Source organism: Hymenobacter metallicola (genome assembly GCF_004745645.1).
In the GTDB taxonomy this organism is placed as follows: Bacteria; Bacteroidota; Bacteroidia; order Cytophagales; family Hymenobacteraceae; genus Hymenobacter; species Hymenobacter metallicola.
Genome location: NZ_SRMB01000001.1, coordinates 1607176 through 1837861, shown reverse-complemented (window position 1 = coordinate 1837861; position 230686 = coordinate 1607176). Strand labels below are relative to the sequence as shown.

191 protein-coding genes and 1 tRNA gene (2 of these 192 running past the window's edge) are annotated in these 230686 nt (G+C 61.4%); 103 read left to right on the top strand and 89 right to left on the bottom strand.

Going from position 1 to position 230686, the window contains the following annotated elements:
- Together E5K02_RS07740 and E5K02_RS07735 are read right to left on the bottom strand one after the other, a co-directional pair.
- Positions 1 to 3374: the 5' portion of an SNF2-related protein gene (locus E5K02_RS07740; protein WP_135393684.1), read on the bottom strand. Its footprint begins 13 nt before the window's first position; only the first 3374 of its 3387 coding nucleotides appear in the window; its start codon is at positions 3372 to 3374; the stop codon falls past the left edge of the window.
- 262 nt (positions 3375 to 3636) lie between these two features.
- Positions 3637 to 5865 (bottom strand): M3 family metallopeptidase, encoded by a 2229-nt coding sequence (locus E5K02_RS07735; protein WP_135393682.1) that lies wholly within the window; start codon positions 5863 to 5865, stop codon positions 3637 to 3639.
- 236 nt (positions 5866 to 6101) lie between these two features.
- On the opposite strand from E5K02_RS07735, the gene E5K02_RS07730 reads away from it, so the two are divergent.
- The 5 genes from E5K02_RS07730 (at position 6102) to E5K02_RS07715 (ending at position 12521) form a co-directional block, all read left to right on the top strand.
- Positions 6102 to 7427, top strand: coding sequence for a leucine-rich repeat-containing protein kinase family protein (locus tag E5K02_RS07730; RefSeq protein ID WP_135393680.1), 1326 nt, complete (start codon positions 6102 to 6104; stop codon positions 7425 to 7427).
- A gap of 78 nt (positions 7428 to 7505) precedes the next feature.
- Positions 7506 to 7799, top strand: a complete 294-nt coding sequence (locus E5K02_RS07725; protein ID WP_135393678.1) for a hypothetical protein — start codon at positions 7506 to 7508, stop codon at positions 7797 to 7799.
- Positions 7800 to 7881: 82 nt separating this feature from the next.
- Entirely contained in the window at positions 7882 to 8016 is a 135-nt protein-coding gene (locus E5K02_RS26030; RefSeq protein ID WP_262709837.1) for a hypothetical protein, read from the top strand.
- 482 nt (positions 8017 to 8498) lie between these two features.
- Positions 8499 to 11054 carry a DUF5916 domain-containing protein gene (locus tag E5K02_RS07720; RefSeq protein WP_135393676.1) on the top strand — a complete coding sequence of 852 codons (2556 nt, stop codon included), beginning with the start codon at positions 8499 to 8501 and terminating at the stop codon, positions 11052 to 11054.
- 252 nt (positions 11055 to 11306) lie between these two features.
- Positions 11307 to 12521, top strand: a complete 1215-nt coding sequence (locus E5K02_RS07715) for an MFS transporter (protein ID WP_135393674.1) — start codon at positions 11307 to 11309, stop codon at positions 12519 to 12521.
- Positions 12522 to 12613: 92 nt separating this feature from the next.
- Here the strand turns inward: E5K02_RS07715 and E5K02_RS07710 are convergent, their stop codons facing one another.
- The gene (locus tag E5K02_RS07710; RefSeq protein WP_135393672.1) at positions 12614 to 14317 is read right to left on the bottom strand and encodes an acyl-CoA synthetase; all 1704 of its coding nucleotides are present in this window, start codon (positions 14315 to 14317) and stop codon (positions 12614 to 12616) included.
- 157 nt (positions 14318 to 14474) lie between these two features.
- On the opposite strand from E5K02_RS07710, the gene E5K02_RS07705 reads away from it, so the two are divergent.
- Together E5K02_RS07705 and msrB are read left to right on the top strand one after the other, a co-directional pair.
- Positions 14475 to 14807 carry a hypothetical protein gene (locus tag E5K02_RS07705; RefSeq protein ID WP_135393670.1) on the top strand — a complete coding sequence of 111 codons (333 nt, stop codon included), beginning with the start codon at positions 14475 to 14477 and terminating at the stop codon, positions 14805 to 14807.
- 26 nt (positions 14808 to 14833) lie between these two features.
- Entirely contained in the window at positions 14834 to 15304 is a 471-nt protein-coding gene (msrB, locus tag E5K02_RS07700) for a peptide-methionine (R)-S-oxide reductase MsrB (RefSeq protein ID WP_135393668.1), read from the top strand.
- On the opposite strand, the gene E5K02_RS07695 is transcribed toward msrB, so the two are convergent.
- Positions 15293 to 16324, bottom strand: a complete 1032-nt coding sequence (locus tag E5K02_RS07695; RefSeq protein WP_135393666.1) for a hypothetical protein — start codon at positions 16322 to 16324, stop codon at positions 15293 to 15295. The two genes, msrB and E5K02_RS07695, sit on opposite strands and share 12 nt — an antisense overlap.
- 289 nt (positions 16325 to 16613) lie before the next feature.
- On the opposite strand from E5K02_RS07695, the gene E5K02_RS07690 reads away from it, so the two are divergent.
- Genes E5K02_RS07690 through E5K02_RS07680 form a run of 3 tightly spaced genes read left to right on the top strand, consistent with a single transcriptional unit; the run spans position 16614 to position 18437 of the window.
- Positions 16614 to 17240 carry a class I SAM-dependent methyltransferase gene (locus E5K02_RS07690; RefSeq protein WP_135393664.1) on the top strand — a complete coding sequence of 209 codons (627 nt, stop codon included), beginning with the start codon at positions 16614 to 16616 and terminating at the stop codon, positions 17238 to 17240.
- A complete protein-coding gene (locus E5K02_RS07685) occupies positions 17227 to 17721 on the top strand; it encodes a hypothetical protein (protein WP_135393662.1) in 495 nt (164 codons plus the stop codon). Before E5K02_RS07690 ends, E5K02_RS07685 begins: the two co-directional genes overlap by 14 nt.
- Positions 17722 to 17723: 2 nt before the next feature.
- A complete protein-coding gene (locus E5K02_RS07680) occupies positions 17724 to 18437 on the top strand; it encodes a TIGR04283 family arsenosugar biosynthesis glycosyltransferase (protein ID WP_135393660.1) in 714 nt (237 codons plus the stop codon).
- Between the two features lie 150 nt (positions 18438 to 18587).
- Here E5K02_RS07680 and E5K02_RS07675 read toward each other — a convergent pair whose 3' ends face one another.
- Complete coding sequence (locus tag E5K02_RS07675) at positions 18588 to 19385, bottom strand: hypothetical protein (protein ID WP_135393658.1); 798 nt, start codon at positions 19383 to 19385, stop codon at positions 18588 to 18590.
- 161 nt (positions 19386 to 19546) lie between these two features.
- On the opposite strand from E5K02_RS07675, the gene uvrA reads away from it, so the two are divergent.
- Complete coding sequence (uvrA, locus tag E5K02_RS07670; RefSeq protein WP_135393656.1) at positions 19547 to 22096, top strand: excinuclease ABC subunit UvrA; 2550 nt, start codon at positions 19547 to 19549, stop codon at positions 22094 to 22096.
- A 76-nt stretch (positions 22097 to 22172) separates the two neighbouring features.
- Positions 22173 to 22769, top strand: a complete 597-nt coding sequence (locus tag E5K02_RS07665; protein ID WP_135393654.1) for a class I SAM-dependent methyltransferase — start codon at positions 22173 to 22175, stop codon at positions 22767 to 22769.
- Positions 22770 to 22838: 69 nt separating this feature from the next.
- On the opposite strand, the gene E5K02_RS07660 is transcribed toward E5K02_RS07665, so the two are convergent.
- The 3 genes from E5K02_RS07660 to purU all read right to left on the bottom strand — a co-directional run bounded on the left by E5K02_RS07660 (position 22839) and on the right by purU (position 25590).
- Positions 22839 to 23120 carry a hypothetical protein gene (locus E5K02_RS07660; RefSeq protein WP_135393652.1) on the bottom strand — a complete coding sequence of 94 codons (282 nt, stop codon included), beginning with the start codon at positions 23118 to 23120 and terminating at the stop codon, positions 22839 to 22841.
- Between the two features lie 270 nt (positions 23121 to 23390).
- Positions 23391 to 24626 carry a T9SS type A sorting domain-containing protein gene (locus tag E5K02_RS07655; protein WP_135393650.1) on the bottom strand — a complete coding sequence of 412 codons (1236 nt, stop codon included), beginning with the start codon at positions 24624 to 24626 and terminating at the stop codon, positions 23391 to 23393.
- 109 nt (positions 24627 to 24735) lie between these two features.
- Complete coding sequence (gene purU / locus E5K02_RS07650) at positions 24736 to 25590, bottom strand: formyltetrahydrofolate deformylase (RefSeq protein WP_135393648.1); 855 nt, start codon at positions 25588 to 25590, stop codon at positions 24736 to 24738.
- 263 nt (positions 25591 to 25853) lie between these two features.
- Between purU and E5K02_RS07645 the strand changes: the two genes are divergently transcribed.
- The 5 genes from E5K02_RS07645 (at position 25854) to E5K02_RS07625 (ending at position 29243) form a co-directional block, all read left to right on the top strand.
- A complete protein-coding gene (locus tag E5K02_RS07645; protein WP_135393646.1) occupies positions 25854 to 26123 on the top strand; it encodes a hypothetical protein in 270 nt (89 codons plus the stop codon).
- Between the two features lie 16 nt (positions 26124 to 26139).
- Positions 26140 to 26481, top strand: coding sequence for a hypothetical protein (locus tag E5K02_RS07640; RefSeq protein WP_135393644.1), 342 nt, complete (start codon positions 26140 to 26142; stop codon positions 26479 to 26481).
- Between the two features lie 213 nt (positions 26482 to 26694).
- Complete coding sequence (locus E5K02_RS07635) at positions 26695 to 27507, top strand: alpha/beta fold hydrolase (protein WP_135393642.1); 813 nt, start codon at positions 26695 to 26697, stop codon at positions 27505 to 27507.
- The gene (locus tag E5K02_RS07630) at positions 27504 to 28673 is read left to right on the top strand and encodes a PAS domain-containing sensor histidine kinase (RefSeq protein ID WP_135393640.1); all 1170 of its coding nucleotides are present in this window, start codon (positions 27504 to 27506) and stop codon (positions 28671 to 28673) included. The genes E5K02_RS07635 and E5K02_RS07630 overlap by 4 nt, the downstream gene beginning before the upstream one ends.
- Before the next feature lie 33 nt (positions 28674 to 28706).
- Entirely contained in the window at positions 28707 to 29243 is a 537-nt protein-coding gene (locus tag E5K02_RS07625; protein ID WP_135393638.1) for a YfiT family bacillithiol transferase, read from the top strand.
- Between the two features lie 4 nt (positions 29244 to 29247).
- On the opposite strand, the gene E5K02_RS07620 is transcribed toward E5K02_RS07625, so the two are convergent.
- Genes E5K02_RS07620 through E5K02_RS07605 form a run of 4 tightly spaced genes read right to left on the bottom strand, consistent with a single transcriptional unit; the run spans position 29248 to position 32998 of the window.
- Positions 29248 to 30138 (bottom strand): SMP-30/gluconolactonase/LRE family protein, encoded by an 891-nt coding sequence (locus E5K02_RS07620; protein ID WP_135393636.1) that lies wholly within the window; start codon positions 30136 to 30138, stop codon positions 29248 to 29250.
- A 1-nt stretch (position 30139) separates the two neighbouring features.
- On the bottom strand, positions 30140 to 31150 hold the full coding sequence (locus E5K02_RS07615; protein ID WP_135393634.1) for a 2-dehydro-3-deoxygalactonokinase: 1011 nt from the start codon (positions 31148 to 31150) through the stop codon (positions 30140 to 30142).
- A gap of 48 nt (positions 31151 to 31198) precedes the next feature.
- Positions 31199 to 32347 carry a galactonate dehydratase gene (gene dgoD, locus E5K02_RS07610; RefSeq protein ID WP_135393632.1) on the bottom strand — a complete coding sequence of 383 codons (1149 nt, stop codon included), beginning with the start codon at positions 32345 to 32347 and terminating at the stop codon, positions 31199 to 31201.
- Positions 32348 to 32359: 12 nt separating this feature from the next.
- On the bottom strand, positions 32360 to 32998 hold the full coding sequence (locus tag E5K02_RS07605; RefSeq protein ID WP_135393630.1) for a bifunctional 4-hydroxy-2-oxoglutarate aldolase/2-dehydro-3-deoxy-phosphogluconate aldolase: 639 nt from the start codon (positions 32996 to 32998) through the stop codon (positions 32360 to 32362).
- 288 nt (positions 32999 to 33286) lie between these two features.
- On the opposite strand from E5K02_RS07605, the gene E5K02_RS07600 reads away from it, so the two are divergent.
- From E5K02_RS07600 to E5K02_RS07540, 13 genes are all read left to right on the top strand, one after another.
- Positions 33287 to 33526 carry a heavy metal-binding domain-containing protein gene (locus tag E5K02_RS07600; protein ID WP_135393628.1) on the top strand — a complete coding sequence of 80 codons (240 nt, stop codon included), beginning with the start codon at positions 33287 to 33289 and terminating at the stop codon, positions 33524 to 33526.
- 299 nt (positions 33527 to 33825) lie between these two features.
- Positions 33826 to 35298 (top strand): CoA-acylating methylmalonate-semialdehyde dehydrogenase, encoded by a 1473-nt coding sequence (locus E5K02_RS07595; protein ID WP_240737190.1) that lies wholly within the window; start codon positions 33826 to 33828, stop codon positions 35296 to 35298.
- Positions 35299 to 35378: 80 nt separating this feature from the next.
- On the top strand, positions 35379 to 36734 hold the full coding sequence (locus E5K02_RS07590) for an aminotransferase class III-fold pyridoxal phosphate-dependent enzyme (RefSeq protein WP_135393626.1): 1356 nt from the start codon (positions 35379 to 35381) through the stop codon (positions 36732 to 36734).
- 348 nt (positions 36735 to 37082) lie between these two features.
- Entirely contained in the window at positions 37083 to 38459 is a 1377-nt protein-coding gene (gene hydA / locus E5K02_RS07585) for a dihydropyrimidinase (protein ID WP_135393618.1), read from the top strand.
- Between the two features lie 111 nt (positions 38460 to 38570).
- On the top strand, positions 38571 to 39437 hold the full coding sequence (locus tag E5K02_RS07580) for a nitrilase-related carbon-nitrogen hydrolase (protein ID WP_240737189.1): 867 nt from the start codon (positions 38571 to 38573) through the stop codon (positions 39435 to 39437).
- Between the two features lie 153 nt (positions 39438 to 39590).
- Positions 39591 to 40916 (top strand): NAD(P)-dependent oxidoreductase, encoded by a 1326-nt coding sequence (locus E5K02_RS07575; protein ID WP_135393616.1) that lies wholly within the window; start codon positions 39591 to 39593, stop codon positions 40914 to 40916.
- Between the two features lie 60 nt (positions 40917 to 40976).
- A complete protein-coding gene (preA, locus tag E5K02_RS07570) occupies positions 40977 to 42386 on the top strand; it encodes an NAD-dependent dihydropyrimidine dehydrogenase subunit PreA (protein ID WP_135393614.1) in 1410 nt (469 codons plus the stop codon).
- A gap of 306 nt (positions 42387 to 42692) precedes the next feature.
- Positions 42693 to 44090, top strand: coding sequence for an exopolysaccharide biosynthesis polyprenyl glycosylphosphotransferase (locus tag E5K02_RS07565; protein ID WP_135393612.1), 1398 nt, complete (start codon positions 42693 to 42695; stop codon positions 44088 to 44090).
- 72 nt (positions 44091 to 44162) lie between these two features.
- Positions 44163 to 44954 carry a WecB/TagA/CpsF family glycosyltransferase gene (locus tag E5K02_RS07560; RefSeq protein WP_240737188.1) on the top strand — a complete coding sequence of 264 codons (792 nt, stop codon included), beginning with the start codon at positions 44163 to 44165 and terminating at the stop codon, positions 44952 to 44954.
- Positions 44955 to 45172: 218 nt separating this feature from the next.
- On the top strand, positions 45173 to 46063 hold the full coding sequence (gene rfbF / locus E5K02_RS07555) for a glucose-1-phosphate cytidylyltransferase (RefSeq protein WP_135393610.1): 891 nt from the start codon (positions 45173 to 45175) through the stop codon (positions 46061 to 46063).
- 97 nt (positions 46064 to 46160) lie between these two features.
- Positions 46161 to 47270: an NAD-dependent epimerase/dehydratase family protein gene (locus E5K02_RS07550; RefSeq protein ID WP_135393608.1), complete on the top strand. Its 1110-nt coding sequence runs from the start codon at positions 46161 to 46163 to the stop codon at positions 47268 to 47270.
- Positions 47271 to 47323: 53 nt separating this feature from the next.
- Positions 47324 to 47887, top strand: coding sequence for a dTDP-4-dehydrorhamnose 3,5-epimerase (rfbC, locus tag E5K02_RS07545; protein ID WP_135393606.1), 564 nt, complete (start codon positions 47324 to 47326; stop codon positions 47885 to 47887).
- A gap of 88 nt (positions 47888 to 47975) precedes the next feature.
- Positions 47976 to 49331, top strand: a complete 1356-nt coding sequence (locus tag E5K02_RS07540) for an NAD(P)H-dependent oxidoreductase (RefSeq protein WP_135393604.1) — start codon at positions 47976 to 47978, stop codon at positions 49329 to 49331.
- A gap of 105 nt (positions 49332 to 49436) precedes the next feature.
- Here the strand turns inward: E5K02_RS07540 and E5K02_RS07535 are convergent, their stop codons facing one another.
- From E5K02_RS07535 to E5K02_RS07455, 17 genes are all read right to left on the bottom strand, one after another.
- Entirely contained in the window at positions 49437 to 50459 is a 1023-nt protein-coding gene (locus E5K02_RS07535) for a glycosyltransferase family 2 protein (protein ID WP_135393602.1), read from the bottom strand.
- Positions 50460 to 50502: 43 nt separating this feature from the next.
- Positions 50503 to 51729 (bottom strand): glycosyltransferase family 61 protein, encoded by a 1227-nt coding sequence (locus E5K02_RS07530; RefSeq protein ID WP_167856316.1) that lies wholly within the window; start codon positions 51727 to 51729, stop codon positions 50503 to 50505.
- Between the two features lie 37 nt (positions 51730 to 51766).
- Positions 51767 to 53002: a glycosyltransferase family 61 protein gene (locus E5K02_RS07525; RefSeq protein ID WP_135393598.1), complete on the bottom strand. Its 1236-nt coding sequence runs from the start codon at positions 53000 to 53002 to the stop codon at positions 51767 to 51769.
- A 16-nt stretch (positions 53003 to 53018) separates the two neighbouring features.
- Entirely contained in the window at positions 53019 to 54263 is a 1245-nt protein-coding gene (locus E5K02_RS07520) for a glycosyltransferase family 61 protein (protein ID WP_135393595.1), read from the bottom strand.
- A 36-nt stretch (positions 54264 to 54299) separates the two neighbouring features.
- The gene (locus tag E5K02_RS07515; protein WP_135393593.1) at positions 54300 to 55259 is read right to left on the bottom strand and encodes a GDP-L-fucose synthase family protein; all 960 of its coding nucleotides are present in this window, start codon (positions 55257 to 55259) and stop codon (positions 54300 to 54302) included.
- A gap of 60 nt (positions 55260 to 55319) precedes the next feature.
- Positions 55320 to 56432: a GDP-mannose 4,6-dehydratase gene (gene gmd, locus E5K02_RS07510; RefSeq protein WP_135393591.1), complete on the bottom strand. Its 1113-nt coding sequence runs from the start codon at positions 56430 to 56432 to the stop codon at positions 55320 to 55322.
- 475 nt (positions 56433 to 56907) lie between these two features.
- Entirely contained in the window at positions 56908 to 59817 is a 2910-nt protein-coding gene (locus E5K02_RS07505; protein WP_135393589.1) for an Ig-like domain-containing protein, read from the bottom strand.
- A gap of 805 nt (positions 59818 to 60622) precedes the next feature.
- On the bottom strand, positions 60623 to 61816 hold the full coding sequence (locus tag E5K02_RS07500) for a hypothetical protein (protein ID WP_135393587.1): 1194 nt from the start codon (positions 61814 to 61816) through the stop codon (positions 60623 to 60625).
- A 12-nt stretch (positions 61817 to 61828) separates the two neighbouring features.
- Complete coding sequence (locus tag E5K02_RS07495; protein WP_167856315.1) at positions 61829 to 62704, bottom strand: alpha-1,2-fucosyltransferase; 876 nt, start codon at positions 62702 to 62704, stop codon at positions 61829 to 61831.
- 66 nt (positions 62705 to 62770) lie between these two features.
- Positions 62771 to 63610 carry a glycosyltransferase family 2 protein gene (locus E5K02_RS07490; RefSeq protein WP_135393583.1) on the bottom strand — a complete coding sequence of 280 codons (840 nt, stop codon included), beginning with the start codon at positions 63608 to 63610 and terminating at the stop codon, positions 62771 to 62773.
- Between the two features lie 31 nt (positions 63611 to 63641).
- A complete protein-coding gene (locus E5K02_RS07485) occupies positions 63642 to 64694 on the bottom strand; it encodes a nucleotide-diphospho-sugar transferase (RefSeq protein ID WP_135393581.1) in 1053 nt (350 codons plus the stop codon).
- Positions 64681 to 65991, bottom strand: a complete 1311-nt coding sequence (locus tag E5K02_RS07480; protein ID WP_135393579.1) for an O-antigen ligase family protein — start codon at positions 65989 to 65991, stop codon at positions 64681 to 64683. The genes E5K02_RS07485 and E5K02_RS07480 overlap by 14 nt, the downstream gene beginning before the upstream one ends.
- Before the next feature lie 23 nt (positions 65992 to 66014).
- Positions 66015 to 67127, bottom strand: coding sequence for a glycosyltransferase family 4 protein (locus E5K02_RS07475; RefSeq protein WP_135393577.1), 1113 nt, complete (start codon positions 67125 to 67127; stop codon positions 66015 to 66017).
- Positions 67124 to 68341 carry a glycosyltransferase family 4 protein gene (locus tag E5K02_RS07470; protein WP_135393575.1) on the bottom strand — a complete coding sequence of 406 codons (1218 nt, stop codon included), beginning with the start codon at positions 68339 to 68341 and terminating at the stop codon, positions 67124 to 67126. The genes E5K02_RS07475 and E5K02_RS07470 overlap by 4 nt, the downstream gene beginning before the upstream one ends.
- Positions 68338 to 69930: a lipopolysaccharide biosynthesis protein gene (locus tag E5K02_RS07465; protein ID WP_135393573.1), complete on the bottom strand. Its 1593-nt coding sequence runs from the start codon at positions 69928 to 69930 to the stop codon at positions 68338 to 68340. Before E5K02_RS07465 ends, E5K02_RS07470 begins: the two co-directional genes overlap by 4 nt.
- Before the next feature lie 39 nt (positions 69931 to 69969).
- Positions 69970 to 72360, bottom strand: a complete 2391-nt coding sequence (locus tag E5K02_RS07460; protein ID WP_135393571.1) for a polysaccharide biosynthesis tyrosine autokinase — start codon at positions 72358 to 72360, stop codon at positions 69970 to 69972.
- A gap of 48 nt (positions 72361 to 72408) precedes the next feature.
- Complete coding sequence (locus E5K02_RS07455; RefSeq protein ID WP_240737187.1) at positions 72409 to 73197, bottom strand: polysaccharide biosynthesis/export family protein; 789 nt, start codon at positions 73195 to 73197, stop codon at positions 72409 to 72411.
- 286 nt (positions 73198 to 73483) lie between these two features.
- On the opposite strand from E5K02_RS07455, the gene E5K02_RS07450 reads away from it, so the two are divergent.
- Both E5K02_RS07450 and dinB read left to right on the top strand, forming a co-directional pair.
- On the top strand, positions 73484 to 74161 hold the full coding sequence (locus tag E5K02_RS07450; protein WP_135393569.1) for a response regulator: 678 nt from the start codon (positions 73484 to 73486) through the stop codon (positions 74159 to 74161).
- A 96-nt stretch (positions 74162 to 74257) separates the two neighbouring features.
- Positions 74258 to 75370 carry a DNA polymerase IV gene (dinB, locus tag E5K02_RS07445; RefSeq protein WP_135393566.1) on the top strand — a complete coding sequence of 371 codons (1113 nt, stop codon included), beginning with the start codon at positions 74258 to 74260 and terminating at the stop codon, positions 75368 to 75370.
- Here the strand turns inward: dinB and E5K02_RS07440 are convergent.
- Positions 75360 to 76025, bottom strand: a complete 666-nt coding sequence (locus E5K02_RS07440) for a sce7726 family protein (RefSeq protein ID WP_135393564.1) — start codon at positions 76023 to 76025, stop codon at positions 75360 to 75362. The two genes, dinB and E5K02_RS07440, sit on opposite strands and share 11 nt — an antisense overlap.
- A 273-nt stretch (positions 76026 to 76298) precedes the next feature.
- Between E5K02_RS07440 and E5K02_RS07435 the strand changes: the two genes are divergently transcribed.
- The 3 genes from E5K02_RS07435 to E5K02_RS07425 all read left to right on the top strand — a co-directional run bounded on the left by E5K02_RS07435 (position 76299) and on the right by E5K02_RS07425 (position 80225).
- Positions 76299 to 77696 (top strand): sensor histidine kinase, encoded by a 1398-nt coding sequence (locus tag E5K02_RS07435; RefSeq protein WP_167856314.1) that lies wholly within the window; start codon positions 76299 to 76301, stop codon positions 77694 to 77696.
- A gap of 124 nt (positions 77697 to 77820) precedes the next feature.
- Entirely contained in the window at positions 77821 to 79440 is a 1620-nt protein-coding gene (locus tag E5K02_RS07430; RefSeq protein ID WP_135393560.1) for a SulP family inorganic anion transporter, read from the top strand.
- Positions 79441 to 79499: 59 nt separating this feature from the next.
- Positions 79500 to 80225: a carbonic anhydrase gene (locus E5K02_RS07425; protein WP_135393558.1), complete on the top strand. Its 726-nt coding sequence runs from the start codon at positions 79500 to 79502 to the stop codon at positions 80223 to 80225.
- Between the two features lie 187 nt (positions 80226 to 80412).
- Here E5K02_RS07425 and E5K02_RS07420 read toward each other — a convergent pair whose 3' ends face one another.
- Together E5K02_RS07420 and E5K02_RS07415 are read right to left on the bottom strand one after the other, a co-directional pair.
- Positions 80413 to 81570 carry a hypothetical protein gene (locus E5K02_RS07420; protein WP_135393556.1) on the bottom strand — a complete coding sequence of 386 codons (1158 nt, stop codon included), beginning with the start codon at positions 81568 to 81570 and terminating at the stop codon, positions 80413 to 80415.
- Positions 81571 to 81696: 126 nt separating this feature from the next.
- A complete protein-coding gene (locus tag E5K02_RS07415; RefSeq protein ID WP_135393554.1) occupies positions 81697 to 82527 on the bottom strand; it encodes a DUF1206 domain-containing protein in 831 nt (276 codons plus the stop codon).
- Positions 82528 to 82730: 203 nt separating this feature from the next.
- On the opposite strand from E5K02_RS07415, the gene E5K02_RS07410 reads away from it, so the two are divergent.
- Positions 82731 to 83639, top strand: a complete 909-nt coding sequence (locus E5K02_RS07410) for an NAD(P)/FAD-dependent oxidoreductase (protein WP_135393552.1) — start codon at positions 82731 to 82733, stop codon at positions 83637 to 83639.
- 11 nt (positions 83640 to 83650) lie between these two features.
- On the opposite strand, the gene E5K02_RS07405 is transcribed toward E5K02_RS07410, so the two are convergent.
- Both E5K02_RS07405 and E5K02_RS07400 read right to left on the bottom strand, forming a co-directional pair.
- Positions 83651 to 84082: an EamA family transporter gene (locus E5K02_RS07405; RefSeq protein WP_135393550.1), complete on the bottom strand. Its 432-nt coding sequence runs from the start codon at positions 84080 to 84082 to the stop codon at positions 83651 to 83653.
- Positions 84083 to 84339: 257 nt separating this feature from the next.
- The gene (locus E5K02_RS07400; RefSeq protein ID WP_240737186.1) at positions 84340 to 86811 is read right to left on the bottom strand and encodes a M1 family metallopeptidase; all 2472 of its coding nucleotides are present in this window, start codon (positions 86809 to 86811) and stop codon (positions 84340 to 84342) included.
- 550 nt (positions 86812 to 87361) lie between these two features.
- On the opposite strand from E5K02_RS07400, the gene E5K02_RS07395 reads away from it, so the two are divergent.
- From E5K02_RS07395 to E5K02_RS07375, 5 genes are all read left to right on the top strand, one after another.
- On the top strand, positions 87362 to 89887 hold the full coding sequence (locus E5K02_RS07395) for a type IA DNA topoisomerase (protein ID WP_135393546.1): 2526 nt from the start codon (positions 87362 to 87364) through the stop codon (positions 89885 to 89887).
- 16 nt (positions 89888 to 89903) lie between these two features.
- Complete coding sequence (locus E5K02_RS07390) at positions 89904 to 90812, top strand: DUF6438 domain-containing protein (protein ID WP_135393545.1); 909 nt, start codon at positions 89904 to 89906, stop codon at positions 90810 to 90812.
- Between the two features lie 6 nt (positions 90813 to 90818).
- Positions 90819 to 91142 (top strand): hypothetical protein, encoded by a 324-nt coding sequence (locus E5K02_RS07385; RefSeq protein WP_135393543.1) that lies wholly within the window; start codon positions 90819 to 90821, stop codon positions 91140 to 91142.
- A gap of 10 nt (positions 91143 to 91152) precedes the next feature.
- Positions 91153 to 92604, top strand: coding sequence for a glycoside hydrolase 5 family protein (locus E5K02_RS07380; RefSeq protein ID WP_240737185.1), 1452 nt, complete (start codon positions 91153 to 91155; stop codon positions 92602 to 92604).
- Positions 92605 to 92706: 102 nt separating this feature from the next.
- Positions 92707 to 92934: a DUF2905 domain-containing protein gene (locus E5K02_RS07375; protein WP_135393541.1), complete on the top strand. Its 228-nt coding sequence runs from the start codon at positions 92707 to 92709 to the stop codon at positions 92932 to 92934.
- On the opposite strand, the gene E5K02_RS07370 is transcribed toward E5K02_RS07375, so the two are convergent.
- Positions 92906 to 94390 carry an SDR family oxidoreductase gene (locus tag E5K02_RS07370; protein ID WP_135393539.1) on the bottom strand — a complete coding sequence of 495 codons (1485 nt, stop codon included), beginning with the start codon at positions 94388 to 94390 and terminating at the stop codon, positions 92906 to 92908. The genes E5K02_RS07375 and E5K02_RS07370 overlap by 29 nt on opposite strands.
- 128 nt (positions 94391 to 94518) lie before the next feature.
- Here E5K02_RS07370 and E5K02_RS07365 point away from each other — a divergent pair, with 128 nt between their 5' ends.
- Positions 94519 to 96183, top strand: a complete 1665-nt coding sequence (locus tag E5K02_RS07365) for an ArnT family glycosyltransferase (protein WP_135393537.1) — start codon at positions 94519 to 94521, stop codon at positions 96181 to 96183.
- Between the two features lie 133 nt (positions 96184 to 96316).
- Here the strand turns inward: E5K02_RS07365 and lysA are convergent, their stop codons facing one another.
- Both lysA and E5K02_RS07355 read right to left on the bottom strand, forming a co-directional pair.
- A complete protein-coding gene (gene lysA / locus E5K02_RS07360; RefSeq protein ID WP_135393535.1) occupies positions 96317 to 97462 on the bottom strand; it encodes a diaminopimelate decarboxylase in 1146 nt (381 codons plus the stop codon).
- Between the two features lie 46 nt (positions 97463 to 97508).
- On the bottom strand, positions 97509 to 98843 hold the full coding sequence (locus tag E5K02_RS07355; protein WP_135393533.1) for an aspartate kinase: 1335 nt from the start codon (positions 98841 to 98843) through the stop codon (positions 97509 to 97511).
- Positions 98844 to 98845: 2 nt separating this feature from the next.
- Between E5K02_RS07355 and E5K02_RS07350 the strand changes: the two genes are divergently transcribed.
- Positions 98846 to 99229 (top strand): hypothetical protein, encoded by a 384-nt coding sequence (locus E5K02_RS07350; protein WP_135393531.1) that lies wholly within the window; start codon positions 98846 to 98848, stop codon positions 99227 to 99229.
- 41 nt (positions 99230 to 99270) lie between these two features.
- Here E5K02_RS07350 and E5K02_RS07345 read toward each other — a convergent pair whose 3' ends face one another.
- From E5K02_RS07345 to bioB, 8 genes are all read right to left on the bottom strand, one after another.
- On the bottom strand, positions 99271 to 99888 hold the full coding sequence (locus E5K02_RS07345; protein WP_135393529.1) for a hypothetical protein: 618 nt from the start codon (positions 99886 to 99888) through the stop codon (positions 99271 to 99273).
- 19 nt (positions 99889 to 99907) lie between these two features.
- Positions 99908 to 101275: a M28 family metallopeptidase gene (locus E5K02_RS07340; RefSeq protein WP_135393527.1), complete on the bottom strand. Its 1368-nt coding sequence runs from the start codon at positions 101273 to 101275 to the stop codon at positions 99908 to 99910.
- A gap of 106 nt (positions 101276 to 101381) precedes the next feature.
- A complete protein-coding gene (locus E5K02_RS07335; protein WP_135393525.1) occupies positions 101382 to 102578 on the bottom strand; it encodes a beta-ketoacyl synthase N-terminal-like domain-containing protein in 1197 nt (398 codons plus the stop codon).
- The gene (gene bioA, locus E5K02_RS07330) at positions 102571 to 103896 is read right to left on the bottom strand and encodes an adenosylmethionine--8-amino-7-oxononanoate transaminase (RefSeq protein WP_135393523.1); all 1326 of its coding nucleotides are present in this window, start codon (positions 103894 to 103896) and stop codon (positions 102571 to 102573) included. The genes E5K02_RS07335 and bioA overlap by 8 nt, the downstream gene beginning before the upstream one ends.
- A 219-nt stretch (positions 103897 to 104115) precedes the next feature.
- The gene (gene bioD, locus E5K02_RS07325) at positions 104116 to 104757 is read right to left on the bottom strand and encodes a dethiobiotin synthase (protein WP_135393521.1); all 642 of its coding nucleotides are present in this window, start codon (positions 104755 to 104757) and stop codon (positions 104116 to 104118) included.
- 49 nt (positions 104758 to 104806) lie between these two features.
- Positions 104807 to 105994: an aminotransferase class I/II-fold pyridoxal phosphate-dependent enzyme gene (locus E5K02_RS07320; protein ID WP_240737183.1), complete on the bottom strand. Its 1188-nt coding sequence runs from the start codon at positions 105992 to 105994 to the stop codon at positions 104807 to 104809.
- Positions 105984 to 106247, bottom strand: coding sequence for a hypothetical protein (locus E5K02_RS07315; RefSeq protein WP_135393517.1), 264 nt, complete (start codon positions 106245 to 106247; stop codon positions 105984 to 105986). Before E5K02_RS07315 ends, E5K02_RS07320 begins: the two co-directional genes overlap by 11 nt.
- Before the next feature lie 72 nt (positions 106248 to 106319).
- Positions 106320 to 107315, bottom strand: a complete 996-nt coding sequence (gene bioB, locus E5K02_RS07310) for a biotin synthase BioB (RefSeq protein ID WP_135393515.1) — start codon at positions 107313 to 107315, stop codon at positions 106320 to 106322.
- A 335-nt stretch (positions 107316 to 107650) separates the two neighbouring features.
- Between bioB and E5K02_RS07305 the strand changes: the two genes are divergently transcribed.
- The gene (locus E5K02_RS07305; protein WP_135393514.1) at positions 107651 to 110464 is read left to right on the top strand and encodes a TonB-dependent receptor; all 2814 of its coding nucleotides are present in this window, start codon (positions 107651 to 107653) and stop codon (positions 110462 to 110464) included.
- 104 nt (positions 110465 to 110568) lie between these two features.
- Here the strand turns inward: E5K02_RS07305 and E5K02_RS07300 are convergent, their stop codons facing one another.
- The 11 genes from E5K02_RS07300 to E5K02_RS07250 all read right to left on the bottom strand — a co-directional run bounded on the left by E5K02_RS07300 (position 110569) and on the right by E5K02_RS07250 (position 119123).
- Positions 110569 to 110817: a Kazal-type serine protease inhibitor family protein gene (locus E5K02_RS07300; RefSeq protein WP_135393512.1), complete on the bottom strand. Its 249-nt coding sequence runs from the start codon at positions 110815 to 110817 to the stop codon at positions 110569 to 110571.
- Between the two features lie 100 nt (positions 110818 to 110917).
- Entirely contained in the window at positions 110918 to 111352 is a 435-nt protein-coding gene (gene yiaA, locus E5K02_RS07295) for an inner membrane protein YiaA (protein WP_135393510.1), read from the bottom strand.
- A 328-nt stretch (positions 111353 to 111680) separates the two neighbouring features.
- The gene (rluF, locus tag E5K02_RS07290; protein WP_135393508.1) at positions 111681 to 112748 is read right to left on the bottom strand and encodes a 23S rRNA pseudouridine(2604) synthase RluF; all 1068 of its coding nucleotides are present in this window, start codon (positions 112746 to 112748) and stop codon (positions 111681 to 111683) included.
- Positions 112749 to 112917: 169 nt separating this feature from the next.
- Positions 112918 to 113265 carry a hypothetical protein gene (locus E5K02_RS07285; RefSeq protein ID WP_135393506.1) on the bottom strand — a complete coding sequence of 116 codons (348 nt, stop codon included), beginning with the start codon at positions 113263 to 113265 and terminating at the stop codon, positions 112918 to 112920.
- Between the two features lie 108 nt (positions 113266 to 113373).
- Entirely contained in the window at positions 113374 to 113913 is a 540-nt protein-coding gene (locus tag E5K02_RS07280; RefSeq protein ID WP_135393504.1) for a hypothetical protein, read from the bottom strand.
- 9 nt (positions 113914 to 113922) lie between these two features.
- Positions 113923 to 114993 carry a proline iminopeptidase-family hydrolase gene (locus E5K02_RS07275; protein WP_135393502.1) on the bottom strand — a complete coding sequence of 357 codons (1071 nt, stop codon included), beginning with the start codon at positions 114991 to 114993 and terminating at the stop codon, positions 113923 to 113925.
- 220 nt (positions 114994 to 115213) lie between these two features.
- Entirely contained in the window at positions 115214 to 115855 is a 642-nt protein-coding gene (locus E5K02_RS07270) for a pseudouridine synthase (RefSeq protein WP_135393500.1), read from the bottom strand.
- A gap of 135 nt (positions 115856 to 115990) precedes the next feature.
- Entirely contained in the window at positions 115991 to 117058 is a 1068-nt protein-coding gene (locus E5K02_RS07265; protein WP_167856313.1) for a serine hydrolase domain-containing protein, read from the bottom strand.
- Positions 117059 to 117107: 49 nt separating this feature from the next.
- On the bottom strand, positions 117108 to 117647 hold the full coding sequence (locus E5K02_RS07260; RefSeq protein ID WP_135393496.1) for a DUF998 domain-containing protein: 540 nt from the start codon (positions 117645 to 117647) through the stop codon (positions 117108 to 117110).
- A 121-nt stretch (positions 117648 to 117768) separates the two neighbouring features.
- Positions 117769 to 118503 carry a YebC/PmpR family DNA-binding transcriptional regulator gene (locus tag E5K02_RS07255; protein ID WP_135393494.1) on the bottom strand — a complete coding sequence of 245 codons (735 nt, stop codon included), beginning with the start codon at positions 118501 to 118503 and terminating at the stop codon, positions 117769 to 117771.
- Between the two features lie 161 nt (positions 118504 to 118664).
- A complete protein-coding gene (locus E5K02_RS07250) occupies positions 118665 to 119123 on the bottom strand; it encodes a copper resistance protein NlpE N-terminal domain-containing protein (RefSeq protein ID WP_135393492.1) in 459 nt (152 codons plus the stop codon).
- A 114-nt stretch (positions 119124 to 119237) separates the two neighbouring features.
- On the opposite strand from E5K02_RS07250, the gene E5K02_RS07245 reads away from it, so the two are divergent.
- From E5K02_RS07245 to E5K02_RS07230, 4 genes are all read left to right on the top strand, one after another.
- Positions 119238 to 120146 carry an arginase family protein gene (locus E5K02_RS07245; protein ID WP_135393490.1) on the top strand — a complete coding sequence of 303 codons (909 nt, stop codon included), beginning with the start codon at positions 119238 to 119240 and terminating at the stop codon, positions 120144 to 120146.
- A gap of 161 nt (positions 120147 to 120307) precedes the next feature.
- Positions 120308 to 121108, top strand: a complete 801-nt coding sequence (locus tag E5K02_RS07240; RefSeq protein WP_135393488.1) for a DUF4097 family beta strand repeat-containing protein — start codon at positions 120308 to 120310, stop codon at positions 121106 to 121108.
- 127 nt (positions 121109 to 121235) lie between these two features.
- Positions 121236 to 122048 (top strand): DUF4097 family beta strand repeat-containing protein, encoded by an 813-nt coding sequence (locus E5K02_RS07235; protein WP_135393486.1) that lies wholly within the window; start codon positions 121236 to 121238, stop codon positions 122046 to 122048.
- Between the two features lie 161 nt (positions 122049 to 122209).
- Complete coding sequence (locus E5K02_RS07230) at positions 122210 to 123013, top strand: DUF4097 family beta strand repeat-containing protein (RefSeq protein ID WP_167856312.1); 804 nt, start codon at positions 122210 to 122212, stop codon at positions 123011 to 123013.
- A 112-nt stretch (positions 123014 to 123125) separates the two neighbouring features.
- Here the strand turns inward: E5K02_RS07230 and E5K02_RS07225 are convergent, their stop codons facing one another.
- Together E5K02_RS07225 and E5K02_RS07220 are read right to left on the bottom strand one after the other, a co-directional pair.
- The gene (locus tag E5K02_RS07225; RefSeq protein ID WP_135393482.1) at positions 123126 to 124211 is read right to left on the bottom strand and encodes an MBL fold metallo-hydrolase; all 1086 of its coding nucleotides are present in this window, start codon (positions 124209 to 124211) and stop codon (positions 123126 to 123128) included.
- A gap of 412 nt (positions 124212 to 124623) precedes the next feature.
- Complete coding sequence (locus tag E5K02_RS07220; protein WP_135393480.1) at positions 124624 to 125019, bottom strand: hypothetical protein; 396 nt, start codon at positions 125017 to 125019, stop codon at positions 124624 to 124626.
- Between the two features lie 356 nt (positions 125020 to 125375).
- Between E5K02_RS07220 and hutU the strand changes: the two genes are divergently transcribed.
- Genes hutU through E5K02_RS07205 form a run of 3 tightly spaced genes read left to right on the top strand, consistent with a single transcriptional unit; the run spans position 125376 to position 129167 of the window.
- A complete protein-coding gene (hutU, locus tag E5K02_RS07215) occupies positions 125376 to 127172 on the top strand; it encodes a urocanate hydratase (RefSeq protein WP_135393478.1) in 1797 nt (598 codons plus the stop codon).
- 46 nt (positions 127173 to 127218) lie between these two features.
- On the top strand, positions 127219 to 128253 hold the full coding sequence (locus tag E5K02_RS07210) for a hypothetical protein (RefSeq protein WP_135393476.1): 1035 nt from the start codon (positions 127219 to 127221) through the stop codon (positions 128251 to 128253).
- 5 nt (positions 128254 to 128258) lie between these two features.
- A complete protein-coding gene (locus E5K02_RS07205; RefSeq protein WP_135393474.1) occupies positions 128259 to 129167 on the top strand; it encodes a hypothetical protein in 909 nt (302 codons plus the stop codon).
- Between the two features lie 124 nt (positions 129168 to 129291).
- Here the strand turns inward: E5K02_RS07205 and E5K02_RS07200 are convergent, their stop codons facing one another.
- A complete protein-coding gene (locus E5K02_RS07200) occupies positions 129292 to 129903 on the bottom strand; it encodes a Crp/Fnr family transcriptional regulator (RefSeq protein ID WP_135393472.1) in 612 nt (203 codons plus the stop codon).
- A gap of 456 nt (positions 129904 to 130359) precedes the next feature.
- Here E5K02_RS07200 and E5K02_RS07195 point away from each other — a divergent pair, with 456 nt between their 5' ends.
- Positions 130360 to 130932: a hypothetical protein gene (locus E5K02_RS07195; RefSeq protein ID WP_135393470.1), complete on the top strand. Its 573-nt coding sequence runs from the start codon at positions 130360 to 130362 to the stop codon at positions 130930 to 130932.
- Between the two features lie 331 nt (positions 130933 to 131263).
- On the opposite strand, the gene E5K02_RS07190 is transcribed toward E5K02_RS07195, so the two are convergent.
- Together E5K02_RS07190 and E5K02_RS07185 are read right to left on the bottom strand one after the other, a co-directional pair.
- Positions 131264 to 132433 (bottom strand): zinc-dependent alcohol dehydrogenase, encoded by a 1170-nt coding sequence (locus E5K02_RS07190; protein WP_135393468.1) that lies wholly within the window; start codon positions 132431 to 132433, stop codon positions 131264 to 131266.
- A gap of 44 nt (positions 132434 to 132477) precedes the next feature.
- A complete protein-coding gene (locus tag E5K02_RS07185; protein WP_135393466.1) occupies positions 132478 to 133245 on the bottom strand; it encodes an SRPBCC family protein in 768 nt (255 codons plus the stop codon).
- 122 nt (positions 133246 to 133367) lie between these two features.
- On the opposite strand from E5K02_RS07185, the gene E5K02_RS07180 reads away from it, so the two are divergent.
- Both E5K02_RS07180 and E5K02_RS07175 read left to right on the top strand, forming a co-directional pair.
- Entirely contained in the window at positions 133368 to 134312 is a 945-nt protein-coding gene (locus tag E5K02_RS07180) for an NADPH-dependent F420 reductase (RefSeq protein ID WP_317128892.1), read from the top strand.
- 320 nt (positions 134313 to 134632) lie between these two features.
- Complete coding sequence (locus E5K02_RS07175; RefSeq protein WP_135393462.1) at positions 134633 to 134857, top strand: phosphate ABC transporter substrate-binding protein; 225 nt, start codon at positions 134633 to 134635, stop codon at positions 134855 to 134857.
- Positions 134858 to 134919: 62 nt separating this feature from the next.
- Here E5K02_RS07175 and E5K02_RS07170 read toward each other — a convergent pair whose 3' ends face one another.
- Positions 134920 to 135750 (bottom strand): ion transporter, encoded by an 831-nt coding sequence (locus E5K02_RS07170; RefSeq protein WP_135393460.1) that lies wholly within the window; start codon positions 135748 to 135750, stop codon positions 134920 to 134922.
- A gap of 145 nt (positions 135751 to 135895) precedes the next feature.
- On the opposite strand from E5K02_RS07170, the gene E5K02_RS07165 reads away from it, so the two are divergent.
- Complete coding sequence (locus tag E5K02_RS07165) at positions 135896 to 136345, top strand: SMI1/KNR4 family protein (protein ID WP_135393458.1); 450 nt, start codon at positions 135896 to 135898, stop codon at positions 136343 to 136345.
- 28 nt (positions 136346 to 136373) lie between these two features.
- Here the strand turns inward: E5K02_RS07165 and E5K02_RS07160 are convergent, their stop codons facing one another.
- The gene (locus E5K02_RS07160) at positions 136374 to 137393 is read right to left on the bottom strand and encodes a glycoside hydrolase family 43 protein (protein ID WP_135393456.1); all 1020 of its coding nucleotides are present in this window, start codon (positions 137391 to 137393) and stop codon (positions 136374 to 136376) included.
- A 173-nt stretch (positions 137394 to 137566) separates the two neighbouring features.
- On the opposite strand from E5K02_RS07160, the gene E5K02_RS07155 reads away from it, so the two are divergent.
- From E5K02_RS07155 to E5K02_RS07135, 5 genes are all read left to right on the top strand, one after another.
- The gene (locus E5K02_RS07155) at positions 137567 to 137896 is read left to right on the top strand and encodes a GNAT family N-acetyltransferase (RefSeq protein ID WP_135393455.1); all 330 of its coding nucleotides are present in this window, start codon (positions 137567 to 137569) and stop codon (positions 137894 to 137896) included.
- Positions 137897 to 137956: 60 nt separating this feature from the next.
- Positions 137957 to 138436 (top strand): hypothetical protein, encoded by a 480-nt coding sequence (locus E5K02_RS07150; protein ID WP_135393453.1) that lies wholly within the window; start codon positions 137957 to 137959, stop codon positions 138434 to 138436.
- A gap of 81 nt (positions 138437 to 138517) precedes the next feature.
- Complete coding sequence (locus tag E5K02_RS07145; protein WP_135393451.1) at positions 138518 to 138946, top strand: hypothetical protein; 429 nt, start codon at positions 138518 to 138520, stop codon at positions 138944 to 138946.
- Between the two features lie 36 nt (positions 138947 to 138982).
- A complete protein-coding gene (locus E5K02_RS07140; protein ID WP_135393449.1) occupies positions 138983 to 139588 on the top strand; it encodes a GrpB family protein in 606 nt (201 codons plus the stop codon).
- A 51-nt stretch (positions 139589 to 139639) separates the two neighbouring features.
- Positions 139640 to 140320: a hypothetical protein gene (locus tag E5K02_RS07135; protein WP_135393447.1), complete on the top strand. Its 681-nt coding sequence runs from the start codon at positions 139640 to 139642 to the stop codon at positions 140318 to 140320.
- Between the two features lie 75 nt (positions 140321 to 140395).
- Here the strand turns inward: E5K02_RS07135 and E5K02_RS07130 are convergent, their stop codons facing one another.
- Entirely contained in the window at positions 140396 to 141346 is a 951-nt protein-coding gene (locus E5K02_RS07130) for an NmrA family NAD(P)-binding protein (protein WP_135393445.1), read from the bottom strand.
- A gap of 263 nt (positions 141347 to 141609) precedes the next feature.
- Between E5K02_RS07130 and E5K02_RS07125 the strand changes: the two genes are divergently transcribed.
- A complete protein-coding gene (locus E5K02_RS07125) occupies positions 141610 to 142617 on the top strand; it encodes a zinc-dependent alcohol dehydrogenase family protein (RefSeq protein WP_167856311.1) in 1008 nt (335 codons plus the stop codon).
- A 230-nt stretch (positions 142618 to 142847) separates the two neighbouring features.
- Positions 142848 to 143663, top strand: a complete 816-nt coding sequence (locus E5K02_RS07120; protein WP_135393441.1) for a hypothetical protein — start codon at positions 142848 to 142850, stop codon at positions 143661 to 143663.
- On the opposite strand, the gene E5K02_RS07115 is transcribed toward E5K02_RS07120, so the two are convergent.
- On the bottom strand, positions 143660 to 144748 hold the full coding sequence (locus E5K02_RS07115; protein ID WP_135393439.1) for a mechanosensitive ion channel family protein: 1089 nt from the start codon (positions 144746 to 144748) through the stop codon (positions 143660 to 143662). The two genes, E5K02_RS07120 and E5K02_RS07115, sit on opposite strands and share 4 nt — an antisense overlap.
- Before the next feature lie 149 nt (positions 144749 to 144897).
- Between E5K02_RS07115 and E5K02_RS07110 the strand changes: the two genes are divergently transcribed.
- The 8 genes from E5K02_RS07110 (at position 144898) to E5K02_RS07075 (ending at position 152049) form a co-directional block, all read left to right on the top strand.
- Positions 144898 to 145149 (top strand): hypothetical protein, encoded by a 252-nt coding sequence (locus E5K02_RS07110; protein ID WP_135393437.1) that lies wholly within the window; start codon positions 144898 to 144900, stop codon positions 145147 to 145149.
- A gap of 55 nt (positions 145150 to 145204) precedes the next feature.
- Positions 145205 to 145636, top strand: coding sequence for a hypothetical protein (locus E5K02_RS07105; protein ID WP_135393435.1), 432 nt, complete (start codon positions 145205 to 145207; stop codon positions 145634 to 145636).
- Between the two features lie 234 nt (positions 145637 to 145870).
- Positions 145871 to 146641 (top strand): serine aminopeptidase domain-containing protein, encoded by a 771-nt coding sequence (locus tag E5K02_RS07100; protein ID WP_135393433.1) that lies wholly within the window; start codon positions 145871 to 145873, stop codon positions 146639 to 146641.
- A 118-nt stretch (positions 146642 to 146759) separates the two neighbouring features.
- Entirely contained in the window at positions 146760 to 147596 is an 837-nt protein-coding gene (locus tag E5K02_RS07095) for a phosphatase PAP2 family protein (protein WP_135393431.1), read from the top strand.
- A gap of 104 nt (positions 147597 to 147700) precedes the next feature.
- Positions 147701 to 148888 carry a DUF1624 domain-containing protein gene (locus E5K02_RS07090; RefSeq protein ID WP_135393429.1) on the top strand — a complete coding sequence of 396 codons (1188 nt, stop codon included), beginning with the start codon at positions 147701 to 147703 and terminating at the stop codon, positions 148886 to 148888.
- Positions 148889 to 149137: 249 nt separating this feature from the next.
- Entirely contained in the window at positions 149138 to 150121 is a 984-nt protein-coding gene (locus tag E5K02_RS07085; RefSeq protein ID WP_135393427.1) for a hypothetical protein, read from the top strand.
- Positions 150122 to 150299: 178 nt separating this feature from the next.
- Positions 150300 to 151226: a citrulline utilization hydrolase CtlX gene (gene ctlX, locus E5K02_RS07080; protein ID WP_135393425.1), complete on the top strand. Its 927-nt coding sequence runs from the start codon at positions 150300 to 150302 to the stop codon at positions 151224 to 151226.
- Between the two features lie 19 nt (positions 151227 to 151245).
- Positions 151246 to 152049 carry a class I SAM-dependent methyltransferase gene (locus E5K02_RS07075; RefSeq protein WP_135393423.1) on the top strand — a complete coding sequence of 268 codons (804 nt, stop codon included), beginning with the start codon at positions 151246 to 151248 and terminating at the stop codon, positions 152047 to 152049.
- A 70-nt stretch (positions 152050 to 152119) separates the two neighbouring features.
- Here E5K02_RS07075 and E5K02_RS07070 read toward each other — a convergent pair whose 3' ends face one another.
- Entirely contained in the window at positions 152120 to 153643 is a 1524-nt protein-coding gene (locus E5K02_RS07070; RefSeq protein WP_135393421.1) for a malate:quinone oxidoreductase, read from the bottom strand.
- 462 nt (positions 153644 to 154105) lie between these two features.
- On the opposite strand from E5K02_RS07070, the gene E5K02_RS07065 reads away from it, so the two are divergent.
- Positions 154106 to 154843, top strand: a complete 738-nt coding sequence (locus E5K02_RS07065; RefSeq protein WP_135393419.1) for an SDR family oxidoreductase — start codon at positions 154106 to 154108, stop codon at positions 154841 to 154843.
- Positions 154844 to 154919: 76 nt separating this feature from the next.
- Here E5K02_RS07065 and E5K02_RS07060 read toward each other — a convergent pair whose 3' ends face one another.
- The 4 genes from E5K02_RS07060 to E5K02_RS07045 all read right to left on the bottom strand — a co-directional run bounded on the left by E5K02_RS07060 (position 154920) and on the right by E5K02_RS07045 (position 159944).
- Positions 154920 to 157703, bottom strand: a complete 2784-nt coding sequence (locus tag E5K02_RS07060; RefSeq protein WP_135393417.1) for a TonB-dependent receptor — start codon at positions 157701 to 157703, stop codon at positions 154920 to 154922.
- A gap of 221 nt (positions 157704 to 157924) precedes the next feature.
- Positions 157925 to 158434 carry a 2'-5' RNA ligase family protein gene (locus tag E5K02_RS07055; protein WP_135393415.1) on the bottom strand — a complete coding sequence of 170 codons (510 nt, stop codon included), beginning with the start codon at positions 158432 to 158434 and terminating at the stop codon, positions 157925 to 157927.
- A gap of 1 nt (position 158435) precedes the next feature.
- Positions 158436 to 159053 (bottom strand): bifunctional nicotinamidase/pyrazinamidase, encoded by a 618-nt coding sequence (gene pncA / locus E5K02_RS07050; protein WP_135393413.1) that lies wholly within the window; start codon positions 159051 to 159053, stop codon positions 158436 to 158438.
- A 33-nt stretch (positions 159054 to 159086) separates the two neighbouring features.
- Positions 159087 to 159944, bottom strand: coding sequence for a hypothetical protein (locus tag E5K02_RS07045; RefSeq protein ID WP_135393411.1), 858 nt, complete (start codon positions 159942 to 159944; stop codon positions 159087 to 159089).
- Positions 159945 to 160182: 238 nt separating this feature from the next.
- On the opposite strand from E5K02_RS07045, the gene E5K02_RS07040 reads away from it, so the two are divergent.
- On the top strand, positions 160183 to 161304 hold the full coding sequence (locus E5K02_RS07040) for a spore photoproduct lyase family protein (protein ID WP_240737180.1): 1122 nt from the start codon (positions 160183 to 160185) through the stop codon (positions 161302 to 161304).
- A 75-nt stretch (positions 161305 to 161379) separates the two neighbouring features.
- Complete coding sequence (gene hutI, locus E5K02_RS07035) at positions 161380 to 162678, top strand: imidazolonepropionase (RefSeq protein WP_135393409.1); 1299 nt, start codon at positions 161380 to 161382, stop codon at positions 162676 to 162678.
- A gap of 97 nt (positions 162679 to 162775) precedes the next feature.
- Here hutI and E5K02_RS07030 read toward each other — a convergent pair whose 3' ends face one another.
- From E5K02_RS07030 to E5K02_RS07020, 3 genes are read right to left on the bottom strand one after another with little or no spacing between them, the layout of a single operon-like run.
- Positions 162776 to 163750, bottom strand: coding sequence for a hypothetical protein (locus E5K02_RS07030; protein WP_135393407.1), 975 nt, complete (start codon positions 163748 to 163750; stop codon positions 162776 to 162778).
- A 38-nt stretch (positions 163751 to 163788) separates the two neighbouring features.
- Positions 163789 to 165423 (bottom strand): outer membrane beta-barrel protein, encoded by a 1635-nt coding sequence (locus E5K02_RS07025; protein ID WP_135393405.1) that lies wholly within the window; start codon positions 165421 to 165423, stop codon positions 163789 to 163791.
- Entirely contained in the window at positions 165420 to 165968 is a 549-nt protein-coding gene (locus E5K02_RS07020; RefSeq protein WP_135393403.1) for an RNA polymerase sigma factor, read from the bottom strand. Before E5K02_RS07020 ends, E5K02_RS07025 begins: the two co-directional genes overlap by 4 nt.
- A 204-nt stretch (positions 165969 to 166172) precedes the next feature.
- Here E5K02_RS07020 and E5K02_RS07015 point away from each other — a divergent pair, with 204 nt between their 5' ends.
- Positions 166173 to 166970, top strand: a complete 798-nt coding sequence (locus E5K02_RS07015; RefSeq protein ID WP_135393401.1) for a PhzF family phenazine biosynthesis protein — start codon at positions 166173 to 166175, stop codon at positions 166968 to 166970.
- 136 nt (positions 166971 to 167106) lie between these two features.
- Entirely contained in the window at positions 167107 to 167271 is a 165-nt protein-coding gene (locus E5K02_RS25470) for a hypothetical protein (RefSeq protein ID WP_167856211.1), read from the top strand.
- A gap of 253 nt (positions 167272 to 167524) precedes the next feature.
- On the opposite strand, the gene E5K02_RS07010 is transcribed toward E5K02_RS25470, so the two are convergent.
- Both E5K02_RS07010 and ruvC read right to left on the bottom strand, forming a co-directional pair.
- On the bottom strand, positions 167525 to 168238 hold the full coding sequence (locus tag E5K02_RS07010; RefSeq protein ID WP_135393399.1) for a hypothetical protein: 714 nt from the start codon (positions 168236 to 168238) through the stop codon (positions 167525 to 167527).
- A gap of 68 nt (positions 168239 to 168306) precedes the next feature.
- Positions 168307 to 168939 (bottom strand): crossover junction endodeoxyribonuclease RuvC, encoded by a 633-nt coding sequence (ruvC, locus tag E5K02_RS07005; RefSeq protein WP_135393397.1) that lies wholly within the window; start codon positions 168937 to 168939, stop codon positions 168307 to 168309.
- Between the two features lie 92 nt (positions 168940 to 169031).
- Here ruvC and E5K02_RS07000 point away from each other — a divergent pair, with 92 nt between their 5' ends.
- From E5K02_RS07000 to E5K02_RS06970, 7 genes are all read left to right on the top strand, one after another.
- Complete coding sequence (locus tag E5K02_RS07000) at positions 169032 to 170078, top strand: lysylphosphatidylglycerol synthase transmembrane domain-containing protein (RefSeq protein WP_135393395.1); 1047 nt, start codon at positions 169032 to 169034, stop codon at positions 170076 to 170078.
- A complete protein-coding gene (locus tag E5K02_RS06995; protein WP_135393393.1) occupies positions 170075 to 171241 on the top strand; it encodes a glycosyltransferase in 1167 nt (388 codons plus the stop codon). The genes E5K02_RS07000 and E5K02_RS06995 overlap by 4 nt, the downstream gene beginning before the upstream one ends.
- A gap of 95 nt (positions 171242 to 171336) precedes the next feature.
- Positions 171337 to 171888: a hypothetical protein gene (locus tag E5K02_RS06990; RefSeq protein ID WP_135393391.1), complete on the top strand. Its 552-nt coding sequence runs from the start codon at positions 171337 to 171339 to the stop codon at positions 171886 to 171888.
- 322 nt (positions 171889 to 172210) lie between these two features.
- Entirely contained in the window at positions 172211 to 172732 is a 522-nt protein-coding gene (locus E5K02_RS25860; RefSeq protein WP_240737178.1) for a c-type cytochrome, read from the top strand.
- 154 nt (positions 172733 to 172886) lie between these two features.
- Positions 172887 to 173144 (top strand): hypothetical protein, encoded by a 258-nt coding sequence (locus E5K02_RS06980; RefSeq protein WP_135393389.1) that lies wholly within the window; start codon positions 172887 to 172889, stop codon positions 173142 to 173144.
- Position 173145: 1 nt separating this feature from the next.
- Positions 173146 to 174327 carry an ABC transporter permease gene (locus tag E5K02_RS06975; protein ID WP_167856310.1) on the top strand — a complete coding sequence of 394 codons (1182 nt, stop codon included), beginning with the start codon at positions 173146 to 173148 and terminating at the stop codon, positions 174325 to 174327.
- A gap of 96 nt (positions 174328 to 174423) precedes the next feature.
- On the top strand, positions 174424 to 175677 hold the full coding sequence (locus E5K02_RS06970) for a PP2C family protein-serine/threonine phosphatase (protein ID WP_135393387.1): 1254 nt from the start codon (positions 174424 to 174426) through the stop codon (positions 175675 to 175677).
- A gap of 236 nt (positions 175678 to 175913) precedes the next feature.
- Here the strand turns inward: E5K02_RS06970 and E5K02_RS06965 are convergent, their stop codons facing one another.
- Together E5K02_RS06965 and E5K02_RS06960 are read right to left on the bottom strand one after the other, a co-directional pair.
- Complete coding sequence (locus E5K02_RS06965) at positions 175914 to 177377, bottom strand: O-antigen ligase family protein (protein ID WP_135393385.1); 1464 nt, start codon at positions 177375 to 177377, stop codon at positions 175914 to 175916.
- Positions 177378 to 177384: 7 nt separating this feature from the next.
- The gene (locus E5K02_RS06960) at positions 177385 to 178470 is read right to left on the bottom strand and encodes a GumC domain-containing protein (protein ID WP_135393383.1); all 1086 of its coding nucleotides are present in this window, start codon (positions 178468 to 178470) and stop codon (positions 177385 to 177387) included.
- A gap of 230 nt (positions 178471 to 178700) precedes the next feature.
- Between E5K02_RS06960 and E5K02_RS06955 the strand changes: the two genes are divergently transcribed.
- The 7 genes from E5K02_RS06955 (at position 178701) to E5K02_RS06925 (ending at position 185314) form a co-directional block, all read left to right on the top strand.
- Positions 178701 to 180152, top strand: coding sequence for an oligosaccharide flippase family protein (locus tag E5K02_RS06955; protein WP_135393381.1), 1452 nt, complete (start codon positions 178701 to 178703; stop codon positions 180150 to 180152).
- Between the two features lie 66 nt (positions 180153 to 180218).
- Positions 180219 to 181361, top strand: coding sequence for a glycosyltransferase family 4 protein (locus tag E5K02_RS06950; protein WP_135393379.1), 1143 nt, complete (start codon positions 180219 to 180221; stop codon positions 181359 to 181361).
- 35 nt (positions 181362 to 181396) lie between these two features.
- Positions 181397 to 182038 (top strand): polysaccharide deacetylase family protein, encoded by a 642-nt coding sequence (locus E5K02_RS06945; protein ID WP_135393377.1) that lies wholly within the window; start codon positions 181397 to 181399, stop codon positions 182036 to 182038.
- Between the two features lie 9 nt (positions 182039 to 182047).
- Positions 182048 to 183148 (top strand): glycosyltransferase, encoded by a 1101-nt coding sequence (locus tag E5K02_RS06940; RefSeq protein WP_135393375.1) that lies wholly within the window; start codon positions 182048 to 182050, stop codon positions 183146 to 183148.
- A gap of 47 nt (positions 183149 to 183195) precedes the next feature.
- Positions 183196 to 183963: a TatD family hydrolase gene (locus tag E5K02_RS06935; protein WP_135393373.1), complete on the top strand. Its 768-nt coding sequence runs from the start codon at positions 183196 to 183198 to the stop codon at positions 183961 to 183963.
- Between the two features lie 106 nt (positions 183964 to 184069).
- Positions 184070 to 185161 carry an asparaginase gene (locus tag E5K02_RS06930; protein ID WP_240737176.1) on the top strand — a complete coding sequence of 364 codons (1092 nt, stop codon included), beginning with the start codon at positions 184070 to 184072 and terminating at the stop codon, positions 185159 to 185161.
- A gap of 65 nt (positions 185162 to 185226) precedes the next feature.
- Positions 185227 to 185314: transfer RNA gene (locus tag E5K02_RS06925), tRNA-Ser, on the top strand.
- A gap of 119 nt (positions 185315 to 185433) precedes the next feature.
- Here the strand turns inward: E5K02_RS06925 and E5K02_RS06920 are convergent.
- The 9 genes from E5K02_RS06920 to E5K02_RS06880 all read right to left on the bottom strand — a co-directional run bounded on the left by E5K02_RS06920 (position 185434) and on the right by E5K02_RS06880 (position 198220).
- The gene (locus E5K02_RS06920; RefSeq protein ID WP_135393371.1) at positions 185434 to 187281 is read right to left on the bottom strand and encodes a HAMP domain-containing sensor histidine kinase; all 1848 of its coding nucleotides are present in this window, start codon (positions 187279 to 187281) and stop codon (positions 185434 to 185436) included.
- Positions 187282 to 187333: 52 nt separating this feature from the next.
- Positions 187334 to 188503 carry a sensor protein KdpD gene (locus E5K02_RS06915; protein WP_135393369.1) on the bottom strand — a complete coding sequence of 390 codons (1170 nt, stop codon included), beginning with the start codon at positions 188501 to 188503 and terminating at the stop codon, positions 187334 to 187336.
- A 38-nt stretch (positions 188504 to 188541) separates the two neighbouring features.
- Positions 188542 to 189657, bottom strand: a complete 1116-nt coding sequence (locus E5K02_RS06910; RefSeq protein ID WP_135393367.1) for a porin — start codon at positions 189655 to 189657, stop codon at positions 188542 to 188544.
- Positions 189658 to 189754: 97 nt separating this feature from the next.
- A complete protein-coding gene (kdpC, locus tag E5K02_RS06905; protein WP_135393365.1) occupies positions 189755 to 190333 on the bottom strand; it encodes a potassium-transporting ATPase subunit KdpC in 579 nt (192 codons plus the stop codon).
- Positions 190334 to 190390: 57 nt separating this feature from the next.
- Positions 190391 to 192430 carry a potassium-transporting ATPase subunit KdpB gene (gene kdpB, locus E5K02_RS06900; protein ID WP_135393363.1) on the bottom strand — a complete coding sequence of 680 codons (2040 nt, stop codon included), beginning with the start codon at positions 192428 to 192430 and terminating at the stop codon, positions 190391 to 190393.
- Between the two features lie 77 nt (positions 192431 to 192507).
- Positions 192508 to 194208 (bottom strand): potassium-transporting ATPase subunit KdpA, encoded by a 1701-nt coding sequence (gene kdpA / locus E5K02_RS06895; protein ID WP_135393362.1) that lies wholly within the window; start codon positions 194206 to 194208, stop codon positions 192508 to 192510.
- A 30-nt stretch (positions 194209 to 194238) separates the two neighbouring features.
- Positions 194239 to 194316 carry a potassium-transporting ATPase subunit F gene (locus E5K02_RS26230; RefSeq protein WP_135394791.1) on the bottom strand — a complete coding sequence of 26 codons (78 nt, stop codon included), beginning with the start codon at positions 194314 to 194316 and terminating at the stop codon, positions 194239 to 194241.
- A gap of 386 nt (positions 194317 to 194702) precedes the next feature.
- Positions 194703 to 196067, bottom strand: coding sequence for a sigma-54-dependent transcriptional regulator (locus tag E5K02_RS06885; RefSeq protein WP_135393360.1), 1365 nt, complete (start codon positions 196065 to 196067; stop codon positions 194703 to 194705).
- Positions 196068 to 196429: 362 nt separating this feature from the next.
- Complete coding sequence (locus E5K02_RS06880) at positions 196430 to 198220, bottom strand: glycosyl hydrolase 53 family protein (RefSeq protein ID WP_135393359.1); 1791 nt, start codon at positions 198218 to 198220, stop codon at positions 196430 to 196432.
- Positions 198221 to 198590: 370 nt separating this feature from the next.
- On the opposite strand from E5K02_RS06880, the gene galB reads away from it, so the two are divergent.
- Positions 198591 to 201080, top strand: coding sequence for a beta-galactosidase GalB (galB, locus tag E5K02_RS06875; protein ID WP_135393358.1), 2490 nt, complete (start codon positions 198591 to 198593; stop codon positions 201078 to 201080).
- A gap of 201 nt (positions 201081 to 201281) precedes the next feature.
- Here galB and E5K02_RS06870 read toward each other — a convergent pair whose 3' ends face one another.
- On the bottom strand, positions 201282 to 202739 hold the full coding sequence (locus E5K02_RS06870; RefSeq protein ID WP_135393356.1) for an aldehyde dehydrogenase family protein: 1458 nt from the start codon (positions 202737 to 202739) through the stop codon (positions 201282 to 201284).
- A gap of 391 nt (positions 202740 to 203130) precedes the next feature.
- On the opposite strand from E5K02_RS06870, the gene E5K02_RS06865 reads away from it, so the two are divergent.
- Positions 203131 to 206643 carry a PAS domain S-box protein gene (locus tag E5K02_RS06865; protein WP_135393354.1) on the top strand — a complete coding sequence of 1171 codons (3513 nt, stop codon included), beginning with the start codon at positions 203131 to 203133 and terminating at the stop codon, positions 206641 to 206643.
- Between the two features lie 38 nt (positions 206644 to 206681).
- Here the strand turns inward: E5K02_RS06865 and E5K02_RS06860 are convergent, their stop codons facing one another.
- The gene (locus E5K02_RS06860; protein WP_135393352.1) at positions 206682 to 207395 is read right to left on the bottom strand and encodes a GAF domain-containing protein; all 714 of its coding nucleotides are present in this window, start codon (positions 207393 to 207395) and stop codon (positions 206682 to 206684) included.
- A 551-nt stretch (positions 207396 to 207946) separates the two neighbouring features.
- Between E5K02_RS06860 and E5K02_RS06855 the strand changes: the two genes are divergently transcribed.
- The 12 genes from E5K02_RS06855 (at position 207947) to E5K02_RS06800 (ending at position 229227) form a co-directional block, all read left to right on the top strand.
- Positions 207947 to 211093 carry a SusC/RagA family TonB-linked outer membrane protein gene (locus E5K02_RS06855; RefSeq protein ID WP_135393350.1) on the top strand — a complete coding sequence of 1049 codons (3147 nt, stop codon included), beginning with the start codon at positions 207947 to 207949 and terminating at the stop codon, positions 211091 to 211093.
- Between the two features lie 43 nt (positions 211094 to 211136).
- Positions 211137 to 212657 (top strand): RagB/SusD family nutrient uptake outer membrane protein, encoded by a 1521-nt coding sequence (locus E5K02_RS06850; protein WP_135393349.1) that lies wholly within the window; start codon positions 211137 to 211139, stop codon positions 212655 to 212657.
- 114 nt (positions 212658 to 212771) lie between these two features.
- On the top strand, positions 212772 to 213836 hold the full coding sequence (locus E5K02_RS06845; RefSeq protein WP_135393347.1) for a glycoside hydrolase family 43 protein: 1065 nt from the start codon (positions 212772 to 212774) through the stop codon (positions 213834 to 213836).
- 44 nt (positions 213837 to 213880) lie between these two features.
- Positions 213881 to 215590, top strand: coding sequence for a family 43 glycosylhydrolase (locus E5K02_RS06840; protein WP_135393345.1), 1710 nt, complete (start codon positions 213881 to 213883; stop codon positions 215588 to 215590).
- A 285-nt stretch (positions 215591 to 215875) separates the two neighbouring features.
- On the top strand, positions 215876 to 217069 hold the full coding sequence (locus tag E5K02_RS06835) for an aldose epimerase family protein (protein WP_135393343.1): 1194 nt from the start codon (positions 215876 to 215878) through the stop codon (positions 217067 to 217069).
- A 120-nt stretch (positions 217070 to 217189) separates the two neighbouring features.
- On the top strand, positions 217190 to 218923 hold the full coding sequence (locus E5K02_RS06830; RefSeq protein ID WP_135393341.1) for a ribulokinase: 1734 nt from the start codon (positions 217190 to 217192) through the stop codon (positions 218921 to 218923).
- Entirely contained in the window at positions 218920 to 219621 is a 702-nt protein-coding gene (locus tag E5K02_RS06825; protein ID WP_135393339.1) for an L-ribulose-5-phosphate 4-epimerase, read from the top strand. The genes E5K02_RS06830 and E5K02_RS06825 overlap by 4 nt, the downstream gene beginning before the upstream one ends.
- Before the next feature lie 108 nt (positions 219622 to 219729).
- A complete protein-coding gene (araA, locus tag E5K02_RS06820; RefSeq protein WP_135393337.1) occupies positions 219730 to 221220 on the top strand; it encodes an L-arabinose isomerase in 1491 nt (496 codons plus the stop codon).
- 173 nt (positions 221221 to 221393) lie between these two features.
- Positions 221394 to 223094, top strand: a complete 1701-nt coding sequence (locus E5K02_RS06815; protein WP_135393335.1) for a sodium:solute symporter family transporter — start codon at positions 221394 to 221396, stop codon at positions 223092 to 223094.
- A gap of 175 nt (positions 223095 to 223269) precedes the next feature.
- Positions 223270 to 225039 carry a family 43 glycosylhydrolase gene (locus tag E5K02_RS06810; RefSeq protein WP_135393333.1) on the top strand — a complete coding sequence of 590 codons (1770 nt, stop codon included), beginning with the start codon at positions 223270 to 223272 and terminating at the stop codon, positions 225037 to 225039.
- A 99-nt stretch (positions 225040 to 225138) separates the two neighbouring features.
- On the top strand, positions 225139 to 226998 hold the full coding sequence (locus E5K02_RS06805) for an NPCBM/NEW2 domain-containing protein (RefSeq protein WP_135393331.1): 1860 nt from the start codon (positions 225139 to 225141) through the stop codon (positions 226996 to 226998).
- A gap of 180 nt (positions 226999 to 227178) precedes the next feature.
- A complete protein-coding gene (locus E5K02_RS06800) occupies positions 227179 to 229227 on the top strand; it encodes a glycoside hydrolase family 127 protein (protein ID WP_135393329.1) in 2049 nt (682 codons plus the stop codon).
- A 79-nt stretch (positions 229228 to 229306) separates the two neighbouring features.
- On the opposite strand, the gene tkt is transcribed toward E5K02_RS06800, so the two are convergent.
- Positions 229307 to 230686, bottom strand: the 3' portion of a protein-coding gene (gene tkt / locus E5K02_RS06795; protein ID WP_262709835.1) for a transketolase. Its footprint extends 672 nt past the window's final position; only the last 1380 of its 2052 coding nucleotides appear in the window; the start codon falls outside the window, past its right edge; it ends in the stop codon at positions 229307 to 229309.

Below are 230686 nucleotides of genomic sequence, written 5' to 3'. Positions count from 1 at the left end.
TCCAGCAGCTCGTCGCGGGTCAGGCTTTTGAGCAGGTCGGCGTCGGTGTGAATCAGCTCCTGGGCCAGCTCGCGCTTGGCCTGCTGGCGCAGCATGATTTTTTCCTCGATTGTATCGGGGCAGATCAGGCGCACGGCTACCACTTTCTTGTCCTGCCCCAGGCGGTGGCTGCGGTCAATGGCCTGGTTTTCCACGGCCGGGTTCCACCACGGGTCCACGAGGTAGACGTAGTCGGCTTCGGTGAGGTTGAGGCCCGTGCCGCCGGCTTTCAGGCTGATGAGGAACACCCGCACCGAGTCGTCGGTCTGGAAGCGGGCCACCGTGGCAGCGCGGTCCTTGGTTTGGCCGGTGAGGTAAGTGAAGGGAATCTGCTGGGCCTGCAGCTCCTGCCGAATCAGGTTGAGCATGCCCACAAACTGCGAGAAAACCAGGATTTTGTGCTGGGGCGCCCGGGTGCGGATTTCTTCCAGCAGGGCCTCCAGCTTGGCCGAGGCGCGGCCGTAGTCGGCCTCGTCGGGCAGCAGGGCGGGGGAGTTGCAGATCTGCCGCAGCTTGGTGAGGCCCTGCAACAAGTAGAAGCCTTCCTTGCGGGGCGAGTCTTCGTGCACGCCCAGCAGCAGGTCGTGGTACTCTTTTTTGCAGGCCTCGTAGATGCGGCGCTGCTCGGGGCCCATTTCGCAATACAGCACCATTTCGGTTTTGGCGGGCAGCTCCCGGGCCACCTGGCCTTTGGTGCGGCGCAGCACAAACGGGCTGATTTTCTGCTGCAATTCCTTGGCCCGCTTCCCATCCTTGAACTTGTCGATGGGGCCGGCATACAGGTCCTTGAAATGCTTGAAGGAGCCCAGTAGGCCCGGGCAGGCAAACGACAACAGCCCGTAGATGTCCAGGGTGTTGTTTTCCAGGGGCGTGCCCGTGAGGACCAGGCGGTTGCGGGCCTGCAGCAGCCGGGCTGCCTTGTAGCGCTGCGACTCCGGATTCTTGATGGCCTGGGCCTCGTCCAGCACCACGTAGTTGAAGCGGTACTCGCGCAACTGCCGGATATCGGCCACCAGGGTCGAGTAGGTCGTCAGCACGATGTCGCAGGCGTCGAAGCGGGCGGCATCCGCTTGGCGCAGTGCCCCCTGCAGCACTTGCACCCGCAGCGTGGGCACGAACTTCTGGGCTTCGGCCTGCCAGTTGAAGACCAGGGAAGTTGGCACTACCACCAGGCTGGCGCCCCGGCCCGCGTGGCGCTGGGCGAGCAGAAAAGTCAGTACCTGCAGGGTTTTGCCCAGGCCCATATCGTCGGCCAGGCAGCCCCCGAAGTTGAACGTGTCGAGGAAGTTAAGCCAGTTCAGGCCCTGGCGCTGGTACTGGCGCAGGGTGGCCCGCAGGTCCGGGGGCGGGAGTACGGGCGCAATGCCGGTGAAGTCGGCCACGGCGGCCTGGTAGGTCGCCAGCCGGCTGCGGGCCGCCTCGTCCAGCGCCGCGGGGTCGTAGAGCTCCTGAATCAGGCGGAAATTGACGCTGGGCGTGCGGATCTGGTCGTCTACCACGGCGCCGGCGGCAAAGTAGGCGGCAAATTTATCAATCCATTCCCGGGGCAGAATGCCGCGGGTGCCGTCGTCGAGGCGCACGTAGTGGCTCTGGTTGCGCAGGGCCTGCTGCACCTGCCGCAGCGAGGCTTTCTGAGTGCCAAAGCGCACGTTGAGCCGGGTGTCGAACCAGTTGGTTTCCCCCGTGACGCGCACCGAAATGCGCGCCCGGTGCGGGTTCAGCAGATTGCCCTTCAGCTGGTTGAAGCCCAGAATGCTGATATTTTCCTTGTGCCAGTCTTCAAAAGCGGCCAGCAGCCATTCTTCCTGCAAAAACAGCTTTTTGGGCAGGTACAAACCCAGGCCCTGCAGCTGCTCTTGAAAACCGGGGTAGTGGCGCACCAGGGCCGTCAGAAACTGGCCCTCGGCCTGGGTGTCGCGGGCCAGCTGGAAGGAGTTGCCCAACTCGTCGAGGCCCAGCACCTGGCGCCGCGACAACACCGACACTTCCCGGGTACCGTAGCGCATCACGGGCAACAGCTCCACATCCAGGCCGTTGTCGGTGAGGTAGAGCAGCTTTTCGGGCGGCTGGTCGAAGCCGCTGCCGCGCAGCTGCTGGCGGGTGGCGGGGCGCACGTAGGAGTAGCTGATGTGGAGCTTGTCTTCCAGGTTGCTGAGCACGTCGTGCTGAAACTCGGCAAACTTGCTCTGGTGAATCAGCAGGGTGTTGTTGCGCTTCTTGAAAAACTCGATAACCCGCCATACGGCCAGGTCCTCAATCAAATACAGCGCCTCGCGTACCACCACAAAATACTCGTAGCGAATGACCACCGTTTGCAGTTCCACGGGCTGGTCGTCGAGCAGCAGGCGGCCGTTCAGCTCGTAGAATTCTCCCTTCTGACCGACGTCCAGGCGCAGGTCGACCGGGGCACAGCGCAGCTTCAGGGGCTTCAGGGCCGGGCCCGTAAGTTTTTCCGATACCGCCTGCTGATGCGCAAAAACCGGCAGGCCTATGGGATTCTCCACAATGGCTCGCAGGGCCCGGGCCGCCGCCGCCGACCGGGCTTCGTCGTAGTTGCGCTGGAAGCGGGCCAGGCCGGAGTAAAACTGCAGCTCGGCCAGATTGTCGCTCGTGCCCAGATTGTCGAGCGGATTGAGCACCGTAATAGGGTTTTTTACCTTGCCTGCCGCCGTCACCTCGGCCTCGACCAGCTGCACCGTCAGCTGCCCGTAGTACTTGTGCTTGCCAAAAACGACCAGACGTTGGGTGTTGGCCGGCGGCGCCGCCCGTTCGGCTTTCCCGGCCAGCAACTCGCTCACCAGTGCCTGCTTGGCCGCGTCCGTCACGGGGTAGAGTCCGGCTTGGCGCGGGGTTACCAGCACCGTAGGCGGGCGGTAGGTCAGCTCAAAGTGGGCATCCAGATCGGCTACGTGCTCCAGGCCATAGTCGCGGGCGGTGGTGCGCAGCAGCTCATAGCGCAAGCGGGCATCGAAGAACAGGCGCAGTTCCCGGCGCTGCAAAATGCTGAGCAGCACCAGGGTTTGGTGCTCGCACAGGCTCGTAGGCGTGGGGGCCGCACACCCGCAGGCCAGCCACACGCCCCGGGGCTGCTGCTCGACGACTACCGCGGGGAACGGCAGGCCGCTGAGCGTAGGCGCGGTGCTGGTGAAAGTGCCCGAGTTCAGCGTCAGCGTTTGGGGCTCAATGGCGGCCAGGGTGCGGTAGTCGGTCGGGGGCAGGCTGGGCCCGGCCCGCTCGACCTCGGGGCTGGTAAGAGTCGTGATGCTGGCCCCCGCAAACAGATACTGATGCGGCGTATCCTCAGCGGGCAGCGGCAGTTCCGGATGGCTAGGCATACAGGCAAAACAGGCAATAGAAGTGAAAAAGCGGCGCCTGGCTCTGGGCGGTCGGCCGGCCGTGAAGATACGGCCGCTGGGCTGTTTGCGCAGGCTGTCGGCCAAAAAGGTCGGCTCCGAATCGAGTTGTCAGCTGGCCGGCGCCGGGTTTTACGGCCAAGGGCTAGCACGCAAAAACACCCGCGGTGGGGCGGGGCCGCTTCTGCGAGCAACTCCATTCCAACGCGGGTGTTTCTTCTGGTAGCTCCAGCGGAGCCGGTTCCTAGCTTTTCTTCACTGGCGCCTTTTTCGCCGGGGCCGAAGTGGCCTTGGCCGTTTTCAGCGGAAAGCCGCGCTCCTGCATCAAGGCGTCGATTTTTGGGTCGCGGCCCCGGAACTTACGGTAGCCCTCCGCCGGGTCGATGGTATTGCCTACCGAGAAGACGTTATCGGTCAGGCGCTTGCCTACGGCTTTGTCGTAGGGGCCGCCGGCTTCGGTAAAGGCCGAGTAGGCATCCGAGGCCAGCACCACCGACCACAGGTAGCTGTAGTAGCCGGCCGAGTAGCCATCCGAGGAGAAGACGTGCGAGAACTGCGGGGTGCGGTGGCGCATCACGATTTCGCGGGGCATACCCAGCTGGGTCAGGGTTTCGCGCTCAAACTTGTCGGCGTCAATCTTCTGGCTGCCGGCCAGGTGGAGCTTCATGTCAATCAGGGCGCTGGCCAGGAATTCGGTGGTTTCGAAGCCCTGGTTGAAGGTCGAGGCCTTCTCAATCCGGTCGACGAGGGCCTGGGGAATCGGCTTGCCGGTCTGGTAGTGCAGGGCAAAGCGGTTGAGCACCTGGGGCGTGGGCAGCCAGTTTTCGAGCAGCTGGGAGGGGAACTCCACGTAGTCGCGCACCACGCTGGTACCCGAGAGGGTGGGGTAGGTCACGTTCGACGAGAGGCCGTGCAGGGCGTGGCCGAACTCGTGGAACAGGGTGGTGGCGTCGGTCCAGGAAATAAGCGTGGGCTCCCCGTCCTTGCCTTTCACAAAGTTGGAGTTGTTCGACACGATGGTCGTCACGTTGCCGTCGAGGCGCTGCTGGTTGCGGTAGGCATTCATCCAGGCCCCCGAGCGTTTGCCGGGCCGCGCATACGGGTCGAAGTACCACAAGCCGATGTGCTTGCCGCTGGTTTTGTCCTTCACTTCCCACACTTTCACGTCGGGGTGATACACGGGCACGTTGGTCACGGGCGAGAACGAGAAGTTGAACAGCTCGCCGGCCACCCAGAACATGCCTTCCCGCATCTTATCCAATTGCAGGTATTGCTTCACCTCGTTCTGGTCGAGGTCGTAGCGCTGCTTGCGCACCTTCTCGGCGTAGTAGCGGTAGTCCCAGGGCTCGATTTTGAAGTCGGCGCCGGCTCCTTCCTTCTTAGCCAGGGCCTGCATGTCGGCTACTTCCTCTTTGGCGCGGGCCACGGCCGGGGTCCAGACCTGCTCCATGAGTTGCATGGCCGCTTCGGGCGTTTTGGCCATGGTGTTGTCGAGGCGCCAGTGGGCGTGGGTGGCGTAGCCCAGCAGCTTGGCCCGCTCGGCCCGCAGCTGCAGAATCTCGCTGATAATGGCGTTGTTGTCGTGGGCCCCGCCGTTGTCGCCGCGGTTGTAGAACATGCGCCAGGCCTTCTCGCGCAGCTTGCGCTGGTCGGAATAGGTCAGGAAGGGCTCGATGCTGGAGCGGGTGTTGGTGATGACCCCGGCCGCGCCCGAAATCTTGCGGCTGGTGGCAGCCGCGGCGGCATCAGCCTGCAGGGAAGCGGAGAGGCCGCCCAGGTCGGCGGGCGTTTTGAGCACCAGCACCGAGTCGGTTTCGTCGGCCAGCACGTTCTGGCTAAAGCGGGTAAAGAGGCCGGCCAGCTGCTGGTTGATGGCCGACAGGCGGGCCTTGGCCTTGGCGTCGAGCTTGGCACCCGAGCGCACGAAGTTGTTGTAGTAAATCCAGGTCAGGCGCTGCTGCTCGGGGGTGAGCTTCTTCTTGTCGGGCGAGTTGTAGACGGCCTCGATGCGCTTGAACAGGGCTTCGTTCTGGTTGATCTGGTCGCCGAAAGCAGCCATGCGCGGGGCCATTTCGCGCTGAATGGCCTGGATGTCGGGCGTGCTCAACGAGCCCGACCAGATGCCGTAGATGGTCTGCACCTCGTCGAGGCGCTGGCCGGCCCGCTCCAGAGCGGCAATGGTGTTGTCGAAAGTGGGGGCCTCTTTGCTGGTGGCAATAGCCTGAATTTCGGCCAGGTTCTGGGCCATGCCGGCTTCGATGGCCGGCTTGAACTGGGCGGCCTGCACCTTGTCGAAGGGCGGCACGCCGCCGTAGGGGCCTTCCCAGGCCATAAGTAGGGGGTTGGCCAGGGCCGCCGAAGCCGAAGCCGGGGTTTGGGCCAAGCTGGAAGTAGGAAACACGAAAGCAGCCAGACTTAGAGTGAGAAAGGTATTGGCCAGCAATAATTTACTGGAAGCGGATATTTTGGACATAGGCTGGGGCCGGTGGCGGGGTGAAAGGAAGTCGGAAGATAACATGGAAACGCGGCTTGGGTTGCGTAGCCTGCCGCCAGGCTGGCAAGGGCCGGGCCCGGGGCGGTCCGGCCGAAGGCCCGGAGCATTTATCAAGTATCGTTCCGGCCCGCAAACCGCGCGGTTTGGGCCGCTGCTGTCAGGTTCTTGGCCCGGCAATCATGTCAGTCCGGCCGCCCTTCCCGACCTTTGCCCCCATGCACACCCTCGAACAGCTGCGCAGCGGCGCTTTGGTTGGTACTACCCGCCTCGACCTTTCCTGCGGCCTCACCGAATTTCCCCGGGAAATCTTCGACTTGGCCGACACGCTGGAGATTCTGAATCTGACGGGCAATCAGCTGCGGGAGCTGCCCGCCGACCTGCCCCGCCTTGGCAAGCTGCGCATCCTGTTTTGCTCCGACAACCAGTTTACCGAAGTGCCCGCCGTGCTGGGCCAGTGCGAGCAGCTGCGCATGGTCGGCTTCAAGGCCAACCAGATTCACTCCCTGCCCGGCGCGGCCCTGCCCAAAAACCTGCGCTGGCTGATTCTGACCGACAACCACCTGCGCGAACTGCCGGCCGAAATCGGGCGGTGCGCCCAGCTGCAGAAGCTGATGCTGGCCGGCAACCAGCTTCAGGCCCTGCCCGAAACCATGCGGGCCTGCACCAACCTGGAGCTGCTGCGCCTGGCGGCCAACCGCTTTCAGGAGCTGCCGGCCTGGCTGCTCGAACTTCCCCGCCTGACCTGGCTGGCGTACGCGGGCAACCCTTTCTGTGCCGCGGCCGAAGCGGCCGCCGAAGCCCAGCACCCCATTCGCCGCATTGCCTGGGCCGAGCTGACGGTTAGCCGGCCGTTGGGAGAAGGCGCATCGGGCGTGATTTCGCAGGCCCGCTGGCAGCCGGCGGGGCCGGAACCCGCGCGCGACGTAGCCGTGAAGGTGTTTAAAGGAGCCATAACCAGCGACGGACTGCCCCACAGCGAAATGGTGGCCTGCATCAGCGCCGGCGCCCACCCCAACCTGACGACGGTGGAAGGCAAAATCAGCGGGCATCCTGCTGGGGCCGAAGGCTTGGTGCTGGAACTGATTCCGCCCGGACTGCAGATTCTGGCGGGGCCGCCCAGCTTTGCTACCTGCACCCGCGACGTGTATGCGGCCGGCACCCGGTTCGGCGCGGAAGTGGCTGTACGCATTGCCCGGGGCATAGCCTCGGCCGCGGCGCACTTGCACCAGCGGGGCATTCTGCACGGTGATTTGTACGCCCACAACATCCTGACCGACTCCACCGGGGCCTGCCGGCTCAGCGACTTTGGCGCCGCCAGCTTCTTCGACCCCACCGACCCGGCCCGGGCCCGGGCCCTGCAGGCCTTAGAAGTGCGGGCCTTTGGCTGCCTACTCGAAGAGCTGCTGGCCCACTGCGAGGCTCCGGAGCCGGGTGCCCCGGGCTGGCAGAAGCTGCTGCTGCTGCTGCGGCGCTGCGTAAGCCCGCAGGCAGCGGCCCGGCCGCTGTTTGCGGAAATCGGGCGGGAGCTGGCTGATGAGTAGGCGGGGCGAAGTGGGGCTGAAAAGAAGACGGCCCCGGGCCTTGATTTTCAGCGGCCAACTTGCCTTATCTTTGTGCCTATGAATGCTCCCTTGTTTCACGTAGGCCAAGCGGTGGTCTGCACCAACGACGACTTTACCCTGCTGCTGGCCCAGAATCCGGCAATTCAGACGCCCAAGCGCGGGCCTATCTATACCGTGCGCCGCTTGTTTGACACTCACCGTGGGTTTGGCATCACGCTGGAAGAAATCAACAACGCGGGCGTGGCGCCGGGCTTTCCGGAAGCCAATTTCCACGAGAGCCGCTTTGCCGCCGTGCCCGACGTGGAAGAGCTGGACCTGGCCGAGCTGATGGCCGAGGAAGTAACCGCCTAGCGCCGGGCCCGACCGTGGGAACAATCGGCGGACTGGTTTGCGTATAGAATATGCCCGCACAGCAAACCCAGCGGCTGATTGTATGAAGATTCCCGGCTTGAAAATGCGTCCCCAGCGGGACGGTTCCCCCGACGATAACTACAGCAAATGGGGCTGGTACGCCATGGCCATCCTCTCCGTTGCCTGGATTATTTACAATATGCTGGACGGCAAGTAAGCCGTCCGGTTAAGGCTGGTTTCGGCCTGCCTCCCGGCCCGTGCCGTGGAATAGGAAGTCGTGCGGCCTTGGCGGGCCGCACGACTTTTTTTTGGAGCTAAGAGTGCCGCCAGCTGCTCATTTTACCAGGCGGGTTGGCTCCCTAGAAGTTGGGAAGAAAGGCTGGTTTCACACATTCTGGGTCAGAGGTCGGAAGTTGTGAACGTCCACTTACCAGCCAGAAGCGAACTGCCCACGTGGCCGGGAGCGGGAATGAAGGGAAAAGGCCGCCGCAAAATATTTTTCCGGCGGCTGTAACCTTCCGCCAGTAGGGCGGTGTCTACGCTTACCCATTCAGCCCCGGCTTTTTCGCGGCTCGCCCGGCCTTCGGTCCGGGATTAAATTTTAGGACTTCTCTCTATTGCCAACGCGCCGTTTTTCGGCTGCCGGGCTCCGCTTTGCCCTTGCTGTTCGCGCCTGTTCTCTACCAAAACGCTCTTGCCATGACTTTTACCGCTACGCTCCACGGCCTGCTGCTCGGCTGCTTTGTGCTTCTCACCGGCCCGGCCCTGGCCCAAACCGCGGCCCCAGCTCCGGCGAGTGCCGCCACCGTCGCGCCCAAAAAGCAGCTCCAGGCCGTGCGCATCACCGAGGCCATCAAGCTCGACGGCCTGCTTGATGAGGCCGCCTGGCAGCAGGCCCCGGTAGCTTCCGACTTTATCCAGCAGCGGCCCAACCCCGGGGTGCCGGAGCGCCACAAGACCGAGGTGCGCGTGCTCTACGACGATAATAACCTCTACATCGGGGCCGTGATGCACGACTCGTCGCCCGACTCTATTCTGCGCGAAATGACGGCCCGGGACCAGTTTGGCAACTCCGACTTGTTCTGCATTTTTCTGGATACCTACCACGACCAGCTCAACGGCTACAACTTCGGGGTGACGCCCGCCGGGGTGCAGTACGATGCGCGCTATTCGCCGGCGGGCGGGGAAGATTTCAACTGGAACGCCGTCTGGGATGCCCGTACCAGCATCCGGGGTACCGACTGGGTGGCCGAACTGCGGATTCCGTACTCGGCCATTCGCTTCAGCCGGGCGCCCGAGCAGCTCTGGGGCCTCAACTTTGCCCGGCAGCGCAAGTGGGACAACGCCCAGTTTTTCTGGAACGAGGTGAAGCCCGCCGTCAACGGTTTTGTGAACCAGTGGGGCGACCTGCGCGGCATCCGCGACGTGCAGCCGCCCCTGCGCCTGTCCCTGACGCCTTACGTGTCGGGCTACGTGAACCACAACCCGCTCAACGCCGAAGGCACGCGCCGCACCACGACCAGCTTCAACGGCGGGGCCGACGTGAAGTGGGGCATCAACGAAAGCTTCACCCTGGACGCCACCCTGGTGCCCGACTTTGGGCAGGTGCAGAGCGACAACCAAGTGCTGAACCTGTCGCCCTTCGAGGTGCAGTTTGCCGAAAACCGCCAGTTTTTCACCGAAGGCACCGAGCTGTTCAGCAAAGGCAACCTGTTTTATTCCCGCCGCGTGGGCGCTACGCCCATCGGCTTTTATGGCCTGAAAGCAGGAGCGGACGAGAAGATTGTGCGCAACCCCTCGGAAAGCCAGCTGCTAAACGCTACTAAGGTTTCGGGGCGCACCAAAAACGGGCTGGGTATCGGGTTGTTCAATGCCGTGTCGAAGGAAATGCGGGCCACCATCCTTAACACCGAAACGGGGGAGGAGCGGGAAGTAACGACCCAGCCCCTGAGCAACTACAACATTGCGGTGCTCGATCAGTCGCTGAAAAACAACTCCTACGTCTCGCTCATCAACACCAACGTGACCCGGGCCGGGAGCACCTACGATGCCAACGTGACGGGCGGGCTGTTCCGCTTCAACGACAAAAAGAACGAGTACGCCCTCGACGGCAGCTTGGTGTATTCGCGCCGCCGCGGGCAGGTGTTTGGCAAAGAGCAGGAAGTCAGTGACCAGGATGGCTACAAGTATACCGTGGGCGTGGGCAAAATCAGCGGCAACTTCACCTGGGACGTCAACCACGGCATCGAGTCGGATAGCTACAACCCCAACGACCTGGGGATTCTCTTCGGCAACAACAACGTGACCCAGCGCCTGGGCGTGGCCTACCGCAAATACCAGCCGTTCTGGAAGGTGAACAACATGGCCTTTTTCGGGCAGGTGGGGCATGCCTTGCTGTACAAGCCCACGCGCTACCAGAGCCTGTATTTCTACAATGGCTTCAACACGACCTTCACCAAGAGCTTTCTGCAAATCGGCTACGACTTAACCTACAACGCCAAAACCCACGACTTTTTCGAGCCCCGGACCAGCCCCCTGGGAGAGTACTTCGTGCAAGTGCCGGCCTACACCGACTTTGTGGCCTTTCTTAACTCCGATACCCGCAAGCAGTTTTCCTACGGCCTCAACGCCGGCATTCAGCACTACGCCCAGGACGAGCGACTCAACCGCCCGCGCCGCACCCGCTACAGCTTCGGGGCCTATCCGCGCTACCGTGTCAACAACCACCTCACCTTCCGCTACAGCCTCGACTGGAGCCAGAGCAACCACCAGATCGGCTACGTGAACGGCGGCCTCCGTGATAACGAGCCCCTCGACCAGCCTTTCCTGGGGCAGGTGCTGCTGGGCCGCCGCGACGTGAGCACCGTGTCCAACGTGCTGTCGGTGGCCTACACCTTTACCAACCGCATGTCGTTCACGCTGCGCACCCGCCACTACACCAGTACCGTGCGCTACGCCGACTTCACGACCCTGCAGCCCGGCGGCCACGAAACCCCGGCCGACTACCAGCGTCCCCGCGACAATACCTACAACGCCTTCAACGTGGACGCGGTGTACTCCTGGTGGTTTGCGCCCGGCTCCCAGATCAGCCTTGTCTGGAAAAACGCCAACAGCCCCGATTTGCAGGCCAATGAGTTTACGCCCCTGTACTTCCGCAACCTGACCAATACCATTAATACGCCCCACAATAACTCGGTGTCGGTGAAGGTGCTGTACTACTTGGATTACCTGGCCTTCCGGAAGCGCCGGGCGTAGGGCTGCCCGAAAGGAGGAGTAGAGCGTTTTCGAGCTGATGGTCAAGGGCTTTTGTTCGTGGGTACCAGCCCTGGCAGGAGGGGTGGCAAGGTTCTTCGCGCTGCCGGCGCTGGAGAAAAGACGACAGCCAACCCAAAGTGGGGCCGCCGCGGGGAGCCTGCCTGGCTTCCCTGCGTAGCCGAGTTCCGTACCTTTGGGCTTCCCACCCGCCCTGGTACAAGCCCTGCTTGTACCGCCCTTCCTACCCGCTTCTTGGAACCCGCTACCTGCCCGCCCCGCCCCTGGATTCTGCCCGTTATTGTATTTGCCCAATTTGCCGGCACCTCGCTCTGGTTTGCCGGCAACAGCGTGCTGCCCGAACTGCTGCTGAGTCCGGGCCTGCGGGGAGCTAGCCTGGGCGGAGTGGTGTCGGCCGTGCAGCTGGGCTTCATCGTGGGCACCCTGCTCTTCGCCCTGCTTACGCTGGCCGACCGGGTGCCGCCGGCCCGCCTGTTTCTGCTCAGCGCCCTGGCCGGCAGCCTGACCAATTTAGGCCTGCTGTTGCCCGGCTTATCGGCCGCTACAGTGCTGGGGCTGCGGTTTGGTACAGGTCTGTGTTTGGCCGGCATCTACCCCGTGGGCATGAAAATAGCGGCCGATTACTACGCTGGGGGCCTGGGCAAAGCGCTGGGGTTTCTGGTTGGGGCCCTGGTGCTGGGCACGGCCTTGCCCCACGGGCTGCGCTGGCTCGGTACCGGGCTGGCCTGGCAAGCGGTGGTGGTGGCTACTTCGGGGTTGGCGGCCGGGGGCGGCCTGCTGCTCTGGCTGCTGGTGCCCGACGGCCCGTTTCGGCGGCCCGGCAGCCGGCTGCAGCTCGGAGTAGTACGCAGTATCTGGCGGCACCCGCCGTTTCGGGCCGCGGCGTTGGGCTACTTCGGCCACATGTGGGAGCTGTACACCTTCTGGGCTTTCGTGCCACTGCTGCTGACTACGTACCGGCAACTGCACCCCGCGCTGCCCGTGCTGCCGGCCGGGCTGGCCTTTGGTACTATTGCCAGCGGGGCCTTGGCCTGCGTGGGCAGCGGCTATCTGGCCCGGCGCTGGGGCTCCTGGCGGCCGGCGCGCTGGGCGTTGGCGGTATCGGGCACGTGTTGTCTGCTGAGCCCCTGGCTGCTGCAGTTGCCGCTGCCGCTGTTTGCGGGCAGCCTGCTCGTCTGGGGCCTGGCCGTGGTAGCCGACTCGCCGCAGTTTTCGGCCCTGGTAGCCCAGCAGGCGCCGGCGGCCAGCAAGGGTACGGCCCTCACCTTGGTTACCTGCCTGGGCTTTGCGCTGACGGTGGTGAGCTTACAGGTATTTGGGGCGCTGCAACAGGTTGTGGAGGCGCGCTACCTGTTTCTGCTGCTGACCCCGGGCCCGGCGCTGGGGCTCTGGGCTACGCGCCGCCGTGCGACCTTAGAAGCTTTGGCAGCAAGGGAGCCGTGGAGCTAAACAAAATACTGTCGGCAGCGTGCGGTAGTTCTTTATCGGGATAAAGGCGACACTTGTCGGTAACGCAAATTGTGTCATTCGCGCTACCGGAGCTACTGGGGCTTCGTGTAAAAATATTCCTGCGCCCCGACTACGCCACTTTGCCGGCGCTGGGCTTCCTGGGTGCGCAGCTCCACCCGCCGGATTTTGCCGCTGATAGTTTTGGGCAGCTCCGTGACAAACTCCAGGATGCGGGGCATTTTATACGGTGCCAAGTGGGTGCGGCAGAAGGCAAATAGCTCGGTGGCCAGGCCTTCACTAGCCGCCGAGTCGGGGTGCAGCATGAGGTAGGCTTTGATTTCGTGCCCCTTGATGGGGTGGGGCGAGCCGACCACGGCCGCCTCCACCACGGCCGGGTGTTCCACCAGGGCGCTTTCCACTTCGAAGGGGCCCACGCGGTAGTCCGAGGATTTAATGACATCATCGTCGCGGCCCACGAACCACAGGTAGCCGTCGGGCGAGCGGTAGGCTTTGTCGCCGGTGTAGTAGAGGCCGTGGCGAAACACGCTGGCCCCGCGCTCCGGCTCCCCGAAGTACTCCTTGAAAATGCCGTTGGGCCGGCCCGTATCCATGCGCACCGCAATATGGCCCTCGGTATTGTCGGGCAGTAGCTGGCCTTTATCGTCGGCAATAACCACGTCGTACAGGAACGATGGCTGGCCCATAGAGCCCGGCTGCACCGCGCTGCCGGGCAGGTTTACCACCATGGCCGTGCTTTCGGTCTGCCCGTAGCCGTCCCGAATCAGCTGGCCGGTGCCGCGCCGCCAGGCCTCGATTACCTCCGGATTCAGCGGCTCCCCGGCACTGACGCACTCCCGGAAACAGAACTGATACTGCGTCAAATCCTCCAGAACAAGCAGGCGCAGCACCGTGGGCGGGGCGCAGAACGTGGTAACGCCCTGCTGGGCTAAGGTGCGCAGCAGCGGAGCCGCCCTAAACTTGCCGGTTTGCTGGTACACCAGCAGGGTAGCGCCCACACTCAAGGGGGCGAAAAAGCTGCTCCAGGCAAACTTGGCCCAGCCGGCCTGGGAGATGTTGCAGTGCATATCCGAGGCCCGCAGCCCAATCCAGGCGGCGGTGCTGAGGTGGCCCACGGGGTAGGAAAAGTGGGTGTGGGTCACGATTTTGGGCAGGCCCGTAGTGCCCGAGGTAAAGAACAGAAATAGCGGGTCGTCGCTGCGGGTCGGGGCTGGCTCCGCCGTTGCTACGGCTGCATCTGAGGCCGGAAAATTCACCCAGCCCGCCCGAGTATCGGCCCCAACCAGCATTTTGAGCCGGATTTTCTGGCCGTGGAGCTGCTCGGCCTGGTCAATCTTCCCGGCGTTTTCCGCATCGGCAATAACCACGGTGGGCAGCAGGCGGCCGAAGCGGTAGGCCAAGTCGGGCACGGCCATGATGGTGGCCGTCGGAATCAGCACTTGCCCGCCCTTGATGCCGGCCAGGTAAGTATACCACAGCTCGGGCACCACGGGCACCATCAGCAAGACCGCCTGCCCGGCCTGCACCTGCGCTTCGCGCCAAAAATTCAGCAGCCCATTGGCGTGCCGGCTGAGCTGGCCGTAGGTGAAGCGCTGCTCCGGCCCTTCGTCGCCGACTAGGACCAAAGCTTCCTTGTCTGGGTGCTGGGCCATGTGCAGTCCTTCGAAGATAGCGGCGGTCCAGTTAAAAAACTCGGGTTTGGGAACCGGCAGGCGGGTTAGCTCGTGGTAGCGGCCGGTTTCGGCCAGGCGCTGGAACTGCTGGAAGTAGTCTTTCATCGGGTGGGCGGCGGGGCCAAGAAACAGTAACGGTAGCGGTAAAATAACAAGCCGCGGGCCGCTACCAAATGCAACGCGCCTGCCGCAACGGCCGGCGGCGGCCTGGGGAAACGGCCGGCGGAAAAATCCGAGCCGGAGAAGGCGCGTATATTCGCCCATGAGCCTCGACCCCACCACGTTCTTTCACCATGCCGCCGACGCGGAGAAAACCACCGTCTACACCCAGACGCCCGACGGCGACACCGAACCCCACGATGCCCTGCTCATTGCCCAGACCCCGCGTCGCCGCCTGTTCGTAACTCTGGAAAAGCGCCGCCGCTACGTCACCTACACCTTCGTCGATGATGAAACCGACGACGTGGAGCTGGACTTCGTGCAGGATTACCAGGAAGTAGAAGAGCTGCTGGAAGATGCCGGCCTCTACGGCAGCCACGACGGCGAGGTGGGCATCGTGTACCACAACCTGCTGTTTCTGCTGATGAACCCTTAGGCGGGCTGCCGCGGTTATTTACACCTATGCTACGCTGGACTGATGTGCTGACTTTCGCCAAGTACAGCAACCCCGAGCCCCCGCGGCGCGTGCAGAAAACCGAAGCCGAATGGGCCGCGCTGCTCACTGCTGCGCAGTTTCGGGTGCTGCGCCACAAAGCTACCGAGTCGCCCTACCGCAATGCCTACTGCCGCTCCTACGAGCCGGGCCGCTACCAGTGTGCCGGCTGCGGCAGCGTCCTGTTCGACGCGGCCACGAAGTACCACGCCATTTCGGGCTGGCCCAGCTTCACCCAGCCCGCTGCCCGCAGTGCCATCCGCTACTGCTTCGACGACAGCCACCACATGCAGCGCGTCGAAGCGCTCTGCAACGTGTGCGGCGGCCACCTGGGCCACGTCTTCCCCGACGGCCCCGCCCCCAGCGGCCTGCGCTACTGTATCAACTCGGAGAGCCTGGTGCGGGTGGCTTTCGAGGAAAGTGGCAACTCAAGCATCTGAGTCAGAACCCGCGTCCTTGGGCTCAAATGGGCTGGGCACTACGGTCTGGCGGGCGGCCAGCACCTGTTTGTCGGCCACGTACTTCTCGTAGATTCGGGGGTCAATCTTTTTGCGGTTGATAAAGAACAGGCCCGCGTTGAAGCCGCGGCGGCGCACCCACTCGTTTTCCACGAAGGCTACCAGGCGCTCCACGAAAAACGGCTCGGCGGCGGCCCGTCCGTAGGTCCCGGCAAAGTAGGTGTCGAGGCGGGCCGGTTCCTTGATAAAGCTGGGCCGGCCCTTGCGCAGGGCATCCACGTCGCGCACCCAGTTGCCGGTGATGATGTTCATGGCCGGGTAGGGGGCCGGATTGCCCCACATTACCTTTTTGCCGGGCCCGTTTACATTGGCAAACCACGGGAAGCTGGCCATGATAAAGCCCGAAAAGTAGGCGTACTCCACCGGGTCGTATTTCCGCTCCCGAAAAACCAGGGTCACTTCGCGCCGCTGCTCCCGCACCAGCCGCCGGAACTCGCGCCGAAAGGCCGGGTCGGAGAAGTATGCTTTGGCTTCGGCAAAGTCGTTGAACAGCAGCCACAGCCCGTTGTAGTGCACCGAGCCGTGCAGGTAGTTTACCACGTGGGGCATGCGCCGCTCCGGGCCGTGGGGCAGCTCGGGCACCGGCGTCGACTTCCGGACCATATCGGCCAGGAAGCTGCCTACTTTTTGCAGCATCACCTCGTCGGGCTCGTAGCCGCTGCCGGCCCGGGGCGGGCTGCGGAATGCCACGTTTTCAGTCCAAACGGGCGCCTCGGTAGCCGGGTTGAGGCCCGTCGCCCAGGGGTGGGTTTTGGGAAACAGGCCGCTGGGAATTTTCTGCACGTGCCAGAGCCGCAGCACGTGGTAGGCCCCGAGGGTGTTGTGAATAATGTCGCCGCGGACGATGCTGACCAGCCCGCGCACGTTGTAGGCCAAGGCTGAAAGACCCCGGTTGGGCCGGGCCGGTACACGACTGAGCGGGGGCGAGGAGCAGGGTTTCATGGCAGATGTTGGGCGGCTGAATAGGCCTTGCTTAGACTTGCTGCCGAGCTAGTTGGGCTCAGAGCGTAGCAGCAAGCTACTGATTCCGTTCGGATCCTGCCATGGTAGCTCGCCCAGTAGCTTTGCTTTTAAACAAAATAAGTTTTGGGTCGGTCGGGTCCGGGCCGCGGCAGCCTTGCAATCCAACGGCGTTATCATATCTTGCTGTGTCAGGCCTGGGCTGCGGCAGTTTTTGCGCGGCCTGGCCGGCTGGTTTTCGCCCCTTCTCCTTGTCCTTCCCGCCGCTGGTATGAGTACCCGCCTGAACAACCTGCGCTACTACTTTTTCTCCTTTATCTACGACCTGGCCCTGCAGTGGTTTTACCGCCCCCTGGTGCGCCGCCTGATTGAGACGGTAAACGCTCAGCCGGGCGAGCAGGTGCTCGAAATTGGCGTCGGGACGGGCATCACCATTCCCTTTTACGCGGGCCGCAAGCAGGTCACGGGCATCGACTGTTCCTTGCCTATGCTGCAGCTGGCCCGCAAAAAGGCCGCCCAGCACCCCGCGGTGCGCATCGCCCTGGAACATGCCGCCGCCGAAGATTTCAGTTCCGCAGCGGCCCGCTTCGGGCAGGTCGTATTCTGCAATTCCTTGTCGGTTATCGACCAGCCCCGGCAAGTGCTCAGCACCTATTACGCGGGGTTGCCCCCGGGCGGCAGCCTCTACATTCTCAACCACTTCACTGCCGAACGCGGGCCCCTGCGGCAGCTCGACAAGCTGCTGACGCCGGTGGGCCGCATCCTGGGCTTCCAAAGCTTTTTCCCGCTGCAGCAGCTGCTCACCCCCGATATGCAGCCGGGCCTGAGCGTGGTGGCTGGCGGCTACTGGCGCATTGTCCGGATTACGAAACCTGCTCTTGCCGATGAAAGAAACTAAACGCGTCCTGCTGCTGCACAGCCTGCTGCCCTTGGTGGTGAGCCTGATCATCTACGTGCTGTTTCGCTCCCGCAGCACGATTGTCAACAAACTCCTTTTTCACTTCCTGGCCAACAAGCCGCCGGTGCTGCGCCTGACGTATTGCCGGTGGATTGTGTATAACCTGCCCGGGGCGCTCTGGCTCTACTCGTTTCTGAGTTTCAGCGCCCTGCACACCCGGCGGTGGCTGAGCGTGCTGCCCCTGCTGCTGGCGCTGGGCATCGAAGTGCTGCAATACCTGCACATCACCGACGGCCGCTTCGACTGGCTGGACGTGGCCTTTTACACCGGGGCCTGGCTGGCGTTTATGGCCGTGCGCTACCTCTGGCAGCCAGCCGTTACGGCTCTGGCGGGGCCCCGCCCCAAGGCGTCGTTGGGCTACAAATTTGCCTATGGGCTGTTTGCCGCCATTGTCCTACTCTCCGACGTATGGTTTAAGTAAGCATGAGCCAGCCAACTCTTTCCATCATCATCCCGACCCTGAACGAAGCCGAAGGAATCACGCAGCTGCTTAGGTATATAGCCGAGCAGGTAGGGGAGGGCGTCAGCTACGAAGTCCTGCTCTGCGACGGGGGCAGCCAGGATGACACCGTGCGCCTGGGCCGGCAGCTGCGGGCCCGGGTGGTGCAGGCCGAGCGGCCCGGCCGACCCCACCAGCTCAACCTGGGAGCAGCCCACGCCACCGGCGAAATCCTTTATTTCCTGCACGCCGATACGCTGCCGCCGCCCGCGTTTGGCCGGCTTATCTGCCGCTATTACGCCCGGGGCTACCGCAGCGGCTGCTTCCGCCTGCAGTTCGATACCCGTCACTGGATTCTGGACCTGAGCAGCTGGGCCTCGCGCTTCAATGCCCGCAACTTCCAGTTTGGCGACCAGAGCCTCTATATCCAAAAAACCTTGTTTCAGCAGTTGGGCTGCTTCAACGAGCAGCTGCTGCTGATGGAAGACGTGGAAATGGTAACCCGCATTAAGCGGCGCCACCACCGCTTCGTGCTCATGCCCCAGCGCGTGGTTACCTCGGCCCGCAAATACCTCCACCACGGCGTAGTGCGCACCGAGCTGACCCACCTGGCCGTGCTGATGCTCTACCTGGGTGGCCTGCGCCAGACGCGGCTGGTGCGGGTGTATAAGCGGCTGCTCCACAGTAAGCGTCGGTAGGTTAGCTTCGGCCGGGTGGCAAACGGGGCAAGGTATTTCTCATCTGTTTTCTCAGTGCCTGTCGAGGGAGGTATAGTAAAAGACAAGCCTGCTGGAATGCTAGATTCGGACAACGTCACCTGGGGCGCTGGTGTAAATAAAATGCCAAGTTTAGTCGAAGGGCGCTACCGACGTGATTTTATAGCCTCCCCGCTTTTGCTCAATAAGCAGGGTCATGTCGGCGGCACGATACACGTCTGATTCCGCCACGCTGCCGCGCACCTTACCATCCAATGTTTGTAGGGTAAGCCAGCCTTTTCGTACGGAAGCATCGGACCGATCCTGATTGAAAAGCAGTATTGGGTAGGCTAACGTTGCCAGCACCCGACTGCGCTTGTCTGGCTTTGCATACAGCCGTACCTGCGGAGTTAGCCCAATCCAGGTTTCGTACGGGTCAACTTCTACTCCCGGGAGTGCTTTTTTCCAGAGTAGGCCGGATTGACAATAGGGGAAGCAATATCTGGGATAGGTCAGGCCCGGCTCCGGGGTGGGTTCATCAAGGGTTCCACCCATTTCTAAGGCCTTGCTGATGCGGATATAGCCATTCGTTGAGGCATCGTTGAGGTAGTCAGCGAAGGCCGGCTTGCCATAACTACCGCCTCCGTAGGAAATAGCAATACTGTCGTCGGCTAGGGCCAGCAGCTCTTGCAACTGATGCCTGCGGGCGTAGTTTATAGCCCGTTCAACAAAGGCCTGCAGCTCCGGATTGTCGCGAATTATGTTCGTTGGCGGTAGCGACGGTTGGGGTGCAGCGGTTGCCGTACTTGCTGCCGCGGGCGCCACAACAGCTGCTGAAGCAGCGGGCTCCTGGGGGCTGGTCGTCGTGGAAGCCTGCCCATCGGCAGTGCAAGCTGTAGGAGTGACAAGTAAAGCAGTAGTTAACAGCGAGCCAAGGTAGAGGAGGCGCATAGCAGGTAGCAATTGAGCTGCAGTAAGATACGCCTTGCTGTAGAATAGGTGCTCAGCTTATTGGAAAGCAAAACAGGAATAGCCCGGCCGCCACGGTGGTTAACCCGCATGTAGTTTGCGTAGTATAGCTACCAACACTTCCTGGACCAGCCCCACGGCTCATGGCAACACCTACTTCTGCATCGAATTCTACCCCTGACTTCACCGGTTTCGTGCGCGTGCGCGGCGCTAAGGAGCACAACCTCAAGAACGTCAACGTCGATATTCCCCGCGACGCGCTGGTGGTCTTTACCGGCGTATCGGGCTCGGGCAAGTCGAGCCTGGCTTTCGGTACGCTCTACGCCGAGGCCCAGCGCCGCTACCTCGAGTCGGTGTCGCCCTACGCGCGGCGGCTGTTTCACCAGATGGCCGTGCCCGAAGTGGACAGTATCGACGGGCTGCCCCCGGCCGTGGCCCTGCAGCAGCAGCGCGGCACGCCCACCACCCGCTCGTCGGTGGGCTCGGTTACCACGCTGTCGAACCTGCTGCGCATGCTCTATTCCCGGGCCGGCGACTACCCCGCGGGGCAGGGCATCGTGTATGCCGAAGGATTTTCGCCCAACACGCCCGAGGGCGCCTGCCCGCAGTGCCACGGCCTGGGCCGCATCTACGAAGTCACGGAGCAAACTATGGTGCCCGACCCCACGCTCACCATCCGGGAGCGGGCCATTGCCGCCTGGCCCCAGGCCTGGGGCGGGCAGAACCAGCGCGACATCCTCGTAACCCTGGGCTATGACGTGGACACGCCCTGGCAAGAGTTGCCCCAGAAGGACCGGGACTGGATTCTCTTTACCGACGAGCAGCCCGTGGTGCCGGTGTACCCCGGCTACTCCCCGGCTGAAACCCAGCGGGCCCTCAGGCGCAAGGAGCCGCCGAATTACATGGGCACCTTCACAGGGGTAAAGCGCCACGTGCTGCACACCTTTGCCACGACCCAAAGCCCCTTGATGAAAAAGCGGGCTTTGCAGTACATGCTCAGCACCGAATGCCCCACCTGCCAAGGCAAGCGCCTGCGGCCCGAGTCGTTGGCCGTAAAATTTGCCGGCCTCGACATTGCCGATATGGCCCGCCTGCCGCTCAAGCGGGTAGCGGCCTTGCTCCGGCCCTACGCCGATGGCACCGCTGCGGGGCGTAAAAAACACGACGCGGCCCATCCCGAACAAACCATTGTAGCCCAGCGCATTGCCGAAGACCTCTGCGCCCGCCTGGCCGTGCTGCTCGACTTGGGCCTGGGCTACCTGGCCCTGGAGCGAAGCACGCCTACCTTGTCGCCGGGCGAGTTGCAGCGTCTGCGTTTGGCTACCCAGCTGTATTCCAATCTGTTTGGGGTGGTCTACGTGCTCGACGAGCCCTCGGCGGGCCTGCATCCTTCCGACACCGAAGCCCTGCTCAATGCCCTGCACACCCTGAAAAAAGCCGGTAACTCCCTGTTTGTGGTGGAGCACAACCTGGACGTGGTGCGGCAGGCCGACTGGCTCGTAGACGTGGGGCCGGCCGCCGGGGAGCAGGGCGGGGAGATATTATATAGCGGTGCCCCGGCTGGTTTGGCAAACGTGGAAATGTCTCAGACCAAGCGGTTTTTATTCAACGAAGCCGCTGCCCAAGCCCGCACCCCGCGTAAGCCCAGCGGCTGGCTCAAGCTGCAGGGCGTCACGCGCAACAACCTGCGTAACCTCGCCGTGGAGTTTCCGCTGGGCGTGTTTACCACCGTCACGGGCGTGTCGGGCTCGGGTAAGTCTAGCCTGGTGAGTCAGGTGCTGGTAGAGCTGGTCGCCCAGGCCCTGGGCCAGCAGGTGGAAGCCGAGGAAGAAGAAACTGATCCGCTGGAGCAGACTGCTCCGGTTCAGACCGGCGGCCGGATTGGAAGTGGCATGGAGCAGATCAAGCGTCTGGTGCGCGTCGATCAGAAGCCCATTGGCCGTACGCCCCGCTCGAATATGGCTACCTACACCGGCCTGTTCGACCACGTCCGCAAGCTGTTTGCGGCTACGCCCGCGGCCAAGAAGCGGCGCTACGACGCGGGCCGGTTCTCCTTTAATGTGGCCAAAGGCCGCTGCGAGAATTGCCAGGGCGAAGGATTCGTGATGGTGGAGCTGCTGTTTTTGCCCAGCGTGTACGCGCCCTGCCCCGTGTGCCACGGAGCCCGCTACAACGCCAAAACCCTCGAAATAACCTACCGGGAGAAGAACATTGCCCAGGTGCTGGGGCTGACGGTAGACGAAGCCTGGACCTTTTTCGAGGAAGAGCCTACCGTGTACCGGGCCCTCACGGTGCTGCGCGAAGTGGGCCTGGGCTACCTGCGCCTGGGGCAGCCCGCTACCGAACTCAGCGGGGGCGAGGCTCAGCGCATCAAGCTGGCTACCGAGCTGCAGCGGGCCCAGCGCGGCAACTCGCTCTACATCCTCGACGAGCCCACCACCGGCCTGCACCCCTCCGACGTGGAAAAGCTGCTCACCCAGCTCGACAGCCTGGTGGAAGCCGGCAATACGGTTATTGTGGTCGAGCACGACATGCGCGTGGTAGCCACTTCCGACTGGGTGATGGACATTGGGCCCGGGGCCGGCGACGAAGGCGGGCAGGTAGTGGCTGCTGGTCCGCCCTTGGCCGTAGCCAAGGTTGGGGAAAGCCGGACGGCCCCGTATTTGCGGCGTTTTCTGGCCGGGGCACGGTAAAAGCTCCGCAGCATCGTTCATCCGTATCTGCCTTACAAAAAGCCGCCGTTGCTTTCGTTTTAGTCCTGTTTCCGGTATGACGTTTCTCGAAGAATTTCTCCGTAACCCTGCTACCGTGGGGTCCTTGGTGCCTAGCTCCCGCGAGCTAACCGACCAAGTCGTGGCTCCCATCGATTTTGCCACGGCCCGCTGCATTGTGGAATACGGCCCCGGCACGGGCGTTTTCACTGATGTGCTCATGGCCCGCCGCCGCCCCGAAACCACCATTGTGCTGGTCGAGGTGAGCCGACGCTTCTGCCAGCTACTGCAGCAGCGCTACGCCAGCCACACCAATGTGCACATTGTACACGGTTCAGCCGATAGAACGGCCGAGTACCTGCGCCAGCGCGGCCTCGAGCGGGCCGACTACGTGGTATGCGGCCTGCCTTTTTCGTCGCTGCCCCGCCGCCTGGGCTGGCGCATACTCGAGCATACCCGCCAAGTGCTGAAGCCTGAGGGCAGGCTGGTGCTCTTTCAATATTCGCTGCGCAACACGCGACTGTTTGATCGGTTTTTTCGTCTGCTGCGGCAAGAGCACGTCCTGCTAAATCTGCCCCCGGCCTACGTGCTGACCTACGTGCCCAGCCCAACCGACCCCGTGGCAACGCCAGTTGAACAGGCCGATAGTTGCTAAGCTTACTCAGAAAAAAGGCCCCGCTATACGCATAGCGGGGCCTTTGTATTTCCGTGAGCTTGTGTATGCTTAGCGCTGCAGGCCCACGCTAAAGCCATTCCAATACGCGGTGCCCGGCGAGACGTTGTTATCAGCATTTTCTTGCACCTGCTCTTCTTTGGCCGCCAGCGTATCGTAGTACGTAGGCGAGTTGGGGTCCAGGGAGGCCCGGTAGCCGCGGCCATCGGCTCGGCCTTGCTCAAACAGGGTCAGGACGCGCTGAGCTAGCGTGGCTGGGGCAGCCGTGGCGACGAGATAACCGCTGCCAAGCGTCAGCAGGGCTGCCAGGGACAGAAAGCGGAATGTTTTCATAGCACAGAAAGTGAAGGATGGAGTGGAACCCCTCAAAGGGGATAGCACAAACCACCGCTTTCCAAGTCGCTAATCCTAAGACAGTACCGGCTTAGAAATGACGTGAATTTTACAAGTAACATCTGGTATTTTATCGGGCTACACTATGGCTGGGCTAAGCATACGCGCAGTCGGTTGCCCGCTTTTCGCGCAGAAGCGACGAGGCCCGGTGGACCGTGCTCGAGTGAAAGCACGGCCCGCCGGGCCTCGTCTTGCTCAAAGCCAAGGGTTTTACTCAACCGCAACCCGGGTGCTGTGGCGCGTGCCGGCCTGGGTGGTAGCTTCCACCACGTAGAGGCCCGCCCGCAAGCCCCGCAGTACTGGGGTAGGCTGGCCAGGCAGGGCGACAGCCGTAGCCACTGAGCGGCCCTGCAGGTCGCGCACGACGAGCTGCAGGGCCTGCCGCTCCCCGGGCAGCTCCAGCGTCAGTTGGCCGCTGGCGGCGGGGTTGGGGTATGCTTTTAGCGAGCCGACCACCACTTGGGCCGGGCGCACTCCGGTAACCGTGCTCAGGTTTTCTTCCCCGCTAAACCAGATGCTGAACCAGTTGCGCAGGGTGCTGAAGCTCGCATCCGTATGATACAGGAGCAGGGCCGGCTGGGAGGAGTTTTGGCGGTAAAACGCCGTTTGGTAGATATGCTGGCGCTGGCCTTGCTCCATGTGCAGGGCCTGCAGCACCAAGGGCGGGGCTAGGCGCCCATTCACGTAGGCACTGTCGATTTCCTGAATGTGGGTGCGCACCATCAGGGCCGGAACGGCAGCCTGCCCGCCCGCGGGCTTGGGTAGGTGCAAGGTCCCGTAGCCCACGACTTCCTCGGTAAGCGTCACGTGGTGTACCAGCCGAACCCGGGCCGCCTGCAGGCCCAGCTCCTGCACCGTAGCTTCCAGAAAGATTGCATCGTAGGGATAATGTCGCCGGGCCGAACTGACCGTCAGCGGCAGGGTAGGAGCGAATACGTCCCCTTGCGCGATGGTTTGGGCCGGGAGCCGCAAAAAGTCGCCCGGCACGTTATTGGTTTGCCGGATGGGCCACTGTTGCTCTTGCACGGAATACCCACTCCGAACCAGACCACTGGCCGTCAGCGCTTCGTAGCGCCGGCCGGTAAAGCTGTGCCACAGGCCATGAGTGGGGAAGGCAACGTCTTGCGGGGCGGTAGTGGGAAGCGGGTAGCTACGGGTCGGAGCAACGTAGAGCGGGCTAGTGGCCGGCGGAGCCTGGTAGAGCTGTTCCAGAGTCAACGAGTCGGCGGTCAGCTTGCTGTAGTCCCAGTCGCGGCCCGCGCCGGGCTGGGGCAGCACAAAGTCGGGATGGGCCGCGGCGTGCATCGGTCGGTACTGGTCGACGGAGGCGGGGGAGGCCGTAAAAGTGGCTTGCGTAATGGTAATAGGGCCAGTTTGGGCCTGGGCTGTGCCCAGTACGCCCGCCAGCAGCACGCCGGCCAGGCTAGTAAGTAAGGGATATTTCATTGGGCAGATACAAACGCTAATAGCCGGACTAGTTTCCGGCTCATCCATGACTCAGCTCCAGGCCCAAGCGTTGCGTTGGGGCCGAAACTTATTTTTTAGCTACTGGGCCTTAATCGAAGATGATGGTTTTGTTGTGGTGCACAAACACCTGCTCGGCAAAAACCAGCTGTAGGGAGCGGGCCAGCACAATCTTCTCCACGTCGCGCCCGGCCTGGGCCATTTCGCTGGCACTCTGGGTGTGGTCGATGGGAATAACGCTCTGGGCAATGATGGGCCCCTGGTCGAGCTGGTCGTTGACGAAGTGGGCGGTAGCCCCAATAATTTTCACGCCCCGGGCGTAGGCCTGGGCATAGGGGCTGGCCCCCACGAAGGCGGGCAGAAACGAGTGGTGAATATTGACCAGCCGGTTGGCATAGTGAGCCACAAACCCGGACGACAGAATGCGCATGTACTTGGCCAGCACCACAAATTCGGGCTGGTAGCCGGCCAGCACGTCCAGTACCTCGGCCTCGTGGGCTTCGCGGCTTTTGCCTTCGTGGGTGATGTAGTGGAACGGCAGGCCAAACTGCCGCGTCAGCTCGCCCAGCACCGGGTAGTTGCTGATAACGCCCAGAATGCGGGCATTCAGCTCGCCGAAGGCATGGCGCACCAGCAGCTCGCTCAGGCAGTGGTGCTCCTTGGTGGCCATGAGCACAATGTTCTTGGGCCGGTTGTCGGAAAGCCGGATGTCGGCCGCCGCTGGCAGGGCCGCCCGCAGGTCGTGCAGCAGGGCCTCGGCCTGCAGGGGGCCGGCAAACTCGGTCCGCATGAAAAAGCAGTTGTCGGCCCGCTCCACAAACTCGCCGTTGCGAAGGATATTCAGGCCGTGGTGAAACAGCACCCCCGTTATTTTAAACACCAGGCCCGGCTCGTCGGGGCAGCGAATCAGGAGGATATGGGACGGCGGAGTAGCGGCTAAAGGCACGATGCGCGGGGTTAGAGGAAAGCAGGCGAAGCCGTAAATGTAAGCGCCGGCTGGTTGTTACGATATAGCCGCGCTTACGTGCCGCGCCCCGGGGCTTGGCGGCGGCCAAAAATATAGTACCTCCGGAAAGCCCCCGTGGACCCGGTAGAGCAGGCTTTCCCCAGACGGGCTCCGGCGCTGGTAGTCGCGGGTCGGGCTTTCTGCGTAACTAGTAGAACTTCGCTCGCTATTTCGGCGCCGCGCCCCTTTTCGGGCCTCTCCCCATGCCTTCTTTCTACCAACCCACAGCCGAGCTTCTGCAGGCCTTTGGGTTTACCCGCTACGCTGCTCCGCCCCGGCAGCAGCGCTACAGTCGCCCCAGTGAACGGGGACAGGAAACCCTCGTGCTGTATTCCGACGGCGAGCTGACCTTGCTCGAAACCGTGGACGGACAACTGCTCTACAACTTCCAGGGCCGGCTGGCCTCGGAGGCCGAGTTTCGCGTGTTGCTGCGCCAAGTCAACTGGCCTGCCGAAGTGAGTTCTTCACTTTAACCTTCTTTTCCTACCCATGACCGATTCCTATCTGCAAAGCCTGGGCTTTGTAACGACCACCCCAGGACAACGCCCTAGTTACTCCGCCTTCGGCCGGGCCTGGCGCTACCAGCACGACCACAACGCCCAGGACGGCACCTCGCTCTTTCTTGAGCATCCTCTGGGCATCGACTGCTGCCGCCTCAGCGCCCTGGCAGCTCCGCTGGCGGCTGAAGATGTATTTGCCAGCGTTGCCCTACACGACCAGCCGGCCCTGGCGGCGGCGGTGCAAGCCTTTTATGCTGCCCACGGCGGCATAGGACCCGAGCGCGCCCGGCAACGGGCTAACCGCTTTTTGCCCTACCGGCGGCTGGAATAGCCGTGCAGGCTGCCAGGGTTGCCACCGGCCAGCTAGGTTCCATTAGGGTGAAATAAGGCCAAAAGCCCCGGTAGCCCCGGGGCTTTTGGCCGGCCTGGGGTTGAATACGAGTGATACTACGGCCCTCTACAACAGGAAATAACCGTAACCGCTACCTGTAAAGCGGAGTATAGTTGAGGAGAATACACTTGTTTTCTCGCCGTCTGAGCATGTATGAGCAGTCTGAAGCGTAACAACGTCACCGTGTCGGGAGCCGGCGAGCAGGCCATGGTATTTGTCCATGGCTTCGGCTGCGACCAGCACATGTGGCGGCTGGTGGCGCCCGCCTTCGAGGACCGCTACCAAGTGGTGCTGCTCGACCTGGTAGGCTCGGGCCAGTCGGATCTGACGGCTTATAACCCCGCCCGCTACAGCACCCTGCAAGCTCATGCCCACGACGTGCTGGAAGTACTGCACGAGCTACATCTAAATCAAGTCGTGCTGGTAGGCCACTCGGTAAGCGCCATGATCTGCGTACTGGCTGCCATTGCCGAACCAGCCCGCATAGCCCGTGTGGTGCTGGTGGCGCCCTCGCCCCGCTACCTGAACGACGAGGGCTACGTCGGCGGCTTCGAGCGGGCCGATATCGACGAGCTGCTCGAAGCCATGGACAGCAACTACCTGGGCTGGTCGGCCGGTGTTACGCCCCTTATTATGGGCAACCCCGAGCGGCCCGAGCTGGCTCAGGAGCTCAATCACAGCTTCTGCCGCACCGAGCCCACCATTGCCCGGCATTTCGCCCGGGTCACGTTTCTGTCGGATAACCGGGCCGACTTGCCCCGCCTGCGCACCCCCGCCCTTATTCTGCAGTGCGCCCAGGATGCCTTGGCTCCCCTGGCGGTGGGCAACTATCTCCACCAGCAGCTGCCCGGCAGCCAGCTGGTGCTTATCGAAACCTCCGGCCACTGTCCGCACTTAAGCGCCCCGGCCCTTACTATTGCCGCCATCAAGCAATTCCTGGCCGCCGAAACTCCTGCTGCCTCATGAGCGCCGCGGAGAACGAGCCCCTACCCGAGTTTGACCTGCGGCTAACCCAGGAAAATCTGGAAGAACTCTACGAGCAAGCTCCCTGCGGCTACTGCTCCTGCCTGCCCGATGGCACGCTGGTCAAACTCAACCAAACCCTGCTGAACTGGGTGGGCTATAGCCGGGAAGAGCTCGTGGCCCGGCGCTGTGTGCAGGAGCTTCTCACCATCGGTGGGCGGCTGCACTACGAAACGCATTGCGCGCCGCTGTTGCTGCTCCAGGACCAGGTCCGGGAAATCAGCTACCAGCTGCGCCACCGCGACGGCACCACGGTGCCCGTGCTGGTGAATGCTACCCTGGTGCGCGACGCCAACCAGCAGCCCCTGGTTATACGCTTCACCTTGTTCGACATCACCGACCGGCGCAAGTACGAGCAGGAGTTGCTGCGGGCCAAGGCCGAGGCGGAAGAGCGCCGCGAGCAGCTGAGTATCAAGAATGACCAGCTCACCCGTATCAATGCCGAGCTCGATAATTTCGTCTACACCGCCTCCCACGACTTAAAGCAGCCGGCCAGCAATATGGTGGGCCTGTTTGAGGAGCTGAAGCGCACCGTTACCTTCCACGACCCGGAAGCGGCCTGCATGGTCACTATGTTCGAGGATGCCCTACGGCAGATTCTGAGCACAATTGAGAGCATGACGGAGGTAATTCAGCAGCAGCGCCAGCCCGAGCAGCTGGTGCCGGAAGCCGTGGAGCTGCAGCCCTTCACCGAGGATATACTTCGCACCCTGCAGGCCCAGGTAAACCCCAGCGCGGTATTTACCCTCGATTTTGCCGTGGTACCCACCTTACGCATTTCCCGCACCAGCCTGCACAGTCTGCTCTACAACCTGCTCAGCAACGCGCTGAAATATGCCCAGCCCGGCCGCCGGCCCCACGTGTGGGTAAGTACCACCCGCGAGAGAAGCGGGCCTGTACTCCTCGTGCGCGACAATGGCCGGGGCATCGACTTGCAGCGTCATGGGCAGGAAGTGTTTCAGCTCTTCCGGCGCTTCCACCCCGAAGTAGCCGGCTCCGGCATGGGCCTCTACCTGGTAAAGCGCCTCGTGAATCAGGCGGGCGGGCGCGTGGAAATCGACAGCACGGTGGGGGAGGGGACTACCTTCCGGATGTATTTTTTGGAGTAGAGCCCAGCTGTTTCTGCAGTAAGTTTGCCGGCTATGGAAAACAACCTGCCGGACCTCCAATACCCCATTGGCCGCCCCGTGCTGCCCACGGGCCCCCTTTCCGCCGAAGAGCGCGCTACGTATATCAACCAACTGGCGGCCCTACCGGCCCAGCTTACCGCCGCCGCCCGCAAAGCCGGTGGGGTGCGGCTCGAAAACGCCTACCGCCCCGGCGGCTGGACCGGCCGGCAGGTGCTGCACCATGTGGCCGACGTGCACCAGAATTTCGACATGCGTTTCCGCCTGGCCCTCACCGAAGACAACCCCACCATCCGGCCCTTCGACATGAATGCCTGGGCCGAGCTGCCCGATGTGGCGGCTTCTCCCGTCACGGTGTCGCTGGTGCTGCTCGAGGCGGTGCATTCACGCTGGGTTACCCTGCTCTGGCACCTGACCGAGGAGCAGTGGCGCCGCACCTTCTACCACCCAAGCTACCAGCAAGTCTATACCCTGGACCAGGCCTTGGTGCAGTACAGCTGGCATGGCCGCCACCACTTAGCGCATGTGGAGCTCCTGAGCCGGGAGGACTAGGCGGCTAAAGCGGGTTTTGAAAAATGTGCGCCGGTACGCCGGCTACGCCGGGCTCCAGGGCAAACACGCTGCCACTCAGCGGGTAGGCTTGCAGCTGCTCGGGCGTTAGGTCCTGGCGGGCGGTGGTAATGAACAGGGTTTTCAGCTCCGGTCCGCCGAAGGCACAGGAAGTTGTGTGGGGCGCCGGCACCGGAATGGTTTGGAGCTTCTGGCCCGTAAGTGGGTCGTAGCACCCGACCTGGCCGCCGCCCCAGTGGGCAATCCAGAGGTGGTCTTCCGCATCGATGGTCATACCGTCGGGGTCCCCGTCGGCTTCCGGAATGTGAATCACGGGCCGCGGGTTGCTGATGGCGCCGGTGGCGTGGTCGTAGTCGAAGGCCTGTACTACGTGGGTCGGCGTGTCGATGTAGTACATCGTGCGTTGGTCCCGGGTCCAGACCAAGCCGTTGGAAATGGTGACGCCGGTGAGCATGGTGTGCAGGCGGCCATCGGCGTCGAGGCGGTAAAGCGCGGCCTTGCCGACTTTGCCGTTCATGTCGAGCGTGCCGGCCCAGAAACGGCCGGCCGGGTCGCACTTGCCGTCGTTGAAGCGCAGGCTGGGCTTGGTCAATGGATTGGCCAGCAGGGTGCTTTCTCCACTCAGGGTATTGAGCAGGTGCAGTCCGTTCTGCTGGGCCACCACCACGTGCCCACCCCGGGCCGGGGCCACCGTGCCGATGCGGGAGCCGGTGGCCAACTGGCGGGCCTGGCCGGTAGCGGGGTCAAAAATATGCAGGCTTCGGCCCTCAATATCAACCCAGTAGAGCTTCTCGTCCTGCGGGTTCCAGACGGCGCCTTCGCCCAGCTGGGCCCGGGCCGGCAGGGCCACGCGCAGGGGTGGGTTTTCGGTTGCCATATCAGGAGGTGGTTACGGAGGGAAGCTGACCAGCGCCAAGTGCCCGCCGTAGCACGACGGCCTGTCCGCGTAAGGTTACTTCTTCCGCTCCATGCGTGGTTACGGATGCTACTCGCCCGGTAAGGCCCAGCAAGGCTAGGGCGGCTTCGTAGGGCTGCACCAGGGCCTCTTCGCCGGCCAAGACCACCGCCCCCGTGAAATCGGCCGGAAAGCTGCTCAGCTCGTAGCCAATAAGCAGACCACTGAGGTAATAGAAATTCTCGGACTTGCTGAGCTTGTCGAACAGCTGGTTGGTGCGCACCAGAAAGGCCGCGTGCAGGAGGTTTATATCCTGGCTAGTCCGCACCCCTTGCTCGAAGGCCTGCCGATGGGCCGGGGCCTGGAAGTCGTCGGCCTTCTCGACGGCCGCTGCCAGGATGCTTTGTTGGGAAAGCAAGGCAAAGAACTCGCCCGTCATATACGTTTGCAGCGCTACCGCCTGGCCCCGGCGGACGGTGACGTGCTTGGCGTGCGTGCCGGGGTGCAGGAAGAGCTGGTCCTCGGCAGTAGCGGGCAAGTGGCAGCCCACCAGTTGCACTTCTTCGCCCCGCATGACGTCGTCCGGGGTTTTCACTCCCGAAATCAGCAGCACGGGGTGGCTGAACTCGGCCGTGGCGGGCAGCAGCTTGGTCGTCAGGTCGGTGCCGTCGGTGGCAAACGGGAAGTCTTTGTAGGGCAATTCCAGCATGCCCACGGTGGAGGAAGCCATACCCGAAACTACCACCGGAGTACCGGCCAGCGGGTGCCCAAATTCCGCCTCCAGCTTCTGCACGTGGCGGTGCAGAATACTCAGGTAAAAGCCCAGCCGCCGCTCCGGCGGCTGCCCGGCCTGCTGCCACTGTTTGAACGTGGCCGCGTTGCCTTCATCGGAGGTGGAAGTGGCGACTACCCGTAGGCCCGGCCACTCGACCAGCTTCAGGCGAAACGACGAGGTGCCCCAGTCACAGCTCAGAAAGTGCGTTAGCTCGGCCATACCGGTGGTTTATCTGCTTCAGTGTTGTTCCCATGCTACGGAAATCACCTACCACTCGGCTACGCTGCCGTCGGGGTTGCGCCAGATGGGGTTCTTCCAGTCGTGCCCGGTTTGGGCCCGCTGTATCACGTATTCCTCGTTTACCTGAATGCCCAGGCCCGGCCCGTCGGGGATGTTGGCAAAGCCGTTGTGGTACTCAAACACGGTCGAATCCACCAGGTAGTCGAGCAGGTCGTTGCCGATGTTGTAGTGAATGCCCAGGCTCTGCTCCTGAATGAAGGCATTGTGGCAAGTGGCATCTACTTGCAGGCAGGCGGCCAGGGCTATGGGCCCCAGCGGGCAGTGCGGAGCCGCCGCCACGTCGAAGGCTTCGGCCATGGAAATGATTTTCTTGCACTCCGTGATGCCCCCGGCGTGGCTCAGGTCGGGCTGGATGATATCGACGTAGCCATCGGTCAGCAGCTGCTTGAAGTCCCAGCGCGAAAACATCCGCTCCCCCGTGGCAATAGGAATCGAGGTGTGGCGGGCAATGTCGCGCAGGGCCTCGTTGTTTTCGGCCAGCACCGGCTCCTCAATGAACATGGGCCGGAAGGGCTCCAGCTCCTTGGCCAGAATCTTGGCCATGGGCTTGTGCACCCGCCCGTGAAAGTCGACTCCAATACCCAGGTCCGGCCCACCGGCTTCCCGCACGGCCGCAATCCGGGCCACGGCCGCATCAATTTTGGCGTAGGTATCCACGTAGTGCATTTCCTCGGTGGCGTTCATTTTTACGGCCGTAAAGCCCTTGGCTACCATATTGCTGGCCGCCAGCCCCACCTCGGCCGGCCGGTCGCCCCCAATCCAGGAGTAAACGCGCATCGTGTCGCGGGCTTTGCCCCCGAGCAGCTGGTGGATGGGCGCGTTGTAAAACTTGCCCTTGATATCCCACAGGGCCTGGTCGATGCCGGCAAGGGCACTCATCAGAATGGGCCCGCCCCGGTAGAAGCCGCCCCGGTACATCACGTTCCAGTGGTCTTCGATGTTGCGCGGGTCCTTACCGAGTAGGCTGCCCATGAGCTCCTGCACGGCCGTGGCCACGGTGGCGGCCCGGCCTTCTATCACCGGCTCGCCCCAGCCCACGAGGCCCTCGTCGGTTTCAATCTTGAGGAAGAGCCAGCGGGGCGGCACTTGGTACAGCGTAAAGCCCGTAATTTTCATGGCGGGAGGAAGTTACTGCGGTTCGGAAATAGCCTGTACAAACTGCTGGGCCTTGTGGGTAAGGGCGCGCAAGTACTCGTCGGAAACCGGCTGGCTGGTATCGACCAGGGAGCTGCCCAGGCCAAAGGCGGCGGCTCCGGCCCGCTGAAACGCGCGAATGTTGTCCAGCTTCACCCCGCCCGTGGGCATGAGCGGAATAAAGGGCAGCGGACCCTTAATGTCCTTGAAGTAAGCCGCTCCCAGCGAAGCCGGAAAAACCTTGATGATATCGGCGCCGTGCTCGTAGGCCGTCAGGATTTCGGTTGGGGTGAAGCCGCCCGGAATGCTCACCGCCCCGTAGCGCTTGGTCATCCGGATGGTTTCCACGTTTAGGGTGGGGGAGATGATAAACCGGGCTCCCGCGTCCAGAGCCATGCGGGCGGTTTCGGGGTCGAGTACAGTGCCGGCGCCTACCAGCATCTGCTCGCCCAGCTCGGCGGCTACCCGGGCAATTCCCTGCAGGGCCTTGGGCGAGTTGATGGTGATTTCCACCGACCGAATACCGCCCGCGTGCAGGGCCCGCACGATGCTGACCAGGTCGTCGGGGTTGGCGCCGCGAATAATGGAAACCAGCTGGTGCTGGAGCAAGTGTGATAAGACAGAAGTTGCCATAGTCATAGCCGCTGGATACGAGTAAGAAGACAAAGCCGTAGCTGAACCTAACGCAGCAAAGGCCTCCCGCGTTGATATCTATCGGCGGTTCGTTGGTCCTACCCTTGCTTGCCAGGTAAGCCCGGCAGAGCTGCCTGATTTATTTGGGCTTGCTTTTACTTTTTGGGCGTCTTTCCGCGTCATTGGGTAGGTTTGAGGGCGGGCGCCCTGTTTCCTTCTGCCCGGTCTAGTAGCAGAGCCCTGGTCTTTGCGTAATTTCGTGTTGCCTGAATCCTCCATTTCATTTCCATGAAGTTTACCTCCTTACTACTTGGCTCTCTGCTAGCCCTGAGCACGCTGCTGAGCAGCTGCACCGAGAAGCCCGCTACGGGTACGACTACTGCCGCGCCAGCCGCCACCGAGGCGAAAGCCAGCACCACACCCGTCAAAGAAGCCGTGTACGAATGCCCGATGGGCTGTGAAGGCAGCCGGTCCGCCAAGCCCGGCAAGTGCCCCGTCTGCGGCATGGACCTGGAAAAGAAAAGCTAAGCGGTTTTTCCGTTTCCAACCCGACTTTATCCAAGCCGGAAGGAAGGCACCACCCCCAGCAGGGTGGCACCTTCCTTCCGGCTTGATGTTTTTACCCGGCCCGGGGGGCGATATTTCGGCATCCAGAAAACCGCCGGGTTGGCCTAAAGCCGGGAGTAGCATTATTTGCAGGTAGGCTATAGTGCTTATCTGCGTAAAAAATGCTTGTTTAACGGGGCTGACTGTCGAACCTTGCGGAGCTAAGTATTTGCATAAGTGGAACAAACTCATTACTTGCAGACGCTTAACAATTTCTTAACATGGAAGTCGAAACGTTGAAGTATCCCACGGTCCGCAACTATGTGGCCGGGCAGTTTGTCGACGGTGATGAGCCGCGTAGCCTGGACGTATTCAGTCCCCTGAGCGGGGCGGTTATCTCGACGGTTCCCCTGAGCGGTGCCGCCGCCCTCGACAAGGCCGTGGCCGCGGCCAAAGCCGCTTTTCCAGCGTGGTCGGCGATTCCCATTAAGGAACGGGTACAGGTGTTTTACCGCTACAAAACCCTGCTCGAAAAGCATATCCAGGAGCTGACGCAGCTGGTGCACGACGAGAATGGCAAGACCATGGACGAGGCCCGGGCCGAAGTGGAAAAAGCCATTGAGCTGACCGAGTTTGCCTGCTCCCTGCCCCAGCTCGTATCGGGCGAGCTGCTGGAAGTAAGCAAGGGCGTCGAGTGCCGGGCCGAGCGTAAGCCCCTGGGCGTGGTGGCCAGCATTGCTCCCTTCAACTTTCCCAACATGGTGCCGCACTGGACCATTCCCAACGCCATTGCCCTAGGCAACTGCATGATTCTCAAGCCGTCGGAGCAAGTACCCGTTAGCGCCACCCGCATTGCCGAGCTGCTCCAGGAAGCCGGCCTGCCCGACGGGGTGTTCAACGTGGTGAACGGCGACAAGGAAATTGTGGAGGCCATCTGCGACCATCCTGATATTCAGGCCGTGTCGTTTGTGGGTTCTACCAAAATTGCCAAGGTCGTGTACCGCCGCGCTACGTCTAACCTGAAACGGTGCGTGGCCCTGGGTGGGGCCAAAAACCACCTGCTCGTCTTGCCCGACGCCCACACCGAAATGACGGCCTCCAACGTGGCCGCCTCGATGTCGGGCTGTGCGGGGCAGCGCTGCATGGCCGGCTCGGCCATGGTGGCCGTGGGCTCCGTCGACCATATCATCGACAAGCTGGTGGAGGAAGCCCGCAAAATTGTGCCCGGCCAGAACCTGGGCTCGGTTATCAGCCGGGAGGCCAAGGACCGGATTGAGCGCTACATCACCGAGGCCGAAGCCGCCGGGGCCAAGGTGCTGCTCGACGGCCGCCATGCGGTGGTAGCCGGGCAGGAGGCCGGCTACTACGTGGGCCCCACCGTGGTGGACTACGTGACGCCCGACATGGCCATAGCCCGGGAGGAAGTCTTCGGGCCCGTATTGGCCATTATCCGCACCAAAACCCTGGATGAGGCGCTGGCCATCGAAAATGCCTCGAATTATGGCAACGCGGCCGCCGTCTTTACCCAGAGCGGTGCCCATGCCCGCTACGTGATGGAACACGCCTCGGCCGGCATGATTGGCGTCAACATCGGGGTGCCCGTACCCCGGGAACCCTTCTCCTTTGGCGGCTGGAATGAGTCGAAGTTCGGCACGGCCGACATCACCGGCAAAAGCTCTATCGAGTTCTGGACCCAGATCAAGAAGGTAACCACCAAATGGAACCCCGAGTCGCGGGTGAACTGGATGAGCTAGGCTAGATCAAGAACTTGGTTCTCCTCCTCCGCTAAGTAAGGGCACTAGCCCTTTAACTACTTTCTCCTCCCGATTCTCCCATGGAAACCTACACCGATACCGACCAAGACCAGATTCTGCAGGACAACCTGGAGCACACGCTTTTTTCCTGGTCGAAGCAGGCCGGTCTGAACCCCATCAATGCCGAGCGGGCGGAGGGCGTCTACCTCTGGGACCGGGACGGCAAGCGCTACCTCGACTTTTCGTCCCAGCTGATGAACGTCAACATCGGCCACGGCGACCAGCGCGTGACCGAGGCCGTAGCGGCCCAGATGCGGGAGCTGAGCTACGTGTACCCGGGCATGATTACCAAAGCCCGCGGCGACTTGGGAAAAAAGCTGGCCGACATAACGGCTCCCAACCTGACCAAGGCTTTTTTCACCTTGGGAGGGGCAGAGGCTATTGAAAACGCCATCAAGCTGGCCCGCGTCTACACCGGCCGCCACAAAATAGTGACCCTGTACCAGTCGTTTCACGGGGCCAGCTACGGGGCCATCAGCGCCGGCGGCGACCCGCGCAAGTTCGCCGTCGATAGCCAAGCCATGCCGGGCGTGGTGCACGTCGAGAATCCGTACTTCTACCGCTGCCCCTGGTACAGCAGCACGCCCGAAGAATGCGCCGAGCGGGCCGCCGCCGCCATGGAGCGCATCATTCAGTACGAAAACCCGGGCAGCGTGGCCGCTATTATTCTGGAAGGCGAGTCGGGCACCTCGGGCTGCATCAAGTACCCGCCTACCTACTGGCAGCGGGTGCGTACCATCTGCGACACATACGGTATCCTGCTCGTGGCCGACGAGGTAATGAGCGGCTTTGGGCGCACCGGCAAGTGGTTCGGCTCCGACCACCACGGCGTAAAAGTGGACCTGATGTGCATGGCCAAGGGTATTACGGCCGGCTACCTACCGCTGGGCGCGGTGATGGTGGACGAGGCCATTGCCAAATCCTTCGACGACAAGCCCCTGCCGCTGGGGCTCACCTACTCGGCCCACCCGGTGTCGTGCGCCGCCGCCGTGGCCGTGCTCAGCATTTACGAGGAAGAAAATCTGCTGGAAAACACCGTGACTCTGGGCCACCACCTCGATGCCCGTATGTGCGACCTGATGGCTGAGCACCCGAGCATCGGCGACTGGCGCAACACGGGGCTGTTCGGCTGCATTGAGCTGGTGAAAAACCGGGCGACTAAAGAGCCGATGGCACCTTGGAACGCGGCTCCTCATCAGATGGAAATCATGAACAAGGTGGCTGCCAAAATCAAGGAACTGGGCATGTACACCTTCGTGCGCTGGAACTACATTTTCGTGGCCCCGCCGCTGAGTATCACCAAGGACGAACTGGACGAAGGGCTGGACATGATTTCCCAGGCCCTCCGCATCGCCGACGAGTACGTGACGCAGTAAGTTTGCCCGTCAAACCACAAATAAAAAAGAGGGTCATACCGAGCCCCGCGAGGACTCTTGCGCGCTGATGTTGACAGCGTAATCTGAGTAGCATGGCCCACGAAATGCTTTTCGCTGGTCGGCATACGTACGCCAAGGCAAAAACAGGACGAAACTGAGCTGCAGGCTGTGCTGAAAGCGGCGGCTGGTTACGAGGCGTGCTTTCATTTTCTGAGTTGTCTGCCCGCCGGCTTAACCGGCTTTGGGACACTGCTTTCCTTCTGAAAAATAAGCCGGCGTATACGCTTGCTTTTAGCCGGTAAAAAGCCTACTTTTTCCAACTAAACTTCTTTCACTTTTCCCTTCTGAATGGCGTCTTTGCTACTTAAAAATGGCCGCGTCGTGACGGCCGGTTCCGATTCCGTGTGTGACGTGCTGGTGGAAGGGGAGACGATTGTGGCTATCGGCCGCAACCTGCCGGTGCAAGCCGACCAAACCATCGATTGTAGCGGTAAAATCATGGTGCCGGGGGGCGTCGATCCGCATGTGCACCTGGACATGCCGTTTATGGGCACCTTCAGCTCCGATACCCACGAAACCGGCACCCGCGCCGCCCTGCACGGCGGAACCACCACCGTTATTGATTTTGTGCTGCAGAAGCAGGGCCACAGCCTGCGCGAGGCCCTAACGGAGTGGCAGGGCCGGGCCACCGGCACCGCCGTCGGCGACTATTCCTTTCATATGGCCGTGACGGACTTTAACCCCGGCACTAAGGAGGAAATCAAGGAGATGATTGCGGAAGGTATTACCTCCTTCAAAACCTTCATGGCCTACAAAGGTGCCCTCATGATTGATGACGCCCAGATGGTGGGGCTGATGCAGGAAGTGAAAAAGCATGGTGGCCTGGTGACGGCCCACGCCACCAACGGCGACATGATTGACACGCTCATTGCCCAGCACCGGGCCGCGGGCAAGCTGACGCCGCTCTACCATTATTTGTCGCAGCCCGAAGTAACCGAAGCCGAAGCCTCGGGCCGCTTCGCCGACATTGCCAACTACACCGGCGTGAATGCCTACATCGTACACCTGACCTGCGAGGGCGCCCTGAACCAGGTGCGGCGCGCCACGGAGCGTAACCAGCGCGTGTTTGTGGAAACCTGCATTCAGTACCTGGTGCTCGATGCCTCGCTCTACGAGGATGAGGTGAATGGGGCCAAGGTGGTGATGTCGCCGCCGCTGCGGCAGAAAAAAGACCAGGCCACGCTCTGGGCCGGCATCAACCAGGGCCTGGTACAGGTAGTTGGTACCGACCACTGCCCCTTTATGTGGGAGCAGAAACTCATGGGCAAGGATGACTTCAGCAAAATACCCAACGGGCACCCGGCCATTGAGCACCGCATGGAGCTGCTGTTTTCGGAAGGCGTGGCGACGGGCAAAATCAGCCTGCAGAAGTTCGTGGAAGTCACCAGCACCAACGCGGCCAAGATCTTCGGCATGTTTCCGCGCAAAGGCACCATCAGCATCGGCGCCGATGCCGACTTAGTTCTTTTCGACCCCACCGCCAGGCACACCATTTCAGCCGACACCCACCATATGAACTGCGACTACTCGGCCTACGAGGGCTGGGAACTGACCGGCAAAATTGAGACGGTGATTCTGCGCGGCCAAGTAGCCGTGCACGGCGGCGAAACCAAAGTCGGCCGCGGCTACGGGCAGTTTATCAAGCGCGGCACAACGGCTTTTTAAACCCATGTCCTTGCTGCGTGCCTCGCAAGGACACAGGCTCAGCTTTGTCTGGCGTCTTCTTCCTGACTCGAAAATCAACTTTCTCCCACACCCTTTTCTCCTCTCTTTCCGATGCCACGAATCATTAAATCTGGGTTGATCCAGATGAGTTTGCCCATCAGTGAAGGCGAAGGCACCATGGCCGAAATCATGGAAGCCATGGTGCAGAAGCACATTCCGCTCATCGAAGAGGCCGGCCGCCAGGGCGTGCAGATTCTGTGCTTGCAGGAAATCTTCAACACGCCCTATTTCTGCCCCGGCCAGGACAAGGCCTGGTACGCCTCGGCCGAGTCGGTGCCCGGCCCGACCACGGACCGCATGGCCGAGTACGCCAAGAAGTACAACATGGTGATGATTGTGCCGATTTATGAGCGGGAAGCCGCCGGCTTCCTCTACAACACGGCCGCCGTCATCGACGCCGACGGCACTTACCTGGGCAAGTACCGCAAGAACCACATTCCCCACACCTCCGGCTTCTGGGAGAAGTTTTTCTTCAAGCCCGGCAACCTGGGGTACCCCGTGTTCCAGACTAAGTATGCCAAGGTAGGCGTCTACATCTGCTACGACCGGCATTTCCCCGACGGGGCCCGGGTGCTGGGCCTGAACGGGGCCGAAATCGTGTATAACCCCTCGGCCACGGTGGCGGGCCTCTCGCAGTACCTCTGGAAGCTGGAGCAGCCGGCCCACGCGGCGGCCAACGGCTATTTCATGGGCTGCATCAACCGCGTCGGCACCGAGAAACCCTGGAATCTGGGTAAGTTCTACGGTACCAGCTACTTCGTGGACCCCCGCGGGCAGATTTTTGCCCAAGCTTCGGAAGAAAACGATGAGCTGCTGGTCGCCGAGTTCGACCTGGACCTGATAGACGAGGTGCGCGCCACCTGGCAGTTCTTCCGCGACCGTCGCCCCGAGACCTACGAGAAGCTCGTCGAATTATAATCGTATCTTCTTAAGAGGTTGACTAGCAACGATTGGCGGCTGTGCGTCAATCGTTGCTCGCGCTTCTAGTGCCCAGTAAGTAGCCCCGTTGCTGCTGTTGTTCCGACTTTTTCCTGTTGCCATTGCCCCACCGTTACCCTCTCCCTTTTTCCCATGGCTGAGTACACTACCCCGACTTCCGAGCCGGAATTCCACGCCAATTTCTCCCAGCTCAAACCCCGGATGAACGCTACCGAGGCGCTATTGGAAAGCTCCCGCTGCCTGTTCTGCTTCGATGCCCCCTGCATCAAGGCCTGCCCCTCCGGCATCGATATTCCGCAGTTTATCCGCCAGATCAACACCGGCAATACGACCGGGGCCGCCGTTACCATCTACGAAGCCAACTACTTCGGCAATGCCTGCGGTAAAGTCTGCCCTACGGAAGTGCTCTGCGAGGGGGCTTGCGTGTATAACCTGCAGGACGTGAAGCCGATTGAAATAGGGCGCCTGCAAAGCTTTGCCACGCGTGAGGCCATCGAAAAAAGCAAGCCGCTCTTTGGTCCCGGCGCCCCCAATGGCCGCAAAGTTGCCATCATTGGGGCGGGCCCGGCTGGTATTTCGGCCGCCTGTGAGCTGCGCCATCTGGGATATGAGGTCGACGTGTTTGAGGCCAAGTCCCAGCCGTCGGGGCTGACGGTATACGGTGTGGCGCCCTACAAAATCACCAACGAGGAAGTGCTGGCCGAAATGGCGTATCTGGAGGCGCAGTTCGGCTTCAAGGTGCAGTATAACCAGCCCATTACTTCCCGGCGGGAGTTGGACGCGCTGGAAGAATCATACGATGCTATTTTCCTGGGAATTGGGCTGGGACTCACCAACCCGCTGTTGTTGCCGGGCGAGGAACGAGCGAACTGCGTGGGAGCGGTGGAGTTTATTGAGCAGCTGCGCCAGAAGCACCACCAAATGGCCGTGGGCCGCAAGGTCATCGTGCTGGGCGGGGGCAACACGGCCATGGATGCCGCTTCGGAGTCGGCGCGCCTCGGAGCGGAGAATGTAATTCTGGCTTACCGCCGCGGCAAGCAGGAAATGGGGGCCTACGAGTTCGAGTACGACTTGGCCAAGGGTGTCGGCGTGAAAGGCTTGTTTAACGTGGCGCCCGTCGAGATTGTGGGCAATGGCAAGGTGGAAGGGGTGAAGTTTATTCGTACTGCTACCATCAACGGGCATGTGCAGGTGGTGCCGGGCAGTGAGTTTGTTGAGCCCTGCGACATGGTCATTAAAGCAACAGGGCAAGCCAAGCAAACCCAATTCCTGAGCCTGATTCCCGGCTTGCGGCTGGATAATAAGGGGCGAATTGTGGCGGATGAGCGCACCGGGCAAACCACGAACCCCAAGTATTTCACCTCCGGCGACGCCCGCAACGGCGGGGCCGAGGTGGTGAATGCCGCCGCCGAGGGCAAAGCCACGGCCCGCGGTATTCACGCCTTTTTGAGTAAGTAACCCAGTCAAGGAGCTGTCATCCTTCGCAAGCTCAGGATGCCATTACGATAAAACGAACCAATGCCAGATCTGTCCATAAATTTTGCCGGTATCAAGTCGCCTAACCCGTTCTGGCTGGCTTCGGCTCCGCCCACCAACTCCGGCTACCAGGTCATGAAGGCCTTCGACGCGGGCTGGGGCGGGGCCGTGTGGAAAACCCTGGGCGTGCCCGTCGTGAACGTCTCGAGCCGCTACGGGGGCGTCAACTACCGGGATAAGCGCCTGATTGGCTTCAATAACATCGAGCTGATTTCGGACCGCCCCCTGGCCGACAACCTGCGCGAAATTGAGGAAGTGAAAAAGCGCTTCCCCCACCACGCTGTCATTGCCTCCCTGATGGTGCAAAGCCGGCAGGAGTGGCACGACATCGTGCGCGACGTGCAGAACGCCGGCTCCGACGGCATCGAGCTGAATTTTGGCTGCCCCCACGGCATGTGCGAGCGGGGCATGGGCTCGGCCGTGGGGCAGGAGCCGGAGGTGCTGCAAACCATCGTGGAGTGGGTGATGGAAGTAGCCAAGATTCCGGTCATTGTGAAGCTGACGCCCAACATCAGTGACATCACCGAGCCGGCCCTGGCCGCCCGCCGCGGAGGCGCCGATGCTATTTCCTTGATCAACACCATTCAAAGCATAGTAGGAGTGGACCTCGACCGGTTTGCGCCCTATCCGATAGTGGACGGGCAGGGCTCCAACGGGGGCTATTGCGGGCCGGCCGTGAAGCCCATTGCCCTGAACATGGTAAAAAACTGCGCCCAGCACCCCGGTGTGCAGCTGCCTATTTCGGGCATTGGCGGCATCGAGAACTGGCGCGATGCGGTAGAGCACATCCTGCTGGGCGCCAGCAGTGTGCAGGTGTGCACGGCAGCCATGCATTTCGGCTTCGGCATCATTCGCGAAATGACCAGCGGCCTGGACCAATACATGACCGAAAAAGGCTTTCACACCATTTATGACATGGTTGGCAAGGCCCTGCCTAATGTCCGGCACTGGGAAGATCTGAACCTGAAATACAAGGTGACGGCCACCATCAACGAGGACAAGTGCATCGGTTGCCAGCTGTGCTACACGGCCTGTGAGGATGGCGCCCACCAAGCCATTCGGTTGCAGGAAGGCACGCGGGTGCCCGCCATTATCGACGAGAACTGCGTGGGCTGTAATCTGTGTTCTTTGGTATGCCCCGTGGAGCAGTGCATCACGATGGAGCGCCGCGACGACGGCACCGAGCACCTGACCTGGAAAGAGCGGACCCAGGCTGGCACTATCCCCACCGAGTTCAACGATGAACGGGCCGGGGGGCGTCATCACTGGGTGCCCGAGCCAGCCGCCGCCCTGGGCAAAGAGAAACACAAGACCTTACCTGGCACAGCGCGGCAGTACGCGGCCCAGGATGCGGCCAAGCGGCTGGCAGCCTCGGCAACTAGCGCTGAGTAAACGGGTTATAAACCAAACAGTAGAGTACGGAAAACAAAAGGCGCGGCCTGAAAACGGAGAAATCCGGTTTTAGGCCGCGCTTTCCACGTTTGGGTAGCACTGACTAGCTCCTGCATAGAACACTTATTAAGTAAATTTATTATTGCGTAAGTACCAATAAATGAATTGTTAGAAGCTATTCTAAAATAAAAGTTATATTATTTATTGCTTAAATTCTAAAATATACGTTACTTGTTCGTAATAGACATCTACATCCCGCCTACTGTAGAGATATTGATTATTCGGGCTCCTCACAAACAGTAGTATATGGAACGGTACAGACACTACTCCGACGCTTCGCGCCTAGTGTTGCCAGCAGTTGATGTGCTCCTGATTTTTGGAGCATTCCGCCTTGCCGGACGAATGATATGGGGTAACTGGCAGTTTACGGGTGATGCTCCCTACTGCTTCGTAATATTCGGGCTGCTCTGGTGGCTGCTTTCCGGGCAGTTTGCCAACATCTACCGGGTTGATAAGCTGATAACCTACCCCGAGAAGCTGCTGTACCTGATGCGCACCTTCCTGCTCCACGCCTGTATCGTTTTGGCGGTGGTCCTGACGCTGGAGCTGCACTGGTTGTCGCTGCGCTACATCTTTGCCGTGTATAGCTTCTCCGTAGCCGGGGTGGTGGGAGCACGTTTTCTTATCACCTTTTGCTACCGGGCTTACCACCGCCACGTGGCCCGGCCCCATTCACGCTTTGTTATTGTGGGGGCCGGGGAAAACGGGCAGGAGCTGTACCGCTTCCTTGAGTCGCACGACCCGATTGGGAATCAGTTTCAGGGCTTTTTTGCCGACGAGCCGGTAGCGGAAGGGCTACGGCCCTACCTGCGCGGCTCCCTGGCCGAGCTGAAAAATTACTGCCTGCGCACGACTATCGACGAAATCTACTTTACCCTGCCCCTCGACCGGCACGCGCTTATCGAAGACCTTTCCCAGTTTGCCGACGACCATTTTCTCTCCTTCCGCATCGTGCCCGACTTCAAAGGCACCGTGCGGCGCGAAGTCAACGTGTATTTCTACGACCACCTGCCCATTCTCACCATCCGGCACCAGCCCTTGGGCATTCGAACCAACCAGGTGCTCAAGCGGCTATTTGATATCGGGTTTTCCCTGGCCGTTATTCTGCTGGCCTTCCCCTTCATCATGCCCCTGCTGGCCTTGCTCATCAAACTCGACTCGCCCGGGCCTGTCTTCTTCAAGCAGATGCGGCCCGGTAAGCGCAACCACTTATTTCCGTGCTATAAGCTACGGACCATGCGCGCCGACCACCGCCAGACCGAGTTGCAGGCTACCTACGCCGACCCTCGGGTAACGCGTGTAGGGCGCTACCTGCGCAAGTACAACCTCGACGAGCTGCCGCAGTTCTTCAACGTGCTCCTGGGTCATATGTCGGTGGTAGGGCCCCGGCCCAATATGGTGTCGCAGCTGGAGGAATATTCCAAGCATATCCGCACTTACCAGATGCGCCACGCCGTGACGCCGGGCATCACGGGCTACGCCCAGGTAAATGGCTACCGTGGCGAAACCCGCGCCCCGCAGGCCATGCGCAAACGGGTGGAGTACGACCTGAAGTACATGGAAACCTGGACGTTTGGCCTGGATATGAAAATCATCGGCAAAACCGTCTGGAATATGATTCGCGGGGAGAAAAACGCCTACTAGGCACTGCTTGCCAGGTGCAACGTGCCGCCCGGGCCCTCGGGCGGCCCCTTCTGTGCCCTTTGTTGACTGCTAATGCCTGCTGCTATGTTGCCCAAGCGCCTTGTTCTGGACTCATGGATTTCTACCGGAACCCCGGCTGATTTCGTGTCGGCCATCCTGGCGCTGGGAGCCGCCCGCTCCTCGGCCTACGTGTGCTGCGCCAACGTGCACATGGTCGTAGAAGCCCATCAGCACCCTGATTTCCGCCGCATCCTGGACGAGGCCACTATCGTGACGCCCGATGGCAGCCCGGTGGCGGCGGCGGTGGGCTTGTTCCACGGCCAGTCCCAGCCCCGTATTGCCGGCATGGATTTATTACCGGCTTTGCTGGCCGAAGCCGCGCGGCGGGGGCAGTCGGTGTATTTCTACGGAACCACCGAGGAAGTGCTGGCGGCTATGGTGGCCCGGGCCCGGCGCGAGTTGCCCAGCTTAAAGATTGCAGGTACCCACTCCCCACCGTTTCGGCCGCTTACGCCCGAAGAAGATGAGGCCGAAGTAGCCGCCATTAACGCCGCCGACCCCGACCTGCTGTTTGTGGCCCTGGGCTGCCCCCGGCAGGAACGCTGGATGGCCGCCCATCGGGGGCGGGTGCGGAGCTGCATGCTAGGAGTAGGGCAGGCCTTTCCGGTCTACGCCGGTCTGGAGCGGCGCCTGCCCGCCTGGGCGCGGCGGCTGTGGCTTGAATGGGCTTACCGGCTGTATCTGGAGCCTAAGCGCCTCTGGAAACGCTACCTGCATACCAATACCCGCTTTGTCTACTTGATGGGGCGCCGCGCCTTGGCTCATCTGGCGGGTCGTTCCCGGGTATCGATAAGTACTAAGTAACCCTTCGCTGCTTTCGGAGTGGGCACAGGGCAAAGCTGCTTTATTGTGTACTATGTTTATGTAGAATTGATTTTTGTAAAAATTATTTAATAATTTTTATTGATAATATTATAATAAGTTTTATATTTCATCATCTAAGTATGCGGCAGGTAAGCCAGTGGTAGCCACCTGATTCAACTTCTCTTCTTCTGAACTCTCTCCCTTATCATCCACACAGTATGAAAGCAGTAATACTCGCGGGCGGCTACGGCACCCGAATCAGCGAAGAAAGCGGCGTGCGGCCCAAACCCATGGTGGAAATCGGCGGCAAGCCCATTCTGTGGCACATTATGAAGATATATGCCCACCACGGCATCCGGGATTTTGTGGTGTGCTGCGGCTACAAAGGCCATATGATTAAACAGTACTTCTCGGATTATTTCTTGCATAACTCCGATGTTACCTTCCGGATGGACCGCAACGAAATGCAGATTCACCGCAGCAACGCCGAGCCCTGGACGGTAACGCTGGTGGACACCGGCCAAGAAACCATGACGGGCGGGCGTCTGCGCCGCGTGCGAGAACACCTTGACAACGAAACCTTCTGCCTGACCTACGGCGACGGCGTCGGCAACGTCGACATCCAGGCCGCTATTCGCCACCACCAGCAGCAGGGCGCCCTGGCCACGCTTACGGCGGTGCGTCAGCCCGGCCGCTTCGGGGTTTTCTCTCTGGGCGACGAATCCAGCCGCATTTCCAACTTTATGGAAAAGCCGGAAGGAGGCGAAACCCCCTGGATTAACGGAGGATTTTTCGTGTTGGAGCCCGCCGTGTTCGACTATATCGACGACGACGATACCGTTTGGGAAAAAGGCCCACTAGAGCGCCTGGCCGCCGATGGAGCCCTGGCCGCCTACCGCCACACCGGCTTCTGGCAGCCCATGGATACCCTGCGCGACCGAAATATGCTGGAGGAGATGTGGAGCACTGGCAAAGCCCAGTGGAAAGTATGGGGCAACACGGTGACGACACCCGCCCCCGACCCGGTGCTGACCGACATCATGACGTCGGCAGTAGCCGCCCCGGCCGGCCAGCGCGTGGCCGCGCCTACGCTGCTGCCCAACGCTTAAAACACCCTCTGAATTGAATTAAAGCACGTTGTCGTGTTTCCCGCAGCAGTGCGGCTGGCAACATATTGCCTTCACTTTCAACGCTCACTTCCTTCGTATGCAACGCATCCTCATTACTGGTAATATGGGCTACGTTGGGCCCGGCGTGGTACGCCACCTACGACGCGAGTTTCCCCAAGCGGAGCTTATCGGCTACGATATGGGCTACTTTGCCCACTGCCTCACCGGCGCTGAGCGCCTGCCCGAATCCCGCCTCGACCGGCAGCTCTTCGGCGACGTGCGCCACCTGCCCGATTCCCTGCTGCAGGAAATAGACGCGGTAGTGCACTTGGCCGCCATTTCCAACGACCCCATGGGCCAGACCTACGAGGACGTGACCCTGGAAATAAATTACCGGGCCGGTATCTGGCTGGCCCGCCGGGCCAAAGCGGCCGGCGTAAAATCCTTCGTTTTTGCCAGTTCCTGCAGTATGTATGGCGCCGGGGGCGACGGCGCTAAAACCGAGCAGTCGGAACTGAACCCACTGACAGCCTATGCCCGCTCCAAGGTGCTGAGCGAGCAGGAGCTGGCCCCCCTGGCCGACGAGAACTTCCGCATTACCTGCCTGCGCTTTGCTACGGCCTGCGGCTGGAGCGACCGGCTCCGCCTGGATCTGGTGGTGAACGACTTTGTGGCCGGCGCCGTCTCGACGGGCCGCATCAGCATTCTGAGCGACGGTTCGCCCTGGCGCCCCCTGATTCATGTGCAGGACATGGCCCGTGCCATCGAATGGGCTATTGGCCGCCCAGCCGACTGCGGCGGGGTTTTCCTGGCTATCAATGCGGGTTCGGAGGAGTGGAACTACCAGGTGCGCGACCTAGCCGCTGCCATTGCCGATAGGATTCCCGGCACGGCCGTGGAGCTAAATTCCAGCGCCCCGCCGGATAAGCGTTCCTACCGCGTGGATTTCAGCTTGTTTCGCCAGCTGGCCCCCAACCACCAGCCCCGGCGTACGCTGGCCGACACCATCACCGAGCTGCGCGACGGCCTGATCCGGATGGGCTTCCGCGACGCGGAATTCCGCTCGTCCCAGCTGATGCGCCTGCGGGTGCTGTCGGCCCTGCGCGAGAGTGGGCAGCTGGACGAAAGCCTAACCTGGGCTGCGGAGCCGCAAGGCCCGGCCGTTGTGGGCCAGGAGGCAGAACCCGCCGAACTGGCTTTGTCCTGATGCCCTAGACTGTCTATTCTTTCCTTTTTCACCACCGCTACACCTCTTTCCCTATGATTTTCACGGAGACTGAACTACCGGGTGCCTTTATCATCGACGTTGACCGCCTGTCGGACGAGCGCGGCTTTTTTGCCCGCTCCTGGTGCGCCGACGAGTTTGCTGCCCATGGCATTCTGATGCCCCCCTTGCAAGCCAACGTGTCGTCGAATCCCCGCAAAGGCACGCTGCGTGGCATGCATTTCCAGCTGCCGCCGCACGAGGAAACCAAGCTGGTGCGCTGCACCCAGGGCGCCATCTACGACGTCATTGTGGACCTTAGGGAAGAGTCGCCGACCTACGGGCAGTGGCTGGGCGTGGAGCTGACGGCCTCCAGCTTCCGCATGCTGTTTGTGCCGGGCCGGTTTGCCCACGGCTTCCTGACGCTGACCGACAACACCGACGTGTGCTACCAGGTATCGGCCAAGTATGCGCCCGGAGCCGAGCGGGGCCTGCGCTGGAACGACCCAGCCATCAACATCCAGTGGCCCTTTGACCCGGTGCTGGTGTCGGAAAAAGACAGCCGCCACCCCGATTTTCACCTGTTGATGCCCGAAATTCAAGTCGAAGCCAAGATGTGAGCTAGCCAGTGCCGGGCAAAAAAGGATGCTTTGCTCGGTACTGGCTTGGGCCCACGGCTTCATTCGTTTATTCTTACTCGCAACACGCATGATACTAGTTGATAACGCGCTGGCTGAGCGGCAGCGCCTGGGCCAGCCCATCCGGGTGGGTATGATCGGAGCCGGCTTTATGGCCAAGGGCGTCGCCCGGCAGATTTGCCGCTACGTAGCCGGTATGGAGTTGGTGGCTATTGCCAACCGCACCCTCGACAAGGCCCGCGCCTGCTACGAAGAAGCCGGTACGCTGGCCCCGCGCGAAGTAGCCTCCGTGGCTCAGCTCGAAGCCTGCATTGCCCAGGGCCTGCCCGCCATTACCGACGACGCGTTGCTGCTGAGTCGGGCCGAGGGTATCGACGCCATTATTGAGGTGACCGGCGCCGTGGAGCACGGCGCCCACGTGGTGCTCGAAGCCATTCGGCATGGCAAGCACATTGTGCTGCTCAACGCGGAGCTGGACGGCACCGTAGGGCCCATTCTGAAAGTGTACGCCGACCGCGCCGGGGTGGTGTATACCGTCGCCGACGGGGACCAGCCGGGCGTGACGCTCAACCTGGCCCGCTTCGTGAAAGGCATAGGGGTAAAGCCCGTGCTGTGCGGCAACATCAAGGGCTTGCACGACCCGTACCGCAACCCCACCACCCAGGAAGGCTTTGCCAAGCAATGGGGCCAGAACCCGAGCATGGTCACGAGCTTCGCCGACGGCAGTAAAATCAGCTTCGAGCAGGCCGTTATTGCCAATGCCCTGGGCATGCAGGTGGCCCGGCGGGGTATGCTGGGGCCCACGGTGGCGCCGGGCACGCCCATTAGCAAAGCCGCCGAGTGGTACCCGCAGGAGCTGCTGCTCGACGGTGGCCCGGGCCTGGTCGATTACGTGGTAGGCGCCGAGCCGGGCCCCGGGGTGTTCGTGCTGGGCACCATCGACGACCCGGTGCAGCAGCACTACCTCAAGCTCTATAAGCTAGGGCCCGGGCCGCTCTACTGCTTCTACACGCCTTACCACCTGTGCCATTTTGAAACGCCAACCACGGTGGCCCGCGCCGTTCTGTTCAAGGATGCCGCCCTGGCCCCGGCTGGCCCCATGCGCGTGGAGGTCGTCACGGCGGCCAAAATTCCGCTATTTGCCGGGCAAACCCTGGACGGCATTGGGCACTACCACACCTATGGCCTAGCCGAAAATGCCTCGGTAGCCGACCAGGAGCGGCTGCTGCCCATCGGGGTAGCCGAAGGCTGCATCCTGCGCCACGACGTGCCCAAAGACCAGGTCTTAACCTACGACGACGTGATTCTGCCCGAAGGCCGCCTCATCGACCAGCTGCGTCTGGAGCAGGCTGCCTACTTCGGCCTGAATAGTGCTGCCCGCAGCCGCGTCGTGGTACCGGCCGAGGTAGCTGATAACGTCGGTTAGAACAGCTCGGAAAGTGCACTGCTGCCAAAAGCGCCGCTCCTCAAGCTGGGGAGCGGCGCTTTTGGCGTTTTTAGTAAGTAGTCGACTTGGTCGGGCGTGAAAAAATTAGTGCGGTACCAGGGTAGCATAGTGGGGCGTGGTTGGGGCTGGCGCCGGGCTCGTTGGGGCGGAGCCCGCCGGCTGCCAGCCCCGCCGGGCCCGGGCCTGTATCAGTTGGCGACTCGCGCGCACCTGCTGCCAGTTCTGCCACACGTAGCGGTAGGCGGGCAGCGAGCTGCGTTCAAAGAGCAGAGAGTAGCACAGAATAGCCAGCTGCCGGGGAATGGCTCGTAGCAGCAGCCGTGGTGCCTGGGCCACCGTCGTGTTTTTGATGAGCAGCAGCCACTGGTTTTTTACCGCGTCGGTCTTGATGGCGCTGGCCAAGTGGTTGCGTAGCCGTAGGTTGGCGGGCAGAAACTGCCGGGGATGCAAGGCGCGGCAGGAAGGCTCGAACCAGGTGCGCCAGCCGTAGAGCCGCCCGCGCCAGGCCACGTCCCAGTCTTCTTTATGCGCAAAAAAGCGGGGGTCAAAAAAGTGGCCTTCTACCCGCAGATCATCAATAAACCGGCGGCGGAACAGCGGTAAGGCTCCATCGGCCCCATCCACGTAGCCGGGCTCCGGGGCGGCCTGGCTGAGGCGCTGCCGGTGCAAGCGCAAGCCAAAGCGGCCATCGGGCAGGGCATTCATACCGGCGCTGTCAATGTAGGGGTCGGCCTCCTGACTTTGCACCAGCAGCCCGCACACCGTTCCAATCTGCTCGTCGCGCTGCATGGCGGCCACGGCGTTGGCCAGGTAGTCGGGCTGCATTTCCACGTCGGGGTTTACCAGCAGCACATAGTCGGAGCGGGTGCGGTCGAGGGAATAGTTGTGGCCCCCGCAGAAGCCGGTATTCTCCGCGAGTCGGTGCAGGCGCAGGCGGGCGTCGGTGGCAGCCAGGGCTTCTACCCGGGCGCAGGTATCGTCGCGGGAAGCATTGTCGACCACCCACAGCTCAAAATCGGTATAGGTCTGGGCCAGGGCCGAGCGAAGGCAGGCCTCCACCGAGTCGGCACTGTTCCAGGTAACGAGCGAAAGCAGAACGGAAGGCATAGCGTAACGGGCAAAGGTGAAAACAGGAAGTAGGCGCCGGTCCTTAAATCGTAACAACTTCAGGCATAGCTTGCTGCAAGGTGCGCCGCAGGGCCTTGATATCCACGGTCAAGTCGTCGCGGCGGTCAGCCGAGGCGTTCTGGGAAGAGGCATCGTCGCGGTGGCTGATGAGCGGGTAATGGGGCATGTCGAGCCGGGAGGTCAGATCCAGGTAGTCGGCCACAATCAGGTTACGCGGCAAAAACTCGATAAGCGGGGTACCGGGCTGGCAGAACAAGATGTTGACCAAGCCCGCCCCCACGGGCCCTACCACGGCCCGGGCCCCGGAGAATAAAGCTACCTTTTCACGCAGGTTCAACTCGCTCAAGGCGTAGCTCTCGAAGCCGTATTCCCGCAGCACTGCTTCTACCTCGGCCTCATTGCGCACCTGCCGGAACGAGGCGTCGCGGCGGGTAACGTACACCAGGGGAGCGAAGCGGCGGGCAGGGGTGCCAGTATCGAGCGGCCGGAAGGAACGCTGCATAAATTCCCCAACCCAGCGGGGGGCGTGGCGGCCCCCACCGCGCACCGACGAGGTGACAATCAGCGTGCGGGCCTGCAGGTGGGAATTACTTTTTACGTCGATAATCTGCTCGTCGCGCACGCCCAGCTCCCGCAGGGTTTCGAGGGCAAAGCTGTGGCCGCGGTCATAAATCAGGAAGTAGTCGATGGCATCCCACAGGCCGGCTTCCTGCACCAGGTGCAGGCGGGGCAGCGAATCGAGCATCCAGTGGTAATAGTTGCCAATGGCCGCGCCCCCGCCCGACAGCAGGCTGCATACGGTACCTTCTACTTGGCGGGGCGAGGTAAAGTAGCTCTGGTGGAAAATTGGGTTTTCGGCGGGGGTGGCCAGCGCGAAATTGACGGGTGAAAACTGAAGGGAGACATCCCCCACCAGCTGGTTGTTGGCCGCTATAATGGCCACACTATTGATGTCATCGACATTCACGCGCCCGTTTTCCAGGGTCAGCACAAAGGCCGGGGGCATGAGTTCCTCGGTGGCGACGGGTTCGTAGTAGCTCGGCCCGGAGGTTAAAAAGACTTCCGGTACCTGCAGGTGCGACGTATAGGCGGGGTATACTTCCGAATAGGCCGTACTACTACCGGCCTGATTGGCCAGTGCCGCGCTGCTGGGGGCTACTCCCACGGGGCGCAGATGGGGGTGATAGGGAATAATTTCCCGCAGCATGCGGCCGGCGCGCCGTTGAATTCGGGCCAGGAGGTCGTGCATGGTAGTAGAGGTTGTGGAATGGAAGAACAGGTAACTGCTACTGGGCAAGGGCTGTAAGAGCCCGGGGCGAAACATTCTGCAGCTTGTGCCGCAGCGTGTGCAGGTCCACGGTGAGGTGCTCACGCCATGCTTCGCGGCGTGAGGTGATGGGCCCGGCCGCTGGTTCGGCTACCAGATACTGGTACTCCAGGCCAAGGCGGTAGCAGAGCTCGGGGTATTCCATGACGGTGAAATGCTTGGGGAACATCTCGATAACTGCTGTGCCTGCTGGCGCAAAAACCAGGTTCGCCAAGCCCGCCCCCGTAGGAGCCACCACTATTTTGGCGCCGGCAAACAGGGCCACTTGCTGCGCAAAAGAGTACTCGCCCAGCACGTGGGTTTGAAACCCGTATTCCTGCAGCAAGGCTTCTACCTCGCCTTCATTGAGGACGTGACGGCCCGGCGCATCGCGACGACTTAGGTACACGCAGGGGCTAAATTCCTCCGGGGCCGCCGCCGGCAGCAGTTCCTGGCGCAGAAAGTCACAGGCCCAGCCCGGGTTGTGCGTGCCCTGTCCGCGCACGGCCGAGGTCACTACCAGGCGGTCGGCTACCAGGTGGCCGTGGGTGCTTACGTCCAGCAGCTGCTCGGGCCGAATGCCCAGGGCCAGCAGCGAGTCGACGACGAAGCGCCGCTGCTTGTCATAAATCAGGAAGTAGTCGATGGCGTCCCACAAGCCGGCTTCCTGCACCAAGTGCAGGCGGGGGAGGGAGTCGATGAGCCAGTGGTAGTAGTTGCCCGTGGCCGCGCCCCCGCCCGACAGCAGGCTGCACACCGTGCCGGCTACCCGCACCGGGGCCTTAAACCAGCGCTGGTTGAATACGGTATTGTCCTGCGGCCGGGCCAGGTCGGCCCGGGCGGCATCGTACTGGAAGGAAGCATCGCCGACCAGCTTGTTATCGGCGCTAATGACGGCCACGCTCAGCGTATTATCAGCTAGCAGCCGCCCTTGCTCCAGCGTGAGAACAAAGGCGGCGGGTTGCTTTTCAGTACGGTTGGGTTTGGCGTGCAAACCGCCGTAGTCACTGATTTGGTGGTACAGGTCGTCGGGTACCGGCCACTGCGACTTGTAGCTGGGGTAGATTTCCTGGTAGCTCGCCCCCGCGCCCGGGTGGGCGGCCAGCTGCTGGCTGCTCGGGTAAACGCCGACGGGACGAAGATGAAGATTGTGCGGTACAAATTGCCGCAGTAAGCGACCAGCGCGGCGCTGAACGCGGGGTATCAAGTCGCTCATAATCGAGAACGTTGTGTTAGGTTTCCAGTTCTAGTTCACGGTGCTGCGACGACTTCTTGACGCGGTCCATCAGCCGTTGCACCCGCTCCCGCAGCACGGCTACGTCCACGGTCAGATTTTCCCGGCTGGCATCCCCGTGGTTGTCGGCCAGCTCGGGGCTGTCGCCGATGAGCCAGTCGTAGGGCTTGCCCAGGCGGGCACTCACCTCGCAGTAGTCGCCCAGGGCAAAGCTGCGGGGCAGCAACTCCAGCAGGGGAGCTTCCAGGGGCGAGAAAATGATGTTGCAAAGCCCGGCCCCGATAGGCGACACCACCGCCTTGGCCTGACTGAACAGTTCCACCTTTTCGGCAAAGGTCAGATCCGACAACGTGTAGGTGGTAAAGCCAAACTCCTGGCTGAGCATGGTTTCGACCTCGGCCGCGGGCAGTACCACCCGGGCCGGGGCATCGCGGCGCGAAATGTAGATGTAGGGGTTGAAATCCCGGGTGCGGGCCGCGGGCAGGTAGGTTTCGCGCAGGTAGCTGAACACCCAGTCGGGCGTGTGCACCCCGTTGCCCCGGACCGGAGAGGTCAGCAGCAGCCGGTCGGCGCGCAGGTGGCGGTGGGAGTTGACGTCAATCAGGCGCTCGGGCCCGATGCCCAGCGGGGCCAGGGTTTCGAGCATAAACCGCAGATTCCGGTCGTAGACCAGGAAGTAATCCACCGAGTCGAGCAGGCCGGCTTCCTGCACCAGGTGCAGGCGGGGCAGCGAATCGACCAGCCAGTGGTAGTAGTTGCCCAGGGCCGCGCCCCCGCCCGACAGCAGGCTGCACACCGTGCCCCGCACGGGAACGGGCTCCAGGAAAAAGCGCTGCCGGAAAATGTTGTTGTCTTTGGGCGTTACCGTGCGCCAGTCGCCGCGGGCATACTGAAACGATACGTCGCCAATCAGCTTGTTGTCGGCTGAAATGACGGCAATGCTGTTGAAGTTATCGGCGTAGATGCGCCCGTTTTGGACTTCCAGGGTGTAGGCGGCGGGTACTTCTTCGCGGTGCGGATATTTGTCGTAGATGGGGCCGGCCTCGTAGAGCGCCGGGGGAATATCAAGCGTGGAGGTATAGGCCGGGTAGAGCTGCTGGTAGAAAACGCCGCTGCCGGGTTGGCTGGCTAGTTCTTTACCGGTAAGATGCAGGCCTACGGGGCGGTAGTGGCCGTTGTAAGGAATAACTTCCCGGAGCAGCCGGCCGGCTCGTCTTCGGGCCCTGAGTAGCACGTCGTACATAATACATCAAGGAAAAAATGTGTGGTTGAGTGCAGATTAGGCCAGGGCCTGGAGCGGGGAGTATTTCACAGCCGAACGCCAATCGGCGCCGGCAATAACGGATTGCAGACCTTCGGTTAGCCCAATCTGGTGCTGCCAGCCCAGGGAGTGCAAGTAGCTTACATCGAGCAGCTTGCGCGGGGTGCCATCGGGCCGGGAGAAGTCGTAGATAATTTCGCCGACGTAGCCCGTCAGCTCGGCAATGAGCTCGGCCAGCTCCTGAATGCTGATGTCGCGGCCGGTGCCAATGTTCACGGGCTGGGCGCCGTCGTAGTGCAGCAGCAGGTGCAGGCAGGCATCGGCCAGGTCGTCGACGTGCAGAAACTCGCGCCGCGGCGTGCCGGTGCCCCAAATCGAGACCCGGGGCAAGCCTTTCTCGGTGGCCTCGCCAAACTTGCGCAGCATGGCGGGCAGCACGTGGGAGTTGGCCAGGTCGTAGTTGTCGCCGGGCCCGTAAAGGTTGGTCGGCATCACCGAAATGAAATTGCAGCCATACTGGGTCCGGTAGGCCTCGCAAAGCTTCAGACCCGCAATTTTGGCAATGGCATAGGGCTCATTCGTCGGCTCGAGGGCGGCCGTCAACAGGTACTCCTCCTTGATGGGCTGGGGGGCCAGTTTGGGGTAGATGCAGGAAGAGCCCAGAAACAGCAGCTTGCGCACGCCGTGCTGCTGGCTTTGGCGCAGCACGTTGTTCTGGATCATCAGGTTGTCGTAGAGAAAATCGGCCCGGTAGGTATTGTTGGCATGAATGCCCCCCACCTTGGCCGCGGCCAGCAGCACGTATTCCGGCTTTTCCTGCGCAAAGAAATCTTCCACGGCGGCCTGTTCGCGCAGGTCCAGTTCGGCGGAAGTGCGTACTACCAGGTTTTCATACCCGGCCTGACGCAGGCGGCGCACCAAGGCCGCGCCCACCATACCGCGGTGGCCGGCCACATATATTTTAGCGTGTTTTTCCATTAGATGAGTAAGTGAATCCGGAAAGGGATGAGGCACCGCTGTTATTGCTGGCCAGTTGCCTTACTCATCGTGGTACATTACCTGGTGGCCGGCTTCGAGCAGCACGGTGTCGCGGCGGAAGAGCTTCACGTCGGCCTGCACCATGTCGGCTACCAGGGCGGGCAGGTCGTACTGCGGCTCCCAGCCCAATTCGGCTTTGGCCCGGCTCGGGTCGCCGATGAGCAGCTCGACTTCGGTCGGGCGGAAGTAGGCCGGGTCAACGGCCACCACCACCTGCCCCTCGGGTACCTGGTAGTCGGGGTTGGCGCAGGATACTACGTAGCCTACTTCGCTGACGCCTTCGCCCACGAAGTTGAGCTCAATGCCCAGCTCGGCGAAAGCCAGCAGAATAAAGTCGCGCACGGTGGTCGTCACGCCGGTGGCAATGACGTAGTCGCGGGCCTCGTCTTGCTGCAGCATGCGCCACATGGCCTCCACGTAGTCGCGGGCGTGGCCCCAGTCGCGGCGGGCGTCGAGGTTGCCCAGGTAGATTTTCTGCTGCAGGCCCATGGCAATGCGGGCCACCCCGCGGGTGATTTTGCGCGTTACAAAGGTTTCGCCCCGCATCGGCGACTCGTGGTTGAACAAAATGCCGTTGCAGGCATACATGCCGTACGCTTCGCGGTAGTTTACCGTAATCCAGTAGCCGTACAATTTGGCCACGGCGTAGGGCGAGCGGGGGTAGAAGGGCGTGGCTTCCGACTGCGGTACCTGCTGCACGAGTCCGTACAGCTCGGAGGTAGAGGCCTGGTAGATGCGGGTTTTCTGGGCCAGCCCCAGAATGCGCACGGCTTCGAGCAGGCGCAGCGTGCCCAAGCCGTCCACGTCGGCGGTGTACTCGGGCGTGTCGAACGACACTTTCACGTGCGACATGGCCCCGAGGTTATATATCTCGTCGGGCTGCACCTCCTGCACAATGCGAATCAGATTGGTTGAGTCGGCCAGGTCGCCGTAGTGCAGCTTGAAGCGGACGTTGGCTTCGTGCGGATCCTGGTAGAGGTGGTCAATCCGGTCGGTGTTGAACAAGGACGACCGGCGCTTGATGCCGTGAACCTCGTAGCCTTTGCTTAGCAGCAGCTCGGCCAGGTAGGAGCCATCCTGACCGGTAATACCGGTAATGAGTGCGCGCTTCATAGAAACCAGAAATAACAAGGTGAATCGAAAGGAGCTGTTCCGGCAAAAGCAACTCAAATGTGCTTTATAGAACTTTACTATCAAATTATTGTATTTAATTCGTCAATAGCAACAGTTGTAATAAAAATATTTATTTTAAATATAAGTAAAGTCAAAATAGAGGATATATCTGACAGCCTAGCTGTTGAACTGGCGTAAAGCTTATAAATAGGGTATTGTCAAGCTTGCCGGACAGTGAGCCTGTGTTTACCATGCTGATTACCAGCCTGTGGCCCCAGTGTGCCCACAGGAGAATATGCCTGCCTTACCTGGCCATGCAAGACTAGGCCATCGGCACCCAAGCTGGACCGGGAGTTTCCGGCCAGCAGCTAACAGATGCATTGGCCCGGAAACGGTAGTAATGCCAAAAGCCTGACCCTCGGCTGAGGATCAGGCTTTTGGCATTAGAATGCTAGGGCTGAGCTGCCCCGGCGGACTATTTGGTCACCTGGATGCTTTTACCGGCCAAAGAGCCGTTAGTAAAGCGCAGGAAGTAGTTGCCGGCGGGTAGGCTGCTCACGTTGAGCTTGTCGTTCGACACCCCTTTAGTAAAGGCTACGTCCGAGTTCTGCACCACGGCGCCGCTTTGGTTGAGAATGGCAACCCGCATGGTTTCCGTCTGAGCCGCATTCAACTCAATGCTCAGTTCGTTGGTCATGGGCGAGGGGTAGGCCGATACGCTGGCTACCATCGGCGAAGAGGAGTTCAGGTCGAACCGCGACTGAGTGGAAGTAGCGGTGCCCGTGGTCTGCCGCCATACTTCAATGCCCGAGAGGTTGGCATAGCCGCCCGAAGTCGTTACGTTCAGGGTACCATCGGTGACGTTGGCGGTGAAGGGGCCTACTTTCTCCCACTTACCAGCCGAGCCGCTGTTGTAGCCCGAGCGCACGGTCTGGCCTTCGACCAGGATGTTATACGTCTCCGGGTTGTTGTCTTCCCACACATAGAGGTACACCTTGTAGGTACCGCTTGGCACGTTGCTCATCGCCATGCCCGTGGTGTTGCCATACACCGAGGAGCGAATCATGCTGGCCCGGGTGGCGTCGGTGGCGGGGTTGAGGGTGATGTTCTGGTTGGCGAAGGGCGTGCCGATGATCTGGACGCCCGAGGCGCCGCTGCTGGCCTGCCAGGCGTTGCCGTCCAGGGTAATGGCCGGCCCGTTCACGTTGATGGCCCGGTAGAAAGTTGCCGTCGAGGTTACGACAGGAGCATTAACCGTTACCGTTACCGAGCCGGAGTTGGTGGTAGCGCCGGCGTTGTCGGTGGCGCGGGCCGAGAGGGTCAGGGTGCCGGCCGAAGCGGCCGTGTAGCTGAGCTGGTAGGGTGCCGAGGTGTCTTCGCCCAGCTTGGTCGAGCCGTTGAAGAACTCGACTTTGGCGACCGAGCCATCCGCGTCAGCGGCCGTGGCCGCCAGGTTCAGCACTGCGCCAACGGTAACCGTCGAAGCAGCGGGGGCCGTGAGGCTAACCGTGGGAGCCTGGTTGGTGGGGGTAGCAGAACCGGCCCACAGTTCAATGCCCGACAGGTTGGCGTGACCACCCGAGGTAGAAGCATTCAGGGTGCCGTCGGTGACGTTGGCGGTGAAGGGGCCTACTTTCTCCCACTTACCAGCCGAGCCGCTGTTGTAGCCCGAACGCACGGTCTGGCCTTCAACCAGGATGTTATACGTCTCCGGGTTGTTGTCTTCCCACAGGTACATATAAACTTGGTACGTGCCATTGGGAACGGTAATGGCAGCGCCCGTAGTGTTGCCGTACACCGAGGAGCGAATCATGCTGGCCCGGGTGGCGTCGGTGGCGGGGTTGAGGGTGATGTTCTGGTTGGCGAAGGGCGTGCCGATGATCTGGACGCCCGAGGCGCCGCTGCTGGCCTGCCAGGCGTTGCCGTCCAGGGTAATGGCCGGCCCGTTCACGTTGATGGCCCGGTAGAAGCTGCCCGCTACTGGTGGGGTCACTACGCTCGTCACCGTTACCGTTACCGAACCAGAGTTAGTCGTTGCCCCAACGTTGTCGGTGGCGCGGGCCGAGAGGGTCAGGGTGCCGGCCGCGGCGGCCGTGTAGCTGAGCTGGTAGGGTGCCGAGGTATCTTCGCCCAGCTTGGTCGAGCCGTTGAAGAACTCGACTTTGGCGACCGAGCCGTCGGCATCAGCGGCCGTGGCCGTCAGGTTCAGCACGGTGTTAACTGTCACGCTCGAGTTGCCGGGCGAGGTCAGGCTCACTGTAGGGGCCTGGTTGGTGGTGCCACCGCCGCCACCGCCACCGCCGTTGGTGTTGGGGCCGGTACCAATGGTAATGCCGTTTTGCTGGAGTTTGCTCACCCAGCGGGTCCACTCGGCCTGCTCGGTCTGCAGGGTGATGGGGTTGGGCAAATGCTGGGTGTTGGTGTGGATCTGAAAGCCGTAGTCGCCGTTGTCGTTGCGGTCGGGGAAGGGGTTGTTGGCTCCCCACTTGACCATGCCCATCACGTTGCCGTCGACCTGGTGGCTGCCGAAGACGGCCTGCTGGTAGAAGTTGAAGACGGCAATGCCGCAGTAGGTGGCGTTGAGCTTCTGGCCGTTGGGCAGCAGCCCGCTGGTGACCATGCGGTTGTTGTTGAAGCGCACGTGGTGCCCGCCGGCAATGTTCATGGCCGAGTTGCACGTCGATACAAACTGGTTGTTCATCGCGTCGAGGTAGCCCTGCTGCGAGTCGCCGGTGCCGTCGATGATCATGCCCGTGCCGGTAAAGGCGTTGCCGGTAGCGGGGTAGGGGTAGGCGCCCTGCACGTAGTTGTCGTGCACGTTGATCGGGCTCTGGGCCGTGCCGCCCGAGTTGTAGAAGTTAATGTTGTCTTCTACCAAGGAGTTGTTGGGCTCGTTCACTACCTGATTCCAGGCTACTTCCACGTTGGCCAGGTTAGCCACTTTGTTTGCGCTCAGGAAGTTGCAGAACGTGCCGCCGCCGTTGCGGTAGCGGCCATCGATATTCTTGGCCATGTTGCGACGCACTTTCAGCGTCTGCGCTGGCGAACCATCACCGCTCCACATATAGATGGCGATGCCGGTAGTATGTTCAAAGTAGTTGTTCTCTACCGTAACCGACTTGGCCGAGTTTACTTCGAGAAAGCGGCCGTGCCGCTCGTTGTCGATGCTTTGCTGCAGGCCGTAGCCGCGGTTGTTGCGCACCGTTAGGTTGTAGCCGCCGGCATTGGCCAGGATCAGGTCGCCGGCACCCGCCAAGATGCAGTTCTCAATGATGACGGGCTGGGTAGTTTGAATGGTGATGCAGGGAACACGCGAGTTGGTGCTCTTGAAATTGCCGGTGTAGGTGCCACCTTGGGTAATGGTAATCGGAGCGGAGTAAGTCACATTGGGCGCTTGACCCTGGGCCCGGAGTGACGCGGGAAAGAAAGATGAGACCAACAGCACGAGCGCCAACAGGGGCAGAAAGTGTGTACCAGAGGAGATGTTCCGGTTAAACCGGAACTGAGGTCCAGAGGTGTTTTGCATTCTGTGTGTTATTAAAAATGTAAACCCTATATAGGGATGTTGTGAAAAACCCGGCATAAGAACAAATCGTTTCATTAGCCGTAATTGTTTTTTTACAATTGCTCGTTAGGCGGCGTCAGCTAGGCTTTTAAGGTGTCTCCCGTCTGTTCGTATGCAGAAAACCGAGAGCTTATGAGTGTCATTGGGTGATTAGCCACGCGTATCGCAACCACCAAACGTACCAGCCAAGGACCTTAAAAGCGTATTAAAGAGCTTTTTCCAACTTCACGAGGCCAACATCATCTAGCGGCGCTTCACTTAAGTACCGCATTTCAACTCTTTTTTGGTGCAACTCAAATCACCTTTCTAGGGGCTTTACAGAGCACTTTTGAAAAAGTTAATCAGTCTTTAACTTGTAATAGTCCTAAAACTGATATCGAGGTTCAATGCAAATGTATAAAAATCATTTGTTATGCAAGATGCATGACAAAATAATATGTATTGTACTTAAACAAGTTGTTCTTAAACATTGTCTTTGGACTGTGCGCATATGAGCTCCAAGGCCGCTTTTTGCGGCAAGTCTGGTAAAAGTCAAGACAATAAAAAAAGCACCCCATCGGGTGCTTTTTTTATTGTGTAGTAGATGAGGTAGTTATCTGCTGCTTGCGCGCATCGCTAAGCTCAACTAGGGGCGTTGAGCTACCGCCGCCGGCTGAAAACCCGGCCCCAAGTGCACCCCGTTTTGCTGGAGTTTGCTCACCCAGCGGGTCCACTCGGCCTGCTCGGTCTGCAGGGTGATGGGGTTGGGCAAATGCTGGGTGTTGGTGTGGATCTGAAAGCCGTAGTCGCCGTTGTCGTTGCGGTCGGGGAAGGGGTTGTTGGCTCCCCACTTGACCATGCCCATCACGTTGCCGTCGACCTGGTGGCTGCCGAAGACGGCCTGCTGGTAGAAGTTGAAGACGGCAATGCCGCAGTAGGTGGCGTTGAGCTTCTGGCCGTTGGGCAGCAGCCCGCTGGTGACCATGCGGTTGTTGTTGAAGCGCACGTGGTGCCCGCCGGCAATGTTCATGGCCGAGTTGCACGTCGATACAAACTGATTTTGGTAGGCATCAATATACCCGGTAGCCGTGAGAACGGAGGCCTGGTCGCCATCGGTAATCAGGCCCGTGCCCGAAAACTTGGGGGCCGTGGCCGGGTAGGGGTAGGCACCCTGCACGTAGTTGTCGTGTATGCGCATCGGGCTCTGGGCCGTACCCGAGGAATTGTAGATGTTGATGTTGTCTTCGACCAAGGAGTTGTCGGGCTCGTTCACTACCTGATTCCAGGCAATTTCAACGTTGGCCACGCCGTGCACTTGGTTTAAGGAAATAAACGAGGCCGTCGTGCCGCCCCCGTCCCGGTAGCGGCTGTCGATGCTGCGCCCGGTGTTACGCAGGATTTGCAACGTCTGGGTGGCCGAGCCGTCGCCGCTCCATTGGTAGACGGCAATGCCGGTAGTGTGCGCAAACGAGTTATTCAGCAGGCGCAGACTGCGGGCCGAGTTAATCTCGATGAAATGCCCCCGGGCCGTTTGGTCGCGGCTGGGCCGCAAGCCTATGCCCGTGCAGTGTTCCACGGTCAGGTCGGCCCCGCCGTTGGGCACGTCGATCAGGTTGCCGGCGCCCGCCAACTGGCAACCCCGCAGCGTGACCGGCTCAGTGGTCATGATGCGGATGCAGGGCACGGCCGAGTCGGTGCTGCGGTAGGAGCCCGTGTAGATGCCGCCCTGCCGGATGACGAGGGTGCCCGCTTCGGAAGGAGCCGTGAGCTGGGAGCCGGGAAAGAGCAGGCAGGCCCCGCTGAAGAGCCAGGCCGCCCGCAACGACAGGAGGGAGAACATGGGGGATAGCATCTACTGGTCCAGAAAAACGGCGAAATCCTGTAGGCGCAAGTCCTGATTAGGCTGCTCTAAATGCAGCAGGGGCACCTGTCCGTAAAAAGAAGCCCACATGGAATACGAACTGGGTGGGCCCACTACGTAGTCGCAGCCGGCCAGGGCGTAGAGGTCTTCCACAAAATGCCCGGTGGCGGCGTGCACCCGTAAGCCGGCAAAGTCGGCGAAGTTCAGCTCCTCGTTCGAGCACAGCAGAAACACGACGCGCCGGCTGGCCGGCAGCTGCTCCTGCACCGCCCGCATGGCCCGGGCATAGGTGGCGTTGTCGTAGTAGTAAGCGCCGTTGTTGTAAGTGGCATAGTCGCCCCGGCGAATGTGGACGCCCACGACCACGTCGGCCGTTTGCCGCAGGGCGCTCAGCAAGGCGGCCACGGCGAGGCGGTGAGTTTCAATGGGGGCAAACAACTGACGTAGCAGGGCGCCGTGGCGGGCGAAATTGCGTTTGTCGCGAAACTGCCAGCCGTGGGCCAGCACCAACCCGCTACGGGCCGCGGCCAGGTAGGCCGGCTGGTTGAGGTCATAATCCTGGCCGGCCTGATCGGTGAGCAGGGCCGCCCGGCGGGGCAGCAAGCGGCTGGCGCTCTGGAGCAGCCCAAACGCCCGCGGATGCTGCACCAGGTTCAGGAGCCGGTCGAGGCCGCTCTGGCGAAAAGCGTGCAGCCGCACGGGCAGGCCGCCAAAGTTGCCGGTGGCCGTGGCTTCGAAAAACGGGGCGTAGCCGCCGAAGCTGGGATTGGCCAGCTCGTAGCCATACTCGGCCGCGTTAGCCAGAAAGTGAGCAAACAGAAACAACCGGTTGCCCAGCTGCCCGGTACGTTTGACGAGAATAACCACGGCTAGAAGCGGATAAGAAGGTACAGAAGACGGAGCCGGCGGCCGGACCCAAGAAACCAGGTGGTATCAGTGCAGGAAGTAGCCCGTCAGGCGGCGGGCGTAGCCGTTGAGCAAGAACAGGGGCACCAGTGGAGTCGGACAGTTTTTAAGGGCAAAATGCGTGAAATTGCGCAGGTTGCCGCCACCCCGGATACCGAATAAGTGCTGATAGTAGCCCCGCAGGCTGCGGTGGCGGCGGGTTTGCTCCTGCCCGCTTTCCTCGGGGTAGGTCAGCAAATGGGCGTCGTAGTTGACGTACACCGGAAAGCCGTGGCGGCGGGCCATGCTGGTGAAGTCGAAGTCGGCCAGGTAGTGAGGCAGGCGCTTTTCGTCGAAGAGGCCGATGGCGGCAAACACGGCTACCGGAATCAGCAGGCCGCGACCGGGCAGGTACGTAACCGGGTGCAGACCCTGGCGCTGCTCGGGCGCCAGGGTTTGGAGCAGGTCCTGGCGGCGGTGGGTGAGCCAGCTAAATACTTCGCCCCCGTACACCGGCTCCTGGGTGTGGGCATCCAGCTCCAGCGGCCCCAGCAGGGCCGTGGGCAGGCGCTGGGCCCAGTACAGCATCCGGGCCACAAAATCGGGGGCGGCCACCACGTCGTTGTTGAGCGTCAGGATCCGGTCGGCGCCCTGGCGCAGGGCCTGGCGTATCCCGGCATTCACGCCGGCGGTCCAAAACAGCTGGCCGGTGCCGTCAACTACTTCTACTTCCGGAAAGTCGTGGCGCAGCCGCTGGCCGGTGCCGTCCGTGGAGCCATCATCGACCACGATAACCCGAAAGTCGGCGTGGGTTTGCTGGCGCAGGGAGTGCAGGCAGGCTTCGGTGAAAGCCCAGCGGTTGAAGACGGGAATAACGATGAATAGCATGGCGGCGAGGGCAAGGAAAACAAAGCAGCAATCAGGGGCGGGAGTAGGTGAGCGGCCGGGCCGGCTGCGCATCTTCTTCCTCCGGGTCGACGGCGTAGGGCGGGTCGAGCGGTACGGTGCCCTGGTCGCGAAACCACTGCGGCAGGCTGTGCAGCAGGCGCCGGGTCTTGGCCAGCACCCGGCCGCCGATAAATTCGCGGAAGTAGAGCTGGTCGCGGCGGTGGTCGCGCAGCACGGTGGGCGGGTGGCGGAGCGGAAACCAGAACTGCTCGGCGGCCGGGCGGGTAAACTGCGCATCGGTGGCCGTGGTGTGGGTAGCATCCTGCCCAAAGCCGATGTTGCAGACTAGGTTTACGGCCGGCATAATGGTAAGGCCCGAGTGGGCCGCCACGGCAAAATGCCACTGGTAGTCCCAGATGCTGGGCGTAGCCGTAGCGCGGTACAGGGCCCGGAAGCGGGGCAGCCAGTAGCGCCGCTCGAGCAGCGAAGGGTAGAGGCTGGCGAGTAAGTGGCGGCGGCCCAACTCGGGCAGCAGCGTGAGCTGGAAGTCAAATTTTTGCCAGGCGCGGCGCCAGGACGCCCAGCCCCAGCTTTGCACCTGACCCGAGAAGTAGTAGGAGTCGGCGGTGGCAGGCAGTGGGCGGGCGGCCTCGCGCGAGAAGTTGGAGCCCCCAATGTGCATGACGCGGGCATCGTGGCGGTAGCGGGCCAGCAACTCGTGGCAGAAGCGAAAAAAATGCGGCCCGGGCAGGCAGTCGTCTTCCAGAATAATGCCTTCGGGCTCCTGCTCGAAAAACCAATTGATGGCCTCCGCCGGCCCTTGGCCGCAGCCCCGGTTGGTGTCCCGAAACAGGGTGTGAACTGCGCAGGGCCAGTCGATGTGGTCGGTAACCAGGGCCCGCACCCGGGCGCAAAGCTCGGCTTCGCCGGGCCGGGTAGCCCGGGGGCCGTCGGCCGCAACGTAGAGCTGGGTGGGCCTAGCCTGGCGAATGGCCTGCAGCACCCGCCGGGTGGAGTCGGGCCGGTTGAAGACGATGAACAGTACCGGCGTTGAGAGGCCGGCCGGCGAATCAGATGGATACATGGGCGGGGCTGCTGGACGAAGAAGGAGCGGGAAACAGCGGCGCAGGCTCTGCCCGGCGGGGCGGGGCGGGCACGGGCGGGGCGGGTGCCAGGGCGGCCACTTCCACCGCGGCTACGGCAAAGCCAATAACCCCGAAGAAGTAGAAAGGCCAGTCGTAAGAAACGCCGTAGAGCAGCCCGCACCCCGCGTAAGCTACCAGGGCAATGGTATCGAGCGGCAGGGGCTGGGCTTGGCGCAGGCAGCGCACTACCAGCAAAATCACCGGCGCAATGGCCAGCAGCAGGCCCAACAAACCGAAGTAAAACAGCCGGTCGACGTAAAAGCTGTGGAAGTGGTGGCCGGTGTAATTGGGCCAAACCGGCGCCCCGGAGGTTTTGTCGAAAAACTGAATGGGCAGCTCGAAGCCCTTCAGGCGCATGCCCGCCACGGGGTATTCCCACAGCAAAGGCTCGTAGGCCTGAAACTGCTGCAGGCGCCAGCTGCCCGTGCCCTGACTTTCGCTGTTGGAAATATCCTCGACGTTGTTGTTAAGCTTTTTAAGCACATCCGGGTTGTTCAAGACCACCGTCAGGCCGCCGAGCAGGCCAAAAACCAGGGGCAGCACCAGAATGGGCAAAAACCGGCGCAGGCGTAGGGAAGTGCTGCTGCTGCGGGCCACCAGCAGCAGGTTCAGCAGCAGGGCCAGGCCGGTGCTGAGCCACACCGTGCGGTGCTGCAGGAAGATGATGACGCCCAGATCCACAAAAAAGTAAAGCAGAAAGGGCAGGGAATTACCAATCAGGTAGCGGTTCAGAAAGTAGATGGCCGGCAGTACCAGCAGAAAGGCCGAGGTCGTATCGACGCCCCGCTCGTGGCTTAGAAAGCCCCCGAGCGTGAAGGTTTCGGGGTGATAAAGGACAATATTGAGGGCCACGATAACCGGGAGGGCGCACATGGCGAAGCCCAGGGGCGGAATGCCGTAGCGGCGGTAGTAAGCGTAGGCGCCGAACAGTACCAGAAACGGCGTCAGCTTGCCCAGCACGTGCGGGTACACCATCCAGGTGCCCCAGCCCGAGTACGACTCCAGGACCAGGCCCAGCATGGCTACCACCACCAGCAGCAGCCAGCGGCCCATGCTCCGCGAAAACCAGCGCCACGACTGCCCAATCAGCCACAGCGACAACCCCAGCAGCGCGTAGTTATACAAGCGCAGGGCCGGGTCGTCTTCCGCCACGAATGCAAAGCGGGTAAAAGCCGTGTCGGTGAACAGAATAGCCAGCAGAGGAAGCAGATGACGAAAGCGCAGGCTGAGTTTCATAGCGGCAGTTGCTAAGCGAAGAGTTAGAGGAGCACGGGCTGGGGCAGGTCCTGGGCGGCGCGGTACACGGCCCGGGTGCGGGTGGCCGTCTGGGCCCAGGTAAAATCGGCCAGGCGCAGGGTGCCGAGTTGCTGGAGCTGGCGGCGCAGGGCGGGCTCTAGTAGCAGCAGGTGCAGCTGCTGGGCCAGGTCGGCGGGTTGGTGCGGGTCGAAGTAGAGGGCCGCATCCTGGGCCGTTTCCGGAAAGCAGGACGCGTTGCTGAGCACTACGGGGCACTTCTGGGCAAACGCTTCCAGAATGGGGAAGCCAAACCCCTCGTAGAGCGAAGGAAACACGAAAGCGGCGGCCCCGCGGTAAAGCCCCGCCAGCTCGGCTTCCTGCACCAGCCCCATGAACTGCACGTGCTGAGTCAGGCCCAGCTCCTGCAGGCGGTCTTGCTCGGCTTCGGTAGCCCGGCCTCCGCCGGCGCACACCAGGCGTTGGGCCTGCAGCCCCGGCCGCCGCACAAGTTGGGCCAGGGCCTGCAGCAGGCAGTCAAAATTTTTGTAGCCCGAGCGGGTGCCCACGTACAGCAGGTAGCCCTCGGGCAGTAGCGTCCGGGGGGGTGGGGAAGGCGTGTAGCCGTGCGGCACCACCGTTACCCGCTCGGGGCTCACCGGCAGCAGGCGCAGGATATCGGTGCGGGTGTGTTCCGACACGGCAATTATCTGGTTGGCCCGCTGGGCAATCCGGCCTATCAAGGCCACATCCGTCTGGGGGTACTGCTCCGTGAACAGCACCGGAATCAGGTCGTGAATGGTGATGACCATGGGTTTGTCTTCCACCTCGTGCATGAAGTAGGGGTCATCAATCAGCGTGGGGTGAAACACGTCGTAGCTGCCGCGGCGCAGGGCCCGGCGGCAGGCCAGGCGGTTGAGCTTCCACATAAAGGAAAAGCGGCCCCGGAAGCTCTGGCCCGGAAAGAAAGCGGAGTGGTTGGTGTGCCGACGGTCCTGCAGGTAGACGTTGTTGGAGACTACCACCGGCACGTGCGAGTGCACGTCCGGGGAGGCATGGTCGAGCAGGGCACGGTAGTAGCGCGACACACCCCCGACATCCTGCACGGTAAAGGCTTGGTGGTCATAGAGAATCTTCATGCAATGGGAGAAGCAACATGCGTGGAAGAAAGGACAGGAGCGGGAGCATCCTGGTGGGCAGGACTGGGGGCGGAAGACAAAGCCAGGATTTCCTGGTAAAAGGCGGCCGTTTGCGCGGCCATGCGGGGCAGCGTGAACTGAGCCGTAGCGTGGGCATACTGCCGGGCATGTAGCTCCGAGCGGCGGGCCGGGTCGGCCAGCAAGTGGTGCAGGCGTTGGGCCAGCACGGCAGGTTCGGTGGCCGGCGCAAACAAAGCGTCCGGGGTAGCTCCCAGCACTTCGGGAATACCGCCGGTGGCCGGGGCCAGCACCGGCACGCCGGCCAGCACCGCTTCTACCAGCGCCAGGCCCAACGATTCGAGGCGGGCCGTGTGCACGTAGAGGGTGGCTTGGCGCAGCAACGGCAGCACCTGGGAGTGGTAGCCCAGCAGCCGAACGTGGTCTGCCAGGTCGTAATCGGCAATCAGCTGGCGTAGCTCCGCTTCGTCCGGACCTTTGCCCACGAGGACCACCACAAAATCGGTGCGGAGCCGGCGCAGTTCCCGGGCCACTGCCAGCAGGTAGCGCTGGTTTTTGTTGGTGTCCAGAAAGCCCACGTTCAGCAGCACCGGCTGCCCGCCCGCTTGTTGGCGCAGCAGCGGGGCCTCCGTTGCCGGCGTTGGCTCGGGTAGGGAACTGCCGCCGTAGATGCGGCGCGTCAGGCAGTCGTCGGGCAGGAAGGGTCGAAAGCAGTTCAGCAAGTAGTCGGAAACGCCAATGAAATACTGCGTCTGGGGCAGGAGCCAGGCGTAGAGGCGGCGGATCTGGCGGGCGGCTGTGCCCGTCAGGTTGTTGCGCCGGATAATTTCCTCGGCGGGGTGTTCACTGGCGTGCCCCGTAACCACCACGGGTACCGCCTCGCCCAACACCTGGCGCACGGCCGCGCCACTTCCCACATCGTGGGCGTTGACCAGGTCGTAGCGCCCGTGGCGGGGCACGGCGGCCCACAGCATGGCAAAATACCACAGCTCCCGGGCCACCTCGGGGCCGGCTATTACCGCCAGCACCCGCTGCAGCCCGCCCAGCACCCGCCGGCGCAGGCCCCGCACGGTATTGGGCGTGATAATGTCGACCTGGTGCCCTTGGTGCCGCAGCTCGGCGGCCAGGCCCATGTAGTGCACCCGCACGCCGCAGGGCGCTGTTTCGCCCCAGTAGGAAGCAAACAGAATCTTCATGGCAGAACCGTCGTAGCGGCTGGGTAGGTCGGTTCGGGGGCGTAGGCGGCCGGGTTGAGGTAGCGCACGTAGCGGGCCAGCAGGCGGCCCAGCACTCCCGGGTGACTGTCGGGGTGAAGCCGGTCGAGGAAGGCGCACAATTCGCGGCGCAGGCCGGGCAGAGGCACCAGCAGCACAAGAGCGCCCAGCACCAGTGCGCCCACTGTCATGAGAATGAGAAGGGCGGCCACGGGCGGCAGCTGCAGGGGCTGCAACAGCAGCCGGACGCCGGCAAACACCGTGGCAACGACTACGGCATGAAACAGGCCGGGGCCATAGACTCCCAGCAGGCGGGCGTAGGGAATGTCCAGATCGTGGTGCAGCAGGCGCATAAACAGGCCCGCGTAGAGCAGGGCGCCCAGGTTCAGGGCCAGAGCGTAGCCAATGGGCCCCCAGCCGTGAAACAGCCAGAACAGCCCCGGCAGCACCAGCAGATACTGTAGAATGATGATGGTTTTTTCACGAAGCCGGGCCCGGGCATCACTCACAATTCCGGCAAACATGGTCAGCAGCATCAGGCCCGAGGTGAAACTCATGACCCGCAGCAGCGGAATCGAGGCGCCCCACTTTGGCCCCAGCAGGCTGTATACCAGCTCGGGGGCCGCCACCAGCATGCCAGCGGCCGTGGGCAGCACCAGGGCCGCTACCAGCGTCACGCTCGACAAGTACACATTGCGCATCCGGGCCTGATCGGCCTGCACCTGGCTGAAGGCCGGAAAAATTACCTTCGACACGCTGGTCGTGAGCATGTATATGGGCAGGGACACCAGCATCCAGGCCCGGTTGTAGACGCCTAGCAGGGCCGTGCCCAGCACCCGCCCAATGATGAGCGTATCCAGGGAGCTGCCGATAAACTCCAGAAAGCTTATCACCGAAATACGGCTGCCGTAGCTCCACAGGGGCTCGTAATGCTCCCAGCTCAGCAGGGGCACCACCGAATGGCGCGTTACCAGGTAGGCCAGCAGGCCCACCAGCAGCCCCTGGGCCACGCTGGCCGCCACCAGGCTCCAGACGCCGTAGCCGCTCAGGGCCAGGGTCACGCCCACGCCGCCGTACGCCACCACGTAGGAGCTGACTTCCACCAGGGCCAGGGTCCGGAACTGCATGCCCCGGCGCAGCAAGCTCAGGGCCGTAGCCGAAAGCCCGGTCAGCACCAGGCTCAGGGCCAGGGCCTGGGCCACGGGCACCACTTCGGGCTCGTGAAACACATAGATAGACAGCGGCGCCAGCAAAATCAGCAGGGTGCCGAAAAGACCGCCCAGTACCACCGAGGCCGTGAAGGCTGCCCGCACGTCTTCCTGGGTTAGATCCTGCTTCTGAATAATGGCCTGCTCCATGCCCATCTGGGCGAAGTAGCCGCCAAAGCGCAGCACCACGTTGGCCAGGGCCACCACCCCAAAGGCCGCCGGGCTCAGTAGGCGGGCCATGACGGCGGTGTAACCTACCTGCATAATGGCGGTAAGAATCGTGGCGGCCGTACTCCACTTCACGCCCTGCACTGTGGTCATGGTGAGGCTGCGACGTGGCTGGTTGGCAGTCGAGGTAGACATCGGAAAGCGGGAAAGGAGGGAGAGACTGGTACCCGGCGCCTACGACTGGTTGTAGGCGTAGGCGTTCTTCTTGTAGCGGTACTCGTAGGTTTTGGTGAAGTGCATGTCGTTGATAACCATGTACAGCTGCTTCACCTTCTTTTCGTCGTAGAGCTCATTAATCTGACCTACCAGCCCCCGGTCGGTGTAGTTCTGGCGCACCACGTAGATGTTGGCGTCGAGGTGGCGCACCAGCACGAAGAACTCGGCCACGTAGCCCACCGGCGGCGTATCCAGCAGAATGTAGTCGTAGGCCTGGCGCAGCTCGGTAAGCAAGTTGTCCATGCGGGTGCTTTCCAGCAGCTCGGTGGGGTTGGGCGGAATCGGGCCGCAGCAGATAACGTCCAGGTTGGGTACCCCGCTGCTCTGGCGGCAGTCGTCGAGCGTGCTCAGGCCCATCAGGTAGCTGGACAGCCCGTGTTCGGGCGTGGCGTCGAGGTTAAAGTAGCTGGCCACGGTGGGGCGGCGCAGGTCGCACTCGAGCAGCAGCACTTTGCGCCCGCTCTGGGCCATTTCGGCGGCCAAATTCACCGTGCAGAAGGTTTTGCCTTCGCCCGGCACCGAGGAGGTTACCCCAATGAGCTTTTTGTCCAGGCCGGCCGAGAGATACTGCAGGTTCACCCGAATCGAGCGGAACGACTCGGCAATGGGGCCTTTCACCTCTTTGAGCATGTTCAGCTTGTCGGCCGTAGAGCCGTGGGCCACCACGCCCAGCAGCGGAATGTTGGTAATACGCGAGAGGTCCTCCTTGCTTTGAATCCGGCGGTTCGATTTATCTATCAGCACCACCAGACCCACGGGCAGAAATAGCCCGGCGAGCAGGCAAATCAGGGCTACCAGCTGGGGCTTGGGCTCGGAGGGGCCGCCGCCCACCATTTCCGTGTTGTCGATGACTTTTTTGTCGGTCGCATTGGTGGCCAGGGCAATGGCGGCTTCCGAGCGTTTCTCGACCAGGAAGTTGTATTTCTTGTCGTTGAAGTCACTTTCGCCCTTGAGCCGGGCCAGCTGCCGCTCGTTTTCGGGCATGGCACTGATAGACCCGCGCACCCGGCCCAGCTGATTGTTCAAATCAGTCAGGGCAATATCCGTGGCCCGAGTCATGTTCACCAGAGTTTGAATCAGGGACTGCTTGGCCGTGCGGATCCGCTCGTCGAGCACCGTCACCAGAGGGTTGCTGACGCTGGCATTCACGCCCAGGGCGGCCCGTTGACTGTTCAGGTCGGTAAGCTGCAGAATCAGGTTGTTCACTACCGGATCCTCGATGCCCACGCTGCTGGGCGTGGCCATCTGGCTGGCGTTCTGGTTGGCGCGCAGGTAGCTGAGCATATTGGCGTAGTACTTCCGGTTGGTGGCTACCTTGGCGTGCATGGCCTCCAGCTCGCCGAGCTGCCGAATGCCTTCCCCGGACTGCATGCCCACATCGACTACCCCCCGCGACGAGCGGAAAGAACTCAGGGCGGCGGCCGAGCGGCGCAAGGAATCCGAGAGGTTGGCAATTTCCGCGTCGAGGAAGGCTACCGTTTTCGCCCCCGTAATATTCTTCTCGCGCAGGTCGTCTTCCACAAACACGGCCATGAGCGTGTCCAGAAACTGCGTTTGCTTGGCCGGCACCGAGCCTTTGGAGCTGAGTTCCACAATGCGGGAGTCGTGGTCGATGGGCTTCACCGTGAGGCTGCTCTGATAAGCGGCCGTCAGGCCCGACAACGTGTTGAGCGTAAAGAAGTAGCTTTCATTGGCTTCGCCGCTGGGGTAGCCTGGCTCGGGCGTAATGACGGCCGTGAGCAAGGGGTGGCGCAGCGTGTCGCCGGCGGCCACGGTCTGGTCGATGCTTATATCCAGCACTTCGCGCACCAGCTCACTGGTGGGCAGGCTGTACAGCTGGCCTTTCTTGGCCTGGGCATGCACCCGGAAGCGCCCGTTGCCGGCCGGCTCCACGTAGAAGCGCACCCCGGCCAGCTGCGGGGCCTGCATATCGGGCACCACGCGGAAGGGCACCGACCCGGCCGGCCGCTCCCGCACCTGCAGGTCGCGGCCTGTATTGAGCCAAGAGTCCGGGGCCGCGAAGTACGATACCGTGAAAGGTAAGCGGGCCACGGCGCGCTGCACCACATCGACCGACTTGAGCAAACCGATTTCGTCTTCCATCTTCACGCCTTTATTTTGCACTTCCAGAATCTGGAGCAGTTCCTGGGCCCGCTTCGAGCCCGAGCTCTGATTGCCCAGCAGCATGGTAGCCCGGAAGGCGTAAACGGGTTCTTTGAGTTGCAGGTACACGTAGCCCACCAGGCCAGCCAGCAGCAGCGACACTACAAACCAGGGCCAGCGGTTGCGCAGCTTAAAAAACAAAGCGTGGAGGTCAATTTCGTCGGTAGTGGTAGGGCGTGTTTCCATGCGTGGTGTGGGTTAGGAAATGCAAGTGGAACCGGAATGATAGAAGGATTAAAACACCTTTAAGTAGCTAAGAATCAGAACTAAGGACGAAACGCCGGCAAACACGAGGCCTAGGTTGTTGGCGTTGCCCCGGGTGGTGCGGGCTTTCAGGGGCTCCACGTACAGCGCGTCGTTGGGCAGCAGGTAGTAGTACTTCGACTTGAGCAGCTCGGGGTCGGTCAGGTCGAGCAGCACCACTTCCGAGCCGCTGGCCGTCTGCCGGATCAGCTTCACGTTCTGCCGGTTGCCAAACTCGGTCAGGTCGCCGGCCAAGCCCAGGCCTTCGAGCAGGGTCGCCTGGGCATTGTAGATAAAGTAGCGGCCCGGATTGCGCACCTCGCCCAGCACCGTCACCTTGAAGCTGAGCAGCTTCACCAGCACGTTCACGTCGCGCACGTACTTGCCCACCTGCTGCTGCACCAGGGTCTGGGCCTGGTCGAGCGTGAGGCCTTCCACCTTGACCTTGCCAACGGTGGGCAAATTGATGTTGCCGGCTTCGTCGACCGAGTAGCCGGCCAGAAACAAGTTGCTGGGGTCGCCCGAGAACACGGCCCGCGAGTCCGTGATGTTGAAAATTTCATTCAAGGCCGGCTGCACGCTCTGCACCCGGATGCTGAGCACGTCGCTGCTTTGAATGCGGTAAATCAGCCGTTCGTTGGCCACGTTCACCGGCGTTTTGGTTGAGTACTCCTTGCCCTGCAGGTAAGGCAGTTGCTGCTGCGCCACACATCCACTAAGCCACCACACTGCAGTAAACAACACAACACGAATCAGATTGGTCAATTGAAAGAGGCGCATAAGAACTGGGGGCTAAAGAGGAGCACGGAGAAAGCAGTTTCGGAGCAGTCTTTCTTGGAAAGAGGCAGCTAAAAAGGAAACTGAACAGAGAACCAGCAGTAAATCTGATATAGAAGATTTCCATAAACGTATTGTATAGATTCCATAAAGTCAAGTAAAATTTAAATGATTCTCATAAATAATTGCACTGCATAATGATGTGTAATTCCCCTGTTCTGTCTGCTACCACCAGAGTCCGATCTGAACATCTTACCTTGTTGGGCTGTAGTAGCTCAAACCTGTTCGCATGAAAATTCTGCTGGTCGAAGACGAGCCCAAAGTGGCCTCGTTCCTGCACAAGGGGCTTACCGAGCAAACCCACAACGTCGACATTGCCACCGATGGCCTGACGGGGTTGCGCCTGGCCCTGAGCAATAGCTATGATTTGCTCATCCTGGATAACCTCTTGCCCTCGCTCAGCGGGCTGGAAGTATGCCGGCAAGTGCGCACTCAGAATTCTTCGGTTCCTATTCTGATGCTCACGGCCCTGGGCGAAACCGACGACAAAATCCGGGGGCTCGACGCTGGGGCCGACGACTACTTGGTCAAGCCCTTTGCTTTTCAGGAACTGCTGGCCCGGATCCGGGCCCTGGTGCGCCGCCGGCACGAAGGACCCACCACCGAAACCCTGCTGCGCCTAGCCGACCTGACCCTGGACCCGGCCCGCAAGCTGGTGCAACGCGCCGGCCAACCGATTCAGCTCACGGCCCGCGAATTTGCCCTGCTCGAATACCTGCTGCGCAACCAGGGCCGCGTCGTGTCGCGGGTCGATATTCTGGAGCAGGTCTGGGAAACCAGCTTTGATACCGGTTCCAACGTCATCGACGTGTATATCAACTTCTTGCGCAAGAAAGTGGACAAGGATTTTACGCCCAAGCTGATTCATACCCTGGTTGGGATGGGCTACGTGATGCGCGAGGAGTAGAGCGTTGTCGTCTGAAGCTCCCTTTCGGAAGACGGGCGCGCTGGGCAAGGCTTGGCGGCATGTCCGGCTTTCGAAGGGGAGCTTTACATTACGGGCATGCTTACCTTTGTAGCCTTAAGCAAGAGAAGCGTGCAGGCGGCAGAAAATCGGAAAATCATTCACCTGGACATGGATGCCTTCTATGCCTCGGTGGAGCAGCGCGACAACCCCGAGCTGCGAGGCAAGCCCGTGGCCGTGGGCGGCTCCCGGCAGCGCGGCGTGGTGGCGGCGGCCAGCTACGAGGCCCGGCAGTTTGGGGTCCGCTCGGCTATGGCCTCGGTGGTGGCCCAGCGCAAGTGTCCCAGCCTGGTTTTCGTTAAGCCCCGCTTCGACGTGTACAAGGCCGTCTCGCGCCAGATCCGGGCCATTTTTGCCGAGTACACCCCGCTCATCGAGCCCTTATCCCTAGACGAGGCCTACCTCGACGTAACCCACAACCTGAAGAACATGCCCTCGGCCACGCGCATTGCCGAGGAAATCCGGACCAAGATTCTGGCCGAAACCGGCCTGACGGCCTCGGCTGGTATTTCCTACAATAAGTTCTTGGCCAAGCTCGCCTCCGACTACCGCAAACCCAACGGGCAATTTGTTATCAAGCCCGAGCAGGGGCTGGCTTTTGTCGAAACCCTGGCCGTGGGGCAGTTTCACGGCATCGGCCACGTAACGGCCACCAAGATGAATCAGCTGGGTATTTTCACCGGCCTCGATTTGCGCCAGCAGTCGGAACTGTTTCTGCACCAGCACTTCGGCAAGGCCGGCCGCTACTACTATGCTATTGCCCGCGCCGAAGACCACCGCCCCGTGGAACCCGACCGGTTGCGCAAGTCCATCGGCTCGGAGAATACCTTCGAACAGGATTTGCTGACCTACGAGGAGCTGGTAACCGGCCTGCAGCCCGAGCTGGAATCGGTGTGGGACTACTGCCAGCGCACCGACGTGTGGGGCCGCACCGTGACGGTCAAGGTCAAATACGCCGACTTTCAGCAAATTACCCGCAGCCGCACCACGCTGCTACCCATCAGTAGCAAGGAACTGCTGGAACAGGTGTGCCGCGAGCAGCTGGCAGCCCTCGTGCCCCTGGCCAAAGGCGTCCGCCTGCTGGGCGTGTCGGTGTCGAACCTAACCACGGCCGAAGCCGCCGTAGGCCAGCAGCTGACGCTTATTTTTTAAAAACGGAGGCCGCTTTCCTGCGGGCTGTTTTGCGACGCTTGCCGTGGGTGGCCGCCTGCTTTTTCCGGCGTTTGGCCCGCAACGGCGCCAGGCGCTGCCGTTCCAGTTTTCGCTCGGCCCGGTGCAGCAGGCGCTGGGGCATGCGCCGGATCAGCTGCTCGCGAACAAACTGCGCCAGGCTCGACAGCGGCACCAGGTGCGTGGTGCGCAAGAGATGCTGAACTTCGGCCCGCCGCAGCTGGCTAATGCCCGGCAGGCCCCGGGCCATTAGGAATTGCTTTACCTCATCGAGCAGCAGCAGCGCCGCCAGCGGCGCTTTTTCCACCGTGGCGTTGTATCCGGCGGGCCGGTAGGGGCGCAGCTCTTGTTCGGATGCCACCAGTACGCCCACCCACTCGGGCAGCAGGGGCAGCAGCTTGGCTAGGTGCTTTTCCGTGACGATAAACGTGACAAAGTCGTACACCTCGGCGTAGCAGCGCAGCTGGTTTTGCACCCGCTGCAGGGTGTCGCCGTCGCCTTTCACCTCGTAGCCGTGCATGAAATCGGAGGTGATGTGCACCACATCGGCGCGGGTCGAACCGGTTGGCAGCTCATCTACGTAGATGCCTCCGCTAAGCAAGGGGTAAAGCAAGGCACGAATAGCCGGGTCGTTCATGGGGGATAAGGCGGCGCACCGGCCGAGCTTTCCCAAAAGTAAAGTCTGCCGGCTACTTTTGCTTCTATATAGAACCCCATCGATGTAAGGGCCCGAGCGTCGGGTTTCTGGCCCTGCACCAGCGGCTGGTGCCAGGTTTGCAGCCAGGGCGTGCCCTTCTTGGAAAGCCGGGGCTAAAACCCAAACCGGGCTCCACGGCTTTCCTTGCAATGCTTGTACCCCGCCTTGCTTGGTCCGTCCGACGCTTGGCTTTATTCTAAACGCGCTACCTCCGTGACGATACGCACCCGCCTGGCATTGCAGTTTGCCGCTATTCTAGCCGTTACCCTGCTGCTGTTTTCTCTGGTAATCTACTTTTTTACGTATCAGTCGCGGCGTAATTCCTTTACGGAAAATCTGTTTGCGCGGGCTCGGGTGGTGGCGCACGTCTATCTGGACGGCACCAACCGGGGCGACGAAGCCAGCCGGGCGTCTTATCGGCGCTATCTGCGCCAGTTCTACCGCACGCTGCCCGCCGAGGAAGTACGGGTATATGACGCCCAGAACCGCGTCGTGTTCCGGGAAGGCCAGCAAACGGGCAAGCCCGTGCCCAGCAGCTTGCTCAGCGGGGTACGACAATCCGGCAGTTTGGTGGAACTGGAAGCCGACCATGGGCAAACGGTGGGCCTGCTCTACCGGGATGCCCACCGCGGCGACTTCGTGGTGGTGGCCTCGTCCGTCGATGCCGACAGCCAGGTAGAGCAGCGCACCCTGCGGAAGATTCTGGTAGGGGGGCTGCTGATCAGTTTTGGCATCGTGGGGGTTGGAGGATGGTTTTTTGCCGGCCAGGCCCTGCGGCCGATGCAGCGCATTGTGCAAGAGGTCGACACTATTACGGCCTCTGACCTGCACCGCCGGCTTTCCCAGGCCGATGGGCAAGATGAGGTGTCGCACTTGGCCCAGCGCTTCAACAGCCTGCTCGACCGCCTCGAAACCGCCTTTGCCGGGCAACGCACCTTCGTGCGGGATGCCTCACACGAGTTGCGTACCCCGCTCACGGTGCTAACCGGCGAGTTGGAAGTGGCCTTGCTGCAAGAACGCTCACCCACCGAATATCGGCGTGTGCTGCAAAGCACCCTCGACGCCGCCCGCATGCTGACTGCCCTGACCAATGGCTTGCTGCAGATTGCCCGTGCGTCCGACGACCCCTCGCAGGTGCCCATGGCCTTGGTGCGCCTCGATGAGCTTCTGCTTCAGGCCCACGAGGAAGTGCTACGCCGCCAGCCTACCTGCCGCATCGACCTGGAGTTTGGGGAACCCAACGGTTTTGGGGTGGCCTACGGCGTACTCGGCAACGAGCCCCTGCTGCTCTCAGCAGTGCTGAATGTGCTGGAAAACGCCTGCAAATTTTCTCGGGGAAGCCAGGCCCCGATTATGGCCATTCTGACTTGCACCGGCCGGCAAGTACAGTTGCAAGTGCGCGACCAGGGAGTGGGCATGACGGAGGCTGACCGGCAGCAGGTATTTGTTCCCTTCTTCCGGGCCGAAGCCATCCGAACCGTGCCTGGGCACGGCATTGGGCTACCTCTCACAGCCAAAATTATGGCCCTGCACGGCGGCATAATTCGCGTCGAGAGCGAGCTGGGAGTCGGTACGCAGGTCACGCTGCAACTGCCGCTGGCTAGCGTTTAACCACCCGCAAACGCGTTTTAATTCGGTTTTAATTCTCTTTTAACGCGGTCTTAACTATAGCGAGCTACTATTGCAGTATATCATTGCGAACCTCTGTTTAGGTTGGCAGCATTTCCTCTGCTATATGGCTTCTTCGACGATCAAGACCACACCGGCTTCTAAAGCCGATTCCAATATTTCTCCCACGCCACCCTCTGCCAACTACCTACATTCCTTAGCCAAGGATGCTCCCTCGGGCCTTGTTGTATTTCTGGTCGCCTTGCCCTTGTGCCTGGGTATTTCTTTGGCTTCGGGGGCGCCGCTGCTTTCCGGTGTTATTGCCGGTATCGTTGGGGGGGTAGTAGTCGCCTGGGTTAGTGGTTCCCAGCTAAGCGTGAGTGGTCCGGCGGCCGGCCTCACCGCTATTATGCTGTCGGCTATCAGCACCTTGGGCACCTTCGAGGCCGTGCTGGCGGCCACCGTTGTGGCCGGGGTGGTGCAGCTAGCCCTGGGCTTTCTGAAAGCCGGTATCATTGGCATGTACTTTCCCTCGTCGGTGATTAAGGGCATGCTGGCTGCTATTGGCCTGATTCTGATTCTCAAGCAGATACCTCACTTTCTCGGCGCCGATACGGACTATTTCGAGGACATGGACTTTCTGCAGTTCGATGGGCAAAATACATTCTCGGCCATCCTTTCTGCCGGCAATGCCATCAGCTGGGGTTCGGCCCTGATTGGAATAATTTCGTTGCTGGTACTCATCTTTTGGGAAAGCAAGCCTATTAAAAGCATTGCCGCCCTGCGCCTGGTGCCTGGCGCCCTCATCGTGGTGGTGCTGTCGATTTTGCTGAACGTACTGCTGAGCAATGTGGCTCCCGAGTTGCAGGTACGCCCCGAGCACTTGGTTAAGCTGCCCAAAATTTCCTCTTTCGCCGACCTGACCCGCGAACTGACCTTCCCCGACTGGACGGCCCTGACCCGTGGCAACACCTACGTGGTGGCCTTCACCATTGCCATTGTCGCTTCCATTGAAACGCTGCTGAGCGTAGAAGCCGTGGACAAGCTCGATCCGCACAAGCGTCATACGCCCCAGAACCGCGAGCTGAAGGCCCAGGGTGTTGGCAACATCATTAGCGCTCTGCTGGGTGGTTTGCCCCTCACGGCTGTTATTGTCCGGAGCTCGGCCAACATCAACTCCGGCGCTCAGACCAAGATGTCGGCCTTCATTCACGGCCTGTTGCTGCTGGCTAGCTTGCTGTTTCTGTCCTCGGTGCTGAACCTGATTCCCTTGTCGGCCCTGGCGGCCGTACTGCTCATGGTTGGCTTTAAATTGACCAAGCCTGCCTTGTTCCGCACCCAGTGGCGCCTGGGCTGGGACCAGTTTCTGCCCTTCTTTATCACGGTGGTAGCCATCCTGTTCACCGACCTGCTCAAGGGCGTGGCGGTGGGTCTGGCCGTTGGCATCTTCTACATCCTGAAAGCCAACTTGGAGTCGGCCTACTTCTTCCACAGCGAACCAACGAACGAGCCCGGCGTGACCCACATTAAGCTGAGTGAGCACGTCTCGTTCCTGAACAAAGCCAGCCTGGTGACCACCTTCGAGCGGCTGACGCCCGGTACCAAGGTTATTCTGGACGGTACCGATTCGGAAGTAATTGACTACGACGTATTGGAAGCCATTGAAAACTTCCGTTTAACTGCTTCCGAGCGTAACATTGAACTCGAGTTGCGCGGTATCCCGCAGGTAGAAGCACTGGGCCACTAAGCCCCGCCGCTGCGTACCGTCAGTTCACTCACAAAAATTACCCACAAACCACCTGTTTCATGAAAAGCTTCCCCGATGCAGATGCATCCTCGTTGGATGAAATTCTGAGTAACAACCGCAAATGGGTTGAAGAGAAGAAAGCCGCTGACCCCGAGTTCTTCCACAATCTGTCGAAAGGGCAGAAGCCTCGCTACCTGTTCATTGGCTGCTCCGATTCGCGGGTACCCGCCAGTGCTATTACGGGCACCGGCCCCGGCGAAATGTTTGTGCACCGCAACATTGCCAACCTGGTTGTGCATTCCGACCTGAACCTGCTGTCCGTACTGCAGTACGCGGTAGAAGTGCTGGGCGTAAAAGACATCATGGTGGTCGGCCACTACGGTTGCGGCGGCGTAGCAGCGGCAGCATCCAACAAGCAGTTTGGTTTGATTGACAACTGGTTGACTAACATCAAAGATGTAGTTCGCCTGCACGAAACCGAGTTTACGGGCATTGCTGACAAAGACCAGCAGCTTCGGCGCCTGGTGGAGTTGAACGTCATTGAGCAGGTGCGCAACCTGACCAAGACCAACGTTATCCAGAGTGCCCTGCAGCGTCCTAACCCGCCCCGCCTGCACGGTTTGGTGTATGACATCAATGATGGCCTACTGCACAACCTGAACGTGGAGACGAGTGCTGCTATCAACGAATTCCAGCACATCTACGGCATTGAGGACGTCAAGCACGCTGAGCAAGTAGCTGAACAGGCGCAGCAGGGCAAGGTCTCGCAAGGCGCAGACCTTTAGGTATATCTATCGGTTCTGAAAGTCACCAGCAATAAAGTCACAGCTGCTTAAAGTCAGCTGACAGGCCACTAAAAGGCAGCCCTGCTGCCCGGTAATAGTCTATGTGTGGTTGAAAAGGCCGCAGTCTTTGACTGCGGTCATTTTTTTGCCCGGACTGTTGGGCGCTTTCCCGCCGTTGAGGGCCAGCTTAGTTGGCTGGGCTACGGCGCGCTACCCCGTACTGCTGCAGTTCCGCTTCGATGCGCTGATTCCAGCTTGTTTGGGCCGCTTCGTTAGAGCCGTGGTGGGTTTCCCCATCATACTGCTCCTGGAGGCGGTTCATTTCCTGAAAGGCTACCAAGTACTCATACTGCAGAATGCTGTTGTAGTCTTTCAGCGTGAGGCGTTCGGGCGTGAGGCGGCGCTTAAACCGTTCGGCTACCAGCTTTACCAAGTCGAAGTGCCGCTGCTCGTGGTTCAGGTCGTAGTCGCCGCGGGCGTGGGGGGCCACCCAGGAAGAGCTGCGCACCACAAACACCTTCATATTCAGGTTCAGCTGCAAAATGCCGTTTACTAAGCGGGGCTGGCCCGCGTAGGCGAAGCTAGGAAACACCGCCGCCGAAAATCCTCCCGAGCGCGGGGCAGCGGTAAAGTCGGCCCACCCCAGGGGGCGGGCGGGGTCGTAAAACAGTGTATCCGGCTCGGTTTGCTGCTTATAATCGGTGAAGTGCAGGCGCAGCCCGGTGGCCAGCTGTACATTGGAAGCGGCTTGTTGGTCGACCCAGGTGCGCAGGTAGCGTAGGCCCTCGGTTAGCACCTGGCGCAGCACTGGCTCCACGACGGTCGTCTGGGCCAGGGGCCGCCCGTAGCGAACGGCACCTTTATACTCAGTGAGCGGAATAGGTTCGCCTTCGCGCTGCCACTCCAGGGCCAGCCGGAGCGTCACCCGGCCTTCCACCTGCCCGGTAGCCCCGGCCACCGGGGTTTCCACCGCCCGAAACTCCTGCAAGCGGATGGTCAGCGCCCGTCGGCTGGAAGTGTGGGGCAGCGTGCGGGTAACAAACTGACGGAAAGCTACCAGGCCTCCACCTTGTAAATCAACGGCGCGGAGCAAGGGAGGCTGCCCGGCTTTAGGGGGCATGGTCAGCAGCCAGGCCACGGCCGAGCGGGTGGGGCGCTCATCCAGCACCCGGGCTACGTAGAACTCCGAACTGGGGAATACGGCCGTCGGAGGCTGGAGCGTCAGTGGTGGTATAGGGGGCTGCGCAACGGAGCGGATAGGCCCGGCCAGGAGCAGCTGTAAAAGCAAAAACAGCACTAGGCCAACCTGCTGGGGGCGTGAAGTAAGGAACGGATGGGTCGCCATGAACTCGGGGAAATCTGAGCAACTTCCGCCCCGGCGCTAACTGGAAAGACCGGGGCCCGGCCGCCAGTGCCCGGCGCAGAAGTAGGGTATCTTGCAGACACCAAACTTCCCCAAATAGTGCGTGCTCTACACGCCCCGCAGAATAGGAAAGCGCGCCTGCACCAGCATGTAGACCCCGTAGGCGACCAAGCCCAGGGCCACCAGACCCAGCACGGCCGGCCCCATGGCCTGCAAGGCGTCGAAGGTGCCGGCCGTGTCTCGGATTTCATTGGCATTGGCATGCCGGGCTGCCATTACACAGAAGTACCCCATAATGGCCAGCACTACACCCCGGGCCGAATAGCCCACCTGCCCGGTGCGGTACACCAGCCGGCATTGGGCGTCGGTCAGCTCCCGGCCATTTACATCGGTATCGAACTTGCCGGATACAGCCCGGTACATTTGAACCAGGCCCGCCACCAGGATAGTGAGGCCAACCAGACCCAGCAGCCACTGGCCGTAGCCGTGGTGCAGGGCTTCCCGCAAGAAGGGCTTGGTGGTATCCGGCTCCTGAATCTTGTGCCCGTACCAGGCCATCTTTCCGGCGTAATAGGCCAACAATAGATAAAGCAGGCCGCTAAAAATGTAGAAGCCCCGCACCGCCAGTCCCGCCGTAGTTGTGCCCTGGTGCTCGGTATCGAGTAGGGCCTGGGTGAAGCGCCACACCACGTAGCCGACCAGCCCCACCGCCACCAGCCAGAGCAGCACCTGCCCCAACGGGAGGCGCTGTATCGTCTGAAATACCTGCTCCTGGTCGGCAGTGTCGGCGCCGCGCACCCCAATGGCGGCCATGATAGTTAGGGCCCCGAGCACCAGATACACAAAGCCAATAGACAAAAAGCCCAGCCGGGCCAGGGCCCGGATGCTGGTGGATGGAGTAGGGAGAATGGTAGGAACTACGCTTTCTAGGGAAGACATCACGCAAAACGTTCAGGGGTATTTTTTACGCAGGCTGGCCCAGGATAGGTTGTGATTGAGTTCGGACAGGGACTCTGGCTTTATAAAATCGTAATTGCAACATTGTTGCATTTACGTATCTTCGTTTGTTTTCGCCCTTACTAGTTCCAACTGCTACCCATGGCAGGCCGGGCCGGTGGGGCTCATTTTACCATTTCTGACTTATGGAAAAGCAAACGCAAACGGAGGTAATCATTATCGGGGGAAGCTACGCGGGCTTGTCGGCGGCCATGGCGTTGGGGCGGGCCCGGCGGCGGGTGGTGGTGCTGGATAGTGGGCAGCCTTGCAACCGGCAAACGCCCCGGGCGCACAACTTTATAACCCAGGATGGCCAACCTCCCCAGGCTATCCGGGACCGGGCCCGGCAGCAGGTGCTGGCTTACCCGAGCGTGACGGTTGTAACGGATGAGGCGGTGGCGGCTACCCGGCAAGGAACCGGCTTTGTCGTTTCTACGGCTTCCGGAGTGGTGTATGCGGCGGCTAAGATTCTGTTTGCGACGGGCGTCAAAGACCTGATGCCAGCCTGGCCCGGCTTTGCCGAGTGCTGGGGTATTTCGGTGCTGCACTGCCCGTATTGCCACGGCTACGAGGTAGGCGACCAGCCGCTGGGCGTGGTGGGCAACGGTGACCTGGGCTTCGAATTTGCCCGGCTGCTACGCCAATGGAGCCCACGCCTGACCTTGTTTACCAATGGCCCCGCCACGTTGAGCCCCGACCAAGCCCAGCGGCTGGAGCAGGCCGGCATCCGGATTGCCGAGGCAGCAATTGACCACTTCGACCACACGGCCGGGCACCTGCGCCACGTGGTGCTGACCGATACGACCCAGGTGCCCCTGGCGGCAATGTTTGCCCGGGTACCGTTCGAACTGCCTTGCCTGTTGCCTGTCGGCTTGGGGTGTGTCCTGTCGGAAACCGGCCACATTCAGGTGGATGAGATGCAGCGGACCAGTGTGCCGGGCGTTTTTGCAGCCGGAGATGCTACGACCCCCATGCGCTCCGTCGCCGTCGCTGTGGCGGCGGGCAGCAAGGCCGGCAGCTTCCTAAATCATGAGTTGGTAGCAGAAAGCTTGTAATGGCCGTGTCGTTACGGGGCTTCGGGCTTGGAAAAGGCTATCAGTACCGCCCCGCCGGCCATGAGGGCTGCTCCGACTAGTAGCTGCCAGGTTACTTTTTCCTTAAGAAAGACAACCGCCAGGATGATGGAAAATACCAGGGAGATTTTGTCGAACGAGGACGTTTGGGAAGCTTGTCCCAGCTTCAGGGCCTGGAAGGAAAACAGGGACGACAGGCAGGTAATAACACCGGCTGCTATCAAAAAGCCCCAGGTGCGGCCTTCAATCTGGGCTACGGTGGGCAGCAGGCCCCGCCACGCCACTACGCCCCAGGCCACCACAAGGATAAGCACCGACTGCACGGCAAAGGCCACGCTCGAATCCACATTCTTGACGCCAATTTTCGATAGGGTTACGACAATAGCTGCCGACAAGGCCGCCAGCAAGGAAAAGACAATCCACATAAACACTTAGGGAAAAAACTATAAATGAGTGCAGCTTGAGAATACGAGAGTTGGCCTCCTGATGGATAGTAGCGGTTGAGTGCAATTCTTCTATATATGGCTTAGCCTCGAAGACAGCGCATGGCTCTGTAGCGGTGGGTAAGCCGCCCTGCGAGTTGTGGCTGGAAGGTCCGGAGAGCGGAGCTTATGGCTGCACTGCGTAAAAAAAGGCCGTAACCCCGGGGTTACGGCCTTTTTTGCATTGCCTGATTCGGGGCTTATTGCGCGGCCTGAATTTCAGCTACGGCTTTGTCGGCCAGGACCTGGTTGGGAGTGGCGGCCTGCTGCTTGGCAGCAGCTTGCAACATGCCAATGATGGGCTGGTCGGCGCCGAAACGCTTGTACTGAATAGCCAAGCCTTTGAGGCGGTCTACGTCTTCGGCAAAAGCAGTAGGATCCTGGAGACGGGGCAGCATGGCTCCCATATTCTCGAAGTAGCCAAACTTGTCCTGGGTGCCGGCCGCGTCAAATTTGTCGCGCACGTAGCTCCACTGCGCGGCGGTGCCGGCTTTAGCGTACACGGCTACCACAGCCTGGCTTATATTTACCTGGTCGGTGGTGGCCAGGGCCTGGGCCTGCTGCAGCGCTTTGGCCGGGTTTACGGCGGCCAGGGCCTGCAGGGCAGATGCCTGCACCGTGTACGACGGGCTGGTGGCCAGCTGGGCGGCGAAGAGCTTCTCATCCTTTTTGTCGGCTAGTTTGGCCAGGGCCGTGAGCAAAGCCGCCAGGGCGTGCGGGTCTTTTTCGGCCGCTGCCCGCTTGCGCAGCGCCGGCGCCGCGGCTTTGGCCACGGCCGGGTCCTGCAGATTCAGCCGCTCCGTCGTGACCATGCGCAGGTTGTTGAACTTGTCGTTCAGGCCCGCGAGCAGCAGTTGCAGCGCGGCCGGGTCCTTCTGCTGCTTGGCGGCGGCCAGCAATGCTTCGCGGCGCGCCAGGTAGAGCGGGGCGTGGGTGTATTGGTAGGCAAATTCGGCCAGCGGCTTGTTGTCCGTTTGCTGCCATACCAGGGTTTTTTCCGCGTCCACATCCACCAAATCGGGTTTGGCGGCCAGCGGCAGGCTGAAGGTCTGGGTTGCCTGGGTCATCATCACGCGCTGGCGCTGCACCTTGCCATTCACGTGGTAGTCGATGGCGAAGGGCAGCTGAAACACGGTGCCGGGCTGGTTCTGCTTCACCGTCACGCTCTGCACCTTTTTGGCCGCATCCCAGCTGTAGTCGATGCTGACCACCGGGTGGCCCGTGCCGAAGTACCATTGGTTGTAGAACCAGTTCAGGTCCTGGCCCGAAACGGCTTCCATGGCCAGGCGCAGCTGGTGGGCTTCCCCGTTGCCAAAGGCATTGTCCTTGAGGTATTTCTGCAGGCCGGCAAAGAAGACGTCGTCGCCGAGGTAGGTGCGCAGCATGTCGAGCACGGCCCCGCCTTTCTGGTAGCTTACCGCGTCGAACATGTCCTCGTGGGTGGCGTAGTTGAAGCGCACCAGGGGCTTGGCCGCCTCGGCCGGGTTGCGCAGGTACAGGCGCAGGTTGCGGTGGTTATGGGAGTCGGCGGCGTCGGCCCCGTACTTATGCTCGGCGTACAGGCCCTCGGAGAAGTCGGCCAAAGACTCGTTCACGGTCAGGTTGCTCCAGCTTTCGGCCGTCACGTAGTCGCCGAACCACTGGTGAAACAACTCGTGGGCAATAACGGACTCGTTCTGGTAGTCGCGGTCGGCCAGCTGCTTGTCGGTCATCTGCACAAACTCGCCGTGGAGCGTCGCGGTGGTGTTTTCCATGGCCCCGCTCACGTAGTCGCGCACTACGATTTGGGCGTACTTGTTCCAGGGAAACTCGACGCCGAGCCGAGTGGAGAAAAACTCCAGCATGTCGGGCGTGTTCCCAAAAATCTGCTTGGCGAAGGGCGCGTACTTGGGCTCCAGGTAGTAGCTCACTTCCTTCCCCCGCCAAGTATCCTTCGTGATTTTGAAGTCGCCGACGGCCAGCATAAACAGGTAAGGAGCGTGGGGCAATTCCATCTTCCAGGTGTCGGTGCGCAGGCCGGCCCCGGCCGGGGTCTGGCTCACCAGCCTGCCATTGCTGAGCGTGACGTACTTGCTGGGCACGGTCAGGCTGATTTCCGAGGTGGTCTTCTGGTTGGGCCGGTCGATGGTCGGAAACCACACCGAGGAAGCTTCCGTCTCGCCCTGAGTCCAGATTTGCACGGGCTTGCCCAGCACGGCGCTGTCGGGGTTGATAAAGTACAGGCCCTTGGCGTCGGTGATGGCCGCGCTGCCCTTGGCCCCCAGCTCATCAGGCTTGGCCGTGTACTCGATATAGACCGTGTAGGGCGTGCCCGCCGCAATGGTTTTGCCCAGGTGAATGCGCAGGTTGTTGCGGTCGGTGTAGGCATACTTTAGAGGCAGCAGCTGCTCGCCGTTGAGCAGGGCCACAGTTTTGATATCCATGCCCTTGGCATCAAGGCGCAGGGAATCGGTGGCGTAGGCGTGGGGCTTGAGCGTCAGCCAGGCCTTGCCGTTGAGGTGGCGCTTGGCGTAGTCAAAACCCACATTCAGCTTGGTGTGGACCAGGTCGTTGTCTTTGGTAGCCGTGCTGCGGTACTGCTTCAGGGCCGGGTTCTCCGGGGTGGCGGGAGCTTGTTGGGCAAGGGCGGCCGTGCTGAGCAAGCAGGCAACAGCGGCGAGGGTTGTTTTCATGATGGTAGAAGAAAGAAGTGGATGAGAAAGGCCGCCAGGACCCCCGGTGGCAGCTTCGCCGACGGCGGGCAGGAAGTCAGCCGACGACCGATACCCACGTCTGAGTGCGGTAGTGGCTGGAACAGGCCGCCGGAAGGCCCAGCGGCTGAAGAGCTACCGGAATAACTCCGAGGTAATGACTGAGGCAAACGTATGATATAGTACTTTGTAAAGCAAGGTACTATAGTATTTATTTTTATCTATGTTTTTGGCTTAGCCGCTAAACTGTCAGAAAAAGGATGGTTGCTGTTGCTGAACCGTTGCCCCCGCAAGGGAAATTAGGCGGAAAGCTGGTCGGGCAGCAGGGGGGTAGCGGCGCCGGCCCTTGGTTGTAGCCTGTAGAGTAGTGCAGCAGTCAACGCGTTGGCTCCAACCGAGCGGGGCAGGCCAACTACAAAGTTTGCGCTATGGGCCCCAACCACGAAAACGACCTTTTCCCACCGTATCTTTGTTGATTCCTTGCCGGTCTACGATTGGCAAAATCTGTTTCAATCCGCGAGAATCTTCGATTTTGAAAGTTTGTATTGCCGAAAAGCCCAGCGTCGCCCGTGAAATTGCCCAGGTGCTGGGTGCCAGCCGCAAAATGGATGGCTACTTCGAGGGCAATGGCTACCAGGTCACCTGGACGTTCGGGCACTTCTGCCAATTGCGCGAACCCGAGGACTACCGCCCCGAGTGGAAGCGCTGGAGTATCCACGATTTGCCCATGGTGCCCGACAACTTCGGCATCAAGCTCATGCGCCGCGACGACGGGGTGGTGCGGCAGTTCAACGTCATTAAAAACCTGCTGGCCGGGGCCGAGGAAGTTATCAACTGCGGCGACGCGGGCCAGGAAGGGGAGGTAATTCAGCGCTGGGTGCTGATGGAAGCCAAGTACCGCAAGCCCTTTAAGCGCCTCTGGATTTCGTCGTTGACCGAGGACGCCATTCGCCAGGGCTTTGCCAACCTGCGCGACGGCTCGGAGTTCGACAACCTCTACCAGGCCGGCAAGAGCCGCGCCGCCGGCGACTGGCTGCTGGGCCTGAACGCCACCCGTTTGTTTACGCTCAAGTACGCCGCCGGGCAGAAGCAGGTGCTCAGCATCGGCCGGGTCCAAACGCCCACGCTGGCGTTGCTCGTAGACCGGTACCACGAAATTCAGAACTTCCGGCCCGAGCCCTACTGGGTGCTGCGCACCGAATACCGCGGCACCATGTTCAGCCACGTGGCCCTGGTGAAAAAGGGTAAGGACGACGACGAGCCCGACGAGAAGGCCCGCCTCAAGGCCCGGGGCTACTTTGTGAGTCAGGAAGAGGCCGATGCCGCCATGGCCGCCGTGAAGGACGCGCCCCTGACCGTGACGGGCGTGGAAATCAAAAAGGCGCTGGAGTCGCCGCCCTCGTTGTTTGATTTGACCTCCTTGCAGGTGCAGTGCAACAACCAGCTGGGCCTCTCCGCCGACGACACGCTCAAGACCGTGCAGGCTTTGTACGAAAAGAAAGTGGTGAGCTACCCCCGCGTCGATACTACCTTCCTGCCCGACGATCAGTACCCCAAAATTGCCGGTATCATGCAGGGGCTGGGGGCCTACCATAGCCTGACGCAGCCGCTGCTGGCCGCCAAAATCAAGAAGAGTACCAAGGTTTTTAACAACAACAAGGTTACCGACCACCACGCTATTATTCCTACCGGCGCCACGGCCGGCGGCCTGGGTGGCTACGAGCAGAGCGTCTACGACATCATCGTGCGCCGCTTTCTGGCCGCGTTTTACCCCGACTGCGAAGTCTCGAACACGACTGTCACGGCCGAGGCGGCGGCGCATCCGTTCCGGGTCCGGGGCCGGCAGATCCTGAATCCCGGCTGGCGCATCGTGTATGGCGACCCGACCCAGCAGCAAGCCCCCAGCACGGCCAAGCCCGGCGAGGGCGACGACGACATGGTCAACACCGTGCTGCCCTCGTTCGAGAAGGGCGAAAGTGGCCCCCATAAGCCCCGCCTCGACCAGAAGCAGACCCAGCCCCCGCGCGACTACACCGAGGCCATGCTGCTGCGCGGTATGGAAACGGCCGGCCGCAACGTGGACGACGACGAGCTACGCCAGGCCATGAAGGAAAACGGCATCGGCCGGCCCAGTACCCGCGCCGCCATCATCGAAACCCTGTTCAAGCGCGGCTACATCCGGCGCGACAAAAAGAAAATCGTGCCCACGTCTACCGGCGTTGAGCTCATCGGCCTGATTCGTAACCCTACGCTGAAGTCGGCCGAGCTGACGGGGCAGTGGGAGCGGAAGCTGCGCCAGATTGAGAGCGGCAACCTCGACTCGGGCCTGTTCCTGGACGAGCTCAAGATGCTGGTGCGCGAAATGGTGCAGGAAGTCAAGCAGGACGGCTCCCGCCGCTCCATTACGGTGGCCGGAGCCGGCATTTCGGCCGCTACGCCCGCGGCCGTGCTGCCCATTAAGCCCGCCGCGGCCACGCCCGCTATTCCCGGTAGCCTGGGCGCGTGCCCGGCCTGCAAATCGGGCCATATTCTGAAGGGCAAAACGGCTTTTGGCTGCTCCCGCTTCCGCGAGAATTGCCAGTTCCGGTTGCCGGCGCAGTTTGAAGGGAAGAACCTGACCGACAAGCAGGTTTCGGCCTTGCTCACCAAGGGCCGTACCCCGGTTATCAAGGGCTACGTGGACGAGATGGGCCAGAAGTTTGACGCGGCCGTGCGCCTCACGCCCCAGCACGGGCTGGAACTGGTGCGGGCCGCCGAGAGCAAGCCCACCACGCCCGTGGACCCCGGCGTTATTCCCTGCCCGGTGTGCAAGCTCGGCACCATGCTGCGCGGCAAGGCCGCCTGGGGCTGCTCCCGCTTCCGCGAAGACTGCCAGTTCCGGGCCCCCTTCGAGTGGGGCGGCAAAACTCTGACCGAAAGCCAGATGAACCAGCTCCTGCGCAAGGGTAAAACCGGCGTCATCCGCGGGTTTGTGTCCACCAAGACCGGTAACCGCTACGAGGCTGCTTTGCAGGTGAATGGGGAAGGACGGATTGAGCCCGTGTTTGATAAGGGATGATATGGCGGTTGACAGAATGAAATCAGTCTGGGTACTCCTAATTTTACTAGTAACACGGGTTGCCGGCGCCCAATCAGCAGCGTTTTCGACAATTGATACAATCAATGATGCTCGGGGTGTTCTTAGTCTGATTCAATCGTTGGATAAGGCAGGAAAGTATAAGTATTTGACTGTGTCAGATACACTGTCGATAAACAATAAATACTGTAAGTGCGAAGCCCAAAAAAAGCGGGTTGCTCCTTGGGTAAAAGCAGATTTCGATAAAAATGGATACACCGATCTATTGGCAATCGGTGATGAGCATCGTCAGGTATTGCTCCTTATTATGGCTTACTCTGGCAACGTGTTTTCGATTGATAGATTGAACTATGGTCATAAGTATTGTAGCCTGCCTGTTGTTAACTTGAAAAAGCAGTCTGTTTTAAAACTAACAACCTTCAGACGTGCTCCTGGTGGCAAACTTGGAAGTAGAAGAAAGTATTCACTCTCGTATAAGTTTGGTGGTTTTTTAGAGACGACCAATTTAACAAGTGGAAAAGAAATTCAGTCAGTCTCGCTTAAATATCATTTTGCTTATAAAGAAATTAAACAAATTGACATTACTGTATCATTAAATGGAACTGTTACTTATAAGGAGACGGGTGAAAAAGTCGAGGAATTAACGACATTGCTGCCTTCCGCTACTTACAATGAATTGGCCAAGCTGCTCAATTACATTGACTTTGTGCATCTGAAAAATAAGTATGGGCGAGATGAGAATCATCAGCCTTCCTATACTTTAAAGGTCACTTACTCAGATGGCGAGAAAGAAATCTATGACCAAGGTGGGGAAGGCTCGTTTGGCCTAGAGTTGGTTTATAAAAGGCTATTGGAACTCCGCAAAACTCAGCAATGGCAGCCCGTGTCACCGCCTTCCACTCGATAACACCCTATGCCCAAACGCCCGCCTAAACTTCAGCCTCAACCGCCACTCCCGCCGCCCCCGCCGGCATGGGGACTGTTCAAGGCGCGCTTTCTGGGCTACGTGGTCGGGCTGCTACCCATTTTCGGGATGCTGCTGCTGTTTCGCCGGGCCGGGCCGCAGTGGGTGGGGTTGCTGTTGAGCACGGCCGGGCTGTACTTCTCGATTCAGCTGCAGCAAGCGGCCCAGAAACGGTTTCCCTACAACTTCAAGAACCGGGAGGAATGGCTGGCTCTGGGCTTGTACTCGGCGCTGGTGCTGGCCGTGGTAGTGGCCGTGTCGTCCTGGCAGTAACAGCAAGGGTATGGCAATTCGTAAGGCCCGCAGTACGGAGCCGGACAGTCAGTTATCCGCGCCCTTGTTGCCCTGGGTGCAGGTGGCGCCCGAGGCTCCGTATTTCGTCACGGAGCACGGCCAGCCCTGGATACCCATCGGGCAGAACGACGCCGTAACCTGGCCGGATTTCGCCGGCCTGTTCCGGCGCCGGGATATGGCGGCCGTCGACCGGCACCTGGCCTGGCTGGCCGCCCACGGCGTGACCTGCCTGCGCTTTATGCTGGAGTACTGCCAAACCGAAAACCGCTACCTGGAGCGGCCCGCGGGCCATTTTCAGCCCAACATGGTCCGGTTCTGGGACGATTTGTTTGCCCTCTGCGAAAAGTACGGGTTGCGCCTGCTGCTCACGCCCTACGACACGTTCTGGATGTGGCGGCGCTGGGCGCAGCATCCCTACAACCAAGCGCTGGGCGGCCCGTGCCGGCGCCGGACGCAGTGGCTGCTGTGCCCAAAGATGCGACAGGCCATCAAAAACCGGCTGAGCTTTGCCACCGCGCGGTGGGGCGGGAGCGGGGCCCTGTTTGCCTGGGACCTGTGGAACGAGATTCATCCAGCCCACGCCGGCAACGATACGGTCATCTTCGCCGAGTTCATCCACGACATCAGCTGCCACCTGCGCCAGGAGGAGCTACGCCTACACGGGCGCAGTCACCCGCAGACCGTGTCCTTGTTCGGGCCGGTGCTGGGTCACCACCCCAGGGTAGCCGAGGTGATATTCCGCCACCCCGACCTGGATTTTGCCTCCACCCATTTCTACGACAAAGCCACCATCGACAACCCCCGGGATACGGTGGCCTCGGCTATCTGCACGGGGCGGCTGGTGCGCGAGGCCCTGACCCACCTAAGCCCAGAGCGGCCCTTTTTCGACTCCGAGCACGGCCCGATTCATGCCTTCAAAGACCGTAAGCGCACCCTGCCCGAGCCCTTCGACGACGAGTACTTCCGGCACATGCAGTGGGCTCACCTGGCTTCCGGCGGCACGGGCGGCGGGTTGCGCTGGCCCAACCGCCACCCCCACGTACTGACCCACGGCATGCGGGCAGCCCAGCGCAGTTTGGCCGATTTCACCACGCTTATCGACTGGAGCCGGTTTCGGCGGCGCAACCTGAACGCGGAAATCCAAGTGTCGCCGCTGGCCTTCGCGGGCTTTGCCTGCGGCGACGGGGCGCAGGCCGTGGTGTGGCTGCTGCGCCAAGACCAGCGCGACGGGCAGCGGCTGGTGCGCAAAACCGCGCCGGCTCTGCCAGTGCAAGTAGTCGTGCCGGGCTTGGCGGCGGGGCCTTACGTCGTGACGCTCTGGGACACGGCCCGCGGCCAATCCCCGGGGCAACTAGCTCTGACTGCCAATGCTGCCGGGCAATTACGGATTGAGCTGCCGGCGCTGGTTACCGACATTGCCCTGGCTATTACACCTGCCTGAAGCCGCGCCGGGGAATTGGAAGTTTTTCAGGCGCCGTACGCGTTGCTGCCGTATACTCTGGCTTTCAAAAGTTGCTTTCGGTTCACCTTGCCTTTGTTTTCCATGTCGCCGCAGCTTGGTAAGTTATTCGTTTTGTTGGGGTTGGGTCTTGTGCTGGTCGGCGGAGTTCTGTGGCTGGGCGGGGGCAGCTGGTTCAGCTGGTTTGGCCGCCTGCCCGGCGACATCCGCATCGAGCGGCCCGGCTTTCGTTTCTACGCCCCGCTGGTGTCGATGCTGCTGCTGAGCGTTTTGCTTAGCCTGCTTATGTGGCTGGTACGGCGGCTGAGCTAGCCCCAGTTGGGTGGTACTGCACGATATTCTCAATCATGCCCTTGAAAATGACGAAGTGGAAGGGTACCAGTGAATACCAGTACAGGCGGCCGGCCAGGCCCGCGGGCCGGAAAGCGGCCAGCTGCTCCAGCGTGTGCGAGCCATCGGCATTGTCGAGGATGCGGAACTGCAGCCAGGCTTCGCCAGGGAGCTTCATTTCGGCGTAGAGCAGCAGGCGGCGCGTGGGACGGTCGGCCACGAGCACCCGCCAGAAGTCGAGCGGGTCGCCGGGCCGCAGGCGGGTAGGCGAGCGGCGGCCCCGGCGCAGGCCTACGCCGCCCACGGCCTTGTCCATCAACCCCCGGATGCGCCAGAGCCAGTCGACTTTGTACCAGCCACGCTGCCCGCCGATACTCCAGATATTCTGCAATACCTCCTCCGGGGGGCGGGTAAAGCGCAGCGTTTGGCGGTCGGTGAGCATGCCGTGCTGCGGAATCTGCACGAAGTCCATGTAGTTTTTCTCGACCACCCCGCTGCTCACCGCGTCACTCCAGCTGCTGATTACTTCGTTCTGCTCGATGCGGGTGAAAGCCAGGGCCAGGGCCTCGCGGTAGCTCATGCAGTGGTGGGGCAGCACCTGGGTGATGCTGCGCTTGAGCGAGACGATGGTGTCGTTGCGCAGGCTTTCCACCAGGCTTTGCGCTAGGGAAAAAGTAGTGCGCGTAACCAGAAACAGCCACCACGACGACAGCCGCGGCGTGAGCACCGGGATGGTGAAAATGTAGCGCCGGTAGCCCCGCTCGGCCGCCAGGCCCTCCAGCATCTGCTTATAGGTCAGCACGTCGGGGCCGCCAATGTCGAAGGTTTCGCCCAGGCAGTCGGGGTGGTCGAGTACGGCCAGCAGGTAGTGCATCACGTCGCGCACGCCAATGGGCTGGCAGCGGGAGTTGAGCCAGCGCGGGGTCACCATGACGGGCAGCTTCTCAACCAAATCCCGGATAATCTCGAAGGAGGCCGAGCCCGAGCCGATGATAATGCTGGCCCGCAGCACCGTAACGGCCGCGTGGTGGGCCTTGCCCAACACTTTCTCCACGGCCTTGCGGGAGCGAAGATGGGCCGACAAGTTCCGGTCGTTGGCAATACCGCTGAGGTAAATAACCTGGCGGGCCGAAGTCTGGTCGAGGTAGTCGGTGAAGTGGCGGGCCGAGAGCTGCTCGGCGCGGAAGAAATTGTGGTCGTTTCCACTCATGGAGTGCACCAGGTAATAGGCCGCGTCGATGTCGCGGGGCAGACTTTGCAGGCTTTCGGGCTGCAGCAAATCCCCGGCGCATACGGTTACCTTGGCCAGCAGCCACTCGGGCAGCTCGAAGCGGCGCGGGTCGCGCACCAGGCACACCACCTCGTGGCCGGCCTCGACCAGCAGGGGCAACAGACGGCGGCCAATGTAGCCGTTGGCACCAGTGAGCAGGATTTTCATAGCGGGCAGGAGAGGAGCTGAGTGGACGGGTAGTAGTACAACCTTCGCCGTCGGGTTTAGTTAACGATAGTCACCGCGGGCGTTTCTGGCTACCTTCGCGGCTCTTTGTCCTACTTCTGTTGTTGCATATGCCCACTTCGTTTTCTTCCCGCACCTGGCTCTGGTTGTTTGTGCTGGTCTTGGGGGCGGGGCTGCTGCTGGGCCTGGGCAGCTGGGGCGTGCTGGAAAGCAGCGAGGCCCGCTACGCGGAAATCAGCCGGGAAATGCTGGCCGATGGCGACTGGCTGCACCCGCGTCTGCTGGGCATTCAGCACTTTCACAAGCCCCCGGTAACCTACTGGCTGACGGCGGCCGGCGTAGCTCTGGCGGGCCCCACGGGTAGTGGGGTGCGGCTGCTGGCGGTGCTGGCCGTGCTACTGCAGGTGGTGCTGGTTTTTGGTCTGGGGCGGCTGCTGTTTGGCGGCAATGAGCGGCACGCCCTGGCCGCTGCGGTAGTCTACGGCACCTTCCCGGTCGTGCTGATTTCGGCCCTCAACGTAACTACCGATGCTTACCTGATGACACTGGAGCTGCTGGCGGCCTACGGCATGCTGCGCTACTTGCAGCTAGGCGGTTGGCGGTGGTTTTACCTGTTCTGGCTAGCCTTGGGGTTGGCCTTTCTGACCAAAGGCCCGGTAGGCGCCGTACTGCCGCTAATGGTGGTGGGCGGCTTTTACTTCCGCCAGCCCCAGCCCCGGCGGCCGTTTACGGTGCACCATTTGCTCGGCCCGGTGCTGCTGCTGGTAGTGGGCTTGAGCTGGTATCTGTTTCTGGTGGCCGAAAACAAGGAGTTTCTGGACTACTTTCTCTGGAAGCAGACGGCCGAGCGGTTTGCCAACGCCGACGCCTTTAAGCGGGCCAAGCCCTGGTGGTTTTACTTGGTATTGGTACCCGTCGGGAGCCTGCCGTGGGTAGTGGCCCTGCTCACGCAGCTGGCGCGCACGCGCTGGGCCACGGTGCCCCGGCAGTGGCGCAATGTGCTCATCTTCTGGGTGCTGGTGCCCCTGGTGTTCTTCTCCCTGGCCAAGTCCAAGCTGCTGCTCTACCTGCTGCCTATTTTTCCGGGGCTGGCTCTGCTGACTGTGTATTACCTGGGCCGGCTGACCGATGCCGTGCTCTACCGCTGGTACGTGGTCATGACCGGGGTGCTGGGGCTGCTCATGGCTGGGCTCTGCCTGCTGCCGGCTTTGTCGGGGGCCCTGGGTATCACGGTAGAAGTACACCCCCTGACGTCGTTGTGGCCCGCCGTGGGCATTGTGGCGCTGGTGCTGCAGCAGGCGCTCTGGAACCAGGTGCGGGTAGCACCGCGGCTGCTGGTGCTGACCGTCATTTTTACCCTCACACTGCTGCTCACGGCCAAGCCTATTCTGCACCAAAACCAGCTGGCCGCCAGCAGCACCCGACCCATTGCCGAGTGGCTGCGCATCAACCACCTCGACCAGCGCCTGGTGCTGGTCTACGACGAAATGCTGCCGTCCCTGTCCTTCGAGCTGAACCGCACGCTCATCACCCTGCAGCACGACAACGACGATATCAAGCGCGAAACCCAGTTTGAGGCCGATGCCCGCTGGCAACAGCTACTGGTCGATATGAACGACCCCGCTCAGCAGCAATACCTGAAAAGCCTGCTGGCCCAGCACCCCGTCCTGATTGTGAAAGGGGAGCTGGAAGATTTCTGGGGCTGGATGCTACCCTACTTTCCCCAGCAGCAGCGCCTGGGCCCCTGGACGATTTACTATGGCAGCTGGGAGTAAGAGGCGGGAAGAAACAAACCGCTGATAAAGTAGAACGTCCGGCTGAGCGGGACGAAGCATCTCCACCATTGCAGTAGAGATGTTTCGGCCCGCTCGGCCGGACGTTGCTGGTACTGGCTATGGGGTAGCGAACCTACCCTACGTACACTGCTTCGGCTTTTTCGCGCAGGTTGTAGTTCGACGCCATAACCTCGCCATAAGCTCCGGCCGAGCGAATCACGACTAGGTCGCCGCGGCGGGTTTCGGGCATGGCCACTTCGCGCCCGAAGGTGTCGGACGACTCGCAGATCGGGCCCACCACGTCGTAGAGCTGCTTGGAGCCCTGGCTGCTGAGGTTCTGAATCTGGTGGTAGCTGCCGTAGAGGGCCGGCCGGATCAGCTCGGTCATGCCCGCATCAAGAATAGCAAAGTTGGTTTGTTGGCTGCGCTTGACGTACAGCACTTTGCTGACCAGTGCCCCGCACTGGGCCACGATGGAGCGGCCCAGCTCGACGTGCACCTGCTGGCCGGGCCGGCGCACGAGGTGCTGCTCAAACATCTGAAAATAGGCCTCGAAGTCAGGAATGGCCTGGGTGTCGGGGTTGTGGTAGTCGATGCCCAGACCGCCGCCCACGTTGAGGTGGGGCAGGCGGTGGCCCCGGCCTTCCAGCCAGGTTTGCAGCTCATTCAGCTTGCGGCTCAGCTCCCCAAACACGCTCAGGTTGGTAATCTGGGAACCGATGTGGGCGTGCAGGCCCACCAGCTCCAGGTTGGGCAAGGCGCCGAGCTGGTCGATAACGCTGCCCAAGTCGTTCAGGCCAATGCCGAACTTATTGGCTTCCAGGCCCGTGGTGATGTAGTGGTGGGTGTGGGCGTCCACGTTGGGGTTGATGCGCAGCGCCACCCGGGCCCGGCGGCCCTGGGTTCCGGCCAGCTCGTTGAGCACGGCCAGTTCCTCCACCGACTCGGCATTGAAGCACCAGATGTCGGCGGCCAAAGCCAGGTTGATTTCCGCATCCGACTTGCCCACGCCGGCAAACACAATATCCTGGAGCGCAAAGCCCGTGTCGAGGGCGCGCTGCACCTCGGGGCCGCTCACGCAGTCGGCGCCCAGGCCGTGCTGCCGAATCCGCGCCAGAATCGGGGCATTAGCATTGGCTTTCAGGGCGTAGTGCACGTGAATGTCGCGCGGGCGGGCGGCCTGCTGCACCGCCGCAAGGGTGCGGTCCAGCAGAGCCAGGTCGTACAGGTAAAAGGGGGTCGGCCGGGACGTGGCCTCGGCCGGAAGAGAAAAACTCATGTACTAGGTACTATGTTAACGAGTGGAGAAGCAGGGCACTGCGGGGCTACTGAGCGACGGCCTTTTGCTGAAACAAGCCCTGGTTCAGCGCCTGCAGGGCGCGCACCTTGTTGCTGGTATGAATCAGGAGGCTGATGTTGTTGGGCGAGCCGCCGTAGGAAATCATGCGCAGCGGAATGTCTTTCAGGGCGTTGAAAACCAGCCAGGCCGAGCCATTGTTTTCCTGAATCAGGTTGCCCACCAGGCACACAATGGTTTGCTGCTCATCGACTTCCACCGAGCCAAAGCTGCGCAGCTCCTCCAGAATCTCCGGCAGGTGAGTCGCGTCGTCGATGGTGAGCGAGACGGCCACTTCCGAGGTGGTAATCATGTCGATGGGCGTGCGGTACCGCTCGAATACCTCGAACACGCTGCGCAAAAAGCCGTGGGCCAGCAGCATCCGGCTCGACTTAATCTTAATGGCCACCAGGCCGTCCTTAGCCGCGACGGCCTTGATGGCTTCGTCGCCGGTCTGGGTCGAAATCAGCGTGCCGGGTGCCTCGGGCTGCATCGTGTTGAGCAGGCGCACCGGGATGCCGTGCTTGGCCGCGGGCAGAATGGAGCTGGGGTGCAGAATCTTGGCCCCGAAATACGCCAGCTCGGCCGCCTCGTCAAACGACAGCTCCCGAATCGGGTAAGTGCCTTCCACCACCCGCGGGTCGTTGTTGTGCAGCCCGTCGATGTCGGTCCAGATCTGAATTTCCTCGGCGTGGGCCGCGGCCCCAATCAACGAGGCCGAGTAGTCGGAGCCCCCGCGCTTGAGGTTGTCGATGTCGCCGTTGGCGTTGCGGCAGATGTAGCCCTGGGTGATAAACAGCTGCTGCCCGGCGTGGGGGGCCAGTACTTGGGCCAGGTGCTCCTCGATGTAGTCGCCGTCGGGCTCGTCGTTTTTATCGAGGCGCATGAAGTCCAGGGCCGGCAGCAGCACGGCTTCCTCGCCCAGGATGCGGGTATAGTAGCGGTGAAACAGCAGGGTGCTCAGCAGCTCACCCTGGGCCAGAATTACCCGCTCGCCCGAAGCCGACAGCGGGTGGCGCGTCAGGCTGAAGATGGTTTTGAACGAAGTGTCGAGGTGGGAAATGGCTTCGTTGGCCACCTCCGGCTCGGGGAGCAGCTCCCGGGCGACAATCAGGTAGTGCTGGCGCAGAATCTCGGTCTGGTACGTCGCGGCCGTGGTTTCGCCGTCGTAGAGCAGCTTGGCAATGTTGACCAAGGCGTTGGTCGTGCCCGACATGGCCGACAGGACGACGATACGGGGCTCGGAGCCCTGAATAAGGGCCGGCAGCGCGCGCATGCGCTCGGCTGAGCCGACGGAGGTGCCGCCAAACTTGAGAACTTTCATCAGTGAAAACGTGGGTAAACCAAAAAATGAACGGGGCGGAGAGTAGTACGGAAAACAACAAACAAAAAGCGCCGGTCTGGGGAGGACCGGCGCTTGATGCTTATAAAGAAGGGAGCATGAAGAAGTGCGACGGTCAGGTCGAGAGCCGTTTGAAGCATTTCTTCAGCATCATGTTTTTAGCTGCCATCGGCTTAGCCACGGTAGTACGGCCGGCCGAAGCCACCGAAAATACCGAAGAAAAGCGGGTGCAGGAAATAGTCATGGGGCTGAGTCACCGCGCGAAGGCGGGGCAAGAGTTTGCGGCTGCAAGTAAGGACAGGATTTTTATATTATCGATACCAACAGGCGGAAATTTCTGCCCCAAAGCAAGCTGCCGCGTGCAATAGGCTAAAAAAACTTGGTACGAACGTCGGCCAATCTCTTTGGCTTACATGCTGTCATTATCGATTCTGTCAATCAACCAACGGCCGTCTTGGCCTTGCGACAACTCGAAGTTGAGGCCTTCCTGCCAGTTTTCGTGGCGGGGGCCGCGGGCTTGCACCTTGGCGTGGCCCGGCTGCTGCTGTACCACGGTGCAGGTGCCAACCTGCAACTCCGCAACCTTGGTGTCGGGCTCCTGGGAAAGCATCAGCAAATCGTAGTCAAAGCCGGCGGGCGGCCCGTCGTTTTGCGGGTGCAGGCGCAGCGTATCGGCGTAGCTGCGGAAATAGGCGCGCCAGCCGTTCAGGTAGGCTGCCGAAACGGTGCCGCTTTGCTGCACGGCCGTCAGCCACTCTTCCGTCCCGGGGAAGTTGACGGTATAGAACTTGGTGCTGTCCAGCCCGTCGTCGTTCAACACAAAGTTGCCCGGCAGGCTTTCCCCATTCCGCGCGTACCACTTGATAAACCGGCGCACCGTCTGGGCAGGGGCCGAGCTGGTATCCGGTTTGGTGCTGGCCGCCGGTGGTGGGGAGGCTTGAGGTGGTGCGGCTGTTTCCGGGGCGGAAGCGGGCCCGTTGCAGGCCGCTACCCCGGTCAGCAAGAGTGCGTAGGCAAGCTGTTTCATCACGAAGCAGTACGGGCTGCTAGCGGACCGGCTTGGGAATTACGGGCAGGCTCTCGTGGCCCTCGGCATCCACCGAGGCCACTCCGAAGATGTAGTTGTCCTTGCTGTGGGGCAGGTCAGCGGTGGTCGTCGTGACGGGGAAGCGCTGCTGCCACACCGGCGACGAGGTTTCACGCATCAGCACTACGTAGCCGGCCGGCTTTTCGCCCACCTTGGGCGCGTCCCATTTCAGCTGCGTGCGGTTGGTCAGGTTGGCCGTCAGTACGCCCAGGTTTTCGGGGGCGCCGGGGGCCAGGGCCAGGCTGGCCATGGTCGCCAGGTTCACGCCCGTGTTTTTGCGCAGATATGCGTAGTCGACAAACTCGGGCAGGTCGCCGTACTGGATGCCGTTTTCGGTGCGCAGGTCCTGGTGCTGGTGGTTGAAGTTCTCGTTTACTTCCGTGTAGCGCACCGCCGTAAAGCCCTGCTGGTTGAAGGGCGTATGGTCGCCGCCGCGCAGAAACCGGTCGGGGCGGTATTCCAGCAGCACCCCGAAGTCGCTGACGTACTGTTCGCAGGCCGTTTTGCTGTAGCGGGCCAGCTGCCGGCTGGGCGAGTCGTTTTCGCTGCTCAGGGTGCGGCGCAGCTTGGCTTCATCGGCCGTTTCAGTGGCCGGCACACCCTCACTGAAAATGCGGATGTGCTTGTTGTCGGATAGTTCCGGGTCGTAGCCTTTCGAGTTGCCCACGATGTCGTTGTTGAGCATGCCCACCAGGTTCCAGCCTTCTTTCTTGGCCCGCTTGGCCAGGTGGGTCGAGCCGTAGAGGCCCTGCTCTTCGCCCTGCACGGCCACGAAAATCAGGGTGCAGGGGTACTGCTTCTGCGACATGATGCGGGCCATTTCCATCACCAGGGCCACGCCCGAGGCATCATCGTTGGCGCCGGGCGCGTCGGCCGTGGCGTTCATCACGTCGGTCACGCGGGAGTCGAGGTGGCCGCTGACGATGAACACGCGGGTGTCCGCCGGGTCGGTGCCGGGCAGGGTGGCCATCACGTTGGCCATAATGACGGGCTTGTCGATGCGGCGGCCGTCGGGCTTCACCAGAAAGGTGTCCTGCTCCACTTTGAGGCGGCCCCCGCTGGCCTTGCTGTACTTGCGAAACTCACTTTCCACCCAGTTGCGGGCTGCCCCGATACCGCGCTTCTTACTCTTGGTGTCGCTCAGGGTGTGGCGGGTGCCAAACGATACCATCTTGCGGATATCCTCCTCCAGGTTTTTGGCCGAAACAGCTTCCACCATTTGCTTGATGGCCGGGTCGGGGGTTGGGGCGGAAGTAGGGGCAGTTTGGGCAAAAACAAAGGCCGGAGACAGGCTGGCCGAAAGCAGCAGCGCGAAACGTAGATTCATGGAGCGGAAGGGCAAGGAAAAAGCAGAACAGCGCGAAATAGTCACGGTGGAAATTCAGTACGAAAAGTACGGCTCCGCCATCTAAAAACGGACGTGGGCCGAAAACTTACACCACAGACACCACGGCACTGGCCGCGTTGCCTCCAAAGCCAGCGGCATTAATCAGCACCCGCCGGATCGGTCGGGTAGGGGCCGGGGTAAGGTCGGTGGGAAAAGGCGCCGGCGGCCAGGCTTGAGCAGTCAGCAGGTGGCAGGCGAAATCCAGGCTCAGGGCGGCCGAGGCGCCCAGCGTATGCCCGATGCGCCACTTGTTGGACACCAAATCGGGCAAGGTTTCCCCAAACACCGCGTGCAGGGCCCGCCGCTCGGAGGCGTCGCCGGCGGGGGTGCCGGGGCTGTGCAGTACCACGGCATCCACCGTTTCCGGGGCGGCGCCCGCCTGCCACAGGGCCTCGCGCATGGCGGTCTGGAAATGCTGCCCGTCGGCCGACAAGCCGGTTTTGCTGCCAATTGCCTCGAAGCCAAAGCCCACGCCCTCCAGGCAAAAGACAGGAGCGGCCGGCTGCTGGGCCCGCTCGGCATGCAGCGCCGCGCGGCTGATTTTTTCCAGGGCAAACACGGCGGCTCCTTCGCCCAGCACGAAGGTGGACGGCCGCCCCGCCCCCGGGCGGCAGGGAAAATCAGCGGCGGCGAAAGGGGAATAGATGCCCAACGCCTGCATCTGGGCCAGGGTAAAATCGGTGAGCGGGGCTTCGGTCCCACCGGCCAGAAACCGCTCGGCCATGCCCGCCCGCAGCCAGGCCACGGCATTGCCCAAGGCCTGAAACGCGCTGCTGCAGGTGCTGGAATGACTCAGGGCGGCCCCACCTGCCGTGCCGGCGTCGTAGGCTACCCAGCTGGCGACGTTGCCCAGCGTGGTAAGGGGCGAGGCCGCGGCCGGCACGGTGCCATCGGCCAAAAAATCCTCGTGAAACTGCTCCAGGCGGCCGGTGGCTCCGCGGGAGGAGCCTATGCTGACGCCCAGAGCCGGGGCGGGCTGGGGTAGCCAGCCCGCTGCCGCCGTTGCCTGCCGGGCCGCCAGCAGGGCCAGCAGCACCGTGCGGTCGAGCTGCCGGTAGCTAGCCGTTTGCTTGCGCAGGAGCTGTAGTGCTTGCTCCACCGCCTCGGGAATGCCACCGACGGCCAGGGTATGGGAGCCCAGGCTTCGGGACTGAAACGTGGCGGCGGCCCAGTCAAGGCCCACGGCGGCCACCCTGCCCCGACCCCGGATGATGATCAGTGAATCGGAAGCGGCGCTAATCATGCAGGATTTCGGGCAGGTTGGGAGCAGGCGTAAAGTCGAGCACCAGCTCGCGCATGCGGCGCAGCACCGTGTAGAGCAGGTCTAGCTCGGCGTTGGTAGTGCAATAGGGCGGCAGCAGATACACCACGTTGCCCAGGGGGCGCAGCACCACGTGGTGGTCGAGGGCCAGTTGGTAGAAGGCGTCGCGCAGGCGGCTGAAGTAGCTGGTGCCCTCCCCCGGGTCGTACTCCACGGCCAGAATCGTGCCCCGGTGCCGCACGGCCCGAATGCCGGCTTGGTCCTCTATTTCCTGCCGGAATGCGGCGTGGCGGTGCTCAATGCGGTGGCGCTGCTCGGCGCACTGCTCGGCCCGGGTCAGCTCCAGGCTGGCCAGCGCGGCGGCGCAGGCCACGGGGTTGGCCGTGTAGGAGTGGCCGTGAAACAAGGCGCGCATCTTGTCCTGACTCAGAAAGGCCTCGTACACCGGTGCGGCGCAGGTCGTCAGGCCCATGGCCAGGGTGCCGCCGGTGAGGCCCTTGGAGAAGCACATGATATCGGGCTGCTCGGTCAGCAGTTCGGAGGCAAACAGGGGCCCGGTCCGGCCAAAGCCGGTCATGACTTCATCCGCAATAGCAAGCACACCGTGTTGGTGGCAGCGCCGCAGCAGTTCACTCAGAATTTCGGGCTCGTACATCACCATGCCGGCCGTGCCCAGCACCAGGGGCTCGAAGATGAAGCCGGCCACGTCGGGGCGCCGCAGCAGGGCGTCGAGCTGAGCCAGGGTGGCGGCTTCACGGCCCGGTACGGGTACGTCGAGAAATTCGACGTTGAAGAGCAGGGGCCAAAAGGGCTGGGTGAAGGCGCCGCGGCTGCTCACGGCCATGGCCCCGAAGGTGTCGCCGTGGTAGGAGTCGCGGAAGCAGAGGAAGGTGCGGCGCTCGGGCTGGCCCTGGTTGTGAAAGTACTGCAGCACCATTTTCAGGGCTACTTCCACGGCCGTCGAGCCGTTGTCGGAGTAGAATACGCGGGCCTGGTTGGCCGGTAGCAGGGCCAGCAGCTCCTCGGCCAGCTCCACGGCCGCGGGGTGGGTGAAACCAGCAAACAGCACGTGCTCCAGGGTCCGGAGCTGCTCGCTCACGCGGGCCGCAATGTGAGGATGACTGTGGCCGTGCAGGTTCACCCACCACGAGGAAATTCCGTCGAGGTAGCGGGTGCCGTCTTCCGCCTCCAGCCAGCTGCCGTCGCCCCGTACAATGGGGATGGGCAGCGGCGCGGTTTGCATCTGCGTGTAAGGGTGCCACAACACGGCGTGGTCACGCTCGGCCAGGGAAGAACTCATAGGAACAAGAAAGTGGGACAGGCGGGCAAAGGTAAGGGGGTAACCAATGGCAGAAGCCGCTGTTTGTGCGAAGCGCAAAGCAACCCGTCCTGAAAAAGGTGGCCGGTGCTCTTTCGTGGGCGGCTTCTAATAAAGCCTTTCTGGGCAAAGAATGGGCGGCACTTCGCTGAGGACGGATGGCCCGTGCTGGCCTCATGCGCAGTCATGCCCGCCAAAATCCTAGTAGCCGAACCAGGTGCGAAAGTCGGGGGCGTAGCCTGTCACGGTTGCCGCCGAAACCTCGGTTTCGGGCCGCAGGCGGGGTAGCACCGGCACGCCGGTATGCTGGGTGATGAAGTCTTCGGTGGCTGGGTTCGGGTCGCCGTTGAACACGAGTCCGCGCACCGGCAATCCGCGCTGCTGCAAGGCTTCGAGGGTGAGCAGGGTGTGGTTGATGCTGCCCAGATAATGGCGCGAAACGACGATGACCTCGAGCTGCAGCTGCTGAATAAGGTCGGCTACGAGCAGGCCCGGGGCCAGGGGCACCAGCAGGCCACCGGCGCCTTCCACCACCAGATGATTGTCGGTAGCGGGCAGCCGGAAGGCCGAGGCTTCAATGGTAATCTGCTCGGCGGCCGCCGCCTTGTGGGGCGAGGCCGGCAGGGCCAGCCGGTAGGCTTCGGGGTGAAACCGGGAGCGGGTGTTGCCGACCAGTTGCCGGACGGTAGCCGTGTCGGTGGTGGGCTCCAGGCCGGCCTGTACGGGTTTCCAGTAGTCGGCCTGCAGGGCTTCGGTGAGGATGGCTGCCACCAGGGTTTTACCTACGTCGGTGCCAATGCCGGTAACAAACAGCCGCTCGGGGCGGGAAAAAGAAGGACGCATAGGCTAGAAAGTACAGCTAACGGACGAAGTTGTTTACGACAGCTCTGGCCTAGCCCGAGCCTCTTTCCAAACGGCGTAGTGTAGCGGCCAAGGCATCTAGTTCGGCCTCCGTATTGTAGCTGTGCAGAATCAGGCGCAGCCGCTCGGTGCCGGCTGGCACCGTGGGCGCCACAATGGGGCGCAGGTCGAAGCCGGCCTGCTGCACAGCCGCGGCCACGGCCCGCACTTTCCGCGGACTCGGCTCGGTGAAAAACAGCGGGTGAATGACATGACTCCCGGGGCCTACCTGTACGCCGGGCACCGCCGCCAGCTTGCTTTGCAGCTGGTCGGAGAGCCGGAATAGCTGTTCGCGCTCGGCATGCAGGGCGGGCAGCAGCGCATAGGCGGCCGTAAGCGCCACGATGGAAAGCGGGGCCAGCGCCGTGGTAAACATGAAAGGCCGGCTGGTATTGAGCAGAAAGTCGCGCAGCACGGCCGGGCCCACTACGGCGGCGCCTTGGCTGCCCAGGGCTTTGCCGAAGGTAACAACGCGGGCAAACACCTCGGTTTGCAGCCCCAAGGCCACGACCAGCCCTTCCCCGTGGGGACCGTAGAGGCCGTTGGTATGGGCTTCATCCACGACCAGATGCAAGCCCCGCGCCCGGCAAAAAGCGGCTAATTCTGGTAGCGGGGCCTGGTCGCCATCCATGGAGTACAACGCCTCGACGGCCACAAAAACCTCTCCTGTGGCGCGGCTCAGGCGCTTTTCCAGATCGGCCAGGTCGTTGTGCCGAAAGCTGTAGGCCGTGGCAAAGCTGCTGCGGATGCCGTCCTTCACCGAGGCATGACTGGCCGCGTCGTAGAGAATCGTGTCGCCGCGGCGGGGTACGGCGCCGAAAAAACCCAGGTTGGCCACGTAGCCCGAGTTAAACAGCAGGGCCGCTTCGGCGTGGTGAAACGTAGCCAAGTGCGTTTCCAGGGCTTCGGTGGCCGCCGAGTTGCCGGTCAGAAGGCGGGAGCCGGTGCTTCCGACCAGCAGCCCGGAGTCGGTTTGCAGCGCCTGAACCACCGCCTGGTGCAGGGCCCCGGAGCGGGCCAGCCCCAGATAATCGTTGGAGCTGAAGTCCACAGCGCCGGGCGCTGGCAGGCTGAGTCGGCGCCGGGTGCCCTCGGCATCACGCTGCACAAGCTGCTGGGTGAGGCGGTCGAGCAGGGGCGAGGAACCCACGGGTGGCACCGCCGCGGGGCTAGACCTCAAAGCGGTTGGCCGACAGCCACACCGTGCCATCCTGGCCGAAGGTGCGGGCCGTAATGACAACCCACTCGAAGTCAACTTCCACCCGGTCGCCCACGGCGGGCAGCACCCCGTGGCGCTGCACCACCAGGTTCACGGCCGAGCCGATTTGGTCTTCCAGCTCGGAAATCAATTCGTGGGCCGCGTGCGAGCCGTGCTGCTCGCGCAGGGCTTCGGCGTAGGCGTGGTCCAGGTTCAGATCAAATTGGATATTCATCAGTAACGGGCAACAGGAGGTAAAACAAAAGCCCCGAACCGAGCGGCTCAGGGCTTTCTGCAAGAGTCGTATTTATGCCAGTTGCTTGCCCAGTACGGTGGCTCCTTCGGGCACGTCTTTGAAAGCCTTGCGGGGCTTGAGGCCCAGCAGGTCAAACATCTGGCGGTCGGCGTCGAAGTCGGGGTTAGGCGTGGTCAGCAGCTTTTCACCCGAGAAGATGGAGTTGGCACCGGCCAAAAAGCAGAGGGCCTGCTCACTGACGGGCATTTCCTGGCGACCGGCCGAGAGGCGGACCATGGTCTGGGGCATCAGAATGCGGGCCGTGCCAATCATGCGCAGCATTTCCCACACGCTCACGCGGGGCTGGTCGGCCAGCGGGGTGCCTTCTACCGGTACCAGCGCATTCACCGGCACGCTTTCGGGGTGGGCGGGCAGAGTCGCCAGGGTGTGGAGCATGGCAATGCGGTCCTCGTCGGTTTCGCCCAGGCCAATGATGCCGCCCGAGCACACCGAAATACCGGCCTTGCGCACGTGCTCCAGCGTGTTGAGCCGGTCGTCGTAGGTGCGGGTCGTAATGATTTCGGAGTAGTGCTCGGCGCTGGTGTCCAGGTTGTGGTTGTAGGCGTAGAGGCCCGCCTGTTTCAGGCGCTCGGCCTGGTACTCATTGAGCATGCCCAGGGTGCAGCACACTTCCAGGCCCAGCTCATTGACCTGCTCTACCATGCCCAGTACCCGGTCGAAGTCGCGGTTGTCGCGGATTTCGCGCCAGGCGGCGCCCATGCAGAAGCGGGTCGAGCCCGAGTCTTTGGCACGCTGCGCGGCGGCAATAACTTCGGCGTCGGGCAGCAGTTTGTGGGCCTGCACGCCGGTGTGGTAGCGGGCCGCTTGGGGGCAGTAGGCGCAGTCTTCGGGGCAGCCGCCGGTTTTCACGCTCAGCAGGGTGCACACCTGCACTTCCCCCGTGGCCTGGTGCTGCTGGTGCACGGCCGCAGCCTGGGTTACGAGCTCCAGAACGGGCTGATAATAAATAGCTTTTACTTCGTCGAGAGTCCAGTCGGTACGGAGCATGCGCGGGGTGGTAGTCGGTTGGGAAGGGGAGATTTTTTCGTCAGTACAGCAGCCTGCCGGCTCGCTAATAACTGAGCTATGGGGTGCAAGTTACGCGAGAAGCCGATTATCTGTGTTGCTGCGGGTCGGGGGCCGGGTAAAAAGCCGCTCTGCCGCCAGCCCCTTGCGCCAGTCAAGCGGCCGGGCTTTGGCCTCCGTTGGAACTTGGGCTGATTTCGTTCAGCCAGCCAAACCCGTCGTTCAGCTAGCACTGGCCAGCTGTTAGCATAGGGAATGGCCTTTGGGCGGATTAGCCGCAGTAGGTTTGGGTTTCTGATCTAGTACTCCCTCACCGAATGCAACAAATTTATCCTGCTTTGCTTGCCGCAGCCCTGCTGCAGGCAGCTCCTCTGGCCGCAGCCCCAACCGGCGGCAACCCCCACGTAACGGCCAAAGCCAAAGCCGCCACCAAGCGCAAGCCCGTAAGCAACGCGCCCGACCCCACGGAAGCCTCCATTGGCGGCGTCATTCTTACCAATACCGGCGAACCGCTGCCCGGAGCTACCATTTTCATCAAAGGCACCTTCATTGGCACCAGCACCGACCAGCTCGGCAAGTTCAGCCTGAATGCTTCCTTCGACAATGGTCCGGTCGAAATCCTGGTGGCCTACGTGGGCTTCGAAAGTCAATTGGTGAAAGTCGCCAAGGCCGACAACCTGCTCAGCATCGTGCTGGCTCCCAGCGCCACGCTGCTGCTGAACGAAACCGTTGTATCGGCCTCGCGGGTGGAGGAGAACATCCTGCGCGCCCCGGTTACCATCGACAAGGTAACGGGCCGGCAGCTGGAGCGCCTCAGCACGCCGGAGGTGCTGGCCGGGCTGGGCCAGCTGCCGGGCGTGGACGTGAACTCGGCCTCGATGCTCTTTACCAGCGTCAGCACCCGGGGCTTCAACACGGCCAAGAGCGAGCGGGTCATCCAGCTGGTCGACTACATGGACACGGCCCTGCCGAGCCTGAATTTGAGCCCGGGCAACCTGGTGGGCATTCCCGAGCTGGACATGGAAAGCATCGAGCTGATTCACGGACCGGCCTCGGCCTTGTACGGGGCCAATGCCCTGAGCGGGGTGGTCTTGTTCAACAGCAAGGACCCGTTTGTCTACGAGGGCCTGAGCGTGCGTTTGCGCGGCGGGCAGCGCAACCTGCTGGACGGGCAGGTGCGCTATGCCCACAAGCTCGGCGACAAGTGGGCCCTCAAGCTCAACGCCAGTGCCTTCCAGGCCAACGACTGGATTGCCAACAACCGGGACGCGGCCAGCTTCTCGTCAAACCCGGCCGGCTCCCCGCTGGGCTACGATGCGGTGAGCAGCTACGGGGAAATCAGCAACCTGTTTTCGCCCTTCCAAAACCGGCCAGCTTCCGGTACTACGCCGGCCTACCGCGTACACCCCGAGCTCTACGGCAAGACGGTGCACATGCCCGGTTTTACGGAGCAGGAACTCATTGGCGACGACCAGAAAACGACTTCGTATCGGGTGCAGGGCGCTTTGTCTTACCTGATTAAGGATGATTTGAAGCTGACCCTGGAAGCCAAGCGCGGCGAGGGCACCTCGACCTACCAGAACCAGAGCCGTTTCCGTATTAAGGGCCTGGGCACGAATCAGTACCGGGCCGAACTGAAAAGCTCCAAGGGCTTTATCCGGGCGTATTCCACCGAAGACTTCACCGGCAACAGCTACGAGTTAACCCAGCTCAGCGCCCTGATTCAGAACTCGCCGACGACGGAAGGCGGCACGACGCGCTACAACCAGCTCTATTTCACTACCTTCAACCAGGCCTATACCCAGGCCCGGGAGGTAAATAAACTCAGCATTGCTGATGCTCAGGTAGCGGCGAAGGCTGCGGCCGATGCTGTTCATCTAAAGTCCTCGGATCCGCGCTTTTCGGAGCTGCGCAGCAAGATTGTGGCCGATGACCAGCCCGGCCGCGGGGCCCAGCAGAACTTCAACTCCTTCCTCAACGACATCAGCGCCCAGCGCAGCTTCCGCGTGTCGGATGCCGGCACCGACCTGATTCTGGGGGGTGCGTACCGCGAATACCGTCTGGGTTCGGGCGGCAAGCTGTTCTCGGATACCGACGGCAGCCGCATTCGCAACTACGAGTACGGCGCCTACGGACAGCTGACCCAGACCTTGCTGCAGGACCACCTGAAGCTGGCCCTGGCCGCTCGCGTCGACATGTTCAAAAACTTTGATCCGTCATTTTCGCCCCGTGCTTCGGCCGTGTATTCCTTTGGCACCGACAAGCAGCACAACTTCCGTGCTTCCTACGGGCAGGCCTTCCGCAGCCCTTCCCAAACCGACCAGTACCTGAACTCGGACGTGCGCACCTTCATTTTGCTGGGCAACCTGAATGGCTTCGAGGGGTATAGCTTCACCAACGCCGAAGGCAAATCGTACACGCCGGGCACGTCGCTGGCGGGCTACGAGCTGAGCCTGCACAAGCTGAAGCTGGAAAAGGCCAGCACTGTTGAAATCGGCTACAAAGGCGCCATCATCCCGAATGTGTACGTGGATGCCAGCTACTTCCGCTCGCGCTACAACGACTTCATTGGGGGCACGGCCTTCGTTGGCAACGTGGACGGCACCCGTCCTACCGCCGCCCAGGTAAATGCTGGTCTGGCTTCCAACTTCACCGACCCCAGCGCCTCGCCGGCCCGCATCATCTTCGCCGCGCACAACAACAGCCAGGAAGTACGCACCCAGGGCGCTACCATCGGGATTACGTACTACCTGCATAAAGCCCTGAATATTGGCGGCAACTACTCGCTCAACGTCCTGGACCGCAGCAACCTGCCCGCCAACTTCCGGACATACTTCAACACGCCCAAGCACAAGTACAACCTGAACGTGGGCGGCACGGTGCTGCACAATTTGAGCTACTCGGTGAATTACCGCTGGGTAGAAGGCCACGACCAGGAATTGCCCTTCGCCCGCGGCTACGTGCGCACCTACCGTTCGACCGATGCTTACCTGGGCTATACCGTGCCCAAGCTGGCTACCACGCTGCAGGCCGGGGTGTCGAACCTGTTCGACACGAACAACACCCAGATCATCGGTGGGCCGCAACTCGGCCGCCTGGCCTACCTGGGCGTGCTCGTGAATGTAAAGTAAGCTTCTGCAACCCGCGGGCCTCTACGGCCTGATGCCAAACGGCCCGACAGTTCTTCTGAACTGTCGGGCCGTTTTTTTGGGTACTGACGTTGGCTACGGGGGCCTTAGTACTCGCTGCCGCCACCACCGCAGGCACCGCGAGTGTAAGACGTTACGCCAGCTTTAGCGGCATAGCAGGCGTTGGAGTAGGTTACGCCGTTGGCACACACCGGGTCATACACGTCGAGACACTGGTAGTCGTCGCCTTTGGCGCTGGCGCTGGTTTGGGCGGTTGCGGAGGCCGGCGCGGCCGTTTCTTTAGAGCAGGAGGTTCCAGCAACTAAAAGCAAGGCGAAAACAGCTAATTTTTTCATAATAAGTATGATTGGATAAATGAATGGATGGGCAATGATATGGTAAATTGAATATACAATCCTAGGTCATAGTTGCTGTTATTGTGACATGCCGGGCCAGTTAGTCCAGGCGAGGTAGGGGCGGCTCCGCAGCGGAACCGGCTGCAGGGCCATCTAGCCGACTATCGCGGGTGTTTTTCTGCACGGCAATGGCGGCAAACAGACTTAGCATGAAGGCCATGGCGTAGAAGCCTTTTTCGCTGAGCGTGAGCGTGGCGTTCCACAAGCCTACGGCCAGGAGGAGCACGGCCGAGAGGGTGGCAAACCAGCATAAGCCGTAGTAGATATTGGTCACCGGAATTCCCTCTAACTGGTCACGCACAGTCTTTTGCAACGACACGGCGGCAAACAAGCCGTAGAGCAGAATAGTAAAGTAGTAGCCCTTTTCGTTGAGTGGCATCGTGGCGTTCCATAGGCCCACGTTGTAGGCTGTCATGCCGGCGAGCAGGGCTATCCAGGAAGCCCCGATAAAAGCATTGGATGGTTTTTGAGTCATTGCAAAAAAGAAGAATAGGTAGAAGAATACGAAGTTTGGTTTGGCAACCAAGGCGTTTCAAACCTACTCATAAGTTTGCTGCCTCGTTGGAGTGTGAGGCGGTATTATTGCAGATAATTAGAGTTTTTAAAATGGACCGGAGGCGACCTGCTGAGCTGCCCAAGGTTGCTGAAAACAGGCCCTGCTGCGTTCAAACAGCCTAATAGCAACAAAAAAGTCCGCGGAAGCCAACGCTCCAACGGACTTTTGAAACATAGAAAAAGGCTGTTATTTAGCCGTGCTTTCAGCCGGCCTGCTGTGACGGAGGCCCTTACCGCTGATTTGGTGTTTAGCGCTTGGTGCGGCTGCTGCCCCGGCTACCGGCGTTGCCTTTCGGAGCGCGGTTTAGGGTTTTGGCGGCGGGCTTGCGCTTGGAGCCGGGGCCAGTGGGGCGGCTAGCTGACTTGAAAGGTTTGTCGCCCTCGAAGGCGGGTTTACCGTTGGCCAGTTTGCGCACGGGTTTGGCCCCGCCGGTAGCCGGGCGGCCGGGGCGGGAGGCTGACCCAGCCGGCTTGCGACCGGGCTTTGCCGGCTTGGCTTCGCCGTCGAAATCTTCGCTGAAACGGGCGGGACGGGTGCTCCACTTGGTGGCGGGCGAACCTACGCGCTTCTTGGGCAGCGAGGCTTCCTTCGTGCCGACCGAGCGTTCGGTCATGGCGAAGAGCTCCGCCAACTCTTTCTCGGTCAGCTCACGCCAGTCGCCCACGCCCAGGCCCTTGATGCTGATGTTCATCACCCGGATGCGTTCGAGCTGGACTACTTCGTAACCGAAATGCTCGCACATGCGCCGAATCTGGCGGTTCATGCCCTGGATAAGCGTGATGCGGAAAATGTAGTTGGTTTCCTTGCTGACCTCGCACTTCTGGGTCATGATGCCCATGATGGGCACCCCGTTGCGCATGCCCTCGATAAACTGCTCGGTAATGGGCTTGTCGACCATTACTATATATTCCTTCTCGTGCTTGTTGCCGGCCCGCAGGATCTTGTTGACGATATCACCGTTGGAGGTCAGCAGAATCAGGCCCTGGGAGTCCTTGTCGAGGCGGCCGATGGGGAAGATCCGCTCACTGTGCTTGATGTAGCGGATGATGTTGTCCTTGACCGAGGCCTCGGTGGTGCTGGTAATGCCCGGGGGCTTGTTGAAGGCAATGTAAATGGCGTCTTCGGGAGCCCGGGGCTCAATCAGGTTGCCGTTGACAATGACCTTGTCCTTGCTGCTGACCTGGTCGCCGATGCTGGCGCGCTTGCCGTTCACAAACACGGTGCCCTGCTCGATAAACTTGTCGGCCTCGCGGCGGGAGCAGACCCCGCTTTCACTGATGTATTTGTTGAGGCGAATGGTGTCGTAACTGGGCATAAGGCAAGCGGCAAAAGGTGAAAAGCCCGCGTACGGTGCGGGCGGGGCGGCAAGTTACGCAGAAGCTAGGTGGCAGGCCGGGCGTCGGGGCCTTTTAGACGCCTGCATTAGGCATTAGATACGCCCCCGGGCTTCCTGTTCTGCGGGTCATGGCATTCTCTTGGTCCGGTTATAAGCGCTGTAAGTAGCCTTCCACCGCCGTAGCCAGGGCCTCGGGCAGCTCGGTGTGGCGGCTGGCCGCCAGCTGCTGGGCTTGCCCAGTGGTGGCGCTGGTATACACGCCCGTGTGCTGGTCGAAGCGCAGGCTGCCCTGCTCAAACTCCCGCTCCTCGGCCTGGGGCAAGGAGTTCATGGATAGAAATTCGAGCTTGGTAACGCGGCGGCTGGCTTTATCAAACAGCAGCCAGTGGTAAAGCACGTCGGGCGCCTGCTCATCGGGCAAGTCGAGGCGCTTGATTTCGACGATGCTGGTCGAGGCGTTGTCGAGGAAGAAGAGGGTGCGGTAGGGGACGGGCATGATCTGGTTTGCGAGAAAGTGGTGGGCGGCACGGGCAGCTTTGCAGCGGAGTGTGCTCAAAGCGTAATGGTCATTCGGCATAGTCGAACGACGATAAAGAAACAGTACCTACCCTTCGCCATTATGGCCGAACTGGTAGAATTTCTGCGCTTTCAGGTCGTAGTATACCGACCAGTAAGCAGTACCGCCGTCATATGCCCATCTGAAATCAGTGAGCCAGCTAGGCACCCGATTGGGTGCTTCTTCCCGATTTTCGATAAATAGATTAATGAATAAGCAGGCATGACCTTCAGCATTATAATAACCGTAATACTGCCGTTTGTACTTCGGCAAATGCTGTTTAATGATAGTAATATATTCAGCATAATAGCTCTTTTGGGGCTTAGCATTGATGCGGCCAAAATCGACTTGCTGTAGGGCTTTTTCAGTTTTAGTTATCTGCGTTTTACTAGGGGTAAACCGTTTTACATTCTTCAACAATTCTTCATCGAACATCCGTGGTACAGCCGCTGCCGGAAAACTAGCGCAGTTGGCTTGAGGCAGGGAGTATTGAGTTGCAATTGTGTCATTTGGAGCAGATAACGACTGGGCATTAGTTAGGCGCCCAGAGAGGTGTATTAGCACGAAAAGAGGCAGAAAGATGCGCATAGCCATTAACTATAACTGCACCTTCTTCTCACCCCTGTTCACGCCCAGAATAAACTTGGTTAAGCCATTCATGTAGGTTTGCTGGTCGTCGTACATGCTCATGTGGCTGCCTTCGGGACAAATCAGGGCAGTGCCGTTCTGCACCTTTTGGGCCACCATGCGCATGTGCTCGGGGTCCATGGTGTCGTGTTTGCCGCCGATGCTCAGAACCGGAACCGCGAGCTTGGGCAGGTCGGGCACCCGGTTCCAGGTGGTGAGCTTGCCCGAGATGCCAAACTCGCTGGGACCCTGCATCGTGACGTAGAGCGAGGCGTTTAGTTTGCTCATCGACCGGGTCACGGGCTCGGGGTTGGGCACGACGCGGCAGACGTGCTGGGCATAGAAGTTGGGTTCGAGCAGCTGCATGTAGCGCGGGTTCTGGAAGTCCTTGCGGGCCTCAATCTGCCGGATTTCGGCCAGCACTTCGGGCTTCATCTGCTTGGCCAGCACCTGGTCGGCATACTTGCCGTAGTCGGGGCAGCTCATCATCATGTTGGAAATGATGAGGCCCTTGAGGTGTTGCTGGTACTTGAAGGCGTACTCGGCGGCCAGAATACCGCCCCAGGAGTGACCCAGCAGGTAAAAGTTGTCCTTGTTCAGGTTCAGGGCCTTGCGCACCTGCTCGACTTCCTCCACGTAGCGCGGCAGGCTCCACATGCTGGTGTCCTGGGGGTTGTCGGAGTTGCCGCAGCCCAGCTGGTCGTAATAGATAAACTCGATGCCTTCCTTGGGCAGGAAGTTTTCCATGCACTCGAAGTACTCGTGGGTGGCGCCTGGGCCGCCGTTGAGCAGCAGCAGCTTCATCTTGGGGTTGTTGCCGAAACGCTTGGTCCAGACGTTGAACGTCCCCTTAGGCGTGGTTATCGGAATGACTTGCACGCCGCCATCCTGCACGCCGACCTCCGTGGGCTGAAAGTAAGCAGCGGCCGGGGCCGTCTGGTCGGAACCGGCCGAGGCATCCTGGGGAGCTTGTTGGGAGCAGGCAACCGTGCTGAGGCCGGCCAGCAGCAACGCGGCGGAACGAAGAAGAGTGTGGGTCATGGCGGGGCGGAAAAAGTGCTGATTCGCTAAACCTACCCATAATTTCAGCCCCAGCCAAAAGCGCCCGGTATGCGGAGGGAACAGTAATCAACGGGTATGCCCACCTGAGACATGAGGGCCATGCCGAGCCTGCCGAGGCAGCTTCACCGCTCTGTGGTATTCGCACTACAATACCAATGCTTTGATTTTGCTCAGCAGGGCATCCGCTTGTTTCGCTCCGTTAAGCGGATTCGGGCAGCGGCACCACGGTGGGCACGGGGGCCTCGGTGAAAAAGCCGCCTACCTCCTGTACTTCGCCGGCCGGCAGCTCGCCGAGGTCAATGTTGCCGATGCGCACCCGCACCAGGCGCAGGGTGGGGAAGCCCACGGCGGCCGTCATCTTGCGCACCTGCCGGAACTTGCCCTCCGTGACGATAATGGAAACCCAGCTGGTGGGCCCGTGCCGGTCGTCGCGGATTTTACGGCCCCGGGCCCCGAGGTTGGGCGGTGTGTCGAGGCGGAAAGCCCGGCAGGGCAGGGTCTGGTACTTGTCGCCGTGCAGCCCGATTTCGACGCCCTGCTGCAGCTGGGCCACGGCCTCGTCGGTAATCAGGCCGTCGACCTGGGCGTAGTACTCCTTTTCCACCGATTTGGCACGAATTCGCTCACTGATTTTGCCATCGGTGGTAAGCAGCAGCAGGCCCTCACTGGCTTCGTCGAGGCGGCCGATGGACATAGTGCCGGCGGGAAAGTCGTGGAGCAGGCCCAGCAGCTTTTTCTTTTTCAGCTCGCACACAAACTGGCTCATGTAGCCAAAGGGCTTGTGCACGATAAAGTGGCGGTGGGTAATTTCTTGCTCCTGAGGTTCGACATCGGTAGACATGGTACTGGCAAGAGAGTAGCGCAAGCGGTGCTGTTTGCCCACTCGAACGATAAGTATCAGAGGAAAAAGACTTACCGGTGCAGGGCGCGAACTACTCGGTTCGCGCTACTGGTCGGTCTGCGGACATCGGCTAGCCTACTTCTCCTCGGCCAGCCACTGCATGGCCTGGTAGTGGCCCGGGCCGAGAAATAGGCGGAGTACCTCGTCGGTGATTTTCAGCCCATTGGCGCTGTTGGTCAGAAACAGCAGGCTTTCCTGGGAGTTCGGAAACGTCATGAAGAAACCCCGGAAGTCGCCGTTGTCGCCCCAGTGCCACTGGGCCGGGCCGTGGCTGGTGGTAGCCAGGCCCAGCCCCCAGGCCCAATTGATGTTGGCATCGGTGGCGGTAGCGGGCGTGGAGCAGCGGGTGGCGGCGTTGGCCGCCGTCGTCAGCAGCTTGGCGGTGGCGGGCTTCAGGCCTTTGCCCGTCATCAGGGCCCGGACAAAACGGCTGTAGTCGGCGGCGGTGGTAAGCAAACTGAAGCCGCCATTAGGCTCCTTGAACCGCTTGATATCAGTGGGCTTGCCCGCTTTGTCGTGGCCGTAGGCGGCATTCTTCTCAAAGCGGGCTTGCCAGGTAAAGGAGCTGTTGGGCATTTTCAGCGGACCGAATACTTCCTGCTGCGCCAGCTGGTCCAGGGTGTTGCCGGTAATCTGCTCCAGGGTACGCTGCAGCCACACGTAGCCTTCGCCGGAGTAGCTCCAGCAGCTGTCGGGCGCGAATTTCAGGGTCAGTTTCGACGTTTTCCAACTCTCGGCCAGCGGGTAGTCGGCCCAGTTGGGCAGGCCGGTGGTGTGGCCCAGTACCATGCGCGCCGTGATTTTTGCGGCCCGGGGCTCCCCCTGCAGGCGAGGGTAGGGGGCATAGGTGAGCAGGGGCTTGTCGAGGTCGAGCCGGCCCTGGTCGTGCAGGCGCAGGGCGGTGTAGGCCAGCACGACTTTACCCAGGGAGGCCGCCTGCAGGATGGTCGTGGAAGTCATTGGGGCCTGGGTGGAGCCGGCTTGGCGCAGCCCCAGGCTGTACTGCTTGGTTTCGCCCTTTTTGGTGTAAACCAGCTGCATACCCGTAACGTTTTCCTTGTTGAGCAGAGCCAGTAGCTCGGCTTGCTGGGCCCTGACAACGAAGGAACCGAGAAGAAATGCTAATGTGAGGATGTTTTTCATACGCTGCCGCAAGGGCATACCGGGGAGAAATAGAGTAATCGGGACAATATTAATGGATGCTGAGCCAAAAAGCCTGCCCGAACAGCAGCACTTCGGCCAGGCGCTGCGCCAAGCCGCGGCCCGGGAAGCCTGGTAAAGAAACGGCCACCAGGCAACCGATAAGCAATCCTATCTGCCCATTGGCGGAAAGGACATCCTGCCATAAAAGCGCATTCCGGGCCTGACTCAGAAAGAAAATACCGCCGATATATTCCACCGCACCACCCAGGTTGTGCACGGCCTGCTTGGCCGAGCCGCCGGAAGGCGAACCTACGTCGCAGGGGAATACGGCCGCTACCACGTACCCGCTGCCCAGGCACAGCAGCAGGCCGCGCAAAGCGGCGGTTTCGGCCAGCAATGCTCCCAGCAGCAGGCCCGCGCCAACGACGAAGAACAATCCCCAGCTGACGGCGCGGCGGTTTGGGGCGCCATCTTCGCCCAGCTCACTGATGGTATGGCGCAGGTGCGAGTAGCCGGGCCGCCGGAAGCCGAAGTAAGCAATACCCAGGCTGAGGTACCCCGTAAGCACGGCCAGCAGAATAGAAAGCATGGGGCTAAAGCTAACAAGAAGTACTGGCCGCCGCTTCTGCCGCTACCCCAAAACCACACGCGGGCCGCCCCAACCGGAGCGGCCCGCGTGTATCAGGCAAGGTTTCGTCGGCCGATGTGGTCTAGCCCAGCGTGTGGTACACGGCCTGCACGTCGTCGTCCTCTTCGAACTTCTCAATCAGGTTCATGACCTCTTCCAGCTGCTCGCCTTCCAGGGTCACGGTCGTGTTGGGGATGCGCTGCAGGTTGGCCGATACCACGTTCAGGCCCTTTTCTTCCAGGGCTTTCTGCATCTGCCCGAAGTCGGTAAAGGCGGTTTCCACTACGATAAAGTCTTTCACGGCGCCGTGCTCGTCTTCTTCCTGGTCGGCGTACACGTCTTCGGCACCGGCATCGATGAGCTCCAGCTCCAGCTCGTCGAGGTCGAGGCCCTCGGCGGCGAGGCGGAACACGCCCTTACGGGTGAAAGTGTAATCCGAGGAGCCGGCCGTGCCCAGGGCCCCGTTGCCGCGGTTGAAGTACATGCGCACGTTGGCCACGGTGCGGGTGGGGTTGTCGGTGGCCGTTTCAATCACGACAGCCACGCCGTGGGGCGCGTAGCCCTCGTACACCACTTCCTGGTAGTCTTTTTCCTCCTTGCTGCTGGCCCGCTTGATGGCGGCTTCCACGCGGTCCTTGGGCATGTTGACGCCCTTGGCGTTCTGCATGGCCGTGCGCAGGCGGGAGTTGGTATCCGGGTTAGGACCACTTTCCTTCACGGCCATCACGATTTCCCGGCCGATGCGGGTAAAGTCCTTGGACATCTTGTCCCAGCGCTTCATCTTCCGGCCTTTGCGGAATTCAAATGCTCTTCCCATCTATGTGAAATTGTGAAATGGTGATTTGGTGAGTTTTTTGGGTGGGCCTGGGCCCAGAAAGGGCGCGCAAGTTAGCAGAAAGGGCGGCGGGGAGCAATTGTCACGCGTAGCAGAAAAGCAGGACAAAGCCCTGGCGGCTGTTTTCCGCCTTCACAGGTAGCTCAGTCCGCCCGCAGCGTGTAGATGCCTTTGTTGCCGGCCGGGTAGCCCACGAGCGTCAGCGTCAGGGTGCGAGCCTTGGGCTGGAAGCGGAACGAGCCCTGGTCGGTGCGGGCCTGGCCTTTGCTGTCGGTGTAGCGGAAGATGATTTGGTCGCCCGAAAAAGTGAAGCGGCCGTCCTGGCTGAAGTTCATCGTGCCGCCGTTGCCCGAAAGCTGCAGCCGTTTCTGGTAGGTGCCGTCGGGGTGCAGGGTGAGCGTACCGCCTACGCCTTTGGCTTCCATGGGCCGGGCGCTGGTGCCCTGGTCAACGATGGAGTAGGAGAGGTAGGTGTAGGAAGTAAAAAACGAGGCCGACAGCGTGGGGGCCTTGGTTTTGGCTGGGGCTGGCTGTTGGGCGTCAACTACCGTAGTACGGAACAGTAGCAGCGCGGCGCACAAAAGAAAAACACGGGTTAGCATACGGCAAGGTACGAAGCCGCCGCCCGGCGTGCCAACCTGTGAAACCCCCAGCCAGCGGGTATTTGCCAAACTTCGGGCTACATTTCCGGCGTTTTCCGTCCATTCGCTGCTACTATGCCCACCTTTCTGCGTGAGTTAATTCGCCCCGCCGCCGAACTGCCCGAAGCCGAGGTGTGTCTGGTGGGCCTGCCCCTGGATTTTGGTACCGTGCTCGAGGGTGGCCGCCCCGGCGCCATCCACGCCCCGGACGCCCTGCGCCGGGAGCTGCGCCGCTACCACAAAACCTACAACCTGGAGCACAACGTGGACCTCTCGGATCTGCGCATTGCCGACGCCGGCAACCTGAGCCTGCTCCACCCCGACCACGCCACCAATCACGCCACTATTCGCCGCCGCCTGGGCGAGCTGCTGGGCCAATACCCCCGGGTAGTGGTGCTCGGCGGCAGCCACGACGGTTCCTACAGCACCGTGCGCGGCCTTTCCGACGCTAGCGGCGGCCAGCCCGTGGGCGGCATCAACCTCGACGCCCACGCCGACGTGAAAGACAAGCCCGACCTGATTAGCAGCGGCACGCCTTTCGGCAAGCTGTTGCGCCAGCAGGTGGTGGCGGGTTCGCGCTTCACCGAGCTGGGGCTGCATTCCAATCTTAATACCAAAGAAGATATCGACTTTCTGCACCAGCAGCAGGCCACCATTGTGCCCCTGGCCCACGTGCAGCAGAGCGGTATGCCCCTGTTTATGGAACGGGCCCTGCACCGGGTGGGCAGCACCGGGTTTGTGAGCTTCGATATCGACGGGTGTGCAGAGGCCTACGCCCCGGCCGTATCGGCGCCGAGTGCCGATGGGTTTACGCCCCGCCAGGCCGTGGAAGCAGCTTTTCTGGCCGGCCGGCACGAAGCGGTGCGCTTATTTGAAGTTGTGGAGCTAAACCCCGTCTTCGACCACGACAACCAGACCGCCCGATTAGGCGCTACAATTATCACCGCCTTTCTGACCGGGGTAGTAAAAAGCCTGGGTGGATAGTTTTTGCTGACAGTCAATGGTTTGGCTTAGGTAGATGGGTGGTGGTGAAAATAAGTACGAAAAACTTCGTGTTTAACTACGAAATTTTTCGTTGGTTGTGCAGCGGTTAACGCTTAGTCCGCGTCCCTTTGAAAAATCACTATCCAACCAACCTCCGTCCCATGAAAAATCTGCTTACCGCCTCCCTGCTCTGCATTACGGCTGTTGTGGCGCACGCCCAAACCGCCCCGGTTTTCACTTCCAGCTGTGAATACGGCCAGTATACCCACAACGACCGGCAGCGCCACTGCGAAACCCGCGACTTGGTACTAGCCGCTCCCAAATCGGGGGCGCTGACCATCGACGGGCAGCGCAACGGGGGCATCTCGGTGAAGAGCTGGGCGGGCAAGGATGTGCGGGTGCGGGCCCGGGTCCAGACCTGGGGCAACGATGAGGCCGCGGCCAAAGCCCAGGCCGCCGGTATTCAGATCAGCACCGCTAACAATATGCTGCAGGCCACGGCTCCGGACGGGGAAAACGACTGGGCGGTAAGCTACGAGGTCTTTGTGCCCGAGAAAATGGCGTTGGCTCTGAAAACCCACAACGGCGGCATTAGCCTGCAGGACGTGCGGGGCCCGGTTACGTTTGAGGCCCAGAACGGCGGCGTGAATATCAGCGGCTCGGGCGGCGACGTGCGGGGCCGTACCCAGAATGGGGGCCTGCACATCACGCTGGCCGGCAAGAAGTGGGAGGGCAAAGGCCTCGACGTGGCCACCCAGAACGGAGGCATTTCCTGGAAGCTGCCCGCCGACTACTCGGCCCAGTTTATCAGCAGCACCCAGCACGGCTCGGTCGATACCGACTTTGGCACGTCGGTGAAAGGCAAAATCGGGCGTGAAATAGCGGTGAATCTGGGCCAGGGCGGTGCACCCGTCAAGGCCGTGACCACCAACGGGGGCATTTCGGTGCGCCGCGCTGAGTAAACCCAGCAGGAGCTATACGTGCTGCCTTTCTACGCCGCCAGGCAACGGTTGCTCCACAAATAGCTTCTACCACTTAGCCGCCCGGCGGCCCTGTATCTTCTGCTTCTACGCTCAACTTTTTTACGTCATGAAAACATTCTCCGCCGCCTTCCTACTGCTGACCCTGGCTTCCTTTGCCGCTGCGGCCCAAACGGCTCCCGCCTTCACCACGACCTGCAACGAGGGCAGCACCTACAGCAGCCCCACCAGCAACAAGCGTTACTGCGAAACCCGCGACCTGACGATGCCCAGCCCCGGCACGGCCACGCTCACCATCGACGGCGGGGCCAACGGCGGCATCACCGTCAAGGGCTGGGATGGCAACGAGGTGCGGGTACGGGCCCGGATTTCCACCTGGTCCAAGTCGGACACGGATGCCAGTGGCCTCGCCAAAAAAGTGACCATCAGCGGCAAGGGTAACACGCTGGAGGCCAAGGGGCCGAGCCAGTCGGAGCAGGGCTGGGCGGTGAGCTACGAGGTATTTGTGCCCCGCAAAACGGCCCTGGCCCTGAGCACTGTCAACGGCGGTATCAACCTGAGTAACCTCGAGTCCACGGTGAAGTTTGCGGCCGTGAATGGCGGGGTCAACCTCACCAACGTGGCTGGCCAAGTGAAAGGCCATACCGTAAACGGCGGTTTGCATATCAAGCTGGCCGGCCCGAAGTGGGTAGGCGAGGGGCTCGACGTGGCCACGACCAACGGCGGCATTACCTGGGACGTGCCCAAAAACTACTCGGCCAAGCTCTACACCAGCACCACCATCGGCTCCATCAAAGCCGACAACCTGCCTATCACCAAGTCGGGAATGATGCATAAGGAAATTGCGGCCAATCTGGGTCAGGGGGGCGCCTCGGTAAAGGCCGTTACGACCAACGGCGGTATCAAGGTGAATCAGGAATAGCTCTTCCGTTGGAGTAGGAAAAAGCAGCGTCAGCATCCGTTGGCGCTGCTTTTTTTATGCGCTTGACGCAAATCAGCTCGGCCGGCAACTATTCCGCGGCATTTGCACTTATGGGGCCAAGCGGCCAGTCCCGCATTCCTCTTTCGCCCGCCTTATTCTACATGAAAACCCTCCTTCTAGGTCTGCTGCTCAGCTTGGCTACCGTTGCTGCCCGCGCCCAGGCCGTGCCAGCCTTCACCTTTACCTGCGGCGACGGCACCTTTACCAGCAGTAGCAGCAAGCGCTACTGCGAAACCCGCGACAAAATCCTGCCCGCTCCCGCCGACCAGGGTATTACCATCGACGGGGGCGCCAACGGTGGCATCACGGTCAAGGGCTGGGACGGCAACCAGGTGCGGGTGCGGGCCAAGATTCTGGCATGGGGCAAAAACGAGGCGGAAGCCCAGAAACTGGGTAAAAGCGTATCCATCAAGGCCAAGGACTACACCCTGCGCGCCGAAAGCACGGAGCCGGGCGAGCAGGGCTGGGCCGTGAGCTACGAGGTATTTGTGCCCCGCACCATGACCCTGACGCTGCGCACCCTCAACGGGGGTATCAACCTGAGCGACCTGCAGGGCGCTGTCACGTTTGCGGCGGCCAACGGCGGCATTTCGCTCGTGAACATGGGCGGCAGCGTGAAGGGGCGCACCGTAAACGGGGGCGTGAAAATCAAGCTGGCCGGCCCGAAGTGGGTGGGCGAGGGGCTCGACGTGGAAACTACCAACGGTAGCATCACCTGGGACCTGCCCAAAGCCTATTCGGCCAAGGTGTACGCGGCTACCACGGTGGGCAGCGTGAGTGCGGGCAAGCTGCCAGTAACCAACTCCGAAACCCTGCAGAAAGTAGTAGCCGCCACCCTGGGCCAGGGCGGGGCCCCACTAAAAGCCGTCACGACCAAAGGTGACGTCAAGCTGACCCAACTGTAAGCGGGTCCCAGGTCAATGCAAGTCAAAAGGCCGCCCGGGCAGTTGCTCGGGCGGCCTTTGCGTGTTTCATAGCTCAGGTAGAAGGCGGATGTTTAGCAGCAGGGAGGCTCCGTTAGTCGCCGACGCCGCCCTTGCGCCATTCGGGGCGGCTGGGCCCGGGGCCTACTACCCGGCCATCTTCCTGCACGCCGTAGCCGGTCTGGTAGTCGTCGTAGTTGCTCTCAAAGCCACTTTCGTAGGTGTAGGTGCCGGCTTGCTTTTTGCGGCCCGCCTTTCTGTTATTCTTTTTCTTGGCCGCAAACAGGGCCGCGGCGGTAATGGTGAGGCCCACGCCCGCCCCAATGACGGCCAGCTTGGTCGGCAGCGTGTCGACGGCGGCGGGGGGCACAAACTGCACGCCGGTTTCGTCGATGCGGGCCGGCTCGAGCACGTAGCGGCCACGCGTGGGCATGGGGAAGTTGCGGGCCAGGGCACTTAGTCCTTCGGCCGCTTCGGCGCCCTGAATCACGGGGCCGTGGCCGCAGCCAATGGCTTCGGGCCGCAGCGCCGCCAGTTTCTCCACCGATTCGCGCACCTGCTGCCAGTTGTAATTGAAGGGCGCCCCGGCCACGCTGATGCAGGGCACCTGCAGCAGCAGCGCCGGCACCGACTCGTGGTTGGCGGTGGCAAAGGCGTCGGCGCCGAGCAGGGTGCGGTCTTTTTCCCGGAACAGGGCAATCTGGCCCGGAGCGTGGCCCGGCACGTGCAGCAGCTGCCAGTCGGGCAGGAAGGGCGGGTCGGTATCGGCGGTGGGCAGGGCCTGCACAAGGTCGCTGAGCTGGAACGACTGGGGCGGAAAAAACCGGGAAACAAACGCCAGCGTGCCGCCTTTTTCCACCGTGGGGTCGGCGGGCGGGTACACGGCTTTGCCCGTCAGGAAGGGCAGCTCCAGCGGGTGGGCCAGCACCGGCACCTTCCAGTGCTCGGCCAGTTCGCGGGCATTGCCGGCGTGGTCCATGTGGCCGTGGGTCAGGATAATAGCTTCCGGATGCGTGCCAGGATAAAACAGCTTGTTGGCCGCAGCTATGATGTCTTTGGCCGCGCCCGGCAGGCCCGTATCAACCAGCACCCATTCCCCGGAGCGGCCGGTTTCGACGAAATACAGGTTCACAAAGCGTTGAATTGTGAGCTGGTGTACACCAGGAGCTACTTGTTTCATAGAGTCAGCGAATTGGTTGGACGGAAAGAGGAGTACGCATACTTCCGCCTATAAGGTTGTAACAGCCCAGAAGGAACTAGTGCTAAAGCGGGGCGCCAGGTAAGCCGCCATGCGGCTTTTGTGGTATCGTCTCTATATCGAACGCCCCAAAGCCGGCATCCGCTCCTGTTTTGCCTTAATCCGGTCTTGAACGAAACAGTTGGTCTTGCTGGCCCTGCTGGCCGTATACATTCCTACTCGGTCCAGCGGACCCAGGTAGAAGCCCGGCCCTGGCAACGGCCGGAATCCCGTGCTGGAAGCCGCCTTGAAGCACCTGAAAAGCAAGCCGAATCGGTAGGCCTCAGCTGGTCTGTATAAACATAAAAGCTCCCTGCTATTCGGCAGGGAGCTTTTTTCGCCTAGATAAGCTGGCTTAGTGGCTGCCGGTAGTGCCGCCCGTGGTACCAGCGGTGCTGCCGGCCGTGCTGCCACCAGCGGTGGTGCCCGCCGTAGTGCCGCCGGCCGTGCTGCCACCGGTAGTAGAAGCGTCGGTGGTGCCACCGGTGCTGCCCGAGGTGCTGCCGCCCGATGTCGTGCCGGTGCCGGTGCCCGCCGTGGTACCACCCGCGCCGCCGCTCATGGTCGTGTCGGTGCTCATGGTAGCGTCGGCGTTAGCGCCGGCGTCGGAGCTGGCGGCATCCGACTCAGCACCGGTGCCTTCAGTAGCGGCGCCGCTGGTCGAGCCGCCGGCGCTGCCTTCCTGGTTGCCGCCGCAAGAGGCGAAAGTAAACGAGGCCGCAGCCAGGGCAAGAAACAGAGTCTTTTTCATGATAAAGGAACGTGTTTGGTAAGGTGTAATGGAGTTGGCTGACGACTCCCAGGGAGTTGTCGAGGGATTTATACTGCGGATGCGGGATAGGTAACCTGGTTTTATGAAATTATTTTGATAATATATGATTAAGCTCATCCGTAAGCCGGGTGATTAAGACTATTCTAATGTTGAGCTTGTCTTAAGCAAGAACCTGTGCTGCCAACCAGCCAGGTGCAGCGGGGCCGGCAAATAGCAAGCAGGAAGGAGGCAAGGCTCTGCGGGCGGCCGCGCCATCAGGCTGAAAACTGCGTTGTCCCGCGCTGAAAACCCTATATTCGCCGTTCCACCCATTTCCTTAAGAAGCCTTTCCACCCATGTCTGACCACGCTGCCGTCCCCGCCGCTACCGACACGCCCGAACTCAATCTGGAAGCCACCAGCCAATCCGATAAAACGGCGGCTACGCCCACCAAACCGGCCCCGGGCAAGCGCCCGATGTACTACGAGTTCAAGCCCGAGCAACCCATCAAAGCCCAGCACGGCACCACCCTGCGCTGCAAAACCTGGGAAGCGGAAGCGGCCCTGCGCATGCTCGAAAACAACCTCGATCCGGCCGTGAGCCTGGTCTACGACGAGCTGATTGTGTACGGGGGCGCCGGCCGCGCCGCCCGCAACTGGAAAGAGTACCAGACCATCGTCAGGACCCTGAAAAATCTGGAGCCCGACGAAACCATGCTGGTGCAGAGCGGCAAGGCCGTGGGCGTGCTGCGCACCTGGCCCCACGCCCCGCGGGTGCTCATTGCCAACTCCAACCTCGTACCCGCCTGGAGCACCCAGGAATACTTCGACGAGCTCGACAAGCTGGGCCTGATGATGTACGGGCAGATGACGGCCGGCTCCTGGATTTACATTGCTACCCAGGGCATCCTGCAGGGCACTTACGAAACCTTCGCCGCCGTGGCCGACAAGCACTTTGGGGGCACCTTGCGCGGCACCATCACCGTCACGGCCGGCCTGGGCGGCATGAGTGGGGCCCAGCCCCTGGCCGTGACCATGAACGACGGCGTGTGCCTGGTTATCGAGCCCATCGACGAGCGGGTGAAGCAGAAAGTGCGGGAAGGCTACCTCGACGCCCAGGCCCGCGACCTGGACCACGCCCTCGAAATCTGCCAGCACTCCAAAGAGGACGGCATCGGCTGGTCGGTGGGCCTGACGGGCAATGCGGCCACCGTGCTACCCAAGTTGCTGAAGCGGGGCTTCAAGGTTGATATTGTCACCGACCAGACCTCGGCCCACGACCTGATGGACTACATCCCCGAAGGCGACATTCACGAGGTGCTGACGCTGCGGGCCGAAAACCCCGAGGAGTTCAAGCGCCAGGCCCTGGCTTCCATCGTGAAGCATTGCCAGGCCGTAATTGATATGCAGGCGGCCGGCGCCGTGGCCCTCGACTACGGCAACAACCTGCGCGGGCAGGCCGAAAAAGGCGGGCTGCAAGTGCGCGACGAGAACGGGCAGTTCCTCTACCCCGGCTTCGTGCCCGGCTACATCCGCCCGCTTTTCTGCGAGGGCAAAGGCCCCTTCCGCTGGGCGGCCCTCAGCGGCGACCCCCAGGACATCCTGCGCATCGACCGGGCCCTGCTCGAAACCTTCCCCGACAACAAGATGCTGGCCCGCTGGATCGAGAAGGCCCAGGCCAAGGTGCCCTTCATCGGCCTGCCCGCCCGCGTGTGCTGGCTGGGCTACGGCGAGCGGGAAAAGTTCGGCTTGGTCATCAACGACCTGGTGGCCCGCGGCGAAGTATCGGCCCCCATCGTCATCGGCCGGGACCACCTCGACTGCGGCTCCGTGGCCTCGCCCAACCGCGAAACCGAGGGCATGAAGGACGGCTCCGACGCCGTGGCCGACTGGCCCCTGCTCAACGCCCTGGCTAACACCGCCTCTGGCGCCGACTGGGTGAGCCTGCACAACGGCGGCGGCGTGGGCATCGGCAACAGCACGCACTCCGGCATGGTCATCGTGGCCACCGGCACCCCCGAAAAAGCCGAGCGCCTGCGCCGCGTGCTCACCACCGACCCCGGCATGGGCGTCTTCCGCCACGCCGACGCGGGCTACGAGCTGGCCCAGCAGGTAGCCGAGGAGCGCGGGGTGAAGATTCCGGGGCGGGAGTAATTTTGCAACAACCCTATTTTCACAACATAAACCACACAAAAAGCATATGGCAGTTGTTCTCTTTGATAAGGAATTTGATAGTGTAGTGAAAAGTGTTTTTTCAAGTGGGAAGACAACTTATGACTATGCGGTGGAAAAATTTTTTCCGCAAATTGACAGGTATTATGCACAGCGGAAAGCAATAGATGAAAAGTTTTATAAAAAATTGGAAAGAGATATAAAGCAGGGTTGTATTATGCCACCAATTACTGTGGCTTTAGTTGTTGATGATATCGAGGAGATAAAGAGTATGAATAATGAGCAAATAACGCGGCTTTTAAGTGAAAAGTCAGATTCTATATATATCCTGGACGGGATTCAAAGATTGAATACGCTTCATAGAGCTTACGAAGACGGGATTAAAGATTTTAAAATATATTTTAATTTTCTTATTTCTGATTCAGAAGATAGGCTGCTCTATAGAATGATTACTCTGAATAACGGTCAAAAGCCAATGTCTGCTAGACATCAGATTGAAGTATTGGCACATAATATTTTTGATTTTAATGACGTTGGTGTTGGTGTTCAATCAGAAAAACAAAGAAGTAAGAAGCGAGTAAATGGTTCTTTTAACCAGGATGATGTTATCAAAGGATACATTTCTTACTTAAGTGGGTCTATTAATATAGACAATCAAAAACTGATTGAGTCTAAGCTTGATGAACTTCTCGCTGAAAAAATTATTGAGTCGAGTGTTACTCAAGAAAAGTATGGATTTAAAAACGTAATAACTGTTATTAATAATTTGTCTTCTGATGAGTATTTGTTGAAATGGTTCAAGCAAACTAATAATATGATTGGTTTTTGTTCAGGTATAAGTAAGTCATTTGATGCGATTGAAGGGGAAGCTGTTGATGATTTTAAAAATAATATCAAGAAGTTTGAAGAAGCTTTTGAAGGTTTTGATATTTCGAAAATTAAGCTTGGTCACTTGCGTAGATTGACTGTTAATCATTTTATATTGAAATACGCTGCGTTTAAAGAAATGAGTACGCTTGAATTGCGTGAGCAGTTGTCCAGTGTGTCTATGCTTTATGTGTAAATGTCATGGGGCAATATCTATTCAATGGCTTTACCTATGTGGATAGGTTGAATGATGAAATATTATCCTCTTACCCAGATTCTTTAAGATTTGATGCAAAGCCATCGTACGAATCGTTGTTATTTAGATTAATTTTAGGGCAAGTTTATGTAAACCATGAAAATAGTGATATTTCATTTGAGCAAAAAATAAATTATTCAAAATTATCTGAGGAATTTACTTCAACTAATCAAGAAGATCCGGTTATTGACTGGATAGATAATGAATTTGGTTTATTGGATCTGCATAGATATTTTTTGGTTAATAGAATGAATGAAAATATGTACAAGGAGCTCATTGTTGAGTTTACTTGGTTTTTCTTGAACAAAAGTAAGGAAAATCATGTTGCTGCATTTTTAAATCTATACCGAGCTTTGGAATATATATCATATAGCTTTCCGTTGTCATTCTTCTCAAAATCTAATAGGTATTATGCTTCTTATGATACTTTTAAAGGTTTTTTTACAGATAAAGATCAGGGTCAATTAAAGTTCTTTCAGGAATTCCTAAAAGCCTATTTTGAAAAATCAACATTGGCGATGTTTACAAAGCTAGATACTTATGCTGGTTCAAGTCTTTTTGATAAAAATAAATATAAAATTATAAAATCTTTGTGTTCTGAATTTCCATTTAGGGATAATGGTAGTGTTATATCGATTGCGTATGAAAATATGTTTGATTTCATGATAAATCTTAGGAATCGATATTTTCATTTTCAATCTGATAGGGTTGGAAATATTAGTAATTATAATTTTGATGGGGAATTGTTCTTTGCGGGATTGAACGATAAATTTGTTAATTGGATTTCTGCTGTTTATTTGGAAATATTAACACATGGAGTTTATAAGCTAAATTTAATACCAGAAGTTTCATGATAACAAAAGCAGATGTATCGAGCAAATTGCAGCATCGTCAATAAGCTGACACCAACGCCGCCCGAGCCCCGCTCCGGCGGCGTTGTTCGTTCTGGTACCTAATTCAGTAAAAAGCTCGCAGCCGCTACCCAAGCCCCTGCTTCCCCAGTTTCGCGCGGATACGACTGAGGGAGGGTTGCTGAATGCCCAGGTACGACGCAATGTGGCCCAGCGACACCCGCTGCGTGATGCCGGGGAACTGCTGTAACAATGTCAGGTAGCGCTGCTCGGCGCTTTGGAAGAGCAGCCCTTCGCCCTTGGCCTGCTGCAGCACCAGGTACTGCTCGGCCAGCAGGCGGCCAAACCGCTCCCAGCCGTGGGCCTGGGCGTAGAGCCGGTGCAGCTGCTCGATGCCGATGACCAGCAGCTCCGCGTCTTCCAGGGCCGCGATGTAGTAGGGGCAGGCTTCCTGGGTGAGCAGGCTTTTGAGCGAGGTGATAAAGGCGCCCTCTGGCACGAAGGCAATGGTGTGCTCGGTCTGCATCGCCGGGTCGACGTAGTACACCCGGAACAGGCCCTTGACGATGAAGCCCACCGAGCGGCACACGGCGTTGCGGTAGTTGAAAAACTCGTTTTTGAGGATGGTGCGGGTTGTCCAGCTCGGCATAGCCAGGCGCAGGTCATCGTCGGAGAGGTGGGCAAAGGTGCGCAGCTGCTGGGTGAGCAAGGCCAGGGCCGAAGCGTCGGGAGAAATCATACAAACCGGAAGAGAAGGCGCCCGCGAAACCACTGCATTCCGGCGGCTAGAGCCGGCGCTCGGCCTGGGGTAGGGGGAAAGCAACGGGAAAGAGCGTCAAGTAAAACGACCGTCATGCAAAAAGAACGTCATGCTGAGCATTCCGCGCATCAAGCGGCGACAACGCGCAGCCGAAGCATCTCTACCGCTTCGTTGCAAGAGTTGAATAGCACTGCGGGAGAGATGCTTCGGCAAGCGGACGCCAGATGGAGCATGACGGCCTGGAGTAGGACGGCAAAGCGGCTGGGAAATAATTCCCAAGCCGGGGGCCAGGCTGCGCTTTTTAACCTAGGTGAAAAATAGGGCTGCCTGCGGGCGGCACCTTTGCCCATCAACCAGCCCCGGCTACCCGGCTGCTTACCTGGCAGTCGATAGCCCGGTTTCTCACCATTTTCCCCATTATCTCCCTCAACCGCCATGCCCGTTACTTCCGTTTCTACCGCGCCGGCTCCCGCTCGTACGAGCCAGGCCCTGCGCACCCTGTACTTCGTGCGCGCCGCTTTTTCTTTGGTGTGGGCTAGCCTACTGCTGCTGCTGGCCCCGTCTTCGCCCGCGCTTACGACCACCTTACTCTTGCTTTACCCCGCCTGGGACGTGCTGGCTACTGTCGCCGATATCCGGGCCAATCGGGGCGCTGGCTCACTGCTGCCGCAGTACGTAAACATCGTCGTGGGCGGCCTCACTACCCTAGGTGTGGGCCTGGCGCTGCGCAGTGGCGTGCCGGCCGTGCTCCTCGTGTACGGCGCCTGGGCCGCGCTAACCGGGCTGATTCAGCTGCTGCTCGGGCTGCGGCGGCGCCGGCAGCTGGGCGGGCAGTGGCCGATGATCCTGAGCGGGGGGCAGTCGGTGCTGGCGGGCGTCTCGTTCATCGTCATGGCCCATGACCCGAAGATGGGCGTCGCCAACCTGGCCGGCTACGCCGCGTTCGGGGCGTTTTACTTTCTGTTGTCGGCCCTGCGCCTGCGCAAAGCCGCGCAGCCCGCAGCGTAAGGGCGGCCCGGCAAGTTGCCGGTGAAAAACGCCGCTTCTGCTGTGTTTGCTGACGTTCTACCAGGCTTGTGTGGCCAGTGCCAAAATCAGCACCCAGCGACGATATAGAACGTCATGCTGAGCTTGTCGAAGCATCTCTACCGCTTCGTCTGCAACGATTCAACGAAGCGGTAGAGATGCTTCGGCAAGCTCAGCATGACGGCCTTTTTTGCTCACTGTTCACGCACCCTAGTCGATACTACATCCGTGCTGACTACGTCGCCTTACGTAAGCGGCTCCAACGAAAAAGGGAAGCTAACCAGCTTCCCTTTTTCGTTGGAGCAAACAACCCTCAGGGCTGAAACGCCACGCGGACGCACTTGTCGGTTTTGTGCTTGAACATGTCGTAGCCCTCGGGGCCGCGCTCCAGGGGCCAGCGGTGGGTGAGCATGTACGCCGGGTCGACGGCGCCGGCCTGCACGTAATCGAGCAAGCGCGGAATGTATTTCTGGGCGTGCATCTGGCCCATGCGGAAGGTCAGGCCCTTGTTCATGGCCACGCCCATCGGGAATTTGTCGATCAGGCCGCCGTAGACGCCCACGATGCTGAGCGTGCCCCCTTTGCGGCAGGCCATGATGGCCTGGCGCAGCACGGCGGGCCGGTCGGTTTCAATGCGGAGCTGCTGCTTCACCAGGTCGTAGTAGTGCTCGGCGCCCGGGGTGTGGGCCTCCATGCCCACGGCGTCGATGCAGCGGTCGGGGCCGCGGCCCCCGGTCATTTCCTTCAGCGCTTCCAGCACGTCCACCTCCTCGTAGTTGAGCGTTTCGGCGCGGGCGTGCTGGCGGGCCAGGGCGAGGCGCTCGGGAAACCGGTCGATGGCAATAACGCGGGAGGCGCCGAGCAGGTAGGCCGATTGCATGGCCATTTGCCCCACGCCGCCGGCCCCCCACACGGCCACGATGTCGCCGGGCTCGATGCCGCACATATCCGCCGCCATGAAGCCGGTGGGAAAGGCATCGGAGCAGAACAGGGCGCTTTCGTCGCGCACGCCGTCGGGAATGATAAAGCTGCCGGTTTCGGCGAAGGGCACCCGAATGTACTGCGCGTGGGAGCCGGAGTAGCCGCCGAAGGCGTGGGAGTAGCCAAAAATCCCGGCCGGCGGATAGCCCAGCGCCTTTTCGGCCACGGCGGCGTGGGCGTTGCCGTTGTCGCAGAGCGAGTACTGGCCCGTGTCGCAGAACCAGCAGCCGCCGCAGGCCACCACCGACCCGACGACCACCCGGTCGCCGCGCTTCATCTTTTTCAGCGCGGGGCCGACTTCCACCACTTCGCCCATAAACTCGTGGCCGATGACGTCGCCCTCGCGCATGGTGGGCACGTAGCCGTCGAGCAGGTGCAGGTCGGAGCCGCAGACCGACGAGAGGCCCACCCGGACAATGGCGTCGTGCGGGTTCAGGATTTCCGGGTCGGGGATTCGCTCCACGCTTAGTTTGTTGGTGCCTACCCAGCAGAGTGCTTTCATAGTCGGAAGGGGTTGAATGGGGTGACGATATGACGCGGAGCGACCTAACCTTGGTCGTGCCCGCGGCCCGAGGGCTGGCCTTCGATGGTCGGCACTTCGCCGGTTTCCATCATCATCTTGAAGCGGCGGATGTCGCTGCGAATCAGCTCGGCCAGGGCCGGGTTCAGCAGCTTGGCCACGCCCTTGCCCAGCTTCCCGAGCGGCGCCCGGTAGTGCAGAACGACCTGCAGCTCCGTGCCCTTGTTGCCCTCGGCCTGCCGAAACCGCACCTCCCCCGACTGGTCGACCTGGGAGCCGGGCAGCGACTGGTAGGCAATCAGCCGATTGGGCTCGTCTCGCGTGATTTCCGAATCCCAGGCTACCGTGCCCAGGCCGCCGGGAATCCGCGCCACCCAGTGCGAGCGGCGCTCATCCAGCTCCTCCACGCTTTCGAGGTGCTCCATGAAGGTCGGCAGGTTTTCGAACCGCCGCCAGTAGCCGTACACCTGGCTGAGGTCCCGGTACACGGTGAAGGTTTCCTTGATTTCGATGGGCGCGGGCTGCCTAGTCGCCGAGTTGCGCCCGAACAGGCCGTTGACCGGGCAAACCCCCGTGGCGCCCCGCAGGGCCAGGCTGGTGCCCAGCGCGGCCAGCGCCACTCCGCCCGCCTTCGATTTGCGCTGCGCGCCCGCGTAGGCCAGCGCCGCCCCGGCCAGGGCCGAAACCACCCGCTCCGCCGGGCCCACATTCACGTGGGAGGTGCCCGTAGCGGGCGTGCGGGGGTGGTACCCGGCCGACGTTGCGGCGCGGGAAGAACGTTTCGTTGCAGCCATAACCCATTCGTGTTTGGTGTCTTAGGGCTTACGGGGTCATTTTTGGTACGTTCTCAACCGTAAGACATATTTTTTGCCGGTAAAAAGGGGGAGCCACCAGCCCGCAGTCGGTATGCTCCAGCTTGATTAGCGTCTCTAAACTAGCGCGGGCAGGTAGTCTGGGCCTTACTGGCCGGGCAGGGGAGGCCCCCACGTCCCATCTGGCCGCAAGCCGCTCAAAAAAACTAGACTGCTTGTCCCGGCAACTTACCGGCGAAAAAAGCAAAACGCCGCTTCCGCGGTTAACCTACCTGCATCGGCACGTTGCCGAGGCACAAACCACGCAAACCTTCCCGACCATGAACATCGGAATCATCGGCGCCGGCTACATCGGCAGCGCCTTGGCCGTGCGGCTCACCAGCCTCGGCTACACCGTATACATTGCCAACTCCCGCGGCCCCGAAACCCTGCAGGATGTGGCCCAGAAAACCGGCGCTACGCCCGTTACGGCCCAGGAAGCGGCCCAGCGCGGCACCGACTTTATCGTCGTAACCATTCCGCTGGAAAAAATCCCCGACCTGCCCCGGGACCTCTTCGCCGACGTGCCGGCCGAGGTGCCCATCATTGATACCAGCAACTATTACCCCCTGCTGCGCGACGGGCAGATTCCGGAGCTCGAAACCGGCGACCTGACCGAAAGCGGCTGGGTGCAGCAGCACCTGGGCCGCCCCGTGGTAAAGGTGTTCAACAACATCTTCGCCGCCCACCTCGAAAACAACGGCAAGCCCGCCGGCACCCCCGGCCGCATAGCCCTGCCCGTGGCTAGTGACGACGCCGCTGCCAAGCAGAAAGTAATGCAGCTGGTGGAAGAGCTCGGCTTCGACGCCCTCGACGGCGGCACCATGCGCGAATCGTGGCGGCAGCAGCCCGGCGGCCCCATCTACTGCAACGACCTGCCCGCCGACCAGGTGCAGCAGCACCTGGCCAGCCTCGGCACTGAGCGCACGCCCGAGCAGCACGCCGAGTTCCTGGCCAACCAGGCCAAGGCGGAGCAGGCCATGCAGGCCCAGGGCATCAAGCTGAAGTAGCCGCTACCGGCCCGCACTACCGGCTGAACAAGGCTTAGAGCCTACGTAGAACGTCCTGCTGAGCGCAGTCGAAGCATCTCGCGTGCAATGGTAAATCCTAGTTACTGCTGCAGAAGAGATGCTTCGCGGGGCTCAGCAGGACGTTCTTTTTGGTTTCTTACTACCGCGAGCTTGTGACCAACGGTTCCGCAGCCGCTGCGTGTTGTGGTCCGGTCGTTTACGTATCTTCGGCCGGCCGCGGAACGTGCGGTTCCTATTCGATAATTTGCTTACCCGTCTTTGCCAAGGGCTGCCCGCTTTGAGTACCAACTCAAAGCCCCATGAAACGAGTTAAACAACTCCAGCAAGCCTTTGGCACCGTGGAAGAAGGTTCTTTTGTGGCCTTCCCCGCCAAGTTTTCCAACGTGCAGGTGTCGCGCGTCATTTTTGGCAATGCCCGTGGCTGCGCCGTCTGCTTTCCGCACGGCCCCGAAACCGACAACGCCACCCTGCACAAGCGGGAGCGGAGCTGGAAACGGTTCCGGCGCACGCAGTGGAAACGCTAAGCGGCTTTCTAAACGCGAAAAGCGCCGCCCCAGACTCTGGGACGGCGCTTTTCTTTTCCTTCCTACAGCTTCTCCCCGCAGCGCCAGCAGTACTCGGCGTCGTCGCGGTGGCCCTGGGCCTGGCACACGTGGCACACGGCCTGCTTGTAGGCGGGGCGGCCGGCGGCGGGCTGGGCCATCTGGGCCGAGACGATGCCGGTGGGCACGGCAATAATGGCGTAGCCCATAATCATCAAGACCGAGGCCAGGGTCTGGCCTAATACCGTGGCCGGGGAAATGTCGCCGTAGCCGACGGTTGTCATCGTCACGATGGCCCAGTAAATGCTTTTTGGGATGCTGGTAAAGCCGTTCTGGCCGCCTTCCACCACGTACATCAGCGTGCCCACCACCACGGCCAGCGTGATGACCGAGCTCAGGAACACCAGAATCTTGAAGCGGCTGGCCCGCAGGGCGCTCAGGATAAACTCGCCCTCGCCAATAAACTGGCCCAGCTTGAAGATGCGAAACACCCGCAGCAGCCGCAGCGTCCGAATCACGAGCAGGTAGCGGCTGCCGGCCAGCACCAGGGCCGCCAGCGTGGGCACGATGGCCAGAAAGTCGATGATGCCCAGCCAGCTCAGGGCATAGTTCAGGGGGCGGCGCACCACCAGCAGGCGCATTAGGTATTCCACCAGGAACAGCCCGGTGAAAAACCATTCCACTGCCCGCAGCGCCGGCCCGTAGCGGGCGTTGATACTGGTCACGCTTTCCAGCATCACGGCCACCACGCTCAGCACAATAGCCACGAGCAGGGCAATATCGAAGAGCTGCCCGGCCCGGGTGTCCGATTCAAAAATAACGCGGTAAGCCTTTTGCCGCCAGGAAGAAGCGGTGGCGCTGGGACGAATATCCATAGGAAAGCGGTGCCGGCCGGTACCACAGCCGGCCCTGGTATCGCCCTGCTTACGCAGAAGCTGCGTTGCCAGCCAATTCAGCCCGCTACCCGCCGCAACGCTTGCTGTCACTTATAGCCGGTAGCGCCCGTATCTTTCAGGTCGTATGCAACAGGACCTCCTGCACCGGATCAAGGCTTTTCTGGCGAAAAACGAGCTGTTTGCGGGCACGCCGGCCACGCCCGAACAATTGGCTGAAGCCGAAGCCCAACTGCAGCTCCAACTCGATCCGGACTACCGGGAGTTTCTGTCCCTGTTCGGCGCCAGCTACGTGGGCGTGCCCGTGTACGGGTTCAACCCCGGCCCGATGCTGCCCGATACCACCGTCATCCAACTTACCCTGGAGTTCCGGCAGGCCTATGCCGCAGAGGCCCGCTGGCCCATCCTGGCGCAAAGCTGCGTCCTAGCCCTGACGGGCAGTGGCGACCCGGTTATCCTGGACCCCGCCGGCAGAATCCGGGTGTATTACCACGATAGCCACGAAGAAGACACGCTGGCCGACTCGTTTGCCGACTTCATCGAGCAGCATCTTCCTACTGCAGACCCGGACTTCTGAATTAACTGGGTGCCCCTCTCTGTTCCTGCTACAGCCCTCGTTTTGCTACGCCTTCCTTGGTAATCTTGACGGGCTGAATGCGGCCCTGAGCGTCGAAATACAGCCGGTCGATGCAGGTGACGCGGTGGTTCATATCGGTTTCGCCCAGGGGGCGGCGGTGATACACAATGTACCACTCATCCTTGCCCGGCACCTGAATAACGGAATGGTGGCCGGCCCCGGTGGCCACTTGGGGGTCCTGCTGCAGAATCTTGCCCACCCGCTGAAACGGACCCAGGGGCGAATCGGCTACGGCGTAGGCCACCGAGTAGTCGGGCCCGGCCCAGCCGCCCTCACTCCACATGAAGTAGTACTTGCCCGCGCGCCGGAACATGATGGGGCCCTCCACGTAGCTCTGGGGCGTGATTTCCTTGAACGTCTGCCCATCGGGAAAGGGGAGGAAGCCGGTGAAATCGGGCTTGAGCCGGGCAATATTGCAGTGCGACCAGCCCCCGTAAATCATGTAATACTGCCCGTCCTTATCCTGAAACACGAACTGGTCGATGGGCTGGGCCCCGTTGTGGATGTTGCCAATCAGCGGCTTGCCCAGGTAATCCTTGAAGGGCCCCTCGGGCCGGTCGGCCACGGCTACCCCGATGCCGCCCACTTCGCCCTCGTGCACGTCGTTGGCCCCGAAAAACAGAAAGTACTGCTTGCCTTTCTGCACCACCGCCGGGGCCCACATGGCGCGCCGGGCCCACCGGATGCTGGTTGTGTCCACGATGCGCGGGTGCTTGGTCCAGTGCACCAGATCGGGCGAGGAAAAGGCATCCATGAACACCTGCTGGTCAAACGGGGCCGAATACGTGGGATACACCCAGTACTGCTGGCCGAAGATAACCGCTTCTGGGTCGGCATACCAGCCGGGAAAAATCGGGTTGCCGGCCGCTGCCGTAGCTGCCGTCGTGGTCGAAGCCTTGGACTTGGCAGCGGGTTTGGCGGGCTGAGCAAAAGCTGCTGGCGCGAGCAGCAGGCCGGGCAGAACACCCAGGAGCAGGAAGTTTTTCATGCCTGCATAATACGCGTAAATTTTCAGTGGCGGTAGAGGCTTGGCGCCCCGCCAGGAGTTCGGGCAAAACCCCGGATTTCCGGGCTGACTGGTTTGATTGCCGCCCGACTTGGGTAGCTTTAGCCCGCTGGCCCGCGCCGGGCCCGGCAAGTAACCTTTTTACTTTTTCCGCCATGAAACCCGAACTCCAGGACCTGCCCCTCATCGACAACAGCGGCGGCCACCGCTTCGAGCTGACCGTGAATCATTCCACCGCCTTTATGGAGTATGGCGACCGGGAAGGGGCCCTGGCCCTGTTTCATACCGAAGTGCCCGGGCAGCTGGAAGGGCAGGGGGTGGGTACGGCCCTGGTAGAAAAGGTGCTGGCCGAAATCGAGCGGCAGCAGCGGCAGCTGATTCCGTTGTGCCCGTTTGTGACCAGCTACCTCAAGCGCCATCCGGAGTGGCAGCGGCTGGTGGCTCCGGCCTACCAGCGCTGGTTTCAGCCGGCCCCGCAGCCGTAAGGCGGGCGGGCCTGGCTCCTGCGTTAGGCGCTTATCCACTGCTCATTTACCAGTATTTCTATGTGCAAAGCTCTTCTGGCTCCCCTGCTGTTGCTGGCCCCGGCCGCCTTCGCCCAATCTGACTGCGCCAAGCCCGTGGTGCAGTTGCTGCGCAACGGCCAGCCCCTGGCCGCTACGGCTAGTGCTCTGCCGGCCGCGGCCACGCTGCGCGTAGCGCCCGACGCCGGGTGCCCGGCCCAGGAATACCGGTTTCGCCACGCCGAAGTAACTCTGATGCGCCACGGCCGGCCGGTACTGCCCATTCTGCTCGTCGAAAAGCCGCAAGCCGACCTGCGACCCTTCCTGAGTTATTACCAGACCGGCGACCAGCTGAACATATTCATTGCCTACCAGAACGTGGCCACGGTAGCGGCCGACGGTACGCTCACCCCGCTGCTGCCCGCCAAAGCGGCCCGGCGGCAGCCCAGCCAGCTCGACCTGCGCACCACCGACTCCAAGGGTATCAGCTTTTCTTTGCCCTTGGCCAAGCCTGCACCATAGCCAGTAGAGCCGCCTTCACTGCCCCCGCTAGCAGCGCCGAAGGGTGGCGCGGCGGCTCTACTGGCCCACTACTCCCTTCTCATGAAAAACCTCTTCTCCGCCCGCGCCGCTGCCATCGCCATCCTGGTCATTCTGAGCCTGGTCGTGCTGTTTCACTTGCTGGTACTCTCCGGCGTCATTCCGTACGGCATCGTGTGGGGCGGCCGGCTGACCAGCCCCGAGCAGATGCTCCGGTTCGAAACCGTATCCATCACCCTGAACCTGCTGATGCTGGCCGTGGTGAGCGTTGCGGCGGGGTGGCTGCGCCTGCGCGTCAATCAGGGCCTGCTCAAAGTGGCGCTGTGGCTGATGACGGGCCTTTTTGCGCTGAATACGGTGGGCAACCTGCTGGCTAAAACCGACCTGGAGCGCCTGGTTTTTACGCCCCTGACCCTGGTGCTGGCTTTGTGTAGCTGGCGGTTGGCCCTTGGGCCTACGAAAGCCGCTGCGGGTATGGAAGCCAGCGCCTAGCGGCTATATCTTCGGGGCTGACTTTGCGGAAACCTAATGCCCAACGTACATCCTTTCGATACGCGCAAACCCGTTGTGCTGGTGCCCTACCGCCCCGAGTGGGCCCCGGAATTTGCGGCCCTGGCCCGCCGCCTGCGGGCCCTGGCAGGGCCCGCCGTGCTGCGCATCGACCACATCGGCTCCACGGCCGTGCCGGGGCTGCGCGCCAAAGACGTGCTGGACCTGCAACTGACCGTGCCCGACCTGCTGGCCGTGGCCGACCTGGTGCCAGCCTTGCAGCAGGCGGGCTTCCGCCAGGGCGAATCCCTGCTCTACGACGTGTTTCACTTCCTGCCCGCAGCCTCGGCGGAGCTGCGCAAGCGCTACATGCGGGAGCCGGCGGGCGAGCGAACCGCTCACCTGCACATTCGCGAGGCTGGCCGCTTCAACGCCCGCTACGCCCTGTTGTTTCGCGACTACCTACGCGCCAGCCCGGTAGCCCGCACCGAGTACGAACTGCTCAAAGTCCGCGCGGCCGAACTCTTTCCCGACAACATTGCGGGCTACCTCTACCTGAAGGAGCCCGTGTTTCACTTGCTCTATGAGGCGGCTTGCCTGTGGGCTGAGAAGGTCGGCTGGCAGCTGCCGGCCCCCGATGCCTGAGCTAGGGAGCCGGGCCAGCACAAGTGGCGTCGGCTTGTATATTTTGATCCTATGAAAATCACCTTGCTGCTTTTGCTGCTGACCCTGGGCGCTTGTTCGGCCCCGCCCCCGGAACAGGCAGATTCGGTGCCGGCGGGTTTTATAAAGCGCACCGTGGCGTTTAAAACCAGACCCGGCGCGCTGTCTCCCCAAGGCCGCCTTACGCTGTTCGTCCCGCAGCGCTACGACACCCTGCTGACCTGGGTAGACCAAGCCGATACCCCGATGGGAGACAAGCTCAAATACCGGTTTACCAACACCGGCGGGTGCCTGCTGCAGGAAAGTGGCTTTAAACGCCAAGGCCGCTACTGCCAAGACACCCTGGACCAACTCACGGTTGAAGTGCGGGCCAGTAACCGGGCCGAGCAAACCCTGGCGGCGGTGGAGCGAGAAATCCGGCACCGCCAGGAAGCTGAACGGGCCGCGGGCATTGCTGCCACGGTCTGGAAGTCGAAAAAACTGGCCGTTATCCATGGGCGGACCTTCTCTGTCGTCGAATCCTTCGGGGGCTCTACTCTGGTACCAACCCCCTACGAACAGCTAACGGCGGTTACTATTGTGGCGGGCCAACGGCAGAATTGGGAAGTCGCCTTGCACTTTGAATGTAAGCAACCGGACTGCCGCAAATTCGCGGAGCAAGCCTACACGACTTTACAGTCGGTGGTGCTAGATACGGGCACAGCTCTTCGGTAAGTGTTGCGTAGGCCCTTATTCCGGCCTGCGCTTCGCCTGGGCGCCGGTGTGGCCCTGGCGCAGCGCAGGCCCGGCCTAGGACTTGGTAGCCAGTACTTCCCGCACCTGAGTCCAGCGGATTTCGGGGTAGCGGGCGTTGTCCAGGGTGCGTAGCTTGGCCTGCCCGCTGAGCATGTTGTGCAGGTATTGCATGCCCTGCCAGGGCGGGAAAATTTCGTCGTTGGCCGGCATCAGGGCCTTGGTGGCCTTTATCAGGGTGCCCAGCACGCCCAGACCGCCGACCCGCAACAGCTTGAACTTATGACCTGTGGCAGCTTCGGCTTCGGCTTGCAGCCCCCGGATGCTGGCTACTTCCCCGGCCACGCACAAGTAGCGCGGCGTAGTCGGGTCGAGGGCGGCGGCGGCGGTGTATTCGGCCGTGTTTACCATCGTGGTAAAGTCCAGGGGCTGGTCGGCGTCGCCCCAGTACACTACCCGCCGCGGACCAGTCAGAATTACGGGTGCCTGGCCTTTGAGCAGCTCCGTAAACATGCCGTTGAGAATGGAAGTGGCCCGGATGGGGGCCTGGTCGAGGCGGCGCTGAAACTCCCGGCGCAGGTCGAAATTGCGGTTAGAGCCCTCGGGCAGCTGCGTAAAATCGGCCGAGAAGTCGGAGGGGATAATACGGGGGACGCCAGCCGCCACGGCCGCCTCGAGCAGGCGGGTCTGGGCGTCCACAATCACCTCCCGCAACCCCGACAAAGCCGATACGACGCAGTCGGCGCCGGTGCAGGCCTGGGTAAGCTGCGCCAGATTCGCGTAGTCTACCTCCACCAGCTCTACGCCCTGTAGCCGCAGGGAGGCCGCTTCGGCCTTGGCACTGGCCCCGGGGCGCACCAAAGCCCGCACCGTGGCTCCGCGCTGCCGCAGGTGGTGGGCAATCAGCAGGCCCAGCGCCCCGGTAGCCCCGGCCAGCACAATAGTAGCCGTGGAGGCAGTAGGAGAAGGGGCCGAGGCGGCGGTGGGTTGAGTTGAAGGAGAATTCATTGAAACTGAGTGAAGGGGGAGAAGGCAGATAGAATAGGGGTAACCGGTTCGGCAGCGCTAGGTTATGGGGCCGCTCGTCCAACTGGTTTTCCCGCGGCGCAGGGTGTCGCGAATCAGCCGTACGCAGGGCCGCAGCAGGCGGCCGAAACCGGCGACTCGACAGCGGCCCGGGAGGCTGGGTTGGTAGGCGCTTTCTGGTTGAGCTAATCAACAATATGGTCGTACTGGCGGTTGTGTGGACCAATTACCGCAACCCTACTCCAATGAAAGCATATAAGCTGCACGGGCCCAAGAGCCTGGAAAATTTCAAGCTCGGCGACTACGACGAGCCGCTCGCCCGCGACCAGGAAGTCAAGATTCAGGTGAAGGCCGTGTCGTTGAACTTTCGCGACTGGGCCCTGGCCAATGGGCGCTTTGGCTACCCCGGCGAAAAGCTGCCCTTTATTCCCTTCAGCGACGCGGCGGGCCTGGTAACCGAGGTGGGGGCCAGCGTGACCAAGTTTCGGGCCGGCGACCGGGTAGCCGTCAATTTCTTCCCGGATTGGGCCGACGGGGCCTACTCAGCAGCCAAAACCTTCCGTTCCCTGGGCGGCAGCACCGACGGCGTGCTGGCCGAATACGTGAGCTTCCCCGAGCACGCCGTCACGAAAGTGCCCGACTCGTTTTCCTTTGAAGAAGCCGCCGCCTTCCCCTGCGCTGGCGTCACGGCCTGGCATGCCCTGGTCGAGCAGGCCCGGCTGCGCCCCACCGATACGGTGCTGCTGCAGGGCACCGGTGGGGTTTCCATCTTTGGCTTGCAAATCGCCAAGCTCATGGGGGCACGGGTTATCATCACCTCCAGCTCCGACGAAAAGCTGGCCCAGGCCCAGGCTCTGGGGGCCGACATGCTCATTAACTACAAGCAAACGCCCAACTGGGAGGAGAAAGTCCGGGAGTTGACCCAGGGCGAGGGGGCCGACTACGTGGTGGAAGTGGCCGGCCAGGTGGCGCGGTCCTACCAGGCGCTGAAAGCCGGAGGTACTATCTTCCAGATTGGCGCCGTGGGCGGCCCCAGCGACGAGCCCGTAAAGCCGATGGCCATTCTGACCCAGCGGCTGCAAGGCATTTACGTGGGCAGCACCCAGATGCTGACCGATTTGCTGCAGGCCTTCGACCGTAACCAGCTGAAGCCCGTCATCAGCAACACCTTCCGCTTTGAGGACGCAAAGGAAGCCCTGGCCTACATGGGCAGCGGCTCGCACTTCGGCAAAATCGTGGTGCAGGTAGGCTAACAGCAGCCGCTGACTGAAAAGCCGGGCGCGAACTTCTGGTTTGCGCCCGGCTTTTTTGTGCCGGCTCAGCTTCATGTTTACTGGCTCAGCGTAGGCGGAGGAATTAAAGCGGATTGAGTGAAACCGGGGGAGGTATTTCGGAACCGGCCCCGAAGAATCCGCCACCCGCAGCCCAAAAACACGTACGCATCGGAATACGCCACCGGGCACCGCCCATTACCGCCACAACGATGAGGGAGCCATGCCACTCTACCCCGACGGCCTGCCAGCGCAGCGTCGGGAGCCGCACCAGTTGTCCTGCATCCGTATTCCAGCCGCGCCGCCGGGCCTGGCTGCTGGTTGCCCTAGCCTGGACCGGGCTGCTTTCGTGCTCCGAGGATAAGTCGCGCCCGGCCAACTCGGAGCTGCGGGTCGAGCAGCCTGCCGTATCGAGTACCGCCGGCGGGGCGCCCGAAAGCAGCGAAGCGGCCGAAGAAACGGCCGGGTTGACGGCCGGCGCCGGTACGCGGTACCGGGTGCTGGCCGAAACAGCTTATTTCTACGATTCGCCCCGGCAGGGCAAGCCCGGGGGGCAGTACTTGCGCCGCGGCGACGTGCTCTACGGGGCAGAAGACGAGAATGGCTTCATCAAAACCCAGTTTGTAAACCCGAACGGCGCGACTGTCACCGGGTGGCTGAAAGCGGAGGAAGTGGGCCGGCTGGCGGGCACTACGAGCCCGGCCCGCTCTACCCGGCCCGCCGTGCGCCCCGCCGCCCCGCCGCCCGCCCCCATCGTGGAAGACTACGAAACCGAGGCCCCCCGGCCCCCCGAAACCGACGCCCTGCCGGCGCCCCGCAGCGGGCAAACCGCGGTGGTGCGGGTAGCTCGTTCCTATTTCTACAACTCGCCCGACCTTGTCCGGCCCCGCAAGGCCCACTGCGTGCAGGGCGACAAAGTCCGGCTCGGGGAGGAAGAAGGCGAAGCCGTCTACGTGGTTTTTACCAACTGGGAAAATGTGACGACTACCGGCTGGATGCGCAAGGAGGCACTGCGCTACAACCGCTAAACCACTGGGGTGGCCTGCCGCTCCGGCTGCTCCAGCAGCACGCGCGTGCGTGGTAGGCTGCCCGGAAACTCGCGCTGTAGAAAGGTAATCAGCTGTTCGCGCACGGCGCAGCGCAGCTCCCATACTGCCCCGGCATCGGCGGCGCTGACCAGGGCCCGCAGCTCCAGGGTCCGCTCTTTGGCGTCGGTGACGTGGAGCACGCCCACGCGCTTGTCCCACAGGGGGTGGACTTCCAGAATGCGGCCCAGCTCGGCCCGCACCGCCTCGACGGGCACGGTATAGTCGGTTTGCAGGTGCACGGCCCCGGTCAGGCGGGCGCTGTTGCGGGTCCAGTTCTGGAAGGGCTTTTCGATAAAGTAGTTGAGCGGCAGCACCAGGCGCCGTTCGTCCCAGATGCTGAGCACCACGTAGGTAAACGTAATTTCCTCAACCCGGCCCCATTCGCCTTCCACCACCAGCACGTCATCGATGCGAATGGGCTGCGTGAAGGCAATTTGGAAGCCGGCCAGCAGATTGCTGATGGAGCGCTGGGCCGCAAAGCCCACAATCACGCTGGCAATACCGGCCGAGGTGAGCAGGCCCGTGCCCAGGCGGCGCACCGTCTCGAAGCTCATCAGCACCAGGCCCACGGCCACGAAGGCAATCAGCGAAACGGCCACCTTCTTGATGAACTGCAGCTGGGTGAAAAGTTTGCGCACCCGCAGGTTGTCGCCCGATTCGAGGCGGTAGCGCCGTTGCACCAAGTCCTGAATCACGTCCACGGTTTTGATCAGGCCCCAGGCAAAGCTCAGGACCAGAAACACTTCCACGAAGCGGCGCAGCACCTCAAAGGGCTTGGGGGGCAACGGCACCAGCGGCAATAGCAAGGACACGGCCAGAACCGGGAAAAACAGGGCGCTGGCCTGGCTCAGGTGCTTGTCGACGGAGCGGGCCAGGGCGGAATTCTCGCGCCGGCCGAAGGCGCGCAGCACGCTGAAAACTATGTATTTCACAACCAGCCCGAACAGTAGGCCGCCGAGCAGAATGCCCAGCGAGGCAAAGATGTCGGGGAAGTGGGCGAGCAGGTGGGCAGCTTGTTCTCTCATAGCAGCTGCCGCGCAAGGGCGGCGGGCGGTAAGCAAGTGAAAGAAGTGTACCCGAAGCGGGGCCGAAAGGTTGGCCGCAAAAGAGTAGCAGAAAGGCTGGTAAGTTTGCCGGCCCGGCCGCTACTTTCCAGCCGCCCCTGCTTGCTGCCATGACCCTTCTCTACCGGAACCCGGACTGGATGTATGATTTTCTGCTCGAGGAGGCCACCGGCCGCTACTACCTGCTGGTGGTGTGCGGCACCAGTGCCTGGTACGACATGTGCCTGTGCCTCACCGCCGCCGAAGCCACCCGTTTCGGGCAGGATTTGGCGCTGGGCACCGATGCAGAGCTAACCCAGCTGGCCCGGCAGGTCGTGCAGCAGGCCCCGGCCGGCATCCCAGGGCGCGAGTACCGCCGCTGAGTGGCCGGAAGGCACCCGGGTAGGCCTTTTGCGCCCGGGGCGCGTATGAGCAGGTATGAAGTATTCCTATCTGCTGCTCATTCCGTTGGGTATCGGTGCTTTTGTTGCATTTTGGTGCCTGGTGGTAAAGCTGGTTTCCCTGATGGCGTGGCAGCCGCTGGCCCGGCATTTTGCCGTGCCGGAGTTGCCGCCCGGCCCTCGGTTTCGGCTGGGGCAGCTGCGGCTCGGGGTGGCTAACTACAAGGGAGCCGTCGAAGCATCGGTTTCTGCCCACGGCCTGGGGCTGGCCACGGGGTTTCCCTTTCGCACCGGCCACGCTCCGCTGCTGATTCCGTGGCAGGCTCTGGGACCATTTCATGCCGAGAAATTCCTCTGGACCACTTTGTACACCACCCACATCCGGAGCGGGAGCGGGGGCAGTACCAAGCTCACCTTTACCGGCTCCGACTTTCTGGAGGCCGCCCGGCCCTGGCTGCAACCGGGCTAATGCCTCGCGGCGTGTTCTTCGTGCCGGGGCCAGTCGGGTAGGGGCCCGTTTTCGGCCCGATTCGGCCGCAGTTTGCTTGCCACCCCTTATTTTGGCAGAGCTAATCCTGCCTTATTCCTAGTTTCTGTCTGTGGCTGACCACGGTCCGGGTGCGGCTGCTTATGAACCAGGCGGTTGTGCGACTTTTTCAACCCCCGCCGTTGTCTGGTAAGTGCAAGCCGAATCTTTTTCTATATGAAAGCAGTGCTTGCCCTCGGCCTCCTGGCGCTAACGGCCAGCTGCCGCCCGCACTCCGCGCCATTTGCCCGCGGCCCGCGGCAAGAGACCATAGCTCCGGTGCTGCCCGCCGCCCGAACCACCACGCTCAGCCTGTTCGACTCGGCCCGGCGCCGCTCGGTACCGGTAGTGCTCTACTGGCCGGCCACTAATAAGAAGGCAACACTGGCCTTGCTAAGCCACGGCTACGGCGGACAGAACACGGCGTACTCGTTTCTGGCCAATCAGCTGGCAGCAGCCGGTTACCTGGTAGCCAGCATTCAGCACGAGCTGCCCACCGATGAGCCCCTGCCTACGACGGGCAACCCCCGGCTGGTGCGGCGGCCCACCTGGGAGCGGGGCGTGCAAAATCAGCTGTTTGTGCGCCAGCAACTGCACCGGCTCTACCCCCGGCTGGACGTAAACCACCTGCTCCTGCTGGGCCACTCCAACGGCGGCGACATGGCCATGCTGCTGGCCCAGGAGCACCCGCAGCTGGTGGACAAAGTCATTTCCCTCGACAACCGCCGTATGCCCTTGCCCCGGATCCGTCGGCCCCGCATCCTGACCATTCGCTCCAGCGACCAGGTAGCCGATGCGGGCGTGTTGCCATCGGCCGCCGAGCAGGCCGCCCTGGGGATGCTAGTGGTGCAGCTACCGGCCACCCTTCACAACGACATGTGGGACGGGGCCACCGAGGCCCAGAAGCAGGAAATTCGGGCCGTCGTAGCGAAGTTTCTGCGGCGCTAATTCCCTTGGCGGCAGATTTGGGCCACGTTTTCAGCTTGGAACTCAGGTTCTACTGTCGAGCTGCTAACCTTGCCCCGGCATTACCCGTTTCAGCTTCATTCTCTCCCAAACTCTGCCCATGAAGCTATTTTCTTCCCTGCTGTTGGCTGGCTCTATCAGTCTTGGCGTCGGTTCCACTGCCTCGGCCCAGCGCGCCGCTACTTCCCCCTACCAAACCCGGTTTGCCGTCGATGCCCCCGTCATTGTAGGCTTGGGCGCTATCAATGGCTTCGGGCTGTATCGGGTGCAGCAGAAGAGCGGCCTGTCGGAAGCCGAGCTGGCGGCCCTCTCCAAAAACGACGTGCCCAAGCTCGACCGGTTTGTGGCGGGCAAGTACAGTGAGAAAGCCCAGACGGCCAGCGACTTTCTCTGCTACGGCTCTTTGGCCGTAGCGCCCGGCCTGCTGGCCCTGGACCCCGATATGCGCAGCCACTACGGGCAGGTGCTGGTGCTGTACCTCGAAACTATGGCCACTGCCTCGGCCCTTTTCACGACTTCGGTGGGTAACGTGTACCGCTACCGGCCCTTTTTGTACGGCACGGAGGGTACGGCGCGCGAGCGAAGCAGCAAGATTTCCACCAATTCCTTTTTTGCCGGCCACACGGCCCATACCGCCACGGCTACCTTCTTTGCGGCCAAAGTGTTTCATGATTACCACCCTGGGTCGGCTGCCGAGCCATTGGTGTGGGGCGCCGCGGCCGTAGTGCCCGCCGCCGTGGCCTACTACCGCATGGAAGCCGGCAAGCATTTCCTGACCGACAACCTGGTGGGCTATACCATCGGGGCCACGGCCGGCATTGTCGTGCCGCAGCTGCACAAGAAGGCCGGCCGCCGCGGCATGGCTTTTACGCCAATTCAGGGAGTAAACGTAAACGGCCATTCCTACGGCGGCTTGCTCGTAACCAAGCAGCTGTAGCGGCGGCGGCCCGGGGGCCGTAGGAAAGAACCGGAAAAGTGCGGGCCGCCGGGCTGCTTATTGCGCACTTTTCCCAACCTTGGGGCTTGCTCTTGCTCAGCCTTATGTCCCCGGATTCTGTTCAGCCCTCCCCACCCGTAGTACCGCGCCCCGCCCGGGTCTTCTCCATCGACGTGGTACGCGGCTTGGTTATGGTCGTCATGGCCCTTGACCACGTGCGCGAATTCTGGAGCCCCACACCGGTGCGGCCCGAAGATGTAAGCCAGGCCTCGGGGCTGCTGTTCTTTACGCGTTGGGTTACCCATTTCTGCGCGCCGACTTTCGTATTTCTGGCCGGGATAAGCATCTTTCTTTACCAGCAAAAACAACCCAGCCGGGCACGCGTGAGTTGGTTTCTGCTGACCCGCGGCCTGTGGCTGATAGGGCTGGAAGTGCTGGTCATCAGTTTTGTGCTGACCTGGGGCTACCAGCTGATTCTGCTGCAGGTTATCTGGGCAACGGGGTGGGGTATGGTACTGCTGGCCGGGCTACTCTGGCTGCCCCGCTGGCTGCTAAGTACCTTGGCGCTGGGCTTTCTGGCCCTGCACAATCTGCTGCCGGCCCTGCAGCCCACTACGCCCGCCGCCGTGGGTTTGGCCCTGTTGCACAATGCGCCTTTTGCATTTCCGCTGAGTCCGGCTACCTCGGTGCTGGCGGCCTATACGATTGGGCCGTGGGCGGCGGTACTGGCCGCCGGCTATTGCCTGGGGCCGTGGTTTGTGCTGCCTGCTCCCCTGCGCAACCGGCAGTTGCGGCTGGCCGGGGCTGGGTTGCTGGGGCTGTTTGTGGGGCTGCGCGCCCTGAACAGCTACGGCGACTCGGCGCCCTGGGGCGTTCAGGAGCGGGGTATGGTCTACTCCGTTCTGTCGTTCCTGAACGTGACAAAGTACCCACCGTCCCTGCTGTTTCTGAGCCTCACGCTTGGGGTGGCTCTGCTGGTGCTGGCCAGCCTAAGTGAGCCGAAAGGCCGCGTAGCCGCCGTGTTGCGCACGTTTGGGCAGGTGCCTTTTTTCTACTACCTACTCCACTTGCTGCTTATCAGTGTGAGTGCTTATTGCTGGACCCAGCTAGCGTTTGGGCAGCCCGTCAATTTTGGCTTCACCGACCGGGCCAACTGGCCGGCTAGCTATCAGCCCAGCCTGCTGCGGGCCTACGTCGTCTGGTTTGGGGTGGTAGCCCTGTTGTATCTACCCTGCCGCTGGTACCAGACCTACAAACAGCAGCATCGGCACTGGTGGCTGTCGTATCTGTAGAAGTAAAAGCCTGAGTGCTAAGCTCAGCACTAGGGTAGAAACTCCGTCACATCTACCCATTTTCACCACGTTAAGGTAGGTACAGCAATGTCCTTGCAGCCTGCGTAAAGCCAGAAGAGCGTGTTAAAAGCTATATGTTTATTAAAATAATTATATATATAATTTGTCTATATAGTTCCTTGGTGTGGGTCGGGGGAGCCGACATATTTGGCCGTTGGCTTATCGTTCATCCTTTCCCATCCACAACCCATGAAAACACTTACTACCTCTCTGCTGGGGGCCGCTCTACTGGGCGCCTCGCTCTCAGCCTGTCAGCAAGAAGAGCAACACCTGCCCGAGCCCGTTGCTCAGAGCAATGATGCCCGTAGCCTTAACCCGCTCAGCAAAGTAGGGCAGGCCCGCATCCAGGGGCAGCTCGACTCGACCATTGCTTTTGCTAACACCAATCCGGCCCTGAATCTGAAGCTCGTGTCCTATTCCTTCGGCACCCGCCTGAGCAAGGCTGACGACGTCGCCGCGGCTAAAGCCCGGATTCTGGATGCGGGCAGTATTATTCCGGTGTATGCCAACGCCGATAGAGCCGTGGAGGCCCAGCAAACGCCTTCCTTCGAGTTGAGCACCCTGCAGGCCGGGGTAGCCGCCAACAAGCAAGCCGGCGGGGTATCGGGTACCCACGCCGACGTGCGGACCAGCATCAGCACCTACCTCGATAAAACGGTGCAGGCCGGCCTAGGCCAGGTAGAGCTGGTGTGGGAGCGGGACGGTCAACGCTTCACCTCCTTGTGCCTCTACAACGACAAGGGCCTGGTGTACGACAACATTCTGGCCAACGTGTTTACCATCGACGACCAAACGCAGGACGCCACCAGTGAGCAAGCCAAAGTGACGACTTCGGCGTTTACGGCCACGGTGCTCAGCTTCGATATCAAGTGGGTGTGGGGCAGCCAGCGCGGCCACATCACCGTGAAACACAGTATTCTGTATTCGGGCGGCAAAATCACGACCAACTCGGGCACGGCTACTGCCTGGATGTCGGCCGGCTCGGCCGAGGCCCGGCAGCGGCGCTACGTGCTGCGTACCACCTACGCCCAGCTCACCTGGGCCTACGGCTGGGCTACCCCCACCGCCGATTTCAGCTTCTCGTACGACGGCAGCCCCGTCAAAATCAGCGCCTCCGTGTCGGGCGTAGGCTCCAAGGGCCAGGGCGAAGGTATTCACACTATCTACCTGTAGGTTAGAGGAAGCTTTGGGTAGCTAGCGTGAGTAAACGCCGGAAAAGACCTGGTTCTTTTTCCGGCGTTTTTGCGTTTCAACCGGCTGCCAGCAGCCTTGGGCAGGGATGTTGGAGCCAGACGGAGGCCGGAATTTGCCAACTTTTCCCTACTTGCGGCTCCCGCTACTTCGCTTGCTTATGCAATCAGCTTCCACCGTACTGCTCGTGCGCCCCGTCCGCTTCGCCTTCAATGCCGAAACGGCGGCGTCCAACCACTTTCAGCAAGCCCTGGCCCAGCTCAGTGCAGAGCAGCTGCAGCAGCAGGCCTTTGCCGAATTCGATAACGCCGTGGCGAGCCTGCGGGCCAACGGAATCGATGTGATGGTAGTCGACGATACGGCCGAGCCCGCCAAGCCCGATGCGGTGTTTCCCAACAACTGGGGCACCTTTCACCCCGATGGCCGCGTGCTGCTGTATCCCATGTGCGCCCCCAACCGCCGGGCCGAGCGCCGCCCCGATATTCTGGCCGGCCTGGCCCAGCAGTTTCAGCTTACGGAAGTCATTGATTTGTCGCACCACGAGCAGCAGGGGCGGTTTCTGGAAGGCACCGGCAGCATTATCTTCGACCATCTGCACCGCGTGGCCTACGCGGGCGTTTCGGCCCGGACCGATGCGGCCCTGTTTGCCGAGGTAGCTGCCCGACTGGGCTACCGGCCGGTAGCATTTCACGCCCACGACCCGCAGGGGCAACCCATTTACCACACCAACGTGATGCTGTGCGTGGGCGCCCGGTTTGCCGTGCTGTGCGTAGAAAGCATCACCGATGCCGCCGAGCAGGCCGCCGTCGTGGCTTCGCTGGAAGCTACCGGCCACGAAATCGTGGCTATTTCCCTGGCCCAGGTGGCCCGGTTTGCCGGCAACATGCTTACGGTGCAGCCCGCCGCGGGCGGGCCCGAGCGGTTGGTGATGTCGCAGCGCGCCTATGAGGCCCTGACAGCGGCTCAGCGCCAGCAACTGAGCCAGTACTGCGAATTGCTGCCCCTGCCCATTCCGACCATCGAAACCATTGGGGGCGGTAGTGCCCGGTGCATGTTGGCCGAGATTTTCCTGCCCCGCACCACCTGATACCGTCCCTTCATCAGCCATGACGACGCCTACTTACCTCGACCTGAACCGCGCCCTGTGGAATGCCCGCACCGGCCCCCACCTGGCGTCCGAGTTCTACGCGGTGGAAGCTTTCAAAGCGGGCAGCACGTCGTTGAACAGCATCGAGCTAGCGTTGCTGGGCGACGTGGCCGGGCTGCGCATTCTGCATCTGCAGTGTCATTTTGGCCAGGATACGCTGTCCCTGGCCCGCCTCGGGGCCCGGGTAACGGGCGTCGACCTGTCGGATGCCGCCATTGCCGCCGCCCGGAGGCTAAGTGCAGAAATTGGCGTTGCGGCCGAGTTTATTTGCTGCGACGTGCACGATTTGCCCCAGTATCTGTCCCAGGAAGCACAGTTTGACGTAGTGTATATGACCTACGGCGTGCTGAACTGGTGGCCCGACTTGCAACCCTGGGCCGCGCTGGTGCACCGCTACCTCCGGCCCGGCGGCCGCCTGCTGCTGGTGGAGTTTCATCCGGTGGTGTGGATGTTCGACAACGAATTTACCCGCCTGGAATACAGCTACTTCAACACGGGGCCCATCGAGGAAACCGAAACCGGTACCTATGCCGACCTCTCGGCGGGCATCGTGCACCAGTCGGTTACCTGGAATCATAGCCTGAGCGAGGTGCTCGGCAGCCTGCTGCGGCAGGGCCTGGCGCTGACCAGCTTTGCCGAATACGACTTTTCGCCCTACAACTGCTTTGCCCACACCGTGGCCCAGCCCGACGGCACCTTCCGTATTGGCCCCCTGGGCGAAAAGGCGCCGCTGGTGTATTCGGTGGTGGCTACTAAACCCTAGCGGGTTCCTGCTGAAAAAGAAAAAGCCTCCTGGTGTGTATCAGGAGGCTTTTTTAAGAATAAGACGGCTCTTACTTACCGGTCAGGGCAGCCGTATCGGCCAGGCCGAGCACGGCGTTGGTGTGCGTCCGAATCTGGTCGAGCAGGGCGGGGTTGTCGTTGAGCTTCTGGCCGTAGGAAGGAATCATCTCCTTGAACTTGGCCGTCCACTCGGGCGAGTTGCCCTGCGCCTTGAAGCATTTCTGAATCAGGCTGACCATGATGGACACGGCCGTGGAAGCCCCGGGCGAGGCACCCAGCAGGGCCGCAATGGAGCCATCGGCCGCACTCACGACTTCGGTGCCGAACTCCAGCACCCCGCCTTCTTTTTCGTGCTTTTTGATGACTTGCACCCGCTGGCCGGCAATTTCGAGCTGCCAGTCTTCGGCCCGGGCCTTGGGCAAGTATTCTTTCAGGGCTTGCAGGCGGTCTTCGGGCGACTGCCGCACCTGGTTGATGAGGTAGCGCGTGAGCGGAATGTTCTTGAGCCCGGCAATAATCATGGGGCGCAGGTTGCCGGCCCGGATGGAGGCGGGCAGATCCAGGAAGGAGCCTTTTTTCAGGAATTTGGTGCTGAAGCCCGCGTAGGGACCAAATAGGAGCTCCCGCTTGCCGTTGATCATGCGCGAGTCGAGGTGGGGCACCGACATGGGCGGGGAGCCCACGGCGGCCTTGCCATACACTTTGGCCTCGTGCCGCTCAATTACTTCGGGGTTCACGCACTTGAGCCACTGCCCGCTCACGGGGAAGCCGCCGAAGCCGTGGCCTTCGGGAATGTCCGACTTTTCGAGCAGGGTCAGGGAGCCGCCGCCCGCGCCGATAAACACGAATTTGGCCCGTACCTTCTTGCTCTGGCCCGTGAGGCGGTCGGTGGCTTTTACGCTCCAGAGGCCGTCTTCCTTGCGCTTAAGCTTGCTGACTTCGTGGTTGAAGTGGAACGTGACGCCGGGCTTTTCCTGCAACAGGTAGAACATGCCCCGGGTCAGGGAGCCAAAGTTCACGTCGGTGCCCAAATCCATGCTGGTGGCGGCCACCTGCTGGCTAGGGTCGCGGCCTTCCATCACCAGCGGAATCCACTGCTCGATCTGGCGGCGGTCTTCCGAGTATTCCATGCCCTTGAACAAGGGCGACTGGGTAAGGGCCGCATGGCGCTTACGCAGGTACTCCACGTTATCGGGGCCCCACACAAAGCTCATGTGCGGAATGTGGTTGATAAAGCGCTGCAGCTCTTTTACGGCGTATTTCTCGGCCAGAAAAGCCCAGAACTGCTTTGATACCTCAAACGACTCGGCAATACCGATGGCCTTGCTGATGTCGATGGAGCCGTCGGGCTTTTCGGGGGTGTAGTTTAGCTCGCAAAAGGCCGAGTGACCAGTGCCGGCGTTGTTCCAGGCGTCGGAGCTTTCGGCGGCGGCCACATCGAGCCGCTCGAGCACGGTAATGGTCAGGTCGGGTTGCAACTCCTTGAGCATCATGCCCAGTGTGGCGCTCATAATGCCGGCGCCGATGAGCACGACGTCAACGGTGCTTTCCGGAGAGTTATCGGTAGTATTCATAGGGGTGACGTAGCAAAGAAGTCGGCAAAGGTATTGCCTACGTCGAAAAGCAAAAAAAGGCTCTTTTGTTGGCTTAGATTGGTAAAAAAGTGCGTCTGCTGGCTGCCAGAGGCAATAAGGTCGAGCTTCCCGCCGGCTGGCGGCGGGTGCCGCGTCCCGGTCTTTCATCAACTTGGTTTCCAGTAGCTCCGCCCTGCACCGCGTCGCTGGCTGCCGTTACCCGCAAGCCCGGCTCGAAGGACTGGGCCGGGCTACGGCCGGCAAGAAGCAACAGGCCGAGGGGCGAGTAGCAAACCGCACAGAGGCCAGAAAATAGGACAGGGAAAAACGCAGCAGTTGGTAAACATGGGGCCTTAATCCGTAAAAAATTCGGGCCGGCAGATGAATTGCTTCAACAAAAGCGGGTAGTGGGAAGTAGTATCCTGCATACTCGTTTCTAACTCTAGCACTGTTTTCTTCTTTATGAATTTAGCCGCAAACACCGTGTTGATTACCGGCGGAGCCTCCGGTATTGGCTTTGCCCTGGCCGAGCGTTTTGTCCGGGCCGGCAGCGAAGTTATTGTCGTGGGCCGCCGCGAGGACAAGCTACGCGAAGCCCAGGCCAAGCTGCCCGGCCTGCATACCCGCGTCTGCGACGTAGCCGTGGCCACCGACCGGCAGGAGCTGCTGCAATGGGTCAAAGCCGAGTTTGCGGGGGTAAACGTACTGCTCAACAACGCCGGTATTCAGAACCGCCTGCAACTGGCCGACGACACGGAGGACTGGGAAGCGCGCCGCCAGGAAATCGTTATCAATCTGGAGGCGCCCATTCATTTGAGCATGCTGTTTATTCCTTTCCTGAGCGGGCAGCCTAATCCGGCCATTATCAACGTTACGTCGGGTTTGTCGTTTGCCCCGGCCGCGTTTGCCCCCATCTACAGTGCTACCAAGGCCGCCCTGCACTCGTTCACGCTTTCGTTGCGCCACCAGCTGGCCGCTACACCCATCCAGGTGCTGGAAATTGTGCCCCCGGCCGTGAATACCGACCTGGGCGGAGCCGGGCTGCACACCTTTGGGGTACCCGTCGATGCCTTTGCCGATTCCATCATGGAGCGGCTGGCCGCCGGCGAGCAGGAGGTAGGCTACGGTACTTCCGAAGAGGTGCGCCAGGCTTCGCGCCAGGAGCTGGACGCCCGCTTCAAGCTGATTAACAACCGGTAAGCAACAGGCCGAAAAAGCCGGAGCGGGCCGTATCTGGTACGACCCGCTCCGGCTTTCTTATTGAGGTAAGGGCCGCTTATTGTACGTTTACGAGCACGCCCAGGAAGGCTAAGCGCCCGATCTGGGGGCCGCCAATAATCTGGATGTTGTTCGTGTTGAACAGGTTCGACACGCCCGCCTGGAAAGTGGTAGCCAGCTCGGGCAGAGTATAGCCCAGGTAGGCGTCGGTGGAGCGGTAGGCGCGCAGGGTGCCGGTGGCAAAAGGCAGCTCCTGCCGGTGGCCCTGGGCCCAACGGTAGTTCAGGGCGTAGGTCAGCTGGGCCACCGTGCCCTGAACACCCAGGTTGAACTTGTGCTTGGGCGTATTGAAGAAGGTTTGAAAATCGGCGGGCAGATTGCGGCGGTCCAGCACGTTGAGGGTGTAGTTGCCGTTCAGGCGCACTGGTTTGCTGAGCTTGTAGGCCAGGTCGAGGGTCGCGCCCTGGGTGCGCACCTGCTGAGCGTTGTTGTACCAGGTGAAGATGAAGCGCGTGGGTTTGCTGCGGTCGGCCAGGGCGGGCAGGCCTTCGTCGAGCTGCTGTTGGGTGGGGCGGGTCCCGTCCACGTTGCCGACGAAGGTACGGCCACCCACAAAGTCGGTGTAGAGGCTACGGAAATAGCTTATGTCGGCGTAGAGCTTCGGCCATAGCATGCCTTTGTAGCCCGCCTCCACGGTCGTCGAATGCTCCAGAGCCAGCTTGGGCAGACGAATTTCGAAGGCCGACAGCGGAATGCCGGGCGTCCCGTAGGGGTTGCCGGCCGCATCGGTAAAGCCGTAGCCTTCAAAGCCGCGGCCGATATTGCCCAGCACGATAAAAGACGTAACGTCGGAATGGGCGTACTGCTCGAGCTGGGAGGGGCTGCGGTAAGCGCCGGCGTAGCTGGTCCGGAAGTTATGCCGTTTGTCGGGCCCGAAGCTATACACGGCCGAGGCCCGCGGCGACAAAGCCGGCGAGAAGTTCTTGAAGTAGTCGACCCGCCCGGCCAGGGCCAGCTTCAGGTGGTCCTGCAGCAGGGTCTGGGTCAGCTGCCCGTAGGCGCCAAACTCGTAGTTGCGGATGCGGCCCTGGTTGAAGTCATTGAAGAGCTTGCCCCCCGAGCCCAGGCGGTATTCGCGGTACGCGCCCCCCAGAATCAGGTCGGTGCCGAAGTCGGACACGCGGAAGCTGCGCTGGGCGCTGATGTCGTTCAAAAAGGAGTTGAAGTTCTGCTGGGCCCCGCGGCCGGGCTGGTCATCGGCAGTGAGTTGGGTGCGCAGCTCCGCAAAGCGCGGATCCGAGGACTTCAGTTGAGTTGCATTCGCCGCCTGTAAAGCGGCCGCCTGGGCTTGCTCTTTGCTGATTCCGGGCGTGGCCAGGGCTTGTTTGTAGGCGTTGTTGTAGGTAATAAAAAACACCTGGCTGTAGCTCAACGGGCCGTACGGGGTGTTTTCCTGGGCCGTAGCATGTTGCACCAAGGCGCTGAGCTGAGTCAGCTCATAGGTGCTGCCGGTGAAGTCTTCCGTGGAATACGCCCGGATGAAGCCCCTGGAGCTTTTCAATTCGGCCCGGTACTGGTTCGTGCCCAGGCCCTTCACCCGAAAGCGGCTGATGTTTTGGTAGGTGGAAGTGCCCGTGGCGTGCTTGGCTTCCAGAGTCAGCTTCAGGTCATCCTTAATCAGGTACGATAAGGCCCCCTGCAGGCGGTAGGAGCGGGTCTGCTGGTCGTTGCCGATGAGCTCCTGCTCGGTGAAGCCGGGCATATACGCCGTTTTGCCGTACAGGTCGGGGTGGGTGCCACCGGGCAATTGCCGCGTGCTGTTGAACTGGTAGGCAATTTCCCCGTGACGGTTCACCGCATCGTAGCCCAGCGGGGAGCCGGCCGGATTTAGAGAAAAACTGACGGCCTCGTAATTATTGGCAATCCAGTCGTTGGCCTGGAAGGCACTGGCGTTGAGCTTGAGGGCCCACTTGTCGCCGAGCTTGTGGGCATAGCGCACCTGCCCGTCCAGCAGGTTGCGCTGCCCGCCGCGCAAACGCACGCTCAGGCCCTCGTAGACAAACGGGTCCTTGCTGTTGAACAAGACCACCCCGCTCAGGGCATTGGCCCCGTACAAGGCCGAGGCCGGTCCGTGAATCAGCTCGATGCTTTCCATGTCCAGCTCGGGAATGCCCACCAGGTTGCCCGGGCTCAAATTCAGGCTCGGCAGGGCCGTGTCCATGTAGTCGACCAGCTGGATGACCCGCTCGCTCTTGGCCGTGTTGAAGCCCCGGGTGCTGACGCTGGTAAAGAGCATCGAGGCCGAGTTTACGTCCACGCCCGGCAGCTGGCCCAGCCCGGCCAGCACCTCCGGCGTGCTGAGGCGCTCCAGCTGAGCGGCGGTTACTTTGTCGATGGTGAAAGAAGTACGCAGGATGTTCTCCTCCACCCGCGAGGCCGATACGACCGTGGCATTAACGGTCGCCGCACTGGGTACCAGTCTGATAACTAAGTCGTGATTGGCTTCGGTAAGGGTTATTTCCTGGGATTCGTAGCCCACGAATGCAATGGTGAGCGTGACGGGGCCTTTCTCGAGCGAGACATCCAGGTGGAATTGGCCGAGCTGGTTGGTACTGGTGCCCACGAAGGAGCCTTTCAGGAAGACCGTCGCGCCGGGCAGCGGTTCGCCGGTGTCGTTGAGCACCATGCCGCCCACGGCATCCGCAGCGGGAAGCAGGGTAGTGGCTGTAATTGGATGTTTCGGAGAGGCAACTACGCTACTGGCAGCACCGGGCGGGGCAGCCGCCGCTGGTACAGCGCCCCGAATCAGCGCTGCGGTAAAAAGTAGGCCAATATGTTGCATGCACAGGGTGTGGTAGGCTGAGGGCGGCGAATTTCAAATCTAATTGAGATTCTATCAATATCAAAGCTAGCAAGCCTGGCGCAATGCTTTCCAATTATTCGGTGAAGCCGGGTTCCGGACGGGGCAAGACAGACTGGCAATCGACCAGCCTGTTCCTGCTTTCGAGTAGGGTAAGGGATATAAGGTTAAATATGATAAAATTAATATTTGCTTTTGGTGCTCTATCCGCCGAAAGCAAAGCTGCGCAGCCATTCCCAGGGGCCGTTGCGGTAAGCCCAGAGCTGGAGGCCCACGCCCGTAGCGGCAAAGGGCTCAAATCCGGCAGCTAGCTGCTCGTGCAAGGCCCGGGCTACTTCGGGGCGCACCTTGTTCTGAATAGTCACGTGGGGGCGGCGCTTCTGCTGATCCTGGGGCGTTAGCCAGGCCCACCACTGCCGCTGCAAGTCCCGGTGCAGGCGCTCCAACTCCTGGCTGCTTACCTGGTAGGCCACGCCCTGACCCAGAAACTGCAGCCCCGGCACCGTCAGGGCCAAGGGCGCCTGGTTTTGCGCCAGCGTGGTCAGGGTTTCCTCGATTTGGACTTGCTCGGTGCCGGGCAGGTGGTGAAACAAGGTGAGGTGGGCGGCCAGAAAATTCCGCTCCGGCGGGAAGTGCTGCTGACGCAGGTCGTTGAAAAACCGGGTAGCCGGCTCGTCCAGGGCCAGGGTCAGAATCAGGGGTGCTGACGTCATATCAGTGGCCACCCAGCACCGCCGTGCTGTGAATGATGTGGCCGCCGAGCTGTTCTAAATCAGCTTTGGCCTGGGCAAAGCCTTCGGGCGAAATAGGGCGGGTGGCGTCCTCAATCAGATACGTGTCAAACCCTTCCTGCAGGGCATCCTTGGCCGTAAAGTACACGCAGTAGTCGGCGGCCAGGCCGGCCACGTACACCTGCTGCACGCCCTTGCCCCGCAGGTAGTCGGCCAGCCCCGTGGCTTTGCGGTGGCCGTTGTCGTAAAATCCGCTGTAGCTGTCAATTTCCGGGTCGGTGCCTTTGCGGAAGATGGTTTCGATGCGGTTGGCATCCAATGATTCGGCCAAAGCCGCCCCGGCCGAGCCCTGCACGCAGTGCACCGGCCAGAGCACCTGGGGCAGGCCGTGGAGGTCAATCTGTTCGAATGGCTGCCGCCCGGCGTGATTGGCCGCAAAGCTCTTATGGTTCTGCGGGTGCCAGTCCTGGGTAGCCACGACCAGGTCGAAGTGGGGTTGCAGGGCGTTGGCCAGGGGCACCACGGCGTCGCCTTCCGGTACGGCCAGGGAGCCGCCGGGTAAGAAATCGGGTTGAATATCAATGAGCAGCAGCGCTTTCATGCGGGGTAGAGGTAGGGCCCCGGCCGCCTGACTTTAGGGTTTGGGCGGGGCAGTAGGAGTAAGAACTTCGGCCACTAAACGCCAGCCGCGGGCTTCCAGTTGCCACACGTGCAGGTAGCCCCCCTGGTCGGAGGGAGTTTGGGCCGAAAGATACGTGCCGTAGGTATAACCCAGCTCGCCGCTATGAGCTACGCGGCTGCCTTGGCTGGTAAAGCGACGAACCGGGTCGGCGGCCAGCACCGGGGCAATGGCGGCGGGAGTGGTCAGGGGTGGGTGGGCGTCGCGCAGCAAACGGGCCTGGGGGCTGAGCCAGGCCGCGTAGCCTGAACCCGCGCCCCGGTCCTGAAGAGCGGCCGAGAGTTGCTCGTCCAGCTTGGGCAGGTTGGCCCGGCGCCGCTTACTCATGGGAGTCGGCCGGCTCGGCGCGGCAACCTGCGTGGGTAGGTCGGCGGAAGCCGGGGCGGGGTGCGACACGCCCACGTCGAGCAGAAACTTGAAGCTGCCATCGGGCTGCCGGCCCCAGAGCGTAAAAAACTGCCCGTGGGCCACGCGCTTGCCCTCCGCCTGCTCGATGTACCAGGGCCCGGTGGTGTAGCCCAGGTCGGTGGAGTTGGCAATGCTCGCAAAAGCTGGTCCCCAGATGAGCTTGGGCGCGTTGGGCTGCTCGGGCCGCTTTTGCCAGCCGGGCTTGGCCAGTTCCGGCTGGCCATTGTTGAACATGATGGCTGAATCGGCCATGCTGGCCAGAAAGGCCTGTTTGGTAGTTGTTTGGATGGCGGCCTGGGCAAAGCTGCGCTCAGCGGCTATCAGTTGCTGTAGGGGCTCCTGGGCCGCAGACCGAAGCGTAACCAGGAAAAAAGCGGCGCTGAGGAAAGGTAGTTTCAAAGCCATAGTTGGGGAAAGATGCGGTGGAAACTAAGCAGGAAGCAAGCGTGCTGAGGGCTCTTGTAGGTAGGATGCACGCAAGGGGGCGAACCGCTGCTTGGGCCAGGGTGCGGAGCCGAAATAAATACTTGATTAGTGTTTTAATGTACTGAAAGTCAATGGTTAAATATTCTGATTAAACGGACTGTTCGGGACTTTATAGCCCGCCGCAAGTGTTCTATATCTACACCAGCTACCCGTTTTGATGCTAGATTCCGGCACCTTCGTTCAGCTTTCCGAAACCCTGCTCACCGACCAGCCTGCCCCCGTGCCTCAGCCCCTGACGCACTCGGCCCGCCTGTGGCTGCCCAAGCGGGTTTTGTTTACCCCCGACGCCCTCGACGAGCCCTTTGGGCAGCAGATGCTGGCCCGGGCCGAGGCGCACAACCTGGAAATCGAGCTGCTGAAGAGCAACCGCCTGACCGGCCTGCGCGGCGCCGACGCCCGCGAAACCTACCGCAATGCCAAGAACACGCTGGCCGTGGTATGCGCCCCGCCCAGCGCCCTGAAGCTGCAGCCCACGCCTCCGTCGGCCGACTGGCAGATGAACCTGGCCGAAGGCTGCCCGGCCCACTGCCAGTATTGCTACCTGGCCGGCAGCCTGCAGGGGCCGCCGGTGGTGCGCGCCTATGCCAACCTGCCCAAGCTGCTGGCCGGCACCGCCGCCTACGAGCAAGCCGGGCGCCGCACGTCCTTCGAGGTCAGCTGCTACACCGACGTGCTGGGTATTGAGCACCTGACCGGTAGCCTGGCCGAATGCATCCGCTACTACGGCACCCGGGAAGGCGCCCAGCTGCGGTTTGTGAACAAGTACGACCAAGTCGATTCCCTGCTCGACCTGCCCCACAACGGGCACACCCGGGCCCGGTTTAGCCTGAATGCCGAGCCCATTGCCCGGCGCCTCGAAGGGGGCACGGCTTCCGTAGAGGCGCGGCTGCAGGCGCTGCGGAAGCTCGCCTTACCCCAGGAGCAGGGTGGAGGCGGCTACCCGGTAGGCGTGGTGCTGGCTCCCATTATGCCCATTCCGGAGTGGCGGCAGCACTACACGGCGCTGCTCGACCGGCTAGCCGCTACGCTTGATTTTCCCTGCGACCTGACCGTGGAAATGATTAGTCACCGCTTCACGCCTGGCTCCAAGGACGTACTGCTGCAGTGGTACCCGAATACCTCCCTGGACCTGGATGAGGCCACCCGGGCCGTGAAACGGAACAAGTTTGGGGGCACCAAGTACGTGTACCAACCCGATGATATGCGCACTCTTAAGCAGTTCTTCTTCACGGAGTGGCAGCGCCGCTTCCCGTACGCCCCGATTCAGTACTGGACTTAATGTGTTGTTAGCCAATTAGGTCGGTTTCGTAAGGCCGAAAAGGATACGTCAGGTGCTGGCGTATCCTTTTTTTATATGAGTAGTTTGGGGCCGCAACCCGTTTCCACCCCGGGCGCCTCGTACTCCGTGTCCTACACCCTGCTTATTCGTAACTGCGGTCAGCTGCTGACGCTGGCCGGGGGCCGGCCTAACCGCCCCTTGACTACCGACTGGCTTACGCTCCACGATGCCTACGTAGCCTGCCGTGGCTCCAAAATCGTGGCGGTCGGACGCATGGGCGAGCTGGATGAAAGCCAGATTACAACCGACACGCAGGTGCTGGACGCCCAGGGCCGGGTGGTGATGCCGGGGCTGGTAGAGTGCCACACGCATTTGGTATTTGCCGGCAACCGGGCCCACGAGTTTCAGCGCAAGCTGCAGGGCGAGTCTTACCTGGATATTCTGGCCTCGGGCGGCGGTATTCTAAGCACGGTGCGCGCCACCCGGGCCGCCTCCGAGGCCGAGCTGCTCGACCACGCCCTGCGCCACCTGCGCGACTTCCGGCGCTACGGCGTCACGACGGTGGAGGCCAAAAGCGGCTACGGCCTCGACAAGGAAACCGAGCTGCGCCTGGTGCACGTGGCTCAGCAGGCCGGCCAGCAGCAGCCCGTGCGGGTGGTGCCCACGTTTCTGGGTGCCCACGTGGTGCCGCCCGAGTTTCAGGGGCGCCCCGCCGACTACCTCGACTATCTGGTGCGCGAGGTGCTGCCCGAACTGCAGGGAAAAGCCGCCTTTGTAGACATTTTCTGCGAGCAGGGCGCCTTCAGCGTGGCCGATTCGCGGCGCTACCTGCAGCAGGCGCAGGCCCTGGGGTTCTGGTTGAAAATCCACGCCGAGCAGCTCCACGACATGGGCGGCTGCGCCATGGCCGCCGACCTCGGGGCCGTCAGCGTCGACCACTGCGACTACCTCAGCCTGGAGGACGCGGCCCGGCTGGGCAACGGGGGCGAAGGCCAAACCATTGCGGTGCTGCTGCCCCTGGTGCCCCTGTTTCTGCGCCAGGAAAAGTACGCGCCCGGGCGGCAGTTTATCGACCGGGGCCTGCCCGTGGCCATCAGCACCGACTTCAACCCCGGTTCTTGCCCGAGCAAAAACCTCTGGCTGGCCCTGTCGATGGCCTGCCTGAAAATGGATTTGACGCCCCGGGAAGCCATTGCCGGCGTAACCATTAATGCCGCCTGGGCCCTACGGCTGGAATCTGAAATCGGCAGCATTGAGGTCGGCAAGCAGGCCGATATTCTGGTGCTCGACGTGCGCGACTACACCGAAATACCCTACTGGCTGGGCGAAAACCCGGTGCGGCAAGTAGTTATTGGGGGCTGCCTACAAGACTAACCCATGAAAACAAAAACGGCAGCCACCAGCTGCCGTTTTTGCTTCATAAAGCGTGACGAGAATAAGCGAATTAACTCGGTAAGAATAAAAGCGGTTTTTACAGCTGGTTGAGGTCATCAACCATGGCGGCGGAAGTGGTTTCCTTCAGAACGGGGGCAAACGGCACTCCGGCCTGTATGGTGCCATCTTGGCGGCCGTAGTACAGCTTGCCATTGAGCGTGCGGATAACCACAACGCTGACGGCCAATCCTTCCGGCACGCCCGGGGCCTCGAACGTATCGGGGGCCTTGAAACTACAGATGCGCAAAGAGCCATTGAAGGTGCGGAACACGGCAAATACCATCGTATTCTTGATCGGGTCAATGTCGCCGCCGGTTACTTTCACCGTAATGGCCGTCCGCGGATTGGGGCTGCTATAAAACTTGTCGCAGTTCAGCCAGCCAATGCCACTGTTGTAGAGCAAGCTGCTGACCGTAATGACGTTGCCGGTTGGGGTAGGCGCAATGGTAGCGCCCGAGCTCGGGTTGTTCAGGGTCCAGTCGAAGCAGGCCGGAGCCCCGCTGCCGCCACCCCCGCCGCCCACAAACAAGCGCATCGAGTCGGGCGAGGCAACGTTGGGCGGGGTTTGGGTCTGCAGCCGGATGGTGGCGCCCGTTGCCAGGGTAATCGACGAATCCTGGTCGGCGCGCAGGTACACTTCCCCCGCCGATTCGAGCAGCCGTCCGCCCGAAACGGTGGGCATGCTGCTGAGCACCATGTCGGCTCGTTTGAAAATCTCGCGGAACGAGAGCTGAACGGGTCCGCTCACCACCCGTCCGTTCTTCACAAAAGCGTTGGCCGGAATCGAAATAACAGTGCCTTTTGCCCCGGTGAAGGTATTGGCGCGGCTCGGGTCGTAGGTAAAGGTCTGCACGGGCGCGCCCAGCTGGGAGTAGAGCTGCTGCAGGTTGGCCGGGGCGGTGGGCGTGGGGCCCGTGCTGCCGTCGTCGCAGATAACCACGCCGGGGTCGAACTGGCAGGCGGGCAGCAGGCCACCGAAGGCTAGGAGGGAAGCAAGCAGTAATTTTTTCATTGTCGAGGAGTAGCTAGTCAGAAAGGATAGGGAAGGAATTAGTGCTTGCGTGGGTCCAGGTCCCAGCTATAGCCAGCCTGCAGGCCCAGGCTCCAGGGCCGGCGGGCCGCCCGGCCACTCGTCGGCGTGGTAAGAGAGTTCAGGAAAACCTGTCCTTGCGGGCGAATAGTGAACCACTGACCCAGGGCAAACTGGTAGCTGGCAAACGCCCCGCCGGTGAAAAGAAGGTTGGTGCGGGTAAAGGGACTTTCTTTGGTAGAGGTGGCCCAGTTTGTTTGCCGACAGTTGCAGGCCGAGCCTTCCGTGGTTTGGGCCCCGGCCAGAATACCCAGTGCGCCGCCGCCCAGCACCCCATAGCGCCAGCGCGGGTTGCCGCCCAAAGTGAGTTGGGCCTGCACCGGGATGGTGAAGAAGCGGTACACATCCCGAAACTTGGTTTCCACCAAATTTTCCGAGGCAGTTTTCTTGAGTTGGTAATTCAGGGAAGTGGCATATTCGGCGTAGCCCAGGCCCGCACTTACCGATAGTTGGCGCGACAGGGCATAGGTAGCCGTAGCCTGCCCGTTGAAGCCCAGGCTGGGCCGCTCCAGCTGCTCGAGCTGGGTAGGCGCCCCCCCCAGGGCACGGTAAGTAACCCCCGAGCCGAACAGTAGCTGCCCGCTCCAGTTGCGTAGGCGTAGCTCACGTTTCGAGAGGCGCTTGCGAGGCGCGCGCCGGGCGTGCTCCACCTCGGGTTCCTCCACGGACAGGGCCGCGGGGCGTACGGTCCGCAAGGCCAGGGGGGCATTGCTGATTTTCGGCAGTCGGCCGCGGCGCCGGGTGCTGACACTGCTGGTTTCCAGGTCGGCTGCTTCTGCTGCCTCGGAGCCGGCAACAACTGGCTGGCTGGCAATGGTCCGGCTGCGGAAAGTGCCTTTGGCCTGGCGGGCCGCTGCCGGGTAAGCAGCTGGTTCACCACTCCCATTCCGGGTGCTCAAACGAGCAGCCCGCCGAGTTGCTGCACTGCTGGCGAGCAGGCCCGAACTCAGAGCCGCTTTCCGGCGACTCGGGCGGGCTGCTGGGCTCGTGGCAGCATAGGCAGCCGAGGCGGTGGCGTCAGGGGTGCCGGTGGCTTCGCTAGCCGAAAGCCGACGGTTCCGTCTTTTTGAGGCAGCAGCTTCCGGTGGCGTAATACCAATCCGGCTGCGGTCGGCTGGTCCGGTTCCGGCCCGGGCCAGCGTGCCCACGGACCGGGAAGTAGCAGCAGGGGCTGCTAAGGAGGGTGATGTAGTAGCCGATAGGGCCCCGCGGGCAGCCGTTTCGGTAGCAGCAGGGGCAGTAGCGGTTGTGGTAGCGGTAGTAGCTGGTGGAGCCGTGCCCAGGCCAGCGCCCGTTCTTGGCCCGGTAGCCGGAACTGTAGTCCGGCTGGTCCGCTCACCGGCGGTACCCAGTTCGCCCGTCGCCACCGGGGCTGAACCCGAGGTGAAGAAGGGCTTCCATTGCTTGGTGCCCACCGTGAGGCTGACGACAACCATAGCCGCTAGCAGGAGCAGCAAGGCCGGCCGGCGCCGCCGTTTGCGGATGGGTACCTGCTCCCGGATGCCTGCCCACACGGTTTCGGGTGGGGCGCTGCCATAGCCTTCCAGCTTCTGGCGTAAGTCGTGGTAGAATTTTTCCGATTCGAAATCAGTCATGGTAGTGAGATGTGAGCCTGCTGCTGCAGGCGTTCCTCCAGCAGGCGTCGGGCCCGGGAGAGCTGCGACTTGCTGGTGCCTTCCGAAATGCCCAGCAACTCGCCGATTTCGGCGTGCGAGTAGCCTTCGATGGCGTAGAGGTTCAAAACAGTGCGGTAGCCGGGCGGCAGGGCATTCATCTGCCGCACCACGTCGTCGGCCGAAAGCTGGTCGAAGGGGGTGCCGTCGGGGTGGTGCACCTCGTTGGCTTCCTCGGCCTCCAGCTGGGGCCCCCGCTGCTGATGCTGCCGCCACAGGTTGAGGGAGGTGGTCACGGCGATACGCCGGGCCCAGGCCTCGAAGGGTCCCTGGTGTTGGAACTGGTCGAGCCGGGTAAATATTTTGACAAACGTGAGTTGCAGCGCGTCCTCGGCCTCGGCCCGGGAAGGGCAGTAGCGCAGGCAAACGCCCATGAGCTGGTAGCCCAACCGCTCGTAGAGGCCGCGCTGTGCTGCAGGCCGGCCCCGGCGACAGCCTTCTACAAGTGCGTCAATTGATTCGGCCATAGGCAGCTGATAGGCAAGGTAAAAATAGGATTCGCTAGCGTTCTGCCCCCATGACCAAGGTGCCCCGCACGGGGTTGCGTGAGCCGGGAAATAATTTCTGCGGCCACCCAACAAATGCCAAAAAAGGGCCACTCAGCAAGTTGCAAGCTACGTTCTCTTGCGCTTCTTCCGCTACCTTTAGCCCTCTATCTACTCCCGATTCCCATGCTGCTTCCGCTCTACCAAATTGACGCCTTCACCGACCGGGTCTTTGCCGGCAACCCCGCCGCCGTATGCCCGCTCACCGAGTGGCTGCCCGCCGAAACCATGCAGGCCATTGCGGCCGAAAACAACCTGGCCGAAACTGCCTATTTCGTGCCCCGCGGCGGCTCCGACTACGAAATCCGCTGGTTTACGCCCACGGCCGAAATTGACCTCTGCGGCCACGCTACCCTGGCTTCGGCCCACGTGCTGTTTCGCCACCTCAACTTCCAGGGCGAGGAAATTACCTTTCATTCCAAGAGCGGCCCCTTGCGGGTGCGTCACGCCGCCGACGGCCGCTTCACCCTCGACTTTCCGTCCCGGCCCCCGCAGCTTCTGGCCACGCACCCCACCGGCCTGCTCGACGCGCTGCGGGCCACGCCGCTGGAAGTGCTGGCCTCCCGCGACCTAGTCGCCTTGTTTAACTCCGAGGCCGAGGTGCTGGCCCTGCACCCGGATATGGCCAAAGTGGCCGAGCTGGAGTACGTGGGCATCATTGCCACCGCGCCTGGCACCAACGGCATCGACTTCGTCTCCCGCTTTTTCGCGCCCCGGGTAGGGGTGCCCGAAGACCCGGTAACCGGCTCGGCCCACGCCTCCCTGATTCCCTTCTGGGCCGGGCGCCTGGGCAAAACTGAGTTGCGCGCCCGCCAGGTGTCGGCCCGGGGCGGCGACCTGTGGTGCGAGCTACGCCACGACCGGGCCCTGATGAGCGGCTACGCCGTGACGTATCTGAAGGGGGAAATTGAACTGGGGCACTAGCCATGCGGGCTGCGCTACGGTATTGCGGCGGTGTGGCTTATTAACGGGCTGCTGAGCAAGAGGCCATTGTGCCCGCATTCTGGGGCCGGTCTGCGCGGGCCCGCTCACCCGGCTGATTGGCCTGGCCGAAATCGGTATGGCTATCTGGGTCTTGACGGGGCGCTGGCTCCGGCTGAGCGTGGTAGTGGGCTATTCGACCAAGCTCTGGCGGGGCAAACGGTTTGAAACGGCCGTTCACATTGGCTTCATTGGGTTATGGACCTACCTGACGGGCGTTTTCTTTGCTGTGTTTTTGTGCTAAAATCCGCAGCTCCTTGGTTTGATTGGCACTGAATACGGAACCCCGTTTGTGTGGCGGCAGGTCGAGGATCCGGCGAAAACAGGTTCCACGACTTGGTGGACCTTCCCGCCCGATGCCGCGCATTTCCAGCCATCGGCCAAGCCGTTCCTGATTAACTACCGGGTGGCCGAATGAAAATTTGCGGGCTCACTTATCGTCAGCACCGTGGAGAGCTGCTTGCAAAGGTCCCGGCATCTGCCCGAAGCGCCCGGCCCTAATCGAGCTGCTCAAACCGACTACCGGTCCAGAGGTAAAACGCGGGGGGCGGGTATATCGAATTCAGCAGAAAAGAGCGTGGCCCCGCTTCCTCGTCGGAATAATCGGTGATGAGCAGCCGGCTGTTGAGGTGATACTCTAACCCCGCGGCGGTTTCCGGAACGTCGTAGATGCGCCCGGTATGCTGGTCGACCAGCGCCGACATCTGGCAGGAGCTGCCGCAGCCCCAGGTAATCAGGCGGTAGTGGCCCGCAAAGTTGGCCGGCTGCTTGGCGCCCTCCCTTATGCGGGTCCTATGCCACCTGGCGTGCGGATTGGTCGTAAAATCGGGCCGAACGTGAGGCCCGCGCCCAGCAGCGGCGGGAAAATCGGTGAAGGCGTGGCGGTAGGAAAACTTCTGGTACAACTCGAACGAGCCCCGCAAAGCAGTATCCCCCAGCACGTAGATTGCCTCGTTGCGGAAAAGGATGTCGACTCCTGGGCGCGCCGCAGGGGCTGGGCTGTCAATCCTGATAATGGTCGCATACTGATGCGCCGGCCCTATCAGCTCATACACGCTGTCTTGGTAAAGCGTGGCGTTGCGCGTAGGCGGTGGGGCTTCGCTACTCTGGGGCAGCGTAGTGGCCGCCACCGTATGCTGCTGCTCACACCCGGCCAGCAAGCCGACGCTAAGGGCCGCGAGTACTGAAAAGACCGGCTTGATTGGCAGCATTTGTGGGAGGAGCTTTTACGCCAGGTTGTCGATACGCCTGGCTAGCGTCGGAGCAATTGTAATTCGCGCTACTTCGCCCTGGCTTTGGCGGGGACCTTCTTCGTGGACGAAGTGCTGGCCATTCGCTCGGGGTTGTCGGTCAGGAACTTGTCCCAGCTCTTGGTCCCGGCTTTCACGTTGTTGCCTTTCTGGTAGTGGTGGCACAGGGCCACGGCCAGGGCGTCGGTGGCGTCCAGAAACTTGGGGGCTTCCTCGATGGGGGGCAGCTTCAGGGTCTGGCGCAGCATCTTGGCCACTTGCTCCTTGCTGGCCGAGCCCGAGCCCGTCACGGCCTGCTTCACCTTGGTAGGGGCGTACTCCACGTAGGGAATCTGGCGGGACAGGCAGGCGGCAATGGCCACGCCCTGGGCCCGGCCTAGCTTGAGCATGCTCTGCACGTTGACGCCGAAAAACGGGGCTTCGATGGCCAGCTCGTCGGGCAAAAACTCGTCAATCAGCTCCAGCATCCGCTCGAAGATCTTCTTGAGCTTGAGGGCGTGGTTGTTGCCGATCTTCTTCATGTCAATCACGTCGTAGCGCAGCACCGTGACGCGGGAGCCCTGCACCTCAATCACGGCGTAGCCCATGATCTGGGTGCCGGGGTCGACGCCCATGATAATTTTGGGAAGCAGGTCCTGGGAAGCGGCGTGGGGCAGAAGCATAGGCAAAGAGTGGGCGAAGACGGAAAAGACCGGAGGAGTGCCGTTGCTATTTTCATCGGTAACTTGCCGAAGCTAATCACCACGCCGCCGTTTTGCCCCCGCCCAACTTACAAAACTACGTCCAAAACCCGGAACCACCGGCACCTTCCCGGCGCCGGCTGCTGGTTATTGGGGGCAAGCTGCTCATTACGGCCCTCACACTGGGTTTGCTGTATAATTCCGTGTATGCCGATGGGGCCACGGCCGCGGCCTGGCGCCAGCTGCTTAGCTCTACGCTCAGCGGCTCGGGCCGGGGGCCGGTGCTGGCGGCCCTGGCCCTGGTGCCGGTGAATTGGGGCTTGGAGGCCTGGAAGTGGTGGCGACTGGCCCGGCACCTGGAGCCCGTCACGTTTCGGCGCTGCTTTCGGGCGGTGCTCGTGGGTCTCACCCTGGGCTTCGTGACGCCTAACCGGGTAGGCGACTACGCCGGCCGCATTATCGAATTAAAGAGCCGCCGGCTGGATGCTTTGGGAGCGGTGTTTTTGGGCCGTTACTGCCAGTTAGTGGCTACCGTGGTGGCCGGCACGGTGGGCCTGCTCTACTTTCTGCTTGCCTTTTACCTGCCGGGCTACCCCTCGGCCGGCCTGGGGTTGGTGGTGGCCACTATCCTGCTCAACGCCGGGGTAATTCTGCCGCTCTACCGGTCCCGCCTCCTGCTCACGGCCCTGACGGTTGTTAGACCCCTGCGGCGGTTCCGGCGGTTTTTGGCCGTCATGCCCACGTATCCGGCCCGCGCCCTGCACGCCATTTTGGCCTTGTCGATGCTGCGCTACGCGGTGTTCTGCGCCCAATTTGGGCTGCTGCTCTGGGCCTATGGCGCCTCGCCGCCCGTAGGGCCCGGGCTGGCCGCCATTGCGGGTACATTTCTGCTCAAATCGTTGGTGCCCTCGCTCAATGCCCTGGCCGACGTGGGCGTGCGGGAGTTGTCGGCCACCCACTTGTTTGGTCTGCTCCACGAGCCGGCCCTGCCGGTACTCAGCGCCAGCCTGAGCCTGTGGGTTATCAATATTGCCCTACCCAGCGCCGCGGGCCTGCTGTTTGTGCTCCGCCTGAAGGTATTTCGCCGGAAGAATTTAACTCTTAAAGACCCGCAAGCATGAGCGCGCTGTGGGTAGCAGGACTACTCCTGCTGGTGCTGCCCGCCATGTACGCCGCCCTGATGCTGCGCCTGCGCCAAGCCTGGCAGGCGCTGCCCTCGATAATGCCTTGTCCGCCAGTAGCAGAACCGGTACCCGCTGCCGGCCCGCTGTTTTCGGTCCTCATTGCGGCCCGCAACGAAGTGGCCAACCTGCCCAACCTCTTGCACGACCTGGCTCGCCAAAGCCTGCCCCCCAGCCAGTTTGAGGTGCTCCTGGCCGACGACCACTCCACCGACGCCACGGCCCATCTGGTGGCCGAGGCCGCGCGGCACTGCCCGTTTCCGCTGCGCCTCGTGTCGCTCCAGGAGCTTGGGCCAGCGGCCGGCACCGGCAAAAAAGCCGCCCTGCAAGCGGCCCTGCAGCTGGCTCGGGCTCCTTGGGTAGTCTGCACCGATGCCGACTGCCGCTTCGGCTCCGACTGGCTGCGTTGCTACGCCGCCTTGGTCGCAAGCGACCCCACGGTGCGCTTCATCAGCGGCCCGGTGCTGCTCACGGGGCCCGCTACGGTGTGGCAGCAGCTCATGGGCCTCGAATTCGCCGGGCTGGTAGGGGTGGGGGCCGCCGGTATCGGGCGCCAACACCCCACGATGTGCAACGGCGCCAACCTGGCTTACCAGCGGGCCGCCTTTGCCGCCGTCCAGGGCTTTGCCGGCAACGAGCACCTGGCCAGCGGCGACGACGAGTTTCTGCTCCACAAGCTCCACGCGGCTTTTCCCGGCAGCATTCGTTTCCTCAAAAGCCCGGCCGCTCTGGTTTCTACCGCTGCCCCGGCCACGCTGGGCGCCCTGCTCCGGCAGCGGGTGCGCTGGGCCAGCAAGTGGCGGCACTACCAGCACGCGGCTTCTCAGCAACTGGCCCTGCTGGTGCTCGGGGCCAATCTGGCGCTGTTTCTGGGCTTGCTGCTAACGTTCTTCCAGCCCGCCCTCTGGCCCTGGATTCTCGCGGCCTGGGTTTTAAAGCTGGGCGCCGATGCCTGGTTTATGACCCCGGTGCTGCGCTTTCTGAACCGGCTCCACTGGCGGCGTTGGCTCGGGCTGCTACAGCTGCTCTACGCGCCCTACGCCCTGGCTACCGGCCTGCTGGGGCTGCGCGGGAGCTACGTGTGGAAGGAGCGGCAACTGTAGCGCGAAGTAAATGTAGAGTGCTATCAGCTCAACACTGAATCTTTACTTTTGCTAGGGAGCAAGTTGATTTCTAACGAATAAAACTAATACAAGTCATGCAAATGAATTTTACACTATCCAGCAGCTACTTAGTAGCTGCATTACTCATTTGCAGTGCTTGCAATGTAGATGTAAAAGTGAAGGTGCAGCGTAAAGATCCAGGCAATCAGAGCTTTGATCAAGTACAATTTACCTTGCCTCAGAAATGGGAAGCAGTAACAGTAAAAGATAGTACATCCCGTGCTTTTAGAGCAAAATGCGGCGAGGAAATATCATTCTGCGATAATATTGTGATGACTCTTGTGCCGTTGGATAAAAGCGAGTTCAATAATAGTCTTTGTTCTACTTATGAAGAAGGATTGGGTGAAGTGCTTGAAAAATTCAAGCTGATTTCCTGTAAGGATACAGTCATAAATGCAGCCACTATGAAACTGGTTGATTATTCATTCTCAGCTAGGGGTGTCAATCTAAGATCTACTACCGCTTTCATGGTGAAGAAAGAGAAGGTTATTAAAATGAACTTTGCCTCTATTGATGATAGCGAGCAGTACAATCATAAGCGCAATGACTTATTCATACGAATGCTAAGCTCAGTATCAGACAAGTAAACTGTGAGCTTTCCTATTCAACTAGCTTGACTAGGCTACCGTTTGTATTGCTGAAGTAGACCTGGTAGTTCCCTACGCCTTAGCTGCTGGGGCTGCGCGGGAGCTACGTGTGGAAGGAGCGGGCGGTGAGGACAAAGTAAGGTTGCCGTGCAACCATAACCCGGCCCGGGCCAGCGAAAAGCGCTGAAGCTTAGGCTTGGGTTAAAACCGGTCAAGCTACGACAGAAATACCCAGTAAAACAGGGCAGGAGCGGTTGTTTTCGCACTAATCTTGAGCGTACTTATCTAGTGAATCAACGGGCTGTAACAGGCCTCTACGCTCATGCGGAAGTACGATTTTGCCTGGATGTTGCCAGTTTGTATGCTGGCTGTTGTGTTGGCTATGGGCAGTTTGCTGCTTAGCGCGGCCGGTCTGGTTTCCATCGTGCCGCCCGATACAGAACCGCTGGCCTTCGTTGCAGGTGACAGTGCTCAGCCTTTGGATTCAACGCAACTGGCTGCCCCCGTTATGGGTTTTGATTCTGTAACGCTGGCTGCTAGTGTGCAGGGAGAGGTTTTATTTACCCGTAACTGTGCTCAATGCCATGCTGTTAAGGAAGTAGTGGTAGGGCCCGCCCTAAAAGATGTTCATAAGCGTCGTTCCATTGCCTGGCTGGTGCCATGGGTGAGAAATTCCAGCAAAATGGTAGCCAGCGGCGACGAGTACGCAGTGAAGATCTTCGATCAGTACCAGCAGCAGCAGATGCCTAGCTTCCAGCTATCGACGAAGGAAATTAAGAGTATCATGGCCTATATAGAAATAGAATCGATTAGAAGCAGCATGATGGTGGTTGGTTGCCCCTAACGTTCCGCTCTCCATTGCCGAAACCGTGCTGCTGCGCTTGCTGATAGCATAAGCCAAACGCAAACAAGACAGAAGACTCCCCCAAAACCACCCTCGCATTTCCCTTTCCCGTCGCGCGGAGCTACATTTGCTTACTTCACCTGCCCCGCTCCCCGTGACCGATACCGAATACGACATCATCGACGAGCTGTACTTCGTCACTCCCTTTAATACCCTGCGCGAAAAAACCGGCCTGCCCGCCGCCGAGCTGGAGCGCGGCCTGCGCGGCCTGCTGGAGCAGGACTTCATCAAGTGCTTCTACCCCGACCCGGATACCGAGCTGGCCTACGAAACCACTTCGTTTGGGGCCCTGGTGCGCGACTGCTACTTCCTGGCCACCAAGCCCGGCCTGCTGGCCCATAATAGCCGCTAAGGTGGCCACCCGCACCGCTTCTTTTGCGCCTGGCCCGCCGCCGGCCCGCCCGCCGGGCTACTACGTGCGGCAGCGCCTGCTGCAAAACCGCCCCGCCATGCTGGGTCTGGGCTTCATTGTGCTGTGCACGCTGGTGGCGCTGGCGGGCTACTGGGTGCTGCCCGATAATTCGCCCAATGCCAACAACGGGCTGGTGCAGCTCCAAAAAGAGCCCCCCGGCTTCGTGGCCACTATTCTGCGCCTGCCCGCCGCGGCCGAAACGGCCGCTCCCGACAACATCTGGCGCACGTGGTGGCAGGGGCGCGAAACGCATTTTCAGGAAACCCCCATCGGCGGCTACCGAATCGTGGGCGACTCGGTGCTGATACTGCCCTACCGCAACCACAGCGCCCTGGCCGACCAGCCCCGGCGCTACTCCCTGGCGCAAGTGGCGGGCCAGACGGGCCCGGCCCAGGAACTGCAACGCATTGTGGAGCAGGAGCGGATTGTGAAGCGAACCTACTGGCTGGGTACCGACAAAGCTGGCCGCGACGAGCTAAGCCGCCTGCTGCTGGGCACGCGCGTGTCGCTGGGAATCGGCTTGGTGGCGGTGCTCATCTCGCTGGTGTTGGGCATGCTCATCGGGGCCGTGGCGGGCTACGTGGGGGGCTGGGTCGATAGTGTGCTGCTGGGCCTGATGACGGTGGTGTGGAGCATCCCGGGCATTATGCTGGTCATTGCTATTTCTTTGGCCCTCGACAGCAAGGGTGTCTGGACTTCCTTCGTGGCCGTGGGCCTTACCATGTGGGTCGATGTGGCCCGGGTAGTGCGCGGCCAGATGCTGAGCCTGCGCGAAAAAACCTTCGTGGAAGCCGGCCGGGTGCTGGGCCTGCCCCAGAGCCGTTTGATTGCCCGTCACCTGCTGCCCAACATGACGGGGCCCCTGATTGTAATTGCAACCAGTAACTTTGCGGCCGCTATCTTGCTGGAAGCTGGCCTGAGCTTTCTGGGCCTGGGCGTGCAGCCGCCAGCCCCGTCGTGGGGCCTGATGGTGAACGAAGGGTTTCAGCTGCTGGGCACCCAGGCCGGCTTGTGGCTTACGCTGCTGCCGGGGCTGGCCATCAGTCTGCTGGTGCTGAGCTTCAACCTGCTGGGCAACGGCCTGCGCGATGCCTACGACCCCAAAACCCCCCTTGGTGCTTAGGTTTTAAGTAGCGGTTTTTCGTTTTTAAACAGGCTTTTCCCCAAGCTAAAAGCGACTAACCAACGACCCAAAAGCTAACAACGAAAAACCAACCCGATGCCTGATACGAGTCACGTTCACCCCGACGTTCTGAGCCTGCGAAAGGTGCTGCTGCTGAAAAAGCAGGAGCTGAGCGCTTTGCTGGAAATCACCCAGGCCATCAACCAGGACACCACCGAGGAGACGCTCTACAAGATCTTTCAGTTTACCCTGCTGGGGCAGTTGAATATCCGTCGTATCGTGCTCTACGTCAAGGACGAAGGGCGGTGGCAGTGCACCGTGTCGTTTGGTTTTCAGCTGGCCGATTTCAAGAAAATTCCGCTGCCCGACCAGATCATCGACAATTGCTTGGCCGGCCCTTGCCCGGTGGCCAGTCTGGGCCTGGACAAGGAGTGGGAAAAGCTCGAAACCGTGATTCCCGTGACCCAGCAAGACACCGTGCTGGCCTACGTGATAATTGGCAACGTGCAGGAGGACTACGCCAATGAGGAGGCCAATAAGTTTCTGGAAACCCTGAGCAATATCCTGGTTGGGGCCATCGAAAACCGGCGCCTGAACCGGCAGCGGATTTCGGCCGCGGCCATGCGCAAGGAAATCGAAATTGCCCAGGAAGTGCAGAACCTGCTGTTTCCAAGCAAGCTGCCCAACGATGCCCAGGTGGCCGTGCACGCCAGCTACGTGCCCCACACGGCCATTGGCGGCGACTACTACGACGTGGTCAGCATCGACAAGGACCGGTTCCTGTTCTGCGTGGCCGACGTATCGGGCAAGGGTGTGCCGGCTTCGTTGCTGATGTCGAACTTCCAGGCCGGATTGCGCACTCTGCTGCGGCAGAACGTGGATTTGGCCACCATTGTGCACGAGCTGAACCACCTGCTGTTCCGTAACTCGGGCGGGGAGAAGTTTATCACCGTCTTCTTCGGCATTTATAACCGGGCCACGCGGCATTTGCAGTACGTGAATGCCGGCCACAACGACCCGATTCTGCTCACCGACTCCGGCCCGATTCAGTACCTCAAGTCCGGCACCGTGATGCTGGGCATTATGGAGAAGCTGCCCATGCTAACGGTGGGCGAAACCGAAATTCCGCCCCACTCCCTGCTGCTGAGCTACACCGATGGCCTGACCGAAGTCTTCGACGAAGCCGGGGCCGAGTACGGCGAGGAAGGCCTTGTAAAGCTGGTGCAGCGTAACCGCTACCTGCCGCTGACGGCCCTGCACAAGGAGATGCTGCGGGAAATTGAGGAATTCAGCGTCACCAAAAACCAGTTCGCCGACGACATCACGATTCTCAGCTGCCGGTTTAAGTAAAGAGGTGAAAAGCTGAACTGGTGAATTCGTGTCCTTGCGAGGACGCCGGACGACGCACTTCGTCCTCTGCAATGTGCTGAGCCCCCTAACGTGAAAAGCCCTTTATTCCAGCTGGAATAAAGGGCTTTCTGGTAAAAGACCGTGACTACCTGCGCAGAAGACGGATTGCCACGGCTGCGCCTCGCAAGGACACGGGCACTAGCCCCTCAGCACATCCACGCCTTCTCGGCAGGACGTTACTGCACCGCTACACTGTTTTCCTCAGCAATCCAGCCTTCGGCACGCATGAGCAAAGCCAGGGCAATGTAGAAGAAGGAGCCCACCTTGTCGACTTCGACCAGCTCGTTGAGCAGCAAGTGAAAGATGATGACCACCAACGACAGGCCTGCGGCCAGCACCACGCGGCGGTGTTGGGGGGAGCGGCTGCGGTGATACAGCTTCTCGACCAACACCAGCGCCGTACCAAAGAGAACAACAAAGAGCAGGAAGCCCGGGAAGCCTTGTTCGGCTAGCTGCAGCAAAAAGTAGTTGTGCGTGGTCGACTTTTCCGGATTGTCGCTCACGTAGGTGCGGAAGCTCTTGACCGTGTACTTCTTGTACTCAGGGTAGAAGGTGCTCGGCCCGCTGCCCGTCAGGGGCTTCTCACTGATCATGCGGGCGGCAGCGACCCAGCGGTACACCCGCTCCATGCCCGACACGTCCTGCAGCTTGTAGGTAGCCTCCAGGTGCTTTTCGAAATTGTGGCCGTTGAAGACGGTTTTCTCGAAATCCGGGGCGTAGAGCATGTAGTTGTTCTGGTGCATGAAGTACGTGGCGCCCAGCGTAACCACAACCGCGGCAACGGCCAGAATAACGCGGGTCAGGCGCAGGCGCAGGGCCAGGTAGAACAGGCCCGCAAGGGGCAGCGAAGCCATGGAGGCCCGGGTATAGGAAAACACCACGCCGAAGAGCAAAATACCCAGGGCAATGCGCCAGAGCAGCCGGCGGGTGCCCTGCGCGTCGCGGGCGGCGTAGAAAGCGTAGGGAATCAGCAGGGCCTGCACCACGGCGTAAATCACGTGGTTGATGTAGAACGGCTGAATGGCCCAGTTAATAGAGTCGAAGCTCAGGCCCTTGGTAGCGTGCCGAAACGTGGTGTAGATGACCGTAATAGCGGCTCCGGCTACGTAGAAGGCCACGAGCCGCCACACATCCGCCGGGCGGCGCACAATGGAAGCCGTGACAAACACGAACGGCACGATGTACCAGGTTTTGGCCAGCAGATATTTCACCGACTTCACCGTGCTGACCGAAAACATCATCGACACCGATGACCACAGCAGGGCCAGGCCCATAATAATGACCAACGGGTGCCGCCAGATACGGGCCGGTACCTGGGTGCGCCCCAGGAGCACGCTCACGCCGAAGCACATCAGCAAAATCAGCATCAGCGGCTCGGAAGGCACGTCCATGCTCAGGCCCCCGGGCAGCGGTATTTCCCGGGAGAAGGCCAGCGTGAGCAGCAGCACGTAGTACACCCAGCGCCAGTCGACCAATAGAACGACCACCCCCAGCAGGGCAAACGGCAGGGCCAGCCACAGCGAGGCCTGTAGCAGCATGGCCGCCGCCCCGCTGACCAGCAGCAGCACGATAAAGCCGATGTAGAGGCGTTGGGCCGAATCTTGGGGGCGCAGGCGCGCCAGCAGCGAAGTAGCGGCCATCAGCGGGTTAGTACTGGGGTTCGGAGCCGGGGCGGCCTACGCTGAGATTACCGCGGTAGAGCTCCAGCAAGGTGATCAGAATCAGGGACAGCGCCAGGGTAATAACCACGGACGAGGCCACAATCAGCCAGCGGACGGGCTTGGTTTTCTTCGTAGCCGGGAAAGCTTTCTGCACGCTGTAGATCGAGGAAATCTTGCCGCTGATGGCCAGCTTGGCCGTTTCGTAGGCATTGCGGGCCCCGATCAGGCGGCCCTGGATGTCGGCAAAGCGCGCGTATATCGTCGCCATCCGGTCGGTGCCCTTCACGTAGTTCTCCAGGTTCAGGTAGTTGCCGCCGTCGGCCTGGGTGAGGCCGCGCAGGGCTTTGCGCAGGCCGGCGGCTTTGCTGCTGTTGCCTTCGCCTTCGGCCTGGCGCAGCTTGGTTTCGGTTTCGATAATGGCCCGGCCCAGGTAGCGCGACTCGTTTTCCATGCCGTAGATGCCGTAGCGGCGGCGGCCGGCCAGCAGGCTGTCGTGGGCGGCGGTGTATTCGCGCTCCAAAAACTCCTTGCGGCCCTGGTAGAGCTCAATAATCTTGCGGCGGTTTTCGAAAGTCAGCTGCTGGTTGATCGAGTCGATATTCTGCACAATGGCATTGGCCACCCGGGCCGCCAGCACCTTGTCGGTGTCCTGAAAGTTGACCTCAATAGCGTCCCGGTCGTTGTGAACAATGGTAAAGTTGCTGTTGAACTCGTCCAGAGCAGCTTGGTCGGCCGCGTCGCCGGCTTCCCCGGTTTTGTAGTGCTTGTGCAGGTTGAACTGCTTGATAATGAGTTCGGCCAGGGTTTGCGACTCGCCGATGGTAATAACCCGGTCCAGGTCTTCGGCCCGGCCACCCAGCTCCAGCTTGCCCCCATCCGACACGATGCGGTCGGGGTCTGTGGTGTTGGGGTTAGTGGGGTAAAATACGGCTGTCGACTTATAGATATTCGGCATCAACAGGCTCACTACTACGCTGATGACCAGGGCCAGACCGACGGCGGCGGCAACCAGGTACTTCCAACGGTTGACTACGGGCCACAGACCCAATAATGAATAGGAACGGGAAGACATGCAAAAGGTAAAAGGACGACAGACGCAGTTTTCGCCGGTTTTCGGCAAACTGCATTGGGGCAAAGCTACTTCAAATTCCGCGCAATGAATAGGCCGCCGAATGGTTCTGGTAACGAAAGTAACGCTTGGGCTAGTACAGGTCGGCGCTGGGCCAAAAGCCTGGCTCCGGGAGGCGGGCTGTTCGGTTTCTGGCCGCTGCCTACCGTATTACTGGGCTGTGCCCAGGGTTTTTGCTTAATTTCGGCCCCCACTTAGGTTCTGGCCGTATCAAAAAGTTTTTCGGAAATATCAGCTTCGTCGTTCTGCTCAACCTGCTGGTGAAGCCCGGGTGGGTGGTCGTGGAAAACCTGGTGCAGGACCGGTTGGGCCACGCCGCTTTTGGTACTTTTACGGCCCTGTTCAACTGGACGCTTATCGTGGCCTCGGTGTCGGATTTGGGTACTACCCAGCTCACTACCAAGCGGGTAGCGGCCAATCCGCAATTCTTAAGCGAATATTTTCCCACGCTGCTTCCGCTCAAGGGCTGGCTGTCGGTGCTGTTTCTGGGGCTGATGGTGGGCAGCGGCTGGCTGCTGGGCTACCACGGCCACACCCTCACGCTGCTGGCCCTTACCGGCGCTTCGCTGCTGGTGATGCAGTACACGCAGTTTTTGCGCGGCACCCTGCAGGCCCACCAGCGCTTTAACACCGACGCCGTGCTGTCGGTGCTGGAAAAAGCCCTGCTGCTGGTGCTGGTGCTGGCCCTGATTCCGGTTGGCATTACCCTGGACCGCTACGTGGGCGCCCGGGCCGTGGCGGTGCTCTTCACCTTTGTGGTGCTTTACGGCCTGGTGACGCGCCTCTACGGGCGGGTGCGCTTCAGGCTCAAATGGGAGCATGCCCGCAACTTGCTGCAAGCCAGCCTGCCCCTGGCCCTGATAACGCTGGTCTACGGCCTCAACGAGCGGGTGGATATGCTGATGCTGGAGCGCTTGGCCTCGCCGGCCGAGGCGGGCTACTACGCGGCGGCCTACCGCTGGGTCGATGCCGTGATGATGTATCTGTGGACGGTGCTACCCTTGTTTTTTGCCAAGTTTGCCTTCGTTACGGGCAAGCGCGAAGAGCAGCAGGAACTGCTCTGGTTTGGGCAGCGCGTCGTTACGGTGCCGTTGCTCTTTGTCTGCGCCTTCGTGCTGTTTCGCGGGGAAGTGTTGTTCTGGCAGTTTACCCACAGCACTGGCCCCGAGCTGGAGCGTATGACTCTGAGCCTGAAAATCTTGTTTGTGAACGTGCTGGTGCACGCCTTCTTTGCCATCTACAGCACCCTGCTAACCAGCACCAACCACGAAAAGCCCGTGAGCTGGCTTGTGGCGGGTAGCATCGGGCTGAACGTGGTGCTCAACGTTTTCCTGCTACCCCGCTACGGCGCCCTGGCCGCGGCCCTGAATACGCTGCTCTGCGTCGTGTTTGTGTCGGGGGGCTACCTGTGGCTGGTGCAGCGGCGGGCGGGCGTGGCCGTGCCCTGGGCCACCATTGGCCGCCTGCTGCTGGCGTTTGGACTGCTGTGCGGCGTATTCTGGGGCTTGCAGCAGCTTTTCAACCACTGGCTACTCGAGGCGGTAGGAGGGGGGCTGGCCTTTGTCGCCATCCTGTTCGGGACCGGGATTGTCCGGGTAGCCGAGCTCAAGGCCCTGCGGCGCTAACGTGGGCCGCCGCCGCATCTTTTTCAAAAAACGGACATCTTAGCGCCTCCGAAATCCGCCTCTCCGTTGAATATTGCCGTTAACGTCCGTTTCCTGCTGCCCGGCGACAAGCTCGAGGGCATCGGCCGTTTCACCTTCGAAACGCTGAGCCGCCTGGTCCGGCAGCACCCCGAGCACACCTTTCACTTTCTGTTCGACCGGGCCTACGACGCGCGCTACCTCTTCGCCGACAACGTCGTGCCCCACGTGCTGCTGCCCCCGGCCCGCCACCCGTTTCTGTTTGTGGCCTGGTTTGAGGGGGCCGTGGCCGCCTGGCTGCGGAAACACCGCCCGGCCGTGTTTCTGAGTCCGGATGGGTTTACCACGCTCAGCACCCGCGTGCCGCGCATCACCGTTATCCACGACCTGGCCTTCGAGCATTTTCCCCAGGATGTCGACTGGCTGCAGCGCAAGTACTACCACTACTTCACCCCGAAATTCGTGCGGGCTTCGGCCCGCATTGTGGCCGTGTCGGAAGCTACCAAGCAGGACTTGGTGCGTACCTACGGCACGGCGGCCGACAAAATCCGGGTGGTGTACAACGCGGCCGATGCCCATTTCCGGCCGTTGCCGGCCGAGGAGCAGCAGGAAGTGCGGGACCGGTTTAGCGCGGGCAAGCCCTATTTCCTGTTTGTGGGAGCTCTGCAGCCGCGCAAAAACCTGGTCAACCTGCTGCGGGCCTTCGACCAGTTTAAGACCCGGACCGGCTCGGCGGCTAAGCTGCTTATTGTGGGCCGCACGGCCTGGAAAGCGGGTCCTATGTTCGATGCCTACCAGCAGATGCAGCACCGCGGGGCCGTACACCTCACGGGCCGGGTCACGGACGGGGAGCTGGTGCAGCTCTACGCCGCGGCCCTTACGACGGTGTACGTGCCGTATTTCGAGGGTTTTGGTATTCCCATCATCGAGGCCCAGGCCTGCGCCTCCCCGGTGCTTACCTCCAACCGCAGTTCCATGCCCGAGGTGGCTGGTTCGGCCGCGCTGCTCGTCGACCCGTTCTCCGTCGACTCCATTGCCGACGGCCTGAGCCGCCTGGAAGCTGATGCGGAGCTGCGGCAGGAGCTGCGGCGCCAAGGGCTGGACAATGTGCACCGGTTTTCCTGGACCCGCAGCGCGGAGCTATTGTGGCAAAATATTGTTGACGTAACGGCCTCCCGCTTCGCCCGGTAGCTGCCCCCTGTTCTCACCGTTTTCCTGTTCTCCGAATGCATCTTCATCGTTTGCCCGAAGTAATGCACCGCTGGCTGCCCAACACCATTTGGCGCGGTCCGCAGACCACCGCCGACGGGCAGAAAACTCTTTACCTGACTTTCGACGACGGCCCGATTCCGGAGGAAACGCCCTGGGTACTGGAGCAACTGGCGCTGTATAACGCCAAGGCCTTGTTTTTCTGCGTCGGCGACAATTTGCAGCGCCACCCCGACATTGCCCGTGCCGCTTTAGCCGCCGGTCATCAGCTCGGCAACCACACCCAGCATCACCTCAGCGGCTGGAGTACCGCTCCCGCTGCGTATCACGAGGACATAGCCCAGTGCCAGCGGGCCCTGGCGGCCGTGCTGCCGGCCGGTGCACCCCAGTTCTTTCGCCCGCCCTACGGCCGTATCACGCCCGCCCTGAACCGCCAGCTGGAGCAGCACTACCGCATCGTTATGTGGGACCTGCTGACCTGCGACTACGACAAGGACTACGCCTCCGAGAAGTGCCTGCGCGACGCGCTGCGCCTGACGCGCCCGGGGTCGGTGGTAGTGTTTCACGACAGCCTCAAGGCCAGCCGCAACCTGCGCTACGTGCTGCCGCGCTACCTGGACCATTTTGCCGAGCAGGACTTTCGGTTTGAACTGCTTTAACCAGGCTAGATGCTGTTGCTGACCGCCTATTTCGGAAGTTGGTTTGGGGTGCTGGCCGCTTCCACGCTCTTGTTCTGGGTCCGCCGCCGGCCCGCGCCGCCGCTGCTGGCCCAGCCCTGGCCGCGCGTCAGCATCCTGATTGCGGCCCGCAACGAGGAAGCCGCCATTGGGCGGTGCCTCACGGCCATTCGGCAGCTTCGCTACCCCGCCGAGCTGGTGGAAGTGCTGCTCGGCGACGATGCCTCCACCGATCAGACCCGGGCCGTGGCCGAACAGGCAATGCAGGGCTACGCCGGGCAGTTTCGCTGCCTGACCATTACCGACCAGCTCGGCTCGGCCCGGGGCAAGGCCAACGTGCTGGCTCACCTGGCCCGCGCGGCTACCACGGCGTACTTCTTTATTACCGACGCCGATATTGCCGTGCCCGCGGGCTGGGTGCAGGGCATGCTGCCGTTTGCCCAGCCCGAAGTGGGCACCGTAACGGGGCTGACAGTAGTGAAGGGGCCCCGGCTGTTCGACCAGCTGCAGGGCCTCGACTGGCTGCAATCCTTGGGCTTGGTGCAGGTCGTGTCGGATCTGGGGCGGCCCGTGACGGCCATGGGCAACAACATGCTCGTGACACGGGCGGCCTACGAAGCCACCGGCGGCTACGAGCGGCTGCCGTTTTCCGTAACCGAAGACTTTGAGCTGTTCAAGGCCGTGCTAAGCCGGGGCTTTACCTTTCGGAACGTATTTCGGCCCGAGGTGCTGGCTTGTTCCCTGCCCATCAGCACGCCCCGGCGCCTGTTGCACCAGCGCCGCCGCTGGATGCGGGGCGTCGAGGCCCTGCCGTGGTGGCTACAGGGCGGGTTGCTGTTCTACGCGGCCTTTTATCCGATGCTGCTGGTACTGGCCTGGGTGGCGGGGCCCGGCGCGGCCCTGCTGGTGCTGGGAACGAAAATGCTGTTGCAAGGCCTGCTGGCTTACGCCTGCTACCGCCGCGCCGGCCTGCGCATGCCCTGGCACCTGCTGCCCGCCTTTGAACTCTACACCGTGGCCCTCACCGTCAGTCTGAGCCTGTTCCGCCTGCTCCCGTTGTCTTTCGACTGGAAAGGCCGTTTATACAAATAAGGCCCCGTTAGTTCAGGGCCCTCCACTCCTAAAGAACCACCCCCGTAATGCAGCTCACCGATTCGCACGCGCATATCTACTCCGAACAGTTCAAACCAGACCGGGACGAGGCGCTCTACCGGGCCTACGAAGCAGGCGTCACGACCATCGTGATGCCCAACATCGACCACACCAGCATTGATGCTATGCTCGAAACCGAGGCCCGCTTTCCCCAGCAGTGCTTTTCGATGATGGGCCTGCACCCGTGTTCGGTTGGTAAGGACTTCGAGCGGGAGCTGTACCTGGTGGAGGAGTGGCTGGGCAAGCGGCCGTTTGCAGCGGTAGGGGAGTGCGGTATCGACCTGTATTGGGACAAAACGACCTTGGCGCAACAGCAGGAGGCGCTGCGCGTGCAAGTAGCCCTGGCCAAAACTCACGACCTGCCGCTCGTGCTCCACACCCGCGACGCCTTTGCCGAAACCGCCGAGATTATCGAGGCCGCCCAGGACGGCTCGTTGCGCGGGGTGTTCCACTGCTTTTCGGGTACCAAGGAAGAAGCCGAGCGGGTGCTTCGCCTGGGGTTTAAGCTTGGTATCGGGGGCGTAGCGACATTCAAGAACGGGGGCGCCGACAAGTTCCTGCCCGATATAGCCCTCGAGCACCTGCTCCTCGAAACCGACTGCCCCTACCTGGCCCCGGTGCCCCACCGCGGCAAGCGTAACGAGCCGGCCTACCTGCCCCTGATTGCCCGCCGCGTAGCCGAGCTGCTGGGCAAAAGCCCCGAGGAAATTGCCGAAGCCACCACGCGCAATACCCGGGCGCTGTTTAAGCTATAAGGCCAGGTCGTGCGGCGAGTCCGCGGCCTGTATCCGTGCTTTCCGCCTCGTAAGGATACTTTCCTCACATTTTTCCCACCTTCGCACCTCCGCATACTAACAGCCTGTGAATCATCTGCCCGCTACGCTGCCGCTCATCGATATTACGCCAACCGCAACCGGGGAGCGTCCCACTACTTCGGCCCTGATTATTTATACCGGCGGCACGGTGGGCATGGAGTACAACCGGCGGGGGGAGCTGGTGCCCATGAAATTTGAGCAGATTCGCCGCAAGATGCCCGAGCTGCGCCAGCTCAACATGAATCTTTCGGTGCTGAGCTTGCCCCAACCCATCGACTCGTCGAACGTGACGGCTACCGACTGGCTGGGGCTGGCCGCCCTGGTTGCGGAAAACTATGCCCGGTACGACGGCTTTGTGGTACTGCACGGCACCGATACCATGGCCTATTCGGCGGCGGCCCTGAGCTACTTGCTCGAAAATTTAGGCAAGACGGTCGTCTTTACCGGGGCGCAGGTGCCCGTGGGCCGCATCCGCACGGATGCCCGCCGCAACCTGGTAACGGCCCTGGATATTGCCGTGGCCCGCCACCCCCGGGCCGGCACCGTGCGCGTACCCGAAGTATGCGTGTTCTTCAACGACCTGCTAATTCGGGGCAACCGGGCCAAAAAAGTGGAAAGTGAGCAGTACAATGCCTTTCGCAGCGAGAATTACCCGCCTCTGGCCCGGGCCGGCATCGAAGTGGAGTTCAACGACAAACAGGTGCGCCACCTGCCTTCCGCCCAGTTGCAGGTGCACCAACGTCTGGAAGAGCAGGTAGTGATTCTGAAGCTCTTTCCGGGCATCACCGAGCGGGTAGTCCGGGCCGTGCTGGAGGTAGAGGGCCTGCGCGGGTGCGTGCTTGAGACCTACGGTGCGGGCAATGCACCCACCGCCGACTGGTTTTTGCGCTGCCTGCGCGACGCCCACGACCGGGGCGTACAAGTTCTCAACGTAAGCCAGTGCGAGGAAGGCCGCGTGATTCAGGGGCAGTACGAAACCAGTTCCCAACTCACTGATATGGGCGTAATTGGCGGCGAAGACATTACCACGGAAGCGGCTATTACCAAGCTCATGTTCGTGCTCGGGCTGGGCCTCAACCCCCGCGAAACGGCTCGTTTGCTGGCCCAGGACCTGCGCGGCGAAATATCTTTAGGCTAGCCAGCGGGCCTCAGGGCTTGTGTTTCCGGAAAAAGGGCCGTTACTTTGCACCCGATTACCGACCCAGAGAGGTGTCCGAGTGGTCGAAGGAGCACGCCTGGAAAGTGTGTATGGCTCAAAAGGTCATCGTGGGTTCGAATCCCATCCTCTCTGCAGTGAAGCCCGTTTCTAAGAAAGAAACGGGCTTTTGCTTTTCCGGCGGGGTAGGTTCCTGGTTGATTGGCCCGGATGGCCTCCAGCCCATGCGGTGGCTCCCCGGTCATTTTGCGCCGCTAGCTGGTTGCCAGTGGAAGCGTAAACACAAAGCTGCTGCCGGCGCCCAACTCACTTTCCACCCACAGCTGCCCACCCTGGGAGGTAATGAACTCGCGGGCAATGCTTAAACCCAGGCCCGAACCGCCTGTATACCCTTGCTTATCGGGAATTTGTACGAAGCGCTGAAAGATTTTGTCTTGATAGTGAGGCGCAATGCCGGGGCCGCGGTCCTGCACGCGGACCTGCACTTGCTGCTGGTCGGGAGTGAGGCTGGCGCTGATACGGATGGGCTCTTGCGGGGGAGAGTAGCGAATGGCGTTGGCCAGCAGATTAAGTAAGACCCAGGTGGTTTTTTCGATGTCGGCGCGCACGGCAGGAAGGGTTGCGGGCACTTGCAGGTCCAGCGTGAGCTGCTTGGGAGTGAGTTGTAGCTGAACGGTATCGGCGGCAAACTGCACGATGTCGTGCAGGTGGGCCAGTTGAAAATTGAGTTGAATGTTGCCCGATTCCAGGCGCGATACGTCAATTAACTCTCCTACCATTTTGAGCAGGCGTTGGTTTTCCTGCTTCAGGGTGTCAACAATACGACCTTGCTCGGCGTTGATGCTGCCCACCCGCTCGTCCTGGAGCAGCCTGAGGTGGAAGTTGATGCTGGACAAGGGCGTTTTGAGCTCATGCGACACGGTTGCCAGGAAGTTGGACTTGGCCTGATCCAGCTTTTTGTATTCCGACACGTTGCGCAGCGTGAGCACCGAGCCCACAAACTCCATCTTGTCAACGGCCTCGTTGAAGCTGATAACATCGTTGATCAGAAGCCGATAGTAGGCCTCCTCGCCCGATTGGGCAATGGTGAGCAGGGGCGTCTCTTTGTCGCGCTGCGCGGCGGGTAGGTCCAAAAAGCGCAGCATCTCCCGAAACAGGTCGTTTTCGCGCGCTACCTCCTGGGCGGCCCGGCCCACGAGGTGGTCTACTGGCACGTTGAGCAAGGTGCTGACCACCGGATTAGCCACAATGATGCGGTGCTTTTCGTCGATGAGCAGCAGGCCCTCGTCCAGGTTATTGACCAGACTCGTGACGCGGTTGCGCTCGGCCATAAGCTGGGCCAGGGTAGAGGTGCGGTAGTCCTGAAGCTGCACCAGCAGCCGGTTGAAAGCCCGGGCTACCGTGCCAAACTCATCGTGGCTTTCCACCGGAATCGATGAGGTAAAGTTTTGGTTCGTTGCGTTTTCGATGCTGGCCAGCAGTTTGTGCAGGGGCTGCACCACCGACTCGGGCACGCTGAACACGAAAAACAGGAGCAACAGCCCGCTGAAGGCCAGTATGGTGAGCGTATAGTGCGTTACCTGGCGGGCGGTGCGGTTGGCGTGCTCATTTTTGCGCGTCAGGGCGGCCATGTTCAGGTGCACCATGCGGGCCGTTTGGGCGCGCAGCAGTTGGTGAAGAGGCTCTATTCGGGCCAGATAAAAGGCCGGTGTCCGCGGCTCCGTCGACTGCGGGTCAAGCAGCAATTGGTAGGCGGCAAAGGTGCGGGTCAGCGAGTCGACAACTTCCCGCTCGCCCGGCTCGGTAATATTGCCCGCTTCCCGGGTCAGGGTCTGCTGAAACTGCTGCAGGCCGCGCTGCACGTCGGCTTCGTAATGGGGCGGGGGAGCAGGGGCCAGGTAGCGGCGCTGCTGAAGCGTACTCAGCTGATCCAGGGCCGCGTAGAGCTGCTGCCCAAGCTGCACCGAGTAGAAGTTTTCCTGCAGTACGTGGGTGGCCGTGCGGTCCAGGCGTTTGAGGGCGTACAGCGTGTAGGTACCCACTAGGGCCAGCAGCAGCACGACTACCAAAAAGCCCGCCGTGATTTTGGTTTTCAGATTCATTGGCCGGAGCGGGGAAGGCAGAAAAAGAGCCGGGCGGGCATAGTAAAAGACGTTAATACGTTACCAGAAAGATATCCAGGTAGGAGTCGGAGCGGGCGGCGCGCCGGATCAGGTCGCTCGTAGTGCCGCGGCGGGTAAGGCGACGCCACCAGCTTTTTTCGCTCGTCACGCCGCAAATTAGCAGGGACACATGCTTCTCGGCGGCGATGCGCCAGATTTCGGCTACCACATCGTCGGCCTTCACCCGCAGAATCTGGCCGCCAAGCTCCGCAGCGAGCTGCAAGTTGTTGAGCAAGTGGCGCTGGGCGGCCAGGCCCACCCGGTCGGCGGCTTCCTGCCGGGTCTGGACGTAGAGCACGTACCAGTGGGCCCCGCCGAGGCGGTCGGCCAGGCGGGAGGTTTTGCGAATGATTTCCCGGGCTGCCGGGGCGTTGGAGTTGATGCAGGCCAGGAGGCGGTCGGCATTGCGGCGCTGCGGGGCCACGCCGGGGGCAGTGCCCGCGTCTCCCTCAATCTGGCGGCCCAGCAGGTTGGCCACTTCGCGCAGGGCCAACTCGCGCAGCTGCAGCAGATGTTCGGCCTGGAAAAAGTTCTGCAGGGCCACGGGCACCTTGGCCAGGTCGTAGATTTTGCCTTCCGCCAAGCGGGTGCGCAGTTCTTCCACGGTCAGGTCCACGTTTACTACCTCATCGGCCAGCTTGAGCAGTTGGTCGGGCACCCGCTCGGTTACGGTCGTGCCGGTGATGCGCAACACCTGGTCGTGAAGGCTTTCCAGGTGCTGCACGTTCACGGCCGTAATCACCGAAATACCGGCTTTCACGAGCTGTTCCACATCCTGCCAGCGCTTCTCGTTCACCGAGCCGGGCACGTTGGTATGCGCCAGCTCATCGACGATGACTACGGCCGGGCGGCGCTGCAGAATAGCCTGCAGATCCATTTCCTCCAGCATCCGGCCTTTGTAGAAAATGTGCTTGCGGGGCAATATGGGCAGGCCGCGTAGCTGCGCCTCGGTGCCGGCCCGGCCGTGCGTTACGACCAGGCCCAGCACAACATCCACCCGGTGCAGCAGAAGCTCGTGGGCTTCCTGGAGCATGCGGTAGGTTTTGCCCACGCCGGCAGCCAGTCCGATGTAGACCTTGAGCCGGCCGCGGCGCCGCTCCTGCACTAGGCGCAGAAACCGCTCCGCCGACTGGTCGCGCACGTTGTCTTGCTCAGGGCTCATAAGTAGATAAAGTAGAAGCAGGGCGAAAAGGTGGCCGCCTAAAACGCCAGCGCGATACTGCTGGTAAGGTTGCCGTAGCTAGGGGCTGGCGTGCCGTCTGGCCGCGGGAAAATGGGGTTTGGGGCTTGCAAAACCCGGCCCTCAACCCGAAACAGCACGTTGCGGGCGGGAGCGTAGTCCAGGGTGAGCGAAGCGCCGTGGACCTTGAAAGCGGCGTCGCCCATACGGGGCATGCTGGAGTTGATGATGACGCCCCGGTCGGCACGGTAGTATTCAGCCCGGGCCGTAGCCGACCATTTCTCGGCCAGCTTATAGCGTACCAGGGCCGCGCCGGTGTGCCAAGTGTCGGCCCGGCCTGCGCCCTGCTCGTTTTCCTGCTTGCCTACGTCGAATACCAGTGCCAGGCTTAGCTGGGTGGTGGGGGCGTAGCTTAGGTAGAAGTCGTGAAAGTAGCGGCGGCGGCGCACCGAATCCTGGGGTTGCTCGTTGCCGAAAAACGTGCTGGAGTTGAGCAGTAGCTTGTCGGTGGGTTTCCACTGAAGTTGGGTACCCACGGCCTTGGCCTGGTTGTTTTCGCGGATGTTCTGCCAGCCGTTGAGCACTAGGCCCGTCAGCGTGAGTGTGGGTGCGACTTCGTAGGTAAACCGGGCGCCGGCTTCGTAGTAGGGCGAGTTTTCGGCCATCACCGAGCGGGTCAGGGTCCAGTTGTCCTTGCTGATGGCCGACTCAAAGCCGATGTGGGAGCTGAAAATACCGACATCAAGCCAGGCTTTCTGGAAGGGCCGAAAACCGGCGTAGGCTTCGTAGAGATGCTTAAAGACGGGGTCTTCGGCGGCGTAGTTGGCCGCCACGTAAGAGCCGGCCTGCAGCCCAATGGCCCCGCGCACCTGCCCATTGTCGTAGCGCAGGCCCACCAGGCCCTGGTTGACGGTAAACTCGTTTTGACGGTTGTGAGAATATAAAAAAGCGGGCCGGGTAGTCGTGTTGGGATGCCGAAAATCGTAGCCATAATAGCCGTCCACGAACCCGTAGAAGGTCAGCGGGTTGGCCGGCGCCGGTGAGGTTGCCGCAACAGTATCGGTTGCTACGGGAGCCTGGGCCAGCGCGGCGCTGGCGGCAGTGAACAGCAGGCCCAGGGTTAAGAAGTGCTTCATAAAAAGCCGCCAGTTGGGCGGGGGGAAATGATGGGGCCGCTGGAAACGCAGGCTAGCCCTAGAAAGGATATTGAAACAATGGAGGCCGCGCAGCTCGTTAGCGCCGCGGCAACGGGGCCAGGTCGTCCAGGGCCAGGTTCAACGCCAGCACATTGACTTTGGCCGGGCCGAAAAAGACGAAAATGGGCTCCTCCACGTGGGCGGCCACCAGGGCCCGGACGCGCACTACGGGCAAGCGGCGCAGCCGGGCCACCCGCGCTACCTGAGCGTAGGCCCCGGCCGGCGAAAGGTGAGGGTCCAGACCGGAGCCGCTGGCCGTGACCAGCTCGGCGGGCACGTTGCCGGCCTTCACCGTGGGGTTCTGCTGCAAAAACGCCTCAACGCGGGTGTGGACTTCGGCCAGGTATTCGGGGTTCGATGGGCCTTTGTTAGAGCCGGCCGATCCACTGGCATTGTAGTCCACGGCCGAGGGGCGACTGTTGAAGTACTCGGGCCGGTCGAACTTCTGGCCCACGTTGGCAAAGCCCACCACGCGGCCGTGGTGGCGGACGGTTACGCCCTGCCCGCCGCCCGGGGCAAGGTGGGCTCCGGCCCAAATCAGGGCCGGATACAGCACGGCGCAGAGCACGAGCAAGACCAGGGTAAGACGGAAAGCGGGAAGCAACTGCGTTTTCATGTTCTGGAAATAATCAGTGGTATTGTGGGGCTTGCGGCATTGATTTTCGGGCCGCTCCTACAGAAATAGGCTCACCACCAAGTCGAGCAGCTTGATGCCGACGAAGGGCACGATAACGCCGCCCAGGCCGTAGATGAGCAGGTTGCGGCGCAGCAGGGCCGAGGCTCCAATGGGCTTATAGGCCACTCCGCGCAGGGCCAGGGGCACGAGCAGCGGAATGATAACTGCGTTGAAAATCACGGCCGAGAGAATGGCCGACTGCGGCGACTCCAGCCCCATGATGTTCAAAGCGCCCAGGCTGGGAATGGCGACCATAAACAGGGCCGGCACAATGGCAAAGTACTTGGCCACGTCGTTGGCAATGCTGAAGGTGGTGAGCGTGCCCCGGGTCATGAGCAGCTGCTTGCCGATTTCAACCACCTCGATGAGCTTGGTGGGGTCGTTGTCGAGGTCCACCATGTTGCCGGCTTCCTTGGCGGCCTGGGTGCCCGAGTTCATGGCCACGCCCACGTCGGCCTGGGCCAGGGCCGGGGCGTCGTTGGTGCCGTCGCCCATCATGGCCACCAGGCGGCCCTGCTGCTGCTCGCGGCGGATGTACTGCATCTTGTCCTCGGGCTTGGCCTCGGCAATAAAGTCGTCGACGCCGGCCTTTTCGGCAATAAAGCGGGCCGTCAGCGGGTTGTCGCCCGTGACCATCACCGTTTTGATGCCCATGCTGCGCAGGCGGGCAAACCGCTCCTGGATGCCGGGCTTGATGATGTCCTGCAATTCTACCACGCCCAGCACCCGGTCGTTTTCGCTGAGCACCAGCGGAGTGCCCCCGTTGCTGGCAATAGCTTCCACGCGCTGGGTGGTTTCCTGCGGGAAGGGCTGGTTGGCTTTGGTGGCGAGCTGGCGGATGGCATCGGAGGCGCCCTTGCGGATGCGCTGCCCGCTGTGCAGGGTTACGCCGCTGCTGCGGGTTTCGGCCGTAAACTTGATGAGCTCGGCGCCCTGCAACTGGTGTTGCAATAGCTCGGGGCTGACTTGCTGTTCGCGGGCCAGCTCCACAATGCTCTTGCCCTCGGGTGTTTCATCGGTGAGCGACGCCAGGGTGGCCAACTCAATAAACTGCCGCGCATCTACTCCCGGGGCGGGCCAGAAATGGGTAGCCTTGCGGTTGCCGATGGTAATGGTGCCGGTTTTGTCGAGCAGCAGCACGTCGATGTCGCCGGCCGTTTCCACGGCCTTGCCGCTCTTGGTAATGACGTTGGCGCGCAGGGCCCGGTCCATGCCGGCAATGCCGATGGCCGAGAGCAGCCCGCCGATGGTGGTCGGAATCAGGCAGACAAAGAGGGCAATGAAGGCCGAAATGGCAATGGGCGTCTTCGAATACTCGGCAAACGGCTGCAGCGTCACGCAGACAATGACGAAGACCAGGGTAAAGCCGGCCAGCAGAATGGTGAGGGCAATTTCGTTGGGCGTTTTCTGCCGCGAAGCCCCTTCCACCAGGGCTATCATCTTGTCCAGAAACGACTCGCCGGGCGCGGTGGTCACCACCACCTTGATGCGGTCCGACAAGACTTTGGTGCCCCCCGTCACGGAGGATTTGTCGCCGCCCGCCTCCCGAATCACCGGCGCCGATTCGCCCGTTATGGCCGACTCGTCGATGGTGGCCAGGCCTTCGAGTATTTCGCCGTCGGTGGGAATGATTTCGCCGGCCTCGACCAGAAACACCTGGCCCTTTTGCAGGTGCGACGACGAGACGGACGAGACGTTGCCCTGCGCATCGAGGACGCGGGCGGGCGTTTCCTGACGGGTTTTGCGCAGGCTCTCGGCCTGGGCTTTGCCGCGGGCTTCGGCTATGGCCTCGGCAAAGTTGGCAAAGAGCAAGGTTAGCAGCAGCACCAGAAAAACGGTGAAGTTGTAGCCGAACGAGCCCTGGGCCGGGTCGGGCTGCACGAGCAACCTGAGCGTGACGAGCAGCATGACCAGGGTGCCCAGCTCCACGGTAAACATCACCGGGTTACGGAACATAAGGCGCGGGTCCAGCTTCACGAAGGCCTGGTGTACAGCTTCAGAAACCAGCGCGGGCTGGAAGAGAGAATTCTTAGACATGAGTACTCCGAATCGAGTAGGAAGACACAGGAAAAAGCAGCAGGCAGCAGGGATGCAATGCTGGGGCCACCGCGGGACTAATACAGGGAGAAATGCTCGGCCAGGGGGCCCAGGGCTAGGGCCGGGAAAAAGGCCAGGGCAGCAATGATGACGATGACGGCCAGTACCATCACCCCGAACGTGGCTGTATCGGCGGGCAGCGTGCCGGCGCCTTCGGGCACGTATTTCTTGCGGGCCAGCAGGCCGGCAATGGCCACCGGACCGATGATGGGCAGAAAGCGTGAGAGTAGCAGTACCACGCCGGTGGTGCAGTTCCAGAACGGGGTATTGTCGCCCAGGCCCTCGAAGCCCGAGCCGTTGTTGGCCGCCGAGGAGGTAAACTCATACAGCATCTCCGAGAAGCCGTGGAAGCCCGGGTTGGCCAGCCAGCCGGCGTACTCGGTGGGGTTGCCCACGTAGGTATGCGTCGCCAGGGCCGTGCCGGCCAGAATCAGCAGCGGGTGGAGCAGCGTGACGATGACGGCAATTTTCATTTCCCGGGCTTCAATCTTCTTGCCCAGAAACTCGGGCGTGCGGCCCACCATCAGGCCGGCAATGAAGACGGCAATAATCAGGTAGGCAAAGAAGTTGAGCAGACCCACGCCGCAGCCCCCGTAAAAGGCGTTGGTCATCATGCCCAGCAGCTGGCTCAGGCCCGAAAGCGGCATAAACGAGTCGTGCATGGAATTGACCGAGCCGCAGCTGATGACTGTGTTGGTAATGCTCCAGTAGGCCGAGGCCGCCGCCCCAAACCGCACTTCCTTGCCTTCCATAGCCCCCAGCGGCTGCTCCACGCCAAGGGGCGAAAGAGCGGGGTTGCCCTGCAACTCGTAGTACACAGTGGGGGCAAGCAGGGCCACAAAGCCGACGGTCATGACTCCGAAAATCATCAGGGCCAGGCGGCGCCGGTTGAGGTAGAAGCCCAGCGCAAACACCATGGCCACGGGAATAATGCAAAGGGCTAGGTTCTCGGCGGCGTTGGTCAGGTAGGTGGGGTTTTCGAGCGGGTGGGCCGAATTGGCCCCGAAGAAGCCCCCGCCGTTGGTGCCCAGCTCCTTGATGGCTACCATGGCCGCCACCGGCCCCCGGGCCACGGCCACCGAGTCGCCCTGCAGCGTAACGAGCGGCTGCTTGCCTTGCAACGTCATGGGTGTGCCGCTGAAGACCAGTAGCAGGGCCAGCCCGAGGGAGCCCGGCAGCAGCAGGCGGGTCAGGCTCCGAACGAAGTACTGGTAAAAGTTGCCCAGTTTGTCGGTGGCGCGAGTTTGCAGGGCGTTGAAGACCACGACGGCGGCGGCAATGCCGGTGGCGGCACTCACAAACTGCAGGAAGGTAATGACCACCAGCTGAGAAAGGTAGGAGAGCCCCGATTCGCCGGAGTAGTGCTGCAGGTTGCAGTTGACCAGAAAGGAAATAGCCGTGTTGAAAGCCAGATCCGGACTCATCGAGGGGTTGGCGTCGGGGTTGAGCGGCAGGCTGCCCTGGGTGCAAAGCACGAGCATAGCCAGCAGGAACCACACCAGGTTGATGGTGAGCAAGGCCACCATATGCTGCTGCCAGCTCATTTCCCGGCGGGCATCGAGGCCGGCCAGGCGGAAGATGCCCTTTTCCAGGGGCGTCAGAAAATCCAGAGCATTCTTCTCGCCTTTAAACACCCGGGCCAGGTAGCGGCCCAGGGGCCAGGCCAGCGCCAGGGTGAGGAAATAGAGCACAAGAATGCCCAGTAAGTCAGAATTCATAAGAGAAAGGGTGAAGAGGTAAGCGCCGGGTTAGAATCGTTCGGGCTTGAGCAGCACGTAGATCAGGTAGCCAAACACGGCCAAGCAGAGAAGAAATAGGGCGAGCATCATGGCGTGGCTGTGGCTAGATGTGGTCGAAATAGTCGATGGATTTGTAGAAGAGCCAGAAGCCCGCCAGACCGGCGGCAGTGAGCAGGGGAAGCAAAAGCAGTGGGGGCATGGAACACGTAAGAGTTAGAATGCGGATGCCAGCCTTGCTGCCAAAGTCCGTCCCGTTTTTAGCGTTGTCCGAAGGTTTGTTTACAGTTTCCTGAAGTACAATGAGTTGTAAGTTGCTGGGCTGGGCTGCCTGTTGCTCCTCTACCACGGGGGTACTAGCGTTTTGCTAGGGTTGAATGCATTTTGCTACTCTTGGGCGGGTACATAAAAAAAGCCGCCTCGAACGGAGGCGGCTTCGGCGGTACTGCTGATAGCGGCTGGGAAAGGCCCGTGCGTTACCCCTGCAGCCCATACTCCTGCATTTTTCGGTACAGCGTGGTCACGGCTACGCCCAGCAGGCGGGCGGCTTCGGCCTTGTTGCCGTGGGCCTGCCCCAATACCTGACGAATGTGGTGCATTTCGGCCGTGCGCAAGCTCCAATCCGGGGAGTTGCTAGGGTGGTGGGGTGGCGTTTCGGCCACGTATTGCAGCTCGGCGGGCAGGTCGGCCACGGTGAGCAGGTCGTAATCGGCCAGGATGACGGCACGTTCCAGCACGTTTTTCAGCTCCCGCACATTGCCCCGCCAATTATAGTGGGTCAGGTGGCGCAGCACCTCGGGCTCCATGCCGCGCAGGCGCTTGCGCAGCTTGGCCGCGTAGAGCTGCACAAAATGCCGGGCCAGGGGCTCAATGTCCTCGCGGCGCACGTTCAGGCCCGGTACGTTCACCGTAAACACGGCCAGGCGGTAGTAGAGGTCTTCGCGAAAATGGCCCTCGTCGGCTTCCTGGCGCAGGTTACGGTTGGTAGCGGCCACAATGCGGACGTTGGCCGTCAGCGGCTTGGTGTCGCCTACCTTCAGGTACTGCCGGCTTTCGAGCACGCGCAATAATTTGGCCTGCAGCTCCAGGGGCAGCTCGCCAATTTCGTCCAGAAACAGCGTGCCGCCGCTGGCTTCCTCTATCAGGCCACGCTTGTCGGCCAGGGCCCCGGTAAAAGCTCCCCTGCGGTAGCCGAATAATTCGCTTTCCAGCAAATCCTTGGGGAAGGCTGAGCAGTTGACGGCCACGAAGGGCTTGCTCCGGCGCGGGCTGGCCTGGTGAATGGCCTGGGCAAACAGCTCCTTGCCCGAGCCCGTGGGTCCTTCCAGCAGCACGGTGCTGTCGGTGGGGGCCACGCGCAGGGCCAGGGCTTTGGCTTGGGTGAGCGGGGCCGAGTGCCCAATCATGGCTTCAAAGCTAAACTGGGCCTCCACTTTCTTTTCCAGGGCTGCCACTCGATGCTGCAGACGAGCTTTATCGGCAGCCCGCTCCACTACTACCACCAGCTGGTCGTCGGAATTGCCCTTGGTCAGGTAATCAAACGCGCCGAGCTTCATGGCCTGCACGCCGTCGGCAATGGTGCCAAAGGCGGTCATAAGCACGATTTCGGCCAGGGGCGCGGCTTGCTTGTAGCGGGGCAATAGGGCTAGCCCGTGCCCGTCGGGCAGCTTCACGTCGCTCAAAATCACCAGCACCTCTTCCGTGTGCTGGCTGAGCAGCTCCAGGCCGGCGTAGGCCGTAGCGGCGGCCAGCACCGTGTAGCCTTCCAGCTCCAGCACCCGGGTCAGCACCTGGCGCAGGCTGTTTTCGTCGTCAATCAGCAGTAAGGTTCCTTTCGGCATGGGTAACAGGCAGAGCTCAACGGAAATTTTTCGGGGCAAGGGTACACAAAAACGGGCGGTTCCCGAGGAGGCCAAACCGAAGCCCCCGGCCCTGGGTTTTCTGATTCCTGCGGATGTGCAATTGGACCGTCGCAAAACGCTCCTAGCCCCCGCCGTGGGGAAAAGCCGGCGGGGTGGGCCGTGCCCGGTAGCATATCAGCCGGTAGACGGTGTCCAGCATAAGGTTATGGCGACAACAGAACACGCCAAAGAGCCCTCGTTGCGGCCAGGCAAGCACCGTACTTCGCCTAGCTAGCAATAGAAACAAGAAAATTCGGAAGGGCCGCTGGTTCGCGGCAAAACTGGGGCTCGTGGCCGGCCGATCAGAGCTTGCTGAACTGGCGGGTGTGCACCCGGTGAGCCTCTTCTACCTGCACCTGATACAGGCCCTTGGCCAGGCCCGCTACGTTCAGCTCGACAGTTGCTGCGGAGCCCGGACAAGTCTGGGTCAGCACCAGTTGCCCGGTCAGCGAGTACACGCGCACTGTGGCGGCAGTAGAGCTAGGGTGTTTTCTGATAGTCAGTGTGTTCGAGGTAGGGTTGGGGTAGAGGCTCAGGTCCGTGGCGGCGGTGGGCGGCGTGACGGGCAGGGCCGGGCTGCTAGTGCGAAAAAACTCCACGTTATCCAGGTTACACCAGTTGCCCGCGTTGGCATCCGACCACAGCCCGATTTCGCACTGCCCGCCGGTGACCTGAATATCCGTAATCTGCACCTGTGCCCAGGTGTTGGCCAGGGGTAAGTCAACTTTCTTTTCGGAGCCGCCGAAGTTTTTGGCGTAGAGCTGGCAGGCGCGTTGGCCCCCGCTATTCTGGACCCAGGCCCGCAGGGTGTAGGTGCCATTAGGAAGCCCGGTGCGCAGCTGGTAGGTGCTCACCTCGTAGGCCGAGCTCAGCCAGTGGGTGAGGCGGAAGCTGCCGGTGTGGCCGCCGCCCTCGGTTTTGTCGGCCGCGTAATTGGCGGCGGTGCTGGCCCAGCTCGTCCAGCCCGTGGGCGTTTGGGTGCCGGTGCCGTCGGCCTCGAAGCTGGGGTTGGTTAGCAGGTTGGCCGTGGGTACGGGGGGCGTGGGAGTGACCAAGAAGGCATTCAGGGCTGTCGAGGGCCTGCCGTCGTTGCCCCAGGCGCTGAGCTGGTAGCCGCTGAAGCTGCGGTAGCCTTCGGGTTCCCAGTAGAATACGCCCAAGCCCTGGCGGTTGGGTACGGCGGCCACGGCATTCTGCACGGTCACCAGCATATCGTACGCATTCTGGGGCGCATTGGCGCAGTCGCCACCCACTTCCGCTACCACCACCGGCTTGCCGTAGCGGCTGGCCATGTCGCTCAGGTTGTACTGCAGGCCGGCAATGGAGGCTGTGTAGTCCTGGTTGAGCCAGTAGGGGTAGTACGACATGCCAATTACGTCGTAGCGGCCCCCGTTGCTGGTGAGGCGGTCGAAGAAGGAGCGGAACCGGGCGTTGTCGTTGCCTTTGTCGAGGTGGATAACCACTTGCGAAGCAGGGCTTACCGCCTTCACGGCGTCGTAGCCCTTGTTGAGCAGCTGGGTCAGCTGGGCAAAGTTGGCCGTGCTGCCCTCGGGCCAGAGCAGGCCGTTGGGTATCTCATTGCCTACCTGCACCCATTCGGGCGTTACGCCGTTGGCCTTCAGGGCGCTCATCACGCTGTAGGTGTGGTCGTACACGTCTTGCTGGAGCTGGGCAAAGCTGTGGGTGGCCCAGGCGGCGGGTTTGGTTTGCTGTCCGGGGTCGGCCCAACTGTCGCTGTAGTGAAAGTCAATCATGAGGCGAAAGCCCAGGCTCTTGGCCCGCGTGGCCATCTGTACCACCTCTGCCGGGCTGCAGTGCCCGTTCACCCAGTCCACCATCGACGGGTTGACCCAGACCCGCAGGCGAATCGAGTTAATGCCCTTGTCTTTCAGAATCTGAAAGCAGTCCTGCTCCACGCCCTGCTCGTTGTAAAACTTGTAGCCGTTGGCTTCCATCTGCTGCAGCCAGCTTACGTCGCCGCCTTTGGCAAATGTCTGGGCCCAGGCAGCAGGGGAAAACCAGGCGCTGGCTCCCAGCATCACTCCCACGAGTAGGGCGTAGGGGAGCACGGCTAGGGTAGATACTTTCTTCATGGCGTAGGGTGGGATAGGAAAGCAGTAAGCCGGCGGTGAAAATGACCGGGGTAAAACCAGGCAAGCAGCAGGGGGGTTTACTGCTGCCACTTGTTTGCAAGAACGGGAATAGATGCTTACAACCGATTGTGCTGCTTTAAGTAATTGCTTCAGAGGAATGTGGCACTCAAATCGGCAGCTGATAAGCGACAATGCCATCCGTTGGGCGTCGTCAGTGGTGCGGCGGGTGTACCCAAGGCGGATAGAAACACAATCGTTTATGCCCTATCTTCGACTCAAATCTGTGGCAACAAACTGCTCTTCGCTGGGCATGTGGCCGGTTCGGTTTCATAAGTACTGTCAGCACCAGCCTTGCCGCTTTCTGCTTCCTATGAGAGACTTTATCACGCGGTTTGCCCTACGGGGCGTAGTAGCCGGCTTTCTGTTGCTGCCAACCGGGGCCGCCCAGGCCCAGCAAACCCGGCAGGAGTACCTGCTGACCACCGACTGGAAATTCACTAAAGGCGACGTGGCCGAAGCCGCCCAGCCCGGCTTCAAGGACGCCAAGTGGCAGACCGTGAGCGTGCCCCACGACTGGGCCATCTACGGCCCCTTCAGCAGCCGCAACGATTTGCAGCAGGTCAGGATTGAGCAAAACAACGAACAGCAGGCCACGCTCAAAGCCGGCCGCACCGGCGGGCTGCCCTTCATCGGGGTGGGCTGGTATCGGCGCCGGCTGCAGGTGCCCGGCTTTGGGCCGGGCCAGCGGGCCGCGCTGCTCTTCGACGGGGCCATGAGCGACGCCCGGGTGTTCATCAACGGGCAGGAAGTGGGGCGCTGGCCCTACGGCTACAACTCGTTTTCCTTCGACATTACCGCCTTCCTAAAGCCCGGCGGGGAGAATGTACTGGCCGTGCGGCTGCAAAATCAGCCCGAGGCGTCGCGCTGGTACCCGGGTGCCGGCCTCTACCGCAACGTGCACCTGCTCGTGACCCAGGACGTGCACATTCCCGTGTGGGGCACCTACCTGACCACGCCGACCATTACGGCCGAATTCGCTAAGGTAAAGCTGCGCACCAAGGTGGAAGCCCCGGCCGGAGCTGGTACCGATCTGCGCCTGGAAACCACCATCCGCGACGCCGCCGGCCAGGCAGTGGCCACCACCAGCACCCCGCTTGCGGCCACCGACGGGCAGGAATTTGAGCAGAACCTGGTGGTGCCCAAGCCCCAGCTCTGGTCGCCCGAAACGCCGGTGCTGTATTCGGCCACGTCGCGGCTCTACGCCGGTCAGGTACTTAAGGACGAGTACACCACGCCGTTCGGCATCCGCTCCTTCGCCTTCGAAGCGGGCAAGGGCTTCGTGCTGAACGGCCAGCCGCGCAAGTTCAAGGGTGTGTGCAACCACCACGACCTGGGGCCGCTGGGCGCGGCCGTGAATACGGCGGCCCTGCGCCGGCAGCTTACCTTGCTCAAGGAGCTGGGCGCCGACGCCATCCGGACCACGCACAACATGCCCGCCCCCGAGCTGGTGAGCCTGGCCGACGAAATGGGGTTTATGCTCATCGTGGAATCCTTCGACGAGTGGAAGAAGCCCAAGGTCAAGAATGGGTACAGCCAGTATTTTGATGAGTGGGCGGAAAAAGACCTGGTCAACATGGTGCACCGCGACCGAAACCACCCCTCCGTGATTCTCTGGAGCATCGGCAACGAGGTACCCGACCAGTGGGCCCCGGGCGGTACCAAAATCGCCAAGCGGTTGCAGGATATTGTGCACCGCCAAGACCCCACCCGGCCCGTGACGGCCGGCATGGATCAGTTTGACGCGGCCGTCAACAATGGCTTTGCCGCCCTGCTCGACCTGCCCGGCTTCAACTACAAGCCCCACCGCTACCCCGAGGCCCAGACCAAGCTGCCCCAGGGCCTGCTGCTGGGCTCGGAAACGGCTTCCACGGTCAGTTCCCGCGGGGTCTATAAATTTCCGGTCGTGACGGGCAAAGACCAGAAGTATAGTGACAACCAGTCCTCGTCGTATGATCTGGAGTACTGCAACTGGTCGCAGACGCCCGATGAGGAGTTTGCCGCCCAAGACGACCTGCCCTACACCCTGGGCGAGTTCGTCTGGACCGGGTTCGACTACCTGGGCGAGCCTACCCCCTACGACGAGAAGTGGCCTTCCCACAGCTCTTACTTCGGTATTCTGGATCTGGCCGGCATTCCCAAGGATCGGTTTTACCTGTACCGCTCGCGCTGGAACACCGCCTCGCCTACGCTGCACCTGCTCCCGCACTGGACCTGGCCGGGCCGTGAAGGGCAAACTACGCCCGTGTTCTGCTACACCAGCTACCCCGAGGCCGAGCTGTTCGTGAACGGTAAAAGCCAGGGCCGGCAGCGCAAAGGCCCTTCCGATAAGCCCCAGACCCGCTACCGCCTGATGTGGAACGAGGTGAAGTATGCGCCCGGCAGCATCAAGGTAGTGGCCTACGACGCCCAGGGCAAAGCCGTAGCCGAAGAGGAGGTGAAAACCGCCGGCAAGCCCGACCACATCCGCCTCGTGGCCGACCGCACCACGCTCACCGCCGATGGGCAGGACCTGGCCTTCGTAACGGCTCGGGTGGAAGATGCCCAGGGCAACCTGTGCCCGGAAGCAACCACCCAGCTGCAGTTTTCGGTGAGCGGGGCCGGGCGGTTCCGGGCCGTGGCCAACGGCGACCCGACGAACCTGGAGCTGTTTCATCAGCCGCGGATGCAGGCCTTTCAGGGTATGCTCGTGGCCCTGGTGCAAACCACCGACCGCACCGGGGAACTGCAGCTCAAGGCAACGGGCAAAAACCTGAAAGGCGCCACCATCCGCCTGCAGGCCGCCAAACCCACCGGGAAGTAAGCAGTTGCCCTATCCGCGCATTCCGCCGCAACCCCAGCGGTTACGAAAAAGAACAGCGGCACGGGGCGGAATACAATTAGCTTCTGTGACTTGCTCGACCACACTAAAAATCCCGCCCCTGTGACAGGGGCGGGATTTTTAACGGATGCGGAAGCCGGCTTGGGAAACTTGCAGCAGGAGCACTGACCGATTTACAACCGGTTAAATCGGGTATTCGCGGGGCTGGTGCTGCACGGTTACCCACTGCACGCGGGTCATTTCATCCATGACCCATTCGCCGCCAAAACGGCCCAGGCCCGATTCCCGCTCGCCGCCGAAGGGCGCGTTGGGCTCGTCGTTTACGCTCTGGTCGTTCACGTGAATCATGCCCGTTTCGACCTGCCGGGCCAGCTGCACGCCCCGCTCCACGTTGCGCGTGTGCAGGGCTCCGCTCAGGCCAAAGTCCAGCTCATTTGCCAGCCGAAGCATTTCTGCCTCATTCTTGAAGCGCACCAGGGCGGCCACCGGACCAAAGATTTCGTTTTGGGCGATGGGCATATCGTTGCGCACTTCGGAAAGTACCGTAGGGTGCAGCAGGGCCCCTTCCGCCTGCCCGCCGCACTCAAGCTTGGCCCCCTGGCTCACGCTGGCCTCCAGGTCTTCCAGAATGCGCTGCACCTGCTTCTCGTCGATAAGCGGGCCGATATCCGTGGCTTTGTCGCGCGGGTCGCCCACTTTCAGGGCCTTGGTGCGGGCCACTAGCTTGTCGCGAAACTCGTCGTAGACGGCCTCGTGCACCAAAAAACGGTTGATGGCCATGCAGATCTGACCCTGGTGCATGAATTTGCCCATCATACCGGCCGCCACGGCTTGGTCGATATCGGCATCCTCCAGCACGATAAAGACGTTGTTGCCCCCGAGTTCCAGGGCCACCTTTTTCAGGTTTTCGCCGGCCAGCTTGCCGATGCCTTTGCCCACTGGCGTAGAGCCGGTAAAGGAAATCAGCTTGGGAATGGGGTGGGTCACGAATGGGTCGCCGATAACCGACGACTTACCCACTACCACGTTGAATACACCCTTGGGCAAGCCGGCTTCCTCAAACAGCTTGGCCAGCAGCGTGCCGCCCGTTACCGGGGTTTGGGAGGCGGGCTTTACCACGATGGTATTGCCGCAGCCCAGGGCCGGGGCAATGGAGCGCATCGAGAGGTGCACCGGGAAGTTCCAGGGACTGATAATGCCGATGACGCCCAGAGGCTTGCGGTAGACCCGGCTTTCTTTGCCCGGTGTGCTGGAAGGCAACACAAAGCCGTGCAGACGGTTCGGAAAGGAGGATGCTTCCAGAATAACTTCCCGGGCCAGCATTACTTCAATTTCGCCCTTGGCATGCGCCCCGCCGGCCTCCTGGGCTATCCAGTGCGCAAACTCATCTTTGCGCGCCAGCAGAATATCCGCGGCCTTGAGCAGGATGTCGCGGCGCTGCTGGGGCAGCAGGTCGGCCCAGGCGGGAGCAGCCCGCTGGGCCGCCTCGTAGGCCTCATTCAGCTCCGCCATGCCCCCACACTTGATGGTAAGCAGCACGGCGTTGTCGTAGGGGTTCAGGTCCTGGATAGTGTCGTTTTCGCCGCCCTCGCGCCAAACGCCGTCAATGTATTGCTTGTCTAATCCTTCGTACGCTTTCATAATGGTGTTGTGGGGTGTGGTAGATAAGAATTGCGCGGAAACCCCCGGTCGTGCGGCGGGCTGGTCCGGCAGTTTCAACCCCGGCCAACGATGGTTTGTTTGGGCTCGACTATAACCGTAGCGCGCCGAAGCGGGTAATAACTACCGGGTTTCGGCCCGTTTGGGTAGCACACATTGCCCGCTTGTGGCGCGAGTGCCCGCGCCTGTCCCGGCGTAGCCGTAAATTCGTGGTGAATTGAGTAGCAGTGGCTTACCCTGCTTGGGGCACGGAAGGCCGTTTCAAAGAAAATTTCCGGGGCTGCAACCCGGCACCACGGCCCGTAAGAAGCCGAAGCCGAAATAGTACCGGGTTCGGGAAAAATATGCTATTTGCCCCTGTACCGCCCATTCGATGTTTATTGTGAGCGAGCAGCCTACCATTCAGCCGTCCGGTTCCTGGGAAAAAGACCTGCTGCTTCTGCAACAGGCCTTCGACGCGGTAGTGGTTCTGGACCAGCAGGGACGTATTCAGTGGAGCAACCCGGGCCTGACCCAGCTGCTGGGCCGCAGCGCTACCGAGCTGCGGCAGCAGCTGGCCTGGCCGCTGCTGGGGGGACACGCCGGCAGCCCCGTGAGTTCGGCTTATTTACAGGCGCAACTGGAAACCAACCAAGCCTTTCGCTACGAAGCCCAGCTCCGGCATGCGGATGGCTCGGCGCGCTGGGTGCGTCTTAAAGTGCAGCCGCTGCCGCTGCAGCCGGGGGCGCCTCAGCAGTTTGTGGGGCTGCTGGAAAATGTGGCCGAAGTAAAGGCCACCGAGCAGGCCCTAGTGGAAAGTGAGCAGCGGTTTCGGTTTCTGACCGAGCACGTGCCCGGAGTGTTGTTCCAATGGCGGCAAAACCGGTCCGCGCCCTCCGGCCTGACGTACATCAGCCCCAAGCTGTACGATATTTTCGGCGTGGCCCCCGACCAAGTTCCTCGCCTGTTGGAGTTTATTCACCCCGAGGATCAGCCCCTGTGGGAAAGCTCGATGGCCCAGGCCCGGGCCCACAAGCAAAGCTGGGCGTTTGAGGGGCGCCTGCAGGTACCGGGGCAGCCGGTACGCTGGTGCCGGGCTAATTCTATTCGCTCCCTGACCGACGACGAAGGCAGCCTCTTCAGCGGTATCCTGGTCGATATCACCGCCCTGAAACAGGCCGAGGACGCTGTGCGGGCCAACGAGCAGCGCTGGCAGCTGGCCATCGAGCGGTTTGGCGACGGCGCCTGGGAGTTTAACTACCAAACCGGGCAGGAATACTTTTCGGCCAGCTACCAGGCGATGCTCGGCTACGCCCCCGGCGAATTTGCGCTCGAACACCAGTCCTGGCTTACCCACGTGCACCCCGACGACATTGCCGCCAGCCTCCGCGCCTCAGATGCCTACTTGCGCGGGGAAGTGCCCATCTACTCCATCGAGCGGCGGCTGCGCTGCAAAGACGGCAGCTATAAGTGGGTCCTGACCCGGGGCTTGGTCACCAAGGTCGATGCGCAGGGCCAACCCCTGATTATGACCGGGGTCCACACCGATATTTCCGCTATCAAAGAAGCCAATACGGCCAGTGAGGCTGCCCGGCTGCGACTGTCCACCACCATTGCCAATTTTCAGGAAGGCATTCTGCTCGTCGATGAGCATCACCGGGTGGTCTTGGCCAACGAAGCCATTTGCCGGCTGTTTAATAGCACTACTTCGGCCCAGGAATTGGTCGGGCGCGATGCCCAGCAGTTTGGCTGGCAAGCCCAAGGCCGGGTGCGGGAGGAAAAAGAGTTTCTGGCCCGCTACGAAGCCATGATTCAGAACCGGGAGCTGGTTACGGGGCAGATGTTCAGCCTTAAGGATGGCCGTACCCTGCAGTGCGACTTCGTGCCAATCTACGTCAGCGACACCTACATCGGGTATCTGTGGAAATTTCAGGATGTTACGGAGCGGCAAACCAACGAAGATGCCCTGCGCCGTCGCGAAGAAAAGTACCGCCGCATCATCGAGAATATGAAACTCGGTTTGGTTGAGCGCGCCCAAAATGGGGAGGTGTCCTACGTCAACCAGGCCTTTTGCGACATCACCGGGTTTACGGCCCAGGAGCTGCTGGAGGAGAATGCCATGCGGCACGTACTCAGTACCGTCGGCGAGCAGGTGGTGGCCGAAAAAACCAATGAGCGGGCCCGCGGCATCTCCGACACCTACGAGATAAGCATCACCACCAAAACTGGGGAGCGGCGGTGGATATTAGTCAGCGCGGCCCCGGTCTACGATGATCTTCGCCAGGTGTGCGGCTCCATTAGCATTACCCTGGACATTACCCACCAGAAAGAGCTGGAGCACAACCTGCGCACGGCCAAGGAATACGCCGAGGAGTCGGCCCGGACCAAGGAGCTGTTTCTGGCCAACATGAGCCACGAGATTCGCACCCCCATGAATGCCATTCTGGGCATGGGCCAGCTGCTGGCCAAAACGCCCCTGAATGCCGAGCAGCAAAACTACCTGCGCGCCATTGCCACGTCGGGGGAGAACCTGCTGGTTATTATCAACGACATTCTGGATCTGTCCAAAATCGGGGCCAGCCAGTTGATCATTGAGCGAATCGGCTTCAGCCTCCCGGCCCTGCTGGGCCAGATCGAAAAGAGCCTCTATTTTAAAGCCGAGGAAAAAGGGCTGCGTTTCATCGTGAGCAGTGATGACAAGGTGCCCACGGTGCTGCTCGGCGACCCCTACCGTATCACGCAGGTGTTGCTGAATCTGGCCGGCAATGCCATCAAGTTTACCGAGAAGGGACAGGTGACCATTACCGGTGAGCTAGTGCGCCAACTACTACCCGACCAGGTCGAGCTGCGCTTCACCGTGGCCGATACCGGAATTGGTATCGACGCCGAGTATCTGAGCGACATCTTCAAAGAGTTCAGTCAGGAAGATTCATCCGTGACCCGCAAGTTTGGCGGCACGGGGCTGGGCCTGAGCATTAGCCGCAGCCTGGTGAACCTGATGGGCGGGGAGATTAAGATTGTCAGCCAGAAAAATGAGGGCACCCACAGCTCTTTCTCGCTGGTGCTGCCCGTTGGCTCGGAAAACGACCTGCCCCAAAAACAGCCCGTCACGGCCGACATCCGGGCCCGGCTCCAGGGCAAGCGGGTGCTGCTCACGGAAGACAATGTCTTTAACCGGCAGATTGCCCGGGGGTTCTTGCGGAATGCCCAGTTGCAGGTAATAGAGGCCGAAAACGGTGCTGTGGCCGTGGAGCTAGCCCGCCAGAACGACTTCGATGTGATTCTGATGGACGTGCAAATGCCCGTCATGAACGGCCTGGAGGCCACCGCTCATATTCGGGCGGCGGGCCTGCGTACGCCCGTCATTGCACTAACGGCCAATGCCATCAAAGGAGAGCGGGAAAAGTGCCTACAGGCGGGTATGAATGACTATCTGGCTAAGCCTTTTCAGGAAGACGACCTGCTCAAGATAATCAGCCTCTGGACGCTAGGCGAGCCGCTGGCACCCGGGCTGATGGCCCACACGGAGGCACCCGTGCCGAATGCTTCTTTATATAGCTTAGCCATCATCGACCAGGTAGGGCAGGGCGACCCTGATTTCCGGGTGCTGATGCTGGAGGCTTTTATGGAAGGTGCCCACGAAGCTATGGAGGAGCTGCACCAGGCCCAGCAGGCCCAGGATGTGCTGCAGCTACGGGCGGCTACCCACAAGCTCAAGCCCAGTCTGGAACACTTGCAGGTACATGGTATCCTGCCCGTAGTGCAGCAACTTGATACCTGGCAAGGCCCTTTCGATGCCGCGCAAATTGTCCCCTTGGTGGAGCAGGTAACAAAAGTGCTGGCCACACTGCAAGGCCAGCTGGCGGCCGAACTCCAGAATGTGCGTCAAAACTTACGCTCCTTATAGCTCTCTGCCGCTGAAAAATTGCACCGGGGCCGCCTCGCCTAAGCGGCTCCCGACGAAGGCTGCTGCCAGGATCCCAGCGTTTGGTGCAGCTGCCGGGCCATGGCGTCGGCTTCCTTGCCAATTTCTTCTTTCACCCGGTTGGTTTCAGCGGCCGAAGCCATCGTGTTGCGCGTGAGCAGGGCCGTCAGCTTCTGCATCCATCGAATAGAGTCTTCTACCGCGTCGTAGAGAGAGGAATCCAGGGGCGCGTTGTGGGCGGCAGCCCGGTACAGGTCGAGCAGGCAGATAATGAGGCGGGCGTAGGCCTCCAGGAGCAGCCTATCTTCAATAAAAGGCGTCTGGGGCCGGTGGTCGGCAATGGCCAACACCCCGATGTTGTAGCCATCCTGGGTTTTGAGGGGAATCCCGACGAAGAACTGCAAATTCAGCAGGTTGATTTCCGCCGACTGAATCAGTTGGCACGGGTCCTTGTGCAGGTCTTCGAAGATGGTTGCTTGGTCGTGCAGAATGGCAACGGAGCACAGACTAAAGTCGCGGGCGAGGTGTTCGGCACCGGTCCAGCCGGCTGTATAGCGAAACCACACCGTTTCTGCCTCTACCAACGACAAAAAGCAAATCGGTACCCGGCAGAGGCTAGCCGCCATTTTCACCAGTTCATCGAATACTGGTTCGTGGATGGTCCCCAGATTCCGATAGCGCGCTACGGCCTGCAAACGGGCCGCTTCATTCTCAGGAATAAGATTCGCATTCATAAGGATAGGATGGCGAGGATAAATATATTGGTAGTTAAATATAATAAAATAACTACCTGTTTGGTGCGGTTCATTGCATTTTCAATCAAAAAGTGAGGCATGTGTTATAAATATGTTCTGTAAACTTCAGAATACCCTCCTGTATGCTTTCAAATTTCACTATCCCTGTGAGACTCACAGAGAAAAAAATAGGAGTAGGGAGGAAGGCTAGCTAGAATTATGAAGCCGCGCTACTGGCATCGCCAGCCTTGTTGTAGACAAGTCGCATGCCGGTTATGTACAATTAGAACGACTATTCCGAATGCTGCCCCCAGTAGATAAGCTGTAAGAAATTGTTGGTTATATGGTACGATTTAGTTAACCTTACTCATCAATTCCGATGAAAGTGGCTTTTCATGTGGCTCTACACCCCCTCAAATAGCCCCTACGCCCTAGAAAGGGGTTTTTCATCGTAACGCTTTTTTTTTGCTCATGTACACAATCGTTTGTGAATCCCTTCTCTGCACAAACGATTGTGTTGATATCTCTCCAATTCCCACATTCTTTTTTTCATGAAAAAGCCCGTACCCAAAATGACCCGGATAACGCTTCCGGCTCTGCTGTGCTGCTTGCCGCTTCAGGCGGCACTGGCTGAGGTAGCTGCTCCACCTTCCTCTGCTTCCTGTTTTCCTCGTGCGGTGGCCTTGGCCGATGTTTCGGTTTCCGGAAAAGTTGTTGATAGCAAAGGCGAGGGCCTGCCCGGCGTTACGGTACTGGTGAAAGGTACTTCTACCGGCACCTCGACCAATGCCGACGGCACCTTTCTGCTAATTGCTCCGGCGGGCAGCACCCTGTCGTTTAGTTACGTCGGCTACATCCGTAAGGAAGTAACAGTCACGGAAGCTACCACCACGCTGAATGTCGCGCTGGCCGAGGACGTGAATGCCCTCAGTGAAGTAGTCGTCGTGGGCTATTTGCAGCAGGACCGGCAAAACGTGACCAGCGCCGTGAGCAGCGTCGACACCCGGGAAGCGGCCAAAGCGCCCGTGCCCACGTTGTCGCAGGCCATTCAGGGCCGGGTAGCCGGGGTGCAGGTGCTAGGTTCGGGGGCGCCCGGAGCGGTGCCCAACATTGCTATTCGCGGTATCGGTAGCGTGAATGCCGGCAGTCAGCCGCTATACGTTATCGACGGCCTGTGGACCGACAACATCCGCGACCTGAGCCCCAACGATATCGAAACAGCCACGGTGCTGAAGGATGCTTCGTCGACGGCCGTATATGGCTCGCGCGGGGCCAACGGCGTTATTCTGATTACGACCAAGCGCGGCCAGGCCGGAGAGCCCAAAATCAGCTTCAACGGCTATACGGGGGTAGAAAGCATTTATAAACGTTACGAACTGACCAACCACAGCGAGTGGGCCGACCGGGCCACCACGGCCTACCTCAACGCCGGCCTCGACCCGCGCGTGGAGATGCCCGGTGCCGTGAAAGGCACGCCCGCCTACAGCGACGCCATCGACACCGACTGGCAGAAAGAGTTTTTCCGCGACGGGAAAGTGCAGGACTACAACCTGTCGTTTTCGGGCGGCAGCAGCAGCGGAAAAAATGCCACCAACTTCCTGATTTCGGGCGGCTACTTCAACCAGGAAGGCATTGTGAAAGGCCCCAAATTTGAGCGCTACAGCGTGCGCCTGAACTCGGGCTTGACGCGCGGCCGCCTCAAGGTAGGGCAGAGCCTGCTGGTAACGCACATCAACACGACCCTGCTCAACGAGGCGCCGTTTATCGACGTGCTGACGGAGCTGCCCGGCATTCCGGTCTACAACCCCGCCAACGTGGGCGGCTTCGGCTACGGCAGCGCCAACCTGTTCAACTACTCCGTGAACCCCATCGGGGCCCAGGAAATCCTGAACCGGACCCAGAAAAACAATCGTTTGCAAGGCAGCGCCAACGCCGACTTTGCCTTCACCGATTTCCTGTCGTACCGCCTGAACATGGGCCTGGAGGTGCACGACTATAACGACAAGGATTTCCGCAAAAACGGATTTATCCGCCTGGGTGAGTCTTCCAACCCTAACAACACCTTCCTGTTTGAAAACCGGGGTACGGCCATGACTACCCTGATTGAAAACACGCTGAACTTCAACAAGCGGTTTGGGGAGCACGGCATCAGTGCAGTAATCGGCTACTCGGAGCAGACCTTCAACGCTAACAACGCCACGGCCCGCAACACCTTGTTTTTGTCGCAGCCCCAGTACTTCCCCGTGCTCAGCGCCGGCACGGCCCCCAACGGCACGGTGAGCGGCGTGGAGGATGAGTACAACAAACGCTCGTACTTCTCCCAGCTCAACTACGACTTCAAGAACCGCTACCTGCTGACGGCCAGCTTCCGCCGCGACGGCTCGTCGCGCTTTGCGCGCAGCAACCAGTACGGCAACTTCGGGGCCGGCTCGGTGGGCTGGCGCATCAGCGAGGAAGACTTCTTCAAAAACGCCCTGCCGCTGGTCAGCAACCTCAAGCTGCGGGCCAGCTACGGGGTGAACGGCAACGACAACCTGCCCGGCTCTTACCTCTACCAGGCCACTATCAACCAGAACGTGAGCTACCCGCTGGGGGCCACCCAGACGTTCGTCAACGGTGCCATTCAGCTCGGCCTGGAAAGCCAGAACATCCGTTGGGAGTCGCGCTACACTTCCAACGTGGGCTTCGATTTAGCCCTGCTGGAAGACCGGGTGACGCTGTCGGCTGATTACTACACTTCCACGACCAAGAATGCCCTGGTCAACCCCCGCCTGCCCGATTACCTGGGCACGGCCGCCTCAATTTCGCCCTTCACCAACCTGGGCGAGATTCAGAACCGGGGCTTTGAATTTGCCCTGGGCTACCACGAAAACCGCAGCGCCTTCACCTACGGCGCCGACCTGACCCTGACCACTCTGAAAAACGAAGTGCTGAAGCTCTCCGAACTGCAGCCCAACGTGGTAGGGCCCTTCGGCGTGACCCGCACCCAGGTGGGCCAGCCCATCGGCCGCCTCTACCTGGTCGAGATGCTGGGTATTTTCCAGAGCCAGGAGGAAATTGACAACTACAAAAACGCCGCCGGCAAAGTAATTCAGCCCCTGGCCAAGCCCGGCGACGTGAAGTACAAAGACCTCAACGGCGACGGCCAGATCAGCGCCGACACCGACCGGGAATTTGTGGGTAACCCGTTCCCGACCCTGCAGTTTGGCCTGAACCTGACGGCCGGCTATAAAGGCTTTGATCTGAGCGTATTCCTGCAGGGCGTGACCGGCAACGAAATCTACAACAACACCCGGGCCGTGCTCGACCAGCTCAACGGCGTGAACAACTACCGCCGCGACCTGAGCCCCTGGACTCCGCAAAACCCCTCGACCACCACGCCCCGCCTGGTGCAGGGTGGGGGCCTGGAGGCCGTCAACAACAACAACCCCTTCACAACCCGCTGGGTGGAAGACGGCAGCTACCTGCGCCTGCGCAACGTGCAGCTGGGCTATACCTTCCCCAAGAGCCTGACCAGCAAAGTGCCCAGCCTGGGTAGCGTGCGGGTGTATGTGACGGGCCGCAACGTGTTTACCGTCACCAAGTACATCGGCTTCGACCCCGAAACGCCCGGTCTGGGCGTTTACGGCCCCGGCATCGACAGCTCGAGCTACCCGAACGTGCGCGCCTTTACGGGCGGGGTGCAGGTGAATTTCTAAGCCGGCGCTTCGTGGCGCCGCCCCAACTTCTCATTCTACTTCGATGAAATCTTCTAAACTTCTCATAGCCGCCCTGACCGGCGCCTTGCTGACGGGCACCAGCAGCTGCCAGAAGGACCTGCTCGATACCGTCAACCCCAACGAACCCAGCTCCGAGCAATTCTGGCAAACCGAGCAGGATGCAGTACGCGCCTCCACGGCCCTGTATTCGCCCCTCCAGTATTTTTCGACCTACAGCCTGGGCTGGCACTTTGCCACCGAAGGCCGCTCGGACGAGAGCTGGACGCGCACCCCGGCCCTGGATTTGAACCAGTTCCTGACCTTCCGCCAGGCCAATACCACCGACCGGTCGCAGGTTATCTGGAACGACTTCTACCGGGCTATTTTCCGCTGCAACCAGGTGCTGACCAAGGTGCCCGGCATTCAGATGGACGAAACCGTGAAAAAGCGCGTGCTGGCCCAGGCTTACTTCGTGCGGGGGCTGTGCTACTACGAGCTGGGCTTGCTGTTTGGCAATGTGCCGCTGGTAACCACGCTGGCCGATGCCAGCACCCGTGTGCCCCAGGGCAATGTGCAACAGGTACAAGCCCAAGTCATTGCCGACATGCAGGCCGCCAAAGCCGGCTTGCCGCTGGCCAGTGAGTGGGGCCCCGCCGACAAAGGCCGGGCCACCCGCGGGGCGGCCACGGCCTATCTGGGCAAGGTATACATGCAGCAGAAGGAGTGGGCCCTGGCCTCGGCGCAGTTTGCCGAAATCATCAGCTCCAACCAGTACCGCCTGGTCGACAACTACCAGGACAACTTCACCGAGTTCAACGAAAACAACAGCGAGTCGATTTTCGAAATCCAATTCGAGGGTAGCAGCAAGCTGCCCGCCGTGGGCGTCGACATTGCCGGGGGCTCCGAAGGACAGGAACGCTCCCAGTTCTGGGGACCTCCCGGCTTTGGCTTCACCGACGTGGACGTGCGCCCCTGGGTGTTCCGCGAGTTCCGCGACCGGACCGCCACCGGGGCCATCGACCCGCGCCGCGACGTATCGGTGTACAGCGCCGTGGGGACGCCGCTGGTATACGGCCGGCCCTACACCGACCCCAGCCGCTACCTCTGGCGCAAGTACCAGAACGACCCGCGGCCCGGCGGAGCCTTCTTCGAAGACTTCCACTCGGGCATCAACATCCGGCTGGTGCGCCTGGCCGACGTGCTGCTGATGCAGGCCGAGGCCCTGAATGAGCAAGGCCAGCCCGAGGCGGCCCTGCCGCTGATCAATCAGGTCCGGGGCCGGGCCAGCGTGCGGGTAGTGCCCCTGACGGGGACCTTCACGAAGGAAACCATGCGCCTGCAGCTGCGCCACGAGCGGGTAACCGAGCTAGCTGGCGAAGGGGTACGCTGGAGCGACATCAACCGCTACGGCCTGCTCGACAGCCAGGAAGAAGTAGACAAGCTGGCCCGGGCCGACCACGACCCGGACTTCCTGAACTTTGTAGTGGGCAAAAACCGCCTGCTGCCTATTCCGCAGACCGAAATTGATATCGACCGGAATCTGAAGCAGAATCCGGGCTTCTAACAGTATTCATTGGGTGGGTGAGATGCCGCCACTTTGGCCTGCAAGCTGGAGTGGCGGTTTTGCCTGAGGGCTACCGCTCGGGTTACTTTTCTGAGGCTCCTTATTCTTTTGCGCATGACTTTTTTTCGCAGCCTGGGGTACGCCGGTATCGTGCTCAGCACCTTCCTAAGCGGTACGGCCTGTAAGCAGACGCAGCCCCCGCCGTTTGTGCCCACAACGGTAGATGCCACAACGTTCCAGAACCCCCTGCTGGCTTCCGGTCCCGACCCGTTTGTGGCCCAGAAGGATGGGTTCTACTACTACCTGCACACGACCAACACCAACCTGACCATCTGGAAAACGGCGAAAATGTCGGACTTGCCGGCCACCGCGGGCCGCGTGGTCTGGACGCCGCCGGCCCAGGGCCCCGCCTCGGGCAACCTGTGGGCCCCGGAGCTGTTTCACCTCGACGGCAAGTGGTACCTCTACTACTCGGCCGGGCCGGCGGGCACCAACCTGGGCCAGCAGCGCACCTGGGTGCTGGAAAATTCCGCCGCCGACCCGACCACCGGAACCTGGGTGGATAAAGGCCGCATCTACAGCCCCGACGCCGACTTCTGGCAGATTGACGGCACGGTGCTGGAGCAGAACGGCAACCGCTACTTTATCTGCTCCGGCCACAACGGCATCGACGGCGTGCAGCGCCTCTACATCACCCGCATGAGCAACCCTTGGACCCTGACCGGGCCGCGGGTCGAGCTTTCCCACCCCGAATTTTCCTGGGAAAATGTGGGGCCGCCCTTCGTGAATGAAGGTCCCGAAATCCTGAAACACGGCAACAAAACCTTTCTGGTGTATTCGGCCAGCTTCTGCGGCACCGACCAATACGCCCTGGGCATGCTCACGGCCAACAGCACTGCCGACCCCATGCTGCCCGCCTCCTGGACCAAATCGACGCAGCCGGTGTTTGCCCACAGTCCCACCAACCGGGCCTATGCCACGGGCCACAACTCGTTTTTCCGGTCGAAAGACGGACAGGAAGACTGGATTATTTACCACGCCAACTCCAACCCGAACGAGGGCTGCGTAGAAAAGCGCAACCCCCGAATGCAGAAGTTTGCCTGGAAGCCCGACGGCAGCCCCAACTTCGGGGTTCCGGTGCCCATCAACCAAGCCATGACCAAGCCCGGCGGGGAATAACCCCGGTCGGCCCTACCTTTATCTTCCGCTTTACTTTTCCCACCATGCGTGAATTTTCTACTTTTCGGGCCTTGTCGGCCGGCCGGTTTCTAGGGGCCCTGCGCCGGGGCTGGGTGTTTCTCCTGCTCCTGACCCTGTGCAGCAGCGCGCCCGCCTGGGCCATCCGCGGCGCAGTAGGTGCCCACGACCCGTCCAACATTATCAAGGACGGTAATAAGTACTGGGTGTTCACGACCGGCGTGGGCATTCCGAGCCTGTACTCCACGGATATGCTGAACTGGACGGCCGCGCCCCGGCCCGTATTTACGGCCGCTACCAAGCCCAGCTGGATTGCTACCAAGGTGCCCGGTTTCGTGGACACCTACTGGGCTCCGGAGTGTATCTACATGAACGGGAAATTCTACCTCTACTATTCCTGCTCCACGTTTGGCTCTAAAGTATCGGGCATTGGCCTGGCGACCAACGTAACACTGGACCCAACCAGCCCCAACTACAACTGGGTGGACGAAGGCGAGGTTATTTCCTCCAACAACAACAGCGCGGCCAATGCCATTGACCCGGCCGTGTACCGCGACGCGGCCAACAACCTGTGGTTTACCTACGGGTCGTTTTTCGGCGGCATCCGCATTCTGCAGCTCGACCCGGCCACGGGCAAGCCCTTGGCCAACGCCACGCAGTTTGCCGTGGCCAACGGGGGAGTAGAGGCCGCCTACGTGAAGCAGCACGGCAGCTACTATTACCTGTTCATCAACCGCGGCAACTGCTGCCAGGGCTCCAACAGCACCTACTACATTCAGGTGGGCCGCTCTACCTCGCCCTCGGGCCCCTTCCTGGACAAGAACGGGGTAAACCTGAACAACAACGGCGGCTCGGTGGTGCTCAGCACCTCGGGGCGCTACGTAGGGCCCGGGCACGCCGGCGTCTTCGAGGAAAACGGGGTCAGCTACTTTTCCCACCACTACTACGACCTCGACAACGGCGGGGCCGCCAAGCTCGACGTGGCCAAGCTCACCTGGGATGCTGCCGGCTGGCCCGTGGTAAGCCGCAACTGGCTCACGCCCGGCCGCTACACGATCAGTAATCCAACGAGCAGCTTGCTTTGGACGTCGGCGGGCTGTAATAGTGCCGTGGGGCAGGGCGTGCTGCAGAACCCCGGCAGCGGGCAGCCTTGCCAGCAGTGGGACCTGACCCTAATCGGGGAGGCCACCTACCAGCTCTCTACCGTGGATGGGGCAGTTGCCGTGGGCACGCGCAACTGCTCTTCGGCTACCGGTACACCGCTGCAGCTGGAATCCAGCTCGGGGTCGGTGTGCCAGGAGTTTCAGCTGGAGCGCGCCAGCGACGGTAGTTTCGTGTTCGGCTTTTTCAACCGGGTGGTGGAAGCCGCGGGCGGCTCGGGCAGCGCCGGCACGGCCCTGCAATTGGGGCTATATAACCCGGCCAGTCCCGCCCAGCGCTGGACGACTACCGCTACCGGGCCGCTGGCTTCGGCCGCGGGGCAGCGCCTGGTTGGCGTAAGTATTTATCCGGTGCCCGCTCAGGGGCAGGGTTTCACGGTAGCACTGGGCAGCCAGCCCACGGCCGAAGCCACGGTGGTGGAAGTCTATGATGTGCGGGGGCAGCGAGTGCACCGGCAGCCATTCGATAAGCAACTCGCCAAGCTGGTCGTTACCACTGCCTTGCGGCCGGGGGTATACCTGGTGCGGGTGAGTCGCAGTAGCGGCACCTTTACACAAAAGATATCAATTCAGTAAAGACGATTTTGGAGGTGAGGCGGTTGTTTACGGCTGCCTCACCTCTTTTTTTATAAATAGTTTACACAAACGATTGTGCTAATTCAAAAGCTTTTTTTACTTTACACATCTATTTGCTTGCCACAGGCAGTTACTAAAGCCCGTTGTCTTGTGACTTGCTTTTGTAAATAGCTGTATATAAATGATATATGCCTTGAGTGTGTTTACACAATCCATTGTTTTGTTACTCATTGCCGCAAAAACTCTGTTCGCTCTGCCTCTTCATTCCTGCTCATCCCGCTTTTCATGCTCCACACTTCCCGTTCTGCGTCCCTAACTGGTAGCCTGCTAGGCCTGGCAGGGTTGCTGGCTTTTGCTAGCTGCAATCAATCGGCTCCCGCTGAGCAGAATAGCACGGCTTCGGCCGCTGCCTCCGACTCGACCCATACCGCCGTGCCCACTTCAGCTTCCTTTGGCAAAACCCAGGCCGGCACCGAGGTGCAGCTGTACACGCTCACCAATGCCCACGGCCTGCAAGCCACTATTTCCACCTACGGCGGCATCGTCACCAGCCTGCGGGTGCCCGACAAAGCCGGCCAGCTCGGCGACATCGTGCTGGGCTTCGACAACGTGAGCGGCTACCAGAGCCCGGAGTACCAGAAAGCGGGCCCCTACTTCGGGGCCCTGATTGGGCGCTACGGCAACCGCATCCAGGGCGGGCAGTTTCGCCTCGAGGGCCAGACCTATACGCTGGCCAAGAACAACGGACCGAACCACCTGCACGGCGGTCTGCAGGGTTTCGACAAGGTGATCTGGCAGGCCCAGCCCGGCACGTCGGCCGAGGGGCAAACCCTGCGCCTGACCTACACGAGCAAAGACGGGGAGGAAGGCTACCCCGGCCAGCTGGCCGTCACCGTGGTCTACACGCTCACCAACGACGATGCGCTGAAAATCGACTACTCGGCCACTACCGACAAGGCCACGCCCGTCAACCTGACCAACCACAGCTACTTTAACCTGGGTGGGAGCAAGGACGTGCTGGGCCACGAGGTAACCATTCCGGCCGACCGCTACACGGTAGTGGATGCCGGCCTGATTCCGACCGGGGAGCTGCGCCCGGTGAAAGGCACGCCCTTTGACTTCACGACGCCCCACACCATCGGCGAGCGGATTGCCCAGGTGCCCGGCGGCTACGACCACAACTGGGTGCTGAACCAGACCTCGGGAATGCACGCCGCCGCTACCGTGTATGAGCCGACCTCGGGCCGCACCATGGAGGTAAAGACCACGGAACCGGGCGTGCAGTTCTATACCGGCAACTTCCTGGACGGCACCCTGAAAGGCAAGCGGGGCACGGTTTACGGCAAGCACGCGGGCTTCTGCCTGGAAACCCAGCACTTCCCCGACTCGCCCAACCAGCCCAAGTTCCCCAGCACCACCCTGCAGCCCGGCCAGACGCTGAAATCGACCACCACGTACACCTTTGGCGTACGGAAGTAAAGGCTGATACAGGCAGAGCCGGATCGGCAGCGCCCCGCTACTCCCGAATAAAGCCGCTGCCTTCTGCTTCCTGACTTCCCCGGATTCCTGATTTCCTCACTTCACTAGCTTACCACCCCCGTGCAAACTTCCGACTTCGCCTCTTCTTCTCCGGACACCTACGTTATCGGCATCGACTACGGGACCGACTCCGTGCGGGCCCTGCTGGTGAATGCCCGCACCGGCGCCGAAATAGCCCAGGCCGTGCACCCCTACGCCCGCTGGAAAGAGCAGCGCTACTGCAACGCGGCTAAAAATCAGTTCCGCCAGCACCCCCTCGACCACATCGAAGGCCTGGAGGCCACCGTGCGCCAGGTCGCTAGCCGGGTGCCCGCCGAGCAGATTGTGGGCCTGGCCGTCGACACCACCGGCTCGACGCCCGGCCCCGTGAACGAGCAAGGCGTGGCCCTGGCCCTGCTGCCCGAATTTGCGGAAAACCCCAATGCCATGTTCGTGCTCTGGAAAGACCACACGGCCTTGGCCGAGGCGGCCGAAATCAACCAGAAAGCCCGCACCTGGGGCGGCGAGGATTACACCAAGTTCGAAGGCGGCATCTACTCCTCGGAGTGGTTCTGGGCCAAGATCATGCACGTGACCCGCCAGGACGAGGCCGTGGCCCAGGCCGCCTACTCCTGGATGGAGCACTGCGACTGGCTGACGCTGCTGCTCACCGGCGCCGACCTGCCCACCTTCAAGCGCAGCCGCTGCGCCGCCGGCCACAAGGCTATGTGGCACCACAGCTGGGGCGGCCTGCCGATGGAGCATTTTATCGTAGAATTGGAGCCCAAGCTTACCCTGTTGCGCGGCCACCTCTACCAGGACACGTTTACGGCCGACGAAGTAGCCGGCCACCTTTCCGAGGAGTGGGCTACCCGCCTGGGCCTGACTACCAACACCGTGGTGGCCGTGGGCACCTTCGATGCCCACGCCGGCGCCGTGGCCGGGGAAATCGAGGCCTACTCGATGGTGAAAGTAATGGGCACCAGCACCTGCGACATCGTGGTGGCGCCCATGGACGAAGTAGGGGAGAAGCTCGTGCCCGGCATCTGCGGGCAGGTCGACGGCTCGGTAATCCCCGGCATGCTGGGTCTGGAAGCCGGGCAGTCGGCCGTGGGTGATTTGCTGGCCTGGTTCCGCCAGGTAATCGAGTGGCCCCTGCAAACGATGCTGGCCTCCTCCAAGGTGCTGAGCGCCGAGCAGCAAGCGGCCCTGCGCCAGGAAATGAGCGACAACATGATGGTGGAGCTCAACAAGGCGGCCGCCGCCGTCGACCCCGATGAATCCCAGGTGCTGGCCCTGGACTGGGTGAACGGCCGCCGCACGCCCGACGCCAACCAGGCCCTGAAAGGTGCCCTGATGAACCTGACCATGGGCACCTCGGCCCCGCACATTTTCCGGGCCCTGGTAGAATCCATTTGCTACGGCTCCCGGCAGATTGTGGAGCGTTTTGAGCAGGAAGGCATTCCGATCAAGCAGGTCATTGGCCTGGGCGGGGTAGCCAAGAAGTCGGCCTTTATGATGCAGACCCTGGCCGACGTGCTCAACCGCCCGATTAAAGTAGCTGAGTCGGACCAGGCCCCGGCCCTGGGCGCGGCCATGTACGCGGCTGTGGCCGCCGGGGTGCACGCCAACGTGGTTTCGGCCCAAAAAGCCATGGGCAACGGCTTTGCCGAAACCTACGAGCCCAACCCCGCCCGTGTGGCCGACTACCAGCGCCGCTACGAGCAGTACCAGGCCTTTGGGCAGTATGTAGAACAGGCCACCGAGCTGCGCGCAGGCGAAGTAGCCGAAACCGAATTGGTCGACCACGCATGAGTCAGTATCAAGAGTTAAAGCAGGCCTGCTACGAGGCCAACATGCAGCTGCCCGAGCTCGGGCTGGTGCTCTTCACCTTCGGCAACGCCAGCGTGGTCGACCGGGAGAAGCGGGTGTTTGCCATCAAGCCCAGCGGCGTGCCCTACGCCACGCTCCGGCCCGAGGATATCGTCATCGTCGACTTTGCCAACAACGTTGTAGAAGGCTCCAAGCGGCCTTCGTCGGACACCAAAACCCACGCCGTGCTTTACGCGCACTGGGAACACATCGGCGGCATCGTGCACACGCACAGCACCTACGCCACGGCCTGGGCCCAGGCGCAGCTCGACATCCCGATTCTGGGCACCACCCATGCCGACCACCTCACGGCCGACATTCCCTGCGCCCCGCCCATGGACGACGCCATGATAGCCGGCGACTACGAGCACCAGACCGGCTGGCAGATCATCAACGAGTTTCAGCGGCGGGGCCTCTCGCCCGCGGAGGTGGAGATGGTGCTGCTCAGCAACCACGCGCCCTTCACCTGGGGCAAAACCGTGGACAAGGCCGTTTACCACAGCGCCGTGCTGGAAGAGGTAGCCCGCATGGCCTACCTCAGCTGCACCCTGCGCCCCGACGTGCCCCGCCTCAAGGACGCCCTGATTCAGAAGCACTACGACCGCAAGCACGGGCTGCATTCTTACTACGGCCAAAGCTAACAGGCGCTTTCCCCTCCCCGGCGCGGGAGGGGAAAGCTGGCTCTGGAAGTAAGAGCCCACTAAAACGATTTTTCAAGACCACCCAAAGGGTTTCCACCTCCGCATACCATGATTGACATTTCCACCTACGAAGCCTGGTTTATCACCGGCAGCCAGCACCTCTACGGCCCCGAAACCCTGGAGCAGGTAGCCCAGCATTCCCAGCAGATTGCCGAAGCTCTCGGCTCGGCCCTGCCCATCAAGATTGTGTATAAGCCCGTACTGACCGGGCCCGACGAGATTTATAAGCTCGTGCAGGAAGCCAACACCACGGCCAACTGCGTGGGCTTAATTGCCTGGATGCACACCTTCTCGCCGGCCAAGATGTGGATCAACGGCCTGAAGATTCTGCAGAAGCCCCTGGCCCACCTGCACACCCAGTTCAACCGCGACATTCCGTGGTCCGACATTGACATGGACTTCATGAACACCAACCAGTCGGCCCACGGCGACCGGGAGTTTGGCTTCATCGGGGCCCGTATGAAGTTGAAGCGCAAAGTAGTAGTAGGCCACTGGCAGAGCCCGGACGTGCACGAGCGCCTGAGCATCTGGGCCCGCGCGGCCTCGGCCTGGGCCGACTGGCAGGGGGCCCGCATCGTGCGCTTCGGCGACAACATGCGCTACGTGGCCGTAACCGAAGGCGACAAAGTGGAAGCCGAACTCAAGTTTGGCTACTCGGTGAACACCTACGGCATCGGGGATTTGGTAGCCGTCATTAACGCCGCCACCGACGAGCAGGTCAACGAGCTGCTGGCCACCTACGAGCAGGAATACGAGCTGGCCGACTCGCTCAAGGAAGGCGGGGAGCAGCGGGAAAGCCTGCGCGAGGCGGCTAGAATCGAAGTGGGCATGCGCAAGTTCTTGCAGGACACCAAGGCCATCGGCTTCACCGACACCTTCGAGGATTTGCACGGCATGGCCCAGCTGCCCGGCATTGCCACCCAACGGCTAATGGCCGAAGGTTACGGCTTCGGTGGCGAGGGCGACTGGAAAACCTCGGCCCTGGTGCGGGCTATGAAGGTGATGGGCGCGGGCCTGCCCGGCGGCAACTCCTTTATGGAAGACTACACCTACCACTTCCAGCCCGGCAACGAGCTGGTGCTGGGCTCCCACATGCTGGAAATCTGCCCCACCATTGCTGAGGGCAAAGCCAAGGTGGAAGTGCACCCGCTGGGCATCGGCGGCAAGGCCGACCCGGCCCGCCTGGTGTTCAACTGCCCCGCCGGCCCGGCCCTGAATGCCACCATCGTGGACTTGGGCCACCGGTTCCGCCTGGTGGTAAACGAAGTGGAGGCCGTGGCGCCCGAGCAGGACCTGCCCAAGCTGCCCGTAGCCCGGGTGCTCTGGAAAGTGAAGCCCAGCCTGAGCGTAGGCGCGGCGGCCTGGATTCTGGCCGGCGGCGCCCACCACACCGGCTACAGCCAAAACCTGACGGCCGAATACCTGGAAGACTTCGCCGAAATGGCCGGCATCGAGTACGTGCTCATCGACGACGAAACCAAGCTGCGCACCTTCAAAAACGAGCTGCGCTACAACGACGTGGCTTTTGGCCAGCGCTAAGCCTGATTTGTGACGCGCTAAACTAATCCGAACGTCATGCTGAGCTTATCGAAGCATCTCTACCGCTTCGTTGCTCTGGCATCTGAATACCATTGCGGTAAAAATGCTTCGCAGGGCTCAGCATGACGTTCTTTTTGTGCCCCTACTCCTTCTAAATTTCCCACCCGTTTTTCATGCGTAATAACCTTACTACGCTCGATCTGCTGGTCTTTTTCGTGTACTTAATCGGGGTTTCGGCCTACGGTTTTTACATCTACAAGAGCAAGCAAAAGGCCGAGCAAAGCACCAAAGACTACTTCCTGGCCGAAGGCTCCCTGACCTGGTGGGCCATTGGGGCCTCGATGATTGCCTCCAACATTTCGGCCGAGCAGTTTATCGGCATGTCGGGCTCGGGCTTCAAGGTGGGCGTGGCCGTGGCGGCCTACGAGTGGGTGGCCGCCGTGGTGCTCATCATCGTGGCCGTGTTCTTTATGCCGGTGTATCTGAAGAACCACATCTTCACGATGCCCCAGTTTCTGGAGCAGCGCTACAACTCGGCGCTGAGCCTGATTATGAGCATCTTCTGGCTGTTTCTCTACGTGCTGGTCAACCTGACTTCCATTCTCTACCTCGGCGCCCTGGCCCTGAGCAACCTCATTGGCGGCGACAGTTTTCACCTGATTATCGTGCTGCTGGCCGTCTTCTCCCTGCTGATTTCCATCGGCGGCATGAAGGTGGTGGGCTACACTGACGTGGTGCAGGTGGTGGTGCTGGTGGTGGGTGGCCTGGTCACGACCTACATTGCCCTGACGCTGGTCAGTGACCAGTTTGGCCTGGGCGGCGGGGCATTGGCGGGCTTTAATGCCCTGATGGATAAAGCCCCGGACCACTTTCACATGATTTTCGACAAGCCCACGGCCAATACCCCGCAGGTGGAAGTCGACAAGTACCTGGCCCTGCCCGGCATTGCCATGTACTTCGCCGGCCAGTGGATTGTAAACCTGAATTACTGGGGCTGCAACCAGTACATCACGCAACGGGCGCTAGGAGCGGACCTGCACACGGCCCGCACCGGCATCCTGTTTGCCGGCCTGCTCAAGCTCATGATGCCGGTCATTGTGATGCTGCCCGGCATTGCGGCCTACGTGCTCTACAAGAACGGCGGACTGCAGGCCGAAATGTCATCGACGGGCTCCTTCAACTCCGATAACGCCTATTCGGCCATCCTGACCTTCCTGCCCAACGGCCTGAAGGGTCTGAGCATGGCCGCCCTGACGGCCGCCATTGTGGCCTCGTTGGCGGGCAAGGTCAACTCGATTTCGACCATCTTCACCCTCGACATCTACAAGCGCTACCTCAACCCCGCCGCCTCCGAGCAGAAGCAGGTGTGGGTAGGCCGCCTCACCATTCTGGCGGCCGTGGTGCTCAGCGTGGCCATGACCTGGAGGGACCTGCTCGGCATCGGCGGGGAAGGGGGCTTCCAGTTTATTCAGAAGTACACCGGCTTTATTTCGCCCGGCATCCTGGCCATCTTCCTGCTGGGCATGTTCTGGAAGCGCACCACGGCTACGGCCGGCATCGTGGGCATTCTGGCCGGCTTTGCCTTGTCGGTGTTCTTCAACAACTACGCCCCGGCCGTGCTGGGCCCCGAAACCCTGCTCTACACGGCCTTCCGCAACAGCGCCGGCGTCTACGAAATCCCCTTCCTGATCTGTATGGGCCTCTCGTTTGCCATCACCATGGTGCTGATGATAGGCGTGAGCCTGGCCGGCCCGTTGGTAAACCCCAAGGCCATCAGCCTGCCTGCGGGCATGTTCCGGGTCAGCACCCAGACCATGTCGCTCATCGTCGTGACCATGCTGCTGCTCACGGCTTTGTACGTGCGGTTCTGGTAGCGGCGGAGCAGCCGTCAGGCCCACTCTTCTTTCTGAGCTGCTGAAAACAGCCTGCCGCGCAACGCCTACAGGCGCGCGGCCAATTCCACCAAAACGGGGACGTGAACAGGATTCGCGTCCCCGTTTTGGCTTCCGACCCTCGCTCTTTCCTTTTCCCCAACCAATTCCCACCACTATGTTCCTTTCCCCTACTACCGCTGCCCCGGGCGTGCGCCGGGCCACTTCCCGCTTTCTTTCCGGCTGCCGGGCCAGCTACCTGCTGCTCTTGCTCCTGGCCCTGCTCGGGCTGAGCCCCCAGGCCCGCGCCCTGCAGGGCAACGACAACTGCCACGACCCGTCGAGCATCGTCAAGGATGGCAACAAATACTGGATTTTCACCACCGGCCAGGGCATCTACGGCATGTACTCCACCGACCTGGTGAAGTGGGAGTCGGGCCCGCGGCCGGTGTTTGCGGCCGGGGCTTACCCGAGCTGGATCAAGACCAAAGTGCCCGGCTTCACCGGCGACTTCTGGGCCCCGGAGTGCGTGTACCGCAACGGCAAGTTCTACCTCTACTACTCCGTTTCGACCTTCGGCTCCAGCGTCTCGACCATCGGCCTGGCTACCAACGTCACTCTGGACCCGGCTAGTCCCAGCTACCAGTGGGTCGACCAGGGCGAGGTGGTGTCGAGCGGCTCGGGCAGCGCCTGCAACGCCATTGACCCGGCCATCGTGACGGACGCCAGCGGGGGGCTGTGGATGAGCTACGGCTCGTTTTTCAAGGGCATCGGCCTGATTAAGCTGGACGCCACCACCGGCAAACGCTCGGGCACGAGCTTCACCTGGCTGGCCGGCAACGTGGCCGCCGACGGGGTGAGCCGCAGCAACAGCGGCAGTGAGGCGCCCTACATCGTGCGCAACGGCAGCTACTACTATCTGTTCATCAACAAGGGCGCCTGCTGCAACGGCGCCAGCAGCACCTACTACATTCAGGTGGGCCGCTCCACCAGCATTACGGGGCCCTACCGCGACAAAAACGGCGTGGATTTGAACCGCAACGGCGGCACCACCCTCATAGCTACCCAGGGCAACTATGTCGGCCCCGGGCACGTGGGCCTGTACCAGGAAAACGGGGCCAACTTTTTCAGCCACCACTACTACGACTCCAATCAGAACGGCCGGGCCCGCCTGAGCGTGGGCAACCTGGGCTGGGACGCGGCGGCCTGGCCCTTCCTCACCCGCGACTGGCTGGCCGCCGGCCGCTACGTCCTGCGCAACCAAAGCAGCAACCTGGTCTGGGACGCCTGGGGCTGCACCGGGGCCTCGGGCCAAGCCATTGCCCAGGGCACCTACAGCGCCGGCCTGGCCTGCCAGCAGTGGAACCTGACCCCGGACGGCAACGGCGAGTACAAAATTGCCTCGGCCGTAGGGGCGGCCCTGGCGGCCGACGTGGTCAACAACAGTCCCGCCAACGGAGCCAAGCTGCAACTCTACGCCTACAGCGGCATTGCCGGGCAGCGCTTCAAAATTGAGCGGACCAACGCAGGCAACTACGTGGTGTCGTCGGTGAACGGGGGCCGGGTAGTGGAAGTGCCGGGCTGCTCGGCTACGGCCGGCGTGCAGCTGGCCTTGTATGATTATCTGGCCAACAACTGCCAGAAATGGGGTATAGCCCCCGCCCCGGCGGCCCGTGAGGTGCTGGCGGCGCAAACCCCCACGCTCCGCAACGTTTCCGTGTTTCCCAACCCGGCCGAGCTGGGCCGCTTCGTGGTGAGCCTGGACGAAGCAGCCCGCAACACCCCCGTAACCATTACACTAACTGACACCCAGGGCCGGACAATTTACTCGCGCGCTAGTGTGGGAGCCGCAGTAGTTCCGGTAGAAACTGGGCTGCGGGCGGGTCTGTTTCTACTCAGTGTCAGCAGTGCGCAGGGAAGCTACACCCAAAAAGTAGTGCTACAATAATGAAAACGTTGCGGAGAGAAGCTAGGGGTTGCGGAATAGTTTTCCGACTGCCCACTGGCTTCACTCCGCAACAAACAACCTTAAAACCGCAACGCTTCCATGAGAGTTTGCACCCGGTTATTGACGGCCGCAACAATACTGGCTGGTGTTGCGGAACTGCCCGCGGCGGCCCAGCAGAAAGCACCCGCAACCGACTTTCATCAGTGGGCCCTCACGCCGCCCATGGGTTGGAACAGCTGGGACTGCTACGGCCCCACTGTAACCGAGACCGAGGTGAAGGCCAACGCCGATTACCTGGCCAAATATATGCGGAAAAGCGGCTGGGAGTACGTTGTGGTCGATATTCGCTGGTACGTGGGCAACGACACGGCCCACGGCTACAACGAGAAAGACCCCGCCTTCCACCTCGACGCCTACGGCCGCTTCGTGCCCGCGCCCAACCGGTTTCCCTCGGCGGCCGGCGGGCAGGGCTTCAAGCCCCTGGCCGACTATATGCACGCCCGGGGCCTCAAATTTGGCATTCACATCATGCGCGGGGTGCCGGTGGCAGCCGTGCAGCGCCAGCTTCCGATTCTGGGCAGTAAGGCCACGGCGGCCGATATTTACTCCCCGGAAGGGCAGGCCAGCTGGCTCCACGACATGTACACCGTGGTAGCCGGCCGGCCCGGAGCCCAGGAGTACTACAACTCCCTGTTTCAGCTTTACGCCAGCTGGGGCGTCGATTTTGTGAAAGTTGACGACCTTTCCTCGCCCTACCACAAGCCCGAAGTAGAGCTGATTCGCCGGGCCATCGACCGGTGCGGGCGTAAGATCGTGCTCAGCACCTCGCCCGGCGAAACGCCGATTGCCGAGGCCCGGCACGTGCAGGCCCACGCCAATATGTGGCGCACGGTGGGCGACTTCTGGGATTCCTGGGACCAGCTTAAGGAGCATTTCGAAGTCTGCAACCGCTGGGCGCCCTACATCGGGCCCGGCGCCTTTCCCGATGCCGACATGCTGCCCCTGGGCCGTCTGGGCATCCGGGCCGAGCGGGGCGATGACCGGCTGACGCGCTTCACCCCGGACGAGCAGTATACATTGATGAGCTTGTGGAGCATTTTTCGCTCCCCGCTCATGTTTGGCGGTGATTTGCCCAGCAACGACGCCTTCACTTTATCCTTGCTGACCAACCCCGCGGTGCTGGCCGTGCACCGCCACAGCACCCGCAACCGCCAACTGTTCCGCCAAAATGACCTAATTGCCTGGACGGCCGACGACCCCACCACCGGCGACAAATTTCTGGCTTTGTTCAACGCTCAGGACCAGGAGCTGCTGCCTGCTTCGGAAGCCGCTTGGGTTAGTCCCATCATTACGCGCCAGACGCCCGGGCAGGGCCAGGCCGTGGATGTGGATATAACCGGGGCAACGAAGCTCTACCTGAACGTGCGCGACGCCGGCGACGATATTGCCTGGGACCACGCCGACTGGCTCAACCCGGTCCTGAGCAACGGGGCTGGCAAAACCATTGGCCTCAGCTCGGTGCCCTGGCTGAAAGCCTCGGCTGGCTGGGGGCAGGTTACGGCCAACAAAAGCGTATCGGGAGCCGACTTGCAGGTGGCGGGCCAGAAATACGCGCAGGGCATTGGCACCCACTCCAACTCCGTCATTGAATATGAGGTGCCGCTCGGCTTCACCCGTTTACAGGCCACCGCGGGCCTCGACCAGGCCGGTGCCGCGCAGAATACCGGCGGCACCTTGCAGTTTCTGATCTTCACCAAGAACCCCTACCGGCCCGCCCCCGCCGACTCGGCGAAAGTGTCGGTAACGCTGGCCGAGCTGGGGTTGCAAGGCCCCTGCACGGTGCAGAATCTGTGGACGGGTAAAACCACGAGCGGCGTGACGGGCCGGTTTGCCCCGTTCGTGCGCCGCCACGGGGCCAGGCTCTACCGGATTTCCGCCGCTAAAAAAGCTAAAAGCTAACAGCTAGTTCCCCTCCTCAGATGAGGAGGGGCTAGGGGTAGTTGACTTCGCCAGAACGACTTTTTAGAACGAGATTCTAGTAGATGTTCAATGACAAAACCACCCCCAACCCCTCCTTGAAAATAAGAAGGGGAACCAGCTTCTGGCTCCAAGCATCATTTTTACCTTTTTGCCTTTACCATGAAAACCCTTGTTCCTTCTCTGCTGCTGGCCGGTATGCTCAGTGCGCCGGCCTGGGCCCAGGCCGTTAAACGCTCCGACTACCCGATTCAGGCCGTGTCGTTTACCCAGGTGAAGCTGGCCGACTCGTTCTGGCTGCCGCGCCTCAAGACCAACACCGAGGTGACGATTCCGGCCTCGTTTCAGCGCTGCGAGGCGACCAACCGGGTCAAGAACTTCGAAATGGCCGCCGCCCGGCAGGGCAAGTTCGCCACCATCTTTCCCTTCGATGACACCGACATCTACAAAACCATCGAAGGCGCCGCGTACTCGCTCAAGCTCTATCCCGACGAAAAGCTGGACCAGTACATGGACGAGCTGATCCGGAAAGTGGCCGCGGCCCAGGAACCCGACGGCTACCTCTACACGGCCCGCACCATCGACCCGGCCCACCCCCACAACTGGGCCGGGCCCGAGCGCTGGGTGAAGGAGCGGGAACTGAGTCACGAGCTCTACAACTCGGGCCACCTCTACGAAGCCGCCGTGGCCCATTACGAGGCCACCGGTAAGAAAAACCTGCTCGGCATTGCCCTGAAAAACGCCGATTTGGTGTGCTCGGTCTTCGGGCCGGGCAAGCGGGCCGTAGCCCCGGGCCACGAAATCGTGGAAATGGGCCTGGTAAAGCTTTACCGCGTCACGGGCAAGCCCGAGTACCTGAGCACGGCCAAGTTTTTCCTCGACCAGCGCGGCCACTACCAGTACGACCCCAAGAGCCCGGACCCATGGCGCAACGGCTCCTACTGGCAGGACCACAAGCCCGTGGTGGCCCAGAAAGAAGCTGAGGGCCACGCCGTGCGGGCCGAATACCTGTACTCGGCTATGGCTGACGTGGCCGCCCTCACCGGCGACCAGCAGCTGCTCGCCGCCGTGGACAGTATCTGGGAAAATATGGTCAGCAGGAAGCTCTACGTGACCGGCGGCACGGGCGCGGTGCCGGGCGGGGAGCGGTTTGGGGCCAACTACGAGTTGCCCAACACCACGGCCTACAACGAAACCTGCGCCGCGGTGGCCAACGTGTACTGGAACCAGCGCATGTTCCAGCTCCACGGCGAGGCCAAGTACATCGACATCATGGAAAAGGTGCTCTACAACGGCCTGATTTCGGGCGTGGGTCTGGATGGCAAGTCGTTTTTCTACTCCAATGCCATGCAGATTAAAAACAGCGCCAGCTTCCCCCAGACCGAGCCCGCCCGGGCCGGCTGGTTCGACTGCTCCTGCTGCCCCACCAACCTGGCCCGCCTTATGCCGTCCTTGCCGGGCTACGTGTATGCCCAGCGCGGCCGCGACGTGTACGCCAACCTCTTCATCAGCGGCACCACCGACTTGCGGGTCAACAACAAGCCCGTGCGCATCACCCAGCAACACAACTACCCCTGGCAGGGCAACCTCAAATTCACGGTAAACCAAGCGGCTACAGCTGATTTCAACCTGCTCGTGCGCCTGCCCGGCTGGGCCCGGGGCGAGGCCGTGCCGTCCGACCTGTACCGCTTTGCTTCCTCCGAAACGCCCAAAATCACTATTCAGGTGAATGGCAAGCCCACGGAGTACACCACCCGCAACGGCTACGCGGTGCTCAGCCGCAAGTGGCGCCAAAACGACGTAGTAGAAGTACAGCTGCCCATGGACGTGCGTCAGGTGGTGGCCCACCCCAAAGTGCAGGACGACCTGGGCAAGGTGGCGTTGCAGCGCGGCCCGGTGGTGTACTGCGCCGAGTGGAAAGACAACCAGGGCAAAGCCAGTAACCTCATTGTGCCCGCGGCCACGACCTTTACCACGAGCTTCCAACCCCAGGTGCTCAACGGCATCATGCAGCTCCAGGCCACCGTGCCCGCCGTGCAGGTTGATGCGGCCACCACTAGCATCAGCACCACCCGCCAGACGCTGACGGCCATTCCGTACTACGCCTGGGCCAACCGCGGCAAGGGCGAAATGACGGTCTGGTTTCCCCAGCAGCTCACCGACGTCGACCTGATTTCGCGCAAAGCGCCGGAAGTGACGGTCGGTAAATAAACCCGTCTGACTCGGCCCTAAAAAAGCCCCGCGGTACCAGTACCGCGGGGCTTTTTTAGGGCCGAAATTAAGCTGCCGGCTACGACAGCACTTCCTTGGGCTCAATTTCTTCGGGCTCCCCGAGCAACACCCGCTGGGCCTGCTTCACCACGTTGTCCACCGAGAAGCCGAAGTACTCCAGCACGGCCTCGCCCGGGCCCGATTCGCCGAAGCGGTTCATGGAAATAATGGCGCCTTCATCGGTGACGTACTTGTGCCAGCCGATGGGGGAGCCCGCCTCCACGGCCACGCGCTTGCGCACCGCCGACGGCAATACCTGCTGCTGGTAGGCCTTGCTTTGCTTTTCAAACAGCTCCCACGAGGGCAGGCTCACCACGCGGGTCGGCACGCCCTGCTGCTGCAACACCTCCTGGGCCTGCATCACCAACGCAACTTCCGAGCCCGTGGCCAGCAAGATCAGCTGGGGCTCACCACCCTGGGCTTCGCTCAGGATGTAGCCGCCCTTGGCCACGCCCTCCCGGGCCGAGCCGTACTTCTGCTGATCCAGCACCGGCAGCTTCTGGCGCGACAAAATCAGTACCACCGGCGACTTGGGCGTGGTCAGGGCCACGCGCCAGGCTTCCACGGTTTCGTTGGCATCGGCCGGGCGTAGCACCACAATGTTGGGAATGGTGCGCAGGGCCGCTACCTGTTCTACCGGCTGGTGAGTAGGGCCGTCTTCGCCCAGCCCGATGCTGTCGTGGGTAAAGACGAACGTGGCCGCCGACTCGGCCAGGGCCGTGAGGCGGATGGCCCCGCGCATGTAGTCGGAGAACGTCAGGAAGGTGCCGCCGTAGGTGCGCACCCCGCCGTGGTGGGCCATGCCGTTCATGGCCCCGCCCATGGCGTGCTCGCGCACCCCAAACCAGATGTTGGTGTGCGCATACGAGCCGGGCTGGAAGCTCGCGTCCCCGCCGGTGGGCATTTCGTTGGAACTAGCCAGGTCGGCCGAGCCCCCGAACAGGAAAGGCACGGTTTGCTTGAGCGCATTGAGCGCCTTGCCCGAGGCCTGGCGGGTGGCCAAGGCCCCGTCGGCGGGGGTGAAAACGGGCAGCGAGGCGTCCCAGCCCGCGGGGAGCTCTCCCGCGAAGGAAGTCCGGAACAGCTCTCCCTCTGCCGGATACTTCTGCTGGTACGCCTCTAATTGCTGCTGCCATTCGGCCTGAAGCTGCGCGCCGCGCTGCCCGGCTTCCGCCAGGTGGGTACGCACCTCCTCGGGCACGACAAAGGTGGCTTCGGGGTCAAAGCCGAAAAATTCTTTGGCCTTTTTCAGGTTGTCGGCGCCTAGGGGCGAGCCGTGCACCTTGCTGGTGCCTTCCTGGGGACTGCCGTAGCCAATGATGGTTTTAACCGAAATAATAGACGGCCGCTCCGTTTCCTGTTGGGCAGCTTGAATGGCGGCCTCGATGGCGTCGAGGTC

Bases quoted from the DNA above. Each gene is read 5' to 3' on its own strand.
- E5K02_RS07735 (WP_135393682.1), bottom strand. From the start codon at position 5,865: ATGTCCAAAATATCCGCTTCCAGTAAATTATTGCTGGCCAATACCTTT.
- E5K02_RS07730 (WP_135393680.1), top strand. From the start codon at position 6,102: ATGCACACCCTCGAACAGCTGCGCAGCGGCGCTTTGGTTGGTACTACC.
- E5K02_RS07725 (WP_135393678.1), top strand. From the start codon at position 7,506: ATGAATGCTCCCTTGTTTCACGTAGGCCAAGCGGTGGTCTGCACCAAC.
- E5K02_RS26030 (WP_262709837.1), top strand. From the start codon at position 7,882: ATGAAGATTCCCGGCTTGAAAATGCGTCCCCAGCGGGACGGTTCCCCC.
- E5K02_RS07720 (WP_135393676.1), top strand. From the start codon at position 8,499: ATGACTTTTACCGCTACGCTCCACGGCCTGCTGCTCGGCTGCTTTGTG.
- E5K02_RS07710 (WP_135393672.1), bottom strand. From the start codon at position 14,317: ATGAAAGACTACTTCCAGCAGTTCCAGCGCCTGGCCGAAACCGGCCGC.
- E5K02_RS07705 (WP_135393670.1), top strand. From the start codon at position 14,475: ATGAGCCTCGACCCCACCACGTTCTTTCACCATGCCGCCGACGCGGAG.
- msrB (WP_135393668.1), top strand. From the start codon at position 14,834: ATGCTACGCTGGACTGATGTGCTGACTTTCGCCAAGTACAGCAACCCC.
- E5K02_RS07695 (WP_135393666.1), bottom strand. From the start codon at position 16,324: ATGAAACCCTGCTCCTCGCCCCCGCTCAGTCGTGTACCGGCCCGGCCC.
- E5K02_RS07690 (WP_135393664.1), top strand. From the start codon at position 16,614: ATGAGTACCCGCCTGAACAACCTGCGCTACTACTTTTTCTCCTTTATC.
- E5K02_RS07685 (WP_135393662.1), top strand. From the start codon at position 17,227: ATGAAAGAAACTAAACGCGTCCTGCTGCTGCACAGCCTGCTGCCCTTG.
- E5K02_RS07680 (WP_135393660.1), top strand. From the start codon at position 17,724: ATGAGCCAGCCAACTCTTTCCATCATCATCCCGACCCTGAACGAAGCC.
- E5K02_RS07675 (WP_135393658.1), bottom strand. From the start codon at position 19,385: ATGCGCCTCCTCTACCTTGGCTCGCTGTTAACTACTGCTTTACTTGTC.
- uvrA (WP_135393656.1), top strand. From the start codon at position 19,547: ATGGCAACACCTACTTCTGCATCGAATTCTACCCCTGACTTCACCGGT.
- E5K02_RS07665 (WP_135393654.1), top strand. From the start codon at position 22,173: ATGACGTTTCTCGAAGAATTTCTCCGTAACCCTGCTACCGTGGGGTCC.
- E5K02_RS07660 (WP_135393652.1), bottom strand. From the start codon at position 23,120: ATGAAAACATTCCGCTTTCTGTCCCTGGCAGCCCTGCTGACGCTTGGC.
- E5K02_RS07655 (WP_135393650.1), bottom strand. From the start codon at position 24,626: ATGAAATATCCCTTACTTACTAGCCTGGCCGGCGTGCTGCTGGCGGGC.
- E5K02_RS07645 (WP_135393646.1), top strand. From the start codon at position 25,854: ATGCCTTCTTTCTACCAACCCACAGCCGAGCTTCTGCAGGCCTTTGGG.
- E5K02_RS07640 (WP_135393644.1), top strand. From the start codon at position 26,140: ATGACCGATTCCTATCTGCAAAGCCTGGGCTTTGTAACGACCACCCCA.
- E5K02_RS07635 (WP_135393642.1), top strand. From the start codon at position 26,695: ATGAGCAGTCTGAAGCGTAACAACGTCACCGTGTCGGGAGCCGGCGAG.
- E5K02_RS07630 (WP_135393640.1), top strand. From the start codon at position 27,504: ATGAGCGCCGCGGAGAACGAGCCCCTACCCGAGTTTGACCTGCGGCTA.
- E5K02_RS07625 (WP_135393638.1), top strand. From the start codon at position 28,707: ATGGAAAACAACCTGCCGGACCTCCAATACCCCATTGGCCGCCCCGTG.
- E5K02_RS07620 (WP_135393636.1), bottom strand. From the start codon at position 30,138: ATGGCAACCGAAAACCCACCCCTGCGCGTGGCCCTGCCGGCCCGGGCC.
- E5K02_RS07615 (WP_135393634.1), bottom strand. From the start codon at position 31,150: ATGGCCGAGCTAACGCACTTTCTGAGCTGTGACTGGGGCACCTCGTCG.
- dgoD (WP_135393632.1), bottom strand. From the start codon at position 32,347: ATGAAAATTACGGGCTTTACGCTGTACCAAGTGCCGCCCCGCTGGCTC.
- E5K02_RS07605 (WP_135393630.1), bottom strand. From the start codon at position 32,998: ATGGCAACTTCTGTCTTATCACACTTGCTCCAGCACCAGCTGGTTTCC.
- E5K02_RS07600 (WP_135393628.1), top strand. From the start codon at position 33,287: ATGAAGTTTACCTCCTTACTACTTGGCTCTCTGCTAGCCCTGAGCACG.
- E5K02_RS07595 (WP_240737190.1), top strand. From the start codon at position 33,826: ATGGAAGTCGAAACGTTGAAGTATCCCACGGTCCGCAACTATGTGGCC.
- E5K02_RS07590 (WP_135393626.1), top strand. From the start codon at position 35,379: ATGGAAACCTACACCGATACCGACCAAGACCAGATTCTGCAGGACAAC.
- hydA (WP_135393618.1), top strand. From the start codon at position 37,083: ATGGCGTCTTTGCTACTTAAAAATGGCCGCGTCGTGACGGCCGGTTCC.
- E5K02_RS07580 (WP_240737189.1), top strand. From the start codon at position 38,571: ATGCCACGAATCATTAAATCTGGGTTGATCCAGATGAGTTTGCCCATC.
- E5K02_RS07575 (WP_135393616.1), top strand. From the start codon at position 39,591: ATGGCTGAGTACACTACCCCGACTTCCGAGCCGGAATTCCACGCCAAT.
- preA (WP_135393614.1), top strand. From the start codon at position 40,977: ATGCCAGATCTGTCCATAAATTTTGCCGGTATCAAGTCGCCTAACCCG.
- E5K02_RS07565 (WP_135393612.1), top strand. From the start codon at position 42,693: ATGGAACGGTACAGACACTACTCCGACGCTTCGCGCCTAGTGTTGCCA.
- E5K02_RS07560 (WP_240737188.1), top strand. From the start codon at position 44,163: ATGCCTGCTGCTATGTTGCCCAAGCGCCTTGTTCTGGACTCATGGATT.
- rfbF (WP_135393610.1), top strand. From the start codon at position 45,173: ATGAAAGCAGTAATACTCGCGGGCGGCTACGGCACCCGAATCAGCGAA.
- E5K02_RS07550 (WP_135393608.1), top strand. From the start codon at position 46,161: ATGCAACGCATCCTCATTACTGGTAATATGGGCTACGTTGGGCCCGGC.
- rfbC (WP_135393606.1), top strand. From the start codon at position 47,324: ATGATTTTCACGGAGACTGAACTACCGGGTGCCTTTATCATCGACGTT.
- E5K02_RS07540 (WP_135393604.1), top strand. From the start codon at position 47,976: ATGATACTAGTTGATAACGCGCTGGCTGAGCGGCAGCGCCTGGGCCAG.
- E5K02_RS07535 (WP_135393602.1), bottom strand. From the start codon at position 50,459: ATGCCTTCCGTTCTGCTTTCGCTCGTTACCTGGAACAGTGCCGACTCG.
- E5K02_RS07530 (WP_167856316.1), bottom strand. From the start codon at position 51,729: ATGCACGACCTCCTGGCCCGAATTCAACGGCGCGCCGGCCGCATGCTG.
- E5K02_RS07525 (WP_135393598.1), bottom strand. From the start codon at position 53,002: ATGAGCGACTTGATACCCCGCGTTCAGCGCCGCGCTGGTCGCTTACTG.
- E5K02_RS07520 (WP_135393595.1), bottom strand. From the start codon at position 54,263: ATGTACGACGTGCTACTCAGGGCCCGAAGACGAGCCGGCCGGCTGCTC.
- E5K02_RS07515 (WP_135393593.1), bottom strand. From the start codon at position 55,259: ATGGAAAAACACGCTAAAATATATGTGGCCGGCCACCGCGGTATGGTG.
- gmd (WP_135393591.1), bottom strand. From the start codon at position 56,432: ATGAAGCGCGCACTCATTACCGGTATTACCGGTCAGGATGGCTCCTAC.
- E5K02_RS07500 (WP_135393587.1), bottom strand. From the start codon at position 61,816: ATGTTCTCCCTCCTGTCGTTGCGGGCGGCCTGGCTCTTCAGCGGGGCC.
- E5K02_RS07490 (WP_135393583.1), bottom strand. From the start codon at position 63,610: ATGCTATTCATCGTTATTCCCGTCTTCAACCGCTGGGCTTTCACCGAA.
- E5K02_RS07485 (WP_135393581.1), bottom strand. From the start codon at position 64,694: ATGTATCCATCTGATTCGCCGGCCGGCCTCTCAACGCCGGTACTGTTC.
- E5K02_RS07480 (WP_135393579.1), bottom strand. From the start codon at position 65,991: ATGAAACTCAGCCTGCGCTTTCGTCATCTGCTTCCTCTGCTGGCTATT.
- E5K02_RS07475 (WP_135393577.1), bottom strand. From the start codon at position 67,127: ATGAAGATTCTCTATGACCACCAAGCCTTTACCGTGCAGGATGTCGGG.
- E5K02_RS07470 (WP_135393575.1), bottom strand. From the start codon at position 68,341: ATGAAGATTCTGTTTGCTTCCTACTGGGGCGAAACAGCGCCCTGCGGC.
- E5K02_RS07465 (WP_135393573.1), bottom strand. From the start codon at position 69,930: ATGTCTACCTCGACTGCCAACCAGCCACGTCGCAGCCTCACCATGACC.
- E5K02_RS07460 (WP_135393571.1), bottom strand. From the start codon at position 72,360: ATGGAAACACGCCCTACCACTACCGACGAAATTGACCTCCACGCTTTG.
- E5K02_RS07455 (WP_240737187.1), bottom strand. From the start codon at position 73,197: ATGCGCCTCTTTCAATTGACCAATCTGATTCGTGTTGTGTTGTTTACT.
- E5K02_RS07450 (WP_135393569.1), top strand. From the start codon at position 73,484: ATGAAAATTCTGCTGGTCGAAGACGAGCCCAAAGTGGCCTCGTTCCTG.
- dinB (WP_135393566.1), top strand. From the start codon at position 74,258: ATGCTTACCTTTGTAGCCTTAAGCAAGAGAAGCGTGCAGGCGGCAGAA.
- E5K02_RS07440 (WP_135393564.1), bottom strand. From the start codon at position 76,025: ATGAACGACCCGGCTATTCGTGCCTTGCTTTACCCCTTGCTTAGCGGA.
- E5K02_RS07430 (WP_135393560.1), top strand. From the start codon at position 77,821: ATGGCTTCTTCGACGATCAAGACCACACCGGCTTCTAAAGCCGATTCC.
- E5K02_RS07425 (WP_135393558.1), top strand. From the start codon at position 79,500: ATGAAAAGCTTCCCCGATGCAGATGCATCCTCGTTGGATGAAATTCTG.
- E5K02_RS07420 (WP_135393556.1), bottom strand. From the start codon at position 81,570: ATGGCGACCCATCCGTTCCTTACTTCACGCCCCCAGCAGGTTGGCCTA.
- E5K02_RS07415 (WP_135393554.1), bottom strand. From the start codon at position 82,527: ATGTCTTCCCTAGAAAGCGTAGTTCCTACCATTCTCCCTACTCCATCC.
- E5K02_RS07410 (WP_135393552.1), top strand. From the start codon at position 82,731: ATGGAAAAGCAAACGCAAACGGAGGTAATCATTATCGGGGGAAGCTAC.
- E5K02_RS07405 (WP_135393550.1), bottom strand. From the start codon at position 84,082: ATGTGGATTGTCTTTTCCTTGCTGGCGGCCTTGTCGGCAGCTATTGTC.
- E5K02_RS07400 (WP_240737186.1), bottom strand. From the start codon at position 86,811: ATGAAAACAACCCTCGCCGCTGTTGCCTGCTTGCTCAGCACGGCCGCC.
- E5K02_RS07390 (WP_135393545.1), top strand. From the start codon at position 89,904: ATGAAATCAGTCTGGGTACTCCTAATTTTACTAGTAACACGGGTTGCC.
- E5K02_RS07385 (WP_135393543.1), top strand. From the start codon at position 90,819: ATGCCCAAACGCCCGCCTAAACTTCAGCCTCAACCGCCACTCCCGCCG.
- E5K02_RS07380 (WP_240737185.1), top strand. From the start codon at position 91,153: ATGGCAATTCGTAAGGCCCGCAGTACGGAGCCGGACAGTCAGTTATCC.
- E5K02_RS07375 (WP_135393541.1), top strand. From the start codon at position 92,707: ATGTCGCCGCAGCTTGGTAAGTTATTCGTTTTGTTGGGGTTGGGTCTT.
- E5K02_RS07370 (WP_135393539.1), bottom strand. From the start codon at position 94,390: ATGAAAATCCTGCTCACTGGTGCCAACGGCTACATTGGCCGCCGTCTG.
- E5K02_RS07365 (WP_135393537.1), top strand. From the start codon at position 94,519: ATGCCCACTTCGTTTTCTTCCCGCACCTGGCTCTGGTTGTTTGTGCTG.
- lysA (WP_135393535.1), bottom strand. From the start codon at position 97,462: ATGAGTTTTTCTCTTCCGGCCGAGGCCACGTCCCGGCCGACCCCCTTT.
- E5K02_RS07355 (WP_135393533.1), bottom strand. From the start codon at position 98,843: ATGAAAGTTCTCAAGTTTGGCGGCACCTCCGTCGGCTCAGCCGAGCGC.
- E5K02_RS07345 (WP_135393529.1), bottom strand. From the start codon at position 99,888: ATGAAACAGCTTGCCTACGCACTCTTGCTGACCGGGGTAGCGGCCTGC.
- E5K02_RS07340 (WP_135393527.1), bottom strand. From the start codon at position 101,275: ATGAATCTACGTTTCGCGCTGCTGCTTTCGGCCAGCCTGTCTCCGGCC.
- E5K02_RS07335 (WP_135393525.1), bottom strand. From the start codon at position 102,578: ATGATTAGCGCCGCTTCCGATTCACTGATCATCATCCGGGGTCGGGGC.
- bioA (WP_135393523.1), bottom strand. From the start codon at position 103,896: ATGAGTTCTTCCCTGGCCGAGCGTGACCACGCCGTGTTGTGGCACCCT.
- bioD (WP_135393521.1), bottom strand. From the start codon at position 104,757: ATGCGTCCTTCTTTTTCCCGCCCCGAGCGGCTGTTTGTTACCGGCATT.
- E5K02_RS07315 (WP_135393517.1), bottom strand. From the start codon at position 106,247: ATGAATATCCAATTTGATCTGAACCTGGACCACGCCTACGCCGAAGCC.
- bioB (WP_135393515.1), bottom strand. From the start codon at position 107,315: ATGCTCCGTACCGACTGGACTCTCGACGAAGTAAAAGCTATTTATTAT.
- E5K02_RS07305 (WP_135393514.1), top strand. From the start codon at position 107,651: ATGCAACAAATTTATCCTGCTTTGCTTGCCGCAGCCCTGCTGCAGGCA.
- E5K02_RS07300 (WP_135393512.1), bottom strand. From the start codon at position 110,817: ATGAAAAAATTAGCTGTTTTCGCCTTGCTTTTAGTTGCTGGAACCTCC.
- yiaA (WP_135393510.1), bottom strand. From the start codon at position 111,352: ATGACTCAAAAACCATCCAATGCTTTTATCGGGGCTTCCTGGATAGCC.
- rluF (WP_135393508.1), bottom strand. From the start codon at position 112,748: ATGCCCAGTTACGACACCATTCGCCTCAACAAATACATCAGTGAAAGC.
- E5K02_RS07285 (WP_135393506.1), bottom strand. From the start codon at position 113,265: ATGCCCGTCCCCTACCGCACCCTCTTCTTCCTCGACAACGCCTCGACC.
- E5K02_RS07280 (WP_135393504.1), bottom strand. From the start codon at position 113,913: ATGCGCATCTTTCTGCCTCTTTTCGTGCTAATACACCTCTCTGGGCGC.
- E5K02_RS07275 (WP_135393502.1), bottom strand. From the start codon at position 114,993: ATGACCCACACTCTTCTTCGTTCCGCCGCGTTGCTGCTGGCCGGCCTC.
- E5K02_RS07270 (WP_135393500.1), bottom strand. From the start codon at position 115,855: ATGTCTACCGATGTCGAACCTCAGGAGCAAGAAATTACCCACCGCCAC.
- E5K02_RS07265 (WP_167856313.1), bottom strand. From the start codon at position 117,058: ATGAAAAACATCCTCACATTAGCATTTCTTCTCGGTTCCTTCGTTGTC.
- E5K02_RS07260 (WP_135393496.1), bottom strand. From the start codon at position 117,647: ATGCTTTCTATTCTGCTGGCCGTGCTTACGGGGTACCTCAGCCTGGGT.
- E5K02_RS07255 (WP_135393494.1), bottom strand. From the start codon at position 118,503: ATGGGAAGAGCATTTGAATTCCGCAAAGGCCGGAAGATGAAGCGCTGG.
- E5K02_RS07250 (WP_135393492.1), bottom strand. From the start codon at position 119,123: ATGCTAACCCGTGTTTTTCTTTTGTGCGCCGCGCTGCTACTGTTCCGT.
- E5K02_RS07245 (WP_135393490.1), top strand. From the start codon at position 119,238: ATGCCCACCTTTCTGCGTGAGTTAATTCGCCCCGCCGCCGAACTGCCC.
- E5K02_RS07240 (WP_135393488.1), top strand. From the start codon at position 120,308: ATGAAAAATCTGCTTACCGCCTCCCTGCTCTGCATTACGGCTGTTGTG.
- E5K02_RS07235 (WP_135393486.1), top strand. From the start codon at position 121,236: ATGAAAACATTCTCCGCCGCCTTCCTACTGCTGACCCTGGCTTCCTTT.
- E5K02_RS07230 (WP_167856312.1), top strand. From the start codon at position 122,210: ATGAAAACCCTCCTTCTAGGTCTGCTGCTCAGCTTGGCTACCGTTGCT.
- E5K02_RS07225 (WP_135393482.1), bottom strand. From the start codon at position 124,211: ATGAAACAAGTAGCTCCTGGTGTACACCAGCTCACAATTCAACGCTTT.
- E5K02_RS07220 (WP_135393480.1), bottom strand. From the start codon at position 125,019: ATGAAAAAGACTCTGTTTCTTGCCCTGGCTGCGGCCTCGTTTACTTTC.
- hutU (WP_135393478.1), top strand. From the start codon at position 125,376: ATGTCTGACCACGCTGCCGTCCCCGCCGCTACCGACACGCCCGAACTC.
- E5K02_RS07210 (WP_135393476.1), top strand. From the start codon at position 127,219: ATGGCAGTTGTTCTCTTTGATAAGGAATTTGATAGTGTAGTGAAAAGT.
- E5K02_RS07205 (WP_135393474.1), top strand. From the start codon at position 128,259: ATGGGGCAATATCTATTCAATGGCTTTACCTATGTGGATAGGTTGAAT.
- E5K02_RS07200 (WP_135393472.1), bottom strand. From the start codon at position 129,903: ATGATTTCTCCCGACGCTTCGGCCCTGGCCTTGCTCACCCAGCAGCTG.
- E5K02_RS07195 (WP_135393470.1), top strand. From the start codon at position 130,360: ATGCCCGTTACTTCCGTTTCTACCGCGCCGGCTCCCGCTCGTACGAGC.
- E5K02_RS07190 (WP_135393468.1), bottom strand. From the start codon at position 132,433: ATGAAAGCACTCTGCTGGGTAGGCACCAACAAACTAAGCGTGGAGCGA.
- E5K02_RS07185 (WP_135393466.1), bottom strand. From the start codon at position 133,245: ATGGCTGCAACGAAACGTTCTTCCCGCGCCGCAACGTCGGCCGGGTAC.
- E5K02_RS07175 (WP_135393462.1), top strand. From the start codon at position 134,633: ATGAAACGAGTTAAACAACTCCAGCAAGCCTTTGGCACCGTGGAAGAA.
- E5K02_RS07170 (WP_135393460.1), bottom strand. From the start codon at position 135,750: ATGGATATTCGTCCCAGCGCCACCGCTTCTTCCTGGCGGCAAAAGGCT.
- E5K02_RS07165 (WP_135393458.1), top strand. From the start codon at position 135,896: ATGCAACAGGACCTCCTGCACCGGATCAAGGCTTTTCTGGCGAAAAAC.
- E5K02_RS07160 (WP_135393456.1), bottom strand. From the start codon at position 137,393: ATGAAAAACTTCCTGCTCCTGGGTGTTCTGCCCGGCCTGCTGCTCGCG.
- E5K02_RS07155 (WP_135393455.1), top strand. From the start codon at position 137,567: ATGAAACCCGAACTCCAGGACCTGCCCCTCATCGACAACAGCGGCGGC.
- E5K02_RS07150 (WP_135393453.1), top strand. From the start codon at position 137,957: ATGTGCAAAGCTCTTCTGGCTCCCCTGCTGTTGCTGGCCCCGGCCGCC.
- E5K02_RS07145 (WP_135393451.1), top strand. From the start codon at position 138,518: ATGAAAAACCTCTTCTCCGCCCGCGCCGCTGCCATCGCCATCCTGGTC.
- E5K02_RS07140 (WP_135393449.1), top strand. From the start codon at position 138,983: ATGCCCAACGTACATCCTTTCGATACGCGCAAACCCGTTGTGCTGGTG.
- E5K02_RS07135 (WP_135393447.1), top strand. From the start codon at position 139,640: ATGAAAATCACCTTGCTGCTTTTGCTGCTGACCCTGGGCGCTTGTTCG.
- E5K02_RS07130 (WP_135393445.1), bottom strand. From the start codon at position 141,346: ATGAATTCTCCTTCAACTCAACCCACCGCCGCCTCGGCCCCTTCTCCT.
- E5K02_RS07125 (WP_167856311.1), top strand. From the start codon at position 141,610: ATGAAAGCATATAAGCTGCACGGGCCCAAGAGCCTGGAAAATTTCAAG.
- E5K02_RS07120 (WP_135393441.1), top strand. From the start codon at position 142,848: ATGAGGGAGCCATGCCACTCTACCCCGACGGCCTGCCAGCGCAGCGTC.
- E5K02_RS07115 (WP_135393439.1), bottom strand. From the start codon at position 144,748: ATGAGAGAACAAGCTGCCCACCTGCTCGCCCACTTCCCCGACATCTTT.
- E5K02_RS07110 (WP_135393437.1), top strand. From the start codon at position 144,898: ATGACCCTTCTCTACCGGAACCCGGACTGGATGTATGATTTTCTGCTC.
- E5K02_RS07105 (WP_135393435.1), top strand. From the start codon at position 145,205: ATGAAGTATTCCTATCTGCTGCTCATTCCGTTGGGTATCGGTGCTTTT.
- E5K02_RS07100 (WP_135393433.1), top strand. From the start codon at position 145,871: ATGAAAGCAGTGCTTGCCCTCGGCCTCCTGGCGCTAACGGCCAGCTGC.
- E5K02_RS07095 (WP_135393431.1), top strand. From the start codon at position 146,760: ATGAAGCTATTTTCTTCCCTGCTGTTGGCTGGCTCTATCAGTCTTGGC.
- E5K02_RS07090 (WP_135393429.1), top strand. From the start codon at position 147,701: ATGTCCCCGGATTCTGTTCAGCCCTCCCCACCCGTAGTACCGCGCCCC.
- E5K02_RS07085 (WP_135393427.1), top strand. From the start codon at position 149,138: ATGAAAACACTTACTACCTCTCTGCTGGGGGCCGCTCTACTGGGCGCC.
- ctlX (WP_135393425.1), top strand. From the start codon at position 150,300: ATGCAATCAGCTTCCACCGTACTGCTCGTGCGCCCCGTCCGCTTCGCC.
- E5K02_RS07075 (WP_135393423.1), top strand. From the start codon at position 151,246: ATGACGACGCCTACTTACCTCGACCTGAACCGCGCCCTGTGGAATGCC.
- E5K02_RS07070 (WP_135393421.1), bottom strand. From the start codon at position 153,643: ATGAATACTACCGATAACTCTCCGGAAAGCACCGTTGACGTCGTGCTC.
- E5K02_RS07065 (WP_135393419.1), top strand. From the start codon at position 154,106: ATGAATTTAGCCGCAAACACCGTGTTGATTACCGGCGGAGCCTCCGGT.
- E5K02_RS07060 (WP_135393417.1), bottom strand. From the start codon at position 157,703: ATGCAACATATTGGCCTACTTTTTACCGCAGCGCTGATTCGGGGCGCT.
- E5K02_RS07055 (WP_135393415.1), bottom strand. From the start codon at position 158,434: ATGACGTCAGCACCCCTGATTCTGACCCTGGCCCTGGACGAGCCGGCT.
- pncA (WP_135393413.1), bottom strand. From the start codon at position 159,053: ATGAAAGCGCTGCTGCTCATTGATATTCAACCCGATTTCTTACCCGGC.
- E5K02_RS07045 (WP_135393411.1), bottom strand. From the start codon at position 159,944: ATGGCTTTGAAACTACCTTTCCTCAGCGCCGCTTTTTTCCTGGTTACG.
- E5K02_RS07040 (WP_240737180.1), top strand. From the start codon at position 160,183: ATGCTAGATTCCGGCACCTTCGTTCAGCTTTCCGAAACCCTGCTCACC.
- hutI (WP_135393409.1), top strand. From the start codon at position 161,380: ATGAGTAGTTTGGGGCCGCAACCCGTTTCCACCCCGGGCGCCTCGTAC.
- E5K02_RS07030 (WP_135393407.1), bottom strand. From the start codon at position 163,750: ATGAAAAAATTACTGCTTGCTTCCCTCCTAGCCTTCGGTGGCCTGCTG.
- E5K02_RS07025 (WP_135393405.1), bottom strand. From the start codon at position 165,423: ATGACTGATTTCGAATCGGAAAAATTCTACCACGACTTACGCCAGAAG.
- E5K02_RS07020 (WP_135393403.1), bottom strand. From the start codon at position 165,968: ATGGCCGAATCAATTGACGCACTTGTAGAAGGCTGTCGCCGGGGCCGG.
- E5K02_RS07015 (WP_135393401.1), top strand. From the start codon at position 166,173: ATGCTGCTTCCGCTCTACCAAATTGACGCCTTCACCGACCGGGTCTTT.
- E5K02_RS25470 (WP_167856211.1), top strand. From the start codon at position 167,107: ATGGCTATCTGGGTCTTGACGGGGCGCTGGCTCCGGCTGAGCGTGGTA.
- E5K02_RS07010 (WP_135393399.1), bottom strand. From the start codon at position 168,238: ATGCTGCCAATCAAGCCGGTCTTTTCAGTACTCGCGGCCCTTAGCGTC.
- ruvC (WP_135393397.1), bottom strand. From the start codon at position 168,939: ATGCTTCTGCCCCACGCCGCTTCCCAGGACCTGCTTCCCAAAATTATC.
- E5K02_RS06995 (WP_135393393.1), top strand. From the start codon at position 170,075: ATGAGCGCGCTGTGGGTAGCAGGACTACTCCTGCTGGTGCTGCCCGCC.
- E5K02_RS06990 (WP_135393391.1), top strand. From the start codon at position 171,337: ATGCAAATGAATTTTACACTATCCAGCAGCTACTTAGTAGCTGCATTA.
- E5K02_RS25860 (WP_240737178.1), top strand. From the start codon at position 172,211: ATGCGGAAGTACGATTTTGCCTGGATGTTGCCAGTTTGTATGCTGGCT.
- E5K02_RS06970 (WP_135393387.1), top strand. From the start codon at position 174,424: ATGCCTGATACGAGTCACGTTCACCCCGACGTTCTGAGCCTGCGAAAG.
- E5K02_RS06965 (WP_135393385.1), bottom strand. From the start codon at position 177,377: ATGGCCGCTACTTCGCTGCTGGCGCGCCTGCGCCCCCAAGATTCGGCC.
- E5K02_RS06960 (WP_135393383.1), bottom strand. From the start codon at position 178,470: ATGTCTTCCCGTTCCTATTCATTATTGGGTCTGTGGCCCGTAGTCAAC.
- E5K02_RS06945 (WP_135393377.1), top strand. From the start codon at position 181,397: ATGCATCTTCATCGTTTGCCCGAAGTAATGCACCGCTGGCTGCCCAAC.
- E5K02_RS06940 (WP_135393375.1), top strand. From the start codon at position 182,048: ATGCTGTTGCTGACCGCCTATTTCGGAAGTTGGTTTGGGGTGCTGGCC.
- E5K02_RS06935 (WP_135393373.1), top strand. From the start codon at position 183,196: ATGCAGCTCACCGATTCGCACGCGCATATCTACTCCGAACAGTTCAAA.
- E5K02_RS06920 (WP_135393371.1), bottom strand. From the start codon at position 187,281: ATGAATCTGAAAACCAAAATCACGGCGGGCTTTTTGGTAGTCGTGCTG.
- E5K02_RS06915 (WP_135393369.1), bottom strand. From the start codon at position 188,503: ATGAGCCCTGAGCAAGACAACGTGCGCGACCAGTCGGCGGAGCGGTTT.
- E5K02_RS06910 (WP_135393367.1), bottom strand. From the start codon at position 189,657: ATGAAGCACTTCTTAACCCTGGGCCTGCTGTTCACTGCCGCCAGCGCC.
- kdpC (WP_135393365.1), bottom strand. From the start codon at position 190,333: ATGAAAACGCAGTTGCTTCCCGCTTTCCGTCTTACCCTGGTCTTGCTC.
- kdpB (WP_135393363.1), bottom strand. From the start codon at position 192,430: ATGTCTAAGAATTCTCTCTTCCAGCCCGCGCTGGTTTCTGAAGCTGTA.
- kdpA (WP_135393362.1), bottom strand. From the start codon at position 194,208: ATGAATTCTGACTTACTGGGCATTCTTGTGCTCTATTTCCTCACCCTG.
- E5K02_RS26230 (WP_135394791.1), bottom strand. From the start codon at position 194,316: ATGCTCGCCCTATTTCTTCTCTGCTTGGCCGTGTTTGGCTACCTGATC.
- E5K02_RS06885 (WP_135393360.1), bottom strand. From the start codon at position 196,067: ATGCCGAAAGGAACCTTACTGCTGATTGACGACGAAAACAGCCTGCGC.
- E5K02_RS06880 (WP_135393359.1), bottom strand. From the start codon at position 198,220: ATGAAGAAAGTATCTACCCTAGCCGTGCTCCCCTACGCCCTACTCGTG.
- galB (WP_135393358.1), top strand. From the start codon at position 198,591: ATGAGAGACTTTATCACGCGGTTTGCCCTACGGGGCGTAGTAGCCGGC.
- E5K02_RS06870 (WP_135393356.1), bottom strand. From the start codon at position 202,739: ATGAAAGCGTACGAAGGATTAGACAAGCAATACATTGACGGCGTTTGG.
- E5K02_RS06865 (WP_135393354.1), top strand. From the start codon at position 203,131: ATGTTTATTGTGAGCGAGCAGCCTACCATTCAGCCGTCCGGTTCCTGG.
- E5K02_RS06860 (WP_135393352.1), bottom strand. From the start codon at position 207,395: ATGAATGCGAATCTTATTCCTGAGAATGAAGCGGCCCGTTTGCAGGCC.
- E5K02_RS06855 (WP_135393350.1), top strand. From the start codon at position 207,947: ATGAAAAAGCCCGTACCCAAAATGACCCGGATAACGCTTCCGGCTCTG.
- E5K02_RS06850 (WP_135393349.1), top strand. From the start codon at position 211,137: ATGAAATCTTCTAAACTTCTCATAGCCGCCCTGACCGGCGCCTTGCTG.
- E5K02_RS06845 (WP_135393347.1), top strand. From the start codon at position 212,772: ATGACTTTTTTTCGCAGCCTGGGGTACGCCGGTATCGTGCTCAGCACC.
- E5K02_RS06840 (WP_135393345.1), top strand. From the start codon at position 213,881: ATGCGTGAATTTTCTACTTTTCGGGCCTTGTCGGCCGGCCGGTTTCTA.
- E5K02_RS06835 (WP_135393343.1), top strand. From the start codon at position 215,876: ATGCTCCACACTTCCCGTTCTGCGTCCCTAACTGGTAGCCTGCTAGGC.
- E5K02_RS06825 (WP_135393339.1), top strand. From the start codon at position 218,920: ATGAGTCAGTATCAAGAGTTAAAGCAGGCCTGCTACGAGGCCAACATG.
- araA (WP_135393337.1), top strand. From the start codon at position 219,730: ATGATTGACATTTCCACCTACGAAGCCTGGTTTATCACCGGCAGCCAG.
- E5K02_RS06815 (WP_135393335.1), top strand. From the start codon at position 221,394: ATGCGTAATAACCTTACTACGCTCGATCTGCTGGTCTTTTTCGTGTAC.
- E5K02_RS06810 (WP_135393333.1), top strand. From the start codon at position 223,270: ATGTTCCTTTCCCCTACTACCGCTGCCCCGGGCGTGCGCCGGGCCACT.
- E5K02_RS06805 (WP_135393331.1), top strand. From the start codon at position 225,139: ATGAGAGTTTGCACCCGGTTATTGACGGCCGCAACAATACTGGCTGGT.
- E5K02_RS06800 (WP_135393329.1), top strand. From the start codon at position 227,179: ATGAAAACCCTTGTTCCTTCTCTGCTGCTGGCCGGTATGCTCAGTGCG.